Here is a 226,781-nt window from a genome sequence, read left to right as displayed (position 1 = left end):
CGTATTCGAGGCGAGGATTGCACCGGGCTTCGCCATTGCATCGATCCGCCCGAACACCTCTTCTTTCACGCCCATCTCTTCGAATACGGCTTCGATGACGAGATCGGCGTCCGAGATCGACGCGTAGGACAACGTCGGTGTTACGCGCCCCATGCGTGCGTCGCGCTCGGCCTCGGTCAGTTTGCCCTTCGAGACGGAAACATCGTAGTTGCGCCGGATCGTCGCGAGGCCGCGTTCGAGCGCCTCCGCCTTCGTTTCGACGAGCGTGACGGGCAGCCCGGCATTGACGAAGTTCATGGCGATCCCACCGCCCATCGTACCGGCGCCGATCACGGCCACGTGCGCGATCGTACGCAGCGGGGTATCGGCGGGCACGTCGGGAATTTCGCCGGCCGCATGCTCGGCAGCGCGTGCGTACTGCAACGCACGGCCCTCAGGTGTATCGACGGCCACGCCGTCGCGGATCGGGTTGTCCACTGCCATCGGAGTGCCTCCATGTCGAGCGGCACGCAGGTTGGGCCGCTTATCGATGCCGGCTAGAATACACACGATCGAACGACCGTGCATTTCCTTGTCGACTCGGACAGTCGGACCTCAAGCCGACTCCGAGCCGTCGCCGGACGTCGGCAGCACGTGACCGCGAAACCTCTCGCGCAGCTTGAGCTTCATCAGCTTGCCGGTAGCCGTATGCGGGAGTTCGTCGACGAAAACGACATCGTCGGGCATCCACCATTTGGCCACCTTGCCTTCGTAGAAGGCGAGCAGCGTCTCGCGCGTCACCGCCGCGCCTGGACGCCTGACGACGACCAGTAGCGGCCGCTCGTCCCACTTCGGATGGCGGCAGGCGATGCATGCGGCCTCGGCCACGTCGGGGTGCGCCACGGCGATGTTCTCGAGTTCGCTCGAACTGATCCATTCGCCGCCCGATTTGATGACGTCCTTGCTGCGGTCGGTGATCTGCAAGAAACCGTCGGGGTCGATCGTCGCGACGTCGCCTGTTGGGAACCAGCCGTCGATGAGCGGCGAAGCGTCGCTCCCCGATTCGTCGCCCGAAAAGTAACGGTCGATGACCCACGGCCCCCGCACGTGTAGATCGCCGAAAGCCACACCATCCCGCGGCAACTCGCGTCCGTCTTGGCCGACGATCTTCATGTCGACGCCGCAAATGACCGTGCCTTGCTTGCGCAGCAGGCGCCGGCGCTCCTCGAGCGGCCGCTGCGCCTGCTCCCAATTGAGCCGCGCAAGCGTGCCGAGCGGCGACATCTCCGTCATGCCCCAAGCGTGTATCACGCGCACACCGTACTCGTCCTCGAACGTCTCGAGCATCGACGGCGGGCAGCTGGAGCCGCCGATGACGGTCCGCTCGAGCGTCGAAAACGTCGCGCCGATCGACTTCACGTGTGCCAGCAGGCTCATCCATACCGTCGGCACGCCGGCCGAAAACGTCACGCGCTCGGCTTCCATCAATTCGTAGAGCGACTTGCCGTCCAGGTCCTTGCCGGGCAGCACGAGTTTCGAGCCAGCCAGCGGCGCGCCGTGCGGGATGCCCCATGCGTTGACGTGAAACATCGGGACGACGGGCAGCACCGAATCGTGCGCCGAGAAGCCCATCGCATCGGGCAGCGCCGCGCCCATCGCATGCAGATAAACCGAGCGATGCGAATACAGCGCGCCTTTCGGGTGGCCGGTGGTGCCCGAGGTGTAGCAAAGGTAGGATGCGAGCCGTTCGTCGAGCACGGGCCATTCGTAGTCGCCGTCCTGCGCGCCGACCAGGGCCTCGTAACCGAGCAGCGGCGCATCGAGCGCCGGAATGCCGGCATCGTCGGCCAGCGCGATCCAAGCCTTCACGTTCGGGCAACTCGGCGCCAGCTTGGCGACGAGCGGCGCGAACGTCGTATCGAAGAGGATGTAGCGATCGTCGGCATGATTGACGATATAGGCAATCTGCTCGGGGAACAGCCTCGGATTGATCGTGTGGCACACGGCGCCGAAGCCCGTCGTGCCGTAATACGCCTCGAGATGCCGATAGCCGTTCCATGCGAGCGTGCCGATCCGCTCGCCCTGCGCCACGCCGAGCCGCATCAGCGCCTGCGCGAGCTGCTTCGCGCGCCGCTCGCAATCGCGGTAGGTGTAGCGGTGAATGTCGCCTTCGATGCGGCGCGACACGATCTCGGTGTCCGCGGCATAACGCGCCGCGTGCACGAGCAGCGTCGACACGTTCAGCGGCACATCCATCATCTGGCCCAGCAACGGCATTGGCATGATTTAGCGCTCCTCGGGCGGGGGACGGTTTGGACCGGTTCAGCTCGATCAGTCTTGTTCTTTGTGCGGTTTGGGGCCGCGCACAGCGCGCCGCGGGGCGGCGTCTTACAATATCGGGTAACCCTGAGGCCCTCAATATGTCGTTTTCCCCAAGCGTCACCGAGCCGTCCGCACGAATCTCGTCGTTGTCCGATGCCCTGCCGGCCCCCCGCCCCGGCGCATTCGCCGGCCTAGGCCGTGCGTTCTACACGCGCCTGCCCGCCGCCCCGCTTCCGGCTCCCTACGTCGTCGGTTTCAGCGATGAAGTCGCGCGCGTGCTGGGGCTCGATCCCGCTATCGTCTCCGAACCCGGTTTCGCCGAATTGTTCGCCGGCAACGCCACACGCGAATGGCCGGACGAGGCATTGCCGTACGCGTCCGTCTACTCGGGCCATCAGTTCGGCGTGTGGGCCGGGCAGCTCGGCGATGGGCGCGCGCTGACGGTCGGCGAACTCGAACACGGCGGCGAGCGCTTCGAGCTGCAACTCAAAGGCAGCGGCCGCACGCCGTATTCGCGCATGGGCGACGGCCGTGCCGTCTTGCGTTCGTCGATCCGCGAGTTTCTCTGTTCCGAGGCGATGCACCATCTCGGAATTCCGACGACGCGCGCCTTGTCCATCATCGGTTCGGATCAGCCCGTGCGCCGCGAAGAGATCGAGACGTCCGCCGTCGTGACCCGCGTGGCGCCGAGCTTCGTGCGCTTCGGCCACTTCGAGCACTTTTACGCGGCCGACCGGCCGAACGAGCTGCGCGCGCTGGCCGATCACGTCATCGACCGCTTCTATCCGGCCTGCCGCGAAGCGGACGATCCCTATCTCGCGCTGCTCGCCGCCGTGGTCGAGCGCACGGCGCTGCTCGTTGCGCAATGGCAAGCGGTGGGTTTCTGCCACGGTGTGATGAACACCGACAACATGTCGATCCTCGGGCTGACGATCGACTACGGTCCGTTCGGTTTCGTCGATGGGTTCGATGCCGGCCACATCTGCAACCACTCCGATACGCAAGGACGCTACGCCTATCGGATGCAGCCGCAAATCTCCTATTGGAACTGCTTCTGTCTCGCTCAGGCCTTGGTGCCGCTGTTCGGCGAGCACTATGACGAAGCCGCGCGCGCCGAGCGCTCCGTGGCCGACGCCCAAGCCGTGCTCGAGCGTTTCAAGGATCACTTCGGCCCAGCCCTCGAAGGCCGCTTCCAAGCCAAGCTCGGCTTGACTGCGATGCGCGAGGGCGATGCCGCGCTGGCCGACCGCCTGCTGGCGCTCATGCATGCGAGCCGAGCCGATTTCACGCGGACGTTCCGCGGCCTGTCGCAGGTCTCGAAGCAAGACGCGCACGGCGACGGTCCCGTGCGCAATCTGTTCCTCGATTTGCCGGGCATCGACGGCTGGCTCGCCGATTACCGTGCAAGGCTCGCGGCCGAGCCGATCGACGATGCGACCCGTCGCGCGGCGATGAACCGCGTGAATCCGAAATTCGTGCTGCGCAACCATTTGGCCGAGACGGCGATCCGGCGCGCGAAGGAAAAGGATTTTTCCGAACTCGAGCGGCTGGCCGCCGTGCTGCGCCGCCCGTTCGACGAACAGCCCGAAAACGAAGCGTACGCGGCGCTCCCGCCCGATTGGGCCGGCACGCTCGAAGTGAGCTGCTCGTCGTGAACCGGACGCGTTGCCCGCTGTCTCGTACGTCCATGCATACGTCTCGGACCGGTACGGTGTCGCGCCGTGCATCCGAGTGCCGTCCGGCAGCGTATCTGCGGGTACGAATCGCCGATCCGCGCGCGCCGTCGATCGCGGCCGACGCCTCTCACCCGGCGCGCCCAAAGCCGCGCCGCTCAACGGAGACATCTCTATGAACGAACGTCCCACCGGTTTGCCCGATTCCTCCGATGCCTCGCGCGACACGTACGAGGTCAAGAAGGACGATAGCGCTTGGAAAGAACAGCTGTCCGACGTCGAATACCAGGTCACGCGCCACGCCGCGACCGAGCGTCCGTTTACGGGGCGTTACTGGGATCACTGGGAAGGCGGCGTCTACGATTGCGTCTGCTGCGGCACGCCGCTGTTCGAATCGTCGACGAAATTCGACGCCGGCTGCGGCTGGCCGAGCTATTTCAAGCCGATCAACGGCGAAGTCATCGAAGAGAAGACCGACCGCGCGCACGGCATGCTGCGCATCGAGGTGCGCTGCAAGAACTGCGGCGCGCATCTGGGCCACGTTTTCGAGGACGGTCCGGCGCCTACCGGTCTGCGCTACTGCATCAATTCGGCTGCGCTACAATTCGAGCCCAAGTAGCTTTCGGTCGCGGCGCCCGGCGCGGCGGCACGAGTGTCCCGGACACTAAGGCTACCGCGCGCGACGCGCCCCGTCCCTCGACGCTTTAGGACTTCAGCGGCCTTCATGAAATTTTTATTCGACCTGTTTCCGATCATCCTGTTCTTCGTAGCGTTCAAGCTCTGGGGCATCTTCACGGCCACGGCGGTCGCCATCGCGGCGACGCTCGTGCAGGTTGCGTGGGTGGCCTTTCGTCATCGGAAGGTCGATCCGATGCTGTGGGTCAGCTTGGTCGTCATCGTCGTGTTCGGCGGCGCCACGCTCGTCTTGCACAATCAGAAATTCATCCAGTGGAAGCCAACCGCGCTGTACTGGCTGTTCGCCGTCGGCCTGGCCGTCGCGCGCTATGGGTTCCGCAAGAATCTGATCGAAAAGATGATGGGCAAGCAACTGACGTTGCCGGAGGACGTCTGGGACAAGCTCAACATCGCCTGGGCATTGTTCTTCGTCGCGCTCGGTGTCGCGAATCTTTATGTCGTCGGCAACTTCACCGAGGCGCAGTGGGTCAACTTCAAGCTGTTCGGCACGACGGGGGCGATGGTCGTCTTCATCGTCGCGCAAAGCCTCTGGCTCACGAAGTACATGAAGGAGGAGTAAGCGATGAGCCAATCCGCCGATTTTCTCGGCGCATCGCCCGATGCGCGCATTGCCTTCATCGAATCGAGGCTGACCTCGGCCCTCGCCCCGCAATCGGTGGCCGTGCGCGACGACAGCGCGCAGCACGCGGGCCACGCCGGCGCGGCCGCGGGCGGGCATTATTCGGTAACGATCGTGGCCGGCGCGTTCGCGGGCAAGCCCCGCGTGGCGCGGCACCGGCTAGTGTATGATGCGCTGTCCGACGTTATGCAGCGTGGGATCCATGCGCTCGCCATCACGGCCTATACACCCGAGGAATTCGCTCGGCTGCCCGGCGCGTGAATTCACCTCGCGGCTGACGTCTCGAAGGGTTGAACCTCGAGTGCCCCATCCTTTGGACCGGGGCGCGCTGACTGAACCGATTCATTTCGACAGGAACGCTAGGAACTTCCGATGATCCACAAAAAGACCCGCCTTTGGGTAATGCTGGCCGCGTTCGCGGCCGCCCCGGCCTTCGCGCAGAACATCGCTGTCGTCAACGGCACGGCCATTCCGAAATCGCGTGCCGACGCGCTGGTTGCCCAGCTCGTGAAACAAGGTCAGCAAGACACGCCGCAACTGCACGATGCAGTGAAGCAGGAACTCGTCAATCGCGAAATCCTCATGCAAGAAGCCGTGCGTGAAGGGATCCCGAACCGCGACGACGTCAAGGCGCAAGTCGCGGTGGCTCAGCAGAGCGTCGTGCTGCACGCACTGATCGAAGACTACGCCGCGAAGAGCAAGCCGACCGACGCCGAAGTGAAGGCGCGCTACGACGAGCTCGTCAAGCAAGCGGGCGGCAAGGAATATCACCTGCACCACATCCTCGTCGACAACGAGCAGCAGGCGAAGGACCTCATCGCGAAGATCAAGGCCGGCGCGAAGTTCGAGGATCTCGCGAAGCAATACTCGAAGGATCCGGGATCGGGCAAGAACGGCGGCGATCTGGATTGGGCGAACCCGCACACCTACGTGCCTGAATTTGCCGCTGCGGCTGAGAAGCTGAAGAAAGGCCAGATGACCGACACGCCGGTGCACACGCAATTCGGCTGGCACATCATCCGTGTCGACGACATCCGCGACATCACGCCGCCGCCGCTCGACCAAGTCAAGGCGCAGATCGTTCAGCAAATCCAGCAGGAAAAGGTGCAAGCGTTCGAGCAAAGCCTGCGCGCGAAGGCGAAGATTCAGTAAGCAGTTAAGCGTAAAAGCGATAAGCACTGCTTTACGCAGAATCCAGCTTTAGTCGATGCAAACAACAATGCCACCCTCGGGTGGCATTGTTGTTTTTGATAGCGGCTCGTTACCGATTTATCCCAGCCAGCGCCGCGCGTTTTGGAACACACGCATCCACGGGCTCGCTTCGCCCCAGCCCTCCGGGTGCCAGCTCATCGTCACCGTGCGATGCACGCGCTCCATGTGCGGCATCAGCACCGTGAAGCGGCCGTCGGCCGTCGTGACCGACGTAATCCCGGCCGGCGAGCCGTTCGGGTTGAACGGATAGCGCTCCGTCGCTTCGCCGTGATGGTCGGCGAAGCGCATCGCCACCAATGCCTTGGACGCGTCGCCCTGCTGCGAGAAGTCGGCGAAACCCTCGCCATGGGCGATGGCCACCGGAATACGCGAATTTTCCATGCCGGCAAAGAAAATCGACGGCGACGACTCGACGCGAACGAACGAGAAGCGTGCCTCGAATTTCTCCGATTTGTTCCGCGTGAACTTCGGCCATGCATCGGCCCCCGGAATCATCGACGCCAAGCTGCTCATCATCTGGCAGCCGTTGCAGATGCCCAGTGCGAACGTATCGGCACGCCCGAAGAAGGCCGCGAACATGTCGGCCAGCTGCGGGTTGAAGCGGATCGTCTTCGCCCAGCCCTCGCCCGCGCCGAGCACGTCGCCGTACGAGAAGCCGCCGCACGCCACGGCACCCTTGAAGTCCGCCAGCGTCGCGCGGCCCGAGAGCAAGTCGCTCATGTGGACGTCGTAGGCGTCGAAGCCCGAACGATCGAACGCGTAGGCCGTTTCCAGATGCGAGTTCACGCCCTGCTCGCGCAGGATCGCCACGCGCGGACGCGCCCCCACGTTCAGGAACGGCGCGGCGACGTCTTCGCTCGGATCGAACGTCAGTTGCGGCGAGATGCCGGGATCTTGCGCGTCGAGCAAGGCATCGTACTCGGCATCCGCGCAAGCCGGGTTGTCGCGCAACCGCGCAATGCTCCAGCTCACTTCGCTCCAAGCGCGCTGCAACTCCGCACGCGGCGCATCGTAGATCTTCTTCGCATCGCGATAGATCTCGACGACGTCGCGCTCGTTGAGCTTGCCGACGACGTGCGAGCAAGCGCCCAAGCCGTGCTCGCGCAAAGCGCCGAGCACCGCGTCGCGATCGGCCGCGCGCACTTGCACGACGGCGCCGAGTTCCTCGGAAAACAGCGCGCGCAGCGTGAGGTCGTCACGCCGGCCGCTCGTCTGCTTGGCCCAATCCTTTGCATCGCCGTAGTCGAACTCGTGCGTCGCGTCGAGCGTCAGCATGTCGACGTTCAGCGACACGCCCACGTGACCGGCGAACGCCATCTCGCAGACGGTTGCCCACAGCCCGCCGTCCGACCGGTCGTGGTAGGCCAGCAGTCGATCGTCCGCGTTGAGCGCTTGGATCGCCGCGAAGAAACGCTTGAGGTCTTCGGCATCGTCGACGTCGGGTACGCTGTTGCCGACCTGCTGCGTCACCTGCGCGAGAATGCTGCCGCCGAGGCGGTGCTTGCCGCGGCCGAGATCGATCGCGATCAGTACCGTCTCGCCCGCTTCCGTTTGGCTGCGAAGCTGCGGCGTCAAATGGCGGCGCACGTCCTCGACGGGCGCGAACGCGGAAATGATCAACGAAACGGGGGCGACGACTTCCTTCGCCACGCCCTGCTCGTTCCACTTCGTCTTCATCGACAGCGAATCCTTGCCGACGGGAATGCTGATCCCCAGGGCCGGGCACAACTCCATGCCGATCGCCTTCACCGTGTCGAACAGCGCGGCGTCCTCGCCGGCCGTGCCGCACGCGGCCATCCAGTTGGCCGACAGCTTGAGCTTGTCGAGCGAAGCGATCGGCGCGCTCGCGATGTTCGTCACCGCTTCGCCGACGGCCATGCGGCCCGAAGCAGGCGCATCGATGACGGCCAGCGGCGTACGCTCGGCCATCGTCATCGCTTCACCGCGGAAGCCGGCGTAATCGGCGGCTGTGATCGCGCAGTCGGCCACCGGCACTTGCCACGGGCCGACGAGTTGATCGCGCACGCTCGTGCCGCCGACGGAGCGGTCGCCGATCGTGATCAGGAAGGACTTGCTCGCGACGGTGGGATGCTTGAGTACCGATACGGCGAGGTCGGCCAGCGACAAGCCCGTGACGTCGACCGGCGTGCGCTCCGTCGTCACGCGCTCGACGTTTCGGTGCATGCGCGGCGGCTTGCCGAGCAGGACTTCCATCGGCATGTCGACGGGATAGGAAGCCTCGCCTTCGGCGTGCGCGTCGATCAGTTGCAGTTGACGCTCGTCGGTCGCCACGCCGACGACGGCCAACGGGCAACGCTCGCGCGAGCAGATCGCTTCGAACGCCGGCAAATCGGCCGGCGCGATCGCCAAGACATAGCGCTCCTGCGCTTCGTTCGACCAGATTTCCCTCGGCGACAGGCCGCTCTCCTCGAGCGGAACTTGACGCAGTTCGAACCGCGCGCCCTTGTCGGCGCCGTCGACGAGTTCGGGGAACGCATTCGAGATGCCGCCCGCGCCGACGTCGTGGATGCTCAGGATCGGGTTTTTTTCGCCGAGCTGCCAGCAGGCATTGATGACTTCCTGCGCGCGCCGCTCGATTTCCGGGTTGCCGCGCTGAACCGAGTCGAAATCGAGTTCGGCCGTGTTCGCGCCCGTGGCCATCGAGCTGGCCGCGCCGCCGCCCATGCCGATGCGCATGCCGGGGCCGCCGATCTGGACCAGCAGCGTGCCGGCGGGCAGATCGTGCTTGTGCGTGTGCGCATCGGAGATGTTGCCGAGGCCGCCCGCGATCATGATCGGCTTGTGATAGCCGCGCACCTGGCCGCCGACGTTTTGCTCGTAGACGCGGAAGTAGCCGCCCAGATTGGGCCGGCCGAATTCGTTGTTGAACGCGGCGCCGCCGAGCGGGCCGTCGATCATGATTTGCAGCGGCGAGGCGATCCGATCGGGCCGGCCGTAGGCAGCGTGCTGCTCGTTCGGGTTGCGCATCGTCAAAGGCTGGGCCGCGTCGCGCGCGTTTTCCCAAGCCTGAACGGCGCCGGGCAATTCGAGATTGGAGACCGTGAAGCCCGTCAGGCCCGCCTTGGGGCGCGCGCCGCGGCCCGTCGCGCCTTCGTCGCGGATTTCGCCGCCCGCGCCCGTCGCCGCGCCGGCGAACGGCGAGATCGCCGTCGGGTGGTTGTGCGTCTCCACCTTCATCAGCGTATGCGTGAGTTCGACGTGGCGGCCATAGCGCTCATCGAGCGCACCGCGCTCTCCCGCCTGGGCCGGACGCGGGAACCAGCGCTCGGCCGGGCCGCCTTCCATGATCGACGAGTTGTCCGAATAGGCGACGATCGTGCCTTGCGGATTGAGCTTCTCGGTGTTCTTGATCATCTGGAACAGCGAGATGTCCTGCGGCTGCCCGTCGATCGTCCATTGCGCGTTGAAGATCTTATGGCGGCAGTGCTCGCTGTTCGCTTGCGCGAACATCATCAGTTCGACGTCGGACGGGTTGCGGCCGAGCTTCGAGAACGCATCGACCAGGTAGTCGATTTCATCGTCGGCCAACGCCAGGCCGAGTTCGCCGTTCGCGCGCTCGAGCGCCGCGCGGCCATGGGCGCGCACGTCGACGGTCTGAAGCGGCTTGGCCGGCAGTTCGTCGAACAGGTGCAGCGCGTCGTCGCGCGAGGCGACCACGCTTTCCGTCATCCGGTCGTGCAGCGCGGCGGCGACCAGCGCCCGCGCTTCGTCGGAAAGCGCTTTCTTGCCGCCCAGCAGACCGGCCAAACCCGACTTCAGCGTGACCGTGAACTCGATCCCCCGCTCGATGCGGCGCACGTGCGCGAGGCCGCAGTGACGGGCGATGTCGGTCGCCTTGCTCGCCCACGGCGAGACGGTGCCGATGCGCGGGACCACCAGGAACGTTTCCTGACCGCCGCGCCCCTCGCCGGCTGCGAACGGCTCACCGTAGTGCAGGAGCGCTTCGACGCGCTCGTTGTCCTGGGCCGACAGCGGCGTCAGCGCGTTGACGAAGTGCAGGTACTGGCCGCGCACGTCGACGATGTTGGCGTCGATGCGGACAAGCGTTTCGAGCAGGCGGGTTTGACGGAAGTCGGAAAGCGCCGAAGCACCGGGGAAGCACGAGAAGTGGGCCATGGAAGGACGTAGGCGTCGATGAGCCGGGCATCGCGCGGTTCGCGCGCGCATACCACGACGTGAGGCGAAAGGAAGACCGAGATTATACCTGGAACTCGGTCCCCGATAGGCTGCCCCGGCCCATCCGGACGGGTGCGCGTACCACGCTCGCGTCGATTTCGAGCTTCTTCGTCAGCTATCCGAATCCGTTTGGCGCTATCATTCGCGGTTTGTCTCATCGGCGCGAAGCGGCGTCGGCGGGCGAGCGCGGCGGCCCGGCCGTTGCGCTTCGCATGCGGCACGGCGCTTGCCGTGTCGTGCGCCGTGGCTGTTCGCAGTGCAGTGCACAGTACCAACTCATCCATGGATGTCATCGTCATCGGCGGCGGAATCGTCGGCGTCGCCACCGCCTACCAGCTTCGTGCGGCCGGTCACCGCGTGTGCGTCGTCGAACGCCATGCAACGGTCGCCCAAGGCGCAACTTATGGCCACGGCGGCATCGTGCTGCCTACGCCGCTCGACGCCTGGTTCGGCCCCACCTTCCTCGGCAGCCGCCGCGGGATCGTTTATCGGCCGGGCCTGAATTCGAGCGCGCGCCGCTTCGCCAAGCAGATCGCGCCCTTGCAGGCGCCCGATGCGTTTCGCGCGCAATGGCAGCGCCTGCGCCCGCTCGTCGAACTCTCGCGCGATGCGATCGCATCGATCGAAGCCGGATTCCATCTCGAATTCGAACAGCGCGAGGGCGTGCTGCATGTGACCCGCGATCCGCGCGAATGGGAACAAGCGCAAAGCGCGCTCGAACTGCTCGGCGAATTCGAGATGCTTCACAACGTGTTGTCGGCAGCGGAATGCGCCGAGGTCGAGCGCTCTGTCCCCGCCGATCCCGCGTTCGCCGGCGGCGTCATGTTCCCGCAGGAGCGCACGGCCAACTGCCCACTGTTCACGAAGCTCGTCAAGCAGGTGCTCGACGAGCAAGGCGGCGTCCAGTTCCTGTTCGGGCGCGCCGTCGAATCGATCCGGCTCGAAAATCAGCGCGCGGCCGTCGAACTCGCGCCGGCCGAGAGCGAGCGCAAGAGCACGCGTGAGGTCGACGTCGTCTCGTGCGACGCGATCGTCGTCGCGGCGGGCGCCGGCAGCAAGCCGCTGCTCGAGCGGCTTGGCCTGTCGCTGCCGTTTCATCCGATTCGCATGCTGTCGCTGACGTCCCCGATTGCGTATGAGGAATGCACGCCGCATCTGACCGTGGTCGATTCGGTGCGGCGGGTCTCGATGACGCGGATGAACCAGCGCATTCGTGTCGCGGGTGCCGCGGTGCTGCAGCCGGAGCGCGAATTCGCCAAGCCGTTGTCGGAATCGCTGCTCGAAGCGGGTACGGCGCTGCTGGCCCAGTCGACTCACGATTGGATTCCCGGTGCGGCTAAGATCTCGGCTGCTCATGCGTGGGAAGGGATGCGGTTGCTCTCGCCGGACGGCCTGCCCGTTGTCGGCAACGCGCTGCATCCGCGATTGTTCGTCAATGTCGGGCATGGCCCCGCCGGTTGGGGGCTTGCGTGCGGGTCTGCTAAAGTGGTCTCAGATCTGATCTCGGGCACGCCGCCGAGCGTGCCGCCCGATACGCTGGCCGCGCTAAGGGTCGAGCGCTTCGCGAGTTAGTCGGTTGGCTGCGGGCTGGTTTCGGGCCGGCTTCGAGCTGGGCGGTGGCCAAATGGCTGAATGTTCGAGATCGTCCTTGAAAGCGCTCGCCATGATCGATAACGCCTCCTCCCCTGCCCACCCGCATCTTCTCGTCTCGTCGGCCGACCGGCCGCTGCCCCTATTTACCGTCGCGCAATTGCGTGCGCTCGAAGCCGAAGGCGGAGCAGGCTTGCCGCCCCACGCGCTGATGGCTCGCGCGGGGGCCGCGTGCGCGCAGTATCTCGTCGAACGTGCTTCTCACGATGGCTCGCTGGCTGTCGAGCATCCGGTCTGGATCGCTGCCGGCCCCGGCAACAACGGCGGCGATGCGCTGGTCGTAGCCACGCGTCTTAGAGAGGCCGGCGTCGCAGTCGAAGTTTGCATGCCGATCGAAGTAAAGGCCGACGATGCGCGCTGGGCGCTTTCCGAAGCGCGCGCCGCGGGCGTGCCAATTTCGCACGTGCCGCCGGCGTCGCTCGACAGCTATGGCTGGATCATCGACGGGCTGTTCGGCATCGGGCTCGCCCGGCCGCTCGACGGCGTTTTCGCCGATTTGGCAGAGCGGATGAGCGCCCGCGCAGGCACGCGCGGGCGGGTGTTGGCGCTCGATGTTCCGAGCGGGCTCGACAGTGATACGGGTAACGTCGTCGAAGGGGGCGCCGCAGTTCGCGCAACCGACACGGTCACGTTCCTCGGCGCCAAGCCCGGGCTTTATATGACGCGCGGACGCGACTTGGCCGGCACCGTGACGGTTGCACCCCTTGGGGTCGACCTGCCCGTCGCGCACGCCGTCGTTCGGCTGAACGCGCCGTCTTTGTTCGTTGAGCGCTTTCCGTCGCGCTCGTTTGCTTCGCATAAGGGAACGTACGGCAGCTTGGCCGTCGTCGGCGGCGATACCGGAATGTGCGGGGCGCCGATTCTAGCGGCGCGCGCCGCACTGCATACGGGCGCGGGCAAGGTTCATGTTGCCTTCATCGGCGAAGGCGCGCCGCCCTACGATCCGCCCTTCCCCGAACTGATGCTTCATCCGCCCGGCACGCTCGGCTTCGGCCTGGAAGCCATGGATGCGCTGGCCATCGGCTGCGGCATGGGACATGGGCCGCGCGCCGTGTCGTCGCTGAAACAAGCGATCGCGTCCGACCTCCCGCTCCTGCTCGACGCCGACGCGCTCAACTTGCTCGCTAGCGAGACGGCGCTGGCCGATGCGCTCGCCGCGCGGGCCGTTATCGACGTGGACGGTAATGCCGACGCCGAGTCAGGAGGCACGGCATGCGCATGTATCTTGACGCCGCATCCGCTCGAAGCAGCTCGACTGATGGGATGCGACGCGGCACAGGTCCAGCGTGATCGCATCGGCACAGCGCGAGCGCTGGCCGCGCGTTTCGGCGCTGTCGTCGTGCTGAAGGGTGCCGGCACGGTGATCGCCTCGCCCGACGGTCGTGCGGCCGTCAATCCGACGGGCAACGCGGGGCTCGCGACGGGTGGGACGGGAGATGTCCTCGGTGGCATTGTCGGCGCGCTGCTGGCCGAGCGGCTGCCGAGCTACGAGGCGGCATTGGCCGGCGTCTATCTGCACGGCTGGGCCGCAGACACACTGACGGCGAGCGGCCGCGGCCCCGCGGGGCTCACAGCCGGCGAACTGGCGCCAGTCGTGCGCGACTTGCTGAATCGGCTGGTCTATCCCACGCGCGATTGAATCGGCGCTACGTCCCTGGGGGCGGCATGTGTCACGTGCGCCCGTGACTGTCGCGCCAAATGGTTTCCGAAGGCTTAGGGCTCGACCGCAACATCCTTCTCGTCGCCCATATCGTGATAGCCACCTTGCGATATGACGGTGACGTAACGCGGGTTTTTTGCGCGGTAGACGTTGGCATAGATGGGAGTAGCCACGATGCCTGCGCCGCAGGGGAATGTCATCTCCCGGTCGATTCGTCCACTTTTGATATTGACGAGTCGCAAACGAACCATCGACAACGGGCAATCCTTGGACGACTCGTACACGCCCAGCAGTAGATGAGTTTTCGTGTGATGCCACATGGGTATTTCAACCACGCCGGTCACTCGAAGGTGCTGCGGATCGGTGTCGTTAAGACTCCCAACCTGATGCAACGCGATAGGCAGAACGTTTTTGCCATCGCGCCACTCGCCCGATGCCTCCGTGCCACTTACTTTCAACGCGATAGGGCAAGGAACGGGGTGCGTTGCCGAAGGTGCCGGCACCTTCGGCGAATCGGAAAAGGAAGCAGGCTCTATCGCTTCGCACAACTGCATCGTGCCATCGGGTTGACGTTTGCCTTGCAGTGGAATGGGAATGCGATGGGCATCGTAGTAGTAACTACCGTCGACGTGCCACTGACCTGGCTCATTACGGTCAACTTCATCGTAGGTCTGCAAGGACAAGTGAACAGGCAGGCTGCCGATCGTGCCGGCATAGTTTTCGATCTCATACCATCCGGCGTGGGCCGACGATGCCGCGGCCAACAAAATCAGGCACGACCAAGAGAAATTTAATTTGCGCTTCATCGGGTGTTTTCAATTGTTGTCGACAGCTAAGCCGATGGATTGTCCGCGATCGGAGTCTCTATGTCGAACGTCCCAAATGGCACTTACCGGCCGGCGTCGCGGACGGGTCCGTGCGGACCCTGCACCGGCTGCTGGACGCAACTGCACCACCCGTAGGTTCTTCATCCGCCGATAGATCAGCGAAGCTTTTGTGCGGCGCATCGTATGGGTACCGTATGCGGTGTCGTCCAGGTCAATCGATGCAGTCCAGCGCGAGGCCCTCCCTCTCAGCAAGGTGAGGAGCGAAGATTTTTCGAGGATTCACCCTTAAAAATAGTCATTTGCGATAATATTTCGAGACTTCTGAACATTTTTCGAGTCTCATGGCCGAGCTGGAACCCGTTGGCTACCAACACCTTATCGAGAACCTAAACCTGGAACCGCAGGTTCGGCCACTCGAGGCTCCCGCTTATCTAAATGGTTCCGTGAACCAGAAAGTGCGCGGCCACAATGGATTCTGGTATCCACGCAAAACCGCGGTGGAGCAAACACTTATTGGGCACGTCGAATTCGCGCTTCGCAATGAGGGGGTGAATCTCGAGGTGCTTGAGGCGGTGTTCGAGCACCTGCCCGAGGCTGAGCTTCTACGCCGGTGGTCCGAGTCGCCGAACAGCGCGTTCGTACGAAGGGCGTGCTTCCTCTGGGAGTGGCTAACCGGCGGCAATCTGGTCGTCGAGAAGAGCCCTTCAGGCGCCTACGTCGATGCACTGCCAGAGGCTGATTACTTCACGGCGGATTCCGCGCACGCAATCCGGCACCCGAAGTTCCGCGTGCGAGACAACCTGCCTGGCACCCGCGATTTCTGCCCTCTCGTGCGACGCGTTGCGCTGGCGGATGGACCGTCTCTCGATGATTTGCTGGATGAGGCGAGCCTGACACTCGAGCAGGTCACCGACGCAACGCTCTACGAGCGCGCGGTCCGCTACCTGTTCCTTTCCGAGACGCGCAGTAGCTACAGCATCGAACGGGAAACGCCCAGCGGCAACAAGGGCGAGCGCTTTGTCCAGCTTCTTGCGCGAACCGGCGAGGAAGAGCGCATTACCGAGGAGTGGCTCGTCGACTTGCAGAACGTTATCGTCAGGGATGCCTACGCCCAGGAGGCGTCTTACCGGACGAAACAGAACTGGCTCGAGGATGGAACGGGGCGGGTCACGTTTTTTCCGCCACCGCCCGAAGACATCCCGCGCACCATGGGAGGATGGGAGGCGTTCATCAACGAGCAGTCCGGCGCTGGCGGATATCGGTGCTCCAACGTGCTCGTGCGGTCCGCTTGTGCGGCCTTTGGATATGTCTACCTGCATCCCTTTCTGGATGGGAACGGGCGTATCCACCGCTTCCTTATTCATCACGTGATCAACGGTGCCCGTCGATTGAAGGGCGGGGCCATCGTGCCGGTTTCAGCCGTCTTCAAGCGCCACGAAGACGCGTATCTCGACGTGCTAAATGGATTCTCCCGCCCGACCACGCGACTGTGGCGATATGCGCCCGGTGAGGACGCTCCGCACGTAATTGCATCGCCGGGTGGGCGACCCTACCGGTTCTTCGACGCGACACGGGAAGTCCAATTCCTGCACCGCATGCTCATCGAGGCCGTGAGGACCGAGTTGCCGCGCGAGCTGCACTGGCTAAGCGGATTCGACGCCGCATTTGAGCAACTGAACAGCGAACTCAATCTCGCCCGCCCGGACCTGTCGGCGCTCATCCGCATGGTGCAATCGAACAACGGAAAGCTGTCGTCGAACAAACGCAAGAAGTACCCGCATCTGCCCGATGAGGTCATTGCACGGATCGAAGAGGTGGTGCGCGAGGCTTTCAGCTCGCCATCGGCACTCACCAGCAGTGACGGCGAATCCTCGCCCTGAGCGGTGGAGCACCCTGGCGCACCTCCGGACGCGACAATTTTTCGAGGATGGAGCGCCAATGACAAGGGCAACTGAAGAAATTTCGATAAAAACGACAGAATTTCGTATGGCAACAGCGATGTCGAGGTGCATCGGGTTCGCGATGCCCGGAGGCGCTCGCATGTTCCGGATTGAGCCTGCGTTACGCCCCTTGAGGGCTAGCCTGCCCCACGCATCGATCCCGATTGAGCGGGATCGACCGAAAGGGCTGACGTTCGCCACCTGTCTGCCAGTTAGAACTACCTTTCGATAGAAATGCTGTCGACGGTTGTGTCGGCGATTCCGGATTCCTTGGATCCCTCGCGCGTAGCGAGAAAGTAGCCAAGTGCCTCGACGTAGTATCCCTTGACCGGACCGTCGCCGAGTCTCAAGCAGTCGAGCGGCCACGCATTCCCGGGAAGTCCGCTACTCACCTTGCTTGCGCTGACAGGGCTCCCGACCTGGCAGTCCAGGCCGGAATCGCTCGCCTTACCCTTGCCGGGGACATCGACGGCTTCGGTCGCGAAAGATACTTCGCCGCCCTTTTTCCAATCGTGCGCCTTGACCGTTAACGCTTGCGTGACGGAAACGCTCGTGTCGACCGCGCTCATCTTCGATTTGAGCTGGACAAGTCCAACCATTTCTCGATCGACGTAGAAGTTGGGGCTGTAGATTTCCCGTACTCGAGTCAGGCCGTCCGCCGTCGGCAGAAGGTCGACCGCGATCTTGACCGTGCCCGTCGAGCTGCTTTTCATCGTTTCGAGAATCCGCGCCGACTTGAAGGACGAGCGGGCCGGAAGATTCGCATTGAACGCTTGAGCAGCCGCCACGATGGAGTTCGGTGCGGAGACGCTGTCGAAATCGGGAATCGCAGCCGTCGGCTTCGCGACTTGCGCTGCAGCCGGGACGCTCGCGAGCGCCATACAAACCGAAAAAGCACCAAAGGTCAGGGGGATACGCATCGGTCGGAACACGGAGGTTGAAACCTCGCTTAACGGCATCTTGTAAGCAAGTCTTTAGCTACTTTCGATGCCCGATGGGGCATTCGCGCGGCTCGAACTTTGGCCGTGGCTGGGCAATGACCGAGCAATCGCGAAGCTTCAAGTTCCGGAGCCGCGGATCTTCCGAACACCTTGATTTGGAAGGCCTAGCTGCCCAGCGCCCTTTTCTTGTTCGGGTGCTCCGGATAGTACGATGCATTTCGGTTAGGCTTATTGCAAGCGCCACATAGAGGGCGCAGATTTATATAGTGATCAAAGCAGTCATTTATCAGCTCCCCGTACTGGCTTGCCGCATCGCAGAGGGTGTAATAAATTGTACCGACATCATTCAGCGTATATTTTGCGTCACGCGTATTAGTGGCTTGACACGCAAGGCCACCCACTTGCCCTCTCCATGTCGCAACCGCATCCAGTCCTTTGCCTTTTGCCGGGCCGTCGATCGTCAGCCCCATTGCTCGAAATACCTTGCAAAGCGGCTCTAACTCATTCCCTGCCTGTGGCCGCTGATGGTCAATTGTTATGTTTTTAAGCGGCAGAACTATTCCGCAGTCGTAACATGGAACCGTTGGTTCTGCAACTGGAGGCACGGCCTGGTTGGCTTTATCGACATACGAAATCGTGCGATCTTCGAGATGATAAAAATCTTTCCATTTATCAAGGTCCATTATTGCCCGGTGATCGCCAAAATTACAAGCGTGGTCGCTTATGATGCGCTCGAACGCTTGGATCTGTGTCAGCGATACCGTTTGCACGATTTGCCATTTACTACCTCCGACTTGGCGCCTTAAGCTTGCATTCAAAGGTCCCTTTTTGATGAATAGTTGCGCGCCGTCGGCTGGGCCGGACCTTCCGGTGACAATCGAGACTGCGGGTTTCGAGACGTCATATAGCCTGCTGAGACGCCTCAGATATGGGCTTATTTGAATTGTCATTGCTCCTCCGTCAACTAAAACGTCAGATAAAGAATCACATATGTATTTGCGCACTTCGCCTCGACTGACGCGAACGCGCGAAACCGCTAGGTGCGCCCGCACTGAAAGGCGCGTCGAAAAATCGCTGCGACAATCACGTAGTGTAAGTAGCGCGCCGGTTTAACGTCCGCAAAGGATGTCGGCCGCCCCCTTGCTACGCTTGCTCTGGGGCGTCCGCATGCCGTTGCGCGCGCAACGCAATTCGACGCACTGTTTTCATTCGGCCGTCGATCAGATACGCCTCGCCGAGCGTCCCGCGCTATTTCGCCGCGCTCACCGCCGGCGGCCGTTCCAGAATCTGCCCGTTCATATACGCGAAATGCCGTTCGCGCGGCACCGTCGGCGGCACGGCCATCGGCTCGTCGGGTTTACGGTCGAGATAGCTGATCACGAGGTCGTCGCCGTGGATTGCGATGCCGATCGGTTGAATCCGATCGCCAACCTTGAACGTCGTAGCGCGACCGTCGTTGAACACGAGCGCCACGTAGTAGAACGTCCCGCTGCCGCCGCCGTCCTGAGAAACGAAAGTGGCGACCGTCGAACGCCCGCCGAGCTTACCGACCGCATGCTCGGGCGGCTCCACGACGCGGGTGACGTCCTGCTCCGACGAACCATCCGCGGCCGGCTGGCTATGCTGGCCCTCGAGCAGCGTCACATCCTTGCCTTCGATGCTGTAGATGGCGTCCTTGTAATCGATCTGCGGCCCAGTCGGCTTGTCGCTCACAGGGACTGCCGTCACCGTCAGCCCCAGGTGCGCAAGCGCGTTGTCGCGCAGGCCGTCGACGCGGTGCTGATACGCGTCGGAAAGGCACGAGACTTGCGCGCCGCAGGCGTCGCGCGTGTCGTGCTGCCACTTGTCACGATCGGCTTGCAGGCCGTCGCGGAAATCGTGGTAAGCCTTGGTATCCGCTGCGGGCTTAGCCTCGAGCAGCATCGTGTAGTACGTGTTCGCCTGCGCATCCAACGCACGCAGCGCGGCGTTGCTGCAGATCGTGCGCTCGGTTCCCGGATGCGGCTTAGCGCAGTCGAGGTCGGCCGTCTGCGCGAACGCGCTCATCGATACACATGCGAAAAGCGCTGCCGCGGCAGCGCATGGGCCCATTTTTTTCATTTTGATTGTCGAATTGCTGTTGGTGAAAAACGTCTGATCATAGCGCGCATTCAGCATCGCCGGCCCGGCATTTGGCCCTCTGTTGGCATACTGTGGGCCAGCCGTCAGCAGACCGTCGGGTTGGCTTTTTTTGTCCCCAATGGCCCGACATTTACCCACTAACGGCAGCGCACGTTCGTTCGCTAATCGGGCGTATCGGCGGCGCCCAGGCGGCATCCGCAATCGATGCTTCGGCGCAGCATCCAACGCCGCTATACTGACCGACTGCGGGCCATGCAAGGCCCTGCCCGCGTGTCCACCCCTTCGCTTCGTTAGACCAACGCCTATGACGCTCAAGACGCTGAACTCGCTTTCCTCTTGGTCCGCGCTCACCGCGCATTACGAACAGATCCGCGACGAACGGCTGCGCGACTGGTTCGCCGCCGACACCGGCCAGCCCTCGCGTGCCGAGCGCTTCACGATCGAAGGCGGCGGACTCACGGCCGATTTTTCGAAGAACCGCATCACCGACGAAACGCTGCGCCTGCTGGTTGCGCTCGCCGACGAAGCCGGCGTGGCCAAGCGCCGCGATGCGATGTTCGCCGGCGAAGTCGTCAATCCGACCGAAGGCCGCGCGGCCCTGCATACGGCTTTGCGCGCGACCCAACCCGACGCGCCGTTCCATGCGCAAGTGGCGGGCGAACGCGCCAAGATGGCCGAATTCGCCGAACGCGTGCGCAGCGGCGCCTGGACGGGCTACACCGGCAAGCGCATTCGCCACGTCGTCAATATCGGCATCGGCGGCTCCGACCTCGGGCCGAAGATGGTCGTCCATGCGCTCGAGCATCTCTCGCATCCCGATATCTCGAGCTACTTCGTCTCGAACGTCGACGGCGCCGATCTCGCGCGCGTCCTGACCCGCATCGACCCCGAAGAGACGCTCGCCATCATCGTCTCCAAGACGTTCACGACGCTCGAAACGATGACGAACGCGCGCTCGCTGCGCGATTGGTTCGTGCAAAACGGCTGCCCCGAACGCGCGCTCGCCCAGCACTTCGTCGGCGTGTCGGCCAATCCGGCCGAAGTCGTGAAGTTCGGCATCGCCGAAGAGAACGTCTTCGAAATGTGGGATTGGGTGGGCGGGCGCTACTCGCTGTGGTCGGCCGTCGGCTTGTCGATCATGATCGCGGTCGGCGCGGCGAACTTCGACGCCCTGCTCGCCGGTGCGAACGACATGGACCGCCATTTCCGCGAGGCGCCGCTCGAGCGCAACTTGCCGGTGCTGCTCGGCCTCATCGGCATCTGGTATCGCAACTTCTTCGGCCTGCAGAGCTATCTCGTCGCGCCGTACTCGGAGGCGCTGCACTATCTGCCGTCGTACTTGCAGCAGCTCGAAATGGAGAGCAACGGCAAGCAGGCGCGGCTCGACGGCGCATACGTCGACTACGCCACCTCCGCGGTGACCTGGGGCGAGCCCGGCACGAACGGGCAGCACGCGTTCTTCCAGATGCTGCACCAAGGCCCGACGATCGTGCCGATCGACTTCATCGCCGTGCTCACGCCCGAGCATCTGCTCGTCAGCCACCATCCGAAGCTGCTCGCGAACTGCTTCGCGCAAAGCGAAGCGCTGATGCTGGGCCGGACCGAAGAGGAAGCGCGCAAGGTGGCCGGCCCGGACAAGCCCGAACTCGTGCCGCACCTCGTGTTCCCGGGCAACCGGCCGTCGACGACGCTGCTGCTCGAGACGCTCGAGCCGCGCTCGCTCGGCGCGCTGATCGCGCTCTACGAGCATAAGGTGCTCGTGCAAGCGGCCGTTTGGAACATCAATCCGTTCGACCAGTGGGGCGTGGAACTCGGCAAGATCCTCGGCAAGGTGGTCGAAGCCGACCTCACGAGCGCCGCGTTCGACGCGCACAAGCACGACTCGTCGACATCGGCCCTCATCGAGCGCGCACGCAAAGCCGCTCGCGGCGGTTAAGCCTAGGCCTCGGGCGGGCCGTGCCGCACCAGACGGCCCGCCTCGATCGTCACCGTGCGGGCACAGCGGCGGGCCAATTCGGTGTCGTGCGTGACGAGGATGAGGGTTGCGCCCTGCGCCGCGTTCAACTCGAACATGAGGTCGATGACGGCATGCCCCGTGGCGGCGTCGAGGCTGCCCGTGGGCTCGTCGGCGAACAGAATCGCAGGGCGCGTGACGAACGCCCGCGCCAACGCGACGCGCTGCTGTTCGCCTCCTGAAAGGAGCTTCGGGTAATGTTGCGTCCGGGCACGGAGCCCGACACGTTCGAGCAGCGCGCTCGCGCGAGCGGTCGCGTCCTGTACGTCGGTGCCGCCTTGCAATTCGAGCGGCAAGCGGACGTTTTCGAGCGCGGTCAGGTGCGGCATCAATTGAAAGGATTGGAAGACGAAGCCGATCGAGCCGTTGCGCAGCCGCGCGCGCTCGTCTTCCGACAGATTCGAAAGATCGTGCCCGAGCAATCGAACCGAACCGGACGTTGCATTGTCCAAGCCCGCGAGCAAGCCGAGCAATGTCGACTTGCCCGAACCCGACGCGCCGACGATCGCGACACTCGTGCCGGCGGCGACGTCGAACGCGATATCGTCAAGTATCGTCAGCTCGCCTGTCGCATCCTTGACCCGCTTGCATAAACTGCGCACTTCGATAATGGCATTGGTGGTTTCTGGCATGAACAAGCGTCGCTGGATTTTCGGTACGGCCGCCGCGGCCACGATGGTGGCCTCCGGCCTCTTTGCACTTTCATCGTTCATTACGGCCACGCCCGCGCGAAGCGCGGAAACGACGCGGCCCGTCATCGTCGTACTGGGCGACAGCATCTCCGCCGAATACGGCCTGCCTCAAGATACAGGATGGGTCGCGCTTTTGCGCAAGCGGCTCGCCGAGCAGCGAATCGATTATAGCGTTGCGAACGCAAGCATCAGCGGAGACACGACGAGCGGCGGACGCGCACGCATGCCCGAGTTGATGGAGCGGCTCAAGCCGTCGATCGTCATCGTCGAACTGGGTGCGAACGACGCGCTGCGCGGCGTCCCGCTGTCGACGACCAAAGACAACCTGCGCACGATCGTCGAGCAAGCGCAGCAAGGCCATGCGAAGGTCGTGCTCGTCGGCATGTATGTGCCGTCAAACTACGGCCAAGCCTACACGCAACGCTTTCACGCGATGTACGGCAAGCTCGCGCACGACATGAGCGTGCGTCTCGTGCCGTTCTTGCTCGCCGGTATCGAGAACAAGCCCGACATGTTCCAGTCCGACCAGATGCACCCGACGCAGCAGGCGCAGCCCGTGTTGCTCGACAACGTCTGGCCTGTACTGTCTCCGTTGCTGCGGAAGTAAGGGTTTCCGGTGCGCTCTAGAGCGCGCCGCCTCGCAGCCTTATAGGCTTATAGTCCTTTCGCTCTGCTTGCCCTTTTCGCTTGGGCAATCCCTCTCCGGCTCCCGCCATTCGGACGAAAAAAAACCGCGCTGCAGATTGAGCGCGGTTTTTTTTTGTTCGAGCGATACGACCGCTCGGCTTACTGCGAATCGCCCTGCGGCGAACTCGGCGTGCCGTAGACCTTCACCTTCGAGCGCTGGCGCAGTGACGCGACATACCCTTCCAGCTGCGCTTGCGCGTCGACTTGCGCGAGTTCGCGCTGCGCGGCCGCGAGGCGCGGCGCATCGATCGGCGCCGGCGGCACCACGGAATTGACGCGGTAGATCGCGTAGCCGTCGTTGCCGAGATCGACGCCGACATAACCGGGCAGCTTGCTGTCGTCGACCTTGAAGATCGGGCCGAGCGCAAGCGGCGAAACGCCTTGCGCATCGCTGCGCGAGACCTTCTGCTCGGGGCTGAAGCCGGCGGTCGACTTCGACTTTTGCAGATCGGCCAGCTTGGCCTCGCCGTCCTTGCGGGCCAGCTCGTCTGCCTGCTCGGCCACGTACTTCGCGCGCACCGCATCCTTGATCGACGCGAGCGGCGGCGTGGCAGCCGGCTTGAAGTCGGTCACGTGCGCGGCGATCAGCGTGCTGTTGCCGGCGTCGATCGCCTGCGTGTTGTTGTGGTTCGTGACCGAATCGTTCGCGAACACCGCGGCCAAGAACTTGGGATTGTTGAGCGGGCTGTCCGGAGGCAGCTTCGCATTCGGCGTGGGCGTGACCGTAGCCGTCTGAACCGTCAGCTTGTATTTATCGGCGGCCGGCTTCAGGCTCTTGGCCTGCTCGTAGACCGTCGACGTGAAGCCGTCGGAATCGTCGCTGAACGCCTTCGCGCCGGCCTGCGTCTTCAGATCGCTGAGGATCGAGGCCTTCACGTCGTCGAACGGCTTCGTCGTGGCCGGCTTGACGTCGGTCGCCTTGATGATGTGATAGCCGAACGACGAATGCACGACGCTGCTCACATCACCCTTGTTCAGCGCCATCGCCGCCGCATCGAATGTCTTCTCGCCCGTCAGGACGCCGCTCGTCGACCAGCCCAGATCGCCGCCCTTTGCTGCCGAGCCGGGATCTTGCGATTCCTTCTGCGCGATTTGAGCGAATTGATCCGGATGCGCCTTGATCTCGGCCAGCACCTCTTCGGCCTTGGCCTTTGCCTTGGCGTCGTCCGCCGGGCTCGCCGTCTTCGGCGACGTGATCAGGATCTGGCTCACACGCACCTCACGCGGCGTCGTGTAGTGCGCCACGTTCTGGTCGTAGTACTGCTTCGCATCGGCGTCGCTCGGCGCGGCACCGCTCGCGAGCGTGGCCGGCGACAACACGAGGTAGTCGATCGTGGCCGTCGCGGGCGTGGCGAAATCGGCGCTGTGAGCCGTGTAGTAGGCCGTCAGCTGGGCGTCGGTAGGCTGCACCTTCGACACGTAATCGCTGGCATGCAACACGAGCGATTGCACGGTGCGCTGCGCCTCGGCGAGCTGCGCGATCCGTTCGGCCAAGGACTTCGGCGTGAACGCGCTCGTCTCGATGCTTTGCGGGATCTGCTCCATGGCCAGGCCGTAGCGGACACGCTCGTCGTATTGTTCAGGGGTCATGCCCTGCATCGCGAGCAGCTGCTTATAGCGATCGATGTCGATCGATCCGTCGGGCTTGCGCAGCGACGCGACGACCGGATCCGAGAGCAGCGCGCGGCGCACGGCGTCGTCCGATGCCGTCAGATGTTCGCGCTGGGTTTCGTCGGCCAGGGCACGCTGCTGAATCAGGTTGTCGAGCAGATCGCGGCGGCGCTCAGGTGTATCGAGTGCCTTGGCATCGAACTGCGAACCGAGGTACTGGCGGGCCTGATCCATCTGCTGCCGCATGGCATCGTCGAATTCCACGCGGGTGATCTTGTGTCCATTCACGCTCGCGACGTTCGCACTGTCATCGAAAAAACCGCGAAAGCCTTGTATACCTAGAACACCCAGCCCCGGCACGATGAGGAGGACGAGCAGAAGCATCATCAAGCGCTGATGGTTGCGAAAGTAATCGAGCATGCGTGATCGGGTTCGTTGGACAAAAACGTCCAATAGTACAACAGGTGCGGCCCGACTCGGCAATTTGGACCGGGCAGAGTCCACTTGAGCGAGGATTAACCGAAAGGTCTACCTATGTTGGTGTTCGTTAGGTTACGCGGCAACCTCACCCTCGAAGATGGGCGGACGTCTATGATCAATGGGGTTGCCAGCCGCTACCGGCCGTCCGCACAATAGGCGCGCGGCCGCTTGCGCCGCGACGCGGGGCCGCAAGACTCGCCCGCGATTTTCCCCAATCCGGCGCGCCTCGAGCGACGCCGTGGCGCCGCGAACGGCTCGCGGCGCATCGCCCGGCCGGAGGCGACATGCTCTACCAGTGGCTAGAAACCCAGCGCGCGATGATGCGCTCGTTCGACGCATGGGCCGCGTTCGCCAGCGCGCCGTGGGGTGCCTCGCCCGCGCAAGCGGCCGAGGACCACGCCGATGCGCCCTATCGTGGCGACGCCCGCTTGGCGAGCGTCGCGCTGCCCGGGTGCGACTGGCTTTACCGGCTCCTGCAAGCGCCGCCCGAACCGCCGCCGTTCGCGATCGACTCGGTGCGAATTGGCGGGCGGACCGTGCCCGTGAGCGAGGCCGTCGTCGATCGGACGCCGTTTTGCGCGCTGCGCCGATTCACGCGGGAATTCGATGCGGTGCCGATCGAGCGTGGAAGTAAGACACATAAAGACGTGGCCGCCGCCTCTCGGTCTCGGGGGCGAACCGCCGATCTTCCCTTGGAGGATGCCGATGCCGCGGGCGCGCTAGGGTCGGCCGGCGTGCTGCTCGTCACGCCGCTCGCCGGCCACCACGCCGTGATGCTGCGCGAAACGGTGGAGACGCTGCTCGAAGACGCCGACGTGTATGTCACCGATTGGGCCGACGCGCGCGATGTCCCGCTCGCGCAAGGCCGCTTCGGCCTGAGCGACTACGTGCTCATCGTCGAACGGTTCCTGTGCGCGCTCGCCGAACGCGGCGTGCACGTGCTCGCAGTCTGCCAAGCCGCTCCGCCGGCATTGGCCGCGGCGGCGTTGATCGCGGCCTCGGACAGCGGGCTGGCACCGCTGAGCATCACGTTGATGGGGGGGCCGATCGACGCACGCCTGCATCCGACGATGATCGACCGCCTCGCGGCGACGCACGACATCGAATGGTTCCGCCATACCGTCATCGATACCGTGCCGCCCCTCTACGCCGGCGCGGGGCGACGGATCTACCCCGGGTATGTCCAGCATGCGGCGATCGTCTCCGCTCATCCGCATCGCCAGATGGCGCTCGAATCGCGATATTGGACGAGCCGCATGTCGGGCGATGCCCGTGCCGCCGCAGCCAGCCTGCGTTCGCTCAAGGAGTACTCCGCCGTGCTCGACATGGACGAAGACTACTTCCTCGACACGCTGCGGATCGTCTTTCAGGAGCAGCGGCTGGCTCGCGGAACATGGTCCGTCGGCACGCGCCGCGTGTTGCCGGAGGCGTTGACGGCGACGGCGCTCTGTACTGTCGAAGGCGACCGCGACGACATCGCCGGGGCCGACCAGACGCACGCGGCGCACGCCGTTTGCGCCGCCGTACCCGATACGATGCGAATGCGTATGACCATCGGCGACTGCGATCACTACGACTTGTTCACCGGGCCGAGGTGGCGGGAAACCGTCCATCCCGCCTTGCGGGCGTTTTGGCTAGAACATGCGAGTCATCGGTAAGCGATTGCGCAGCACAGATCGCTTGATCCGGATCACGGCAGGGCCTCGCGCTTAACCGAAAGCGGCGAAACATCAGACGATATCGCCCAACTGCTCCTCGGCCTCGGCGTCGTGCCGCACGAGCAGCACGGGCACATGCGCCAACCGCAGGAGCCCTTGCGCCGCGCTGCCCGGCAGCATGCGGCGCTTAGCGTGCCGCCCATGCGTACCCATGGTGATCAAATCGGCTTCGCACTCGTCGGCCGTGCGCGAAATCACCTCGGCGATTCCGTCCCCGTAGGCATCCACCGCGCGCGTCATCCCATTCACGCCCTGCTCGCTGAGCGCCGTCCGCGCGTCCTCGAGCGCGGCGGTCGCCGCGTCCACCCGGCCGCCGTCCGCGCTTTGATCGGACGTATAGATGGCCGCTACATCGACGAGTTGCGACGTGTGCTCGACGACGAATACCGCAATGACTTCTCCATCCGAGGCCTTCGCGATCTTCAGCGCCTCGTCGAGCGCAAGACGCGCGGCGCGGCTGCCGTCGACGGCAGCGAGAATCCGCTTGTACATGACGTGTCCTCCCAGGCTCGAGGCCTGCTTTTCACACCTGACCGCAGGCGGCGCTAATTAGGCGCATAACGCGTGCGCACTGCGTCGACGTGGCGCAGCGCCCCGCCCATGGCCGATCTCCGGCTAAACGCGAAACTTCGCCACACGTTGATGTAGGACAATCCTTACAAACCTTCATCAAGGCTTACCGCAGTTTCATACGCCGCCGATTTCTTTATAGCGTCCGACCTCCGATACTGCGAATCAAGAAAAGGGCTCCCCCGCCGTCTTGCCCGTGTGCAGTCCGCCCAGGAGGTCGTATGTTCAACGAAGCAACCTTCGCCGACGATATCGCGCCGGCATCGGTCCCCGCCTCGGCCCACGTCAGCGGGAAGGCGGCATCCAGCCGTCCGGCGCAGCAATGCGGCAGCTGCTCGATGCGCTCGGCCTGCATGCCGCAAGCGCTGAACGCGCAGGAGTTGTCGCGGTTCGATTCGATCGTCAGTGCGACGCGCCTCATCAAGCGCGGCGATGCGATCTATCGCGCAAACGATCCGTTCCAGAGCATTTATGCAATCCGAGCGGGTTCGTTCAAGACCGTCGTCATGCATCGCGACGGCCGCGAGCAAGTCACGGGCTTCCATTTGGCCGGCGAAGTACTCGGGCTCGACGGTGTCTGCACCGAAAGCCACAGCAGCGACGCGATCGCGATCGAGGACAGCAGCGTCTGCATCATTCCCTACGCGCTGCTCGAATCGATGTGCGCCGAGTCGAAGAGCCTTCAGCAACAAGTGCTGCGGATGATGAGCGGCGAGATCGTCCGCGAATCGTCGCTGATGATGCTGCTCGGCACGATGAGCGCGGAGCAGCGCGTCGCTGCCTTTTTGCTCAACTTGTCGAGCCGCATGAAGGCGCGCGGCTACTCGGCCGCCGAATTCAACCTGCGGATGACGCGCGAAGAGATGGGCAACTTTCTCGGCATGAAGCTCGAAACCGTGAGCCGCATGTTCTCGAAATTCCAGAGAGAGGGGCTTTTGCAAACGCACGGCAAGCGGATTCGCATCGTCAATCTCGACGCGCTCGGGCGGGTGTAACCCCGCCTAGCCCGCGGTACCTCAGCTTGGATCGCCCAAGGCGAAAGGGTGTGGCGCCTGCAGCCGTTCTGCAACGGCTGCAGGCGCACGCTAGCAGGCGGCTTACTCCGCCTGCACCGTCCGTTGCCGCTGCTCGCCGAGCCCGTCGATGCCGAGCCGCATCGTCTGCCCCGCCTTCAAATAGACCGGCGTCGGCTTGATCCCAAGCCCCACGCCGGGCGGCGTGCCCGTGGAGATGACATCGCCGGGCTGCAGGCTCATGCAGCGGCTCAGGTAGGCAACGACCTCGGCGACGTTGAAAATCATCGTCCGCGTATTGCCGTTCTGATAGCGATGCCCGTCCACCTCGAGCCACAAGCCGAGCTGCTGCGGATCGGGCACCTCGTCGCGCGTGACGAGCCAGGGCCCGATCGGGCCGAACGTGTCGAAGCCCTTGCCCTTGTCCCACTGGCCGCCGCGCTCGATCTGCCATTCGCGCTCGGAAACGTCGTTGACGACGCAGTAACCCGCCACGTAATCGAGCGCGTCGGCCGCTTCGACGTTCTTGCAGGCCTTGCCGATGACGACGCCCAGCTCGACCTCCCAGTCCGTCTTCGTGGAGCCGCGCGGGATTTCGACGTCGTCGTTCGCGCCGACGATCGCGCTCGTCCACTTATTGAAGACGACCGGCTCCGTCGGGATGGGCAGGTTCGATTCCGCCGCGTGGTCGGCGTAGTTCAGCCCGATGCAGACCATCTTGCCCACGCGCCCGACGCAGGCGCCGATGCGGGCTCCGTCCGGCAAGCGCGGCAGCGTCGATGCATCGATGCCGCGCAGCCGCGCGAGGCTGGCATCGCCGAGCACGTCGCCCGCGATGTCGTCGACGACCGACGACAGATCGCGCATCACGCCGTCGGCATCGACGAGCCCCGGTTTTTCCTGGCCCTTCGGGCCATATCGAAGAAGCTTCATGCTGTTGCTCGACTCCAAAGATAAATCACTAAGGCACTCATCACTAGGTGCTGCAGTGCACCACGGCATGTGCGTCGCTCAATTCGACCAGCCGCCGTCGATCAAATGAATCTGCCCGGTCGTGAATCCCGCTTCATCCGACGCGAGGTAAGCGGCCAGCGCCGCGATCTCCTCAGGCCGGCCGATCCGCCCCATCGGCTGGCGCGCGACGAACGCGGCCTCGACTTCGGCCACCGACTTGCCCTGCGCCTGCGCTTGCTCGGCGATGCGCGCGCTCAGCGACGGCGATGCCACGGTGCCCGGGCAAATCGCGTTGCAGCGGATCCCGCGCGTGACGAAATCGGCCGCCACCGCCTTCGTGAGACCGATCACGGCCGCCTTCGACGTGCCGTAGACGAAGCGGTTCGGCACCCCTTTGACGCTCGAGGCCGCCGACGCCAGGTTGACGATCGAGCCGCCGCCGCGCTCGAGCATCGCGGGCAGAAACGTTCGTATTGTGCGATACATCGACTTCACGTTCAGATCGAACGCGAAATCCCAATCTGCGTCGGTGCATTCGAGCACCGAGCCCGCATGCACGAAGCCCGCGCAATTGACGAGCACGTCGATCGCGCCGATCGACTCGGCCAGCGCCGCGATCGCCGCGCCGTCGCGCACGTCGAGCAGGCGCGATTCGAACGGCGCATCGGCAAGCAAGTCGAGCCGGATGTCGGTGGCGATCACGCGCGCGCCCTCTTGGGCGAGACGCTCCGCGCACGCGCGGCCGATGCCTTGGGCGGCGGCCGTGACGAGCGCCGTCTTGCCGGCCAGGCGTTTGGCGGGCGGTTCGGGAAAGTTCTGGGCTGTGGCGGTCATGCTTAGCGGGACTCCGTCGATGGAAGACATTCAAAGACCATAGCAGGCGCGCGCGGTGCCGCCGAACAGCGCGGCACGCTCGTTGGGCTTCAGGCGCTCGGCGAAACGCGTCGCGCACGCATGCCAGGCGAGATAGCCGCCGTTCATGTCGACGACGGGCCAATCGCTGCCCCACATCGTCCGCGCGGCGCTGAAATGCTCGACAAGATGCGCGAGATAAGGTTCGAGCATGGCATCGGTACAGGGTATCGCGGCTTCGGTCACCAAGCCCGACATCTTGCAGAAGACATTGGGCAGCGCCGCGAGTTCGGCGACGCCGTCGGCCCATGGCTGCCAGCCGGCCGCGCCGCCTTCGATCGGCGGCTTCGCGCCGTGATCGACGACGATCCGCAAGCGCCGATGCCGGCGTGCGAACGGGATCAGATGCGGGAGATGGCGCGTCAATACGAGCGCATCGAAGACGAGCCCGAGACGGATCAACGCCTCGATAGCGCGATCGAGATCCGAGCGCGCGATCCAGCCGTCGTCGGACAAGTCCTGCAGCATTGGCCGCACACCCTTGAACTTCGGCTCGCGCGCGAATTCGTCGATGAGCGAAGACGCATCGGGATCGTCGAGCGGGACCCAGCCGACCACCCCCGCGATCGTCGGATCGTCGCGCGTCAGATCGAGCAGATAGCGCGTTTCGGCGAGTGTCGGCGCGGCTTGAACGACGATGCTGCGCGACACGCCTGCCTCTTGCGCGAGCGGCCGCAGATCCCGCGGCAAGAAATCCCGATAGAGCAGCGTGAGCGCCGGCGTGAGCCAGCCGTAGTCTCCGCGCTCGAGTTGCCAGAAGTGCTGATGTGCGTCGATCGTGTCCATCGTGGCCCGGTTGAGGTCTCTCGGTCTCTAAGTCGGTTGCGCGTCGGAATCGCGGATCAAGCCTCAAGCCTCAAGCATCGGGCGCCGGCGCCCGCGCGTCCAACAGCCCTTCGGCGCGCAATGCCTTCCACAGTGCGGCCGGAATCCGCGCCGTAAAAGCCTCGACGTTCCGCTTGAGTTCGTCGGCACTGCACGCCCCCGTCAACACGCTCGCCACCGCGCCGTGCGCATAGGGAAAGCGCAGCGCGGCGCTCGGCAGCGCCACGTCATGGGCCTCGCAAACAGCCTCGATCCGCGCAACGCGCTCGACGACGTCGGCCGGCGCTTCGCCGTAGTTGAACTTGAGCGCACTCGAATGTTCGTCCGGCGCCGCGCGCAGGTGCCGCACGCCGCGTGCGAGGATGCCCGAATTGAACGCCCCGCCGACGAGAATCGACACCCCGCGCCGTTCGCATTCGGGCAGCAGCGTATCGAGGGTGCGCTGCTCGAGCAGCGTATAGCGGCCAGCCAACAGTGCGCAGTCGATGTCGAATTCGCGCATGGCATCGAGCACGGCGGCTTCCTCGTTCACGCCGAGCCCCACTGCCCGCACCGCGCCCGACGTACGCAGCGTGTCGAGCGCCCTGAATCCGCCTTCGCTCAGTTGACGCCAGTAATGCGCGTTGCGCTCGCCGTGCGTGACGGTGCCGATGTCGTGCACGAGCAGGATATCGATGCGGGCGACGCCGAGCCGCTGCAGGCTATCGTCGAACGAGCGCAGGATGCCGTCATAGGTGTAGTCGTAGACGGGCGCATACGGCAGCGGACGCGCCCAGCCGTCGCGCGGCGCGCGTGCGTGCTCGCCGCGATCGGGCCGCATGATCCGGCCGGCCTTCGTCGACAGCACGTAGGCATCGCGTTCGCGCTCCCGCAGCGCAGCCCCGACGTAATGCTCGCTCTTCGTATAGCCGTAGAAAGGCGCCGTATCGAACAGCCGAACGCCGGCTTCCCACGCGGCATCGATCGTTGCGCGCGCATCGATTTCGCCTACGTCTCGATACAAGCCGCCAAGGCCCGCGCAACCGAGGCCAAGCGCGGTGACCTCGAGCGAGGTGCGGCCGATGCGCCGCTTCAAGCCGATGCCGCTGCCTGCGAGGTCATCGCCGCTCATGCGCTCACCCGCGCGGCCGTTGCCGGTACGATCGGCAGGCAGCCGGGGCCGATCGGTTCGAACGCTTTGTAGGTCAAGATGAACTCCTGATGCCCAAGCATTTCCGACTTCGATCGCTCGCCGCGTCCCAATGCCATCGTGAGGTCGAAGACTTCTCGGCCGACTTCGTCGAGCGTTGCGCGCCCCTCCAGGATCCGCCCCGCGTCGACGTCCATGTCGCCCGATAGATTGCGATACGTGGACGGGTTCGCGCAAACTTTGATGACCGGCGACACCGCCGATCCGACGACGGAGCCCCGCCCCGTCGTAAACAAGATGAGGTGGCAGCCGCAGGCGATCAGCTCGCCGATCTCGGCATTGTCGCTGATGTTCGGGAAGCCGAATCGCGGTTCGCCGTCCGGAACGACGTCGAGCAGGTAGAGACCGCCGGTGGGCGGGATGTCACCGGGCTTGACGATGCCCACGATCGGAGACGCCCCGCTTTTCGCGTACGCGCCGAGCGATTTCTCCTCTTGCGTCGTGAGCCCTCCGTCCGCGTTGCCGACGGCGAAGCTGCCATGCCCCATGATCGTGTAGTAGCGCGCGGCCTTCTCGACGCAGGCGACGATCGCGTCGCCGAGCTCCGGCCTCGCCGCGCGCGACTTCATGTGATATTCGCAGCCGACGAGCTCGCCCGTCTCCTCGAATACGCACGCCGCGCCGCGCTCGATCATCGCATCGAAGGCGCGCCCGACGGCCGGATTCGCCGTGATGCCGCTCGTGCTGTCGGAACCGCCGCATACCGTGCCGACGATGAGTTCGTCGAACCGCATCGGAACGGGACGCATGGCGGCGAGCGTGGCGCGCGCTTGCTTGATCCACTCGACGCCGCGTGCGATCGTGCTGCGCGTGCCGCCCTTCTCCTGAATCGTCAGCACTTCGACGGGCCGTCCGCTCTCGCGCACGACGTCCGCCAGATGGTGCTTGTTCATGCTCTCGCAGCCGAGCGAGACGAACAGGACCGCCCCGACGTTCGGGTGCGTCGCGATCCGCGCGAGCATCTTCTGCGCATAGGCGTTCGGATAGCAGCCGGGAAAGCCGATCAAATGAACCTCGGGCTCGGCATCGTGCGCATTGACCGCGTCGAAATCGTCATCGCCGAACCGCGGCGCGAACTGCGTGACGATCGCGCTGGCCACGTGATGCGCGCATTCGACCAGATAGGCGACGGCAACGACGTTGCGGATTCCCTTGCGCCCGTCGCTGCGCGGATAGCCGAGGAGCGGCGCGGAATCGGTGTGAATCTCGTTCATGATCGTTTCGCCTGAAAAGCCTGACAAGTCAGGATTCGTTTTGCCCGACGAAGGCGTGGCCGGCGTCGAGCGTGTACGTGGGCAGATAGTCGCTTTCGAGGTTGTGCGTATGCAGATGCTCGCCCTTCGCGACGTCGCGCGTGACGTGCCCGATCGGTGCGCCGTAGCGCAGAATCTTCTCGCCGGCCGACAAGGCATGCCGCGCGAGTTTGTGTCCGAGGGCGATCGTCGTGGCGAGCACGACCGTCTCGCCCTCCATCGCAACCGAGGTGCCGGCCTCGAGCGTCGCCGCGGCGATGAGGCAGTTGTCCTCGGGAGAAAGCAGCAGCAGCCGGGAATCGAGTGTCATGCTGGGTTACTCCTGACTACCGGCCACGCGAGCGATCATCAGCGAGCCGAGAATGATGGCGCCGTAGATCGCCTGAATCCAAAACGAGGGCACCTGGGCCAGCGTCAGCAGGTTCTGCACGACGCCGAGCAGCAGCACCCCCGTGAGCGCGCCGAACATCGTCCCCTTGCCGCCGTCCAGCGAGATGCCGCCGATCACGGCCGCCGCGAACACCGTGAAGATCATGCCGTTGCCTTGATTGGCGTTGATCGCGCCGACATAGCCGGTCACGATCAGCCCACCGATCGAGGCAAGCGCGCTGCCGAGCACGAACACGCCCCAGACGACACGCTCGACGCGAATCCCGGCCGCGCGTGCCGCCTGCGCATTGCCGCCGATCGCATACAGCGCGCGGCCGATGCGGTGATAGCGCAGCATGAAGGCAGCGAAAGCGAATGCCGCCGCGGCCAGCCATACCGACAGCGGCAGCCCGAGCACGGTGACCGTCGCCAGCGCGAAGAACGAGGACGGCATGTCGAACAGCGTGCCGCCTTTGGTCGCGCCCACGAGCATGCCGCGCAAGACGATCAGCATGGCCAGCGTGACGATGAAGGCGTTCAAGCGCAGCCGCACGACGAGCAGCCCGTTGATCCAGCCGATCAGCGCGCCCACGGCGACGATGGCGAGGAGCCCTGCGAACGGCGGCCATTGCCAGCCGAAGCCGTTCGAGGCCGCGGGCATGACGAGCATGGCACCGAGCGCGGGTGCGAAGCCCACGGTCGATTCGAGCGACAAGTCGAACTTGCCGACGATGACGATCAGCGATTCGGCGAGCACGACGAGCGCGAGCGCCGCCGATGCGCCGAGCACGCTGTCCAGGTTGGCGCGCGTCAGAAAGCTCGGGCTGACCCAAGCGCCGATGGCGATGAGCAACACGAGCGCGGGCACCAGCGCCAAATCGCGCCAGCGCGCCAACTCGATCCGCGGGCCGCGCGTTTGGCTTGCTCCCGCGACGGCGAATCCGGCCGCGCGGGCCTGCGTGCCCGAACTCGACAGACTAGGCTTCATTGAGATCGACTCCTTCGATCGATGCGATCAATTCGTGGTCAAGCCACCCGGCCGAAAACTCCTCGACGATGCGGCCTCGGAACATGACGAGCACGCGGTCGCAGCCGCGCAGATCGTCGAGTTCGCCGCTGGCGACAACAACGGCGCGCCCTTGCTCCCGCGCGCGTTCGGCCATGGCCAGCAGCGCTTCCTTCGACTTCACGTCGACGCCGGCGGTAGGATCGATCAGCACGAGCACGCGCGGATCGGTCGCGAGTGCCCGCGCCATGACGACTTTTTGCTGATTTCCGCCCGACAGTCCCGATACGGGCGCGAGCGGTCCTTGAGCGACGATACCGAGCGCATCGATCGCATCGGTTGCGAGCCGCGCCTTCAACGAAGGCCGCACGAACCCGAACCGCGCGAGCTTGCGCACGAGCGTCATCGTCGCGTTCTCGGCGATCGACTGCGTGAGTACCAGCCCTTCCCTATGCCGGTCCTTCGGCACGCAGCCGACACCGGCATCGAGCGCGGCGGGCACATCGCCGTACGGCAGCGTGACGCTCGCCCCGCCCTCGTTCGCCGAGACGCGCACGGCCCCAGCACGCGGGCGGCGCAGCCCGGCGATCGCTTCGGCGACACTCGTGCGCCCGCTGCTGGTGGCGCCCGCCAATCCGACCACCTCGCCGCGGCGCACGTTGAACGACACCTCGTCGAAGTCCTCGCCGCTCAGCGCGGCGACGTCAAGGGCAACGGGCACCTCGTCCAGCGGCGCACGGGAAGCGGCATCGGCGCACGCCACACCGCCGGCCTCGCCCGTCATTGCTTCGATGAGCGCCTCTCTCGGCAGCCGCTCGACACCTGACGTCAAGATCCGGCGCGCATCGCGCAGGACCGTGACGGCTTGGCAGATCTCATAGACCTCTTGCAGATGATGCGAAATGAAGAGGAACGTGACGCCTTCTTTCTGCAGCTCTTCGATGCGGCGAAAGAGCCGCTGGATCTCGTCTCCGTCGAGCTGCGCCGTGGGCTCGTCGAGGATGATGAAGCGCGCGCCGTGCGAAAGCGCCCGCGCAATTTCGACGAGCTGCCGCGCCTCGACGCCCAGCGCGCCGCAGCGGGCATCCTCGCGCACGTCGATGTGCCAGTGATCGAGCAGCGCGCGCGCTTCGCGCCGCATGGCACGCCAATCGATGATGCCGCGCCGCCCAGGCTGCCGATTCACGAACAGATTCTCGGCCACGCTGAGATCGGGAATGACGGTCGAATGCTGATAGACGCAGGCCACGCGCTCGCGCCAGGCATCGCGATCGGCCAGCGGCGGAGCGGCCTCGCCGCCGAACCGGATTTCGCCCTGATCGGGCTTGCGCAAGCCCGTGAGCAGCGACACGAGCGTCGATTTGCCCGCGCCGTTGCGGCCCACGAGCGCATGCGACTCGCCCGGCATCACGCGCAGGCTGACGTCGGCCAGCGCTGTCGTCGAGCCGAAGCGCTTGGTCGCGCCGAGTGCTTCGACAACGGGCAGCGCCTGCTGCCCGGCTACTTCGCTAAAGAGAGGAACGGCTCCCATATCGGCTCGCATCAATCGATGGTTCGATGTCCGGCGTGCTTGCGCGAACGACAACGTGTGGACACGCCCACGTGTGGACATGCCAACGCGCAAACACGCTCGGACAGACAGCTCGATGGCTCAATGGCTCGATGACTTGTCACCTCACTTGAGCGTATTGCCCCAAAGATTCTTGTCGTCGACGTTCGCCTTCGTCACGAGCGGCGCCGGCAGTTCGTCTTCGAGAATCCCCGGCGCAAGCTGGATGATCGTGCTGTCGTGGTCGGTCGGACCCGGCTTGAACGTCTTGCCCGCGAGCGTTTCCTTCATGTACCAGAGGCCGTACTTCGCGTAGCTGTCGGCAGGCTGGGAAACGGTCGCATCGATCTCGCCCTTGCGGATCGCGTCGAATTCTTGCGGAATGCCGTCGTTGCTGACGATGACGATGTGCTTGGGATCGCCGGCCTTGAACAACAGGTGTTTGCGGCGCAACGTCTGCAGCGTCGGCGACAGATAGACGCCGCCCGCTTGCATATAAATACCCTTGACGTCCGGGTTCGCCGTCAACAGGCTGTCGAGCGCGGAGGCCGCCACGTCGCCCTTCCACGCGGCCGGAATTTCGAGCACTTTCAGCTTCGGATAATGATCCTTGACGCAGGAGCGGAACGCCTCCGACCGGTCGCGGCCGTTGACCGACGCGAGATCGCCCATGATCTGAACGACCTTGCCGGACGACACGTGATCGCCGATGTACTTGCAGGCTTTCTCGCCGTAGGCGCGATTGTCGGCGCGCACGACCATCGCGACCTTGCCTTGCGTCGGCGCGACGTCGACGGCGACGACCGGCACATTCTTCGCCGCGGCGGCATCGAGCGCGCGGCTGATGGCCGCGGAATCGAGCGGCCCCGTTACGATGCCCTTGACGCCCTGATTGAGCAGATTGTTGATGTCGGTGATCTGCTGGGCCGGATCGCCGTTCGAGTTCACGGGCGTGAGCATGTTAAGGCCCAGCTTCTTGGCGTATTGCGGCAGATAGTTGTTGTACGCCTGCCAGAACGGCGACGTCAGCAACGGCAAGTTGGCGCCGATTTCGGCGCCCGCGGCATGCGCTGCCGGGGCTGCCATCCCCATCGCGCCGACCATGGCGAACGCGGCCGCCACCGCCACGCCTCCCCGCCGCATGCGCGGCGAAACACAACGAACTGCACGAACTGCCCACTGCCCGGCGTCAACCGGTTCGATGCTCGATGTCATAGTCGTCTCCTGGCCCGATTCGGCGTTTTGGCGCGCTACTCGGGCTCCATGCTTCGCGGTGATGCGTCGGCAAGACGCAACGGAACGGAACGATCCGTCCCGATCTTGTATTCCGCTCTTCGTCGGCTTAGTTATGCTGCTGTTTTCGGGCAATGGGATGCGACCGGCGTGCGTCGCACCGCGAGCGCTGCTAGCGCATCGATGAACCGATGCACGCATTCATGGATGAACATATTATTCATATACGGACGATCGAACGTCAAGCGCGACGCTCGCCCGTGTTTTCCCTTAGCCCGGGTTGGTTCATGCCCGACCTAATGCCCTGAGACGCCTTGAGACGACACTGCCTGTGAAACCCGCCAAGTCACCGAATCCGAGCGACGCCGCTCCCGAGGCCGCGCTCGACGAAGCCGAGCGCTACCGCGCTCCCGCGCTCGACAAAGGGCTCGACATCCTTGAATTGCTGTCGGAGCAAAAGGACGGGCTCACGCGAGCCGAAATCATGAAAGCGCTAGGACGCAACGCGAGCGAGATCTATCGCATGCTGGAACGGCTCGTCGTGCGTCAATACGTCGTACGTTCCTCGGGCGGCGATCGCTATTCGCTGAGCCTGAAGCTGTTCGCGCTCGCGCACCGCCACCCCCCGATGAATCGTTTCATTGCCGCGGCGCTGCCCGTCATGCAGTCCTTCGCCGACGAAGCCGAGCAGTCGGTTCATCTGACCGTCTACGACCGCGGCAATTTGCTCGTGATCGCGCAGGTCGACGGCCCGGGCACGTGGGGGCTGTCGATTCGTCTCGGCTCGCGTGTGGGATTGATCGATACCGCCTCGGGGCAAGTGATGCTGGCGTTCCAGAGCGAGGCCGAGCGCTCGCGCATGCTCGACGAGCACACGAAGGTCAAAGGGGAAATCGCGCTCGACGAGGCGGCGTTGGCCTCGACCTTCGCCGCCATCCGCGCGCGCGGCCACTTGCGCAAGGACAGCGCGCAGACGTTCGGCGTGACCGATGTGTCGTTCCCGATCCTCGGCCCGTCGGGCCACGCGATCGCCGCGCTGACTACGCCGTATATGCGGCGCATCGACGAATACGTCGCACCTTCGCTCGACGACGTAACGGCGATGCTCGAAGCGGCCACCCTCAAGCTGTCCATGCACGAGGGAAACTAGCGGAGATCTAGCCCTACAGCTTCGACGGCGATCGGCCGTTAACCGAGACGAGAACTAACACGCGGCATCGCCGCATCCCCCGATGCACATCGCCGAAAGCGACCCTAGACCCTAATGAAACCGGCCACGCCCAACACAGGAACCGCCCTCGATACCACGAGCGCAGCCCCCGTCGACCTGTTCGACCTGACGCCCACCTCGCTATGGATCGAGGACTACAGCAGCTTGCGCGCCCTGTTCGAGACCTGGCGCAGCGAGGGCGTGACGGACCTGCGCGCGTTCCTCACGGCGGATACGCGCCGCGTCGCGCAATGTTCGGCCTGCATCCGCGTGCTCAAGGTCAACCGCCGCACGCTCGAGATGTACGGTGCGCGCGATTTCGACGAACTGTCGGCGCGCCTGGGCGACGTGCTGCGCGACGACATGCTCGAGGCGCACATCGAGGAGCTCGAGACAATGTGGTCGGGCAGCTTGTCGTTCGAGAGCAAGAGCGTCAACTACCGGCTGGACGGGCGCCGGCTCGACATCCTGCTCAAAGGGCTGATCCTGCCCGGGCATGAAGCGTCGTGGGATCGCGTGCTCGTCGCCATCGACGACATCACCGATCTCGAAGACGCGCGCCGGCGCGCAACCGCGAGCCATGAATACGCGCAGGGGCTGTTCGAGCACGCCCCCGTCTCGCTCTGGATCGAGGATTTCCGCCGCATCAAGGCGCTCATCGACGAAGTGCGCGAGCAAGGCATCATGGATTTCCGCACGTTCACGGACGTGCATCCGGAGTTCGTCGAGCGCTGCATGGCCGAGATCGTCGTGCTCGACGTCAACCGCCACACGATCGATTTGTTCAAGGCCGATGACAAAGCGGCGCTGCTCGGCCGCCTGCCCGAAGTGTTCCGCGACGATATGCGCCCTCACTTCCGCGAGCAGTTGATCGAGCTATGGGACGGACGTCTGTTCCAGCAGCGCGAAGTGCTGAACTATTCGCTCGACGGCAACGAAGTGCACTTGCATCTGCAGTTCTCGGTGTTTCCCGGCCACGAACGCGAATGGGATCTCGTGCTGCTCGCGTTGACCGACATCACCGCGCGCAAGAAAGCCGAGGCCTACCTCGAATACCTCGGCAAGCACGACGTGCTGACGAAGCTGAAGAACCGCTCGTTCTATGTCGACGAACTGAACCGCCTCGAGCGCAAAGGCCCCTTCCCCGTCAGCGCGATCATCGTCGATTTGAACCACCTCAAAACGGTTAACGATCAGCTCGGCCACGCAGCCGGCGACGCGCTGCTGCGGCGCGCGGGCGAAGTGCTCGCCAAGGCGATCCACAAGCCGTATCAAGCGGCGCGCATCGGCGGAGACGAATTCGCCGTGCTGCTGCCCGGCGCGAACGAACGCGAAACGGAAGTGATTGCCGACAGCATTCGTCAGATCGTAGAGCTGAACAATCAGTTCTACTCGGGGCCGGCGTTGAGCTTCTCGATGGGCTGGGCCACCTGCGACCGCGGCGAGCGCATCGAAGACATGCTGCGCGAAGCCGATTCGGCGATGTACGAAGACAAGCGCCGCCATCACGCGCCGGAGCCGCGCGCCGAAGACTGACGGCGAAGCGATTGCACAAAGTGCTTGACTATCTATCTACCAGTAGATAAAGTGCGTGCCATGGAAACGACGAAGACGGTGCGCGAGCAAATCATCGATCATGCGATCACGCTGATGATGCTGCGCGGCTACAACGGATTCAGCTATCGGGATCTGTCGGAGCTCGTCGGCGTGAAGACTTCGAGCATTCATTACTACTTTCCGTCGAAAGACGATCTGGTACTCGAAGCCGTTCACGCCTACACGCAGGAAGTGCAAGGCGCCGTTCAAACGATCGATGCCGCGTTGCCGGCCGAAGGCAAGCTCGCGAAATTCGCGAAGATGTTCGGCCGCACGCTCGGCGAGGGCGATCAGATCTGCCTGTGCGGAATGCTCGCCGCCGACATCGAAACGCTGCCGGAGCCCGTTCGTCTCGCAGTGCAAGGGTTCTTCAAAGCGAACGAGAATTGGCTGGCGGAGGTATTCGCGGAGGGCGGGCGCGACGGTACATTGCCGACGAGCGCCAAACCCGAGCAAGCGGCACGCGCGTTTTTCGCGGCGCTGCAGGGCGCCGGATTGACCAGCCGCTTGTTTCGCGCGAAAGGCCGGCTCGAGGAAGTTGAAGCGTCGTTCAAGTTGTCGAAGTAGAGCAGTCGAAGCAGGACGGGGCGTGGTTTCGCGCCCTTTTAATCGGCCCAGTTATCTACCTTCTAATAGATAGAATAACGGCCCGCATAGCAGGGATCGAACAACATCAAGTTGTCCTGAAGCAACCGGCAGTTTTGTAGGAATGGCCTATCTTCTACCGGGTAGACCGACCCAACCCCTCGTTGATTCACTCTCATTGATAGGAGCTACATCATGTCGATCGAAAAAGTTCTCTACCGTGCTCACGCTCGCGCAACCGGCGGCCGCGACGGCCGCGCCGTCGTGCCCGACAGCGGCTTGGATCTGCGTTTGACGACGCCGCGCGAACTCGGCGGCGCCGGCGGCGAAGGCGCGAACCCCGAGCAGTTGTTCGCGGCCGGCTACAGCGCCTGCTTCATCGGCGCGATGAAGTTCGTGGCCGCGCGCGACAAGATCGCGCTGCCGCAGGACGTGTCGATCGACGGCAGCGTCGGCATCGGCGCGATTCCGAACGGCTTCGGCATCGAAGTCGAACTGAAGATTTCGCTGCCGGGCATGGATCGCGCCGCGGCTGAAGCCCTCATCGAAAAGGCGCACCACGTTTGCCCGTATTCGAACGCGACGCGCGGCAACATCGACGTGACACTCACGCTCGCTTGATGTTGATTTAATGCTTGTTTAGCGCGTTGGCCGATGCACGTCAGGTGCATCGGCCAATACTTATTTGTGACGCACGCATCATGAAAAAAACCCAGGTCGACATGGCCTGGGCAAACACCACCGGGAAACCCAGCGGCTCGGAGAAGGTGGGCGCGCGTTCGCCCCGCTACGACGCTGCGATGAAGCCGCTACGACGATTGGGCGATGCTCGCGAGAGACATCGCCCAATGGCCTAGCTGCTTAGCGATCGATGCTTAGTAGCTGTTGTGTTGATAGAGCGGCGGCGAATAGCTGCTGACCGCACCGCCCGTCGAGCTACGGCCCGATTCCGTCGAACCGGAGACGCTCGGCCCATAGCCGCTCGTATCCGCTTGCGCTACACCCTCTTGCGCGCTGACGCGTTGTTCGGCGGCTTGGATGTTTTCCGGGTAGTGGATCCAGTCGTGCGGGTTGTAGCCCGCTTGTTCGACGCGCGCCAGATCGGCGCGCACTTGCGCACGCGTCACGGGCTGATTCGATTGAGCGAACGAGGAAGCGACCGGGGCGATAAGGGCAACGGCAACGGCGATTTGCTTGATGAGCGAGTTCATGATGACGACCTCCGACTACTGTTATAAAGGGCTGCGAACACGGTTGTGTGCAGCAGGTGAAGGCAGTGTAGGCTTAGGGCTTTCCCGGATAAATACGCAAATCCGGAATTCATTGGTGCGGCTGGGATAACAATCGGCGGCCGCCGGCGGAACGGGTCGCGCACGCTGCGGCGCGGCTTAGCCGAAAGTCGGACAATCAATCGCGTTGCTAAAAAAATCGATACGGAGGGAGGTCGCTTATGGACCGCTTCTTTGCAATGAAGGTGTTCACGCGCGTGGTCGAGTCGCACAGCTTCGTCAAAGCGGCTGAATCGCTGCAATTGGCCGCGCCGCAGGTTTCGCGCACGGTGCAAGCGCTCGAAGCGCATTTGGGCGCGCGTTTGCTCAATCGCACGACCCGCAGCATCAGCGTCACGGACGACGGCGAGGCCTACTACCAGCGCAGCATGCGCGTGCTGGCCGAGGTCGACGAAATGGAAGCCGAACTCACGCACGCGAAGCTGAGCCCGAAGGGGCGGCTGAAGGTCAATCTGCCCGCGCTCGTCGCCAAGCTGATCGTCGTCCCCGCGCTTCCCGAATTCTTCGAACGCTATCCCGACATCGAGATCGAGATGGGCCTGAGCGACCGCCAAGTCGACATCGTCGAAGAAGGCGTCGACTGCGTGATTCGCACGGGAGAACTCGAGGATTCGGGGCTCGTCGCGCGCCGCATCGGCAATATGCGGCGTATTACCTGCGCGTCGCCCGCGTACCTCGAGAAGTACGGCGAGCCGAAGACGATCGCGGATTTGCACGATCACGTCGGCGTCAATTACGTCTCGAGCAATACGGGGCGTCTGCGCGGTTGGGACTATGTCGTGAACGGCGTCGTGGAGACGGTCGATATGCCCGGTCTCATTGCCGTGAACGACGTCGACGTCTACATTTCGTGCGGCCTCCACGGCCTCGGCCTGCTCAAGAGCGCGATCTTCCCCCTCGCCCACTACCTCGAAAACGGCGAACTTGTCGAAGTCCTGAAAGACTACTGCTCGCCGCCGCGGGCGATTTCGATCATGTACGCGCGCAACCGCCACTTGCCGCGCAAGGTCCGCGTGTTCGCCGATTGGATCGCGGAAGTGTTCGCGCGCGTGCCGCTGATGCAAACGACGAGCAACCCGGCGGCCAGCGCCGGTGCGGGTCCGGGCGCGAAAGCGGCTTAAATCTTGCAGCCGGACGGTCCGCCGCCTAATGTTCCTATAGCAAGGAGAAGGCACTAGGCGGGGAAAGATCGTATGCGCTGCGCACATTGCGGATTCGAGAATCCCGCGGGAGCGAGGTTCTGCGAAACGTGCCGCGCGATCTTGTCGCGCGCATGTCCGCGCTGCGGCCATGAAGCCGGGCCTTCGGCCAAATTCTGCAGCGAGTGCGGCGCGCCGCTGAACGGCGCGTCCTCCGCATCCCCCACCCCTGCCCGCTTCGTTTCGCCACCGCCCGCGGCACCCGTCCACTACACGCCGCACCATCTTGCCGAACGCATCCGAGCGGAACAAGCGGCGATGGAAGCGCGCGGCGAGATCGCCGGCGAACGCAAGACCGTGACCGCGATCTTCGCCGATATGGCAGGGTCGACCGCTCTCGTGCACGACCTCGATCCGGAGGAGGCGCACCGGCTGATCGAACCCGTCGTCGCGCTGATGATGGAGGCCGTCCACTACTACGAAGGCTACATCGCTAAATCGCTCGGCGACGGCATCCTCGCGTTGTTCGGCGCCCCCATCGCCCACGAGGACCATCCGCAGCGTGCGCTGTATGCGGCGCTGCGCATGCAGGAAGCCATGCGCCGGCACGGCGACCGCATTCGTCTGGAAAAAGGCATTCCGCTGCAGATTCGCGTCGGTGTCCACACGGGCGAAGTGGTCGTGCATTCGATTCGAACCGACGACTTGCATACGGATTACGATCCGGTTGGCCATACGATACACATCGCTTCCCGCATGGAGGGCATCGCCACGCCCTCCTCGATCCTCGTGAGCGAGTCCACCCACAAGCTCGCCGAGGGGTATTTCGAGTTCAAGGCGCTGGGGGCCACGCAGCTCAAAGGCATTCCCACTCCGCTGTCGGTGTACGAGGTGCTCGGCCTCGGCGCGCTGCGCACGCGCTTGCAGCTCGCGGCCCATCGCGGGCTCGCGCGGTTCGTGGGCCGTCAAGCCGAACTCGCCCGGCTGCACGCGGCGCTGGAGCAAGCCAAGGCCGGACATGGACAGATCGTCGCCGCGGTGGGCGAAGCCGGCGTCGGCAAATCGCGGCTGTTCTATGAATTCAAGGAACGCTCGCGGCGCGGCTGCCTCGTGTTGGAGACGTTCTCGGTCTCTCACGGAAAGGCATTCGCCAACTTGCCGCTGATGGAGCTTCTGAGAAACTACTTTCAGATCACGGCGCAGGACGACGAGCGCAGGTGCCGGGAAAAGGTCCTGGGCAAGATGCTGACGCTCGAGCGGCAGTTCGAAAGCGCGGTGCCGTACCTCCTGTGTCTGCTCGGCATCGGCGAACCCGATGCGACGTTGACGGAAATGGATCCCGGGATTCGGCGGGACCGGGCCTTCGACGCGATCACTCGGCTGTTCGCGCGCGAAAGCCGCAATCAGCCGGTGGAGCTGCTGTTCGAGGATCTGCAATGGCTGGATCGAGAGACCGAAGCTTTCCTCGCGCATCTAGTCGAGCATGTGCCGCAGACGCGGATCCTGCTCCTATTGAACTACCGGCCCGAATACCGGCCTAGCTGGCAACATGCAGGCGAATGCACGCGGCTGAGGCTCGAATCGCTGACGGACGCCGAGGCGCAAGGGCTGCTCACGGCGCTGCTCGGAGACGACGTTGACCTAGCACCGCTGAAGCAGCTCATCCTCGAGAAAACCGAAGGCAATCCGTTCTTCACGGAGGAAGTGGTTCAGACGCTGGTCGAAGAAAAATCGCTCGTCGGCGAGCCGGGGCATTACCGGATCGAGCAGACCCCGTCCACGCTGCATATTCCGACGACCGTGCAAGGCGTCCTCGCTTCGCGGATCGACCGGCTCCGTGTCGCCGAGAAGGAGCTGCTGCAAACCTTGGCGGTGATCGGCAAGGAGTTCCCGTTCAGCTTGGTCCAACGCATTTGCGGAGGCCGCGGCGGCTTGGCCGACGACGAACTGCGCCAGCTTCTCTCCAACCTCGAAGCCGCGGAGTTCATCTACGAGCGGCCCTCGTTCCCGGAGGTCGAGTACTCGTTCAAGCACGCATTGACGCAGGAGGTGGCCGGGCACTCGCTGTTGACGGAGCGGCGCAGCGCCTTGCATGAACTCGCGGCGCAGGCCCTCGAGGCGCTGTTCCCCACGCGCATCGCCGACAATTGCAGCGAACTCGCGCATCACTACAGCCTGAGCGGCAACATCCCGAAGGCCGTGGAGTATCTGCATCGCGCCGCGCAGCAGGCGATTCGCCATGCTGCCCATCCCGACGCGATGCATCACCTCGGCGCGGCGTTGCAGCTACTCGAGCGCCTGCCGGACACGCCCGCGCGCAAACAACAGGAACTAACGCTGCTGCTCGCCCTCGGTCCGACCTTGATGGACGTGCGAGGCTACGGCACGCCGGAGGTCGCGGCCACCTATGCGCGCGCGCTGTCCTTATGCGAAGAGACCGGCGATGCCCAGCAACGCTTCGCGGTGCACTTGGGACTGAGGATTCACTATATGTCGCGCGCGCAGCACGTCAATGCGCGCGAACAGAGCGAGCGGATGCTTCGCATGGCCCTCGATGCGAACGACCCCAGCCTGCTTGTCGAAGCACACGGCGCACTTGGCGTATGCGGGTTCCTTCAAGGCGAATTTGGCGACGCCCGCGCACATGGGGAACAGGCGCTGGCCCTCTACGATCCTGAGCAGCATCAAGCGCACGTCTTCACGCACGGTGTGGATCCCGGTATCCGGGCGTTGAACTTCCTCGTCTTGACGTTATGGATCCAGGGCTATCCTGATCAGGCCCTTGCGCGCAGCAAGGAAGCGGTCGCGCTCGCTCGCAAGCACGCCTACGCCCCAACCTTGGTATTCACGCTCGCTTACGCGGCCGAGTTGCGTCAGCTGCGACGCGAGCCATTGCTCGCCCGCGAGTATGCCGACGCCGTCGTCGCGACCGCGGTCGAACACGGCTTTCCGTTCTGGATCGCCTGGGGCACGCTCTTTCAAGGGTGGGCGCGCAGCGAATGCGAAAGCGTCCAAGAGGGGATCGCGCAGATGCGCCGGGGCTTGGCCGCCGACGAAGCTGTCGGCAGCGCGGACCAGCGCTCGTACTTTCTCGCGCTCCTTGCGGACGGCCTGCGGCGCGCGGGCGACATCGAGGCCAGCCGGAACATGCTCGAGCAAGCGTTGGCGCTCACGGAAAAAACCGGCGAGCGCTGCTATGAGGCTGAACTGCATCGGCTCAAGGGCGCGCTGCTCGTCGATGCACGGGGCTCGTCGATGCGCCGAATGCCGGCTCGCATACGCGGGAAAGCGGTGCCCAAGCCGAGGCCTGCTTGCGCGAGGCGATCTCGGTCGCGCGGCGCCAGGGCGCGAAATCACTCGAACTCCGAGCCGTGTCGACTCTGGCGCGTCTATGGCAGCGCGAGGGGAAGATCGACAAAGCCCGGCGAGCGTTGTTCGAGATTTACGGCTGGTTCACCGAAGGCTTCGACACGGCCGACTTGCGCGACGCCAAAGCGCTGCTCGATGAACTGGCCTAGCGCACGGCCCTCGCCGATAGGCGACCGAGCAGACCGAGGAGACGAAAGAATGCCGACCAAGAATACGAACCGCCGCAACGATGAAAACCCCAAGCGGATCGCGTTGGCGTTGCAAGGCGGCGGCATGCACGGCGCATTCACGTGGGGCGTGCTCGACCGGCTGCTCGAAGACGGCCGGCTCGAGATCGAGGGCGTCAGCGCAACGAGCGCCGGCGCGATGAACGCCGCGGTGCTCGCCCATGGGCTGCTCAAGGACGGCGCGGACGGTGCACGCCAAGCGCTGCACGATTTCTGGCAGGCGGTGTCGCGTTCGGCGGACCGCTACAACCCGCTGCGCTGGGCCCCCTGGCTGAAAGGGACGCACAGCTTCGGCCTCGATCATTCGCCGCTGTATGCGTTCGCCGACATGATGCTGCGCGTGTTTTCGCCTTATCAATTCAATCCGAGCAACGTGAATCCGCTGCGCGAAGTGCTCGAAAGTCAGGTCGATTTCACGCTGTTGCGAAAGCAGTGCCCCATCCAACTCTATCTATGCGCGACCAACGTGGAGACGGGAAAGATACGGATCTTCACCGGCGAGGACGTCAGCGCCGATGCCGTGCTGGCATCCGCCTGCGTGCCGACGCTGTTCCAGGCCGTGACGGTCGACGGCGCGCAATACTGGGACGGCGGCTATATGGGCAATCCGGCCATCTATCCGCTGATTTACCACTGCGAAACGCGCGACGTCGTGATCGTCCACATCAATCCGCTGGTTCGCCGAGGCGTGCCGATTACGACTGCCGAGATCCTCAACCGCATCAACGAAATCAGCTTCAACTCGTCGCTGATGCGTGAGATGCGTGCCGTCGCCTTCGTCACCGGTCTCATTCAGCAAGGCAAGATCGATCGCGGCGAGATGAAGGAAATGCTGATTCACTCGATCCGCGCGGACGAGGCCATGTGCGCGCTCAGCGTGGCCAGCAAATACAACGCGGATTGGGCGTTCCTCAGCGAACTGTTCGAACGGGGACGACACGAGGCCGAGGCGTGGCTGATGCAGCACTACAGCAATATCGGCCAGCGCTCGAGCATCGACATCCGTCAGGAGTTTCTTTGAGCTTGACCTCCATCCGCCGTACCTAAAGGCGGAGGATTCCCGGTGGACTGAAGTCCTGGGCTTCTCGGAGCAAAGTTTGATGAACCAGACGCAAGAGCACTTCACCGCGTTGTGGTTGCGCTGCGGCGGCCTGCATGCCGGGGACGTCTATGCCGAGCTTGCGCGCTGTTACGCCGAGCCTACGCGGCATTACCACACGCTGCGTCACATCCGCCGCTGTTTGCGCACGCTCGATCGCGTGCGGAGTTCGGTCCCTCATCCCGATGAAGTCGAATTGGCGCTGTGGTGCCACGACGTGATTTACGTTCCAGGCGCGCCCGATAACGAGCAGCGTAGCGCGGAATGGTTCCGGCGATGGGCGAACGAGCGCATCGCGGCGAGCGAGCGCATTTGCGATTCGATCCTGGCCACCAAGCACGCGCAGGCGCCGCTAGGAGCGGACGAGCGCTTTGCCGCCGACATCGACCTCGCAATGCTGGGCAGCCGGCGCAGTTGCTTTCGCGAGGACGGCGAACGCCTGCGGGCCGAACGGCCCGACCTCGACGACCGAACCTACGATCTGCACGAACGGGCGATGCTGGAAAAACTGCTCGCCCGTCCGCGCATCTACCACACCGAGGTTTTTCATACGCGCTGCGAAGCGCGTGCGCGAAGCAATCTGGCCTGGCGGCTCGGCTTGCCGACCGTCGGCTAGCCCGCGGCCTGCGCCCCGCCTCGCTCGCTGCAGGCGATCACGTCTACTCGCTCACTTCAACTCGATCAGCAGATCCTTCGCCGCGACTCTATCGCCCGGCTGAACATGCACCGCCGCGATCTCGCAATCGCGCTCGGCCGCGATGTGCGTCTCCATCTTCATCGCCTCCAACGCAATGAGCGTGCTGCCCGCCGCGACCCGCTGTCCCGGCTGCACGGCCACGGTGACGACCGAGCCCGGCATCGGCGACGCGATGTGCAGCGGATTACCCGGCTCCGCTTGCGAACGGCCTCGGCGAACCTGACCTGTCTGTACCGTGCTGCGACGCTCGACGAGCGCGCTGCGCGACTGTCCGTTCAACTCGAACAGCACCTTGATCATGCCGTCGTCGGTATCCGCGTGCTGCCCCTGCAGCGAGATGAGCAGCGTCTTGCCCGGCGAGATGTCGACCGCGACTTCTTCCTGCGGCTGCGGCCCGTAGAGGAAGGCCGGCGTTGGCAGCACCGACGTATCGCTGTAGGTGCGCACGTGGGCGTGGTATTCGCCGGTCTGCTTCGGATACATCAAGTACGAAGCGAGTTGCCGATCGTCGAGCGGCTGCCGGCATAGCGCTTCGCCTTGCGCGCGCGCCGCTTCGAGATCGACGTCGGGGATCCGATCGCCGGGCCGGTACGGTTCCGGCGGCTCGCTCCTGAGCACCTTTCTCGAAAGTTCGGCCGGAAAACCGTCGGGCGGGAAACCCAGTTCGCCCTTGAACAGCGACACAACCGACTCCGGAAAAGCGATGTCCTTGGCGGGATCGCGGACGTCGCCGACGCTGAGGTCGTTCGCCACCATCATCAGGGCCATGTCGCCGACGACTTTCGACGTGGGGGTGACCTTGACGATATCGCCGAAGAGTTGATTGACTTGGGCGTAGGCGCGCGAAACCTCGGTCCAGCGATGATCGATGCCGAGCGAGCGGGCCTGCTCGCGCAGGTTCGTGTATTGGCCGCCGGGCATCTCATGGCGGTAGACGTCGGCCGTGCCGGCCCGGATGTCCGATTCGAACGGCGCGTAGTATCGGCGCACGCCCTCCCAGTAGGTCGACGCCGCGTGCAAGTCGTCCTGATCGACGCCCGGGTCGCGCTCGCCGCCGGCCAGCGCAGCTGCAATACTCGACAGATTCGGCTGCGACGTGAGGCCGCTCATCGCATCGAGCGCGCCGTCGATCGCGTCGCACCCCGCGGCGGCAGCCGCCAGCGATGAAGCCGCCGAAATCCCGCTCGTATCGTGCGTATGAAAATGCACGGGCAAGCCCGTTTCTTCCTTCAATACCCTGACCAGCGTGGCGGCGGCCTGCGGACGGCAGATGCCGGCCATGTCCTTGATGCCGAGGATGTGCACGCCCGCGCGCTGCAGCTCGTTCGCGATGCCGACGTAGTACTTGAGGTCGTATTTCGAGCGCGACGGATCGAGCAGATCGCCGGTGTAGCAGATCGCCCCTTCGCACAGCATGCCGTTATCGCGCACCGCATCGATCGCGACCCGCATGTTGCGCACCCAGTTCAGCGAATCGAACACGCGGAACAGATCCACGCCGGTGCTCGCGGCCTGCTTGACGAAGAAGCGCACGACGTTGTCGGCGTAGTTCGTATAGCCGACCGCGTTCGAGCCGCGCAGCAGCATTTGGAACAGGATGTTGGGGATGCGTTCGCGCAGTTGCGCGAGCCGCTCCCACGGATCTTCCTTCAGGAAGCGCAGCGCGACGTCGAAGGTCGCGCCGCCCCAGCACTCGAGCGAAAACAGCTGCGACAGGCGACGCGCGTAGAACGGCGCAATCGGCAGCATATCGGCCGTGCGCATGCGCGTGGCGAACAGCGACTGATGGGCATCGCGCAGCGTCGTGTCGGTGAGCAGCACCTGCTTCCGGTCGAGCATCCACTGCGCGAATTTCTCGGGGCCCAGCTCGCGAAGCCGATCGCGCGTGCCCGGCGGGATCGCGGCGGCCGTGTCGATCTTCGGCAACACGGGCCTGCCCAAAGGCAGCTTGGGCACGGTCCGGCCGGTCATCTCGGCGCTGCCGTTCACGCTCAGCTCGCCAAGATACCGAAGCAGCTTCGTGGCACGGTCGCGGCGCTTCGTGAATTCGAGCAACGACGGCGTGAGATCGATGAATCGCGTCGTCACGTCCCCGGCAATGAAGGCCGGATGATTGATTACGTTTTCGAGGAACTGCAGATTGCACGTCACGCCGCGGATGCGGAATTCGCGCAGCGCGCGATCCATCCGATGAATCGACTCGGCGGCCGTCGGCGCCCATGCCGTCACCTTGACGAGCAGCGAATCGTAGTAAGGCGTGATGACCGCACCGCCGTACGCGGTGCCGCCGTCCAAGCGGACACCGAACCCCGCTGGGCTGCGGTAGGCCGTCAATTGACCGTAGTCGGGCAGAAAGTCGTTCTCGGGATCTTCGGTCGTGATCCGGCATTGCAGCGCGTGACCGTTCAACCGGATGTCTTCTTGCCGCGGTACGCCCGCGGCTCGACCGCCCGCCGGCGCATCGGCGCCGATCGGGTCCTCCGTCGCGCCGATCCGGCCGCCTTCCGTGATGCGGATCTGCGCCTTGACGATATCGATCCCCGTGACCATTTCGGTGACGGTGTGCTCGACCTGGATGCGCGGGTTCACTTCGATGAAGTAGAAACGCCCGGACGGAGCATCCATCAGAAACTCGACCGTACCGGCGTGCGTGTAGCCGACGGCGCGCATCAGGCGCAATGCCGATTCGCACAATTCGGCCCGTGTCGCGTCGTCCAGATAAGGTGCGGGCGCGCGCTCGACGACTTTCTGATTGCGCCGCTGCACGGTGCAATCGCGTTCGTACAAATGCACGACCGTGCCGTGCGTGTCGCCGAGCACTTGCACCTCGACGTGGCGAGCCTGACGCACGAGTTTCTCGACATAGACCTCGTCGTTGCCGAACGCGGCGGCCGCTTCGCGGCGCGCGGCCGCGAGCGACGCTTCGAGATCGCGCTCGCTTTCCAGCACGCGCATCCCTCGTCCGCCGCCGCCCCAGCTCGCCTTCAGCATCAACGGGTAGCCGACGCCTTCGGCGAGACGCTTGCAGGCCTCGAGATCGTGCGGCAGCGGATCGGTCGCGGGCATGACCGGCACGCCCGCCGCGATCGCCGCATTGCGCGCCGCGACTTTGTTGCCGAGCGTGCGCATCACCTCGGGCGACGGGCCGATCCAGCGGATGCCGGCATCGATCACCGCCTGCGCGAAATCCGGATTCTCCGAAAGGAAACCGTAACCCGGGTGAATCGCATCGACCTTCGCCTGCCGCGCGATCCGCAGGATGTCGTCGATATCGAGGTAGGCCGCGAGCGGCTTCTTACCCTCTCCCACCAAGTAGCTCTCGTCGGCTTTGAAACGGTGAAGCGCGAGGCGGTCTTCCTTCGAATAGATGGCCACCGTGCGGATGTCCATTTCGGCAGCCGCACGCATCACACGAATCGCGATTTCAGAGCGGTTGGCAATCAGGAGGGATTTGATCGTCATGTCGTCCTTTACTTACGGGAAGCTATCAAGCGCGCGCAACCGCCGCTTTCGATCGCGTCCTGAAGACGGCGAACAGCGGCGCCTTCGCGCTGCCGGGCGCGCGGCCGAAGCTTTCGGTCACGCGGTCGAGAATGATGGCGAGCAGCACCACCGACAGGCCGCTCTCGAAGCCCAGGCCGATGTCGAGCCGCTGAATACTGGCCAGCACATCGTTGCCCAAGCCGCCCGCGCCCACCATCGACGCGATGATCACCATCGATAAAGCCATCATGATGGTCTGGTTCACGCCCTGCATGATAGACGGCAGCGCGTTCGGAAACTGCACTTTATAGAGCAACTGCCAAGGTGTGCAACCGAAAGCCTGCCCTGCCTCGACGATTTCCAGGTTCACCTGCCGAATGCCGAGGCTCGTCAGACGTACCGCCGGCGGCATCGCGAAGATGACGGTCGACAGGATCCCTGGCACGCGGCCGAGGCCGAACAGCATCGCCGCCGGAATCAAGTAGACGAATGCGGGCATCGTCTGCATCAGATCGAGAATCGGGCGCACGATCGCCGTGACGGTCTTGCTCTTGGCCGCCCAGATGCCGAGCGGAATGCCGAATACCAGGCTGATGATCGTCGACGACAATGTGAGGCCGAGCGTGACCACCGTTTGATTCCAGAAGCCGGTCGCGAAGATGAGGAACAGCGAGGCGGTCGTGAACAGCCCGAAACGCCAGCCGACGCGCCATAAGCCGATGCCGATGAAGATCGCCATCATGAGCCACATCGGGACCGCCTGCAGACCATGCTCGACGAGGCCCGCAAGACCGTCGATCGCACGGCCGACCGTATCGAACGCGTTCGAATCGTGGTCGAGCAAGTAGTGAACGGATTGATCGACCCAGCTACCGAGTGGAATGAGTTCAGACATGGGAACCTCGCGAGCGCGTAATGGCTTTCAGAAGCGCGGCACGATCGACCGAGCCGCAGTAGCAGCCGTCGCTATCGACGACGGGGAGCGCGTGAGCGCTGGCGGACACGCGCTCGACCACGTGGTCGAGCGTCGCGTCGCACGAAATGCTTTCGACGGGACGCACGCTCGGGGCACCGCCATCCGCCTCGCCCCGCGTGACGAAACCGCGGATTTTGCGCTGGGCGTCGAGCACGAACGCGTATTGCGCCGTGCCGTTCAGCTTCGATGCGACGCTCGCGCCATCGAGCTTCGAGATGGTCGGCACGGCATCCTTCTGCGCCAGATCGCGCGCGGTCAGGTAACGGCTCGTATCGACGCCCTGGAAGAACGCGCGCACGTAGTCGTCGGCGGGATTCGCGATGATCTGATGCGGCGTGCCCACCTGCACGAGGCGGCCGCCTTCCATGATCGCGATGCGGTTGCCGATCCGCAGCGCCTCTTCTAGATCGTGCGAGACGAACATGATCGTGCGCCGATGCTCGCGCTGCAGTTGCAGCAGCACGTCCTGCATCTCCTTGCGCTTGAGCGGATCGAGCGCGGAGAAGGCTTCGTCCATGATCATCAGCGAGGGATTGACGGTCAGCGCGCGCGCGAGCCCGACGCGCTGCTGCATCCCGCCGGAGAGTTCCCTCGGCAGCTTCTGCGCGAACGGTGCGAGCCCGACCTGATCGAGGATGGCCAGCGCGCGCCGCTCGCGCTCCTTGCGTCCCACGCCCGCCACCTCGAGGCCGAACGCGGCGTTCGAGAGCACCGTGCGCTGCGGCATCAGCGCAAACGACTGGAACACCATGCTCATGTCCTTGCGGCGCAACTCGATGAGTTCCGAGCGCCGGGCCGAGGCGACATCGCGGCCGCCGATCAGCACCGTGCCCGCCGAGGGCTCGACGAGGCGGTTGACGAGCCGGATCAGCGTCGATTTGCCCGAACCGGACAAGCCCATCAGCACGAAAATTTCGCCCTCCTGAACCTCGAGCGACACGTCGTGCACGCCGACGACTTGCCCGGTGCGTTTGAGCACTTCATCTTTCGTCGACCCGGCGGCAAGCATGTCGAGCGCCTGCTGGGGATTGCTTCCAAAGACCTTGGTGAGGCCCTTGACGACGACCTTGGGGGTTTGCATCGAATCCGTCTCCTCATGTAACCGACATTTCAGTCATTCGCTGTCATTCGCTATTGGCAACATGTTTGCCCAGATAAACAATGGCTTATCGATCAATTGCGACCGGTGCTTGCGGTATTGCGACACGGCGCCTGCTTAAAAACAATGGGGCTTGCCTCACGGCGACACGGCGCGTGACGGCTCGGGGCGGTATCGCGCCCCTGTGTCGTTTATGACCGGGTTCCGGGCGCATGAGGGATGACTCGATCTCGCACGCCTCTCTACAATCGATCGAACCATTTCATCTCGTGTCGTGCGGCGGGCCCTTGCGTCGCTTGCCTCGCTCGACACTCCGGCGCACCCGCGAACACATCTGCGCCACCACGCCCGATCACCTGCGCACGCGAGTGCTTTCGCACTCGCGTGCTTGGCAACGCCATTTCAGGAGTGTGTCCATTGAGCCGTCCGCATAAGCGCACCGCGCGCCCTCGATCCCCGAACTCGCGCTCCACGTTGACTTTGTCCGACGTCACGGTCGTCGACAACGCCCTGCTCAAGCGCGCCGTCGGCGCGATGGCGCTCGGCAACGCGATGGAATGGTTCGACTTCGGCGTCTACAGCTACATCGCGGTTACGCTCGGCAAGGTATTTTTCCCATCGAGCAGCCCGTCCGCGCAACTGATCGCAACGTTCGGCACGTTCGCCGCGGCCTTCCTCGTGCGCCCGATCGGCGGCATGGTGTTCGGCCCGCTCGGCGACAGGATCGGGCGGCAGCGCGTGCTCGCGATGACGATGATCCTCATGGCGATCGGCACGTTTTCCATCGGCCTGATCCCGAGCTATGAATCGATCGGCGTGTTTGCGCCCGTTCTGCTGCTGGTTGCCCGCCTCGTTCAAGGCTTTTCGACGGGTGGCGAATACGGCGGCGCGGCAACGTTCATCGCCGAATTCTCGACCGATCGCCGCCGCGGCTTCGCGGGCAGCTTTCTCGAGTTCGGCACGTTGGTGGGGTATATCCTCGGCGCGGGCACGGTGGCGTGGCTCACCGCGACGCTCTCGCAGCAGGCGCTGCTCTCATGGGGATGGCGCGTACCGTTCTTCATCGCGGGGCCGCTCGGTCTGCTCGGCCTCTACATCCGGCTCAAGCTCGAAGAGACGCCCGCCTTCAAGAAGGAAGCGCAGGCGCGTGAACACGACGAACGCTCACGGCCCAAGCAGACGCTCTTCGAACTGCTCAAGCAACAAGGCAAACCGCTGATGCAATGCGTGGGCCTCGTGCTGATCTTCAACGTCACCGACTACATGGCGCTGTCGTATTTGCCCAGCTATCTGTCGGCGACGCTGCGCTTCGACGAATCGAAGGGCCTTTTCATCGTCCTCGTCGTGATGGTGCTGATGATGCCGATGACGCTCTATGCGGGCCACCTCTCCGACAAGATCGGGCGCAGGCCCGTGATGCTGTTCGGTTGTTTGGGCCTGCTGCTGTTGTCGATTCCGGCGCTGCTGCTGATCCGCACCGGCACGATGCTGTCCGTGTTCGGCGGTATGCTGATGCTCGGCATCCTGCTTTCGACGTTCACGGGCGTAATGCCGTCGTCGCTGCCCGCGTTGTTCCCTACGAGGATCCGCTACGGCGCGCTTGCCATCGGGTTCAACGTATCGGTGTCGCTGTTCGGCGGAACCACGCCACTCGTTGCGGCATGGCTGGTCGACCGCACCGGCAACTTGATGATGCCGGCCTACTACCTGATGGGCGCGTCGGTCATCGGCATCGTGTCGGTGGTGGCGTTGAAGGAAACGGCTCGCCGGCCGCTGCTCGGATCGGGACCGTGTGTAGGCAGTCGTGAGGAAGCGCTTCGGCTCGTGCATGGGCATGGGACGCCCGAACATGAGCGCGGCGTCGAACTGAAAGAGTGGACGGCGGTTCGCGAGCGGGCTTAGGAAACTGCCCCTCTCCTATAATGGCTCTGCCGCGAGGTGCGGCCACGCCTATCGGCAAGATCCGAAGGCGGCGTATCTCGCACGAAACGATCGCCATATTGGAGTGGGTGTTTGTCAGCGCTGCAGCAAGGTTTCATCTTGACCCGCCATTGGCGGGATACGCCCTCCGGCACGGAGGTGACGTTTTGGTTGGCGACCGACGACGGGCCACGCCATATCCGCTTGCGCCAGCAGGAATCCGTTGCGTTCATCCCCGCTGGACAGCGAGAGCACGCCGAGTCGGTCTTGCAACGCGAATCGCAGAGTACTCGAGCCGAGTTGCGCCGGCTCGATCTGTGCGACTTTCACCACCGGCCGGTGCTCGGACTCTACAGCTCGCAATACCGGCTTCTGACCCGCGTCGAGAAGAAACTCAAACAGATCGGCGTGGACGTCTACGAAGCGGACGTGTTCCCTCCCGACCGATACATGATGGAGCGCTTCATCACGGCACCCGTCGTGTTCAAAGGCGAGCCTACCGACGGCGGTCTGCTGGCCGATGCCGACATGAAGCCCGATGAAGGCTATCGGCCGCACTTGCGAATCGTGTCGCTGGATATCGAAACGAGCGCCGACGGCGAGCTTTATTCCATTGCCCTCGAAGGTTGCGGCCAGCGTCAGGTCTACATGCTCGGGCCCGCCAACGGCGACGCCGGCACGATCGATTTCGATCTCGAATATTGCGAGAGCCGTTCACTGATGATCGAGCGGCTCAACGACTGGATGGCGAGACACGATCCCGATGCCATCATCGGCTGGAATCTGGTGCAGTTCGACCTGCGGATCCTGCGTCAACATGCGGAACAATATCGGGTGCCGCTGCGTCTCGGGCGCGACGGCAGTGTGATGGAATGGCGCGAACACGGACTGACGCAAGGCCACTTCTTCGCCGGTGCCGCCGGCCGGCTGATCATCGACGGCATCGAGGCCCTGAGATCGGCGACCTGGAGCTTCCCGTCGTTCAGCCTCGAATATGTCTCCCAAAAGCTCCTCGGCGAAGGCAAGGCCATCGACAACGCGTACCAGCGCATGGACGAAATCCAGCGCCGCTTCGACGAAGACAAACCGGCACTCGCACGCTACAACCTCAAGGACTGCGAACTCGTGACGCGCGTCTTCGAGAAAACTGAGCTGCTGGCGTTTTTGCTCGAACGCGCGACGGTGACCGGTCTGCCCGCCGACCGTAGCGGCGGATCGGTGGCTGCCTTCACCCACCGCTATATGCCGCTCATGCATCGGCTGGGGTATGTCGCGCCGAATCTGGGCGATGTCATGGGTGCGCCGAGTCCGGGAGGCTTCGTGATGGACTCGAGGCCGGGACTCTACGATTCCGTGCTTGTGTTGGATTACAAGAGCTTGTACCCGTCGATCATCCGCACGTTTCTGATCGACCCGGTCGGTCTCGTCGAAGGGTCTCGCAATGCGGCCGATGCCAACTCGGTGCCGGGATTTCTCGGCGCGAGGTTCTCGCGTACACGGCACGGCCTGCCCGCCATCGTTGCGCAGATATGGGAGGCACGCGAAGCGGCCAAGCGAGACCATGACAAGCCGCTATCCCAAGCGCTGAAGATCATCATGAACTCGTTCTATGGCGTGCTCGGATCGACAGGATGCCGATTCTTCGATCCGCGTCTTGCTTCGTCGATCACGATGCGCGGACACGAAATCATGCATAGGACGCGCGAGCTGATCGAAGCACAGGGATACGAGGTCATATACGGCGATACTGACTCCACGTTCGTCTGGCTTCACCGCGCGCACACGGAAGAAGACGCCGCAAAGATCGGCCGAGAGCTTGTCGAGCATATCAACCGGTGGTGGAAGCAAAACCTGCTGGAGCGTTTCGGTCTCGACAGTGCGCTGGAATTGCAGTTCGAGAAGCACTATCGCCGCTTCTTCATGCCCACGGTTCGCGGCACGGAAGAAGGCAGTAAAAAGCGTTATGCGGGGCTCACGGTCAGCGCCCAAGGCGATGAGGAAGTCGTCTACAAGGGGCTGGAGACCGTGCGCACGGATTGGACGCCGCTGGCCCAGCAGTTTCAGCAGGAACTCTATCTGCGGGTGTTCAAGGAGCTGCCCTATCAGGACTACGTGCGCAACTATGTGCGCCGCACGCTGAACGGCGAGTTCGACGATTTGCTCGTCTATCGAAAGCGGCTGCGCCGGCCCCTGGCGGCTTACGAGCGCAACGTGCCCCCGCATGTTCGCGCAGCGCGGATGGCCGACGAGTTCAATCGGCGGCAAGGACGGCCTTTGCAGTACCAAACCGGGGGTTGGGTCAGCTACGTCATGACCAGCGCCGGGCCGGAGCCCCTCGAAAACCGGCGATCGGAGATCGACTACCGGCACTACCTCACCAATCAGCTTCAGCCTGTTGCGGATGCCATCCTTCCGCTACTGCACGACGATTTCGAAACACTGACGAGCGGTCAGCAGAGGCTTTTCTGATGCTTGGTCGTTAAAGATAACGCCGTTTCCGCCGAGCACGGGATCGTCCGCGCGCCGACGCCGCGTAAAGCTGTTTTCATCGCTCGCCGATCAATCGATAGCCGCTGCACAAGCGTCCGTCGGTGCCGCCGCCACATGCCCCACCAGCGGCACAATCTTCAGCCCCGCGGACGCCACCCGGCACGGCGCCGCAGCTAAACCGCAGCCGCCGAGCGCGATGGACAGGACGGCGAACCCGGCATAAACAAAAGATCTCAACACAACCTCCAAATCGGCTCAACCGGCAAGAAGCGGGCTGCATCGGGCTCGGCCGGCCGATCGCATTCTACCGTCGCGCTCGGACTTGCGGGTTAGGCGCGCTCAGCGCCTCATCCAACAGTTCGATCCAGTGTCGAACGGGAGTTCGCCCTGCGCTCCCGAGATGCGTCTGGCAGCCAATGTTCGCCGTCGCGATCGTTTCCGGATTTCCACTTTCCAGCGCATCGAGTTTTCGATCGCGCAACGCAGTGGAAAGCTCCGGTTGTGTAATCGAATAAGTTCCGGCGGAGCCGCAGCACAGATGTCCCTCCGGGACGGCGGTCAATTCAAAGCCCAGGCGCGTTAGCACGCTTTCGACAGCCCCGCCGAGCTTCTGAGCATGCTGCAACGTGCAAGGGCTATGAAACGCGAGCCGCTTGCCCAGACGGATGTTGAGATTCGTCAACGGCTCGTCGCGAAGGACTTCCACCAGATCCCTCGCCAACGCGCTCACTCGATTTGCCTTTGCGGCATAGGCCGGGTCATCGCGCAGCAGGTAGCCGTATTCCTTGACGAACGCGCCGCAGCCGCTGGCCGTTTGCACAATGGCCTCCGCCCCCTGTTCGACTGCCGGCCACCATGCATCGATGTTCCTTCTCGCCCGCGCGAGCCCGGCGTCCTGCGCGTTCATGTGAAAGTCCACCGCACCACAGCAGCCGGCATTCGGTGCATCGACGACGCTAATTCCAAGGCGATCGAGCACGCGTGACGTCGCCGCATTGGTATTGGGCGACAGCGCCGGCTGAACGCAGCCTTCCAAGATGAGCATCCTGCGGGCGTGACGCTGTGGGGGCCGCTGCCCCGCTTTTGACCCGCGCGTCGGCATCTTCCTCGAAAGCACCTTCGGCAGTACGGGGCGGGCAACATTTCCAACCGCCAGGAGCGTGTTGAAGAGATTCCGATTGGGAATCACGGCACGCAAGACGCTGCGCTGCATGCGCTCGCCAAACGAACGCGGCACGCGTTCCTCGATCGTCGCTCGGCCGATATCCAACAGCTTGTGATACTGAACCCCCGAAGGACAAGTCGATTCGCAACTTCGGCAAGTCAGGCAGCGATCGAGATGATCGCGCGTGCTTGCGCTCACGGCATCGCCCTCGAACATCTGCTTCATCAGATAGATTCGCCCGCGCGGGCCATCGAGTTCGCCTCCCGTCAACTGGTAAGTCGGGCAAGTGGCCGTGCAAAATCCGCAGTGCACGCACGAGCGCAGGACGGCCTCCACTTCCTTTCCGGCGGAGGTGTCGCGGATCCAATCCGCAAGATGCGTTTCCATTACAACTCCTCGTACATGCGGCCGCGGTTGAAAACGCCGGCTGGATCGAAAGATCGTTTGAGCGCGCGATGAATGCTCATCATCGGCTTGGTCAAGGGCGTGAAGACGTCGCGGGCGACGTGTCCTCGAGGCGCACGGAACAACGTCGCGTGGCCGCCCGCGATCGAAGCGAGTTCGCGGATGCGAGGAAGGTGAGCCACATCGACTCGGTGCCAGCGCTGGGCCCCGCCCCACTCGATCAATTGACGATCGGAAATCGTGATGGGCTCCGCCGTCGCCGGCAGCGAAAGTCGAACGAGCGCCTCGTTGCCCTCCTCGAAGAACGGATGCGACTGGTCGCGGACACTCGCCCACAATCGAACTGCATGAGCCTTGTCGAGGGTCTGCCCGCCAAGCTTGCGGCAGGCGGCATCGACGGCAGGATCGGCGCCCGAAAGCCGAACACACAACGCTCCGTCAACCCAAAGGCTTGCCGAGACCGGGAGCGCTTGTCCTGCCCAAACACTCAAGCGTTCAAGCGCTGCTCGCTCCGAGAGTTCAAACTGAAGCGTCGTTTCCATGCTCGGCTTCGGCAGAACCTTGAGCGAGACCTCGGTCACGATGCCGAGGCAGCCAAGACTCCCTGTGAGCAGTCGCGAGACGTCGTAACCCGCCACGTTCTTCATCACCCGGCCGCCAAAACACAGCAGATCGGCGTTGCCGTTCAGTACTTGTGCCCCTAAGACAAAGTCGCGTACCGATCCCGCACTCATCCGCCGCGGTCCTGACAGCCCACTGGCAATTACGCCGCCGATTGTCGGGGTACCTCCAAAACGAGGCGGCTCGAAAGCCAGCATCTGACCGTGGGTATCGAGAGCCGCATCAATTTCGGAAAGCGGCGTGCCACAGCGCGCGGTAATCACCAGTTCGGTCGGCTCATATTCAACGATGCCGTGATGGCGGCGGGCGTCCAGAAGTATCTCCCCGCGCATGGGGAGCCCGTAGAAGGACTTCGTTCCCGCGCCCGCGATCACCACGGATTGCCGGCCCGTCGCGGCCTCCCGGATGACTTCTTGCCAGTGTTGCAGAACGACGGAGACCGGTTTTCGCGATCGGACTGTTTGAATGTCAAGGCTCATGCTGCCGCCTCGGAAGTGTGCCCACTGCATCGATGGCGATGACCCGTGCCGGTTTGTTTGTATTCACGGCAGCGTGCGGTCGTTGGAATCACCTTGCCGGGATTGAGCAGCCCCAAGGGATCGAAGGCCTGCTTGACGGCCGAAAACATCTCCAACTCTTCCGCCGTGAACTGAACCTGCATCTGAGCAAGCTTCTCTATTCCCACCCCGTGCTCACCCGTGATCGTCCCACCCAACGCAACCGACAGTTCCAAGATCTCGGCGCCGAAGGCGAGCGCACGTGCCGTCTCGTCGTGGTCGTTGGCATCGAACATGATCAGCGGGTGCAGATTGCCGTCGCCCGCATGAAATACGTTCGCGCAACGCAAGCCGTACTTGCGTTCCATGTCCACGATGGCCGAGAGCATCTCGCCCAACTTCTTACGCGGAATCGTGCCGTCCATACAGAGATAATCCGGTGTGATTCGTCCAACGGCCGGGAATGCGGCTTTCCTGCCTGCCCAGAAGCGCAGCCGCTCCGACTCATCCTGCGATGTTCGTATCTGTCTGACGCCGGAGCGCTCGAGCACCTGCGTGACCTGAGCGATCTCGTGAGCGACTTCTTCGACGGTACCGTCCGATTCGCAGAGCAAAATCGCGGCGGCCTCGGTGTCGTAACCCGCGCATGCGAAAGGTTCGACAGCGGCAACGGCCTGCTTGTCCATCATTTCAAGGCCGGCTGGAATGATTCCGGCCGCGATGATCGCCGCAACGGCGTCCGCGGCGGATGTCACGGAATCGAACGACGCCATGACCACCTGCGCGGCCTCCGGCTTCGGCGTCAGCCGGACGACGATTTCGGTGATGACCGCGAGCATGCCCTCCGAGCCGTTGATGACCGCAAGGAGATCCAAGCCCGGCGCATCGGGTGAAGCGCCGCCGAACGTCAGCTCGTCGACGCCCTCCTCCGACAGCACGAGTGCACGCACGGCCAGAACGTTGTGGACCGTCAGTCCGTACTTGAGGCAGTGCACGCCGCCGGAATTCTCGGCAACATTGCCGCCCAACGTACAGGCGATCTGCGAGGACGGATCGGGCGCGTAGTACAGGCCGTACGGCGCTACCGCCTCGGATAGCGCAAGGTTTCGGACGCCTGGTTGGACGCGCGCAGTCCGTGCCTTCGGATCGACGTCGAGAATCTTCATGAACCGAGCCAGCGAGACCACGACGCCTTCGGCATGCGGCATCGCCCCGCCCGAAAGGCCGGTACCGGCGCCGCGGGCTACGACCGGGACTCGAAACTTCAGACAAGTTTCAAGCACGACTCTCAGTTCAGTCTCGGTACGCGGCAGCAATACGGCGCGGGGCAACTGGCGATAGGCAGAGAGACCGTCGCACTCATAAGGTTTGACGTCCTCGGTTCTATCGAGAATGGTCAGATCAGGCAGCACCGCCGCCAGTTCGGACATCAGGGCGGTGCTGCTGCCCGAACAACGCGAAGCCCCTTCGCCCGAATCGTCGCAGTGGACGTTCATCGTTCTCGTCTCCTAGTTCATCGACAACCGAAACCTCGTAGTTGTCGCCTTCGTGGAGACCGATATTAGGATCGCCGCGCGGCCGCTTCAATGCCGAAACCGTGTGGTAATACCAGTTCTTTAACGACGACGCATTGTTAGATCGGCGGTATGAGCCTAAAATCCACGGCGTAACTTCTCTATACCCCAAGAGGCGCTTGAATGGTTTCAACTGGTAATACTACTCATCGAAATGAAAAATCGCCCTCTTCGGAAGACGGCCCGTTGCCCGACGTGGTCGCCGAGCGCATCAAACGCCTGATCATCGACGGCATCTTGAAGGTAGGCGACATGCTGCCGTCGGAACGCCGCCTCTGCGAAAAGCTCGGCGCATCTCGCCCGGCGCTGCGCGAGGGCTTGCGTCTGCTGCGTGGGATGGGGATCATCGAAACGCAGCACGGAAAGGGGTCGTTCGTTGCAAGGCTGGCGGGCGGCGGCGACACGAGCCCGCTCCTGCATTTGCTGGACTCGCAGCCCCGCACCCTCTTCGACTTGCTGGAAGTGCGCTCGGTACTTGAGAGCGAGGCCGCGCGTTTAGCGGCCGTGCGCGCTACCTCGGCCGATATCATCTTGATTCGGCGCCGCTACGAAGCGCTTCGGGAAAAGCAGGAGGCACTTGCAGAGCTGTCGCTGGAGGAAAGCGCGGGTCTCGACCACGGGTTTCATCGCGCTATCAACGATGCCTCCCACAACCCGGTCCTCGTTCACACGCTGGAGTCGTTGTCCGAACTGATGCTGAGAAGCGTTCTCGCCTCAGTGTCCAACCTCTACCACCGGCCGGCCTTCAAACGCGTGATCGATCGCCAGCACGCGAGGCTTTATCAAGCCGTGATCAAGCGCAATCCCGAACAGGCCGAGCGCGTCGCCAAGGAGCATATCGACGGCTTACGCGACATGTTCATGGAGGTCGAACAGGAAAATGAGCGGCAGTCGCGTGCCGCCATGCGTCTGGAAGGGTGGTAGGCGCGTCCGTGGCCGGTTGTCGCGAACCCAAGCTCTCAGGGAAAAACCCGCGCTGCTAATCGCTGCGCGGGTTCCGGGTACTACATCACGCTCACGCCTTCTCGCTAGCGCACCAGACCGACCAGCGCATCATCGGAAATGACGGCCTCCCGATCGGCGAGCGCCTTGAAGCGGACGAACGCTGCATTGAGTTCCGCGTCGCTTTCGATCGCTACTCCCAGTTCGCTCAAACGCTGTTTGAAGGCCGTTCGCCCGGAAAGCTTCCCGAGCACGATCTTGTTCGCGCTCCAACCGACGTCTTGCGCACGCATGATTTCGTAGGTGTCGCGCGCTTTGAGCACGCCGTCTTGATGAATGCCCGACGCGTGAGCAAAAGCGTTAGCGCCGACAATCGCCTTATTCGGCTGCACGGCAAATCCGGTGATCTCCGAAACCATCTGTGAAGTCGCAACGATCTGACTGGCATCGATACCCACGTCGAGGCCGAAGTAATCCCGCCGGGTCTTGAGTGCCATCACGACTTCCTCGAGCGCCGTATTCCCTGCCCGCTCGCCGAGACCATTCACGGCACATTCGATCTGCCGCGCCCCACCCGATTTGACGGCTGCTAACGAGTTCGCCACTGCAAGACCGAGATCATCGTGACAATGGACCGAGAACACCGCGCGGTCCGAATTCGGAATGCGTTCGCGAAGCTCGCGGATCAACGCCGCATAGCCTTCCGGAACGGCGTAGCCAACCGTATCGGGCACGTTGATCGTCGTCGCGCCTTCGTCGATTACGCCTTCCAATACACGGCAGAGGAAGTCCATGTCGGAGCGGCTCCCGTCTTCCGGCGAGAACTCGACGTCGTCGGTAAAACGACGCGCCAGACGCACGGCTTGACGTGCCTGCTCATAGACCTGTTCGGGCGACATGCGGAGCTTCTTCTCCATATGCAGCGCCGAAGTCGCGATGAAGGTGTGGATGCGAAAACGACCGGCTGGGCGCAGCGCCTCGGCCGCGCGCGAAATGTCGCGCTCGTTCGCCCGCGCGAGAGAACAGACGATGCTTTCTTTCACTTCGCCTGCGATCGCGTGGACTGCTTGGAAATCGCCTTCGGAACTTGCCGCGAAACCCGCTTCGATGACGTCGACTCGCATTCGCTCGAGCTGCCTAGCGATGCGGCGTTTTTCTTCTTTTGTCATCGACGCACCCGGCGATTGCTCTCCGTCGCGCAAGGTGGTGTCGAAAATGATGAGTTTTTCTGCCATGCCAGTCTCCTGTGGGGATCGGCCACTGCGTTGATCAGGGAAGAGGGATATGCTTCCCGCCGTCCGGAACGCTGGATCACAGCGCCCGGCCGTTGGCGATTATAACGAACGTTATTTCGAGGGAACTCGGGGTCTTCCCGTGCGGTGTGTTACCGGCCGATAGGCATCCGCGTTCGCCATGTAGCGAGCATGCGCGCGGCCACCTCGCCGCCAAGCGCATGCAACGGGAGTTGCCGCGGGCGCTCGTTTAGCGCATGCTCTCGTCGATGATTTTAGTGACGCTGCGCCACGAATACCGGTTCGCGGATCGAGACGGGATTTATTTATCGACGCGAACCGCGAATGATCGCCGATATTCGAAGAATTCTTTCTAAAAAAGAGGATGCATGCCTTATTACAACGATGCTCAAATTGGCCTCCAATCCCTGATCAACGGCCGTGATCAGCTTGAGAACATCATCAGGCAACTCGAGGCGACTCTCAGCACGGCGGTGGACGCATATCGACTTTTTGGCGGCCCCGACCCCAGAGGCACTGACGACTGGGTTCGATGGGTAAACGCCCAGGTTGTGCGGGGAAAACATCAGGAATGGGAACGGAAAATCCATGGGGTGTTGATGGGATATCAACGCGAGATGCAAAGCGCCCACAAGAACTTCGCCAAGAACCGTCCCGTGGGGTTCGAGAGGGCCGACGTCACTGTTGGAACGACGGAATCGTTCGCAAAGGCGATTCAGCATAAACACACAGTGAGCCCCGAAAATAGCGCAGTGAACGAGATGATCGCCAAAGCCGCGAATCAGCTTACCGGCGAATCAGGGGAGAAGCCGCTTCCGGGGCAGCGCAAAATCATCGACATGATGATCAACGACAGCGAAAACTGGTGGCCGTTCGATCTGAAGGATTTCGACGGCATCAGCGCAGAAGCCAATTTGAACGACGGAGTTATTCCACTTGCATGGGTGAAAGCAAAAGGTGCGAAGCAAATACTGACACAGCTTCAAAAATACAAAAAAGGCGCGAAGGGACTCAATCAAAAGACCGTCAATTCCTTCGGAAATCACGTTCCGAACCCGTTCGCACCGACGCCATTTGCACAGCGAGATCCCAGTAAGCCCAAGAGTTCCATTTTGTATCATGACAATGGCGATAAAGCGAACGTCCTGACAATCAAAATCGTCTGGGGGCAACCGCGCACGTTTCTTAGCGACCAGTTGCAGCCCGTTACCGTGGGAAAAATGGTATTCGTCGCCTTCCGGCAGCACGGACAGCTTACGGTGGAATATCTCTCACACTCCTGAACGGGGCGATTACGCGAGCGGCGCCGCTCGGTGCGCGTTCCGTGTCCGTCGACACCGCTCCGATTCGGGGAACACAACTCCGATTCGAGCCGCATGCTCCCCCAGCCTCCCCGCGCACAAACAAAAAACCCGCAGAGCCAATAGCTGTGCGGGTTTTCGGGTACTACAAAGCAAACCGCTGCGGATCTGCTTTAAAGCCATTCACGAACGATGGTGGGTGCTGAGAGGCTCGAACTCCCGACCTACGCCTTGTAAGGGCGCCGCTCTACCAACTGAGCTAAGCACCCGTTCGTGAAGCTTTTTGCTTACTTTCGCGTAGCCTGCGAACGTCAGAACATTCACAGCCAGCGAGCCCGCTAGTTTAGCGCATCCTTCAGTGCTTTGCCAGGCTTAAATTTCGGCACCTTCGCCGCCTTGATCTTGATCGCCGCACCGGTGCGCGGATTACGGCCCGTGCGCGCCGTGCGCTTGCCCACCGCAAACGTACCGAAGCCGACGAGCGTCACCGTGCCGCCCTTCTTGAGCGCGCCTTTGACACCGCCGATCACAGCGTCGAGCGCACGCCCCGCCGCTGCCTTCGATAGATCCGCTTGTTGTGCAATGTGGTCGATCAGTTCCGTCTTGTTCATCCCAAAATCCCCGATGATGAATGTTTGGCAATCGCGAAGCGCCATGCCTTGAGGCGCCGGAAAGAAAACGCAGCCAAGCTGCGCCTGCCCATTAAAAGTGGCCGAAACAGCAGTGTCAACAAGGGTTCCGCCTGATTGGGCGGCGAAGATCTGGCGAAAAAGCAGGCGGAAAAACGGGCGAAAAAAAACCGCGCATGATGCTCATCGCACCGCACGCGGTCTGGTGGGCCGCACAAGGCGGCCACGAATCAATATCAATGCTTCACGACTTCCGACGCCCCGGCGTCCTTCGCTGCTTCGCCTACCGGCGTAGCCTTCGGCTCTTCTTCAGCCAGCGGCTCGGGCACACGTTCGAGCGCGAGTTCGAGCACCTTGTCGATCCAGCGAACCGGCACGATCTCGATCGAGTTCTTCACGTTGTCGGGGATGTCCGCCAAATCCTTGACGTTCTCCTCGGGGATCAGCACGAGCTTGATGCCGCCGCGATGCGCCGCGAGCAGCTTCTCCTTCAGCCCGCCGATCGGCAGCACTTCGCCGCGCAGCGTGATCTCACCCGTCATCGCCACGTCGGCACGCACGGGAATGCCCGTCAGCACCGACACGAGCGCCGTCGTCATCGCACCGCCGGCGGACGGACCGTCCTTCGGCGTCGCGCCTTCCGGCACGTGGATGTGGATGTCCTGCTTCTCGAACGCCTCGTCCTTGATGCCGAGACGACGCGAACGCGAACGCACCACCGAGCGCGCTGCTTCCACGGATTCCTTCATCACGTCGCCGAGCGAACCCGTGCGGATGACGTTGCCCTTGCCCGGCATCACGGCCGCCTCGATCGTCAGCAGATCGCCGCCGACTTCCGTCCAAGCGAGACCCGTCACCTGGCCGATCTGGTTTTCCTTCGCGGCCAGACCGAAGTCGTACTTGCGCACACCGAGGAACGTATCGAGATTGCTGCCGTCGACCTTGACCGCGCCTTCTGCCTTCTTCAGCAGCAGCATCTTCACGACCTTGCGGCAAATCTTCGACACTTCGCGCTCGAGCGAGCGGACGCCCGCTTCACGCGAGTAGTAGCGAATGATGTCGCGAATCGCTTGTTCCGTCACGTCGACCTCGTTGTCGCGCAGGCCGTTGTTCTTCTTCTGCTTGGGCAGCAGATAACGTTGCGCGATGCTGACCTTCTCGTCTTCCGTGTAGCCCGACAGACGGATGACTTCCATCCGGTCGAGCAGCGGCGGCGGGATGTTCAGCGAGTTCGACGTGGCCACGAACATGACGTCCGACAGGTCGAAGTCGACTTCGACGTAGTGATCGGCGAACGTGTGGTTCTGTTCCGGATCGAGCACTTCGAGCAGCGCCGACGACGGATCGCCGCGGAAATCCATGCCCATCTTGTCGACTTCGTCGAGCAGGAAGAGCGGATTGCGCACGCCGACCTTCGTGAGGCTCTGCAAGATCTTGCCCGGCATCGAACCGATGTACGTGCGGCGGTGGCCGCGAATCTCGGCCTCGTCCCGCACGCCGCCGAGCGCCATGCGCACGAACTTGCGGTTCGTCGCGCGCGCGATCGACTGGCCCAGCGACGTCTTGCCGACGCCCGGGGGCCCGACCAGGCACAGAATCGGCGCCTTCACCTTTTCCACGCGCTGTTGCACCGCGAGGTACTCGAGAATGCGTTCCTTGACCTTTTCGAGGCCGAAGTGATCTTCGTCGAGCACGCGCTCGGCGTTCGACAGGTCGTTGTTGACCTTGCTCTTCTTACGCCACGGCAGCCCGATCAGCGTGTCGATGTAGTTGCGCACGACGGTGGCTTCGGCCGACATCGGCGACATCAGCTTGAGCTTTTTCAGTTCCGAATCGGCCTTCTTCTTGGCTTCCTTCGGCATGCGAGCAGCTTCGATGCGCTTCTCGAGTTCCTCGAGATCGGCACCTTCTTCGCCTTCGCCGAGTTCCTTCTGAATCGCCTTGACCTGCTCGTTCAGGTAGTACTCGCGCTGGCTCTTTTCCATCTGACGCTTCACGCGGCCGCGGATGCGCTTTTCGACCTGCAGGATGTCGATTTCGGCTTCGAGCTGGGCGAGCAGATGCTCGAGCCGTTCCACCACGGGGAACATCTCGAGGATGTGCTGCTTCTGGTCGAGCTTGAGCGGCAGATGCGCCGCGATCGTATCGGCCAAACGCCCGGCTTCGTCGATGCCCGCGAGCGACGTCAGAATCTCCGGCGGGATTTTCTTGTTCAGCTTCACGTATTGATCGAACTGCGACACGATCGCGCGGCGCAGCGCCTCAGTTTCGGCGCTGTCGGCGTGGTCGGGCTCGAGCGGCATCACTTCGCACGAGAACTGCGTTTCCTGCTCTTCGATCGAGAGCGTCTTGGCGCGCTGCAAGCCCTCGACGAGCACCTTCACGGTACCGTCGGGCAGCTTCAGCATCTGCAGGATGTTGGCGATACACCCCACTTCGTACATGTCTTTGTCGGTCGGCTCGTCCTTGGCCGCCGTCTTTTGGGCGACAAGCATGATGTGCTTGCCGCCTTCCATCGCGACTTCGAGCGCTTTGATCGACTTGGGCCGCCCCACGAACAGAGGGATGACCATATGCGGGAAAACGACGACGTCGCGCAACGGCAGCAGCGGGAGCGTAATGCGCTCTTGAGGGAGGAGTTGGGTTCCTGACATTTCATTTCCCCATGAGTGGAATCAGTTCGTTCGGTAGTTGAGGCCCGCGGTACGGATTGCAAGCCTGCGCGTGTGGGAAAAGTTCGATGTATTCAAGAATGCAGTCAGTGGTACCCACAAGATAAACGAAAAAAGCCGTTCACGTCTCCATGAACGGCCATTCCTCAGAAAGCTTTAGGCCCTTGGCCCATCAATTCGAGCCAGCGACCTTCGGCGCTTCCTCGTAGATGAGCAAAGGCTTGCCGTCGCCGTCGATGACGTTTTCGTCGATGATGACCTTGCTGACGCCTTTCATTGCCGGCAATTCATACATGACGTCGAGCAACGCCTGTTCCAGAATCGAGCGCAAGCCGCGAGCACCCGTCTTGCGGCGGATCGCCTTGCGCGCCACGGCTTGCAGCGCGACCGGGCGGATTTCGAGCTCGACGCGCTCCATCGCAAACAGCTTGTTGTACTGCTTGACCAGGGCGTTCTTCGGCTCGACCAGGATTTTCATCAGTGCAGCTTCGTCGAGCTTACCGAGCGTCGCCACGACGGGCAGGCGGCCGATCAATTCGGGGATCAACCCGAATTTGATCAAATCCTCCGGCTCCGTTTCGCGCAGCACCTCGCCGGCGTCGCGCTCCTGCTTGCTCTTGACGCTCGCGCCGAAGCCGATCCCGGTTTTTTCCGTACGGTCGGTGATGACCTTTTCGAGGCCGTCGAACGCACCGCCGCAGACGAACAGGATGTTCGTCGTGTCGACCTGGATGAAATCCTGGTTCGGATGCTTACGCCCGCCTTGCGGCGGCACCGACGCCATCGTGCCTTCCACGAGCTTGAGCAGCGCCTGCTGCACGCCTTCGCCGGAAACATCGCGCGTAATCGACGGGTTGTCCGACTTGCGGCTGATCTTGTCGATTTCGTCGATGTAGACGATGCCGCGCTGGGCCTTCTCTACCTCGTAGTTACAATTTTGCAGCAGCTTCTGAATAATGTTCTCGACGTCTTCGCCGACATAGCCGGCTTCCGTCAGCGTCGTTGCGTCGGCAATGACGAACGGCACGTTCAAAAGACGGGCGAGCGTCTGCGCGAGCAAGGTCTTGCCGGAGCCCGTGGGCCCAATCAGCAGAATATTGCTCTTGGACAGTTCGACTTCGTCTTTCTTGTCGAGGTGCTTGAGCCGCTTGTAGTGGTTGTACACCGCCACGGCCAAAATCTTCTTCGCGCGCTCCTGCCCGATCACGTACTGATCGAGGATGTCGCGAATCTCTTGCGGGCTGGGCAGATCGGACTTCGACAAACCCACGTCCGTGCCGGCTCCCGCGGCTTCGTCGCGAATGATCTCGTTGCACAAGTCGATGCATTCATCGCAGATGAACACCGACGGGCCCGCGATGAGTTTTTTGACCTCATGCTGGCTTTTACCGCAAAACGAGCAATACAACAGCTTTTCGCTGTTCGAACCTTTTTTGTCCGCCATGGATATACGAGCCTCCGGACACTCGAATGACAGGCACGCCGTTTGCCACCCTCACGCAGGGTCGGATCAAATCGGCTGGCCGGCGCAACGGAAAATGCTTTCGCGTCTCCGCCGTCGGCGCCCAGAACTATTATCGACCATTTATAACATCGCTTGAGTCGGCCGTCGCACCTAAGGGCAAACGCCAAGAAGCGCGGGCCGACTTGCGATGCCTTACGGGCGCTTGCTTAGGACTTGATCGATGAGCCCGTAAGCTTGCGCATCTTCGCCCGACATGAAGTTGTCGCGGTCAGTATCGCGCGCGAGACGCTCAACGGGCTGCCCCGTGTGGTGCGCGAAGATCTGATTGAGCCGCTCCTTCAAATACAGGATTTCGCGAGCCTGGATCTCGATGTCCGATGCCTGCCCGCGCGCGCCGCCGAGCGGCTGGTGAATCATCACGCGTGCGTTCGGCAAGGCGAAGCGCTTGCCCTTCGCGCCCGACGCCAGCAAGAACGCACCCATGCTCGCCGCAAGGCCCATGCACAGCGTCGAAACGTCGGGCTTCACGAACTGCATCGTGTCGTAAATCGCCAACCCCGCCGAGACCGAACCGCCGGGACTGTTGATGTACAGGCTGATGTCCTTGTCGGGATTTTCGCTCTCGAGGAACAGCAGCTGAGCCACGACGAGGTTGGCCGTCTGGTCGTTCACTTCGCCGACCATGAAGACCACGCGCTCTTTCAGCAAGCGCGAATAAATATCGTACGAACGCTCGCCGCGGCCGCTCGTTTCGACGACGATCGGAACGAGCCCCAGCGCCTGCGCCTCGAAGTCGCGCGGCGCTTGGGAAGCCAACGTGTCCAACAGTTGAGCGCGAGAGATCATGCAATGGATCCTTGTTCGGAATGGGTCTTGAAACGGCAGGAAGACGGCCCTCGCACCGCTGCAACGCAACACAAATGCGCCGCAGCATGAAAAACGGCGTGCGGCCGTCGCTCCGACGGCCGCACGCCGTTTCAGGCGATGCCTTACGCTTGCGCCGAGGCGCTCGCCAGTGCTTCGAAGCTGACTTCCTTATCCGTCACCTTCGCCTTGCCGAGCACGAATTCGACGACGTTGCTTTCAACGACGTACGCTTCCATTTCGGCGAGGCGCTGCTTGTTCGAATAATACCAGCGGATCACTTCCTTCGGGTCTTCGTAGCTCTTAGCGAATTCCTCGACTTCCGCGCGGATCTGCTCGGGCTTCGCCTCGAGGCCGTTGTCCTTCACGAGTTCGGCCAGCACGAGGCCCAGCTTCACGCGGCGCTCGGCCTGCTCCTTGAACATCTCGGCCGGAATCGGCGCGTCGGCCGCGTTCGGCACGCCGCGCTGCGCGAGATCCTGACGCGCCATGTCGACGAGGCGTTGCTGATCTTGTTCGATCAACGCATTCGGCACGTCGAGTTCGGACACCTTGATCAGCGCATCCATCACCTGGTTCTTCACCAGCGACTGCGTGCGGCGCTTCGCTTCGCGCTCGAGGTTGTCCTTGATCTCAGCACGCATCTTAGTCATATCGCCGTCGGCGATGCCGAGCGACTTCGCGAATTCGGCGTCGACTTCGGGCATGTGCGGCCATTCGATCTTCTTCATCGTGATCGTGAACTGCGCCGTCTTACCCGCCACGTCCTTGCCGTGGTAATCGTCGGGGAACTTGAGGTCGAACTCGCGTGCCTCGCCAACCTTCAGGCCCGTTGCGGCCTGCTCGAACTCGGGCAGCATGCGGCCTTCGCCGAGCACGAACGCGAAGTCTTCCGCGGTGCCGCCTTCGAATGCGACGCCTTCGAGCTTGCCGACGAAATCGACCGTCACGCGATCGCCGCTCTTGGCCGTCACGTCATCGCCGCCGTCGCCGTGCTCGCCCGCTTCGCCGCGCGCGTGATAGTGCACGCGCTGCTTGCGCAGGATGTCAAGCGTGCGATCCACTTCGCCTTCGGAGATTTGCGTGACCGAGCGCTCGACTTCGGCGCCGGCCAGATCGCCGATCTTCACTTCGGGATAGACCTCGAACGTCGCGTCGAACGCGTACGTGTCGTCAGCCGCGCCGTCCTTCGGGCTGAAGCTCGGCTGGCCCGCGACGCGCAGGTTCTCGGTGCGGCTGATGTCGAAGAATTGCTTGCCGACCTTGTCGCTCAGCACTTCGGCCTCGACCTGCCCCGCGTACTGCTGCGTCACCATCTTCAGCGGCACCTTGCCCGGGCGGAAGCCCGGCATGCGGACGTTCTTCGCGAGTTGGCGGATACGCGAATCGATTTCCTTCTGCACGGTGTCTTTCTGCAGGGAAATCGTCACACGGCGTTCGAGCTTGCCGAGGTTTTCAACAACGTTAGCCATGGCTTCAATCGTCCTAAATTATTCAAGCGAATCGGTTATCTTTCGCCGTGCCCACGCGTTGCGCCTCGCCCCCTCGGGGGCCGCAATCACCGCCCCGGGCTGCCTACGTCTTGCTGCCCGCGGCACGGTTTGAATCGGAAGAATCGGACATTCTAGCAAATTATTGATCGGCACAGCCCCAAATCGGGGTGGGTGCGATACTCGCGCGCCGGCAACGCGCGGCAATGCGTGTGAACGGCTGCCTCGATAGCGCGCGATGTCCGACATGCGCCACCGTATATCCAACGAGGCGCCTGCACTGATAAGCTCGCACCCGAGCACACGCGAACAACCGAGCGCCGGCATTTGCGCCGCGCGCACACCCATTCGGAGACACCATGCCTGGCAGCACACCCACCGTCGTCATCGCTCCCGATTCGTTCAAAGGCTCGCTGAGCGCGCAAGCGGTCGCCGAAGCCATCGCCGACGGCGTGCGGCGTGCGTTGCCCGCGGCGCAAATTCGTCTGTGCCCGATGGCCGACGGCGGCGAAGGCACCCTGGACGCCATGCTCTCGCGCGGCGGCGAGCGTCGCATGCTGCGCGTGCGCGGGGCCGCGCTGGCCGAGCGTGAGGCCGCCGTCGGCTTGCTGCCGGACGGCAGCGCCGTGATCGAGACCGCCGAGATCGTCGGCATCACCGATCCGGTGGGAATGGCCATCGACGTCGAGGCGCGCGGCACGCGCGGCATGGGCGAAGCCGTTCGCCTGCTGCTCGATGCCGGCGCGCGGCGCTTTTACATCGCGCTCGGCGGCAGCAGCACGAACGACGGCGGCGCGGGGCTGCTCGTGGGTCTCGGCTTGAAGCTTTTCGACGCAGGCGGCAACGAACTCGAACCGACGCCCGAGGCGCTCGGCACGCTCGCACGCGTCGATGCGTCCGGACTCGATGCGCGGCTCGCCGACGTGTCGTTCGTCGCGATGTCCGACGTCGACAATCCGCTGACGGGCGAGCATGGCGCCACGGCCGTGTTCGGTCCGCAAAAAGGCGTGAAGGCCGATCGGATCGGCGCGCTGGACGCGGTATTGGCCCACTTTGCCGAACTGGCCGAAGCGGCGCTCGGCCGTCAAGGCCGTGAGTCGCCCGGCGCGGGCGCGGGCGCGGCCGGCGGGCTCGGCTTCGCGCTGCATCTGCTCGGCGCGAGCTTCGAACCCGGTGCCGAAGTCGTGGCCTCGCAAGTCGGGCTCGACGCCGCGCTCGACGGCGCCGACTGGCTCATCACGGGCGAAGGCCGCTCCGACGCACAAACGCTGCACGGCAAGGCGCCGTTCATCGCGTGCCGCCATGCGCGCGCGGCCGGCGTGCCGGCCACGCTGCTCTCGGGCGGCGTCGACTCGAATGCGCTCGCGCGGCTCGGCGAGCATTTCAGCGGCTGCTTCTCGCCGGCCCCCGGCCCGATCACGCTCGAAGTCGCCATTCGCGACGCCGCACGGCTGCTCGCCAACGAGGCCGAGCAACTCGCGCGCTTGAAGTTCGGCGCGTGAGCGTTCGGTGCCCGAGGCTCGGCTTTACGCTGAGCTTTTAGCAAAGGCACACGGCGCCGCGAAGAACGAGCCCGCATGCCGCTCAGCGGGAAATACCGCGTTGACCGCGGCGCCGGATGCGGCAACAATCGCCCGAACGATTTTTCCCCGCCCCCCTTTCGACGAGATCGACACGACCTATGAAGGCCGCCTCCAAAGCCGGGCTCGAGCAGTTCTTGACCTACCGCATGCACGTGCTGAACAAGCTCTCCGATCGCGGCATCAGCGAGCGCTATCAGACCAAGCTCGGCATCACGCTGCCCGAAGCGCGCGTGATCGCGTCGGTCGGCTCGTTCGGGCCGTTCTCGATCATGGACTTGGCCAAGCACGCCAATCTCGACAAGAGCCAGGCGAGCCGCGCGGCGGAAGCGCTCATCCAGCGCGGGTTCGTGGCACGCGCGCCGAGCGCCGAAGACGGCCGCGTCGTGGTGATCTCGCTGACGCCCGAAGGCCGCGCGCTCTATCGCAAGGTCATGCCGATCGCCCGGAAGTGGAACGCCGATTTGTTCGGATGTCTCGACGAAGCCGAGGCGCAGGCGCTCGGGCGCGCGCTCGACAAGGTCATCGCGCACGCAGTTGCCGACGATCGGTAATCGATCGGTTGTAGCCGTCGCCCACGGAGCGATCGCGCCGCACCGGCGCAGCGCTCCGCCCTAGACGATCGTCGACACAACGGCGCACGAATAGGTTAGAATCTCGCCCTTACGCTTTCGGTCGCACTCATTATCAGTACGAGTACGGCACGCGTGCCGCTCCCGCGGCGCCGCGAAAGTGAGCCAGACATCGAAGCGCGCGATTCGCGTGGCTTCGGCGCGAGGATGGCGAAATTGGTAGACGCACCAGGTTTAGGTCCTGACGCCAGCAATGGTGTGCGGGTTCGAGTCCCGCTCCTCGCACCACTAACGTATTGATTTCCCAGGAAATTGCTTTAGGTGACCGGCAAAAATCTAGCTGATTTTTGCCGGTTTACTCACGTATTTGACAGCAAATTTGCCAGCATGGTCTCGTTATCGGGCCGCGATGGCTTGGTCGATGAACGACGGGAAATGCCTCATGAAACTGGCGCGCAGATGCGCGGAATCTCGATAGATCGGCTCCTGACCTTGCCATGCCGCACAGAAGTCATCCGGACAAAATGAACCGGTCGGATCGATCGCCTCGACGCCGGCGTCATGGGCAACCTTCAGCAGCTCGGCGCGCAAGCCGCTGGTCCTGAACAGAAGCTGATCGGTCGGCAGCCCACCTTCCTTAATGCTGAAACCGTACAGCGAACGCCCGACCAGCGACCGCGGATCGAGAGCGCCACTGACGGGGCTCTGCAAGATGAGAACAACCCGCTTGCCCGTCGACTTGTAGTCGATCAGCAGTTGCGTGAGCGCCGCAAGCGCATAGGGGCGCCCAGCGTCCGACGCTATATCCGCCGAGCCAGTTGGCGTCTGGATCATGTACCCGTGCACGAGGTCGAGATACGCGAGCCAGTACGAGCCGACATACACCGTATCAATGTCGGGGTTCTGCATCATGTACTGCTTGACCTTGTCGGTGTATCCCGAGCAATAGGCATGCTTCGGCTCTTCGACGCCAGGGATCGCTGGACAGCCGCCGAGCGTCGCGAAAACAACTGACTTCACCTTGCCCGGCTCGTCCGTGACGAGCTCGTCTACGCGCGGCCAATATTGCTCAACCTGAGAGTCACCGACAAAGAGCGCTATATGCTTCGAAGGCGTCTTCCGGCTGCGGATCGGCATGCCGTGGAAATCCATGACGGTCATGTCCTTCGTGGGATAGTCCCATTCGCCGATCGCCTTTTCGACCTTTTCGAAGCGAGCCGTGCGCGAGGGAAAGCCGCCAGTACGATACGTCGCATACGACTGGCCAGCGACGAGCGCCATCACCGTGGCAAGCGCGGCCGGAACCAAGATATGCCGCCTGTATCGGATCCGCTTTTCAACGAGCCAGTAGGTCATCGTGGCCAGCGCGAAGCTGATCGCGACGAGGATAAGACGAGTCTCGGTCGACGGAGCATGCTGCAGGTCGATGTGTGCGAAAGACAAGAGCGGCCAATGCCAGAGGTAGAGCGGGTAGCTGATGAGGCCTACCCATACCATCGGGCGCATGCTCAGCACGTATCGATTGATGAGCGACGTCGGACCAGCCGAAATCAAAAGTGCGCCGCCGGCTACGGGAAGCATCGCGCGCCAACCCGGAAACGGCTCGAGATTGGTCAGTTTTGTTGCCGAGAATATGATGAGACCGAAGCCGATCAGTGCCTTCAGATTGGTGACAGTCGAACCCTGATTGATCCACGTGGGATGATTGATTTCGGTGTATGCCAAAAGGCAACCGATCAGCAATTCCCAGATTCGCGTATGGGGGAGATAGAAGGTCGCAGCCGGGAAGTCATGCAGCAGCTGGAGATTGAGAACGAATGATGCTACGGCGAGAAGCGCTGTGATCAAAAAAACGTTCAACTTTGCGCGATGCGCGATGAACAGAATCAATGGCCACGCGATATAGAACTGCTCCTCGATGCCGAGCGACCAAAGGTGAAGAAGTGGCTTTTGGATAGCCTTGGCGTCGAAGTAGCCAGTCTGCATCCACAAGAGGATGTTCGCCGAGAATCCAGCGCCGGAGCCGGCCTGTTCGGCGAGCGACCTATACTCATCCGCCAGCATGAGTTTCCAGCCCAACGCGAGGCAGAAAACGAGCACGAGGATTAGTGCAGGAAAAATGCGCCTTACACGCCTGACATAGAAATCAATGAAACTGAAAGTTTCTGCTTTGAGCCCGCGCAGCAGGATGCCGCCGATCAAATAGCCAGAAATGACGAAGAAGATATCGACACCGACGAAGCCGCCCGACAGCATTGTCGGAAACGCGTGATAGGCGATAACAGAAAGAACAGCGACCGCACGCAAGCCGTCAATATCCGCGCGGTGATTCGGCGAAGAACCCACAATTGCCCCCGATTAATTCCCATTTTTTCGGGGGTGAATGCTAGCACAAAATGTGGATTGCCTATGCCGCTTCCGGTTCCGAACTCGCCGCGGCGATTTTCTCGATCCTCGCCTGCACTCGCGCGATATCGTGATCGGCCGGATTGTCACCTTCCGGCCATTGGGCGCCAGGGATCATCTCGAAAGTGCCGAGATCGTCCTTTAGCCACACGTGGGCCGGGAGCGGCCGCGCCTGCCAGCGCAGATCCTTCAACGGCCCTTCCTTCCATGGCCAGGAGGCCCAGAGATCCGCGCCGTCGACCACGCAAACCATGTTGGCCAGAGGGTCGGCATGCGCCGCATAGAACGCAGAGTCGGCAAACTTCGGTGCCTCGAACGAATGTAGCGCGCCGATCTGTGCCACCGGTAGGAACAGCGGTGTCAGATGCGTGCGGGCGCCCCCGAGCGAGTGCCCGGCCACATGCACGACGTCGCCACGCGGCACGACCTGTAGCACCCAATCCCACAGCGCTTGCATGCCCTCCTGAACGCCCGCCGTCACGTGGCCGCCCGCGACGGGTACGGGATCGAGCGACATGTCGGCGAGCACGTCCATCACCTTGAACGCGCTCGCGCGAGTGCCACTGATGCTTAGACGCGTCTCGCCGGCGGCGTCGGCCGACAGCACGGCCTGATGGCTCGCGTTCTTGTACTGCGCGATCCAGGTATCGCCGAGCGCGGCAAAGGCCGCCTGAGACGCTGCCTGGTCGATGAGATAGGCGGCATTCGCGCGCGCCGCCGCCAGCGCGGTCGCTTGCCAGTCGATCATTGCGGGCTCGACGCGGCGACAGGAGCCGATGCCGGCACGGTGACGATCGCCTTATTGACGGCGCAGAACAGGCCATTCGCGTCCGCAGCGATTGCCACGCCAGGATTAGCGGTCGCGGCGGCCGCGGCGCTGACAAACGCGGTGCCAGCCGGGCACGCCGCCACAATCGACGTAGCGACTGTCTTCAATGCGCCGGCCGCGGCACCATTTACGGCCGCTACGTTTTGTCCGGCTTGTTGGATTTCGGCCGTCGTGCAGCCAGCGGCGACGACTAAAGCGGACGCGACGATACCTGCCGCGAGCGGCATGAGCTTCTTCATGGAAGTTCCTTCGGGTTGTGCCGCAGGCGCGGCGAGCAAGGATTACTGCGCGGAAATGACAGCTTTGGCGCTGGCGCGCGCGATGAGCGTTTGAGCAAGCCAATGAGCGCCGGCCACGATGCCTACGGCGATCGAAACCTGCGCGTCGCCGTCGAGATCGATGTGGTAATGCTTGATGACGGCTGCAATGACGGAAACGACCGCTGCCGTCACCGCGCCGGCGGCGCCAGTTTGTGCGGGCGAGATTGAGTTCATGGATGCTCCTGATCGTGATGAATGACTTCTTCGGGGGTGAACTGGTAGCCGTCGATCGCGTACTTCTGCACGATCCAAATCGGGAACGGCAGCATGTGAATGCCGGCGTCCTTTTTCGTGTGGAACTGCTTGCCGATCAGCAGCCCGTTCACGGTCATGTCGTCGACGAAGAGATACGGGTCGACGGGGACAAGGTAGGTTTCCTCCGGATGCAGCGGCGTCTCACCGGCGATGGTCACCGTCTTCGCTCCCTTGAAGAAGCCCTCCCAATTGAAGGCCTGTGCGTGCGGGCCCCAATGTCCAGCCGTGCAGTCCTCGGAGAACCGGCTCCAGTTGATGACCTCGGCGAAGCAACGCTCAATCGGATGGTGATGCGCCTCGAGCGGCGCGCCGAGCTCATCGGCCGTCATGCCCGAGACGAAGCAGCGGCCGCCCTCGCGTTCGATCAGCAGCTTGCGGGAGTGCTCGAACAGCGCCGTCTCTTTCCGCGGCGCATGCCCGGGCAGAAGCACGTCGACGACGAGCGTCTCTTTTTCTTCGTGGATTTGTTCGACAGTCATGTCCGTAAACGAAAAAAGCCGCTCGAGGCGGCAATTGCGAAATTTCGAAAACCCGAAAAGTGACGTCAGGCGTCGAGCTGCGAGAGGTTGTGCGCCTTGATGATCGTGATGATCTTCGAGGCGTATTGCGGATCCGTCGCGTAACCGGCAGCTGCCACCGCCTGCGCGAAGGTCGCGCCGCTGGTATATGCGAATGCCGGTCGATAGCGCTGGTTCGATGTCAGAAATGCGGCATGGTCCGCGATCGATCCGAGCCAATCGCTATAGGCCCGAAAGCGGGCCTCGACGAACGTCCATGAGCCATTCAGGAATTCGCGCGTGCGTTGCACCGTCACCGGGCCGTGCCAAGATGGATCGGCCTTCACCCCGAAGAGATTGAAGCCCGGCGCGTGAACGCCCCACCCGCTTTCGATCGCGGCTTCTGCGACCGTGAAGCTGGCCGGGATCTTCGTCGATTGCATCGACGTGCGCGCCGCCGGGCCGACGGCTGAAATGAAGTCAGTTGGAGTCATGACATCGCGACCAGCAACTTGTAGACGTCGCTGATCCAGGTTGGAAAGGCGTGGTAATGGGCGTAATGCCATAAGGCGTATAAAGCGACCCCGGGCAAAGCGACGGGAATTGCGACCTGGCGCACGAGGAAGCGCCATGCGTCTGCCAGGCGACAGAAAAAGCGCACCGCTTTTGCACCCTCATTCCAGGTGTCAACGATCGAACTCGTGTTCGCATCGATACGCGTCAAGGCCGTCACGATGACGTCAATCTTGTCGTCCTGTTTCTGAAGGTGCCCTCTCACCTCGCGATCGCTTTTATCGATTCGCGCCTCTAGGCGCGAGAACCTTTTGTCGCCGGCCTTTAGCCGTTCTTCCATGCTCGCGCGCGACGGCGCGGTCTGTGGCTCCGACATGCATACCCCGGAAAAATAAAAGGCCGCTCGAGGCGACCGGTTGCATTGCCCTTGACTATCAGCCCGGTTCGATCACGTTCCCGGCGCGACCATTTTGCTTTGAATCGACGAAGGCATCGCGTTGAAGTGCGACGCATATCGCTCATCGTTGGAAGGAATGACGTCCTGGTTTTGCCACACAGTTGGATCTTGCGCGCAGCTAAACACCGAAGCGATGGCCGTCTTGGTCGAATCGGTCCATTGAATATAGATCTCGGTCATCTAATAGCTTCCTAGAAGGAATATTCCGACGTCGTGACTGAAAACGTCGGCGTTCCGGCGCTGTTCGTCGTTTCGTAATACAGCGATTGGCTCTGTGTGATGAGACACCGCCAGGGGCCAATCAAACCATACGGCGCGGTCACATACCCGCTCGCCTCTTTCTGGCCGCTGCCATTGGCGTCGGATGCAATGCTCAGAGACATCCCGCTGTTGACCGAGGAGATTGCCTCGATATTGCCGGCCGCCTCTACTGCATTCGGGGGGACCGTAGATGTTCCGAAGAGAGTAAACGAAGCGGCGCTCGTCGACGTGGAGAGAGCCAATACTGAAGGGAACTCTATCTTACGGTCTCTTTGCGTTCCCGCCATGAATTGTTTGCTCGCATTCGTCGGCCAAACGGATACCAATGCGCTCGCCGTATATCCTGCCGGCATGTTCGCGCCGCCATATACATTCGGCGCAGCTGCGGTCGTCGCATTCGTTGCGAGGAGAGCAGCGGCCCCAGTGGCGAACGATCCGGAAGCAACCGCTTGAGAAATCGACACGGTATATGTTCCGGCGCCCCCTGTTCCTGTGCCCAGCGCGGTGATCGTCGTCCCTGGCGACGCGCCTTGGACATACTGCCCGACCGCAATCGCGCCAGCGCCAACGCTGCTGACCGTCAGCGTGGTTCCGGCGATTGAGCCTGTAAACAGCGCGGCCTGAGGATTGTAGATCGCATAGAGCGCCACATAGCCGGACGCCGGAGCTGTGCCGGTGTCCATGCCGCCGACGCCGCTCGCGCCCAGGTTGGCAGTTTGGTTGAACAGGGGGAGGCAATACCGAACGCCGCCCAAAGCCGTTTGAACGATGATCTCGTCTGCCAAGAAAGTCGCTGCTGCCGCCGCCCCATTCACTGACATCCGAGCGTTTCGCATGCTGCCGACGATTCCAGCCGCCTGGCTCATCTGCACCGCGTGCTGAGAGGCGGTGGCTGGAGGAACTTGCTGGCCGCCGCCGGCGCACTCGAGGAGCACGCATATCGGATTTCCACCGTTCACGCCTGCGATGGTCTGTTTCACGAGGCTCGCGATCCCGCCGGCAAACATCTCATTGCCCTGCAGCGCTTGCAATCCCAGACCATAGATCGGGATGCCAGCGAGGCCATCAGGCGCATAGGTCGATGGCCCGTTGTTCGTATGAGCTACGGCGATTTTCTGCACAACGCCGTTCGTCCATGTCCCCGCGGTGAGCGGCGGGTTGTTCGTCGCCGAATACGTATCCGCAACCCCCGTATCGGTGAGCACGACTTGAGACTGCACGAGGCGCTTGATTGCCAGCGCTACTTGGTTATATGTGGTTTTGCTCGGAGTCTGGCCGCTCGCCGTTACGACGTTGATGAGCTCCATCATTACCATATTCAGGAAGTCGGCGTCGACGACCGTCGCCGCTAGCCCGGTCACCGGATTTCCGCCGGTAAAATAGCCTTGCGCTTCGGCCGGGGACGGCGTCGGCAATGCGCTCGCGGCGGTCGGTTGATCGGTTTGATACATTTAAACCCCCAATTGGAATTGGTTGATAGCGAAGCTACAGATAGCTGAAGCCATCACGAAGTCGCACCTTTAATCACTGCGAAATTGATGATGACGGCATCCGAGAGCGAGCCGCTTGAGGTATTTGTCACAAAGACTGCTGCAGATGACGACGAGATGCCGCGCACCGAATAGGCGGCCGCATTGGGCGAATTCGCGTTGATGCTCATGACAAGCACGTCATTGGCGGTCATCACGGAGCAATTGAACGTGAACGAAATGGTCGCGCCAGCGGCGAGCGCCGCATTGTTCATCGTGATCTGACCGGTCGGGGAATTGAGTGTGACCGTCGTACTCTTGTTCGTCGTTTGCGTAACGGTGCCACCGGAGCCCGTGCCGTAACCCAAACCGCCCGCGCTCGTCACGAGTGCGTTGCCGTTTTGATCGAAGACCATTGTGTCGCCCAGCGTCGTCGACTCGGTCGAGGCTTTATGCGTGGCGACGTGGAACGATCCCGATGCACCGGTCGCGCCGGTCGTATCCACCGAACTGTATGTGCGTACATAGTTCTGCTGGGCGAGAAGTGGGAGCGTTCCACCGATCTTATAGATCGTCGAATGACCGACGCCAGTTGCTCCTACACCGTCGATCACCTTGTATTCATTCGTCTGGCTCGTCGTCAGATACCCGGCCGTATTCGCCAGCACGGGCGCGCCGGTGGTCGTGTCGTAATAGACATTGTTCAACGTCGATGCGTACGTCGCTTGGTTTCGAATCGGCACAACAAGGCCGCCGTTGGGACCTAACAAGCGATTGCCACGGATATCAGCATAGGTGCAATTGCTTTGCGCCCAGACCCCATAAGTGCTCGCCGTGGTCGCGTAGCCGTAGGCGATGTTGTTGAAAACTGATAGGCGATTCAGCGCTGCGCCATTGATGGCATTGCCTTGTGCACTGAATATCGTATTGCCCTCCACCTCAACATCACCCGTACCGGTATTCGAGGTAGCGGCAGTAACTTCAATGCCGTCCATCTGCGCACTGTCGACAGTGTTATTGCTGATATCGACGGTTTGTACAGTGCCCCCGCCCGTAAATATGCCTGGGCCTTGCGTCAAGCGAATCGTGTTATTGATCGCGTGACCAGCACTGATCTCGATACCTTGATAGCTGTTGTAAACCGTATTGTTTCGGATATAGCTATTGCGCGCTTCGCTCAGCAGATTGAAATTGAGCGCATTGAAATTCGTGTCATGTACGTAGAGGTTCTGGAATATGACATTGTTGATCGTCGCGGCCGTCGAGTCATAATGATAGACGGCCTCACCATGAAATCCCGATACATTGACACCTTCAACCAGTACGTTATCGCCGAAGAACGTAGCAATTCCCTTGCGACAGATATCTCCCGTCCAAAGATTGGTGATCGAAGGTGTTCCAGTCCAATCGCCGGTAATCGTTCCGTGACCGCCCACATAGAAGAAGCCCGTCGAGCGTGCCGTTCCGCTCGCGCCCCCGAATTCAATGAAGCCGCGCTCATAGGACGTCGACGGCGGCGAACCGCCCGTATCAGACGGCCACGAAAACTTCTGCGAGCAGTTCGTCGGCAGGTTGGCGGAATTCATCGCGCCATCGTCGATCAGCGATACATTGACGACGTTCGCATTCGCGGGCGTGAAGCGCGATGCGTTGAAATTCATCGTTGCGCCACGGCTGACGATGAACGTCGTGTTGCTGACGTACAGCAAGTCTGAATCGATCGTATAGGTTCCGGGCGGAACGATGATTGTTCCGCCGCTGGCCAGCATTGCATTCGCCGCCGTGGAACTGTCGGTTGCGCCGGTAGGATCGATCCCGGCGCCGGCTAGTAGCCGATAATTCGATCCGAGTGCGGTTACTGCCTGGAAAGATGGATCGGAACTCGCGCCGTTAGAAACCAACGCTTGTCCGGCCGTGCTCGGAGCGGCCCATGAGAACGGTGTCGTGCCGCCTTCACCTATCGCGATGCCGTGCGCCGCGGGAGTTGCTTGCCCCGTACCCCCAGATGCAACCGGCAGCGGCGCAATACCGCTGATCGAGCCGCCCGTGATCGTCGCGCTGGATGTCTGAAGCGAGCCAACGGAGGCGGCCCCGGTGACCGTCAGCGTCGGAATGGTGACCGGTCCTGTGAACGTCGCCCCTCCGAGCGGCGCGTAGAGCGCGAATTGACCATTGAGCGCCGCGGCCGTGAGTATCTGGCCGGGCGAGAATTGAGCCCAAGCCGAAATCGACGAAAGCAATAGAAGCGCGAAAGCGAACAGCTTTTTCATGTGGAAGCACCAATGAAAAAGCCCCGCCGAGGCGGGGCCTAAATGTGTAATTCGTCTGCGTCAGGCGAGAGCAGATTCGCCGAGAATGAAGGTCGAATCGAGGGAACCGGGCTGGCCGTATGCGAAAAGCAAGAGCGTGTGGGCAGGCTTGCTCTTGCTCAGTTCACACTGCAGAACAGCGTTGCCCCAAACGGCGAGCGGTTGACCCGCGGCTGAATTGCCGGCCGTGAAATAAGTAATGGTTTCCGCAGGCGCATTGATGCGCCATGCGAACGCCCAGTCTTGACTGCAAACGGGGGCGCCCGCACACGACTGCCCCGCCCGGAACGGTGCGAACTGGGTCACCGTGATCTCGTAGCCAAGCGTCGCCGCGTAGGCGATAAAGTATTCGACGGACTGGCCGCCTGTGTTCGTGAGCCGCGCCTTCACTTGCGCTTGGCGCTGCGCGAGCGTGGGCGACTCGCCGGCGCACGGATCTGGAAGCCCGAGCGTTGCCTCCCATTCCGGCAGCAGCTCGAGGGCCGTCGGCGGGAATGCATCGACCAGCAAATAGTTGGCACTCGTCGTCAGCGCGGCGAAGCACGGCGTGAAACCAGAGAGAACCTTTGTCTGTGCAGCGTCCGGATCTCGCGGCCATACCCGGCCGCGCGGTAGAAGCGCCTGCAGCGCCCGCAGATATTCCGCGGCCCCGTAGTTCGGTGCTGGCATCTTTTAGGCGTAGGTGATGGTGCCGAGCGCGGGGAGTTGCCCGGTGGCATTCGTGATGTTCGTGTTAGGCGGGTAGGTCGTCGTAGTCCCGTTCACCGTGCTCGTGATCGCCGCGATCAAATACCCAGCTGATCCCGATACTGAACCGATAGCTGAGCTCACATCTGACAGGTCTAGTGTGCCGCCTGGCTCGCCTTCGCGCAGCATCAGGTCGGCCAGGGCCCCGTCGATCGCCGCCTGTGTCGTCACCGAGGTCACGCCGGTGATGCGGAAGCCAATCTGGTTTTCAATCGGCGAACAGGCATAGACAAGCGCTGTCACCGGCTGCACGGTGATTAATGCGTTGGCCAGCGTCAGTTGGTCGCCCGCTGCGACGGCACCTCGCGGCGCGCCGCCCGGTCCCTGGTCGTATTGCGATACGCCGTTCGTGCCCTGCGGGAAGCCTGCGTGCCCGGATTCGGCGTCGTCCATCATGAAATAGACGACGACGGTGCCAGCCCCGAAGCCGTTTGGGGCGCACCATGCCCGCGTGACGCCCGACACGGCGCGCGCCCACGTGACATAGTCCGCCTGCGCCCCGCCTTGCGCCGGGTTTTGGTAAGCGAGCATCACGCGATCGCGATAATCGTCCTGCTCTTCGACGTCGGCGCCCGAGCTCACGACCGCAGTCACCGCGCCGCTCGACTGGATGCCGGTGATCGCGGCTGAAAGCGAAACCGAAGTGCCGACGTCGCAGTTGCCAATGCTTCCCGCGGTCACCGCCTTGATATTGACGGTGACCGTAGTCCCGACGACGGCGGCGTCGGCAGTCGTCACATATGCGAATCCGTCGGCGGTACGATTGACAGCGGTGCCCGATGGCAGATCGACGCCGGCGGAACCGGTGAACTGCGCGGTCAGAACGGCTTGCGTCGCGGCCTCAAGGTACACGCTCTTTAGCGCGCCCCACCCCGCTAGATATTCGTCTTCGGCGGTGAATGGAACAGCCTGCTTCGCGATCCAGTCGAGATAACCATATAGGCCGAAGACGAGCGCCGCCAACGCTGTGCCGACAATCTTCAGGACCGCCTTTTGGAGCAGTGAAACGGTCATGCCGACAGCACTCTTGATGTCCGTCCAGATCTGAGTGCGCAGCGCGCTGAGGGTTGGGCGCGAAAAGGGCATTAGTTCACCACGGGCCATGCCCAGTTATAGGACTGCATTGCGGCGTCATTCGGCTGATATGCGGTAATGGAGATGCCCAACATGTCGGGCTTCACCCATTGCGTAACGACCATGAAGCTGCCCACGACACCCGTATCGATTAGCCACTGGATGGCCTCGACGACATAGTCGTAGGCATCGGTCAGCGTCTTATCGGTGGGCGACTTCCGGCGCGACAGCAGCCACAAGCGCGAGCCGGTCGGCCCTGTGTCGTCACCGGAATCGTCATCGCCCCACCAGCCACGGCGATCGCCGGATCCATCCGGGATTTCATCGTCAGGCGCGGCCTCGCGGTCGGTGAAAAGACTGAGCAGCAGCGCTGTCTCGAGGTCGTCACCCGTCGCGATATCACCGGCGAGCACTTGCCAGTCGCCGCGCGCGTTCGCCGCGTCCCAGACAATCTTGAAGTCGCTCACTCGGTCACCGTCGGGATGTCCGACTCAATCGTGCTTTCGCCGCCCTGCACGTTCTCGACGTTATGTTTGTGCGAGTTGTACTTCGTACGCATGCCAGCCATGTTGTCGGTGTTCGTTTCGTAGTTGTCGATGATGTCTCCAGAAACTTTCAGGAGCGGCGTATTCATCACCATTTCCGCCGAAGCGTTGATCGTCACGATCGTCGCGTTGTCGACCTCGACCGGCTGGGCATTCGCAAGCACCTTAATGCCACCGCCAGCCGTGAGGTAGATCTGCTTCCCGTCCGCGGTGAAGATGGTCGTTTCGCCCGGCTGTAGACCGGTAGGCCTTGATCCCTGGTGATTCGTGGCAATGACGAGGCCGCTGCTGCGGTCGCCGCCGACGAAGACGATCGCCACATCGGATCCTTGCGGCGGCACCGACGTGAAGCCGAACTCCGCAACACGTTTTAGGTTGTCAATCGTTTCGAGCCCGTTGATCTGAGCCTGCAGCAGCTGCACGCCTCCTTCGTCATTCACCGGTGCGCTGACGCGGCCGCGGCCGGCGATGAGCAGCACGCGCCGCGCGAGCCGGTCGACGGTCGCTTGCGTGCTGCCAAGCATGCGATGGAATCCGCGAATCGCGGCATGGATGCTTCTCATCGCGCACCCGGCAGTGCGCTTGCATCGACGAACATCGGCTGAAGCGCCACGGGCTCCGGCAGGTAAGCCTCCGGCCGCATGATCGTGAGCTCCGCAATCGTTCCCTCTTCCTCGTTGCGGATATAGGTGACTTCGCCCAGGAGCCACACTTCGTTCACGATCTTCAGCTTCGGCAGCGTAACGGGAATAAGTGTGTTCGGCGTCCAGAGCGTGCCGCCGCCGTCGCGCCAGCCATCAGTGGTCACCACGATCTCCGCCGCGCGCGCGATGCGCCGGTTCATTTCCCATACGGCGCGCCGGTTCGCGAGATCCTCATAGCCCTGTACGGCCTCCGCGACGATGAACCGCTCGCGTGTGCGCTGCACGCCGACGTCTTCGACCGACACGATAACGTTCGCACCGATACCCGCATCGGTGAACGTTTCGACCGATTGCGTGAACACCGTGTACTTTGAAAACCGCTGCGATGCCGAATACCGGACCCGCGCGTGCTGCACGTTCACACCTTCAGCGACGCCACCGACATGCATGGTCTGGTGCGCCTGCGTCAACAGCAGATCTCCGTATGGATCCTCATAGACGAGTAGTTGGCTGTACCGGCTGATGCGCTCGATGATGTCGTATGCGCTCTCGCCGATGAAGAGGTTGAACTGCGGGATCGGTGGCAGGTTTTCGATATCGCACGTCACATTGATCCCATAATGCGCCGCCAGCTTCGATGCCACGTCAAGCGCGGACGTGCCGCTGATCTGCCCGTTCGGCCATACGGCCGAACAGTCGACGAGATCCTGACACTTTCCTCGACCGGTCGCACTGATCGAGTGGCTGTCGGCGTCATACTCCGGCACATAGTCGTCGATGTACCCGGTGATAATCCGGTCCTGGCCGATCATCAGTTGGAATGGGTCGCCAGCCTGCACGACGACTTCTTCCGTCTCACCCGGGTAGGCCTCGGTCAGCCCGAGACTGAAATCAGATGGGCACCGCTCGATGCCCCGCGTGACATGCACGTCGGTCCAGCCGCTTACTGCCTGGGCACCAGCGACGAGAATCAGATCGTCATCCATGCGTCAGCTAGCCAGCGCCTGGAAAGATTGCGGCATGAAAAGCGGATGCACCGGCTGGACTTGCTGCACGAGCTGATCCGCGCGCGTCGCGTCATCGTAGATACGATGAGCCAGCACCACTGCGGGCAGCGATCCGGCGAAGTTCATCATCACGAGCGACGCGAGATCGGCGCCCCGCGCCTGCAGATCTGCGACGACCGATGCGCGCAGTGTCCGGAGCGCGGAATAGCTCGAATCTTCCTCCGCATCGGCCGCAGTGAGGATCTCGGCGTCGAACAGGGTCGTCACGTTCTCTAGCACGGCCGTCGCATCGTCGTATGACGACGGCTGATAGCTCGCGCAGGCCTGCGCTACGCCCGCGAGAGCCGCGCGACGGAACAATGCCGCGCAGCTCGTCTGCATCGATTGCATGGCCGCTCCGATCGGCGAGTTCGTGAACGAGCTCGTCGGCGAGAACGAGGCGAGATCAGTCGTCAGCCGGATAGCATCGGCGGGATCCGCTGCGGATGCGGCAAGCGCCGTGACGAGCGCTTGCGCGGCGATGGCGAACGTCGTGGTATCGCTCGCGTTCGCAGCCGCCGTCTGCAGCGCGGCGCCGGCGGAGACCACCGCCGAAACATTGGCGGTATCGGCCTCGAGCAACTGCTCTGCCGTCGTGTTCGCAGGCGCCGTCTGGTTCGAACCGGTATAGCCGCTGTTGCCGCCCCCGAAGAAGCGACCGAAGTCTCCGGCGAGCGTCGAGACGGCGTTCAACACACGTTTCACGTCGTGAATATCGGTCACGGCTGTCTGGTACCACGAAACTGCCGTATCGACAGCGGTATTCACCACCGCGGCACCTTGCTCGATCGCGGTCGCTACAGCCGTAGCGAAATCCAGCAACGAGCCGCTTAGGAGCCCGGATGCGGCCGTGCCAACTGCGCTTTGCGTCGACGTCGCGACGTTTGGGTAAATCTTCGCGCCGCCGCGCATCAGCGACAGCCGGATCATGATCACGCGACCATGATCGAAGCTCTCGCTCGCCTCCGATTCCATGCAGCTGACGTTCTGCACGCTCCCGAACGTCGGGTGTACGAGCGTCCGCGGTCCGCCCTTCTCGCACGCCGTGACCAGCGCGTCGCGCTGTGCGATCACAGGGCCGCCGCCATACACACGGCTGCTCTCGATCAGGAAGCCGATGAGTTCGTACTGTCTCGGCAGCTTCCCGAGCGGCTCGATATATGCATCGTCGCGATACGGATAACGATGCACGACGTTGCGGCCGCCGAAGCGAGTGCGATTTTCCCGCACGGCGAACGGAACGCCGGCGAACGATGCCTGCCGGAGCGACCCCCACCATGTGCCGGCACCCGGCCCGGTGAGGATCGACGCAACCTGCTGGGCGGCAGAGGCGAGGCCGCCAATGCTGCCGGCGAAAGTCGTGAGAGTTGCTGCGCTCATACCCCGGGTCCCATCAAAGCGGAAGTGCCCACGTTCGCCGAGGCCGTCGCGTTGCCCGAGCTGCGCACGGTCGCCCTCATGCTATTCGGTGCGTTCACGAATCCGACCATCACATGCACGCGGCCGGCAATCGCCGTCGCGTCGCCAGCGCGGATTGCCGCCTCGTTGTCGGCTTGCGCCGGCCGCTCATAGAGGCGGGACACGATCTCGCCAGCCTGCGCTGCGCTGGTCGCCCGCTGAAGCGCGGCGCCCGCGCGGCGCTCGTTGCCCAGTCGCATCTCGTAATCGATGAACTGCAACTGCTCGTCGAGCGACGACTGCCGGATGTCCTTTCCGAAGCGCTTGCGAAACTCTTCTTGCCGATCCTTATGCCACTGCCCCAGTCCGTAGGCTTGACCATTGTCGCCGCTTGCCGTGGGGTCGTAGCCGCTCTCACGGAATATGTTCGAGGCGATGCCCGCGGCCTGCGCCGGACTCCAGCCCATCTGTTCGAGGCGCCCTACGATCGGCGCCGTTTGCTTGTTATCTGCTGCACTCGAGCGAAACAATCCGGTTACCCAACGATAGATGCCGCCACCGATGCCGCCGCCAGCGGGCCCGGTCACATCGGGCGTCGCGATGCCGCCCACCATCGCATTCGCAATCTGCTGTTGTCGATCGTCCTCAGATTCACCGGGCATCAAGGGAATGGCCTTATCGAATGCCTTTCTCCTTGCAGTTTCGGCAACGTAGCCTGCCGCGCCCAGCATCACCGTGCTACCGGTGGCAGTCGTTGTCGCGATCGTGGTCAGAAGGGTAACCACGCGCACTGCCTGTGCGATCAGCGTGGCAATGCTCGCGATCGGCCCCGCAAAGGTAATCGCGGCGATCGCCGCTCCAATGGTCTTCACACCGCCGATCTGATCGACGAACTTCGCAGTATCGTCGGCCGCCTTATTCCAGTCGGTCGTTTGAATCCACGATGCGATCTTCGGGCCCCATTCCTGGGCGATCGGTTCGAGCTTGTTAGCAACTGTGGTCAACGCCGGCGCGATCGACTCACCAAGCGAGTTCTTCAGCTTCCCGAACGACGCATCGAGCGCCACCATGTTTTCGTTGAACCGCTCGCCGCGCGCGATCTGATCTGGCGTCATAGTCGCATCGAGCTTTTCGTATTTCGCTACGTAGGCGTCGATCGCCGCTCCGCCCTTCGATAGCAGCGGTGCGAGGCCGCCGAGTCCGAAGATTCCGAGGAACTTCTCACGCGCTTGAGCGTTCGTGATGCGTGCCGCGGCGTTCGATACGTCGTGCAGCGCACGGATCGTATCGACTGAGCCATCAGCCATCCGGTGAATACCGATGCCTTTGCTCGACAGCACACCCGCGACGAACGTATTGCGACCGGCGGCCGCATCCTCGAATGCAGAGCCCACCGACTTCAGCCCGGACGTCATTTCGGCGTCTGACAGTCCGGCTAGCCGCGCGGCACCACGGTATTTCTGCAGTTGGTCGGTCGTTACGTCGATCACTGACGCCGTGTTCGCAATCTCGGTCGCTGAACGTCCCCACCCATGTGCCATCGCCGCGAGACCCGCGATCGAACCGGCCGCGGAGATCGCGGCGAGCGGAGGGGCGATCGAACCGATACGTCGCGCGGCGTCGCTCGCCACGCCGCCGACCTTGACAAGCCGATCGCCGAGCTTGTCGAGGCCCGTTTCCTTCGAGAATGCCTGAACCGATGCTTTGACGTCGGAAATCGGCTTCGTGATCTTGCCGATCGCCTGATTGACGCCCTTGGCGACCGCCGTCGCGCGGTCAACAGCGCTGATCGTGATCTGGAAGACATTGGGCATCGAAAAGACCTCAAGTGCTCTGCTTCAGGCGCTCGGCCTGCTCATGCCAATACTGGAACTTGCTCAGCTTCAGACGGCCGGCGTCGTCTGGTCCCCACTTCCAGAAGAAGGTGAGGTCGGCGCGGCGGTCCCCGAGGTCTCGCCAGACTGCTGGGGCCGCCACGTAAAACCCGAGAGGTATGCCGTCGCCTCCTCGTAGTTCGCTTTGCCGATCTTGCGGATGACGGCGACCGGCGCACCGGACACCAGCGAAATCAGCTCGGCATTGCATGCGAATGCGGTGCCTTCGACCTGTGCGCTCTGATCGAGCTCGTCGACGGTCGGCTCGCGCAGCGCGAGCGAGTCATACGTGCGCGTGTCCCCATTCAGCGTAATCGGCTGCTTTAGCACCACGGTCTTCGCCGGCAGCTGCTGCGCGCCCTTCGGCGGCGTCCAGTCGAAGGCCTTCAAGTACTCGACCGCCTCTTCGTAGCCGGTCTTGCCCAGCGTCCGGATCAGCGTCAGCGGAATACCCGACACCATCGAGATCAGCGCGGCGTTCACCGCATATACAGAACCTTTGGTCTGGGTGCTGCGGTCGAGCTCATCGACGGTAGGCTCGCGCAGCAGGATGGAGGCGTGCTTCAGCGGGCCGAGTTCAAGCGGCTTCGGCAGAACAATGACTTTTTCTTTGGCTTGGCTCATATTCAGCTCGTCGTGACCTCGGTAACGCTGTCGTCGGTGCCCTCGAGGCGCACGTCGAAAGTCGCTTCGTTCGAATCGACTTCCTGCTCGTCGACGGCCCACATCGCACTGCCGATGACTGTCTTGCCGTTCGCGAGCGTCGCGACGCACGTGACGTTCGTCCAGCCATTGATGTCCTTCACGGTTAGGCCGCCCCAGTCGCGTAGGTTGAATGCGATGAACGGCGCGGTGGGTGTTTCCTTGAAGCCGTGAACGCGGTCCGAGCCCGAGAGGGTTTCGCGTTTCCGGTTCCCTGCTTTGTATTTGAAGTCGCCTTTGACCATGTAGGTCGTGCCGTCGACCGACACGTCGGCCGTGCCGGCGAGGAGCCCACCACTAGCAGCTGCCATTTGAAATGCTCCAGTCAGAATCGAAAGGGGCCGCCCGGGAGCGGCTTATTGTGACCACGCGCCGGCCTTCAGGATGTCGTCGCCGGGACGATGTTCGAGAACTGCATCAGGAGCGCGAAGACGCGCAGCTGGTCGATCAGGATGGCCGGGTATAGCACGTCGACGCGGTTCGGGTTCGTCGAGTTCTGCTGGACGATGAGCCCTTGCGCAAACACCGTGCTTCCCTGCACGTAGCCGTTCTCCTCGAGGTACTGATAGCGCGCGATCAGATCCGACTTGATCATGCTCGGCGTGACCACGCTGGTGCCCGGCGATACGCGCGTGCCGTCGGCCGCCAGCTTCACGCGAGCGTATTTCGTCGTGACAAGCGACTTCAGGTCGCGCAGCACGAACGCGAGCAGGTTCATCGTCTCGACTTCGAGATAGCTGTCGTCCGAGTCCCCGAAACTGTTCTTCTGGTACGTGGTGATCATGTTCTCGATCGACACGGTGCCATCGTCGGCGACGTCGAAGGTCGAGATGCCGTCGTACAGAAGCGTGTTGCGGTCGGTCAGCGCGAAACGCATCGATACAGGCGGTGCCTGCATCGTGGCGAGCGTCACGGTTTGAAGTGGCTGGCCCGGGTCAGCGCGCGCGGAAACCGCGACGGCCGCCGCGAGATCCGCTGCGATCACCCACGCGGGCGTCGGCGAGCCATTGAAGCCGGTGATCGACATGTGCTCGTCGTTGCGCGTCACGCCGAACGTCGTCAGCGTGCCCAGCGTTCCACGGTAGGCTGCATATGCGCCGCCATACAGCTGCTGGCTCCAGCTCCAACGTCCGGTCTGGGTGCTCAGGAACGACTGCATCGCGTTGAGCGATGTGCTGTCGGTGTAGGGCATCGCGATGAAATCGAACTGCTGGTCGCCTAGGTTCGCGAGTGCCGTCGCAAGCGTTGACGGGTTCGTCGCGCCGTTCGCCATCGGAACGATCGTGACCGCGAGACCCGTGGGCGTCGCTTCGCCGGCCAGCGTACCGCCGTAGTTCAGTTGGATGTCGATATCGTTACCCGCGAGGCCTTTGTTGTTCGCGGTGAAATCGACCTTCGATGCCGTCGCGCCGTCGACGGCCGCCGACACCGGCAGGTTCGGGAGCGTCGCCATCTGCGCGACGAGCGCAGTCGCCATCTGGGCGAGAGACATGGTCGGCGTCACGACGAGCGAGATGATTTGGCCGCCAATGTATAGCGACATCACGCCGGTGGCCGTCGCCTGGCTCGTGAACGCAAGGCTGCCGACGGCTGCGGTCGATGACGGGTCGTCCTGCAATGGCAGCAGCCAGACCTCGCCGAACGAATCGCGGGCACGATATGCGGCCGTCATCAGCGCGAGCATCGAGCCCTGTCCCGCGAGTGCCTTGGTCGCGCTGACACCCTGACAGATCTGCGCCTCATTCGGCGTGCCGGAAGCACCGCTGTTCATCTGCCCGATGATCAGCGCGCGGAGCGTCTGCTGGCCGGTGTTGGCATTCGACGGATCGAAATCCGCGTAGAACAGCGGCACGCGGATGTTCTGGGGAATGTTGGGAAAAGCGATATCGCTCATTTACTTTGCTCCCTCTTCGGGCGCGGGGGCCGGCGCAGCCGCGGCGCCGGTTGCGCTTACCGTGGTGGTCTTCGATGTTTCCGTTTGTGGTTCCGCCTTCACGGCATCGCCGTCGCGAATGCGGCGAAGCCAGAAAAGGTCGAAGTCGCTGACCTCCATGCCTTGTGCGGGCACGATGGTCACGGGCTTTTTCAGTCCTTCCACCGGCGCGGCGGACAGGAGCTGCTTCGTGACCGGATCGCGCAGAAGCAGACCCGGTGCGGGTTTCACAAACATGGGGGTCCTCTATTGGGTAAAGTTGATCGTCAGGCCCGGCACGGTCGTGCCGTCGGGCTCCTGCACCGTGACGTCCACGCCCTGGAGCGGCGTCAGCGTGGGTTGGTAGAAATCGCGCGGTCCCTGCACCGTGACCATGTCGATCTCGATCGACATTTCAGCCATCGGCTCTTCCGAGTCGATCGCCTGTGTGAGCGCGCAACGGAACGAACTGAATTCCTGGACTGGAGCGCCGGCGCCCATCAGCGTCGGGTTATTGATAATTGCGGCCTTCACTTCGTCTCGAAGCGTTTCGAGCGCTTCCGCGACGGCCATCGACCCGGCATCAAATGCCGAGCCGGGGGCTGCGGCCGGTTGCGCCGTGCGCGCAAGCACCTTTAGCGTCACCGTTACGTTGAATGCCGGCGCGCCGGCATTCCCCCACGACTCGCCGGTCTCGTCGAGGGGTTGGACCAGCAATGCGGGATATGGACCCTGCGTCGGCCATGTGCGCGCGAAAAAGACGTTGTTACCTGCCGATGTGCTTCCGGTGAGTGCCGAGACTGCGGCCGCTCGAATTACGGAGGTCGTGGTCATGGCGAACTTACCTTGTGAAGCTCGAGCCGCAGTTCTCCGAGGCCATCGGATTTCACATCGCGGATTACGTAAGTCGTGTTGACGCTGGCGATCGAAAGTCCATCGTTCTGCTGCGGCGCCCGGCTGACGAACTGCTCGGCGCGAACCACGAGAACTGGCTTCACGGTGATAACGTCCGCACCGTCGCCAAGGTCGACATTGCGGTTGTAGCCGTTGAAGAAGATGCCGGTGATCGAGAGCGGGCTCCCACCCGCGGGCAGAAACGTTGCGGGTTCGCCAAACGCATCGTTATGGCACGGCGCCAGCACCGCCGCATCCCAATCGATCGGCATCAGACCACCCGGCTACCCGGCGGACGGCCGCCCTGAATGCGCAAACCGCCAACCGTCGCACCTGCGCCGCTTTCCTGTTTTGCGCCTGCGGGCACAACAAAGCCGGCTGCCTGCAAATACTTCGCATCTTCGGCGGACAACTTCACCGGGTCGCCCGGACCGTATTTCTTGCCGTCCACAGACACCGTACGCCCCGGTGCTACGACGAATCCCTTACCTGCCGCGGGCGTATTCGCGGCAGGAGTTTGATTCGGCGCAGACATTAGTCGTACACCGGTGCGCAGACGGTGGCCGACAGCGATGCGTTGACCCGGCTCGGGATCACGAGCGGCGCCGACTGCATCAGGATGTAGCGCTGAGCAGGGTCTTCCTGCACCCAGGTCTTCGGTGCGTACGGAAGAGCCTTATAGTTGAAGGCCGGATCTTTGATCATGCCGAACGCGCGCGTGCCCATCAAGTTCGGGCCCGACATGATCACGGTGCCGTCGGTCAGCATCGGGAGCTCGACGTTGTTGTCGTCGACATACCAGTCGTTGTAGACCCAAAGGTCATATTGACCCCACTTGCCCATCCATACCGCGCCCTGCTCGATCTTCGCGCCCGGGTTCACGACGTTTCCGTTCGGGTTCCACACTGGATAGATGATCGCGCCCGCCAACTTCGGATCGAGCTTGAAGCCGTCCCACGAGCTCGTCGTGAATACGATATCGGAGCACTTTGCACCCGACGACTTCAACACCGCGCGCTGCCACGCCTCGACGTTCGCCGTCGGCGATGCGTTACCTGCGGTGATGTTCGCCGCGGTCCATTGTGCGTTGCCGGCCAGCGCGATCGTCAAGCTCGGATCGCGGCCGAAGTCGATCTGGACTTGTTCGAAGCCATCACCCTCGACAGTCAGCTGGGCCGTGGACATGACCTGAGCGGCCATCCATTCCAGCGTGCGATTCAGCACGTCAACCTGATCCGCCATTTCGGCATACAGGTTCGCCATTTCGCGCTCTTCGCCCGTGAGCTCGCCACCGATGCGCTCGCCAATCATGCGGCGCACAGGCTTGAGCAGATCGGGTGCACGCTTGTCCTTGATGTAGGCCGGCGTAAACTCGTTGGTCTGGTAACGACGTTGCTCGACCAGCTTGCCTTCGACAAGCGGCGAGACGAACGGCGCGCGCCGGCGCTTACCGATATCGATATCGATCGACACCTTCTCGGTATCCGACGTGATGATGTTCGGGAAAAATCGGTCCAGCAGAAATTGCTGAGCCAGTTTCAGGTTGGGGACAACTTGAATCAGTACGTTGGTGTCGTAGATGAGCACGGTTTCAATCTCCGATGTTGGAAACCTGGGCCCCAAAACAAAAAACCCCACCGAAGCGGGGTTTTTCGCATTGGTACCGGTAAATCCGGCGCCTCAAACGCTAGTGCCCCGCCGAAGCGGGGCCCTTAATTCGAAGCTGACCGGGTTAGCTCGGATCCGCTGCGGAGACCGAGGACTTGATGAAGATGCCGAAGGCGCGCAGCGCGGTGCGCAGCGCGGGCAGCGTCCATGACGTATCGAACGAAATCGCATTGCCGTTGAATTCGCCGAGCACATATGCGCCCGCGGTCTGCGGCGTACCGGAGGCATCCGTGCTCGTCGCGAGAATCGCCTTCGGTGTCTGGCTGCCGTCCGATGCGGTCTTTACCGAGAGGATGTAGTTGCCGCTCGCCTCGATCACGTTGAGCGTAAATGTGTCGCCTGCGGCAAACACGGTGCCACCTGCGGTGATCTTGAAGCCGATCTCCGCCTCGGTATAGGTCGTGCCAACCGTCGCGTCGGGCAGCACGTTGCCTTCCGGATCGACAACGCCGAAATCGGTTGCGGACTTCGCCGTCAGGACGAACGCGCCGTAGATCGGGGGCGCGCCGATGACGAGCGAACCGACCGAACCGTTGCCAACGTTCGCAGCTCCGGCGCTGACGTTGATGCTGTCGTCGGTCTGCTGGCCAAGAACCGCGCCACGAGTGAGCGTGCCGGACATCAGTTGGATTTGCTCGGAAACCAGTTTCAGGTTGCCGGCGATCAGCTGATCCGGAATGAAGGTTTCGGCGGTAATCCCGGGGACCTGCGGATTTTCGCCGATCGCGCTGACGCTGAGAGTCATATGCTTTCTCCGAAGTGATGTGGCGAGAAACGCGCCGGATTACCGCGCGACGCGCTGGCCGGCCGCGACGATGCGGTCAGCAAGCGCTTGCGAGGGATTTGCGGCCGCCGGCGCAGCGCTCGCGCCCGGATTGGGCGTCGTCTGATGTGCCATGCGGTCGTACAACTGCGTGCGATGCGACTCGGTGCGGTTCGCCTGCTTCGGCGGCTTCTGCGGCGCCGGCGCGTCGAGCGATGCCGCGTTGAGCGCCGCGATCGCCTGACGCGCAGTCAGACGGCTATCGAAGGCGAAAACGCAGGCTTGCTTAATGCGGCCACTCTTCAGGCCAGCCGCGACGATGGCCGCGCAGCGGATCCGTTCGCGATCGCGTGCGCTTCGAGCCCGGCCAGTGCGCGCCATCGCCTCAGCATCGTCGCGCTCGTCGTCTTCCGCGTCCGCATCATCGCCATCGACATCGTTCTCATTGCGCGCCCGAGCCGCCTCTTCGTCCCGTTGACGCTGCTCTTCCGCTCGCCGCGCCTCTTCGTCGCGCTCGTCGAGCTCTTCCATGCGGCGAGCGTATTCGTCGTCGGTCTCGTCATCGCGCCGCTGACGCTCGTCATCGAGATCGCTCGAGGCCGGCTCTTCGACGCTCGGCGATAGGCCGAAGAAATGGGCGAACGGCATTGCGCGCGCCAGTTGGCTCAGTTTGGGTTTGGTCATACGATCCTCATTGAATTGATCAAGCCAGCGTATTCAGCAACGCCCGAAAAGCGGCGTCAGGCGCCATGACCGCGTCCGCTAAACCGCGCTCCACACCGGCCGCCCCCATATAGCAGGACGCCTGCGTAGCACGCACCCTGTCAGGCGCGATACTTCGGTTGCGGGCGACCGTTTCAACAAAGAGGTCGCCCATAGAATTGATGTCAGCCTGGAAGCGATCGAGCGCTTCCGCCGAGAGAGGGAGCTCCGGCGCGCCATCGACCTTACGGTCACCGTAGGTGACGAACGTCACGTCGAGGCCCGAAGTCGTGATCGCCTTCGACCAGTCCACGTGCATCCATACGACGCCGATGCTGCCAACACCACCGGTGCGCGGAACAATGATCTTGTCGGCCGAGCTCGCGAGCGCATAGCCGCCCGAATATGCCGATTCGTCGAGGATTGCCCAGATCGGCTTTCGGCCACGGGCCCCATAGATCAGGTCGACGAGATCGAAGCAGCCCGCGACTTCGCCACCGGGTGAATCGATGTCGAGGACGACAGCCTTCACTTCGGGATCGTCCATCGCCATCACGAAATTCTGGCGAATGCCGTCGTAGCCGGTCATTCCGCTATACGGACGCAGCTCGCCAAGACGTTGCACGAGCGTTCCGCAGATTTCGATGCGCGCGACACCGGCAATGTTGTCGTAGCCGGAAACCACCGTACGGCCCGGCTCCGCAAAGCCGTACTCGTCTTCCATGTCGAACATGAGCGGCCGCATCTCACCCTGATCAGCGCGCCACACGCGGCTGATTCCGAGCCGATCGGCAAGCGCCGCTATCGCGATCTCGGCTTTCGCAGGATGAATTACGAGCGGAGCATTGAATATCCGCGTCGCTAGATGTGGCAAACGGTGCGTCATTGGGCCTCCGGAGGTCTTTGCGCCTCGGTTGCATCGACGCCTTGAAGCGCCTGGGGAATCGGCATGCCGAGTTCCTTGAAGAATTCCCGCTCGACAGCGCGTTGCGCTACCTTCTCGCGCCAGTCGGCGCCAGCTAGTTCGCTCACCTCGTCTTCGAGAGTGGAAAGGCCGGCATCCATGCCGAGAATCGCTCCTTTGCGCTCCTTCTCGGGATCCACATACCCGCGGCCAGGGCCCATCCAACGCGCGCGCGAGTAAGCAACCCGGTACTGCATGAAAGGCGGCGCTCCCGCCGGCAGCGGCAACTCGTCGACTTCCATCACCTCTTCGACAAGAGCGCATACAACGGGCTGACCGAAGCCGGTCGCGAAATTCGTGCGGCGCCGATGGAAGGTCTTCCATACCTCGAGCATTGCGGCACGGTACGAGCTGTAGTTCACGTCAGCCCAGTTCTGGCTGATCATCTGCGCCGACGTTCCGGTACCGGCCGCGACGTTTCGCAGCACGGCGCTTTCAAAGTCGGCGAAATTGGTCGCCGGCCGCGCCGCATCCGCGAAGCCCATTTTCTCGCCCGGGAACAGATGCGAGATCCGCGCGTTGCCGATCGCAATGTTGCGATCTTCGTGAAACTCGCGGCGATAGTCGTTGTACGTCTTTAGCTTCTCGCCGTCGTCGAATGCTTCCTGGACGAATTCATCATCGAATGGGCTCTCGATATAAGCAGCGAAGATCGCATTGATGATCGCGGCGTCGAGCTCCGCGCTGTCGTACTTGACCAGCATCTTTAGGCGCTGCAGCACGGGCGTTAGGATGCCGGCGCCACCGCGGTGTTGCGCAGCGCGATCGTGATCGAAATCATGCACGATGATCGGCCTGCCCCACTCGGTCTCACGAGGGATCCGATCCCAGTGCAGGCTCTCGCCCGCGCTAAACCAGTCGCCCTGGTGAGCACGCCGGATCCAGTAGCCGACCGCCGCGCCGTCGTCATCGACCTCAACGCCGCCGCGCATCGTGTTCTGGTCGAACTTCAGCTGCGGATTTGACAGCCGGTCAGGATCGATGACCTGAAGAGTCGTGGCGTACATAGCGCGGCCGCGGCCTACGCGTTCGGGGCGCCAATGGAGCATCCCCAGCGCATCACCGTCGACGCATTTGTGACGGAAGGCGAGCGCCATCTGCTGCGGTACCGTGAGAGCACGTTGCGTATCGTTATACCGACCCGGGTCGTATGCCCACATCCGGTAATAGGCATCCATCGCCTGACCGTATTCGTTCGCCCAGATGTGATCGAACGCCTTGATACCAGTCATCGCGCGGAGCGCCATCCAGTCCGGCTTGAAGATCGGGCGGAAATCGGCACCGATGACGTTATCGATCGTGCGCGTAACAGCGGCTGATGCCCAACCATCGTTCCGGACGACATCTCGAATGCGCGCGACGATCCGGTCGCGGTACATGTTGAGTTCGCCATCGGGCGACCAGAGATACGGCTGCCATGCAGCCATGTGGTCGCCCCAGACGTCGGCGGCGTCGTACGGAGTGCGACCGCCGCCGATTAGCATCTGGGCGCGCGAGCGCGAGCGATCCGAGACCTTTCGTTCGATCGGCTGGCCTCGCGAGTCGAGGATCTGCAGTTTGCCGGCCATCAGGGATAGACAAATCCGATGGGCCGACGTGCGCGACGGCGCATGCCAAGGGCCGCCTGCAATTCCTGGATGAGCGCGGTCAATTGCGGCAGGCTGGCGCGGGTGTATGTGACCGCGCGGCTGCCCTCACCTTGCGAATACGAATAGGACTCGCCTTTCGCCCCCGTACTGAGATCGATGTACGCCTGCTGAGCCTGAGCAAGCGCTGTCTGCAGCGCTTGCTGGGACATGCCAGCAAAGACGCTGCGATTCACATGGAAATGGCTCACGAAAGCTCCTACTTCGGCAGACGACTCGATATCGAGCGCTTTTTGGTCTGCGATTTGGATTTGATGACGACAGAACCGCTATCCAGTTTCTCGGTCTGCGTCGGCTGAGGATCTGGATCGGCTGGCGACCAGACTTGGCCGTCATATTTCAGTGGGGTAACGAGCTCTTCGACCTTTCGGTTCAACTTGAGCCCGAAGTGCATGAGACCGCACAGGGCGGTATAGGCGTACACCCGACAGTCGAGCGCCTCATTAGCCTTACCGGCAGGCAATTCCCACACGCGATATCGGCGACCGCCTGAAGATTTCAGGACGGATATTTCAGACGTGAGTTGCGTGAAATATCCGATGTCACGGTCGGCTGGAAAGTGCATGTAACCGGCGCCCGGCTCTTCGTACCGCAGCCGCGCATAGATGACGTCTTTCGCCGCGTTCGTGCCGATGACAACCGGCTTGAAGTTGGCCTTGTTCCGATTACTTGGTCGCTTCGTCGGCCAGACCGGCGATCGCGCGCCGGCGCGCTCCGACGCACCCTTGATTGCCCAGATTCGGCGCCCGAGCCGCGCCTTGGCGAACTCGTACACCTTCTGCGTGTTGTGACCACCCGAGTCGATACAGACCGCCATCACTTCGAACGGCATGCCGTCGTATCGATGCCATGTCCGCTTCAGATACGCGTCGACCCTCTCCCAGAACACCGGCGTTTCCGGATCGCCCTCGATCACATGATGGTCGATCGACCATGACTCTTCGTTGCGGCCCCACCCGACAGTCTCGAATTCGCCGCGGTCCGGCTGAATATCGACGCCGACAGTAATGACGCCGACGCCGGTCGGGACGTGAGCCGGCCATTTCTCGCAACGCGCGAGAAGCACATCAGGGCTCAGCCCCTTACCGACATGACGTCGATACGGAAGACCCATCTGGGTATTCCACCAAGCCTGCAGCTGCTCCTCATCGCCCTGCGCGTCAATCCACTTTTTCGCGATGTCGGACGGCTTGTCCTTGCTCCAAGGGCTATATAGCTTCGACGCCTGAAATCCAGCGTGTTCGCTTGAAAAGCCTTGCTTCCCGCAGTTCGGGCAATGAGCGTAGTAGACCGCATGCCGGTCACTTTCCGACCAAGTCCAGACCTTATCGACCGAGTCTTCGTCAGCTTCCTGCCAAGCGATATCGTATGCGGCCAGCGGCACGTGACGATGACCACAACATTCGAACGGCCTGGTCTGATGCCACCGCGCCGTCGAGAGCGAGCGGAGCCGCTCACCTTCAGACCAAGTCGCCCCGCAGCACTCGCAAACGACGCGCGCGGTCTTGGCGTTGTGCGCGAGCGTGTTGCCCTGCGCGTCCCGTTCCTTCTCCCAGTGAACATGCTTGAAGAAGTCGAGGAACTGCCTGTGGCCGCAATGCGGGCAAGAGACCGAAGCACGACGCTGATCCGAATCGTTATAGCTCTTCTCGATTCGGCTTTCGCCCGAATATGTCGGCGAGCAGGCGCGAACGGATAGCCAGTTGACGCCGAAGGATGCCGTGCGCTCTTCGGCGATGAAGATCGAGTCCCCCTCTTTCAGCGGTGGGTACTTATCGATCTCGTCGGCCAGAATGACGCGGATAGGCCGGCGCGCAAGATTATCCGGGCTACCCGCGCTGACCAGCGCGAGAAACCCGCCCGGAAATGCCTTATAGCCGAGCGTGTCGTCGCGATCACGCGACTTGCTCGGACCCATGATCGCCCGCAATACCGGCGTGCTCCGGATCAGCGGCGCAATCCGCTCCTTGCTGAACTGCTCGGCCGCGTCATCCTTAGGCTGGATGAGCAGGATCGGGCAGGCGTCGAGGTGAGCGAAATACCCAAAAATGTTTTCTAGTAGGGCCGTATTGTGAGTCGGGACCATGTTTCGACCGCACAAATACATGCTGTTCGGACTATCCGCCGTGATGCATTGGACGGTCCGGGTCGCCACCGGTCGCACATCGACGATACGGCGGCGAAACGTCTCGCTGGGCCGGCCATCGCCCACGGCATTGAGCCGCGCAACCTTCCTCGCAAGACGGAAAACCGGCCGTTCGGCATATGCCGTGAATGAGATTTGGAACGACAGTGATTCCGAGACGCGCCCTTTATATTTGCAGCGCGCAATGACCTCGTAGACGCTCGGCTTGAATCCGAGCGAACGCAGCAACTCAAGCACATCGTCGCGAAGGCGCGGCAGCGTCGTCGAAAACATGCAACGCCCGACCTTCGATATCGTTCCATCGGTGTCCATCAGACCACGCAGCAACTCCAAACGCTGCTCTTCGGACGCGCGCAAATACTCTGCCGGAATCGACTTCGCGCGCTTGAGGCCGAGAGCAATCAGCGAACGCCCAATGGACTCATGCTCGCGCTTAATCTCATCGCGCATGCCAATGCCGAGACGACGGCGCGCGCCTTGGCGGGTGCATTCCGAGCAATATCCGGCGTATTTCCCGCCTGTGCGCCCAAGCACTCGCATATCGTGCCCGCGGCGGCACACGTCAGCATCGCGATTTCTGTCGATGCGGACCGTCAGCGTGCCATTGCGGTCATTGAGAACATCGCAAACCAGTCCAAGCGACCGCAGATGTTCGATGAGCTCGAAATCGTCACGATGAAGCGTCAGGCCAGCGCGCGAAGAAGTCCCGTCTCCTAACCATGCACCCAAGGCGTACGGCGGGATCGGAAGATCGCGCTCCGGCAACTTCATCGCGCCCGCAACCGGTATAGCATAGCGATTGCGACCACCATGCTTAAACGTCGTCGACATTTCTGCCGTGTCGATAACGCGGCGCACCTGAGACACGTTGCGGCCGGCGTTATCGTCAACGACCCATAGATGATCGGCATCCGCGACTATCGTGGCGCCATCGGAAAAAACGACTTCAAAGCAGCGCTTGCCCTGCATGTGACCGCTGATCGCGACAACCTTTGTGGGCGCGCCCGTCTCATCGAGAACCACATTGCCAGGGCGCAACTCTCCCATCGTGGTCCAGCCATTCGGCGTCGGGATAGGCGTAGCGATATCGAGCGCCTTGAGCATCTGGGTGCTCACCATCACCGTGATGATGTGAATACCCGGCTCAGTAACGGCCAGCATCGGGCCGCGCGCTACCTCGACCGTGTTCGTCCTCCAGTTACCCGAAGTGCTGCCCGCTTCCTTCGCGAGCTTTCGGTACCGGTCAGCCCATTCGGGAATGCTGATGCGCGGCGGAGGCGTCCATCCGCGCCGGTAGTCTCTCGCGAGTTGCTCAGCCTTGTCGGTCTTCGAAGTGAGCATCCGGCTCGCCCAGGTCTGCGATCTGGGAATGGACATGCTCAATCAGGACCTGCGTAACCCGGTCAGCCTCCAGCCCAAGATCGGCGGCAATTTTTGGGCCGACTCGCATCGGCCAGTTCATCCACGAATCGCGCGCCGCGCGTGCTGCATCGAACAGCACGGTTCGCGCGATCGCGAGCTCAATCAGTGACCCCGCCTTCTGCCCGTACTCGAGTTGCTTCAGCAGCGCGTTGAAGTTCTCTTTGATGCGGAGCGCTTCCTTGAGGTCGTGCTCGGCACCCATTGCGATGACGATCTTCGCCGCCGCCTCGGTCGGCGTGTCGTCTTCGCTAACCACGCGCTCTGTGCGGACACTCTTTGCGGACACTTGCGGAGTGTCCGCAACTGCCTTGCTCGACCTGATCGTACGTCGCCAACCGGAATCGACGAGAGCCGGATCAAGCTTGTTGTCCCCGTCCGGCGTGAGTTTCCCGGCAGTGACCGCCCGGCGAACCTGCTTTTCATCGCAGTTGGCGAGCTTCGCGAACTCGCGAAACGAAACGTGTGGTGCGGACATTTTTTTGCCCCTGGGGCTGGCCTAAGATCGCGGCGCGCAATGCCCGTGTTTATCAATGCCCCGGGAGGGACCCGTTCCGGCAAATGCGCAGGGAGCGCCCCGGGCTCTACCTCGCGGTCGCCAGGGCAGCCGCGAGTGCGTCGGACAGGTCCCGATCAATCCATTTGTTGACGACTGCCTGAGCGTGACTGCCCCACCCCAGTCGCTTCTGGACAGGCAACGCATCGCCGAATCGAATCAGGAGCTTCAGCGTCCCCCGCCCGTTGTTCTGCGACGTATCGAGCTTATGCAAGCGACCAAGCCGCTTCCCCTTTTGATTCAGCAGCGTGACTTTCTTCTTGTCCGTTGGGCGTTGCCATACGCCGTTAATTCGTTGACCGTCGGAAGTTACTACCGTCCCAATGAAGACGTCGGGCCTAGCTCTCAACGTCGCGAGCGTGCCCCGCGCGAGCTGACCGTATTGGTTCAGCTTGATGTCCTTCGGGTTTAGCAGCGCGCGGCTGGCGAGCTTATGTACACCGCCGGCCTCATACGGCTTTAGATATGCCGCTGTGACGTCTTTCATGAACACCGTCGCGGCCGGGCTTCCCTTCTTCGCCTTCTTGACCCCGACGCCCTTACGCGTGAAGGGCGACGGATCTTTGAAGGTATCGACAATGTTTTGACTCTCGGCCTCCGCTACGCGCTGCGCGGTGCGATTGATGCCTTGCGCCACCGCGTAGGGAAGCTGCTTACGGACAAAGGCATCGAGCTGGCGGCTGAGTTGTTTCGCGTTCGAGCGAACGCTCAGCTTGATGACGCTCATCGCCGATAGTCCAGGTGAGTTCGAGCATCGCCGCGCGGCGTCGATCGGCATTCAGAAGGCCTGCGGGGACGCTCCAAACGAAAAAGCCCGGAGCGGTTGGGCCGTCCGGGCTTTGGAGACACTTGTACACAGTGTCAGATTGGAGGCTATTTTAGGAGGAAATTTCCTGGCGTCAAGCGAAATCGACGCGGCGCACTCTTGTCGCATGACTCTTTTTAATTCGACATCCTTGATCCCGTGCGGGTTTGCGCCATGCTCTTCGCCATTTCTTCGCCACTCTGTTGCGACTGAGATGCCGCATTAAGGCCAGCATTTTCGGCGATGCGTTCCTGCGCGCGCGAGACCAAATCCATGCACGCCTCGAGGTAGGCCATGGTCGTGCCCACGTTCTTATGTCGAAGCGCTTTCTGCACCGTCTGCACGGGAGCGCCTTCTTCGCTGAGAAGAGTGGCGAACGTTCCGCGGAGACGATGAGGAGTGATATGTCCGATGCCGGTAGCCTCATTAGCGGCCAGCATCTTGCGTCGCGTGAATCCCCGACAGAGGGGAGCACCGTCTGCGCGAGCGACGATCAGGCCGGTCTCTCTACGCATCGTTTGTAAGTATTCGATCAGCCACCTTGGCATCGGCAGCGGGTCTGCCTCTCGGCCCTTCGTAATTCCGGGCGTGTAGCTGGCGCGCGACCAATCGATCCACTCCCAGCGGGCCGTGATCGTCTCAGACTCGCGAAGACCAATACCCAGCATCAGGCGCACAGCGATCGAAATGAGTCCATCGTCGCTATCGAGCTCATCGATGTGGGCGAGCCACTCGCGAGTGTTGGCCACGGGCAGCATTGCGCGCGGGCGCTTCTGCAATTTCAGCCGTTTCACCGCCCATGGGAGAGCTGGGATCACTTTTCGGCGGATTGCCCAGCGACAGACGAGCTTGAGCACGTTGAGCCACTGATTGGCGCTGGCTGCGGCGTGCGACTCCAGATATGAATTGCGGGCGGCTTCGACGAGTTCGGTCGTGATCTCGTCGATGAACACATCGCCAAGCCCAAAAAGGTGAAGGCGCCCGAATCGCTCGACGATATCGACATGCGCTCGACTGACGATCGGCCGGTGGACTTCAAGCCACTGCACGACGAGCTCACGCAATGTCGGCACCGGGTCGTCGCCTCGTGCCCATATGCGTGCCCGCGTGTATGCGCGATCCGCGATTTCAGCGGCGCGATATTTCACCGTTTCCCGCGTGCTGCGTTGCACGCGGGTTCCGTTGATCTGGAAGCGGTAGTGCCAAATATTACCGACGCGGAACAGTTGGTATTCCATCTACCACCTCCTACGTCGATCATTCGTCGCCGATAAAGTCCAAGTACGAGAGCATTCGATCCAGCTTCAACCGCGCAGCCGCTTCGACTCCCTCGACGGCAAGTACCGCCTCGCGCTTTCCCTTTGCCGGCTGAGCCTTCTGTCCCGACAGCCACACGCGAATAATCTTTCTATGTGCTGTCACGGTGTTCTTGTTGACAGACGCCTTATCCGCAAGCTGCTGGAGATTGACCTTCACTCCGAATACTTCTTCGACGAGCTTCCGACGTACAAGCGCGTGTGAGAGATGGCCGGAAAGCGATACGAGTGCCGCTTGAGTTACATCGCGGATGGCCGCCTCCCATTCCGGGTTCGGCCGGTGGCCGGCGCAGCACGCTCGTCCGCAATGGCAAGGAAGCGATCGCAGCGCAAAACGGGCGACAATGACAGCGCGCTCGACAGTAGTCAGTTGATCGAGCTCTTGCTCGACAGCATGCGCCCGGCGCGCTTCTTCAAGAAAAATGATGCCGTTCTTGTCAGCAGCTTCTATTTGCTCGATTTCCTTTTTCGTGAAAACGGTTTTTGCCCAAGCCCACAGCCGCCGCGCATAGTCGGCATCGGTAGACCCATCAAAGAACCGACGAAGCATGCCGGCCTGGGCTGCGCCGTCGCTCCCAGACAGCCCCTTCCCTTTACGGCCAGCGGGTGTCGCGAGACGATCGGCAAGCGCACGGCCTTGCTGATACAGGGAATAGTTCAGTGAAAATCTAAGTGCCTCCTCGGTGGTGCGAAAGAGTTTTTCGGGCGATGACGAGGATTCGAGGGTGGCGTCCACATATACTCCGGATTTAAATATGGGCACTGTTGATTTTTAAGCGTGCTGATAGGCGGTTTTTGCGTATATACGTCAGGTGAGGCTTTTCAGGAGCGTCTGAAACTGCTTCAGCTTCTCGAGAGCTTCACTCTCCTTGGCAAATTCATTTTCGATTTCAAGCGCGGCGGTTTCCAATTCGCCGGCCGTGTTCCGGATTTGTTCCGCGAGGAGGTTCAGGGCCGCTGCCGCATCGGCAAGAATGTCGAAGGGTCGCCTCGATGGGGCAGCGGTTTCCTCGACAAGAGCCGGCGCCGTCGGCGAGACAACTTCCAGGGAGACGACCGCGACGCTCGGCTCTTTCACGTCGATCCGCTGGAATCGGCCGCGATCTTTCTCCCGAATCAGCCCCGCATCCTTCAATCTACCCAGGCATGTATGGACGCTCTTGATCTCCATTCGAGTATGCGTCACCCGAATCAGCTCACCTATGATCTGGTCGACGGTCCATGCTTCTTGGATTGGGACCATTTGAAATACCTTCCGCGCGATCGCGGATTGTCCGTTGAGCGCTGCTTCGTATCTAGATGGATTCATAGTCGTTGCTCTCGCCTCCAGCCCGTCGAAGAACCCCTTCGCATATATCCTCCTGTGCCTTGCTGACTCGTCATTCACTGATCAAGCCCCGCTTGGAGTAGAGGCTTCCGGCGCGTAATCACCGAATAGCGCGACCGCGGCGATGTCGCGCTTGGCCAAGGTTCCTTGGCGTTCTCGTTTGAGAACCGCATCGCGCGCGAGCCTGCGACCGACGTATATCGGTTTTTCGCGCTTGCACCGTTCCCACCAGCGGTGCGATCGCTCGGAGCTAGTCGCTGCATCCGGCTTCTCAACGTCCTTGCCCGAGCCCGCTTTGAGCACCTCGGACAACTCACCTTTCGGGCCAGTGGGCTTCCAGGCGCATATATGGATCTCCCCGCGGAACAGCTTCACGAACCTGCTGACTGTTGTGTGGGCGACTTTTGCCCGCTGCTCAAGCTGAGCGCGAGTCGCGCGACGCTTTTTGAGCGCATTCCAGATCTTCTGCATCTCTGGCCGCGACTTGGGATCGACACCGGCGCCCGAGCGGCGAGGCAGTTCGAGAACGCCGCGACGTTTGGCGATCGACGAATATGTGCGTCCAGGCAGTTCGTCGACGATCCTCTTGGTCGGCATGCCGTCGAGCCATAGGCGCTTCAACACTGCGTCCTCTTCCGGCGCCCAATCCGAATATTTGACGTCAGGCATCAGCTATCTCCATTTCTACCGCGTCGCGGATCCTCGACCAGCGGCTATATGCGATATCAAACACTTCCCGCTTCTGCTCGAGCGGCGCGCCGCCCGTGTCGAACCATGCATGGCACCAGAAGCAGCCAGGCACCGTATATTTGTCGTCGGCCTTCCGCGCGCCGCCCTTCCCGTGCTCGCTGAAGTTGCTGTGGCACGGAACAATCGTTTCCTCGGGCTCTCGGCACGGACAGGTCCCGGGCACGCGGAGGTAGCAGATCTGCCCGCGGCAGACGTCGAGCATCTTCTTGTCGTGCCATGCGCGCTTCTTTCTAGCCTTGCGCTTGAATGGCGTATTCCTGAGCGGCGTCGTACGTAGAAGCGATGACGCGCCCTGCCTGGGCGCGAATGCGGTGCGTTGGAGCGGCTTCTTACGCGTCAGCACTTACGGGCCTCCATTCGCCAACCCATTCGAGGCGCGTGCAACCGTGGGGGAATTCGGGAAGCCTCCGGCGATTGAAGGCGCGAGGGACGTCGAGCAGCACGCGGCCGAGCATGTCGACGCGCGTGTCAGGCGCGGCGCTGATCCAATCCGGCAGCCAGACATACGCGGCTACCTTCGCGGCACAGAACTCTTTGCGCCGGCGGCCGCGCCATCGCATCCGCGCTGCGCTCACCATTACGAGCTCGTGCACGTCGAGCTCAACCGTCGACACGGCGCATTCCTGTTGCAGAACGCCATGGCGCCGATAGTCGCGGGGTAAAACGAACGTCAGCTGCATGCGGCCGTCTTCCGTTGCATATCGACCAATTCGTCGACGGTGAAGATCCAGAGGTTGAGGGTCGCCGCGATGTGATGCATGAGCGGAGCTGCGCGGCAGCGCTCCCATCCTGGAAGCAGCGCGACGGCATCGCAGGTAACGATTTGTTCAATATGCGCGCGCATGCGGTCTCGCCAGCTCTTCGTTCCGTCCGGGTCGATTTCGGCGGGATTGATTACCGTGAAACCGAATTCGCGCAATCGCGCCGCCTCACCGTCGAAAAGCGAGGCGTCTACTTTGGCGATATCCGGCAAAGGGCCGACGAGACAGATCCGCATGCGCGCTGCTCCGGTTAGCCCTGCGTGGGGTTCGCGCCTTCCTGCGTAGCCACGTCCGCCGGCGTGATGTCGAAGTAATACGATTTGCCCAGCTCGAGTTGCGCGAGCGCGGCCGGGTTGTCGACCTGCATCTCGAACTCGCCCCACGGCGTGGCTTGTTGGAAGCGCTGATCCTCGGGAATCGACGGATCGTATTGCGCGGTGAATTTCAGGCGCTTAGCGGTCGGGCTCCAGTTGAGTCGCGTTTCTTCGGTCAAAGTGAACTTTGCGCGTACAGAGGGCATTTCTATGTGCTCCAGGTTGAGAGAGGTTCCGACTTGCGCCGGGGTATTTCGCGCGCCGCCGTTAGACCTTGGCGCGTTGCTGCAAAATCGGCGCGCTGCGCGGGGTGCCACTCGGGTGTTTCGGCTCCATGAAGCCGCGTTTCGCGCGCGTTTGTTCCTTTTCGCCAATATGCGGCCGGCGCAGGCCTGCGGGGACGGACGGGGATTTGTTGAACATGCGATATCTCCGGGGTAGATGGGTCACCAGCTGCGGCTAGTGAGGTCTTCAATGCGCCAGCCATGGCGGCCGTCGCGCTGAATAGCGAGGAAGCGGAAGGGGTATTGCGCAGCGGCGACTTTGATCTTCACGCGCGCGTCGTCGGTCCAATGCCCTTTCACTTCGCGGAATTCGAGCTGGCCGGCCGCCGTGATCAGCGGGTAGTCCGGCGTATAGAAGGTATTGTCAGCGAGACGGAGCTTGAGCGCCTCGAAGCGGTACCAGAGAATCAGGCCAGCCTGCAGCTCGGCCTCGAGCTGGAGCGCATACGCGGCTTCGGTCTTATTCATCTTGCCGCGCGGCTGTCGGCCGAGCTGCTGCATGCGCTCGACGGGCGTTTCATCCCCGCGTCGAACCGGGTCAACCGACCGGGCGCCACTTAAGCCTTGACCAAGGGTCATCGCGAACTGTGATTTGTGTTTGGCCCTCGGCCATTCTTTGCTCAGCTGGTCGAAAGGAACGCCCAAGTTGCCGGCAATCATGCGCAACGTCGCATCTAGCGGGGACGGCTCGGTTGAGTTGAGGCGCGCCGCCGCTCCAGCGATCTGCTCGCGGATCCGCGCGGTGCCGATGCAGCCGCCGGCGATCGCGCCCTCAGGAAGACGGATGGTCCCCTTGCTCATTCGGCGATATCTTCCGTTCCAGGCGGCCGCCCGCGCCACCCGCCGCCGGCGATCTGACGCATCATTTCGCGCTGGAATAGTTCGAACGTCGACGGCGGAACACAGAACTCGATGTCTTCCCCGGGCAGCAGCTGCGGGGACCCCGCGAATCCCTCCCTCGGGTCGTAGGGATTCATCCCAGCGTCCTCACGGGAGTGCGATTAAACGCCGCGTTTCCGAAGGCGCCCAAATCCACGATCACCCTGAGAGCCGGCTGCCCCGCGGCGTTAAACCAATCGCCGGTGAGGTTCGCACCGGCCCAGTGCTTGAGCGCATAGGCCTCGAGATCTGTCTCGGGCTGGACGATTAGAAAGCCGTCGGCATTGATAGTCGCTTTCATGAGCGCAGCCCAGCAGAAAGGAAAATGAGCGCGGCACTACACGCATTGATGACCCAGAAAGACACGCGTGTGGCGTATATCCCGTTAAGCCCCATTACGGCGCCGATGAGGAATCCGTCGACGAGGATCGCCAAAATGCGAATCACCTGCGAGATTTTCATTCCGGCTCCCTGTTCCACATGCGCACGACTTCCGCGATCGCCTCTTCAGGCGACGGGCTTGTGTATTGCAAAGTCACCGAGACATCGCATTCCGAACAGTGGATCCACGCGACCCATGAATTGGCTTCGATCTGATCCTCGTCGATCTCGCCGGCGGCCGCGCCGCAGAATTTGCAGGGGCCAAGCTCATGCGTGTGTGAGCCGAACCCGACGAACGAAACGCCGTTTGCCGAAATCTCCGTTTTCATGCCGTCACCTCATCGAGCTGCTCGTCGTGCAGCGGCGTGCCGCCGATCGGACGCAACATCGAATGCGGGATAGGTAAGAAAGCGAACCCCGCCTCTTGGATGCGTGAATTGGTGCAATTCCATGAAGCGCCGAAATCGGCCAGCGGCGGGGCCCGGGATACGATCTCGACGATTTGATCGTTGCAATCAGCGGTCGGGCAGCCCCGCACGACGGCGAGCACACCAGGTTCGATGTTCATGCGTAGAAGTCCGCTGGCAAGAGGGCATCGCCGAACGTATCGACGACGAATTTGAAAAACTGTTCGGAGCGCGATCGCCGCGCCTCGCTCAGCACGTGATCGATCCATGGGCCTTTGCCCGCCGCCGCAGCGACGAGGACGAGGTAGTACGGCATAGGCTCGTCGGGCTTGCGCGGCCGCACGCCGAGCGCTTTGCCCTTCGCCTCGATCTCGGGCCCAGTCTCGAACCAATCGCCGTCGTATTGCGGCGCCGTGCCGCCGGCGCCCTGCGCCTCGGCGATGAACTGCGACACGAAGCCCACGTACGTCGGCCGGCCGTCGGTATCGCGGCCACGCGCCGCCACGGCCAGGGCGTGAGCTGCGCGCAGCTGCTCAGCCGTCACGCCTTTGCCAACCCAGGTCAGCAGATGGATGCGGTCCTTCGTCGGGTCGAGCGCCAGCTGCTTGCCCCTCGCTGCCTCCAGGCCGACCAGCAGCTCGCCGAGCTCGCTCTCGGTTTTGACGTTCGGTTTTTGCTCATTGGCAGCAGCAGCCGGCGGCTTTTCCACATCGCCGCTCGCGTTCGTTGCTGCTGCTGATGATTCAATGACGGTTAACTGATGCTTAGTGTGCAAAAGCTTTGCACCCTTTTCTGCTCCAGATTGCACCCTTTTCTGTCGTGGTTTGCACCCTTTTCCGGTTTTATTGGGTGCAATTTCTGCACCCTTTCCAGAGTTGTCCACAGCTTTATTGGGTGCAGATTTTTCACCCTTTTCTTGCTCGGGCGCGGGCGCATTATTGGGTGCAATTTCTGCACCCTTTATCCACTCGGAGCTGATGCGGTATTCGGCCGGCCTGCCGCCCATCGTCGCGCCCTTCTCGGGGCGCCCGCCGCGCGCCGCCCTCACGAGGATCAGCCATCCCGACTTCTGCATCTTCTCGAGCTGATACTGCACCGCGCGCTTCGACTGGCGCGTCTTCTTCGCCATGGTCTGAACGCTGGGGAAGATGTGGGTGCCGTCATCGTCAGCGTGGTCGGCCAAGGCCAGCGCGAGCAGCATCTCGCCGCCGCCTTCGGGATAGCGTTCGAACACGGCCGTCATGACCTTTACGCTCATGACGCCAGTCCCGCGAAAAGGCCCGTGCGATCTAACGCGACGCTACAGGCTTGGTTAAGCCACAGGCATTCGGTGCGAAGCGACGTACCGCCCGCGGCGGAGATCCGCGCATCCGTTGACACGCACTTCCAGCCCTGCAGCGCCGCGGTGTACTCCTCGCTCATATACCCGCTCAGCACGACCATTCCTGTCAGCGCCATTGCGGAAGCGAGCAGTTCGAGGTGCTCGGTGGTTGACATCTCGTGCGCGTAGTAACGGCCACCGCGACGCACTGCGCGATTGCGAGTGCTATGGAGGTAAGGAGGATCGAGATAAAACAGGACGTCGGTCGCGTCGTGATAGTCGATCACTTCAAGCGCAGGTCGATTCTCGATCGTCACCCCTTGTAGACGCTCGCATATCGCGGAAAGCGATTCAGGAAGCCGAGTCCAGACCTGCTGAGCCGTGCCGTATTTCCGCCGGGTATCGATTCGAAATCCCGTACAGCCCCGCGTAGCGCCGGCGGAGCCGAAGCCCATTTCCGCCCGCACGATGGTTCGGCGCGCGCGCTCGATTGCATCTTCCGTCGACTCGTAGGCCGCCTCGAATTCGTCCCGCGCGTACGGCGTCAGCGCTAGCTGATCGGCGAGCCGAGCGCATTGTCCTGGCTCACGCAGAACACGAAACAAATTCACGATGTCCCCGTCGAGGTCGTTGTAGACCTCCGCGTAGGCACGCTCTTTCTGCATCAGCACACTGGCTGCGCCGCCGTATGGCTCGACGTAGCACCGATGAGCAGGAAAGTGGCGAATGATCCACGGCGCCAGTCGAAATTTCCCGCCGTGATAGCGGAGCGCCGGACGTGAAATAGTCATCGTGCCGCCTCCACCTCAGGCGCGCGCCGCCGGCTCGCGTACTCCGTCAGCCATCGCTCGGCGCCTTCAGGCGTACCGAGATCTCCCGTCACGCGCCGCCGGGCGCACATGGCCGAGCATTGGCGAATCGTGATCGGCACCGCGCCGGCCGCGATCGCGAGCTCGCGCTTCGCCTTCGCGATATCGAAGTGCTCTCCGCCCTCGCCGGCGCGCTGCAGCCACTTAGCGTTCACGCCGATTGTCTTCGCCATGGCAAGCAGCTCGGCCGACGTGTCGGCGACCATGTGGCTCATCTTCATGAGCCCGTAGCGGCCGAATTCGGTCTGGTACATGTCGTCGACGTAGACCGTCATGCGCCGAGCCTCCGATGACGCACGGTCGTCGTGGCAGCCATTGCAAAGCAAACCGCCGCAAACCACGGATGTCCGGAGCGGGCGAGATATGCGCCGGCGCCGATTGCCGCGACGTCGTGAATTGCGAGCCATGCCAAGGCGCTCATGGGGTCTCCTCGCTCGCGAGAGGCAGTAGATCGACGACAACTTCGCCGGTGTCCACGAAATACCAATCGGAGTCCGTCAGGTTGTTGATAAGGAATGCCTCAAATACGGCCGGACGTGTCCGCGCTTGAATGCGGCGCCATTTCGATGTCGGGCCGCGCCAGACGGGTTCCACACCGGCATGTCGCGCCGCCGCCAGGTTGTGATGGCCGTCGATCAGAATGCGATACGGCTTCCCGCGGAGCATGACGTCGGCCACGCGCACGATAAAGACGTCAAACCGCGCAGCCTTTTCGGCGACGCGGCTTTCATCTATGAAACGCTGCGAGGAAATGAGCGGCGCGAGGCCTTGCGTCATGAGCGGCCGCCGAGATAGATGCGATATCCCGGTCCTTCCGGCGTCGTCACGCGCTCGACGCGCGCGGCAGCGACGAGCTGCTCGAGCTGATCGCGCACGCCGCTATCCGACAGGCCGCACATAAACGCGAGTCGGCGCACGGTCGGCGCCGACTCTTTGGTGCTCTGCTGGCTCAGATGCGCGAGCGCAAGGAAGACAAGCTTCTGGTTCGATCGCAGCTCGATCTCCCAGGCCTGGTTAGTCAAGTGGTGCGACATCAACTCTCCCGGAAGCAAAAAGGAAGCAGCACCTGCAGGAGCGCGGCGATCGCGATGACGAGCACGTTCCGCCAGTAATGGGCGATCGTGCCCGGGACCGGCAGCGCGAAACCCAGCGCGGCACTCAATGCGAGGTAGAGAACAACGACGCGGGTAAGACGCCGCAGGATGGGCCCGATCAAACGCCGCAACATGCGTCCTCCAACGAAACGGGCTCGACCAGATCAATCGGCTCGCGCTCGTCGCGAGCCGATTCGTCGGGATCGATGCGGCGCAGGCATTGATCGGGCGCAATCGCGCGTGAGACGACCCCCTTGGGGATCATCAACGGCCCGATCTGGAAGCCGAGCAGGTTTTCGCCCTCAATTTCCCAGATTTGCACACCACACGAGAAGCTCAGATAGAAATCGGCACGAACCACGCGCACGATCGCGCCGTCATTGATGGAGCCGCTGTTTACGACTCGCGCGAGATCACCAGGCTTGACGTTCATGCGCGCCCCGTCGTGATCCAGTTGAGCCAGCCGATGAAGCCAATGAATGCGCCCAGGTACATCATCGTCACGAGATGCATCGCTACTCCTTTTCGTCCCTAATTTGCCCATCGCGTCCCAACTTGGGCCGCGTTTCGAACTCGGCCACCAGCGGATGAAGCGACCCGTAGACACTGCGCAGAACGTGATATCCGAGCAATACCGGCGTCGAAACCCCCGCGCGCGCCGCCCTCACCGCCAAATCCGCCGCCTCGACAGCTGGAAGTGAAACCTCGACCCGCGTAGTGCCGTCGTTCATGCGGGACAAACCAGGCCGCTTTGGGACGCTTCGACACTGACGTCGAGCAGATTCAGCGGCAAATTGCCAACCGTGCCGAACAGTTGCAGCTCAGCTAAGCGGGCGATCGCCGCCGAATCACTCTCGATGCCATGCAAGCGCTTGAACGCCTGCAGGCCCGTATAGATGCGATCGGAAAGCCGCGTTTTGACTTCGTTGCGAAATTGAGCACGTCGCATTGCAAACCTCTTTTTGGAATTCGAATCGTGAACTGCGTACTACGCGCCGCCGGCGGCCATCACATGCGGGATAAACCCACGCGAAACCGCGTGGGCGAAATGCACGAGGCGTTCGGTCGCGAGCGTCTGCGTCACCACGACGGTCGTTTTGACGGGAGGAACCCCGTCGATCTCCACCGTCCCATCGCCGAGCACATGCGTCTTCGTCTCGAAGAGCCCTTCGCGTATGTCCTGCGCCTCGTCGAAGACAAAATGCAGGACATCGTTCGCGATCTCGGGCCACTGCTCAGCCGCGGCCAGGACGTCGTCGATGACGGAATGCAGCAATCGCGGCTTCATTCAATGCACCTCGTGGACATTGGGGCGAGGGTTCCTTCCCCGTTTAGAATCGATGGCTCCCACGCCAACGTTTTTCAAACAAAGAGGAACCCTCATGGACGAATCAACTGCCAAGCGGCTGAACGAGATGGAAGTGCGCATGCGGATATGCGAAGCGGCCGGACGCGCCCAAGTGGCGATGACAAAGGCGCTCATCGCGACGCATCCAGATCCGCAGCTTCTGACCGCAGCGTTTCTGAGGTTTTCAGAAGGCGCGGTTTCAAGAGCACTCGGAAGCCCCGCATCAACCGACGAAGCAATCGAGGCCTTCGAGACTTTTCAAAACGAGTGGCTGAGGACGCTGAAGCAAGCGACCCGCTCGTAGCGTCCTCGGGCGGCAAGAAATACTGCTGCCATTCCCGGAAAATCCGCTGCTCGAGCGTCCGTCGTTTGAGCAGCGCCTCCCAATCGCAAGGATCGACAAGGACCTCACGAGCCAATTCGCCCGGGTACATCTGCAGCACGCGGACGCCGGTACGCGGTTCGGAACGATCGGCTTTCGAATCGGGATACGCGTCGGGCTCGTTGAACGCCCAGGGATACAGCTTGAACTCGCGGTGCCTCTGCTCGAGCAACGCGTCCCAGTCGTCGCTGATGCCGTACGCACGCGCGTCGCGCCGATGCTGTTCCTCGATCGAAATCCAATCGGGGTCGGGCTGGGGAATCAAGGCAGCCGATAGCTCACCCTGGATCGAATTGAGAAAGGCCGTACTGACAATGGTCGTCTCTGCGCGCCGCCCGGGCGCATCGCGCCAGCGTCGACGCCGGCGCACGAGATCCCCTTCCCGAACTGATGTCACGCCGAGCATCACCATGTCAGGCACCCTCCGCTGCTCGAGCGCCGCTCGAGCGAACGAATGCCCAGTCGACGCGATCGTTAAGCCCTTCGCAGAGAACACCGCATGCGCGCTCGATCTTTGGGCAGTGTTCGGCAGGTACGCGGCCTTGGCGCCGCCATTCCTGGATCACGCGATAGCTCGACAACCCCAGTGCGGTCGCCATGTCCGCCATCGTGTCGAACTTGCTAATCGCTTCCTCGAGTGCCGGGTTCTTCGGCTGTGCCGTGGGTGAGTTCATGCGGCGGATTCTATACTAGTAAAACTAGCAATGACAAATATTTCACTAGAAACTCCTGCGATGACGCTAGAAAACCTAGCGGATAGCATCCGGGGCATGAACATCCACAGACGAATTCGCGATCGACGTTTGGAGCTAGGCCTCTCGATGGAGGCCTTGGCCGAGCTCGTTGGCGTGCGCGCTTGGCAAACGATTCAGCAGTGGGAAAAGGAAGACGGGGGCACCGCGCCGAAGCGCGATCGCTTGAAGAAGGTCTCCGAGGCACTCCGGACGACGCCCGAATACCTGCTTTTCGGGAGCCCTGCCCCGCTGCCCGAGATCCATGGCGGCGATGACGCGCTGATCAATCCGCTGCGTCGCATGGAGGTGATGGCGTCCGGCGCCGACCGCGGTTGGATGGTCGATATCTCGGCGTTGGCGCCGGATAGTTTCTTATTCCTGATTCCCGATGATTCGATGGCGCCCCGCTTCTTTCGCGGCGACTATGCGATCGTCGAGCCAGCTGTGACGCCCGAAGTCGAGGACGATGTCCTCGTTGGCTTTGCAAACGGTCGTATCGCGCTGATGCGTCTTCTATCAAGGCGCGCCGGGATCAGGCTCGGAACGTGGTCCGACGCCGCCGCGACTACATACTCCGAACCCGAGATCGTGTGGATGCACTGCGTATCTGGGTTCGTGCCGGCGAGGCGCATCAAGCGAGCGTAGCTACGCCTTGCTTGGGCTCGTCGCCTTGACCATATCGCGTAATACTGCGATTTCGTGAAGCAACCTGGAATTCGCCTCGTCGTGGGCGCCTTTCGATAGAGCTTCGCCCGCAGCCCGGAGCGTGGCGTCCGCTCGCGCAACGAGCCCGCGCATCACCTCGAGCTGCAACCGGTTGGCGTCGAGCAGCTCCGCCTCGCGAGATTTCAACTGCTCGAGCACCGATCCCACCTCTTCGGTCCGGAGACTGTCCTGCAGCCTTCCGATTATCTCCGCATTCATCGACTTCCCGCCGCCATGCGCGGCGTCCCGGATCGCCCCGTGAAGCCCGCGCGGCAGGCGTAGCGCCGTTTTGATGAAGTCGTCTTGGTTGGCCATTCGCGGATTTTACCGAGCAATGACGCTAATTTGCCACTATATTAGTTGTGCTTTCAAATTGATGGCAAACTACCATCTAATTCCCGCGTTTGAGATGTCACTTTAGAGGCGAAAATGAAGGCTGAAGTTAAGATGCAGGTTCGGCTTCCGACGGAGATCCGTGACGCCCTCGCGCGAGATGCAAAAAACAACGAACGCTCGATGAACGGCCAGATCATTGCGATTTTGAAGGAGCATTTGCGTGCAGTGGGTCTTACGAGGGACCAACAACAAACCACGCCGTCCCACCGCGAATAGCTGTACGGGTGCCGAAGAAGCATCTGGCTTCACACGGGCGGTCACGTTTGCTGGGAGTCGTGGCCGAAAAAAACATGCACGCATGGAGCTTCAATTGAATTGCGATGACAACAACCGGGGCGAGGCCGTCCCCGAGAGCGCTCAACACAAATTGGCTCAGCTTTGCAGCCTGCTCGCGGCGCTCCGGTCCGTCGGCCAGCTCGAATTGACTGAGGAGACACAGATCAATCTTCTATGGCTCGCACACGATCTAGCGCTCGACGTGAGCACGCAGCTTGGCTGCGGCGTGAAAACCAGAGCGACCGCCTAGCGCCTGAACGCGCCGCCGACCGCGGCGCTTTTTTTGCCAAACTCCACTAGTTTTTCTTGCATTACCAGTTTTACTAGCATAAGATCCGGTCCATCGCAGGTGCCCAAAGGAAAGGCGATGAGGAAGCGGACCACGCATGCAGACATCAACCGTTCGACGATGCTCGTCGGAATGTGGTGCGGCCTGGTTGCCGCCGCGTGTGCGTGTTTGCTCGCACTAGTCGTCTTCGGCCCCGATGCGATCAACGTGTTCTTCGGGGGCTGACATGCTCAAAGATCGAGTGCTCGAACTCAAGCAAGAGATGCTTTGCGCGCGCACTGCGCGCCGCCAGCAGGCCGCCAAGGCCGACCTGACGAAGCGCGGCATCGCACCTCGCGTGCGCATCGGAAGCGGCTATGTAGCGCCGGCGATCGCGCGTACGTTCTCCTACCTTCCGGTAGGCGGTGCGCGGTGAAAAAGACCCTCCGGATCATGCGCAACCTCCTCGCGCTGCTCGGCATGTTCTTCCTCTATCTGCTCATTCACGGGATGGTGGATTACACCGCGCAAGCCGCGACGAACGATCTCGCATGTGTCTATGCGAGGTGCATGTGACGGTGCACACCTGCTCGCGTTGCAAGCTACCGGCGCGCATCGCCGGCACTTGTCACCGCTGCCTTCGTTGGTTCGTTTGGGGTAAGTGACATGGACGAAGCTGCAATCACGACATCGGAGCTGCGCGGAATGATCGAGCGCGCAGGAAAAGCCGGATCCAGATTTACCGGCGACCGGCGCGCTGCAGTCGTCATCGCACATCTGTGCGGCGCCTTCGATGTTGCTCATGCCGACCTGGGCGCTGCGTTGGCTAAAGCAGCCGGCATGTCGCACCTTGCCGCACCGGCGGCAAACGAGGACTGATATGCGCACGACGCCAACCCGCCTTCCCGACGAGCTGCTCGCCCCCGCGTGCGCGACGTTAGGGGCGGGCGCGCCGGAACAAGCGCTGACGAATCCAGCGTTGCGCGCCGCCGTTCAAGCGGCCGTGCGCGCACAGCTTCACCCGAACCCGAAGGCGCGCCGCGCGGCGCCGCGTCCTCGACAACACGCCGCCGCGCAGCCCGCGCTCGGATTCGACGGAGCCGTCGATATCAAGCGACGCGCCGCCAATGACCTTGATGAGGAGTAAGCCGCTGTGGCCACGCTCGAACAAATTTTGCAGGTAGTCGTTGATCACCCCGGATACATCGCCGCAGAGATCGCGGACGAGCTGGAAAAGCTCGGTCAACCCGTCAATGCAGACGAGATCGGTCCGCGCCTCAAAACCTATGTCGATGCGGGAAAGGTCAAGCGCGAGAAAAAGACCGCGCCGAGCGGCCGTGAGGTTTGGGCCTACTTCCCGATGCAGTCGCTCGTCGACGTGAGTGACGGCACGAAACGCATTGTCACGCATCAACGCGGTCGTCGCACTCTGAACCAATTGCCAGGCACCGACACGGCGTCATCGGTCGAGCGCACATGCGATTTCGGTTTTTTCTCGAATGGCCACGTCACGATCGTCAAGGGCAACAAGGAGATCAAGCTCGATCGCGAGGAAACGTCGCGACTGCTCGAGTTCCTCGATTCGATCAACGTCGAGCGCGCCATCGGCGCATAGCCGGTTTCTCGATTTTCAGATGGTCCCACGCTGGCTATCCCCCGTAGCCGTGTGTCTTTTGGCGGGCGCCCGGTCCGGCGCCCCGCTTTTTCCCGTGAGGATGACATGGAACAACTTCAACAAGCCGTCGCAAATTCGTTCGCGAAGATCGTCGAATCCGGCGCGATCGAGCAGGCCATCGATATCCAACTGAGCAAGACGGTCAAGACGGTGATCGACGAAGAACTTCGCGCCTACGGCTCATTCGGCGAACAGCTGAAGGAGCACGTCAAAAAAGCCCTCGAAGTGAATTTCGACAATCTCGGGCTGCCGGGCTACAACGACCTCATCCTAAAAATAGTTCGCCAACAGGTGGACGCGCATGCGAACAATGCGATTGCCGCGCAGATCGAGGCACAGCTTGGCAGGCTGCTCGAGCCCGCACCGGCGCAGATCACGTTGAGCGAGCTCGTGAAGTCCTTCATTGAAAGCAATGTCGAGGAATATGAATGTTCATGCGCACACGGGCCCTCGCGGATCACATTGCAAATCGAGCCGACGCAATACGGAAGCAGATGGGTGCGGCTCGACAAAGAACCGGGAAAGGACAAATACGAATGCGCCATTTCGTTCCTGGTCACCGTCGACAACGGCCGCATCTCGGCGCTGCGTATCGGTCGCCAGGAAGTCGCGAAAACCTTGTTTGTCGGCCTATATGGCTTCGAGCGGAAGCTATTCCAAATGTACGCGGCCGGGACGAGGCTCGTCGTCGACGCCGAGGAGTACGACATCAATACCAGCTATCCCGATAGCGGCGATTGATGCGCGCCGCGCGGCCGCGGCGCCCCGACGCCCCTACCCCTTGGCAGATCCTCGTTGACCTGCAGAGCAACAGCCTGGACCTGCGCACCGCCTACCGATTGATTCGAGCTCAAACCCGCGCCGCCGAACATCGCGGCCGACGTCTCTCAAAGAGGAAGCCGAAATGAAAGTCATCTATGTCTTCAACGATTCGCGGCCGAGTGACCGCGACTACCCCGTCATAGCAATCGCCGATGACGGCACGGCATGCGGTATCGCTCGCTTCGATGACTGGACGCTCCCGTACGCGCCCTTTGCGATGTGCTGCATTCACGAATGCGATGCGGTCGGCGGAAACGCAGCGCAGATCGCCTGGGTTCGCGAGAAGGCTCATGCCGATTTCGATCAACGCTTCGGTGAGGCGCAATGGACTGCGGTCTGGCTCGATCACCCGCGCGACGATCCTGGTGTAGTCGATGCGCTGCGCATTTTTCACGAGGAACATGATCGCGAGGAAGCGGCGGCCTGCGCTGTCGCGAAATCGGTGCTCGGCTGGCTACCGGGCGCAGCCGAGATCGATCTGTCGCCGGTCGTTGACGCCCGGCATACGACGCATTGATTGGCATACGGCTTTCGGCCGCCGCCCATGCCGCGATGCCACGTCCGATGTCGTCATTGCATGACACGCCGTTGCCTGAAGCGTTTGCCGAGCCAATACATTCGGCTTCCTGCATGCGATGTCTGTGGGCGACGCAACTACCGCGTCGATCGATATATGAATCGACGCGACACCGGCAAAGCGCGTTGCGATTGCGCCGGCTATTGGTTTCCACATCGCCGCGGCTCGCTCTTTTGCTGGTGGCGCGCCGATGGATCGCCGCGATATCCAGGCGATCCTGATTTCGCCGATCGCAATTGCGAAGAAGCGATCGCCTGATTGCACGAGTAACTAAGGACCATATATGTCGTTATTCAAATCGCTTTACCCCCTCGCCCAAAACACTTCGCTGACGATCCTTATCGTCGCCGAAGGTGAGCAACTGCGAGTGAACGTCATGCCGAGGTCGAAAGACGAAAAGGCAGAAAAGACGCTCTACCCGCTCTCGCTGCTCGCGCGGCCCGAGGAACTCGATCGAGATTTCGCCGAAGCGCTGGAAATCTATGCGCCAGGATCGCAATCCGTGCTCGAACAGGCGCGCGCCGCCAGCGCTGCGAATGGTTCGAGCAATCCGCCTGCACTTCCTGCCCCGTCGGGGACGCCTGCCAAAGGGAAGCGTGGGCCTAAGCCGAAAGCAACGGCGCTCCCGCCGGCACAGGCCGCGGCCGCCGACGCGGCGCCGGTGAAGAGCGAAGGCAATGCAGACGAGCGGCCTGCAGCAGACCCGCGGCAAAGCGGCCTTCCCGGCCTCGAAGCCGAACCGGCGGCGGCCATGCCCGACTCGCAGGACATGCGGGAAGCCGACAACTCAGAGGCGCCGTCCGAAGCGGACGACAGCGGCATCGATCTCCTTTAAGGATCGCTATGAAAACCGAAACCCTCATCCGCGAATTTCGTTACAACGGCGCGAAGCTCGCCGATCCATCGCCGACGTTCAGCCTGCAGCAGGTTCGCGATTTCTATGGCAACACGTACCCGGAGATCGTGAACGCCGAGATCGAGGGGCCCGAGGTTGCAGGGAACCGCAACGTCTATACGTTCCGCCGCGCCGTGGGAACGAAAGGCTGAAACGCGCCATGACGCTCGATGAACTGCGTGACGCTCTCGAACGAGACCAATTGGGAACCTCTTCTGCCCAATTGGTCGACGCGAGCGCGATCCGCTCGAAACTGGCGCGGCAGTTGCGTGAAGTCGCGACCTCGCACCAGCGCGGCCTGCGGCTGCGATTACCCCAGAACATGATGCCGGTGCTTCCATGAGCTTTAACCCGATCACCTTGCCGTCGCTCGCCGAGATCCCGGCGCGCTATGTCATCCAGAGCCGGGAATCGTTCACGAGACCGCTCGCGAAAGCGCTGCTCGACAACGGCCTTATCGAAGCCGGCGATATTGTTCGGGTGCCGACATCCGAAGGCGCGCTGTGCGCTGACGTGCTTTCGCGGTATTGGGCGGAAATCACGCGCGATCTGTCGATGTTCGACTGGCAACTGAGGATTGGTCAGAACCAATACAGCCGAAGCTGGAATGGCGACCTCTCGACGGAGGACGGAAAGGCATTTGTATTCATCCATACGACGGGCGGTCCTGTCAGCTGCGGCACGATCTCCATCGGGGGCGCGATGAAGTACCTCGAAGGCCTACAGCGCGGCTTCGGGCAGACGATTCTCTCGGCACTCTATGATGTCCTGGGTATGCTCCCGCTGGTATGCACGACGCGAGACACGATCGGGATCGGCCAGCACGTGTATTGGCAAGGATACGGCAACGAGAAGGACGCCATCGAGGAGCTGACTGCCTGTTACGACTGCACAGAGAAGGAATTACTCGATCAGCACGAGTTCGTCAGCCGCAAGGAGATGTTCGGCCCCATGCCGCAATGGGCGGCACATCCGAAACGTCGGCTGCCCCGCCGCATGATCGATCGCGTCTCCGGCTACGACCATTTCGCAAACACGGTCGTACAGGCAATGGACGAACTGTGGACCGTACTGACATTCTGCGGCCCCTTTCCGGAGCTTTCATCGCCCGATCTCTATGCTGACCTGCTTGACTTCACGCTCATCGTGCGGTGGGATGAACACGATTCGACCGGACGAATTATCGATGACTACATGCATTTTGCATGCGAGGGCGACTATATCGAAGCCGCCTCGGTAAGCACGCTCGACCTTTCGGACCTCTCCATTTCCAAATGGCTCCAAGGCATCCTCGCGACAGCAAAGCTCGCCCGCGCCGCTGAGCGCGTGCTGGATCTGCTCGGCTCGAATGAATATGAAGAACAGCGTAGTCTCGTGAGGGTATTCGCATGAGCCGCGTCGAAATCCTTTGCGCAGATGACACTGAGCTGGTGCTCGACGCCGCGCTGCTCCTCTATCTCGCGCAGAACACCGGCGATGTGTATGTGACGCAGCATGGCGCGCGAATCGTCGACGGCCGACCGGTGCTGCTGCCCGGCGTCCCTTTAACGCTCGACGGGCTCGCGGATTTCGCTGATTTGGCGGCGCAACGCACCAGTTTCCGCGGATTCATCCACGAGCGCGCCGTCTACCTCGGACCCAATACCCTCGCATGGTGGGCGCCGGCGTCCAAGCGCCGGATTTGGTTCAAATGCGACGGCAAGATCGGCGAACGCTCGGGCGAGTGCAATCACCCGCCGCTTCTTTTCATCGTCAAAAAGAAACATTGGTCGGTATTCGCGCTGCGCGCGAACGAGCGCCCGGCCGCGAACACGAAGCTGTATGTCGCGCCCTATCTCAACGTCTGGAAATCCGGCGAGATCTGCGTCGGCAACGTAGAGCTGCCCGACGCTATCGGCGGTGACGCGATTGATCCCTACGAGAACGCATTTTTCCGAAGCCGTTTCACACACACGAATCACGACCGACTTATCCACAGGCGGGGTGGCGCCGTTCAACTGTGGCTTGATCTTCTCGGCGGCGCCGAATTCCCCCTTAACTGCCTGATCGACGCGAAGCTAACGCTCGCGACGGCGATCGGCAAAACTTCCAATGAGGACTGACATGGAAAAGCTGCTCGCTGAATTTCAGGAAGCGACCAAAGCCGGCATGCAAGGCATCGCGGCGGCTCTCGAGAGATTCGCCGCCGGCGCAGTCGACGAAATACGCAATGCGAAGCCACGCGCGATTGCCGCGAATCCGGCCGATGAAAAGCTGCAGCTGGATGAGGCGCTCTTCGACAGCGCGCCTCTCTTGGCCGTGCCGAAGCACGCGGCGTTCGAGCCCTTGAAAGAGATTGGTCACCGTTTCCTCGCAACGGCAGAGGGAATTTTCGTGGAGGTTCGGCGTCCGTGGCTGCACGTGATCCAGCTGCTGAGCAAGTTGCCCGAAAATGCGCCGCGTCCGCCATACGGGCTGATCATGCCGAAGATTGAACTCACCTTCGGCCGACTCGGCGTCGCGATCCCGATCATCCAGGCCTTCGCGGAGGAAGCCCGCGTCGCGGCACCGGATGAACACGCGGCATGGATCGTTTGGAATTCGGAGGCACAGAAGCTCGAATATAAGCCGCTGAAGATCATGAACGCCTCGCCGGGCGCCATCTCGTTCGAGCGCCCGGAGTTGCCGCCGCATCAATCGCTTGCGATCGATCTGCACAGCCATGGCCGCGGCGAAGCATTCTTTAGCGCGACCGACGACAAGGACGACGCTGGCGAGGTCAAGATCGCCGGCGTTCTCGGCGGCCTCGGTGCCGACGACAAGCCGAGCGTTTCGTTCCGCCTGTGCGTTCTCGGTCTGACCATCCCACTGAAGGTGCCCGTCGAGGCGATCTTCAAGGCCGCGGAGCCCGCGTAAATGCACATTACGCCCGCTCACTTCCTGGAGCATCGCGTCGATGTCGCGCTCATCGGTTGCGGCGGTAATGGTTCGCAAATGCTCACCGGGCTCGCGCGCCTCAATCATGCGCTCACCGCGCTTGGCCACCCGGGCCTGCGCGTCACTGCGTTCGACGGGGATACCGTGAGCGACGCGAATATTGGCCGCCAAATGTTCAGCCCGGCCGACGTCGGGCAATTTAAAAGCATCGTGCTCGTGCATAGGCTCAATGCGTTTTTTGGGCTCGACTGGGTTGCTCGACCCATTTATGCGAGTACCTCCGAGCTGATTCACGTCGGGCCCGGGATCACGATCATGTGCGTCGACAGCGCGAAAGCGCGTGCAAAGCTCGCCACCGCGTTATCGCGCACATCGACATATCTGATGGATCTCGGCAACCGCGCTAGCGACGGGCAGGTGGTGTTCGGAACCGCAGGCACCACCGAAGGCACGGGCGCGCGCCTTCGGTGGCCATATGAGGTGCTGCCGGAGCTTATCGATACCACGCGGCCCGAGGACGACACGCCGAGTTGCGGTCTCGCCGAGGCGCTCGAGCGGCAGGAATTGTTCATCAATCAGGCGATCGTGACGCCCGCGCTCGGGATCCTATGGGAGTTCTTTCGACACGGGCGGCTGACTTGGCACGGCGCGTTCGTCAACCTAAAGACCGGTCACGTAAGGCCTCTTCTCGTTCCAACGGAGCGTCAGCAATGATCGATATCACCAAAGTCGCTCGCGATGCGGGCCTTACCGTCGTCCTGGACGGCAAGATCGGGACCCAGGAATACCAGAGCGTCAGCGGGAGCCTCGCTGCCCTTCAGCGCTTCGCCGATGGCTATTACAAGCCGACCGGCGATGCGGCGAAGACCGTCGAGAAGTTGCTCAATCGTGCGGCTCTCCAGTTCGAGGATGAAGACGCAGCGATCATGCGCGAAGCTGCTCGGATGCTGCAGCGCGATCACTATGTTCATCTGGCTCACGCCGCCCGCGCCAGCGCATCTACACCTCCGACCCGATATTTCGTATACGACAACGATGGCGGCTACGAGGAGTTCGCCACCGATGCCGAGCGCGCCGCTCATCATCATGACGCGATTCAAACCTACCTCGACGACGGCTGGAGCGAGGAAGTTAAAAGCGTCGTTTCGGGCACCGTCACTCATAAAACGGTGCAGACGAATCTCGAGCAGCAGCCGGCGCGGTGCCAAGAACACGCCGACGCGGACGGCGAGCACTGCGAGGCATGCGATGCATGGAACGAATGGCCCGATCATTCGTTTGACACCACCTGCAGCTACGAGGCCGAGCCTATTGCATCGGGCGACGCTGCGGCCGCGCCCTTCCCCGACGAGCTCACGCCCGAGCTGCGCGAAGTACTCGGTTGGCCGAATTTCAAATGCGGCCCGGTGGCGCACGTTATGGTCGCCGCCGGCGCCGTCATCAAGCCTAAAGCCGAGGACGAGCAGGCCGTCGTTCTTCATTGGCTCGTAAAGCTCGTGCTCAAGCACGGCGCCGACTGGTGGACTATCGGCCGCGACGAACTGAGGGAGATGCAGCAACGAATCAAGCAAGCAGCTGCAGGAGGCGATCATGCAACAGCCGAATGAAGCCAGCGCGAAGCCATTTGTCAGCCTCGAAGGTCTTCGCGCGAAGCTGCTCGCGCCGCGCGATATCGTCCGGGACGAACAGGGCTGGCTGAGCCATCCGGAGTTGCCGGTATGTGACGAAGGAACTGAGATTGACAAGTTCCTGGATGCATTCGGTATCGAAACCTCGTTCGTTTCGATGGAATACGACCTGCCGGCTCTTCACGATCGCTGGTGCGACGCACAGCTCGACGATTGCTCCGAATGGATCCCCACAGCGCCCGCCGGCAGCGGTTGGATGTTGTTCGATATTTACGATACCGAAGACGGTCCCTATGCGATGTTCGGGCGTGATCGATATGCAGCTGAGCAGGAAATTAAGAAACAGCGCACGCGCAATCTCCGCGTAGCAGTTGATCGCGCCAGGGCCGAGCTGGCAGAGGACGCGCTTTGTCGCATGCGGGGCATGTCGCCGCCAAGTCCTACTCCGAAGGAAGCGACGCGATCGCAGGATATAGCGTGCGTGGCGGAGGGATGGAAGATCGTGCCGGTCGAGCCGCCCGACGAGATGCGAATCCCAAGCTACCGGCTCAGCGTTAATTGGCCGACCAGACAGCAGATTTACCGGGACATGATCGCCGCCGCCCCACAGCCGCCGCAACCCAGCGCGAGCGTGCCCGAGGACGCTGGATGGCAAGCGTTGCGACATGCCGTCGAGCGCCTGCAATCGACTGGCAGCTATAGCGACGACGAAGGCGAGTCGACGAATGCGCTCTCCGACCTGCTCTACAGTCAATCTCGCACTGTCGCTTGGGCAGTAGCGCGCTGGAATGCCGAGGTCAGCGAGCGCCCCCTTGTCAATGTCCATCGCAGAACCTTGGACGACACGTGGCGTCAGGTGATTCGGCACTTTGGCGGTGATCCGAAAGAACTGATCGGGCCGAGTCATGATGAATTGCTCGCCGCTGCCCCCGCTGCGCCGGCTGCAGCGCCGAGCGAGGACGCGTATATCGCGCAACGCATGACGGAAACGCTTGCCGAGGTCTATGCGACCATCATCGGCGAAGACATGCGGCAGGAAGATGAGTCGCTGAACGCCATCGAGCGCGTAAAGAAGGCTGCGCAAGTGCTGCGCCTTGAAGTTGATCTATATCGTGCGCAGCGAGCCGAATCGGCAGGCCAGCCCGGTCCGCACGCGGCGATTACCGAGCTTCGCAACATCGCCAACGCGAAGCGCTTCGACAAAGCCTACTTTGACGATGATGAGTCGTTCGCGGATTGGGCGCAAAGCCGCGCGCGCCATGCCCTCGCCGCCAGCACGGCAGCCACCGGCACTGATTGGCGCTATCGCCTGATCGGTGAGCTCGGTTGCCCCGAGGACCTGAGCGACGAGGCAATCATTGAACGCGTTGGCGAACTCGTCCAACACAAGAAAGCTGCTGGGGCGCTGGCGACGGTCCGGGCGTCGCTTATTCACGCGCTTCACGTGCCGCCGCGAGGCGATGGGGAGCCCACCGCTCGTCTGGTTTACGGCGAGGACAGGTTTGAAATCGGCTATACCTTGATGCACTGGCTATGCGGCATCCTAGCGATGGGAGCCGTCGGTAGCGGCGTCGATCTTCGAATCCTGCAGAACGCCCGAGCGGCGTTCGATTTCGTCGACGCCGCGATGTGCTGGGACGCGAATCCCCCCGAACAGGAGGGAGAACATGCCGATACATTGCGCCGTATTGGCTATGACCTGTTGCGGCCGCGTTTCAAGCTTCCATGGCCCGAAGTGACGAAATACGAAGAAGGCCATACGCCGAAGCCTTTTAGCGCGGGCCCCGCAGCGTCACAGGCGGCTGAGCCGAACGTACCCGCACAAGACGCGTTGCCCTTGCGAGATGCGACCAGGACCGATGAGCAGCAGGGTCTCTATCGAAAATACGACGTGCGCCGGCTCGATGGGAGCGACGCGCCCGGAAGAAAGCACGCCGATTGCGAGCACTTCGTGTTGGATATGACGCACGACCCTTACGCGGCCGCAGCGCTTCGGACCTATGCGCAGCTTTGCTTCAAGACCCATCCGTTCCTGGCCGTTGAGCTCGATGAGCGCTATAGCCTCCGAGATGTGGCGCTCGACCCGGGGTTATGCGCGCTCAGAGTCCTAACCTACAAGCATCAACCATCTGACAATGTCGTCGCGTGGCGCTTGGGCGAAGCGTGTCGCAACGCCGCCGAGGCGCGTGCCGGCGACTATATCGATCTCGGCCTGCAGCTGCTCAAAGAGCTGCAGGAAAAGGGCTACGGCGTCGTCCAGGTTGAATGCATCGATTCCAAAGCGCCCAAGGCCGATAGATGACACCGAAGATGCTTGCGGGCCTCGACATCTTCAACTCGATGTTCGAAGTCGCCCTGATGGTCCCCTTCTTATTCGGGCTGCGGACCCTGTATCGCGTCAAGGACTCGCGCGCATTAAACGATCTTGAACAATGGCCCTATATGCTGCATTGCCTATACACCGTGTTCTTCTTCGGCGTCCTCGGGCGCTGGTGGTCGGCGGCGTCTCTATTCGGCTGGGCCTGCATGTTCTTGATCAAGATTCGCATGATCCGGCATTACCGGAATTTCACCGTACCCGCGGAAACCGCCAGCGCGGCACCGTGTGTATCCGATTGAGCAGTCGCTGTTCCTCTTACTGGAGAAAACATGCAGCAAATTAAATTGCCTCCGCTCGCCGAAGGCGAGATCTACCTCGGCGGCTTCGTTGATGCAAACGGCGACGTCGAGCATACCGTGATCGTCGATGTCGTCAATGACGGTGCCAGCTGGCAGCAGCAAATGGATGCGGCAAAGGCCCGCGACTGCGATCTGGCCAACGCGATCGAATATGCCGTGATTCGCCTCAAACATCCCAAGGTTGTCCGTGAGGACAAGACTTACTGGATGAACGAGACGGTCGACTGGGATTCCGCCTTCGCGCGGTGTCAGAACTTCCTCACCGGTTTCCAGATCATCATCCTCAAGAGCGCGTCGCTCTGCGCCGTGGTCGTCCGCAGATTCAAAAATTAATTCATTCGGTCATTCGTTTAGCTGATCGAATCACCAACCATATTTGGAGTCATCCATGACCGCAGTAACCTTGGAACAGATCGAGGCGAAGCAGCAAACTCTCAGCGCTGATCACGCGCACATGAGCGAACTGATAGAACAATTCAAGGCGCAATCGAGGGCCACTGAATTCCGCCTCGACTCCGTCACAATTCCCATGGCGCCCAGCGAGCGCTGCGCCGGCCCGGTGCTCGCCGACGACGGTTCATTGAGCCATTACCTAATCCTGATGTCCGTCAGCCACGAGGATATGAACTGGCAGGCGGCTGGCGAACACGCAGAGAAACTCGGCGGCAAGCGCCCGGATGCCCAGGAAGGAAGTCTGTTGCGTGCCAACCTCCGCCATATGCTCAAGGACAGCGGAGCCTTCTGGCTCGACGAGGAATACCCGGACGACTCCGCCTACGCGCTGTGTCAGTTCTTCTTCTACGGCTTCCAGAGCGACGACCGCAAGAGCGCGTCGCTCTGCGCCGTGGTCGTCCGCAGATTCATTCCTTCGGTTATTTAATCATTAAGTAAGCCATGGCTCTCCACACCGAGCTCGACATTTACAAGACGGGTTACGACCTCTTTACCCGTGTAACGAAGATCGTCGAGAACATGAAGCGGCCGTTCAAGCACCTCATCGGCGAGGAAATCGTCCGCGAAACGGCCAAGCTGCTGATCTTGGTCTATCGTGCGAACATCGCTGATGACAAGGCGCCACACCTCTCGGTGTTGATCGAGAAGGTGAAGCTGGTCGAGCTGTTCCTGCGCCTATCTTTGGATGATGAGAAGATCTCGCCGCGACAGTACTACGGCACGATCTTGCTCACGCAGAGCATCGGCAAGCAGGCCTCCGGGTGGAGAAAGTCATCATCCGTCAAGCGCCCGTCGCATGGAGGTCAAGGCCGCCATGACTGAGCGCCGTTTCAATCTGGTCGTGCCGCTGGCTCACGAGGCCACCGCCATGCGCAATGAGGATACCGACCGCCAGCGTGCGGCGCGGTCCAGCGCAGTTTCTCGGCTGAGCGATCGGCCGGGCGACGTAGATAGCACGATGGTTCCGCCTACGCGCGGTATCAGAACTTCAACAACGGCAACCAGAACAACAACCACAAGAGCGCGTCGCTCTGCGCCGTGGTCGTCCGCAGATCGAAACGAAGAGCAGGATGGATTCTCAGGCGCCGAACTCGTCACGGCCTACCATGACTGCCGGCGCACGAAGCGCAATACGGTGAGTGCACTCGCGTTCGAGGTGGATCTCGAACGCAACCTGATGCGATTGCATGAAGAGCTGGCCAGTGGCGCTTACAGGCCGGGACCGTCGCGATGCTTCGTCATCACGCGACCGAAGCCGCGCGAAGTTTGGGCCGCCGGCTTCCCCGATCGCGTCGTGCAGCACATGGTCTACAACCGGATCGGTGCGCGATTCGAGCGCACGTTCATCGCAGATTCGTGCGCGTGCATCAAGGGCCGCGGGACGCTGTATGCCGCGCAGCGCCTCGAATCGAAGGTTAGATCGATTACGCAAAATTGGTCGCGGCCGGCTTTTTACTTGAAATGCGACCTGGCGAACTTCTTCGTCAGCATCAAGAAGCCTCTTCTGCTCGAGCTCTTCCTCGAGAAGATCGACGAGCCGTTTTGGCGATGGCTGACCGAGATCGTGCTGATGCACGACCCACGCGGCGATTTCACATATCTCGGCGACCCTGGGCTCATGGCTCTCGTGCCGCCGCACAAGCGGTTGCTCGAGCAGCCGGCGAGCCTTGGTCTCCCGATCGGCAACTTGATCAGCCAGTTCGGCGCGAATGTCTTGCTGAACGTTCTCGACCAGTTCGTGAAGCACGAACTGCTGGTTCGCCATTACATCCGCTATGTCGACGACTTTCTCTTCCTCGACGAATCTCCGCGACGCCTGAACGAGATTTTGGCCGAGGTGACGGCATTCCTGCCACGGCACCTCGGCGTGCACCTGAATCCTCGCAAAACCATCCTGCAGCCTATCGAGCGTGGCATCGACTTCGTTGGACAAGTCATCAAGCCATGGCACCGCTCGACTCGGAAACGAACACGCAACGACGCGCTGCGACGCGTTCGTGAGACGGAACCCGCAGATCTCATGCAGGTTGCGAACTCCTATTTCGGACTGATGCGACAGGCGTCAGCCAGTCATAACGATCGAGCTCGGCTTGCGAATGTGATTCGCTCACTCGGCCGATCGGTTGATTTCAACCTCACCAAGACCTTCCGAGGTAAGGCATGAAGACATGCGACGTCAAGGCGGCGCTCCGCGCCCGGTTCTGCGGTCCGGAATGGGCCATGTTTTTCGAAGTGGCTGACGCTACTGGCGCGCGTCAACGACGATGGGCCGATGCCATCGCCATTAATCTCTTCCCCTCTCGCGGGCTCGAGATCCACGGTTTCGAGATCAAAGTGAGCCGATCTGACTGGCTACGCGAGCTGAAAAACCCGGAGAAGTCGGCGCCCGTGCAGCAGTACTGTGATCGATGGTGGATCGTCGCACCCGCCGCCACGATCGCGCCGGGTGAATTGCCACCAACCTGGGGACACTTCGAGGCGCAAGCAGCGGGGAAGATCCGACAAATCGTCGCCGCGCCGAAGCTGACGTCGAAGCCAGTGACTCGTGAGTTCGTCGCCGCGATGCTCCGGCGCGCGAGCGAGCTCGACGCCGGCGAAGTTGGCGCCGCAGTCGCGGCCGAAGTCACGCGTCAGCGCGAGGGCGATGAGTCCCGCATCAACCGAGAGATCGAATTCCGCACGCGGCACTACGCTGAGCTGAAAAAATCCGTCGAGGAAATCGAGGGCATCACCGGCGTGAAGATCAATTCATGGAACGACGAGCACATCGGTCGCGCCGTTCGGGCCGTCATGCAGCTCGGCGTTTGTCAGACATACGGCGGTGTCAAGGATCTTCGCGCGCATGCCGAAAGACTTCTCAAAAACTGCGACGAAGCGCTCGAGATCTTCGCCGCCGCACCCGAGGTCGCCAAACCGTGAAAGCCCTTTCCATCCGCCAGCCATGGGCGTGGCTGATAGTGCGGCCAGATCTCGCCGGAGCGGCACGCGCCGCTGCGATCGCCGCCGGCGAGTTGAAGGACATCGAAAACCGCACCTGGCCGACCCGATTCCACGGGCGCGTACTGATTCACGCCGGCAAAGGAATGACGCGTGACGAATACGACGAAGCGCACGCCACGGCACTTCACATCGCGCCGCAGATCGTCTTTCCCGCGCGCGATCGCCTCGAGCGCGGCGGCATCGTCGGCGCAGCTACGATCGACGACTGCATGCCTCCGGGTGCGCATTCGTCGCCCTGGCACATGGGGAGCCAGTTTGGCTTCCATATCGTCAACGCGCGGCCGCTCCCTTTCGTCGAATGCAAGGGAATGCTCGGTTTCTTTAACGTCCCGGCGGAGGTGGCCACGCAACTTCGTCAAATGCACGAACTCGGAGCGATCGCATGAGCACACGCACCCTCATCGAGATCAATCACGATTTCCTGCATGAACTGCAAGACGTTCCCGAGCTGCTCGCGATCATCGTGAGCGAGCTCGGCACATCGATGCATTGCCGGCCACTAAACGAGGCGAACGAGCGCGGACGTACGCTAGACATCGGACATGGTTTGCGGATCGTCCTGCAATACCACCACACGACCGATGTGGCTGTCACGACGAAGTTCGCCGCGGTAAAGCTGTGAGGTCGCCATGGTACGCTTCGTGACCATCAAAAAGTTCTGCGAGCTGACCGGCCTATCGGCCGCCGCCGTCTATACGCGGAAGTGCAAAGGTGTCTGGCCGGAGGGCAGCGTCTGGAAGTACGAGCCAGGCACCAAGAAAATCCTCATGGATCTTGAGGCATACGACTTATGGGTAGAAAAGGGACCGGAGTCACGGCCATCTCGGACTCCAGCTACGAAATCGCCTTCACCTACAAGGGCGTCCGGTGCCGCGAGAGGGTCAAGGCCCGCCCTTGTGCTGCCAATACTAAAGACCTGACCAAGTTCCGGCAGCGCTTGCTCGCTGAAATTGAGATTGGGACGTTCGATTATGCGACGACATTTCCGAACTCCAAGAACCTTGCGCGCTTCGCCGGGCAGCCCGGCGACGTGCAGCTCGTCGGCGATTACCTCGAGCGCTGGCTCGACGTCAAAAAGACGCAGATCGCCGCGAGCACCTATCGGGATTACTACGGCATCGTCTTTCGTCTGCTGATTCCGCGTTTCGGTAAGCTGCGGCTGTCAGAGCTCAAGCGGCCGCACTTCAAGGAATGGCTCGCCTCGATCGACGACGGCCGCAAGGACAAGTCCAACAATCCGGTGCGCGTGACGAACAAGCGTCTGGCCAATATCCAGAGCTGCGCCCGCTCGGCGCTGCAGGACGCCGTCGACGACGAGCTGCTCGAGGCAAATCCGCTCGCCGGCTTTACCTTCGAGCGCAACGAGGCACCTCGCGAAGAGGATCATGCCGACCCGTTCGACGCATCCGAGCAGGCCGCGATCATCCGGAAGGCGCGTGCGCCTCAGCTTGCGAATCTCTTTCAATTCCTGTTTTGGACGGGGTTGCGCACTAGCGAGGTCATCGCCCTGAATTGGGACGACGTCGACTGGCACCACGGCACGATACGCGTGCGCAAAGCCATGACGCGGGCCTCCAAGGGCACGACGGAGGATACGAAGACGATCGCGGGCCGACGTGACGTCAAGCTGCTCGCGCCGGCGCTCGCAGCGCTAAATGCCCAAAAGGCACATACGCTCCTGCAGCCGGACGGCGCGATATTCCATAACCCGGGGTGGCGGGGGCGCGGCGGCGGCCGCTGGAAGGGCGACAATCAGATCTGGAAGGTGTGGGGAACGACGCTCAAGAACGCGAAGGTGCGCTACCGCAATCCGTACCAGACGCGGCACACGTACGCGTCCATGATGCTCTCGGCGGGCGAAAGTGAGATGTGGGTAGCCAAGCAGATGGGGCATGCCAGCACGGCGCCGATCCGGCGCAACTATGGGCGCTGGATGCCTACGGCGGACCCTCATGCGGGCGAGCGCGCCGTCGCGCGCTTCGCCGAAGGATTTGACAGCAATTTGCCAGCATCGGATGCCGGAGCCGCTTAAATCCTAGGTTTTGTGCGGGTTCGAGTCCCGCTCCTCGCACCATCTTTTTCATTTGTTCCGCAAGACACATCTCCGGTAACGGGCCGCCAAACGCAGCCCCTTGCCGGCCGTGTGCCGTTCTCGCCCGCTGCGGTCCGCAAACCCAAGGACAGTATCGAAGCCTCCGGTGCCCCGCCATGTCGCCGCACCCCGCGTTCGCATTTTTTAATTGGTTGCGCACACAACCAGTTTGAACTATGCTGCATTGAACCTGAACCCGTGTGCGACGATCGCCGATGTGCGACGATCGCGCCTAGGAGACGATCATGAACGACACCGAACGCGCGCTGCGCATTCAATTGGCGGGCACCTATCGCATCTTCGCCATGCTCGGCTGGACCGAGCTGATCTACAACCACATCACGCTGCGCGTCCCGGGTCCGGACACGCACTTCCTCATCAATCCTTTCGGGCTTCACTACACTGAAGTCACCGCCTCGAATCTCGTCAAGATCGATCTCGACGGCAACGCCGTCGATGCGTCCGCTCACCGCGTGAACCCTGCCGGATACGTCGTACACGCCGCGATCCATCGTGCCCTGCCCGACGCCCACTGCGTGATGCACACGCATACGACGGCGGGGCTCGCCGTCGCCTGTTCGGAACACGGTCTGGAGAACTCGAACTTCTACTCGGCACAGCTCGACGGCATGGTCGCCTATCACGACTTCGAAGGCATCACCGTGCGGGCCGACGAAGGGCCGAGGCTCGTCGCCAATCTCGGCGAGAAGCGGCTCCTGATTTTGCGCAACCACGGTTTGCTTTCCGTCGGCGTGACGGTCGCGCAGGCATTCGCTCGTCTTTGGACATTGAATCGCGCCTGCGAGGTCCAAGTCGCTACCGCCGCGCTCGGCCGCGCGCGCCCCATCGCACCGGAGATCGCCGCGCGCTGCACTCGCGATTCGCTGCAGTTCGATCCGTCCTACGGCGCCGGTCAAGACGTCCTCGACGCCCTGCTGCGTCAAGTCGACAAAATCGATCCGTCATACAAGGAGTAGCGGCATGAACGTCGAAGATCAGGGTAACGCTCGGGCGATGCGTACCGCCGTCGTCGGTGCCGGGGCGATCGGCTCGCTGCTGGCCGCCGCGCTCTCTCGCGCCGGCCACCACGTGTCGGTGCTAGCGCGCGGCAATACGCTCGCCGCGATCCGGACTCACGGGATCCGCATCCTCGCGGGCGATGCACCGGCCGATATCGTGCAGGTGCAGGCCAGCGACGACGCGGCAACCCTCGGCGAGCAAGACATCGTCGTGATCGCGCTCAAAGCGCAAGCGCTGCCCTCGCTCGCCGAATCGCTGCGTCCGATGATCGGACCCGGCACGCTCGTCGTCAGCGCCATGAACGGATTGCCTTGGTGGTTTCTGCAAGGCCTGCCGGGACAAGCGGACAACGCACGCCTCGAAGCCGTCGATCCGGGCGGCCGCGTATCCGCCGTCCTGCCCGCCGAGCGTTCGATCGGCTGTGTCGTCCATCTGTCGTCCTCGACCGTCGAGCCCGGCGTCGTAAAACGCGGACGCGGCAATCGTCTCATCGTCGGCGCTGCTCACGCGCAATACACCGATGCGGCGCGCGCGTTCGCTCATGCGCTGACGCAAGGCGGCTTCGATGCCGCCGCAGCCGATCATATCCGCGCCGACATTTGGGCCAAGCTCTGGGGCAACATGAACATGAATCCGCTCAGTGCGCTCACGGGCTCGACGGCCGATCGCCTGCTCGACGATCCGTTCACACATGCGCTCGCCTTGCGGATGATGGAAGAAGCCGACGCGGTCGGACAGCGTCTCGGTCTTTCGACGGGCATGTCGCCACCGCAACGGATGGCCGTCACGCGCGAACTCGGTGCGTTCAAGACGTCGATGCTGCAAGACTTCGAAGCGGGACGCCCGCTCGAAATCGATCCTATCCTCGGCGTGTTTCCCGAACTCGGTCGCAGGGTCGGCGTGCCCACGCCGTTCTGCGATGCCATGCTCGGTCTATTGCGTCAGCGCGCGGCAAACAGCGGGCTTTGAATGTCGAAGGCCCGGCTCGGCGCCCGGCCTCGGGAGCCGGCTGGCCCGCCCTCGCTACGTATCGAACGTATCGAATTGCTCATACGCGTCGCGCCCTGCCCGCACGAGATCGCGCCAAACGGTAGAGGGGCTGGCGTGCCCCATCGCTCGGCGTTCGAGCAGCCGGTCGCAAAGCATGGATAGGCGGCGGCACGCCGCAATGGCGTCGCTGTTGGCATGCGCTTGAGCATGGGCTTGCAGCGCGGCATTGGCATCGCGCGCCGCCAGCGCGAGCGCATGCCAATGCCCCTCTTCGATCTGCAGACCATGTGCGCCGAGTTGCGCCGCGGCGCCTGACACCAGATACAGCGCATTGAATGCGGCGCGCGCCTGAGCGGCCGAAATAGCGTTCCGATCAGCCCCGGTCGATTGCATGGACGAAGTCGCGAGATGCATGTGATGCATGGAAGTGAGGCGGAGACGAATCGAGCGGTGTCACCAATCAGTCACGAACATCCACCCGACGAATACCACTGCCGCGCAAACGAAGGCCCAGCGTACGGCGGCCGGCATCGCCGACTCCGTTTGAGGGGACACGCGCAAACGTTGGCGCAATCGCGCGAAAGCGAAAGCCGCCGGCGTCGCTCCCAAGGATTACGGCGTCTGGCCCTCTTACTTTAGATGCGCGTAAACCCTAAATTTGACCGGATTGAGGCTGGGGTCGTCGCCGGCCGGCATCGTCAGATCGAGCACGAGCACGTCGGCCGGCGCGGCCAAGTGCGCGTAGCCGGGAGCCTGGATGCCGCGTGCTAGACTCCCGCGCTATGTCGACATGGCGCCGCTTTCTCCTCGTCATTCTCCTCGCGCTGAGCCTGCCGGCCCAAGCGTTCGCGGCTGCGTCGACGATGCTCGGCTTGCCGCACCACGGCAATGGCGATGCGGCCTTCTGCTTGCACACGCACGCACACGCGCGTTACGCAAGCATCGCGATGCAAGCGGAGCACGACCGTCCGACGGCCCATCCCGGCGGGTGCTCACACGCGGGTGCCCATAGCGCTCACCCCTGCTCGACTTGCTTCACCTGCTCATCCTGCTGCTTCGGCGCAGCACTTCCCACTGCCGTGCAGAGCGTGCGCTCGATCGACGCCGCGCGGCTCACACGCTTTCCCCCGTTATCCGCCGCGGACGCCTCGTTTCTGACAGGCGGCATCGAACGCCCGCCTCGTCTCTCCCACCTCTGATTCGGCTGCCGCGGCTTGCCTGCCGCGGCAATCCCATGCTCGCGGCCGACATCGCGCCGCCGAGTTCGACATGACTCGCGATACGAGATACGCGAGGCACGAAACACGAGACACAAGAGACGGAAAGGTCAACGACATGCTCACACGTCGCACATTTTTGGGCGGCTCGGGCGCCGCTTTGCTCGGCGCCGCCCTCGTCAGCAAGGCCGGTGCCGCCTTGCTTCCCGACGCGCCCAGTACAGCGAGCGCAACAACCGCCGCGCCGCTCGCGCCGCCGAACGGCCAGCCCTATAACCCGGTCGTCACGCTCAACGGCTGGACCTTGCCGTGGCGAATGAAGAACGGCTGGAAGGAATTTCATCTGATCGCCGAGCCCGTCGTGCGCGAGATCGCCCCAGGCATGCACGCGAATCTCTGGGGCTACAACGGCCAAGCACCGGGGCCGACGATAGAGGCGGTCGAGGGCGACCTCGTCCGGATCTTCGTGACGAACAAGCTGCCTGAGCACACGACCGTGCACTGGCACGGCATGCCCGTGCCGTGCGGCATGGACGGCGTGGGCGGCCTTACGCAGCCGCACATCCCGCCGGGCAAGACATTCGTCTACGAATTCCGCCTCGAGCGTGCCGGCACGTTCATGTACCACCCGCACTCGGACGAGATGGTGCAAATGGCAATGGGCATGATGGGGCTGTTCATCGTGCATCCGCGCGACCCGCAGGCGATGCGCGTCGATCGCGATTTCGTCTTTCTGATGTCGGCCTATGCCATCGATCCCGGCACATACGCACCGCGCGTCGATGAAATGACCGACTTCAACACGTGGGCGTGGAACGCACGTGTCTTCCCCGGCATCGACCCGCTGCCGGTGCGAGCCGGCGACCGCGTACGCATCCGCTTCGGCAACTTGACGATGACGAATCATCCGATTCATCTGCACGGCTATCGCTTCGAGGTGGCCGGCACCGACGGAGGCTGGGTGCCGTCGTCGGCACGGTGGCCCGAGGTCACGGTCGATGTCGGGGTCGGCCAGATGCGCGCGATCGAATTCATCGCCGACCGGCCCGGCGATTGGGCGTTTCATTGCCATAAGTCGCATCACACGATGAATGCAATGGATCATCGCAAGCCGGCTGCGTCCGGCGTCTCTGAAAGCGATCGCGCCAAGCCCAAGCACGAAGACAGGGCGATGGGCGGAATGGGCGGAATGGGCAACATGGAAGGCATGGAAGGCATGGAGGGCATGAAGGGGATGCCCGACATGGGGGGCATGCCGGGCATGGAAGACTCGACGGGCGGCATGTCCATGCCCTTGCCCGAGAACACGCTGCCGATGATGACGGGAACGGGCCCCTTCGGCCCGCTTGAAATGGGCGGTATGTTCAGCGTCGTGAAGGTCCGCGAGAATTTGGCGCGCGACGACTATCGCGACCCGGGGTGGTACGCGCATCCCGAAGGCACGGTCGCCCGTGAATATACGGTGACGCCCGAGCACGCCTGATTCGACAAGCGGCGAACCGCGCCGGCTCAGCGCGCGACCGACCCGCCGAGGATGGAACTCGGATCGACGCGTTCGCAAGAAATCGTCGTACCGGCGGTACCGTCGACGAGCCGTTCGACATCGGCCAACGCGCCGATCGCGGCGCGCCGTCCGGTGCGCTCGGCAAAGCGCGATGCGGCGTGAAGCTTCGGGGCCATGGCGCCGGCTGAAAGCGCGAATTCGCGCACGGCGCTCGGATGCCCATGGCGCAGCAGCTTGGAATTGGCCGTGCCGCAATCGAGAATGACGCCGGCCATATCGGTAGCGATCACGAACAGGTCGGCGTCGATCGTCTCCGCGATGAGCGCGGCGCCGCCATAGGGATCGATGAAGGCTTGAACGCCTTGCAGCGCGCCGTCGGCAGCCGCCACGACGGGCATGCCGCCGCCGCTGCACATGACCACGGTGCCTTGCTCGATCAGGCGGTGCAGCGGCTGCGTTTGCAGCAGGCGCTTCGGCCGCGGATTCGGCACGACGCGCCGATAGCCGATACCGTCGTGAGTCAGGCTCCAGTGCTTTGCATGCGCCGCGGCGAGCGCGCGTTCGTCCACGATGAACGCGCCGATCGCCTTGTCGGGATGCTCGAACGCGGGGTCGGCCCGATCGACCTCGACCATCGTGAGCAGCGTTGCGCACGGGCGTGCGCTCGTCAGGCAATTGCGCAGCTCGAGTTCGAAACGGCAACCGACGCCGACATTGGTTTCGGCATCGAACACGTCGCGTTCGATCTCTCCGTTATGGAAAGGCGCGCGATCCCGCGACGCGGGAACCGCCGATCTATGGTGTCCGTTGTGATGCTCGTTGTCGTGGACGATGACAAGATCGTTACCGTCGGCAACGCGAGCCAACTGCGCGGCCGCGGCCCTAACGTGGTGTGCTTCGTCTTCGGAACAGCCCTTCTCGCCGCGCCTGTGCAGCGCGCTCTCGGCCAAAGCGATCACGATGCGCATCTGTCCGTCCCTCCTGCTCGCCGTTACGTTGCCCGCGTACCCGCCGCGCCCTCGACTGTCGGCTCGTCGCCCATCGACAACGATCCACAGATATAAAGCAACTCGATGCGCGCGACTGCGTCCTGGGGCACATCCGGAGGAAATTGACGTGCGTCATGTCCGACGAAACGGCTATCCGGCGACCGGCATGAGCTTGGCGAGAAACCAGTCGCAGGCGAGACGCGCGGCATGATCGAGTGTGCCGGGCTCCTCGAACAGATGCGTTGCGTCCGCAACGATCATGATTCTGTGCTCGCATTGCAGCTGGCTGGCGGCGAGCTGATTCAAATGGACGACATCCTCGTCGAGTTCGCCGACGATGAGCAGCGTCGGCGCTTCGACGTGGGGGAGCGCGTCGCCCGCGAGATCGGCGCGCCCGCCGCGCGAAACGACGGCGCCGACATCGTCAGGCAGCACTGACGCGGCAATAAGGGCTGCCGCCGCGCCCGTGCTCGCACCGAACAGGCCGACCGGCAGCGATTCGGTGTCGGGCGATGCGTAGATCCAGTCGAGCGCAGTCTCCAACCGGTTCGCGAGCAGGGGGATGTCGAACCGGTACTCGGCCGATACAAGGTCGACTTGATGTTCTTGCTCGGTCAACAGGTCGAACAAAAGCGTGGCGAGACCGGCTTCGTGAAGCACATCGGCGACTTGCCGGTTGCGCGGGCTCGCGCGGCCGCTGCCGCTGCCGTGCGCGAACACGACGATGGCGTGCGCATCGGCGGGGATCGTCAATATGCCTTTGAGCCGGACGTCATCGGCCGGGATGTCGACTTCTTGCGTTTGCATGGAGACTCCGAAAGAAACGCTCGATGTGCGACCGATGGACGCGTAGCGCTCGGGTTCAGGATTCTTACGTCAGAAAACCCGCCGAATGATATGCAATCGGGAAACTAGTTTCAAGGGTGGGGACCCGGCAAGGCCGCGGCGAAGTTCGTTGCGCGCGCATCCACTCGTAGTTGAATGAGCGAGTGCCGACGATTCGCAACCTAACCGGGTCAGAACGCGCTTCGATAGGAGAACAAGCTCCAAAACCCGTCCGTCATGACGAACAGGACAAACCGCGCATCGGTTTATGAAGGCAAATACCGCGAGAGATTCAACGTCGATGCATGCCGCCGCCCATACCGCCGCCCCATCCCCCACGCCACCCATGGCTCATCCCGGCGGGCCTCATCCCTCCAGCGGAGTGAAAGCCGCCCTCGTGATGGAAATGGTGAAAGTGATGGAAACGGTCGACGAACACAAACGACCCGCCGATGAGGACCGGAGCGCCCCAATACCACGGGTAGTAATCGTAGGCGTACGGGTACCCGGCCCAATCGTCATACGTGCCGACGAGCACCCAATTGCCGTCCGACTGCAGGCATGCGCGGCCGTTAACGGGCTGAACCGCACCGTCGATCTCGACTTGCGTCGTGACGTCGCGGCACGTCGACATGTCGATGGTTGAACCTGGAGAAGTTTGTGCCGCGGCGCAAGCGGTGGAGGCAGCAAGCACCACCCCTACCGCACACGCCGGCGCGCGACGAAAAATCGTGTGCATGATGGCGCCTGCTAAACGTATTGCCGTCGTACGCTGCCCAGACCTACGTCCGCATCGCTGCACGCATGGGCCGATCTCACAACGAGAGATCGATCGAGAACGCCGTACGGCCATCGAGGGCGAAAACATCGCCCCTCCAATGGCAAAACGGACGGCCGCGCCGCGTTATTCCGCCGCACCGCGTGCGCGCCGCGAAAAGCGATGCGGCGCGCATTACCGACGTTTACTTCGCCTTCGGCTGGAAGCCCGGCGCCCCGACCTGCCACAGCGAGAACGCCCATTCGTCGGCGTAGCGGTCGGCCGTTTGCGCAACACTCGAGCCGATGCCGTGCCCGGCGTCGTAGTCGACGCGCAGCAGCACCGGATGCCCGCTCGATGTCGCCGCCTGCACGCGCGCGGTCATCTTCAGCATGTGCCAGGGCGACACGCGCGGATCGTTCGCGCCGGTCGTGAACATGACGGCCGGATACGGCGTGCCGTTATGAATATGGTCGTACGCGCTCATCGTGTAGAGGCCATGGAAGCCTGCCTCGTTCGACGCGGAACCCATCTCCGGCACGTTGGGCGGGCCGTTCGGCTCGGTCTCGAAGCGCAGCGTATCCGACACGCCTACATCGTCGAGCACGACGCGGAACAAGCCCGGATCGATCGTCAGCGCACCGCCCATCACGATCCCGCCCGCGCTGCGGCCGTTGGCCACCAGATACTGACTCTGCGTGTAGCCCTGGTCGATCATGTAGTGCGCGCCCGCGAGGAAGTCGAACATCGTGTTGATCTTCCACAGCTTCTGCCCGGCGCGATGCCAGGCATCGCCGTACTCGCCGCCGCCGCGCATGTGCACGACCGTCATGATGCCGCCTTGCTCGAACCAGGCGCGCCAAGCGGGCTGGTAGCTCGGATCCATCGACAAGCCGTAGCTGCCGTAGCCATAGATGATCGTGGGATGCGTGCCGTCGCGCGTGATGCCTTTCTTCGAGATGATCGAAACGGGGATGCGCGTCCCGTCGTAGCCGGTCGCGAAAGTCTCCCGCGCTTCCAAATCGTCGGATTCGGTCTTCGACGGCGGAATCAAACCCGTATCCGTGGCCCCGTTCGCACCCGGCGCATAGGCGAGTTCGCGCGGCGACTTGACCCAGCCGCGCAGCTCGAGCATCACGCCGGGCAGCTTCGCATCGGGTGCCAAATCGCGAATCGCGCCCGCGAACGGGAGCGGGATCGTCTGGTCGTCTTTGCCGTCGAAGCCGGTTCGATGCAGCTCGAACGTAGCGCCCGCTCGCTCGGCCAGATAGATGCCGTCGCTGCCGAGCGCGAACGAATCGATGACGTTCTGCCCTTCAGGCACGACAACGTCCGCGTGCGCGAGATTGGGGTGCGCGAGCGGCGCCGAGACAACCTTGAAACGCGAGGCGTCCTTGCCCGTCAGCGCATAGAGACGATCGCCGTGCAATTGCACGTCTACGACGCCGTCTTCGGGGCTCGCGATCTTCTTCCACGGCGTATCGGCGCCGTGGATGTCCGCCAAGCGAACGACGTAGAACGTGTTCGGGTTGTTGTCCATGTTGTGGTTGGCCACCGCCACCGCGTACGGTGAATCGGGCGAGACAAGCACGTATCCCGCCTGCCCGTCAGGCACGTCGAGCTTGGGCGATACGCCTTTGCCGAACACCGCCGCATCGCCGTCGCCGTCCGCGTTCTGCCCGAGCACGTGCAGATGCGCGACTGCGTTGTACTCGCTCTGCGCGAGCGGCGTGTTCGGGCCGACTTTCGGATAGCGCAGATAGAAGAACGAGCGGTTGTCGCTGCGCCAGGACACGACGCACGAACTCGTGCGATCGATCGATTCGGACAACTGATGGCCCGTCTGAACGTCGATGACGTGCAAGACGCTTTGTTCCGAGCCGCCCTCCGAAACGCCGTAGGCAACGTAGCGGCCGTCCCACGACGGCGCGTACCAATCGAGCGCGAAGTGGCGCGTGCTGTCGGTCGACAGCTTGGCCGGATCGACGAGCACATGCTCCTCGCCGTTCACGCCGTCACGATAGGCCAGCTTCAGCAGGTTCTCGCCGGCCGCGGCCGTTTGATAAAAGAGGCGGTGGCCGCGGCGCGTGAAATCGGTGCGGCGCAGATCGCCGCTCATCAGCGCTTCGACGCGCCGCGCAAGCGCATCGCGCCCCGGAATGGCATCCAGCGCGCGGCGCGTATAGTCGTCCTGTTGCCTCATCCACGCTTGGACTTCAGGATCCTTCAGATTCTCCATGTAGCGGTAATCGTCGACGACGGGCGTGCCGAAATAGTCGGTGGTGACGGGACGCACGGGGGCAACGGGGGGATGTTCGGCAGACCAGGACGCGCTCGAGGCGGCAAAGCAGGACAAAAGCGTTACGGCTATCAGAGGCTTGTTTCGTTTCATTGTTGTGTGTGCTCCAAGTAACGACGCGCAAGATTAACGTGACGCGTGCGTCGGCGATAGTAGAGGACATGCTCGAATGTCGGCTGCGAACGGCGCATGCGAACGCAGGCGAACTTCCGGCTCTATCGACGGTCCTGTGCGCCAATTGCCGATCGCCAAGCGCAGCCGGCGCTCAAATCCCCTGCTCGAACTCGCGCGCGACGGCGTCGATGAACGCCTGCATGCGCGCCGTCTTGTACAGATCGGCGTGGGCGACGAGCCAGATGTCGAAGCGATCGCCTCGGTTCGGCATCACGCGCACGAGGTCCGGCTCCTGGTCGGCCCTGAAGCATGGCAATTCCGTCACGCCGAGCCCGGCGATCGCGGCCTCGAACAGCATCATCGACGACGAAGTCTGAAACGCCACGCGCCCGCGCTGGATCGGCTCCCCGCAGAGCGACTCCCACATCGACGGCAACACGGCCCGCTGATACATGACGAGATCGTGCCCCTCGAACGAGGCGCCCTCGCTCGGTTCGCCGCGTGCGGCGAGATAGGCGCGCGACGCATAGATACCCGATTCGAGTTGCGCGACGCGACGCACGATCAGATCGGGCGATTCGGGGCGCTGCGTGCGAATGGCAATGTCGGCCTCTCGCCGCGTCAAGTTCGCGAAGCCGGGCGACGTGACGCACACGATCTCGATCCCCGGATGCACGGCCCGCAGCTTCGCGATTGCAGGAAGGACAAAATGCTTGCCGATCGAGTCCGTGGTCGCGACGCGGATCGTGCCGCACAGCTGATCGTCCATCCCGACGATGCGGCGCTCGATTTGGTGGACGGCCTGCTCCATCGCCTCGGCCGGCGCGATCAGCGCCTCGCCGGCGCTCGTCAGGACGTACATGGTCGGCGTGCGCAGAAAGAGCCGCGCCGACAGCGCTTCCTCGAGCGCGGCGATTCGCCGGCCGACGGTCGCCTGATCGACGCACAAGCGCGCCGCGGCGCCGCGCAGCGTGCCGGTGCGGGCGACCGCCAGGAAAAAGCGCGCGTTATCCCAGTTGGTCATGGTGATTTACGAGAATTCGTAGTGATTTCCGCTCGATTTCCTGCTGATGCATTTTTGCATCACAGTTCCGCAGATTCACTGCTTTGTCGCAGCACCACCAGTCTATAGACTTTTGGTCATTGACGGCTTGTCGCCGGCTATCGAACAGCTTGGCATCAAGCCGAAAACAGGAGCTTTCATGACCGACTGCGCTATCGAACCGCTTGCCCCGAATCCTGCGCTGGAACGCGCCGAAGCCGCCCGGCAACGCTGGACGCTCGTGCTCGTCGCGAGCGGCATGTTCATGGCGGTACTCGACACGACGATCGTCAACGTCGCCCTGCCCTCGATGCGTGCGCATCTGCACGCCTCCGTCGCGGGCCTCGCATGGATCGTCGACGCTTATACGCTGAGCTTCGCCGCGCTGATTCTCGCCGGCGGCGTGGCGTCGGACCGTTTCGGCGCGAAGGCCGTCTATTTATCGGGGCTGGCGCTGTTCGTTGCCGCATCGGCCGCCTGTGGTCTGGCCCCGTCGGTCGGCACACTGGTCGCGGCGCGCTTCGTGCAAGGCATGGGAGCCGCGCTGTTCCTGCCCGCCTCGCTCGCGATCGTCCGCGCGACGTTCCACGATCCCGCGCAGCGCGCCAAGGCCATCGCGGCCTGGGCCGGCATTGCATCGATCGCCGCGGCGATCGGTCCTGTTGCGGGCGGGCTGCTCGTCGACGGATTCGGCTGGCGCAGCGCGTTCCTGGTCAACGTGCCCACCGGCATCGTCGCGTTGGCCGGCGCCTGGGCCCTCGTTCGCGCCACCGTGCCCGCTCGCTCGCGCGGCTTCGATTGGGGCGGCCAGGTTACGAGCACGATCGCCCTCGCGGCGCTGTGCTTCGCCGCGATCGAAATGCCCACGCGCGGCATCGGCGCCGCCGAAGTGATCGTGGCCATCGTCGTCGCCGTCGCGGCCGCGTGCACGCTCGTTGCCGTCGAACGCCGCGTCGCGGATCCGATGGTGCCGCTAACGTGGTTCCGCAATGCAAAGTTCGTCGCAATGAACGCGAGCGGCACGCTCGTGTATGTCGGCTACTTCGCCGTGCTGTTTTTGCTGAGCCTCTACCTGCACGGCGTGCGCGGGCTCGATGCACGTCACACGGGGCTCGCGATGTTGCCGATGGCCGCGAGTCTCTCGCTCGGCAATGTGCTGGCCGGCAAGCTGCACGGCCGCATGAGCGCGAAGCATTTGATGACGGTCGGGCTGACCGTCGCAACCATCGCCGGCCCGGCCATGACGGCATTGCTCGAAACGCAGGCCGCTTGGGCGTTCGTCGTCGCGGCGATGGCCGCGTTCGGTGCCGGAACGGCCTTGTCGGTGCCGCCGATGATCGCCACGATCCTCGAACAGGTACCGGCCGAATCGGCGGGGGTCGCATCGGGCTTGCTCAATGCGCTGCGCCAAGCGGGCAGCCTGCTCGGCGTCGCATTCGCCGGCGCGGCGGCCATGCTCGCGACCCATTTGTCGACCGCACTCACCGTCGTGGGCGTGCTCGCGGGCGTCACGTACGCCGGGGCCGCATGCTTGGCCGCAAGATCGGGCGACGGCCAACACGCGGATCAGCCCAGCGAAGGCGTAGCGATGAATTGAAGCAGCGGCATCGGTACAGGCGATACGTTCTGAACTCGCAAGGGAAATTCGGGTCGAACGCCAACCGCTCCCGGGAACTCGGAACGCGAGACCAGTCCATGCAACGCATCATCGCCGGTGATGCCGTACCCGAAATCTTCGAAGGGGATTGACGGCAAGCCTGGCTGATATATGCTGACTCTCAGGTTCCGGCCCGAAACGGGCGGTCGTTCGCGGTCGAGCAGTTCGCGCGGTGATTTGCCGCACTGCACAAGGCCGTTTCGCCACGTGCCGAACCGTTTGCTTTCCTCAACATCACCGAGTCGAGTGTCATCGTGAGAGTCCGAGGCCCTTTGGTTAGATGGAACCGCAGTCAGGTCGCGAATCGTCTTCGCGCTGACAGCGCCATCGCCGACGGCTGCACCGGCCCGCTTGCGTTCCGCCGGTTTCTGTCCGTCTTCACGATCCTTTCGCGCCGCTGCGTTCGACGACACAACGTCACGTCCGCCCGCGCCTACATCGCCGTTCACATCGACGACGCCGCCTCGTTGCTGCCGTAGCGCCTCTTTCCCGTCCGTTACCCGTTCGATTCGTCCGCCGCGCCGGCTTGGCGCGCGTGCCGTCGCGCCCGTCGCGAGGCCGTCGCTCGCCCCGACGCAAGCAGCGAACTTCGACGCTCGATTTCGAACGCCGAGCGAAATGCGACTTCGATCGCTATCGTTCCTCGCTCGAACACCGGTCATTTCATCGCAATTGGTTAGTTATGCTAAATAAACCACTCGTCGGCGTGACCGCCGACAGCACCGAAATCGGGATGCATCGCGCGCATGTCGTCGTCGACAAATACATCACCGCCGTAGTCGAAGGCGCCGGTGCGCTCGCGGTCGCCATTCCCGCGCTCGGCGAGAAGCAGCCGATCCCAGCGCTCCTCCAATCGCTCGACGGTCTCGTCTTCACCGGCAGTGCATCCAATGTCGAGCCGCGCCGTTACGGCGGCGCGCCGAGCGCACCGGGCACGCTGCACGATCCGGCACGCGACGCCACGACGCTGCCGCTCATGCGTGCCGCGATCGAGAGCGGCGTGCCCGTGCTCGCGATCTGCCGCGGCTTTCAGGAGATGAACGTCGTCTACGGCGGCACGCTGCATCAACGTGTGCACGAACTCGACGGCCACGACGATCACCGCGAAAACCAAACCGATCCGCTCGACGTGCAATACGGCCCCGCGCATACCGTGCGGCTGAGCGACGGCGGGCTGTTGCGCACGCTGGCCGGCAATTGCACAGAAGCCCGCGTGAATTCGCTGCACGCGCAAGGCATCGCCAAGCTCGCGCCGGGACTGACCGTCGAGGCGCTCGCCCCCGACGGCCTGATCGAAGCCGTGCGCGTGACCGATGCCGTGGCTTTCGCGCTCGGCGTGCAGTGGCATCCCGAATGGCAGCACGCGAGCGATCCGTTTTCCACCGCGATCTTCCGCGCGTTCGGCGCGGCGTGCCGGGCGCGCATGAGCGTACGTCTTTGCGCGCAGTCCGGCGCACACCCTTGAGCCACGCATGGGCACCGACGCCCGATGAGAACCGCTCACTCGGCTCACTCATAACAACGAATCGAGAACTCCTATGCACGACATCGACGAATTTCTCAAGAAGCATCGGATCACCGAGATCGAAGCGATCATCCCCGACATGGCGGGCATCGCGCGCGGCAAGATCATCCCGCGCAGCAAGTTCGAGTCGGGCGAATCGATGCGCCTGCCGCAGGCCGTGATGATCCAAACCGTGACGGGCGAGTACCCCGACGACGGCAGCTTGACGGGGGTGACCGATCCCGACATGGTCTGCGTGCCCGATCCCTCGACGATCCGCCTGATCCCTTGGGCCGTCGATCCCACCGCGCAGGTGATCCACGACTGCGTGCATTTCGACGGCACCCCCGTGGCGATTTCGCCGCGCCGGGTCTTGCGCCGCGTCCTCGAACTCTATGCGGCCAAGGGATGGAAACCCGTCATCGCGCCCGAACTCGAGTTCTATCTCGTCGAGATGAACAAGGATCCGGACTTGCCGCTGCGCCCGCCCGTCGGCCGCACGGGGCGCGCCGAAACGGGACGGCAGGCTTACTCGATCGAAGCCGTCAACGAGTTCGATCCGCTGTTCGAAGACATCTACGAATACTGCGATATCCAAGAACTCGAGGTCGACACGTTGATCCACGAAGTGGGCGCGGCGCAGATGGAGATCAACTTTCTGCATGGGGATCCGCTCAATCTTGCCGATCGCGTATTCCTGTTCAAGCGGACCGTGCGCGAGGCCGCGCTGCGCCATCACATGTATGCCACGTTCATGGCCAAGCCGATGGAGGGCGAGCCGGGCTCCGCGATGCACGTGCATCAAAGCATCGTCGATCTGGAGACGGGCCGCAATCTGTTCACGGACGGCGACGGCGCGCCCACCGAGTTCTTCTATCAGTACATCGGCGGGTTGCAGAAGTACACGCCAGCGCTGATGCCGATCTTCGCGCCGTACATCAATTCCTATCGGCGCCTGTCGCGCTTCATGGCTGCGCCGATCAACGTGCAATGGGGCTACGACAACCGCACCGTGGGCTTTCGCATACCGCATGCATCCCCCGCGGCAAGGCGCATCGAGAACCGGATTCCGGGCGTCGACTGCAACCCCTACCTCGCGATCGCGGGTACGCTGGCCGCCGGCTACCTCGGTCTCACGCAGCGGCTCTCGCCGACCGAACCGCTCGCGAACGACGGCTACCGGATGCCGTATCAATTGCCGCGCAATCTCGAGGAAGGACTGACGCTGATGGCCGCTTCGGGGCCGCTTGCCTCGATCCTCGGCGAAGCTTTCGTCAAAGCGTTCCTCAGGTTGAAGGAAACCGAGTACGACGCGTTCTTCCGCGTCATCAGCTCGTGGGAGCGCAAGCATCTGCTGCTGCACGTTTGAAACGGAACGCGCAATTCGATTTCATGGAGGGAGCATGAGTCACGATCTAGATCTAGAACCGTCCACCGCCGTGCCGAACGGCAGCGCGCCATCGCTCAGTACTGCCGACTATCGCGCACTCGACGCCGCACACCATCTTCACCCGTTTTCCGACATGGGCGCGCTCAATCGCGCCGGCAGCCGCGTGATCGTCAAGGCCGAAGGCGTCTACCTGTGGGACTCCGACGGCAACCGCATCATCGACGGCATGGCCGGGCTCTGGTGCGTGAACCTCGGCTACGGCCGCAAGGAGCTGGCCGACGCCGCCTATCGCCAGCTACGCGAGCTGCCCTACTACAACACGTTCTTCAAGACGACGCATCCGCCGGTCATCGCGCTGTCGGCCTTGCTGTCCGAGCTCGCCCCGGAGCCGTTCAATCATTTCTTCTATTGCAACAGCGGCTCGGAAGGCAACGACACGGTGCTGCGCATCGTCTATCGATATTGGGCGACACAGGGCCAACCGTCGAAGAAATATATCGTCTCGCGCAAGAACGGCTATCACGGATCGACGATAGCGGGGGCAACGCTCGGGGGCATGCGCTACATGCACGAGCAAATGCCGTCGAAGGTCGAGCATATCGTCCATATCGATCAACCGTACTTCTTCGGCGAAGCACCCACGGCTCTCTCGCCCGAAGCGTTCGGTCTCGAGCGAGCCCGGCAGCTCGAAGCGAAGATCCTCGAGCTCGGGCCCGAGAACGTCGCCGCCTTTATCGGCGAGCCGTTTCAGGGGGCGGGCGGCGTCATCTTTCCGCCTTCGAGCTACTGGCCCGAGATTCAACGCATTTGCCGCCAATACGACGTGCTGCTCGTGGCCGATGAAGTCATAGGCGGGTTCGGCCGCACGGGCGAATGGTTCTCGCACCGCCATTTCGGCTTCGAGCCCGATCTATTGACGCTCGCCAAAGGGCTGACGAGCGGCTATGTGCCGATGGGCGCCGTCGCACTGCACGACAGGATCGCCGCGCCGATCATCGAGAACGGCGAGTTCAACCACGGTCTCACGTATTCCGGCCACCCGGTGGCGGCGGCCGTGGCCGTGGCCAACCTCGAACTGCTGCGCGACGAGGGAATCGTCGAGTGCGTCGAGCGCGATACGGGGTCCTACTTCCAAGCGAGCCTGAGACAAGCGTTCGACGGTCATCCGATCGTCGGCGAGGTGGACGGTGCCGGGCTCGTCGCGGCCGTGCAGCTCGCGCAAGAGGCCGATACGCGCAAGCGGTTCGCCAACGGCAGCGAGGTGGCCGCGGTTTGCCGCGACTTCTGCTTCAACGGCAACCTGATCATGCGCGCGTCGGGGGACCGCATGCTGCTCTCCCCACCGCTCGTCGTCACGCATGCGGAAATCGACGAGATCGTGGACAAGGCGAAGCGCGCCGTCGATGCAACGGCACGGCAGTTCGGAATGGCGTAGAACGAATCGCAATATCGACGCGGCCGGCAGCCCACCATAAGAAGAACCGCGGCAATACGAACGTCCGCCGCATCGATCCGCGGCTGGACGGTTGCGAGGCGGCTAACCGGGCCGCCCTTCATCGAGACGCCGTGCCAGTTCGCGCAAGCCGTCCGATACCGCGACCGGATACGGCTCGTCGACATCGAGCGTGCGCTGCGCGTTCGGCAGCGCGCGCAGTTGCCGCCAGGCATGCGCGCGCGCGGAGTGCAGCGTCACAGGCTGTGCACAGCGTTTGCCGCCGCGCATGACCGGCTCGAGCAGCGGCTCTCCGTCGCGCCGCTCGTTTGCGAGCGTGATCAAATCGCCGGCCATCACGCCGTTCGGCCCAGTGAGCCGATACACGGCCTTGCGCGCGGGCCAAGTCGACTTCCCTTCCGAACGCTTGCGGCGCGGCTCCCCCCCGTATTCGACGAGCTTGTACGCGCAGTCGAGATACGGCGCGTCGGCCGAGGTATTCATCCGCGTGCCTACGCCGAACCCGTCGATCGGCGCTTGCTCGCTCATCAGCTGGTGCAGCCGATGCTCGTCTAGATTGCCGCTCGCGAAGATCGTCACGCCGGAGAGCCCGCCTTCGTCGAGAATGCGGCGCACTCGCCTCGCGTGCTCGCCCAGATCGCCGCTGTCGATGCGCACGCCGCGAATTGCGATGCCGTCGTTCAGGAGCAGCGGCGCCAGCGCCACGACCTTGCGCGCGGCTTCTTCGGTGTCGTACGTATCGATCAGGAGCGTCGCGTTCGTCGGCTGCGAGCGCGCGAAGTCCTCGAAGGCCACCGCTTCGTCCGCATAGGCCTGCACGTACGAATGCGCCATCGTGCCGTAGACGGGGATATCGAACGCGAGCCCCGCCGCGAGCGTCGCCGTTCCGCCGAACCCGGCCAGATAGGAAGCGCGCGCGGACAATACGGCTGCCTCCGCGCCATGCGCCCGCCTCAGCCCGAAATCGACGAGCAGCTTGTCGGGCGCCGCGAGCACGCAGCGGGCTGCCTTGCTCGCAACGACCGTTTCGAAATGAACGAGGTTCATCACACGGCTTTCGACGAGCTGCGCTTCGCGCATCGGCGCCGTGATGCGCAGGACCGGTTCGTCCGGGAAGAACACCGTTCCCTCTCGCATCGCGTCGACCTCGCCCGTGAAGCGCAAGTGCTCGAGCGAGCGCAGAAACGGAGCGGGAAAGCGGCGCGTCTTTGCCAGCGCCGATAGCTCGTCGGGCCCAAATCGAAGATGCTCGAGATAATCGAGCACTTGCTCTAGCCCGCCCGCCATTAAAAAATTACGCTGCATCGGCAATGCGCGCACGAACAATTCGAACGATGCCGTCTCGTTCACGCCGGCGTCGAAGTACGCCTGCAGCATCGTCAATTCGTAGAGATCGGTCAGGAGCGCACTGCCTGGCGATAGCTTCATGATGTCGTCTCCGCCCGGAAGGGTCGCATCCGAATCGATAGCAATTTGCACGCCCTTCGGACATGGGCCATCCGGCCTTCCCCACCGGGCAGCCGCATGATGCCTCCGCTTCGGCCAGTTGCACCGCGCGCTTGCGTACGCTTTCTCGCGAAGTCGTTACTTTCGTTTCGTGCGGTCGCTGCCCCGGTCCCAATCGTCCGAAGTTAAGGCGGGAGCGCGGCGCCGGCGAGCAGCGCGAAGCCGCCCGCAATCCAGCGACAGGCCACGTGCAAGACCCGCGGAATCGGCCGCGGCCCGAGCCGTGCCGGGCCTCGTGCGCGAAATTGAGGTAGTATCCGCACCGAAGCGAGCACCGGCCATGCCGGGGCGCCAGGCGCGCTCTCGCGGCCCCGAGCGGCCTGACGCGGATTCATCCCGTTTGGCCCGCAACCTGCTCGCCGTCGAAACGTTGCCCCTCACTCACTGACTGCCTCACCGTTCGTTCGCCGTGCCACAGCCCACGACTCCCGTCCCCCAGAATTTCGACGAATACTGCGCGCAAAAAGCGGCACCCGCGGGTTCGAGCGCTTATTACGCGCTGCGCCAAGCGCCGATGGCACGCCAGCCGTATCTGACCGCGCTGTTCGCGTTGCGCCGTGAACTGGAGGAAACGGTCAAGGACACGAGCGATCCGACGATCGGGCGCACGAAGCTCGCGTGGTGGCAAAAGGAAACGGCCGCGCTGGCCGCCGGCCAGCCGACGCACCCCGTCTCGCACGCGCTCGCCGCGCATTGCGGCGACATCGAGGCCGAAGCGCCGATGCTGCGCACGCTCGTCGCCGGCTTCGAGATGGACCTCGATCAAGCGCGTTATTTGGATTTCGCCAACCTCACACGCTATATCGAGCGCGTCGGCGGCGCGTTCGCCGGCGCCATCGCGCGCGCCACGGCACGCGAGCCGCGGCACGCCGACGCCTGGGCCGGCGCACTCGGCAACGGGCTGATGCTCGCGCAGTTCGTTCAAGATCTAGGCAACGATGCGCGGTACGGACGCATCTACCTGCCGATCGACGAATTGCAGCGCTACGGCGTGACGGCAGCCGAAATCATCAATCGCAAATACGGTTCCGCTTTCTCCGAACTCATGCGCTTTCAGACGAATCGCGCGCGCGAAACGCTGCAGGCGGCGCAAGCCGGCATTCCGGCCACCGAGCGCGCGACGCAGCGAACGTTGCGCGCCCAGACGGCAATGGCGCTCGCGCTGCTCGACGAGATCGAGCGCGACAACTTTCAAGTGCTGCATCAACGGATCGCGCTGACGCCGATCCGCAAGCTTTGGATCGCCTGGCGCGCGGCACGCAAGCGCTGAAACGAGGTGAACGAGGCGCGTTGAGACGAAGCCGACGGCGGCCTGCGGCTCGCCCAGCGCTAAGCGCGGGATCGACTACACGCGCAGGATCGGCAACGGCTGGAATCGCCCGCGCAGGACGCTCGCGGCATCGAGCCCCCACCAAGGGCCGAGCACGGTGGCATAAAGTTCGCGGAAGTCGACGCCGACCGGTAAGTTGCCGTTGCCGTCGAGCCGCGCCAGTGCCGGAGCGACGCCATGCAGGCCGCCGCGAACGCGCCCGCCGGCGACGAAATGCGGCGCGACGGTGCCGTGATCGGTGCCGTTGCTCTCGTTCTCCCGCGGCCGCCGGCCGAACTCCGCGTACGTCATGATCAAGGTATCGTCCCAGCGGCCCAGTTCGATCAAAGCGGAGCGCATCGCCATCATTGCCTGCGCCCATTGCCCGAGCAGCGCGGCATGCTGGCCCGGCTGGTTTTGATGGGTATCGAACCCGTTCAGCGTCAGACGGATCGCGGCGACGCCCTGCCCCGCGATGGGCTGGCCGCGCGGCGTATCCGCGCTCGCAAGCGCTTGCATCGCCGTCTTCACGCCCGCGCCGAACGCGCCGCCCGGAAAGACCGTCTTCAAGGCAAACTCGCCTGGGCGCGGCTTCAATCTGAGCGCCGCGTGAACGATGTCGTTCTCGACATCGAGGATGTGCGCGAGCTCCGGGTTGCGCTCGCTCAGCGCGGCCGGCTTGACGAGCCGCGATGCCTGCGCGAATTGCGCCGGATTGACGAGCGCGACCGCCCTTGCGCCGCCCATGAACGGCCCCATCTCGGCGCTGCCGATCACAAGCGCGTCCGCCGCGAATCCGGCCGGCACCGGCGTGCGCGCAAACGCGCGCGTCAGCCATCCGTCGCTCAAGTATTCGTCGGACCGCGAAGCGGTGTTCCAAATTTCGATGGAACGGAAATGCGAGAGATTGGGCTGCGCGTAGCTGACCCCCTGCACGATCGCCAAATGCCCCTCGTGCCATAAAGGCAGCAGCGGCTCCAGGGCGGGATGCAGGGCGGTACGCTCGTCGAGCGCGATCATGTGTTCTCGATCGATGCCGATGCGCTTGCGCAACACGCGATAGTTCGGATCGGCGTACGGAATGACGGTGTTCAAACCATCGTTGCCGCCCTTCAGTTCGACGAGAATCAGCAGGTTCCGGTAAGACACCGGGTGCGCCGGCGCCGGCCCGAGCATCGATGCGGCCTCGGCAAACGCCGCTTGCGTGGGAAGACACAGCGCGGCGCCGGCGGCGGCCGTCATCGAAGAGAGAAAGCGGCGTCGCTGCATGGCGTCAGTCCAGTTGGTAGGCGGGGTCCATCAGCAACGCACGCAAGTAGGCCGAGCTCGATGTGCCCGTGTCGATCGGATCGACCGGAGAGATCGGCAGCACCGCATGCTGCAGTTGCAGTTCGATCGACAGTCCGGAACGCTCGGTGGGCGCGGTGCCATAGCGGGCGAGCCAGCCGTCGAGATCGAAGCGCATGCCGTGCTGCGCGCGCATCGCATTGCCCGGTGCCGACGCCGGCCGCATCGATGCGGCCATGCGCTCGCCCGCCATGTCGCGCATCGCGGTCATCGTCGAAGCGCCCTTGGCGGCAGAGCCGGACATCGAGGGCGGCGGCATCCCCTTCGCATTTGCGTTTGCATTCGCCTTTGCCTTTGCCCGGTTCGGCCCCGTCGATCGAAAGAGCTGTTCGACGAACTGCTCGCGCGCGAGCAGCGTCGTGCTGTTGATCCAGGTCGAGCCGCCGGGCCAGCCCTTCACGTTCGGCGGCGCGAACAGGTTTTGGCCGAGATTGCGAAGCGTCCCCGCGAGCGGCGTCATGTCGTCGTCGTCCACGTCGAACGAGCGCAGCGCGCCGACGACGAATTGCGCCGGCGATTTGACGAGCACGCCGCGATTGCGCACATCCCAGAACGCGTCGGTCGAAAACAGCCCCCGCAGCGCAACCGCGATGTCGTAGCCGCTCGACCGAAAGCGTGCGGCGATGCGCTCGATCTGGGCCGGGTCGGGCGTCTCGGAGACGAACTCGCGCCACAGTTCGGTCACGATGAAGGTCGCGGTCTGCGGCTGCGCCAACAGGAGGTCCAGCACGGCATCCCCATCGAACGCGCCCGTGTGTCCGAGCACCGTCTTCTCGCCCGCGTCGTGCCAATCGGCGCGCCAGACGTACGCGCGCGTGTCGGGATCGAGACTCCAGCCCGTATAGGCGCGGGCCGCCTCGCTGACGTCGCGCTGCCCATAGTGTCCTTCGCCGAGCGTGAACAACTCCATGACTTCGCGCGCGAAGTTTTCGTTCGGATGCCCCTTGCGATTGCCCGCGCCGTCGAGGTACATCAGCATCGCCGGATCCTTCGCCACCGCATGCAGCATGTCGGCGAAGCTGCCGAGCGCATAGCGGCGCAGCAACGCGTTTTGCCGCGCCATCAACTGCGGGTACGGCACTTTGTCCTGTCCCGACGTAAAGTGCCCGTGCCAGAACAACGTCATGCGCTCGGTCAACGGCGACGGCCTCGTCGCCATCTCGTGAATCCACCATCCGCGCAATGCTTCGTAACGGCGCCCCCGCTCGGCGCCTTCGGCGCGCCGTGCTTGCGGATCGAGCGCGCGTTCCTCGGCGCGCGTCGGAATCGGCTCGTCGACCCAGGCCGGCATCGGCGTGACGGGTGTCGTGCGCGCCGTGGCCAGCAGCTTATCGACGGCTTGCTCGCGCGAGAGGCCGACGTAGGATGCGAGGGTTCGTTCGTCCGGTGCGAAGCCCGAGCGCGTAAGAAAATAGCGGGCGTCGTCGGAATCGAGCAGCGTCTGCCGATCGCCCTGATCGGCGTCAGCGCCCATGTCGGCGTTGGCGTCGGGCCCATGCCGTGCAAGACGCGCGGCTTTAGCGTGCGTCGAATGCGGGCGAAGGGAATTCGCATCGGCGCTCGAAGCGAATATCGTGAGGAGTAAAACGGCGATGAAAATAGCGGCCGGAGTACGAAGCAAACGTTTTCGCATCGCGCTCCTCTACGCGTTAAGCGAGGATTACCGCTTATAAAGCTCTCGTACCGCGTCTTCGATATGCTGACGCAGCAGGCGCCGCTCTTCAGCTGTCATGTGACCGTCACGCTGGTGATCGCCGAACTGGTCCGGCGACGACGCCGTGCGCACGATCGGCGCGGGCTGTGCCGGCGGAACCGGCCTCGGGGCCGACTGCGGCGGCAGGTAGCGATGGCCGTATGGGCGGAACGGATGAGGATGCTCGATGCGGCGCTCGCGCTGCGGCGCTTGCGCTCGTGCATCGGCGGCAACGATCAGACTCGCGATGGCACCGGCGATGGCGATCGCGACGATCCGCGCTCGCACGCGCGGCCCCGCGTGTCCCACCGTCATCTTGTTCCCTTCGTCGTGCGGCAACCGGCTACCTCGAATTACGTGTACTGATGCTCGACCCAACATCGAGCGCGCGAGAGTGGTGTTAATGGGATGAAGTATCCACCGAACAACCGCTGTCAGTGAAGAAGTTTATGTGCGGACCGTTTACGCAGCGCATCAACACGGGTAAATTTTGTAACCGTCTGTAACCCGATAATTCACCGTTTCGTGTCCCGCTTTGCAATCGCGATAAGATGCCGCTCATGGAAACGAAAAACCCTTCAAAGATTCTGGTCGTCGACGACGATCCCCGCTTGCGCGATCTGCTCCGCCGCTACCTCGGCGAGCAGGGCTTCAACGTGTACGTCGCGGAGAACGCGCCCGCGATGAACAAGCTCTGGGTGCGCGAGCGCTTCGATCTGCTCGTGCTCGACTTGATGCTGCCCGGCGAGGACGGGCTGTCGATATGCCGCAGGCTGCGCGGCAGCAACGATCGCACGCCGATCATCATGCTCACGGCGAAGGGCGAGGACGTCGATCGCATCGTCGGCCTCGAAATGGGTGCCGACGACTACCTTCCCAAGCCGTTCAATCCGCGCGAGCTGGTCGCGCGCATCCATGCGGTGCTGCGCCGTCAATCGCCGTCGGAGCTGCCCGGCGCGCCGTCGGAGACAGCCGAGGTGTTCGAGTTCGGCGATTTCGCACTGAATCTCGCCACGCGCACGCTGACGAAAGCCGGCCAGGAGATTCCGCTCACGACGGGCGAATTTTCGGTGCTGAAGGTCTTCGCGCGCCATCCGCGCCAGCCGCTCTCGCGCGAGAAGCTGATGGAGCTCGCGCGCGGCCGCGAGTACGAAGTGTTCGACCGCAGCCTCGACGTGCAGATTTCACGGTTGCGCAAACTGATCGAGGTCGATCCCAGCAGTCCGCGCTTCATTCAAACCGTCTGGGGCCTCGGCTACGTCTTCATCCCCGACGGCGCCGCGTGACGCATCGCGCCCGCTCTCCCCGCCTGCTCAGCTAGGCCCCCATGCGCATCAACCGGCGGTTTCTCGCCCACGCGTTCGGGGGCCTGTTTTGGCGCACCTTCTTGCTGATCGCTTTGCTGATCTCGGTCAGCCTCGCCGCGTGGTTTCAAAGCTTTCGCGTGATCGAGCGCGAGCCGCGCGCGCAGCGCGTAGCGCTGCAGCTTGTCGCGGTGGTCAAGCTCACGCGCACGGCGCTGCTCTATTCGGACCCGGATCTGCGCCGCGCGCTGCTGCAAGACCTCGAGAGCAACGAAGGCGTACGCGTCTATCCGCGCGAGAGCACCGATAAGTACGTGCTGCAGCCCGACGAATCGCTGAACCGGCTCATCGAGCACGACATCCGCGGGCGGCTCGGCGACGACACCGTCATCGCGCAATCGGTCAACGACATTCCCGGCGTCTGGATCAGTTTCAAGATCGACGACGACGACTACTGGGTCGCGCTCGACCGCGATCAGCTCGACAACGTCACCGGCCTGCAGTGGGCCGGCTGGGGCATCTTCGCGCTCGCGCTGTCCCTGTTCGGCGCGGCCTTCATCACGAGCCTCGTGAACCGGCCGTTCGCCCGACTCGCGGTCGCCGCGCACCGGGTCGGCCTGGGTCAAGCGCCCGAGCCGCTGCCCGAGCGCGGCCTCGGGGTCGCAGCAGAAACCAATCGCAGCTTCAACCAAATGGTGCGCGACCTCGAACAGCTCGAGGCCGACCGCGCCCTGATGCTCGCCGGCATCTCGCACGATTTGCGCACGCCGCTCGCGCGGCTGCGGCTGGAAACCGAGATGAGCCCGTCCGATCAAGCGACGAAGGACGCGATGGTCGACGACATCGAACAGATGGACTCCATCATCGGGCGCTTCCTCGATTACGCGCGCCCGCCTCAGCACTTCTCGCGGCCCGTAGATCTGTCGCTGGTTGCGGGCGACATGGCGGCGCGCCTGGCAAGCGAGGACGGCGTGCGGCTGAGCGTGCGGCTCGCGGAGACGGCCGTCATCGAGGCCGACGAAACCGACGTGCGGCGCGTGGTCGGCAATTTGCTTGAGAACGCTAAGAAGTACGGCTTGAGCGAAACGGACGGCATTCCGCACATCGTGGTCGAAACCCGCGTATCCCATTCTCGTGTGGAGTTGTCCGTGCTCGACGAGGGTCCCGGCATCCCCGAGGACCAGATCGGCCTCGTCACCCGCCCGTTCTACCGTGTCGACTCGGCCCGCAGCCAGGCGAACGGAACGGGCCTCGGCATGGCCATCGTGCAGCGCCTCGTGAGCCGCCACCGCGGTACTTTGAGACTGCGCAACCGCGCGCCCGGACCGGGGCTCGAAGTGACGATCGAGTTTCCCCTGACGAAGAGCGCTTGACGCCAGGCTCGATGCCCTCGATCCCCGCGCCCCCCGCGTTGTACGCGGCACCTCGCGGGACGGCCGGCGCCGCCGCGGCGCGAAGCCGTAGTACAGCGCAACGCGGCGCACGCACAGGAAATCCTATCGGCATAGTTGGAAATATCTATCCGCATCGTTAGATATTTCCTATTGAGCGAAAAACTCAATAGCGTTATAGTGACGCCTGTGTAACGTATTCGTTACAGCGTGCAGGTAGTTTTGCACAGCGCGTCTCAATCTCTTCTCAACCAGACATAGGAGTCACCGCATGAAAACCGTGGGCGATAAACTCGAAGCGTTCACCGTCTCGGCTGCGAAGCCGGGCTTCAACCACCACGAAGAAAACGGTCAGTCGGCCTTCGAAGAGATCACCGAACAATCGTTCCCGGGCAAGTGGAAGATCATCTATTTCTACCCGAAGGACTTCACGTTCGTTTGCCCGACGGAAATCGTCGAATTCGCGAAGCTGCAGAAGGACTTCGCCGAGCGTGACGCCGTGTTGCTCGGCGGCAGCGTCGACAACGAGTTCGTCAAGCTGGCATGGCGCCGTGAGCACAAGGATCTCGACAAGCTGAACCACTACGCGTTCGGCGACGTCAAGGGCGAGCTGATCGACCAGCTCGGCGTGCGCGACAAGGAAGCCGGCGTGGCCCTGCGCGCGACGTTCATCGTCGATCCGGACAACACGATCCAGCACGTTTCGGTGAACAACCTGAACGTCGGCCGCAACACGACGGAAATCCTGCGTATCCTCGACGGCCTGCAAACGGACGAACTGTGCCCGTGCAACCGCTCGGTCGGCGGCGCAACGCTGTAATAGCTAGCAGCGGCCGTGTAGCGGCCCCTGGCTCGAAGCCCGCTATGCTCTTTTAAGCCGGCGGGCTTTTTTATCGATTCAGCGATAGGAGAAAACAATGGAATTCGTGGCTGCGATTAAGGAGCTTATTCCCGACTACGCGAAGGACATTCGCCTGAACCTGGACGGCACGATCGTGCGTTCGTCGCTCGAGGGCAACGATGCCGTCGCCGTCGCGCTGGCGGCCGCGTTCGCCGCGAAGAGCCGCACGATCGTCGAGGCGATCCGCTCGGCCGGCGTGCTCTCGCCCGAGGAAGTGAACGGCGCCCAAACGGCTGCCGCGCTGATGGGGATGAACAACGTCTGGTATCCGTTCGTCGAAATGGCCGACGATGCCGATCTGAAGACGCAGCGCGCCGAGCTGCGCATGGGCGCCTACGCGTCGCACGGCGGCGTCGACAAGCGCCGTTTCGAGATGTATGCGCTGGCGGCGTCGATCGTCGGCAAGTGCCACTTCTGCGTGAAGTCGCACTTCGCGCTGCTCAAGAACGAACAAGGCATGTCGGTGCAGCAGCTGCGCGACGTCGGCCGCATCGCCGCCGTCGTCAACGCAGCGGCGCAGGTGCTCGCCGCGGAAGGCAAGTAACGTCAGGCCCCCTCGCCCGCGGCGTCGAGCAGCACGGCGGCTTGCGCCTCGATGCCCTCGCCGCGCCCGAGATAGCCGAGCTTCTCGTTCGTCTTCGCTTTCACGTTCACGCGGGCGGCGGGCAATCCCAAATCCTCGGCGATATTCGCGCGCATCGCCTCGATGTGCGGCGCGAGCTTCGGCGCTTGGGCGATGACCGTGCTGTCGACGTTCACGATCGCAAACCCGGCCTGCTTGATCCGCGCCGCGCATTCGCGCAGCAGCACGCGGCTGTCCGCGCCCGCGAAGCGCTTGTCGGTATCGGGGAAGTGACGGCCGATGTCGCCGAGCCCGGCCGCGCCGAACAGCGCGTCGGTCACGGCGTGCAGCAGCACGTCGGCGTCGGAGTGGCCGAGCAGGCCGCGCTCGTAGGGCACCGTCACGCCGCCGATGATGAGCGGCCGGCCCGGCACCAGTGCGTGCACGTCATAGCCTTGTCCGATTCTGAAATTCATTTGCAAGTCTCACTGCCGATTGTTAGGGGAACTGCTTCAAAATGGCTTCGGCCAGCGCGAAATCCTCGGGATACGTGACCTTGAAGTTGCGCAAGCTGCCTCGCACGAGACGCGGCGCATGGCCGAGCCATTCGATCGCGCTCGCCTCGTCGGTCAGATCGTGGCCGTCGAGTTCGGCCCGCGCAATCGCCTCGCGCAGCATGCCGATCCGGAACATCTGCGGCGTTTGCGCTTGCCACAGCCCATTGCGGGACTCGGTGCGCGCGATCCGGTCGCCGTGCGGGACGTCGACGCGCTTGAGCGTATCGGCCACCGGCAGCGCCATGATGCCGCCCACGTCGTCGTTCGCCAGCGCCGCGATCAGCGAGCGGATCAGTTCGGGCGTAATACCGGGCCGGGCCGCGTCGTGCACGAGCACCCAGTCGTCGTCGGTTGCGCCGAGTTCGACCAGCGCATCGAGCCCGCCCCGAACCGACGCCTGCCTCGACGCGCCTCCGCAAGGACGCACGGCAAAGCGCAGCGGCGCAAAGCGCCGCGCATCGAAATGGGTGTCGTCGGGCGAAATCACGACGAGCGTTTGCGCGAGTTCCTCGCAGGCGTCGAACGCGGCCAGCGTGAAATACAGCAGTTCGCGGCCGGCGACGGAGCGGTATTGTTTGGGCATCGGCGCGCCCGAACGGCTGCCGGTGCCCGCGCAAGGAATCAGGGCGAAGAAGCGGGAAGTCACGAAATCGGAATCGGCTTGGTAAGGCCGCCAGTCAAAAATGGACGACGGATTTTATAATAGGCGCTTTGCTCCCGGCAGCCCGTTCGTCGTTCGACCTGCCGCCGGGCGCTCGAAAGCCCATTGCCCGGCCCCATGCCTGCCCTGCAGTCGGGGCTTTCGCCACTTCACAAGCTAGGCCGCACGCCCTTCGTCATGCCGCAATCCGCCACCTCGTCCGCCTCGCCCAATCTGCCGCTCGCACTCGTCAAAGCCGGTCAGCGCTTTGCGTTCGACGGCACCCACGGCTCGTCCGATGCCCTGCTGATCGCGCGCTACAGCGAAGCGGCACGTGCCCAGGCGGCGAAGGGGCAGCATCCGCTGACCGCCGTCGTCTGCGCGAGCGCCGTCGACGCCCAGCGCCTGGCGCAGGAGATCCCCTGGTTCGCTCCGGACGCGCGCGTGCGCCTGCTGCCGGACTGGGAGACGCTGCCGTACGACACCTTCTCCCCGCACCAGGACCTCGTCTCCGAACGGCTGGCGACGCTGCACGACCTCGGCGCAGGGCGTTGCGACATCCTGCTGGTGCCGGCCACGACGGCGCTGTACCGGATGCCGCCCGCGGCGTTCCTGGCCGCCTACACGTTTTCGTTCTCGCAAGGCGAGCGGCTCGACGAGGCCAAGCTGAAGGCGCAGCTGACGCTGGCCGGCTACGAGCATGTGAGCCAGGTCGTACGCCCAGGCGAATACTGCGTGCGCGGCTCGCTGCTCGACCTCTTTCCGATGGGCTCGCCGTTGCCCTACCGGATCGACTTGTTCGACGATCAGGTCGACTCGATTCGCGCATTCGATCCCGATACGCAGCGCAGCCTCTATCCTGTACGCGACGTGCGCCTGCTGCCCGGGCGCGAGTTTCCGTTCGACGAAGCGGCCCGCACGGCCTTCCGCAGCCGCTGGCGCGAAGTGTTCGAGGGCGACCCGAGCCGCTCCTCGATCTACAAGGACATCGGCAACGGCGTCCCCTCGGCGGGCATCGAGTACTACCTGCCGCTGTTCTTCGAGGAAACGGCCACCCTCTTTCACTACCTCCCCGAGGATGCGCACCTGGCTTTCGTCGGCGATCTGGACGGCGCGATCCGCCGCTTCACGGCCGATACGAAGCAGCGGTACAACTTCCTGTCGCACGACCGGGAGCGGCCGATTCTCGATCCCGAGCGCCTCTTCTTGTCCGACGACGATTTCTACACGCTCGCCAAGCCGTTCGCGCGCCTCGTGCTGCCGACGAACGGCGGCGGCGCGTGGTCCACGGCCCTGCCGGTGCTGGCGATCGATCGTCACGCCGAGGATCCCGTCCTCGCGCTGCGCCGCTATGTCGAGAGCGGCGAGCGGCGGGTGCTGGTCGCGGCCGAGTCGGCCGGCCGGCGCGAGACGATCGCGCAGTTGTTCGCGGAGCACGGCCTGCGCCCCGCGCAAGTCGATAGCTACGAGGATTGGCTCACGAGCGAGGAGCGCTTCACGCTCGGCGTCGCGCCGTTGACAGCCGGCTTCTTGCTGCCCGCGAACGGCATCGCGATCGTCACCGAAACCGAGCTCTACGGCGCGCTCGCGCGCCGCGCCGGGCGCCGCCGCCAAGAGCAGGCCAGCAGCGTCGATTCAATGGTGCGCGACCTGTCGGAACTGAAGGTCGGCGATCCCGTGGTGCACGCGCAGCACGGCATCGGCCGCTACATGGGCCTCGTCACGATGGATCTCGGCGAGGGCGAAACCGAGTTTCTGCATCTCGAATACGCGAGCGACAGCAAGCTGTACGTGCCCGTCGCGCAGTTGCACGTGATCTCGCGCTATAGCGGCGCGGATCCCGAAAGCGCCCCGCTGCACGCGCTCGGCTCGGGCCAGTGGGAAAAAGCGAAGCGCAAAGCCGCGCAGCAGATCCGCGATACGGCGGCCGAACTGCTGAATCTCTATGCCCGCCGCGCCGCGCGCGAAGGACACGCGTTCAAGCTCGACCCGCGCGATTACACGAAATTCGCCGAGAGCTTCGGCTTCGAGGAAACGCCCGACCAGGCCGCGGCCATCGCGTCGGTGATCGGCGACATGACGGCAGGCCGGCCGATGGACCGGCTCGTGTGCGGCGACGTCGGCTTCGGCAAGACCGAAGTCGCGCTGCGCGCCGCGTTCATCGCCGTGATGGCAGGCAAGCAGGTCGCACTGCTTTCGCCCACCACCCTGCTCGCCGAACAGCACACGCAAACCTTCACCGACCGCTTCGCCGATTGGCCCGTGCGCATCGCGGAACTCTCGCGCTTCAAATCGACGAAGGAAGTGAACACCGCCGTCGAGCAGATCAACGACGGCTCGGTCGACATCGTCATCGGCACGCACAAGCTGCTCTCGTCGGACGTGCGCTTCAAGCGGCTGGGCCTCGTCATCATCGACGAGGAACACCGGTTCGGCGTACGCCAGAAGGAAGCGCTCAAAGCGCTGCGCGCGGAAGTCGACGTGCTCACGCTCACCGCCACGCCGATTCCGCGCACGCTCGGCATGGCGCTCGAAGGGCTGCGCGATTTCTCGGTCATTGCGACGGCGCCGCAAAAGCGGCTGGCCATCAAAACCTTCGTGCGGCGCGAGGAAGACGGCGTCATTCGCGAGGCGATGCTGCGCGAGCTGAAGCGCGGCGGCCAGGTCTACTTCCTGCACAACGAGGTCGAAACGATCGAGAATCGCCGCGCGATGCTCGAGACGCTCGTGCCCGAGGCGCGCATCGCCGTGGCGCACGGTCAAATGCACGAGCGCGAACTCGAACGCGTCATGCGAGACTTCGTGGCGCAGCGCGCCAACGTGCTGCTTTGCACAACCATCATCGAGACCGGCATCGACGTCCCGAGCTCGAACACGATCATCATTCACCGCTCCGACAAGTTCGGCCTCGCCCAGCTGCATCAGCTACGAGGGCGTGTGGGACGCTCGCATCACCAAGCCTATGCCTACCTGCTCGTGCACGACCCGCAGGGTCTGACGAAACAGGCGCAGCGGCGGCTCGAAGCGATTCAGCAGATGGAGGAACTCGGCTCGGGCTTCTACCTCGCGATGCACGACCTCGAGATTCGCGGCACGGGCGAGGTGCTCGGGGACAAACAATCGGGCGAGATCCACGAGATCGGCTTCCAGCTTTATTCGGACATGCTGGCCGACGCCGTGAAGGCACTCAAGAACGGGAAGGAACCGGACCTCACGGCGCCGCTCGCCGCAACCACCGAAATCAATCTGCACGCGCCCGCGATTCTGCCGGCCGACTACTGCGGCGACGTGCAGGAGCGCCTGTCGATCTACAAGCGCTTGGCCAGCTGCGAGACGAGCGATTCGATCGACGATATCCAGGAAGAGCTGATCGATCGCTTCGGCAAGCTGCCCGCGCAAGCGCACGCGCTCGTCGAAACGCATCGGCTGCGGCTGGCCGCGAAACCGCTCGGCATCTCGAAGATCGATGCCGGGGAAGCGGCAATCAGCCTGCAGTTCGTGCCGAACCCGCCGATCGACGCGATGCGCATCATCGAGATGGTGCAGAAGCACAAGCACATCAAGCTCGCGGGACAAGACAAGCTGCGCATCGAAACGCGCAGCCCGGACCTGTCCGTGCGGCTCGCGACCGTCAAGGAATCGCTGCGCGCGCTCGGCGCGCCGGGGCGGCAAAGCGCGGGGGCAGCGGCGCGCTAATCAAGCGCGGCCGTTCGCGGCGGGGCCGGTTTTACCGGCCCGGGGCGCGGCGCGATCGACGGATCGGGGCGCCCCATCCCAGCCGTTTTGCGCGCGCACAATGGCGCACTGCACAAGCGCAAATCCGCGGCATTGCTTGGGGTCTTCCCGAATTTTTCGGTATGATCGGAGCCACTTAAAGGCTGGAGCTTCGTCATGTCGCTGGATGCTGAAACAGCACCGTTTTCCCCGCCCTCCTCGCAATCCCGGCCGGCCTCGGCTTCCCCCGCCCCCGCTTCGCAATCGCCGCTCGGCCTCGCCTGGATCGAGCGTTTGGTATCGATCGATACAACGAGTCGCGTACCGAACCTCGGGCTGATCGAGATGGTGCGAGATGAGCTCGCGGCGCTCGGGATCGTTTCGACGCTGACGCACGATCACCGCGGACAATGGGCGAACCTGTTCGCGACGATCCCCGCTCACGACGGCGCGACGAACGGTGGCGTAGTCCTCTCGGGGCACACGGATGTCGTGCCCGTCGACGGTCAAGCGTGGGATACCGACCCGTTCAAGCCCGAAGTGCGTGGCGGCCGGCTCTACGGACGCGGCACCTGCGACATGAAAGGCTTCATCGGCAGCGCACTTGCGCTCGTGCCGGAGATGCTGGCCGTGGGGCTTGCCAAGCCGATTCACCTCGCGCTCTCGTTCGACGAGGAGATCGGCTGCAACGGCGCGCCGTACATGATTGCAGATCTAGTCCAACGCGGCCTGAAGCCCGATGGATGCATCGTCGGCGAGCCGACGAGCATGCGCCCCATCGTCGCGCACAAGGGCATCAATGCCTATCGCTGCTGCGTGCGCGGGCACGCGGCCCATTCGTCGCTGACGCCGAAGGGATTGAATGCGATCGAGTACGCGGCGCGCCTGATCTGCCATATCCGCGACCTGGCCGATGCCATGCGCCGCGACGGCCCGTTCGACGAGCACTACGACGTTCCGTTCACGACCGCGCAAACGAGTACGATCGAAGGCGGCAACGCGATCAACACGGTGCCGGCGGAGTGCCGCTTCGCGTTCGAATTCCGCAACTTGCCGACGCTCGATCCCGAAACGATCTTCGCGCGCATCGAGCGCTACGCGCACGAGACGCTGCTGCCGCAAATGCGCCGAGCGCACCCCGACGCGGCCATCGAATTCACGAAGATCGCCGCGGCGCCGGGGCTCGACGCCTCGGAACAAGCGGCCATCACGGCACTCGTGCGGGCGCTGACGGCCAATCGCGAAACGCGCAAGGTGGCCTACGGCACCGAGGCCGGACTGTTCGCGCGCGCCGGCGTGCCGAGCATCGTCTGCGGCCCGGGCGATATCGAACAGGCGCACAAGCCGAACGAATTCGTCGAGCTCTCGCAGCTCGCCGCATGCGAGGATTTCCTGCGCAAATTCATCCACAGCATGACGGTCGGCGCGCAAGCCTAGCGAACCAAGGCCCTTTTTCTCGATCGATCAATCATTCACGCACTCACGAACGACGCGCTCCGAGCCATGTCCACCGCCATGCCGCAGCCCAGCAATCGCACGATCGATGCCGAACCGATCCCCACGCTCGACGCGATTGCCTCGCAGCATTTCGCGTTGACGCCGTGGGTGTTGCGTACCCCCGTGTTCGAGCGCCATGACTTCCCGTCGCTCGAAGGCACGTCGATCAACTTCAAGTTCGAACTGCTGCAAGCGAGCGGCTCGTTCAAGGCGCGTGGTGCATTCACGAATCTGCTCGCGCTCGACGCCGCGCAGCGCAGCGTTGGCGTCACCTGCGTGTCGAGCGGCAATCACGCCGCGGCCGTCGCTTATGCGGCGATGCGGCTCGGCGTGAGCGCGAAGGTCGTCTTGCTGCGCACGACCAGCGCTGCGCGTGTCGCGCTGTGCGAGCACTACCGCGCAGAAACGGTCATCGCCGATTCGCCGGCTCAGGCGTTCGATCTCGTGCGGCGCATCGAAGCCGAGGAAGGCCGCTTCTTCGTGCATCCGTTCAACGGCTATCGAACCGTGCTCGGCACGGCCACGCTCGGCTATGAGTGGGCGACGCAAACGCCCGACCTCGATGCCGTGATCGTGCCGATCGGGGGCGGCGGGCTCGCCGCGGGCGTCTCCACGGCGCTGCGCTTGGCCAATGCGCGCGTGCACGTCTTCGGCGTCGAGCCCGAAGGCGCCGATGTCATGAGCAAGAGCTTCGCCGCCAACCATACGGTCAAGATGGGGGCTGGCGCCATGAACACGATCGCCGATTCGCTGGCCGTGCCCCACACCGAGCAATACAGCTACGAGCTGTGCCGCCGCCATATCGATCGCATCGTCACGGTCTCCGACGATGCGCTGCGCGTCGCAATGGCCAAACTGTTCACGCGCCTGAAGATCGCCGTCGAACCCGCCTGCGCGGCACCGCTTGCGGCCCTGCTCGGCCCGCTGCGCGAGACGCTGCAGGGCAAACGCGTCGGCGTGCTGCTGAGCGGCTCGAATACCGATCCGGCTACGTTCGCCTCGCAGATCGAGCGCGTGCAGGCCTGAGGTGAAGGTTATCCCCAGATTGTGTTGAAAGACCTGTTGATAAGCTCTGCGCGAAAGCGCTAAGCGGTTGTACGCACAACGATTTTTTGCCGAGCTTCGTTCGTGTCAGATTTCGAACGAATGCAAGCGCGCGAGCGCCGAACCCGAGCACCGGCCTAGCACCGGACAACCGCCTTCAACCACCCGATTCCGCGCGGTGAACGGCGATGCCCTCCATCGGATCCATCGCCTCGCGCCACGGCGCGCGCTCGAGCATGCGGCGCGTGTCCTCATACCCGGCCGCGCGGCGGCGCGCGATGCCGTCCGGCGAGAAGTCGATGTCCTTGTGCAGATCGTCGTCGCCGAAGCTCGGCGCATCGAGTTCGATCACTTGCATGGTGGTGCCGCAGCCCCAGGCGAGCAGGTCCTGCACAGCCTGCATGTCCCGCATCGGCTCCGCGACGTATTGCCCGAGTTCACGGATCACGTGGCGCAGGCGGTGAATCTGCCGTTGACGTTCCAAATGGCTCTGCGCGCGGCTCGAATACTGGATGTCGCGCTGGCGCACCATCGCTTCGACGATCGACTCGGGCTCGCGCCCGCTCGCGGGCCACAGTTGCACGGCGAAGATGACGGAGCTGCGGCGCGGCCGATCGTCGAGCACGGCTTCGAGCGGCGTATTCGAATAGATACCGCCATCCCAATACGACTCGCCGTCGAGTTGAACGGACGGAAACCCGGGCGGAAACGCGGCCGACGCCATCACGTGCTCGACCGTGAGCCGTTCGTCGCGATTCGTGAAGTAGCGCATGCGCGCATCGGTGACCTGCACGGCTCCAACGGTGAGCCGGACGTCGCGCGTGTCGAGGTAGTCGAAATCGACGAGGGTGTGCAGCGTTTCGCGCAGCGGCTGCGTCGAATAGAACGCGGCATGCTCGCGCCCGAGCGGTGTGTTCAACGCCCACCATGCGGACGGCGACGGCGTGAAGAATGCGGGAATGCCTTGAAGGAAGATCGACGCGCGGCGCCACCAATCGTCGAAGGTGGGCAGCCACCCTGACGTCACGCCGCCCGCGGCAGCGACGCGCGACCAAAACGCATCGAGCTTTTCGAGCCGGGCCTCGCGGGGATTGCCGGCGATGATCGCGCCGTTGACGGCGCCGATCGAGGTGCCGATGACCCAATCGGGCTCGATGCCGGCATCGTGCAACGCCTGATAGACGCCGGCCTGATAAGCGCCAAGCGCACCCCCGCCTTGCAGCACCAGCACGACCTGACCGGCGATCGAGGGGTGCCCCGATCCTTCCGTAGGCGGCTCGCAGTCGCCGCCCGTCACGTTTTCGTCCATCTGCCTCTCCGTTGTCACGCGAAGCAATCTGTCCGACATACGCAGGAAAGCGGTGCCCGGATGCGTCCTACCCTGCGTCTTATCCTACAAGTTACTAGTGACCTTTGAAGAGATCGAGAATCTGCTTCTGCTCTTGCTGCGTCACGTCGGGCGGGGGCGCCGGCGGCGTCGCCAGGCCCGCCGGACCGACCGATCCGACAGCGGCGCTCGCATCGCTGGCCGCGCCGGCCAGCGCGGTGCCCGAATCCATGCCGATGCTCGCGACGTAGCCATTGCCCGGCACCTTATCGGCCAGATAAAGCTCGCCGTCGATCGTCGTCACGTCTTGCGGCATCGCCATCGGCTGATCGGGCACGCCGCGCAGCGCGTGGCCCATGTAGTCGACCCAGATCGGCAGCGCGAGCTGCGCGCCGAATTCGCGGCTGCCGAGGCTCTTAGGCTGATCGTAGCCCATCCAAGCCACGGCGACGAGCGTGGGCTGATAGCCCGCGAACCAGCCGTCCTTGGCGTCGTTCGTCGTACCGGTCTTGCCGGACAGATCCGAGCGATGCAGCACGTTCGTGCCCGCGCCCGTGCCCGCAGTGGCCACCGAGTGCAACAGGCTGTTCATGATGTATGCGTTGCCGGCGCTGAGCGAGCGCGGCGCGTTTTGGCCCGCGACGATCGGCTCCGCCTTCGAAATCGGTTGGCCGCGCGCGTCGTCGACTTCGGCGATCAGATACGGGTTGACGCGATAGCCGCCGTTGGCGAAGACCGAGTACGCCACGGCCGATTGCAGCGGCGTGACGAGGCCGGCGCCGAGCGCCATCGGCAAGTACGGCGGGGTTTTGTCGGCGTCGAAGCCGAAACGCTGCGTCACGTAGTCTTGCGCGTACTTCGTGCCGATGTAGGAGAGGATCCGGATCGAGACGAGGTTCTTCGATTTCTCGAGCGCGACGCGCATCGTCATCGGCCCTTCGGGATGATCGTCGTCCTTCGGCTCCCACGGCTGGCCCCCCGGCGAGCTGGGCGGGAAATACAGCGGCGCGTCGTCGATGAGCGTTGCCGGCGCGAGGCCCTTTTCGAGCGAGGCCGAATAGATGAACGGCTTGAAGCTCGAACCCGGCTGGCGCCAAGCCTGCGTGACGTGGTTGAACTTGTTCTTGTTGAAGTCGAAGCCGCCGACGAGCGCGCGCACGGCGCCGTCCTGCGGCGACAGCGAGACGAGCGCGCCTTCGACCTGCGGCAGTTGCGTGATCTGCCAATTGCCCTTCGCATCGGGCATCAAACGCACGATCGAGCCCACGCGGATGCGCTGCGCCTGCGACGCGCGAGCGCTCAAGCCCGATGCCGCGAAACGCAGGCCGTCGCCCGTGACCTGAGCCGTGCCGCCGTCCACGAACTGCACCGTCACTTGCTTGGGGCTCGCGTCGGTCACCACGCCCGCGACGAGTTCGCCGTCGTCGGGGTGATCGGCCAGTGCGTCGTCGATCGCCTCGTCGCGCTGGTCGCCCGCCTCCGGCAACTCGACGAACCCTTCGGGCCCGCGATAGCCGTGCCGGCGCTCGTAGTCCATCACGCCCTTGCGCACCGCATGGTAGGCGGCATCCTGATCGGCCGAGTCGATCGTCGTCGTGACCGACAGGCCGCGCGTGTAGGTTTCGTCCTTGTACTGCGCATACATCATCTGCCGCACCATTTCGGCGACGTACTCGGCATGCACGCTGTACTCGTTGCCGCCGGCCTTCGTGTGGATCGGCTCCTTCACGGCTTCGTCGTATTGCGCCTGCGTGATGTAGCGCAGCTCGAGCATCCGCTTCAGGATGTATTCCTGCCGGATCTTCGCGCGCTTCGGATTGACGATCGGGTTGTACGCCGAGGGCGCCTTGGGCAGCCCCGCGAGCATCGCGGCCTGCGCCACCGTGATGTCCTTCAGATCCTTGCCGAAATACACGCGCGCGGCCGCGGCGAAGCCGTAGGCGCGCTCGCCCAGATAGATCTGGTTCATGTAAAGCTCGAGGATCTGATCCTTCGTGAGCGCGCGCTCGATCTTGTACGCGAGCATCATCTCGTAGATCTTGCGCGTGTAGGTCTTCTCGCTCGACAGGAAGAAGTTGCGCGCCACCTGCATCGTGATCGTGCTGGCGCCCTGCGAGGCGCCGCCGTGCATCAGATCGGTCGTGCCCGCGCGCAGGATGCCGATGAAGTCGACGCCGCCGTGCTCGTAGAAGCGGTAGTCCTCGATCGCGAGAACCGCCTTCTTCATGATGTCGGGGATGTCGTTGAAACGCACGAGGCTGCGGCGCTCCTCGCCGAATTCGCCGATCAGCACGTGATCGGCCGTATAGACGCGCAGCGGCACTTTCGGCCGGTAGTCGGTCAGCGCATCGAGCGAAGGCAATTGCGGTGCCATCACAATCAGCGCATAGCCGACGATCAGCGCGCCGACAACGGCCAGCGAGGCCACGAGGCCTGCGAACGTCAGCGCGATGCGCGCGCCAAGGGAGCGGCGGCTGGCGGGAGCGGAACGGGGAGGATCTCGGTCGTCGGCCGGGCGGTCGGCGGAAGGCGGTCGTTTAATCGTAGGCATGACGGCATGAATGGCGAAGCGACTCTCAGCGCCTCGCTCGCGCGGGCGGCAAGCCGCCGCGCAACTCGTAGTAATCGTGTGGTCGGCCATGTACGGCAGCGAACCGCCGAGCGGGCCAACTGCGCATTTTAATGAAATCGCCGCTGGGGCATCGGAATTTTTTTGTAAGAATTGACACAATCCGGCATCTTCGCCCGATAGGTGGAAGTTATCAACAGAAAATGTTGAAAGACCTGTGGAGAAGCTGCAGAAAACGCGCGCAAGTCGTTGAACCGGCACGAATATCGCCGCCGCCCGCATTTTGGAGCAGCGCGTGCCGCTTTATGATGGAAAATGTCGTTGCCCCGCCCCGATTTCCGGGCCCGCCCCGTGCGAACCATAGGGCGTGTCCAATGCCAGCGAGCCGCCCATGAGCCAAAGTAGCGAACGCCTCGTCGTCTTCGTCACGCCCGCGCAAAAACGAGTCCTCACGGCTCGTGCCGCGAGCATGGGCATCAGCCTCAGCGAACTCGTACGGCGCGCGGTGCTCGCATTCGACGAGACGGGCCAAGAGGTGCGCGCGGCGGGGCTCGTCGATCGTCTCGGCGCGGCAAGCGAGGCCAGCCGGAAAAGCGATACGCTGCGCCGTCTCGCGCAAGGACAAGCGCAAGCGCCGGCACAGGCCGAGCCGCGGGAACGCGCGGCCGCGGCGCCCGGCGGCACGCCGCGCAAGTCCGGCGGCGCGCCTTCGCATGGCGCCGATCCATCGGATCCGGCGGCCGATAGCCCTGCTGCGCTCCCCGTGGCCGCGGCCGTGGCGCGGGCGCTCGTCGCCCAGGAGGCGGCACAGGCCGACGAGCGCCTGGACGCCGAAACCGAAGCGCTCGTGGCCCGCGTCATTCATCCCGCGCCGGGTGGCTCGGTTTAAGCGTGTTTTAACCCGACGCTGATGTACTATCCGCTGGCGGCAAAAACTGGGACGCGATGACCGCGCGGCCCTTGCAATCGCGGCTTGCGCCCCGACATTCGGCTCGCGCGCCGCGCTGCCGGGTGCAACGCGGCGTAGCATAGACATCGGTACGGGATGAACCGCCACACGCTCGCGCCCGGCGCCGAATTCAATTCACGGAGGTTTTCATGTCGCTATTCGATTCTATTTCGCGCACCGTCAAAGGCTTGCTCAACGACGCCGCCGATTCCGTGCAGGACCCCTCGCGCGACGCGCGCCAGATCGTGCGCGAACTCGACGACAGCATCGGCAAGGCGGAGAACGCGCTGATCGAAATCGAGGCGCAAGTCGCCACGCAGCAAAGCAAGCGCGACGCCGCGGCCGAAAAGGCGAAGAAGTACGAAGACGGCGCCAAGCGCGCGCTGCAATCGGGCGACGAAGGGCTCGCGCGCGAAGCGCTGTCCGCCCAGGCGAATGCCGAAGCCGAGCGCGACGCGCTGGCCAAGGAGCTCGCCACGCTCGAGCCGTCCGTCGATCAGCTCAAGGGCCAAATCGCCGATATGCGCCAGCGCCGCAACGATCTGAACGCACGCTCGAGCATCATTCAAGCGAAGCAGGAAATCGCGCAGGCCAAGGATGTGGCGGCCACCGCGCTCGGCGGCATCGGCGGCAAGAATCTGTCCGAAGATTTCCGCAAGCTCGAGGATAAGGTCGCGCTGTCGAACGCCCGCTCCGATGCACGGCTGAATTCGGCCGATACGTCCTCGGGCAAGGGGCTCGAAGATAAACTCGCGGCGCTGGATCACGGCCCGTCGGTCGAGGATCGCCTCGAGGCGCTGAAGAAGCAGATGAACACGAATACGCCGGCGCAATGACGCCGTGCGATGCGCCGCGCCGGCCGGTGCGGCGCTCGAACACAGGTTGATGGTTATGGAGACGGGCGCGCGTCGCCCGGTTCACTCGATGAAGACATTCCTCGCAGCCTTTGGGGCCGCCCTGCTATTCGTTTCGAGCGCGGCCTTCGCGGCCGTGCCGACCGCGAGCCAAGTCGATCAGGCGATGTCGCAAGGCAACTGGCAGCAAGCCGATACCGAGTTGTCGCAAGTGCTCGCGGCTCATCCGAACAACGCCCACGCGCACTATCTGTACGGTCAGGTCCTCGCGAAGGAAGGCCGCTACGCCGATGCGCTGACGCAAGTCCAGCAGGCCAAGACGCTCGATCCGCAAATCCGCTTCACGAGCCCGGCCCGCTTCAACCAAGTCGAATCGCACATTCGCGCGGAGGCGAACCGCACAGGCGCCGCGGTCGCGCCGGCGCAGAGCACCGGCACCCAGCTCGCGGGCGCCCTGCCGTCCACGCCCGCGCCGGTTCATCACCGCGGGCCCTCGATGGTCGCGTGGATCGTGCTGGCGATCGTGATAGTCGGCATCGTCTTGATTCTGCGCTGGACGCTGCGCCGCGCACGCTCGAACGAAGACGGCCGCGCCGACGAAGAGCGCCGCGCCCAGTTGAAGCGCGCGACAGAACTGCTCAACTCGGCTCGCGCGCTCAAGCTCGACGCGCGCCTGTCCAGCGCGCCGGGCCACGAAACGCTGGCCGGCGAAGTCGAAGGCGTCGAGAACCAGTTGCGCACGCTCGTCGAAACGCTCTCGAACAACGGCAACCCGGTCCCGGCCTATCAGCTCGAGGATCTGGCCCGGCGGATCGAGAGCCTGCGGGCCCGAGCCGAAGGCCGGCCCGATCCGAACGCGCAAACGTCCGGTGCCGGCCCCTCGGCCTATGCGCAAGAAGCCGAGCGGCTGCAGCAGCAACAGGCCCCCTACGGGATGCAGCAGCCGTATCCGCCGCAACAGCAGGCGCCCGTCATCGTTCAGCAAGGCGGTGGAGGCATGGATGGTCTGCTCACGGGCGTGCTGCTCGGCCAAGCGATGTCGGGCCGTGATCGCGTGATCGAACGCGACGTCTATATCGACGACGACGAAGCGCGCCGCCGTGCCGCGGAACGCAACGACGGAGGCAATGTCGATCTCGGCCAGGGCTCGAACGACTGGGACGACAACAGCGGCGGCAACGGCGGCGGTGTCGACTTCGGCGGGGACGACTCGGGCGGCGGCTGGAGCGATAACTGAGCGTGACGCGTTCGCTTGAGGTCCCGCTGCGCGTAGCGATCATCGGCAGCGGGTTCGCCGGGATCGGCATGGCGATCCGGCTAAAGCAGATGGGTGTCGCCTCGCTGACGATCTACGAAGCGGCGTCCGACATCGGCGGCACCTGGCGCGACAACGCCTACCCGGGTGCCGCCTGCGACATCCCCTCCCACCTGTACTCGTTCTCCTTCGCGCCGAATCCCGCGTGGTCCCGCACGTTCGGTTCGCAGGCGGAAATTCTCGACTACCTGAAGCGCTGCGCGAGCGAGCACGGCATCGCACCGCTGATTCGCTGCAACGCGCGCGTGGCGAAGGCAAGCTTCGACGACGCCGCCCGCGTCTGGCGACTCGACATCGTAGCGCCCGCCGGCGTAGGGACGCCCCACATAGCGACGCGCGACGTAGCGACGCCCGGCCTATCCGAAACGGTCGAGGTCGACGTCGTCATCGCGGCGAATGGCCCGCTCTCGCGCCCGGCAATACCCGATATCCCCGGAATCGAGCGCTTCGGCGGCGCGCTGTTCCATTCGGCGCGCTGGGATCACGGGTATCCGCTCGAAGGCAACACGGTGGCCGTCATCGGCACCGGCGCAAGCGCCGTGCAATTCATCCCCCACGTTCAACGGCGCGTGGCGCGGCTGCAGGTATTTCAACGCACGGCACCGTGGATCATGCCGCGGCCCGACCGCCCGATCGGGCCCTACGCGCGGCGCGCGTTTCGCTTCGTGCCCTTCGTGCAGCGTCTCGCGCGCTGGACCCTCTACTGGCGCCATGAAGCGCGCGGGCTTGCCTTCGTCGTCAATCCGAAATGGATGCGCGCGCCGATGCGCTTCGCCACGCGCTATCTCGAGCGGCGCGTGAAAGACCCGGCGCTGCGCGCCAAGCTCACGCCTGACTATCTGCTCGGCTGCAAACGCGTGCTGCTCTCGAGCGATTACTACCCGGCGCTCACCCAACCGAATGTCGAAGTCGTCACCGCGCCGATCCGCGAGATCGTCGCCGACGGGCTCCTGACCGAGGATGGGCGCCACCATCGCGTCGATGCGATCGTCTGCGGGACGGGCTTCGAACTCGCGGATGCCGGCGCGCCGTTCCCCGTCGTCGGGGCCCACGGCGCCGACCTCGATGCGCGTTGGCTCAGCGAAGGCCCGCAAGCCTATCTCGGCACGAGCATCTCGGGCTTTCCGAACTTCTTCATGATGATCGGCCCGAACACCGGACTCGGGCACAACTCGATGGTCTACATGATCGAGTCGCACATCGCCTATATCGCAAGCTGCTTGCGTACGCTTTGCCGCCGCCAAGCACGGACGATGGAGGTCCGCGAGGACGTGGAGTTCGCTTTCAACGAACGGCTGCGGGACGCGTTCGGCGGGACAGTTTGGATGAGCGGCTGCCGCAGCTGGTACCTCTCGAAGCGTGGCGGAAATACCGCGTTGTGGCCCGGCTTCAGTTTCACGTTCCGGCGGCTCACGCGGCGCGTGCGCGCCGACGATTACCGTTTCGTAGATTAGTTAGCTGGCTAGCGCGGGTTGCCCGACGAAAGGCTCTTTCGAAAGCCGAGCCCCGCCGGCCCGCTGCGACTGGTCGAGCGTATGAGCCTGCACATGAAAGACCGCCACCGCGGCATCGAGCTGCGCCGCCTGCTCTTCGAGCGAGGCCGCGGCCGCGGCCGCCTCTTCGACGAGCGCCGCGTTCTGCTGCGTGACGGAATCCATCTGCACGACGGCCCGGTTGATCTGCTCGATACCCGTCGACTGCTCGCCCGACGCGGCGCTGATCTTGCCGATGATGTCGGTCACGCGATGCACCGACGTCACCACTTGATCCATCGTCTGACCCGCACGGCCCACGAGCGCGCTGCCGTTCTGAACCTTGTCGGCCGACGCCGCGATCAGCGACTTGATCTCCTTGGCGGCGCTCGCGCTGCGTTGCGCGAGGCTGCGCACTTCGCCGGCCACGACCGCGAAGCCGCGGCCCTGCTCGCCCGCGCGCGCCGCTTCGACGGCCGCGTTCAGTGCGAGAATGTTCGTCTGGAACGCGATGCCTTCGATCACGCCGATGATGTCGCCGATCTGGTGCGAGCTCGACGCGATGTCCTCCATCGTGCGCACGACGTCGCCGACGACCTCGCCGCCGCGCGTCGCGGTGTCCGACGCGTCGCGAGCAAGATCGGTCGCCTCGAGCGCATGCGAGGCGTTCAGCTTCACCGTCGCCGTCAATTGCTCCATGCTGGACGCCGTTTCCTGCAGCGATGCCGCTTGCTGCTCGGTCCGCTGCGACAGATCGGCATTGCCCGTCGCGATTTCGCGCGCGCCGTGCATGATCGCTTCCGAACCCGTCCGTACGCGCGAGACGGTAGCGACGAGCGCCGCCTGCATGCTCTGCAGGCCGACGAGCAGACGCCCCATTTCATTGCGCTGATCGGCGGCAATCGTCCCGGTCAGGTCGCCCGAGGCGATGCGCTCGCAATGGCGAACGACGGCGTCGATGGGCCGCACGACGGCCGACACGAGCGCGGCCCTGGCGAACAAGCCGATCAGCAGCGCGGCGACAGCGATTGCCGCGGCACCCATCGCCAGCTGATGGAACGTCGCTTGCGCGGCGGCATAGCGCGCCTCCTGATGCGAGACCTGCAGCGCTTCGAGCTGGGCAATCGCCGTCTCATAGCGCGCGTACAGTTCCTTTGCGGTTTGCCCTTGGAGCGTGCGGAACGTGTTGAAGTCGTTCTGCTCGAGCGCTTGGAATTCGGGGGTGATCGCCTGTTGCACGAGGGCGGCGCGCGCCGTCGCAACGGCATCGGCCAAGCGCGATTCGTTCTCGTCGCGCGGCTTCTTCAGATAATCGGCCCACTGCGCGTCGCTGTCCTTGAGCACGCCGTGCGCCTTGGGAAGCAAATCGTCGCCGGCCTTGCCCATCGAAAATAGGGTCTCATAGCCGCCCAGTGCGAGGCGCACCTGCAGCATGCGTTCGGAGCTCGTCTTCAAATGCGTGAGCGCGGCCGTATCGGTCGCATACATTTGCTGGAGCGCGCTATTGCTCTGCTGCAGGCCCAGCATGCCGGCGGCCATTGCCGCGATCAGCGCGAGCGTGTATCCCGCGATCGTGAGCGTCAGCCCACCGCGTATCGTAAAGCGTTTGAACATGGCATTGCCGTGCGTGCGCTCATGACGAGGCGTAGCACGGTCCCCTCCGAGGTGATGGTAATGCGCACACGGTGCGGCTCTCTGATGGAGCGTCGGATGTACCCGGCCTGCTGCGAGTGGATTGATCGGGCGCGTCGTGCGTGCGAAGGTTCTTGCGCAATCTAAGTGTTTCGCGGCGATTGTGCAATGGCTGGAAGCACGATTGTCATACTATCGACATCCCTACTTAAGTCCTGCCGCACATCGTCCGTTAACGCATAGGAAGGCCCATCGCTCGGTGCCGTTTTCGCCCGCTTCCGGCGGCTCGCCGCCCTTGCCCGTCGCTCGCGTAAGTACCGCGTAAGCGAGATCCGATAGATATGGGTGGCAAGCGCCGCCTCGTTCGCGGCGCCAACGAGCACGACACAGAGACACAGAACAACGCGCGGGGCCCACCGGCATTCGAGCGAAGGAGACCAGCATCATGCGCATGACCTTGCGCCGGCCCCGTGCCGCGCGATCGATCGTCGGCGACATCGCCGAACATGCGGGCAAACTCGGCATCGAGATTTGCGACGTCGCGGGCCACGTCGAGGAAGTCGCGAGCCGCGTGGCGCAGCATGCGAACGTGTGCCGCTCGCTGCGCGAGTCCGCCTCGGTCACGATGCAGGGCAACCACCGGATCGCCGAGGCGGCTCGCCAGGTGCGGGTCGTCAGCCGGGAAGCGTCGAGCTCGGTCGAGCAATCGCGCCAAACGCTCGATGCGTCGCTGGCCGATATCCACGGGCTCGTCGAAGGCGTGACGAGCATCGCCACTCAGATCGAAGCGCTGCGCGAGGCGCTCGACCACGTGAGCACCGTCTCCGAGGAAATTTCGCTGATCGCGCGCCAAACGCATCTGCTCGCGATCAACGCGGCCATCGAAGCCGCCCGCGCGGGGGAATCGGGCAAGAGCTTCGCCGTCGTCGCGGCCGAGGTCAAGAACCTCTCGAGCAAGACCGCCCAAGCCACCGCTCAGATCGAAGCGACGCTCGCGCGCCTGACTCAGCAGACCGAGCAGCTGATCGCCGACGGCGCCGAAAACACAGCGCGCGCGCATCGCGTGAGGGAAGGCTCCGCGACGATCGGCGGTATCGTCGAATCGACCGGCAGCGCTATCACGCAGTTGCACGAGGAAGCCGAGCAGATCGCGACCCTGACGGGCGACATCGAGACCCAGTGCCATCGGCTCGAAAGCGAAGTGGGCGACATGGCGAGCGGCGTCGAGCACTCGAGCGCGAACTTCCTGCAAGCCAAGGATCGCCTCGCAAGCCTGCTGTCCGTCTCGGAGACGCTGATCGAGTTGACGGCCGCAACCGGCGTCGAGACACCCGATTCCCGTTTCGTCGAAGCAGCGCAGCGCACGGCCGCGCTGATCGGCAAACGCTTCGAGCAAGCGCTCGCGCGTGGAGAAATCACCGAGGCCGCGCTCTTCGACGCCCACTACGCGCCCATCCCAGGCAGCGATCCGCAGCAATTCATGACGCAATTCACGGCGCTCACCGATCGCGTGCTGCCCGATCTCCAGGAGCCGCTGCTCGCGCTGGACGAGCGCGTCGCGTTTTGCGCCGCCGTGGACGTGCGCGGCTATCTGCCGACCCACAACCGCAAGTTCTCGCAGCCGCAGCGGGCGGGCGACGCGGTCTGGAACGCGGCCAACTGCCGGAACCGGCGCATCTTCAACGATCGCACCGGGCTCGCCGCCGCGACGCACACCAAGCCGTTTCTGCTGCAGACCTACCGGCGCGACATGGGCGGCGGCAACCACGCGATGATGAAGGACGCGTCCGCCCCGATCTACGTGAACGGCCGCCATTGGGGCGGCCTAAGGCTCGCCTACAAGACCTGACGCACGCGCCGCGCGCGAAATTTCCCCCGTGACGATCGGCCGTTCGCTATCATGGCCGCGACGGCATGCGCCTTGCGCACCCGATGCGACTCGCATGCATCCCATCCAGCACGGAGGAACAACAATATGAGCATCGTCAAGGAATTCAGAGAATTCGCCGTCAAGGGCAACGTAATGGATCTGGCCGTCGGCGTCATCATCGGCGGCGCGTTCTCGACGATCGTCAATTCGGTCGTCAAGGATCTGATCATGCCGATCGTCGGCCGGGTGACGGGCGGGCTCGACTTCTCCAACATGTTCATTCGGCTCGGGGATATTCCCGCCACGTTCAAGGGCAACCCGGGCTCGTACAAGGATTTGCAAACCGCCGGCGTGGCCGTGTTCGGCTACGGCTCGTTCATTACGGCGGTCATCAACTTCATCATCCTCGCGCTGATCGTGTTCATGCTCGTCAGGTTCATGAACTCGCTGCGCAAGCCCGAGGCCGCCCCCGCGCCGGCCGAGCCGCCGCCTACGCCCGAAGACGTCCTGCTGCTGCGTGAGATCCGGGATTCGCTCAAGCGCTGAACGACCGATACACATGCCGCGCCCTCGCACCCCGCACGGCCTCGGCTGCCGCGCTAGGATGCGCTTGCACCGCCCTGCTGCGTTTTCGCCTCGGCGGTGCGCTGGATCAGCACCTCGAGCTGCGTGAAGTTGACCGGCTTGGTCAGGTGCGCCGTAAACCCGGCGGCCAAGCAGCGCCGCACGTCCTCGTCCGAACCGTATCCCGTCAACGCAATCGCCGGCACCTGAGAGTGCTGGCGTACCGAGCTGACGAAGTCGAGCCCCGTGCCGTCGGGCAAGCCGACATCGCTGACGATCAGATCGAACGTGCGCGCATGGGTGGCCGCCAGCGCTTCGGCCACCGACGTCGCGACCGCCACGTCGTGCCCCAGCGATCGCATCAAGTGCGCCATCACGTCGGCCGTGTCCATGTGATCCTCGACGAGCAGGATGGCGATTCGCTCGTCGGCCTCCGCCTTCGCCGAGGCGGTCTGCACGGGTTCTTGCGCGGGCATGGCCGTCGTCGGCAGCGCGATCGTGAAGGTCGCGCCGCAATGCGGCCCTGGGCTGCGCGCACCGACGGTGCCGCCGTGCGCATCGGTCAGCGCCTTCGTGATCGCAAGCCCCAAGCCCAGCCCGCCGAACTGCTGCGTCATCCGCTGGCTGCCCTGCTCGAATGCGTTGAACAGCTTGCCGATCTGCTCGGGCGCGATGCCGATGCCCGTATCTTCGATCTCGACCTCGATGCGCATGCGGGCATCGCGCGTGCGCACGTAGATGTGCCCACCGTCGGGCGTGAACTTCGCGGCGTTGCGCACGAGGTTCCACAGCATCTGTTGCAGCCGGGCCGGATCGGCGAGCACGTAATGGTTTTCCGCGCGCTTTTCGACATGGACGTCGAGCGCCTTGACTTGTATCTCGGCGCGAAACAACTCGAGCACGCTGTCCACGACGTCGTGCACGTCGACCGTTTCGAGCGCGAGGCGCAACTTGCCGTTGGCCACGCGCGTCAAGTCTAGGAGGTCATCGATGAGCCGCGCCTCGAGTTCGATGTTGCGGCGGATCATCTTCACGCTCGACTGCGCGGACGCCGGCAGCTCGGGCATCGTCTCTAGCACGCGCGTGCCCGCCAGCACCGGCGTGAGCGGCGTACGCAGCTCGTGCGAGAGCATGGCCAGGAAACGGTCCTTCGCGCGGTTGGCCTCCTCGGCCGTCTGCCGCGCGCACTGTTCGGCGGCGAGCAGCCGCTCACGCTCCTCCGTCGCCTCGCGCTGCGACTGGATATCGGTGCAGCTCGCGAACCACTTGCCGACGCGGCCGTTCGGATCGCGCACGTCCGCAATGCGCATGTCGAACCAGCGATACGAGCCGTCCGCCGCGCGCAGCCGCAGCTCGTAACGGTAATCGGCACCGGCCCCGCCGCTCACGGCATCGAGCAACGAGCGCCGCAACGCGCCGCGATCGTCCGGATGGACGGCATCGAACCAGGCGAGCCCGCGCGACGCCGCTTCGTCCAGCCCCGTATAGGCATACCACTGCTTGGAAAAGAAATCGCACTCGCCCTGCGCGTTGCTCGTGAACACGAGATGCGGCAACGCCTCCGACAAACTGCGGTAATGCGCCTCGCGATCGCGCAGCAGCAGCGCCTCGGCGGACGCACGCTGGAGACGGACCTGGGTCAGCACGCGCTCGACGGCCTCGGGCAAGTAATCGAGATAGCCGCCGGACTTCGGAACGACGTCCGACATACCGGCCCGCAGCGCCTCGATCACGCGCGATTCGTCGGTAAAACCGGTGACGAGAATCGCGGGCAATGCGATGCCTTCGGCGCGCAAGCGTCGGAAGAAATCGAGCCCCGTCTCGGCACTGTCGAGCTGATAGTCGAGCACGAGCATGTCGGGCGCATCGGCCGCGAGCCTGGCATGCGCCGCGCCGGCGCTCGGATAGGCGAAGACGCGGCAGCCCGCGCGCTCGAGGGACTTTCGCGCAAGCCGCAAAATACCCTCGTCGTCGTCGACGACTAGCACACGGGCACTTTCCTGGCGAAAAACATCGGTCATACAGGTTGATAGGTTCGTTCGGCGCGATGCCTCATGTTCATGTGTCAACTAAAGTCGACCAAGGTCACCAAGGTCAACTCAAGTCAGCTGATCCGCAGCGGCTGTTCGGGCAGCGTCACGTAGAAAGTCGAGCCGACGCCTTCCGTCGAATCGACCCACGCGCGCCCGCCATGACGCTCGGTCACGCGGCGCACGAGCGCGAGCCCGATGCCGTCGCCCTTGGCGCGGTCGCCGTGCAGCCGTTGGAACGCACTGAACATCTTCGGCATGCAGGCATCCGGAATGCCGAGCCCATTGTCGCGCACGTAGTAAGTTCGCATTCTAGGCGCACGTTCGCCGTTCTCCCGCGGCGCCTGTTCGAGCGTGCCGATCTCGATCCGGCCTACGCGCGACGTATCGATGTAGTTGACGGCATTTCCAATCAGGTTCGCGAAGATCTGCTCGATCGCGGTCGGATCGCCCCAGACGGGCGGCAGCTCGCCGACGGACACCGCCACGCCGCGCTCGACGATCGCCTGATGCAGCGATTCGACGACGCGCGCCACGGCCCGCGCGACGCTCACGCGCTGCCACTGGTATTCGAGCCGGCCCGCACGTGAAATACGCAGCAATGCATCGATGATCGAAGCCGAGCGCGACACGGCGGTGCGCAAAAAATGCAAGGCCTCGCTCAAGTTGCCGTCGAGCACGCGCGTAATGCGCGTGCGCTCGTTTTCGGGCAAGCGTGCCGCGTCCAGCATCGTGCGCAGCTCGTCGCACGACACTTGCAGCTCGCGCGAGAACCCTTGCAGGTTCACGAGCGGCGAGCGCAAATCGTGCGACACGCTGTAGATGAACATGTCGTTGTCCTGCTTTTGCTGACGCAAATTGTCGTTGACCTGCGTGAGCTCTTGCGCGCGCGACTCGAGCGTCGCCTGCAGCGCGCCCTGGTCGTGCTCGGATTCGGTCAGCAAAACGCTCGTGCGATGCAGCGCCGCATCGAGCGCGGCCAGCTCATCGTTGCCGGCGAGCGGCGAGCCGAGCGCCTGCGCGCGGCCGAGCCGCTGCGCATTGGCCGTCAGCGTCCGCAAGCGCCGCCCGATATTGCCCGCGAATGCGAGTGCCGCGATGGCCCAGATCAGCATCGAACCGGCGATCGCGGCGATCAGCGCATAGCGCTGCTGCTCGCGCGTCGCGGCCAACTGCGCGCTGCGCTCGGTATCGAGCCGCGATTCGTCTGCGACGAATGCGCCCAGCTCGTCGCGAAACGCCTGGATCTGCGGCGGCAGCGGCGCGCTGTCGAACGAGGTCAGCGGCGAATGCTTGCCGTCGTGCAATGCGCTATAGAGCTGGTCCGTTTCCGCCCGGTAGGCGTTCACCGCTTCGCGCATGCGACGCACGCGCTCCACTTGAAGGGGATCGTCGGCGACGAGCTTTTCGAGACGCGAAAGCCGGTCGCCGAGGTCGACCCAAACGACCTGTCTGTCCAAGAAGGAGGCATCGCCGAGAATCAGCCCCGAGCGCACGCGCGCGGCTTCGCGCAGAAGCGGATCGACGATGACCGACGCCTGATAGAGCACCTGTTTGCTGTGCGACGCCCATTGCGCCGCCTGCGTCGCCTGCTCCTGCGTCTTCGACAGCATGCCGACCAGCGCAAGCTCGACCAAGCTCGGCACGGCAATCAGCAGCAGCCCCTTAGTGAATAGTTTCATGCGTCCTTGGCGGCCCCTCGAAGTCGCATACCGCTGTGGCGCGGCACGGCACTTGCATTGCACGTCATGCAAGAGTGAAACCGGACCATTATCCGTGCTGTTTCAAGATATTTCAACGGACGATATATAGAGGCGCGTGTGCGCACAGAAGTTGGCATTTTTTATGAGTTAGGCCAGCACGCCGGCGAAACTCGGGCCTATTATTGCCATAGATGTCGAGCGCGGTGCGGCGCACGTCATGCACCGCTTCGACATGACTGCATATGGGCGTCGGGGATGCGGGCGAACGAATCATCGGCCGTGAATCCCACGATTTCGTATGCTATAAAAGATCGGACGTGCGGCGCGCGAGAGCCGGGAGTGGTCGCATGAGGACGCTGTGTTTCTTGCAACTCTTTTTCAGGCGAATGTTTATGTCCTTCCCGAGAAAGCGCAGGCGCGCGAGTGCGGACAGCAAAGAATCGTTCTTCGCCGTGCTGCGCCAGTTCAAACCGTTTGTCCAGCTCGATACGAAAATCGCCCGAGCCCGCTCGCAGGACGAGCCCGTGCTCTACGAACACGTCTTGCCGGGCCTCGATGTGCTGCTGTGCACGGTGCGCGGCGCGCAACCGCCCTATCCCGACGTCGACGAGTTGCGCCGGCGTTGCATCGAATCGATCGCCAACGCGCTCGAGCAGCCGCTTGAAGGCCTCGAGAACGGCGGCTATTGGTACGAGACGAACGGGTTCGGCTTCCTCGTCTTCGCCAGCCAGGCACGCGCGAAAATCCTGCCCGAGTTCGGTGCGGGCGCCGCGGCGCACGGCCCGCGCCGTCAGAACGCCGGCGACGCGACACCGCGCTCGTTCCGCTGACGAAGCCATCGCGCACCGGCGGCCGGGCCCGCCCGAGGCCTGAGTGTGCCTCGATGCGCCTTAGTGCTTGCGCTGCGCGGCGCGCGCCTGCGGCCGCACAATGTCGATAAATGCCGCCAGATCGGCCTCGCCGAGTCCCATCGCCGCGCCCAAACGCAGTACCTGCTGCACCGCGCCCACCACGGGCATCGCGGCGCCCGTCGATTGCGCCGCCGCGGCCACCGTGTCGATATCCTTTTGAAAGGTTTTCAGGGAACCGATGGGGGCGAGGCCCGCCTCGGTCATGCGCGGCACGAACGTGCGCAGCAGGACCGAATCGGCCCAACCGCCCGCCAGCGCCTCGGGCAGCCGCGAGGCATCGATGCCGGCCGCCTGCGCGAGCCCGACTGCTTCGGCAATGCCGGCCACCGTCGCGCAGACGATCGCCTGATTGCACAGCTTCGTCATCTGGCCCGCGCCCGCCTCGCCCATGTGCGTGAGGCGAGCGGCGTAAGCACCGATGACGGGCTCGACCGCCGCGACGTCGGCCGCGGCACCGCCGGCCATGACCGCGAGCGTGCCGGCCTCGGCCCCGGGTACGCCGCCCGAAACCGGCGCATCGATCCAGCCGATGCCGTGGCGTGCGACGCGCTCGGCAAACTCACGCGTGGACGCGGGCGCGATGCTCGAATGATCGACGATCCAGCGCACGCGGCCGGCGCCGGCGTCGGCCGTGTCCTCGCCGAGCAAGCCGCCGAGCCCGAACACGACCTCCTCGACGGCATGCGTGTCCGATAGGCATAGAAAAACGCCCTGCGCGTGCGCGACGAGCTCGCGCGGCGTATCTGCGACGCGCGCGCCGTCGGCCGCGAGCGCCTGCGCCTTCTCGCGGGTGCGGTTCCAGACCCAGACCGTATGCCCCGCACGCAGCAGGTGCCGAATCATCGGCGCCCCCATGAGGCCCGGTCCGCAAAATCCAATGTCCATCGTTCCTTCTCTCCTTCGATGAAAACGGGGCATGCCCCCAAACGGGCAGGCAAGGTAGGCGCGACATCGCACGCAGCGATCGGCATGCGCGAACGTCGTTGCCTATACTGGTCTACTCATTCTCGGCGAGAAACGGAGACGACTCATGAACGACCACGTCTACAAGTACATCGAACTGACCGGCTCGTCGACGAAATCGACCGACGACGCCATCCGATGCGCGATCGACCGCGCGTCGAAAACGATGCGCAATTTGCACTGGTTCGAGGTCACCGAGACGCGCGGGCACATCGAAAACGGCACTGTCGCGCATTGGCAGGTGACGCTCAAGGTGGGCATCCGCCTGGAATAATGCCGACGGGCGGCGGGCAGCTTTGCGCTGCGCCGTCCGCCCCTAAGCACACCCGCCCGTGCCGGGCCCGCCAGCTAGTGCGGCAGCGTGCCGTCCACGCCTTCGACGTACCAATTGAGGCGCTGCAGTTCGGAATCGGCGAGAGTCTTGCCGGCCGGCACCTTGATCGCGCCCGATTGATCCTTGATCGGGCCCGTGAAGACGTCGCGCTTGCCGCTGGCGATGTCGTCATGCGCCTTCTTCTCGTCCGCGCGAGCGTCGGCGGGCACCGCCGTGTTCAAGTCTTCGAGATCCACCGCTTGCTGAGGCAGCCCCCACCAGATCGGATCGTTCTTCCACTTGCCGTCGAGCACTTGCTGGATCACGGCCTGGTAGTAGACGCCCCAGTGCGCGACGACCGAGCCCAGGGCCGCATCGGGCCCGAACTTCTTCATGTCGGAGTCCCAGCCGAACGCGTGCACGTGTTTTTCTTCGGCCGTCGCGAGCGTGGCGCTCGAGTCGGTGTTCTGCAGCAGCACGTCGGCGCCCTGGCTGATCAGCGTCTCGGCGGCCTGCTTCTCCTTGCCCGGGTCGAACCAGCTGTTGATCCAGATGACCTTCGTGTGCACCTTCGGATTGACCGAACGCGCACCGAGCGTGTACGCATTGATGTTGCGCACCACTTCGGGGATCGGCACCGACGCGACGAAACCGAGCGTGTTCGTCTTCGTCATGTGGCCCGCGACGACGCCGGCGAGATACGCACCCTGGTACATGCGTACGTCGTACGTGCCGAAATTCTTCGCCTTCTTGTAGCCCGTCGCGTGCAGGAACACGGTATCCGGGAAATCTTTCGCGACCTTCAGTTCGAAGTCCTGATAGCCGAAGCTCGTCCCGAAGATGATCTTGTTGCCCTTGCTTGCCAAATCGCGGAACACGCGCTCGGAATCGGCCGACTCGGGCACGTCCTCGACACGCGTGATCTTGATCTTGTTGCCGAACTTGGCCTCGACCTGCTTCGAGCCTTGATCGTGGGCAAAGGTCCAGCCGGCGTCGCCGGGGTTGCCCAGGTACACGAACGCGACACCGGGCACGTCGGCCGCCTGCGCCGCGGGCGCGAGCGCGGCACCCAGCGCGAGCGCCGCGCAGGCGGCGAGCGAGGTCAACGTTTTTCTTCTCATCTGACTTCTCCAGTGGTGTGGGTGAAACGGTCGGGCAAGCGCACGGCCTGCCGTCGAGCCGGGTTGGGCGCGTAGGACTGCGCAGGGCCGCGTACGATCAGCTCGTCGCGTAAAACGCCTTGCCGAGCGATCCCGGCGCATTGAGCTTGATCGTGTTCGGATTGCGCGAAATGACGGCCAGCACGACGATCGTCGCGAGGTACGGCAGCATCGCGAGGAATTGCGTCGGCACGGGCACGCCCACGGCCTGGGCATAGAACTGCAGCCCCGTGACCGCGCCGAACAGCAGCGCGCCGATGAGCAGCCGGGCGGGCCGCCAGGTGGCGAACACGACGAGCGCGAGCGCGATCCAGCCGCGCCCCGACGTCAACTGCTCTTGCCACAGATGCAGATAGACGATCGAGTAGTAGCCGCCTCCGAGCCCCGCCATCGCACCGCCGAACAGCGTCGCGCCGTAGCGCACGCCGATCACGGGAAAGCCGACCGAATGAGCGACGCTCGGCGATTCGCCGACCGAGCGCAGCACGAGCCCGGCGCGCGTGCGATAGAGAAACCAGGCCACGAGCGCGAACATCGCGAACGCGAGATACCCGAGCGGCGTCAGCGAAAACAGCGCGGGCCCGAGCACGGGCACATGGGCGAGCCCCGGGATCGGCCACGCATCGATCGTGGCGCTGACCGATGCCGACGTGTACGGCTTGCCGACGTACGCGGAGAGCCCGGTGCCGAAGATCGCCAGCGATAGCCCGGTCGCCACTTGATTGGCGAGCATCGTGAGCGTGAGAAACGCGAACAGCAGCGCCATCGCGGCGCCCGCTCCGATCGCCGCCGCCACGCCGAGCCAAGGGTGGCCCGTCACGGCGGTGACCGCATAGCCCGTCACGGCGCCCATCAGCATCATCCCTTCCACGCCGAGATTGAGCACGCCCGATTTTTCGGTGACGAGCTCGCCGAGCCCGGCGAACATCAGCGGAATGGCGGCCACGACGGCGCTCGACGCAAGCGAGCCGGCTTGTTGAATATCCATGGTCGTTCGTTCTTTCTCTATCGCGTGTATCGCGTTCTATTTCGATCGGCGGGTGTCGTCCGGCCGGCAGGTCGTCAGGTTGTCGGTCGCCCGACAGCGCGGCGCTCGATCATCCATGTGCGACGCGCGCCACGCGTCGCACCCGGTAATTGACGAATAGATCCGCGCCTAGCAGACAGAACAGCAGCAGCCCTTGGAACACACCCGACAGCGCCTGCGGCAATTGCATCGAGGTCTGAACCGCCTCCCCGCCCAGATAGAGCAGCGCCATCAGCAAGCTCGCGAGCACGATGCCGATGGGATGCAGCCGGCCGACGAAGACGACGATGATCGCCGTGAACCCGTAGCCCGGAGACCACGTCGCCTGCAACTGCCCGATCGGCCCGGCGATCTCGCCCATGCCCGCGAGCCCGGCGAGGGCTCCGCTGACGAGCAGAGACATCCACACCGTGCGCGAATCGGAGAAGCCCGCATAGCGCGCCGCCAGCGGCGCCAGCCCCCCGACGCTCATCCGAAAACCCGCGAAGCTCTTGCGCATAAAGAGCCAGACGGCGGGAATGGCGGCCAGCGTCAGAAAGATCGATGCGTTGAGCCGCGTCCCGCGCAGCCAGTGCCAGTGCCAATCGCCGCCGAAGGTCGGATAGAGCGCGTCGCCCGAGAACATCTCCGAAATCGGAAAGTTCATCCCTTGCGGATCGCGCCAAGGACCGCTCACGAGATAGATCAGGAGCTGCGTGGCCACATACGTCAGCATGAGGCTCGTCAGGATTTCGTTGGTATTGAAGCGCGTCTTCAGAAACGCCGGAATCGAGGCCCACAGCATGCCGCCGACGATGCCCGCGCCCATCATCAAGAACAGGATCCACGCGCCGCTCGCTTGATCGAAGTGGATCGCGACGCCGCTCGCCGCGATGCCGCCCGCGAGCATCTGCCCCTCGGCGCCGATGTTCCAGACGTTCGCGCGATAGCCGACGGCAAGGCCGAGGCCGATCAGACACAGCGGCGAAGCTTTGAGCAGCAGTTCGGACCAGCCGTTGACGTCGGAAAGCGGATCGATGAAGAAGGCCCGCATCGCCTGCACGGGATCGCGCCCGACGAGACCGAAGATCAGAAAGCCGATCGCGAGCGTGAGCAGCGCCGCGATGATGGGGACGGCGAGCCGCATCGCGCGCGATGGCGTCGGGCGTGCTTCGAGTCGGTAAGGAAAATACATGATCTGTTTCTTTTCGAGCGTTCGTTGTTCGAGTGTCAGTACGTGTACTGCGTCGATTTGCGTCGATCTCTACCTGCCCCTATATGCCTCTACCTGCCGCGCCGTCCCGTTCGTTCGAACGTCGTGCCCGGGCAGCGACGCGACGCCGGCGCGGCGGTCAGGCATGCACGGGCTGCTCGGCGGGCGGCGCCGCGCCGTGATCGCCGAACAAGCCCGCCATCCATAAGCCGATTTCCTCGGCGTTCGTCTCGCCTGTCTTGCGCGCCGGCGACAAGCGTCCGCGCGCGAGAACGGCAATCCGGTCGCAGATGTCGAAGAGTTCGTCGAGTTCCTCGGAGATCACGAGCACGGCCACGCCCTTGGCCGACAGATCGAGCAACTGCTGCCGAATGAACGCGGCAGCGCCCACGTCGACGCCCCAGGTCGGCTGCGCCACCACGAGCACCTTGGGCGCTTGCAGCACTTCGCGGCCGACGATGTACTTCTGGAGATTGCCGCCCGAGAGCGACTGCGCGAGCGCATCGGGCCCGCCGCAGCGCACGTCGAACGCTTCGATGCAGCGAGTCGCGAACGCACGCATCGCGCGCGTCCCGATCCAGCCATGGCGAACCATGCCGGGCTGGCGATGCGCGGTGAGCAGCGCGTTGTCGACGAGCGACATCGCCGGTACCGCGCCCCGCCCAAGGCGTTCCTCCGGCACGAACGCAAAGCCGAGGCGACGTCGCGCGCCGGCCGAAAGGCGCCCCGCCCGCTTGCCGCAGATCGTCACGGCGTCGGGCTCGCCGGCACTGCGCTTCTCGCCGGAAAGCGCCGCCAGCAGTTCGGCCTGCCCGTTGCCCGACACCCCGGCAATCCCGAAGATCTCGCCCGCGTGCACGTCGAACGCCACGTTCTCGAGCGACGTGCCGAACGGATCGTCGCTCGCGACCGACAGGCGCTTGACGCTGAGCAAGGCCTCGCCCGGCGCATGCGCGCGGCGCGTGTAATCGGGCAGCGCATGGCCGACCATCAGCTGCGCGAGCGATTCGTTCGTCTCCTCGCGCGGCTTGACGTGCCCCGTGACGCGGCCGCCGCGCATGACGGTGGCCGTATCGCAGAGTTCTCGGATCTCGTCGAGCTTGTGGCTGATGTAGAGCACGCTGCAGCCTTGGGCGGCCAGGCGTTTGAGCGTCTCGAACAGCTTGCGCACGGCCTGCGGCGTCAGCACCGAGGTCGGCTCGTCCATGATCAAGAGCCGCGGGTGCTGCAGCAGGCAGCGCACGATCTCGACGCGCTGGCGCTCGCCCACGGTCAGGCTGTGCACGTGCCGCTGCGGATCGATGTCGAGGCCGTACTCGGCCGAGACGTCGCGAATGCGCTTGGCGAGCGCGGCCAGATCGAACGGTTCGTCGAGCGCCAGCGCGATGTTCTCGCCCACCGTCAGCGTCTCGAACAGCGAGAAATGCTGAAAGACCATCCCGATCCCGAGCTTGCGCGCCTGCGCCGGGCTCGCGATCTCGACCGGATCGCCCTCCCACCGGATCTCGCCGGCATCGGGCCGCACCGAGCCGTAGATGATTTTCATCAGCGTGCTCTTGCCGGCGCCGTTTTCGCCGAGCACGGCGTGGATCTCGCCCGGCGCCACGACGAGATGCACGTCGTCGTTCGCCTTCACCGACGGATATTGCTTGCTGATACCCGTCAGCGCGAGACGCGGCGCGGCCTGCGAGTGCTCGCCCGCCCGGCCGCCCAAGATTGAATGATCGCCCATGAGATCCGCCAAACCCGACTGCTTATTTGCTTCCGCGCAACGTGCTCACCGCCCGCCGCGCTCCCCGTCCATCTGGCCGCTCACGCCGGCCCGGCGCCGCCTAGCGCCGTCCGGCGCGCGGCCGTGGCCTGACAATACCCAAATCGCGGGCGAGCGTCGAGCCGACAATATCGTGCGGATACTCGATTTCGCCGTTGCGCCACACGGGTATTTGCGCGCTTGACGCGCGCTGTTGCTCATATTAAAAGTCTGATATCCCCACCCCTGCAGCATCAGCCGAAACATATATCGGAGCATTTCATGAGTCAGCAACGCGAGGCGATCGACACGTATTTATTGCGCGTCTTGCACACCCTCTTGATGGAGCGCAGCGTTACGCGCGCGGCCGTCAAGCTGAACCAATCGCAGCCGGCCATCAGCGCCGCGCTGCGCCGCCTGCGCGACATCACGGGCGATCCGCTGCTCGTGCGCGGCAAGTCCGGCATGGTACCGACCGAGTACGGCCTGCGCCTGCTCGAGCCCGTCCAGAACGCCTTGCGCGAAATCGAGCGGATTCGCTTCCAGCAGCACAACTTCGATCCCGCCACGTCGATCCGCTGCTACCGGATCGGCTGTCCCGACTACCTGAACGTCTTGTTCGTGCCGACCATCGTCGAACGTTTCCGGCAGGCGGCGCCGAACGCGCAACTCGAATTCCATTCGCTCGGCCCCTCGTTCGACTACGAACTTGCGCTGGAAGACGGCAAGCTCGATGTCGTCATCGGCAACTGGCCCGAGCCGCCCGAGCAGCTGCACTTGTCGAACCTGTTCGTCGACGAGATCGTGTGCCTGATGAGCACCACGCACCCGTTCGCCAAGCGCGGCACGCTCACGCTCGACCAGTACCTGAACGCCCCGCACCTCGCGCCGACGCCGTATTCCGTGGGCCAGCGCGGCGCGATCGACGTTCACCTCGCGCGCGAACGGCTCAAACGCCATGTCGTCGTCACGTTGCCGTACTTCAATCTCGCACCGTACGTACTGGTCAAATCGGACCTCCTGTTCACGACGACACGGCTGTTCGCCGATCACTACGCCAAGTTCCTGCCGCTGACGGTCTTGCCCGCCCCGCTCGACTTTCCGCCGATGCAGTACTACCAGCTCTGGCACGAGCGCTGCCATTACTCCGACGAAGTGCGCTGGCTGCGCAGCCTCGTCGCCGATGCGACGCGCACGCTCGTGGACCGCTCCTGACGGCCTCCCGGGCTACCGGGCTACCGGCCCTGACCGCGCGGCGGCGGCCTCGGCCGCCCCGCTCCAAACGGCGGCCCACCCGCCCCACGCCGCACGCCTTATGCCCTATGACGCGCGTGCCGCCTCGCCGAGCGAGCGCGCAAGCGCGTTGTGCCGCTCGAGCAGCGGCGCGAGTTCGAGCGTCGCCAAGCGCCCGTCCCGCACCACGACCCTGCCGTTGATGACGCTCAGCGACACCTGCGGCGGCGCGCAGAACACGAGCGCCGCCACCGGATCGTGCAGTGCGCCCGCGAAACTTGCCTGACGCAGATCGAACGCGACGAAGTCCGCCGCCATCCCCGGGGCGAGCGCGCCGATATCGTCGCGCCCGAGCACCGCGGCCCCGCCGAGCGTGGCCAATTCCAAGGCCTCCCGCGCGCTCATCGCGTCGGGGCCGAATCCCACCCGCTGCAGCAGCATCGCCTGCCGCGCCTCGCCTACGAGGTGGGCGCCGTCGTTCGACGCCGAGCCGTCCACGCCGAGCCCGACCGGTACGCCCGCATCGCGCATCCGTCGAATCGGGGCGATGCCGGAGGCAAGCCGCATGTTCGAGCACGGGCAATGCGCGACCCCGGTACGGGTGCGCGCGAACAGCGCGATGCCGGACGCGTCGAGTTGGACACAGTGCGCGTGCCAGACGTCGGCGCCGACCCAGCCGAGATCCTCCGCGTATTCGGCGGGCGTCATGCCGAAACGCTCGCGGCTATAGGCCACGTCGTTCACGTTCTCCGCCAGGTGCGTATGCATCGACACACCGTATTGCCGCGCAAGCGTCGCCGATTCGCGCATCAGATCGCGGCTCACGGAAAACGGCGAACACGGCGCGACGACCACGCGCAACATCGCGTAGCGACCCTCGTCGTGATAGGTCTCGATCAACCGCTGCGTGTCGGCGAGGATGTCGTCTTCGCGCTCGACCACCGAATCGGGGGGCAGACCGCCATCCTTCTGCCCGACGCTCATGCTGCCGCGGCTTGCGTGAAAACGCATCCCGATCCGCGCGGCGGCGGCGATGCTGTCGTCGAGGCGGCTGCCGTTCGGATAGATATAAAGGTGGTCGCTCGAGGTCGTGCAGCCCGAAAGCAGCAGTTCGGCCATCGCCGTGAGCGTGGACACCTCGATCATCTCGGGGGTCAAATGGGCCCAGATCTTGTAGAGGCTCGTCAGCCAGCCGAACAGCTCGGCGTTCTGCGCCGCGGGCACCGCGCGGGTCAGGCTCTGGTACATGTGGTGGTGCGTGTTCACGAGCCCCGGCATGACCAAGTGCCCGCGCAGGTCCAGCACCTCGTCGGCCGTGCTCGGCAACTCGCTCGTCGCGCCGACCGCCACGATCCGGTTGCCCTCGATGAATAGCCCGGCATCCGTCAATTCCCGGCGCGCGCCGTCCATGGTCACGAGCACGTCGGCGTGCTTGACGAGCATCGTTCTTGGGCGCGCCGCACCGGTTGCGTGCATGGGCTGTTCGTTCGTCATTGGATGATTCCGCGTTGATGAGGTGTCGATAAAGGCATGGGCATAACGATCGGGAGCCAAAATAGCGCTGGCAATATATGCGGGAGCGATACCCACCCTCACCGTTTCGATATATTGATGGCGTTTTCGCCGGGCGAGCCTCGTTTTTCGCGCCGCGCGGCCCCCGTCCTCATGCGTGCGCCCTTATCTTTCATATCGCGAGCGCGCGAGCCGTCCGCAACTTCTTAGAATGGCGACACGGCGCTCGCATCAAATCGCCGACGGGTATGTAGCCACTGACGTGGAGCCTCGATCCGCCGCTTGCGTATTGGATCGGGTCGCTGCACGACACTTTTCGCATTCATCACAAGGAAAACTGCGAATGGGCAAGCTGACTACCCACGTTCTGGACACGGCGCACGGCCGCCCCGGCGCCGGCATCGCGGTCGAGCTGTTCAAGCTCGAAGGCGACGCGCGGCGCTCGCTCGCGCGCACCGTCACCAATGACGACGGCCGTTGCGACAAGCCGATTCTCGAAGGCGATGCCATGGTTCCCGGCGAATACGAACTCGTATTCAACGCGGGCGACTACTTCGCCGCGGCAGGCGTAAGCGTGCCCGAGCCGCGCTTCGTCGATCGCGTCGCGCTGCGCTTCGGCATCGCCGACGCGGCAGCGCACTATCACGTGCCGCTCCTGGTCTCTCCGTGGGCTTATAGCACCTATCGCGGCAGCTGAACAACCCACATACCAACGACATCAGGAGCTTGGAGGCATTATGGAAGGCTTTATCACCGACTGGCTGAATCTGACGATTCGCTGGCTGCACGTCATCGCCGCAATTGCATGGATCGGCGAATCGTTCTATTTCGTCGCGCTCGACAACAGCTTGAAGAAGCCGAAAGACCCCGTGCTGCAGGAGCGCGGCGTATTCGGCGAGCTGTGGCACGTCCACGGCGGCGGCTTCTACAACATGCAAAAGTACATGGTCGCGCCGGCGCAGATGCCGGACGACCTGCACTGGTCGAAGTGGCCGTCGTACACCACGTGGATGTCCGGTTTCGGCCTGTTCACCGTGCTGTACCTGCTCTCGCCGAGCACGTACCTCATCGATCCGAACGTGCTCGCCATGTCGCCGGTCGAAGCCGTAGCCGCCGCGCTGTGCTTCTTGGCCGCGGGCTGGATCGTGTACGACTCGCTGTGCCGCCTGCTCGGCAACAAGGACGGCGTGCTCGGCATCGCCGTGGGCTTGTACGTCCTCGCCGCCGCCTATCTCGCTTGCCACGTCTTCTCGGGACGCGCCGCCTATCTGATCGTGGGCGCGATGCTCGCGACGATCATGTCGGCCAACGTGTTCTTCGTCATCATCCCGGGCCAGCGCAAGATGGTGAACGCGATGCTCAAGGGCGACGCGCCGAATCCGATCTACGGCAAGCGCGGCAAGCAACGCTCGGTGCACAACACGTACTTCACGCTGCCCGTGGTATTCGCGATGCTGTCGAACCACTACGCGATGACGTACACGCACTCGTACAACTGGGCCATCCTGGCGGTCATCATGTTCGCCGGCGCGCTGATTCGCCAGTTCTTCGTCATGCGCCATCGCGGCCACGTGCTGTGGTACCTGCCGGTAGGCGGCGTCGCGCTGCTCGCGGCGGCCCTGGCTGTCACGCTGCCGCATCCCGTGGTGCCCGAAGCGCAAGCCGCCAATGCACCGGCCGTCAAGCTGGCCGATATCCAGCCGATCCTGCAGCAGCGTTGCATGGAGTGCCACTCGGCCCATCCGACGTTGATGGGAAGCGCCCCGGCCGGTGTCATGTTCGACACGCCTCAGGAAATTTCGACGAATGCGCAGCGGCTGTACGAACAGGCTGTCGTGCTGAAAGCGATGCCGCTCGGCAACGTGACCAAAATGACGCCTGACGAGCGCGAGAAGATCGCCGCTTGGTTCAACTCGGGCAAGCAGCAGTAACGAAAGGGCCCGGACGAACGAGGCCCCCATCGATAAACTCAGCCGCCGCCGTTCATGGGCGGCTGAGTTTATCGGGAACGGACGAAGCAAAGCCCCTCGGCGCTCATTCGCGCTCGAGGGGCTTTTTGCATGGGGTGCGCGCAAGCGCGCTTTCGAAAACGACCGGACGACCCGGTACGTCCGGTGCCGCCTATCTCTCCGCTACCGCGGCCAGCGGGGGCACCGTCAGGCGGTTCAAACGGTTCAAACGGTTCAAGCGGCTTGCGCGGCCAGTTCCGCCATGCGCGCCGAGCGCGCGGCGGGCGCTGCCAGCGCGGAAAGCATGGACCGGTCGTTGAAGCGGAAGAAGCAAACGAGCTGATCGCACGCGGCGAGCTTCAGCAGTTGCGGCCCCGACAGATCGGCGATGACATCGGCGACTTGCGCAGACAGCCCCAGCCGTTCGATGCCGGCGGTGCGGTCGGTGCGCAGCAGACGTTGCGCAAGCGCAAGGTAGGACAAGTTGATTTCGCGGATCGATTCGAGCGTCTCGCAACCGTTCATGACTATCTCTGCCAGGGGTTCGTGATTCGAATAAAAAAGGTGACGGATTAGCGGTGATACCTAGCCGGGCCAGCCGGTTTCCGTCGTCCAAGACGCGCTTTCGCGCGTCAAACGTTTGCTTGAAGTGGCGCTCAGCAGCCGCCGCGCTCATCGGCCACGCCGGCCGCAATCAGGTTGCGGGCGATCTCGCGCAGCAGATGCTGCGTAAGCGCACCGGAACCGCCGAGACAGAGGCGTTGCAATTCGATGAGGTCTTGGGCGAAGCGGCTCATGGCGATCTCTCCGTGACTCAAGGTTCGAAACCTTCGTGCCGTAATGTGCGGTAGCGAACGTTTCCCTGTGACGAAAGTATCGGCCAGCGCCTCGCGGAAACAAATCAGCCGCCGCTGAACCTTTCGTAATATCTGGCAGCACGTGTGTAAGCGTTTTCCTACATGCTGAGTGTGCGAGGGCTACGCCCGCGAACCCAACATGTGAAAACGCCCGTGCGATTCACACGGGCGTTCGAATTGCGGGGGCGCGGGAACGGCTAGCGGCCGGCGTCGCCCAGGGCCTCGGCGGTCAACCATACCGATTCGGGCAGCATTTGCTCGTCGCAGTTGTGCCCGTCTCCGCCGCGGTCGACGACGATGAAATCGCTGACGACATCGAGCGCGATCAGCGGATGGTGCCAGACGCCTTTCGCGTAGTTGACGCCTTGCCACCCGCTCGTAACGAACGCGCGTACGCCTTCCGGATCGAGTTCGCCGGCCGGCGCCACGACGACGAGGTACGGCTTGTCCGTCAACGGGATGAAAGCCTGCGAACCGAGCGGATGCCGCTCCAGCATCTTCACTTCGAAAGGCAGCACGCGCGGCTGGCCGCGGAACAGGTTGACGAGCGTGCGTCCGCCCGCTTCCGTCACGTCAACCTGCGCGAGATCGTGATAGCGAATCGTCGTGCCGAGGTTGATCGGGATCTGACGCGCGCCTTCGAGCTCGATGACGTCGCCGAACGGCGCGAACGCGTCCCGCGTCAACGGCTCGATCGTCAACGTCTTCATGAGCGTGCTGCTCATGCGAGCACGCCCCACGCGCGCAGACGCGAGACGCCTCCATCGGGAATGATGTTCAGACGCAGGTGCGTCACCGGGCCGATCGCGGCGATTTCCGATTCGAAGAAATGCTGCTTGTCCATTTGCAGCTTCTGCTCGCCGAGCAGCGTGGGCCAGAACATCGCCTGCGTGATCAGCGAACTGTCGGTCCCGCCCGTGACGTAGGCCGCCTGGATCGAGCAGCGATCCGGATAGTTGCCCTTGAAGAACGCCGTATCCACTTCGAGCTTCGTAATCGTGCCGGGACGCGCCAGTGCGATGATGGCCCAGTCGTTGCCCGGTTCGCGGCGGCGGCGCGTTTCCCAGCCGTCGCCCATGTTCACGCCGCGGCCCGGCATCAGGATGTTCGATGCGGCCCCGAAGTGCTGATTGTTGGCGGCGACGACATAGGCCCCGTTTTCCATCGCGGCCAGATCGACGGGCGCGCTGCGGCTCGCGTTCGTCCAGTCCACTTGCGGCTGGCCGTACACCCGCAAGCGCGCGACGCCGCCGTCCGGGTACAGGTTCACGCGCAGATGCGTGTAGGCCTGCCCGTCGGCCACGTCGACGTAATGGTGCGTGTTGCCCTGCAGCGTCATGGAGGGCACGATCTCCGTCCATTGCGTCGAGCCGCCGGGCTGCTCGCCGCCCGGCACGTACGCGGCCTCGATCGACGCCGCCGGCGGGAAGTTGCCGGTGAAGTGGCTCGTGTCGATGTCGAGACCCTTCACGACGCCCGCCCGCGCGAGCTTCACGATGCACCAGTCATACCCGGTCGTGCGCTTGCGGCGCGTTTCCCAGCCGTCCATCCACTTGCCGTGGTCGTCGTACTTGCCGGGAATGAACACGGCCGGCTCCGGATTGAGCATGCGCTCTTTCGGCGCGAAAAATTCGTCGCTCGCCTCGAGCGCCTGCGCGCCCAACCGCGGATCGGCCAGGTTGACGTAGCGGCGCGTGAAATCGGGAGCGTTGGGGTCGAGAGTCGGGAGAGCCATCGTTTTCGTCCTTCGTGTCTGTCAATTCGTTCGTACTGCGAATGAAACGTCGTATCGCCGCGTGCCGGCTCGCTGGCCGGCACGGGTTCATGCCGTCACGAGATCGTCGATGCGAAACCGTGCGATGCGGTAAATCTGCTCCAAGCTTGCGCGCAATTCATCTTCGCGCGAGTGGTTCACGCGCGCTTCGAAGTTCGCGATGATCCCGAAGCGGTCGAAGCCGCGCACGGCGAGAATGAACGGAAAGCCGAATTTCTCGCGGTAGGCCGCGTTCAAGCGCTGCAGCTTGTCGAACTCCTCCTGGGTGCACTGCGCGAGGCCGGCGCCGCTCTGCTCGCGCGTCGATTCGGCCGTCAGCTCGCCACGCACCGCGGCCTTGCCCGCGAGTTCCGGGTGAGCGTTGATGAGCGCAAGCTGACGCTCGCCGCCCGAGTTCGCGACGACGTCGCGCATCGTGGCGTACAACGCATCGACGCTCGCGAACGGCCGTGCGGCCGCGGCCTGCTCCGCCACCCAGGGCGAATGTTCGAAGATGCCCGAAAGCGCCGCCTCGAACGCGTCGCGCGGCATCGAATTCAGTTGTTCCAGCGAGTATTGCATCGGCTTCATGCGCGTGATCTGTCCGTTTTGGGCTGATAGGGATGATGCGCGTGCCAGTGGCGCGCGATGTCGACGCGACGCGTCACCCAGACGCGCTCGTGCCGTTCGATGTGATCGAGGAATCGCTGCAGCGCGCGGAAGCGTCCGGGCCGCCCCAGCAACCGGCAATGCATGCCGATCGAGAGCATCTTCGGCGCCTCGTCGCCTTCTTCGTACAGTACGTCGAAGGCATCGCGCAAATAGGTGAAGAAATGGTCGGCCGTGTTGAAGCCTTGCGGCGACGCGAAACGCATGTCGTTCGTATCGAGCGTGTACGGCACGATCAGCTGCGGGCGGGTTTCGCCGCCCGTCACCTCCACCTCGGTCCAGAACGGGAGGTCATCGCCGTAGTAGTCCGAGTCGTACAAAAAGCCGCCGTACTCGGCAACGAGCCGATGCGTGTTCGGACTATCGCGGCCCGTGTACCACCCGAGCGGCTTCACGCCCGTCACGCGCTCGATCGCCTCCATGCCCAGCCGCATATGCTCGGCCTCGCGCTCGGGCGACACGTCTTGGTAGTGGATCCAGCGCCAGCCGTGGCAGGCGATTTCGTGCCCGAGTTCGACGAAAGCGCGCGCGGCCTCGGGATTGCGCTCGATCGCCATGCCGACGCCGAATACGGTGAGCGGCAAGCCGCGCTTTTCGAACTCGCGCAGGATGCGCCAGACGCCGGCGCGCGATCCGTATTCGTAGATCGACTCCATGCTCATGTGCCGCGCCGGGTAGGCCGCCGCGCCGACGATCTCTGAGAGGAACTGCTCGGAGCCCGGATCGCCATGCAGAACGCAGTTTTCGCCGCCTTCTTCATAATTCAGAACGAATTGAACGGCGACGCGGGCGCGCCCCGGCCAATCGGCCTGGACGGGTTGCCGGCCGTAGCCGATCAGATCGCGCGGATAGCGGGAGTCGGATGTCATGGCAAAGAATTCAAGGCAAGCGTTAGGTGGCGATCGACGCGGTGCCGCAGAATGCGCGCGGCCGCAAGCGACGGTCAATTCGGTGGAATCAGTGTATAGAAAACACCCATGCGCGCCCATACAGCAAGGCCGATAACGGGGGTCACCGCAAACGTATGTCGGCAACGCCCCCGGCTTGCCGCAAGCGTACGCCGGCACGGGCGGCGCCGGGTAGGCTGCGCCCGGCTGCCCGTCAGGCCTCGCGCGGGCTGAAATCGGCCAGCGGCCCGTCATAGCGCTTGGCGAGCGGACGAGCGTACTCGCCCCGCTTGGCGGTTCCCAGCCCCAGCGAAACGAGGGCCTCGACCCACTTGACGGCTGCGGTCACACCCTCGACGACGGGCGCGCCGATCTCATCCTCGATCGCCCTGACCAGATCGACCATGCCCGCGCAGCCAAGCACGATCGCATCGGCGCCGTCCTCATCGAGCGCGCGGCGGCATTCATCGACGATCAAACGGCGTGCCGCGCTCCCCGGCTGATCGAGATCGAGCACGGCCACATCGCACGCGCGCACGCTGCGGCAAAACCGCTTCATCCCGTAGCGCTCCGCTAGATGCCACGCCATGCCCGTCGTGCGCGCAAGCGTCGTCACGACGGAAAAGCTCGGTGCGATCACACTCGCGGCATGCATCGCGGCCTCCGCGATGCCGACGACGGGGCCGCGCGCCAGCTCGCGCGCCGCGAACAGCCCCGGATCGCCGAAGCAAGCGATCACGTAGCCGTCTACGCCGTCGCGCTCGCCGCTCGCCACTTCGGCCAGCAAACCCGGCAACGCGAGCGACTCGTCGTACCAGCTTTCGATCGACGGCGGCCCCATGGTCGACGTGGCCGCCACGATGCCGGTGCCGACAGCGGCGGCCGCGCGGGCGCAGCTATCCATCGTATCGGTCATGCGCGCCGTCGTATTGGGATTGATGAGCTTGATCTTCATTGCCCTGCTCTCCAAATGCAAGAAACGCCGCACTTCAGCCGCGGGCACGGCGCGTCGCGAAGCCGTAGAACGCCGCACCTAATCCAACGCCGATGAACCACGAGAAATTCGCGAGCGACGCCAGGGCCGGTGTCATGACGCAGGCGACGGCGATGACCGCAGCCCCCAGCACGGCCGCGACGGCACGCTTGTTCACGCCGCCGCGATACCAGTACGAGCCCGACTCCGACATCGAATAAAGATCGTCGAGCACGACGTGCTGCCGCTTGACGATGAAGTAGTCGACGATCAGCACGCCGTACAGCGGCCCGATGAAGGAGCCCAATACATCGAGCGTGTAGTGGATCACGGCCGGGTTGTTGAACAGATTCCACGGCGTGATGAACACCGATGCGACGGCGGCCACCATGCCACCCGCGCGCCAGCTGATGTGCTTGGGCGCAACGTTGGAGAAGTCGAATGCGGGAGAGACGAAGTTCGCGACGATGTTGATGCCGATCGTCGCGATCATGAACGTTAGCGCGCCGAGCACAACGGCGAACGGATGATCGATGCGGCCGACCGTCGCGACCGGGTCGGTGATCATCTCGCCGAACACGGGGAGCGTTGCCGACGTCGTGATGACGGTCACGAGCGAGAAGGCGAGGAAATTCACGGGCAATCCCCAGAAATTGCCGCGTTTGACGCTCGAATAACTCTTGCAGTACCGGGAAAAATCGCCGAAGTTCAGCATCGGCCCGGAGAAGTACGACACGACCAGCGAAATCGCCGTGATCGTGACAGGCAATGCTTCCCAGCCGTGATATTTCACGGTGCCGAGATTGAGGCTGATGTTGGCGATCCCCGCGCGCCATACCATGTAGCCGGCCAGGATGAACATGACGACGTAGACCGCGGGCCCGGCGAAGTCGATGAACTTCTTGATCGTCTCCATGCCATTCCAAAACACGAGCGCCTGCAGCACCCAGAGCAGCATGAAGCCGGCCCAGCCCAATGTAGACAAACCGAGCCAACCATGGTGATGCACGTCGGCATAGGGCATCAGCTGCGGCGCGAATTTGAGCAGGACGATGACGAACGCACTCGACGCGAGATAGGTTTGGATGCCGTACCACGCCACCGCGATGAGCCCGCGAATCACGGCCGGAATATTGGCGCCGAGCACGCCGAACGTGGCCCGGCAGATCACGGGGTACGGCACGCCGTTGCTCTGGCTCGATTTGGCGATCAAGTTCGCGAAGACGTTGACGATGCCGATACCGACGAGCAGCGCAATCAGCACCTGCCAGCTCGTGAGCCCGAGCGCGAACAAGCTGCCGGCAAAGACGTAGCCGCCGACGCTGTGCACGTCCGACATCCAGAACGCGAAAATGTTGTAGCTGCCCCAATGCTGATCGCGCAGCGGCGCCAGATCGGCATTGCATAAACGTTCGCTGTAGCCGGCCGGCAAACCGGCATCGGTTCGAGCGGATGACGGGCCGATGGCGCCGGCATCGGTGGGTACGGACAATTCAGGCATGAGCGTCTCCGGTAAAGGACCAGCGTGTTGCCGCGCGGCACGGCTCGCATGCCGGCGCGCTATTGAGCGCCATATTCGAGCAGCCGCGGTCGGCGCACTCCGCGGCCATTGTCCTGATGATGTTTAGTTGTACTAAGTAATCACATGGGGCCGACGGCCCGTACCGCATCATTCGAATCGTCGCTGCCTTAAACGCCGAAGACTTCCCGCAAATCCGCCGCGCCGCGCGCGGGCCGATCGAGCATCTTCAGTTCGACCGCCTCCAAATGCCGCACCATCAACTCCGACGCTCGGGCCGTATCGCCCGAGCCGATCGCTTCGACGATTTCGGCATGCTCGTCGAACGAGCACGGACTGCGGCCGAGCGACTCGTAGAGCGCCGAAATCAAGGTCGAGCGCGCCACGAGTCCCGACAAGCAATTGCAGAGCACGCGATTGCCCGTCAATTGCGCGAGCGCGGTATGAAACTCACCCGATAACCGGATCCACGAACGAAAATCGCGGTGCTCGAACGCGCTGCGCTCCCGCTCGATCATCTTCGCGATCGCCTTCAAATGCGCCTCTTCCTGCCCGCGTTGATTGCGGCAGACTCGCTCGATCACCGCACCCTCGATGATCCGGCGCATCTCGAACACCTCGTGCACTTCTTGGAGCGACGGGCTGGCCACGAAGGCGCCGCGGTTCGGCTCCAAGTCAACGAGATGCTCGGTGGCGAGCAGCGACAACGCTTGACGCACCGGCCCGCGCTTGACGCCGAACACGTCGCACAACTGCGCCTCCGTGAGCTTCGCACCGGGCTCTAGCCGGTGCTCGAGGATGGCATCGCGGATGCGTTCGGCGATCGCCGCCGGCTCGGACAATTTCGTTTGCGACATGTTGGGTATATTAGATTCGACATAAAGATTGTCAACAATTTCTTTTGCACGGAAAGATGCACCTCAACGGTGAATTTTCCGACAAATCCGGTATTTAAGGCACAAACGCACCAATGAAGCGCACTGAATGCAAGCCGACGCCCTGAATTTCGGCACCGGCGGCCCCTTAAATTGTCAACAATCCTGGATGAGAATGACGAACGACAGGCGGAAGCGCCCGTCGCCCGTTGCCTTTCAGCGAAGCGTGGGATGCCCACTGACGGTGAGAGAAAAACCCGCTTGCCCCGCCTGCAGCCGAGCCTGCGCACCAAATGGAAGCGTGACGAGATCGGCACCGTGGCCGAACCGCAGTCCCGTCACGATCGGCAGCCCGGCGAAGCCGCGGACCTGCTCGACCATCGTGGAAAAATCGTAGCCGTTGTCGTAGGGCGAGAGCTTGCCGCCCGTGAAATCGCCGAGCACGAGTGCCTTCTGGCGGGCCAAGATGCCGGAAAGATGGAGTTGATAGAACATCCGCTCGAGGCGGAACGGGTGCTCGTTGACGTCTTCCAGGAACAGAATCCCCCCGTCGATCCGCGGCATGTAGGGCGTGCCGACAAGCGAAGCGATCATGGCCAGATTACCGCCCCAGAGCAGACCGTCGACGTCGATTTCGTCCGCCTGCGCGACCGGTTCGTGGACGGTGAATTCCGGCGATTCGAGCGCGCGCCAAAAGTGCTCGGCCGTAAACGCGCTCAACGTCTGCGCGCCGAAGTTGGCCGTCAGCATCGGGCCGCCGAACGTCACGATGCCCGCGCGCGCAAAAAGCGCCAGTTGAATCGCCGTGAAATCGCTGTGGCCGCAGATCGCGACGGAGGCGCCCGCAAGCCGGCGTTCGAGCCCCGCGTAATCGAGCGAGTCGAGAATCCGCGAGGCGCCGTAGCCGCCACGCAACGCGAGGACGATATCGGGCAGCGGACGATCGGGATCGGCAAGCCGGTTCAGGTCTTGCGCGCGCTGGGCGTCGGTGCCGCCGAAACGCTGGTGGCGGCGCTCGGCGGCGAAGGCACCGGCCACCCGGTGACCGTCGGCGCGCAGCCGCGCGATACCGCGCTCGACGGCGGATTCGTCGGGCGGATAACCGGACGGGGCGACGATCTCGATCGTGCGGGAACGGGTCATGGTCGATTTTCGGGACAATGAGTACGCACGAAGTACGCACGAATACGCATGCGCCTGCGCCCCGGCGTTCCGCTCAAACCGGCTGTTCGGGCAGGCACGCCGGGGCGTCGGCCGCGGCGGCCATGCGCTCGGCGCGAATGGTCCGGCGGCGATCCGCGAAAAACGACTTCAGCGCATCGCCGCACTCGGTCGCGAGCACACCGCCCTCGACTTCGGTATGGTGATTGAGCTGACGATTGGCGAATGCGTCGACGACGCTGCCGCAGGCACCCGTCTTCGGATCGTGCGCCCCGAAGACGACGCGCGCGATCCGCGCGTGCATGATGGCCCCGGCACACATGAGGCAAGGCTCCAAGGTCACAAAGAGTTCGCAGCCGGGCAGCCGGTAGTTCTGCAGCGATCGAGCGGCCGCGCGCAACGCGGCCATTTCGGCATGGGCGGAAGGATCATGGCCGCCGATCGGGTGGTTGAACCCCGTCGCGATAACCTCGTCGCCACGGACGAGCACGGCCCCGACAGGGACTTCGCCGGCCGCGCGTGCCGAGCGTGCGGCATCGAGCGCCAGCGCCATGTAGCGGCGGTCGCGCTCTGACACGGCCCGGCCAGCTTCGGTATCGGCTCCCGCTTGGCCGGTTAGGCCGCCCGATCCCGATGCTTGAGCATCTTGCGCGGCCGGCGGCGCGAGCGGTCCGCTCACGAAAACCCTACCTCGGGCGCGGCGACGGGCGCGTCCTCGCCGTCGCCGTCATCGCCGGCCAAGACACGCTCCGAGAGCCGCTCGGCAATACGGCGGCAATACTCGCGCGGCACCACGGTGGGCGCCCCGCGCAGCGATTCGAGCGCCATATCGAGCGCCAACAGCTTCGCCTGCAGCCGGCAACGTGTCGCGTTGTCCCCGGCTGCGTTCAATTCGTCCTGCAGGTGTCGCAGCGCGCGCAGCTGCTCCACTGCGGGCGGCACAAATCCCGCATTTTTCAATATGCGATTGGCGACACGGACTTCCTCGGGCACGAGCAAGTCGTCGTCTAGGTCTAGCGGCGCCCCGGCACCCGGCAAATCGTCGAACTCGCCACGCGCGGCGGCAGCGGCAATGCGCTGTTCGACCAAGGCATCAAGCAATTTCATCTGCGATCCACTACATTGCGGCGTCCGCATTTTAGCAGGGAGTCGAATCGGGTTTTCTGGAGCTATCGCTCGGATAACAGCGGCGTAGGGTCGGCGCCTATGCGCGCCCCCGGCTGTCAGCGCTCCGCCGGTATCGGCGCCGCCGCTCGAGCGGCGCCTTTTCGCGGGTTCGTGCCCCGTTATTTACCGACCTTCGCGCGCATCTCGCGCGCCGTCTCCAGCAGGCCTTCGTAGCCGGCACGGCTGTGCTCGGGCAGGTCCGGATCGCCAACCAGCGCACCGAGCGTCTCGATCAGACTGTAGAGAATGCCCTTTGCCGCGCTGACGGCAATATTGCCCGACGACAACAGCGTGTCGACATGGTTCAGCGCGTCGTTGAGATGGTCGACATCGGGATTCTTCGAATCTTCCTGGGTCCGGTTCGGATCGGGCGTCATAGTGGGTGTTCCTATCGATTCTCTTTTGGGGCGAGGCGAGGCGATGCAGGCCGATAGCCGCGCAGGCCTCCTCTATCTCTTATATACCGCGCGGCGATCATCGTCCACTGCCCCGCGGCCGTCACCCGTCCGCCCCCTCGCTTTTCGCCTCCATCGCCTCGATCGCCTTCACGACGGCCACCATGTCCTCGCCGCCGAATCCCATTTCGCGCGTCGCGCCATACAGCCCATGGCAGACGTCGAGCAGCGGCGAAGCGATCCCCGCGGCCCGCGCCGACGCGGCGATCAGCCGATTGTTGTCGAGTACGTTCTCGATGCTCGCCTGCTCGCCGAAGTTCTCGTGCAGCAGCTTCGCGGCCTTCACGCGCGACACGTCGCTCGCCATGGGCCCGGCATCGAGGATCGCGACGAACCGGGCGAGATCCAATCCCTGCCGTCTAGCGAAGTGCGTGGCCTCGGCGAGCCCCGTCACCATCGTGATGAGAAACAAGTTGACAGCGAGCTTCATCGTCAAAGCGGCCGGCACGTCCCCGCAATATTCCGACTGCCGGCACATCGCCGCGACGAGCGGTGCAACGGCGTCGACAGCGCCCCGCTCGCCGGCCAGCATCGCCACGAGCTGGGCGGCTTCGGCCGGCTTGCGCGACCCCGATACCGGGGCCTCGACGTAGCTTCCGCCCGCCGCTCGGATCGACTGCTCGAGCCCTGCCGAGTAGCCGGGGGACGTCGTGCCCATATGAACGATCGTGCGCCCCCGCACACGTTGCCTGAAAGCCGGCTCGCCGCGTGCGAGCACCCAGTCGATCGCCTCGGCATTGGCCAGCATCAGCAGCACCGTCCCGCAACACTCGAACACCTGCGCCGCATCGGCAACAACGCGCGCTCCAGCTTGCTCGAGTACGCCCCGCTTGGCCTCCGACCGGTTCCATACGACGAGCGGGATGCCCACCTTCCTCAGATTCAGCGCCATAGGCTCGCCCATCGAGCCCAAGCCGATGAAACCCACCGGCGTGTCCCACTGCGTCATCGCATCCCCCTTTTGCGTTGTCATGATTCGGCTCGCACCGCACGAATTCCGCATCGTGTGCATCGGCCTATCCGGCGCGGCGATTCGGAAGTCCGGCTCATCGTAGGGATTTGCTATTGTTTTGAAAATCGCAATGTTCGAAACCGCCACTTCAGGAAATCGAAAATGACCCACCCTCTCAATTTCGATATGGATGCGCTGCGCACGATGGTCGCCGGCGTGGAGCTCGGCGGTTTCTCGCACGCGGCCGCGCGGCTGCATCGCTCGCCGTCGGCTGTCAGCATGCAATTGCGAAAACTCGAATCGCAGGCCGGTCAACGGCTGTTCAAACGCCGGGGCCGAGGACTGGCGCTGACCGATGCGGGCACCGTTCTGCTGCAATACGCGCGCCGCGTGCTGGCGCTCAACGACGAACTGGGCGATGCGCTCGGCGCGGTCGATACGCGCGCCGCGGTTCGCGTGGGCATCCCGCAGGACTTCGCCGACGTCATCTTGCAAGACCTACTGACGCGTTACGCCGACGCGCGGCCGCGCGTGCAAGTCGAGGTCAAGGCGGGGAGAAACGTCGAGCTTGCGGCCGATGTGGCAAACGGAAAACTCGATGCCGCGGTGGCGTTCGCGGTACCGGCCACCGGCGGGAGCACGGGCAGCGCCGAACGAATCGCCACGATCCCCGCCGTCTGGCTCGGATGCACGCCGATGCTGCGTCGCGCCGGCGCACACACGACGGTGCCGCTGGCCGTCTTCGACGGCCCTTGCCTGTTCCGCGACATGGCGATCGATGCGCTTTCGCGCGCCGGCATCGCATGGCGTCTTGCGATGACCACACCGAGCCTCGCCAGCCTGTGGTGCGGAACGCGCGCTGGGCTCGGCGTCACGGTGCGCACGGCACTCGCGGTGCCCAAGCGCGTGTCCGTCCTCGAAGGCGGCCCTGCGCTCGGTTCGGTGGACGTCGTGCTGCACCGCGCCGGCGGCTGCACCGAGAACGCCCACCTGCTCGCCGATCTACTGCACGACGCCGTGATAGCGCAGTACCGTGCACGCGACTAATCTAATGCGCGATCGCGATCTTGCCGAAATGCTGTCCGCCTTGCGCGAGATGAGCATAGGCCTGCGGCGCCTCGTCGAAGCCGAACGTCGTGTCGACGACCGGCACGACCCTGCTCGCCGCGATCGCGCGCGCCACGTCGCGCAAGTCGGCCACCGATCCCGTGTTGTTGCCTTGGACGTTCAACGCCTTCGTCATGATCGTCATGAGATCGGCGGACGCCGTCGCCCCTGTCACGAAACCAATGACGAACACCGTTCCGCCGATCGCCGCCGCGTTGACGGAACGGCCGAAAGTTTGCGTCCCCCCCGTTTCGACAACTAGATCGGCGCCCACGCCTGCCGTGATGTCGAGCACGGCCTCGTCCCACGCCGGCGTACGCCGGTAGTTGATCGTATGATCGGCGCCGAGCGCCCTCGCCCGCTCGAGCTTCTCGTCGGACGACGACGTAATGACGACCGTCGCGCCCGCCGCCTTGGCGAGCTGCAAGGCGAACACGCTGACCCCGCCCGTGCCGATCAGCGCGACGACGGAGCCGGGCCGCACGTTAGCCGCCCTCAGGCCGCGCCAAGCCGTGGTAGCCGCGATCGGCAGCGTGGCCGCCGCTTCGTCGCTCAAATGGGCAGGCGTCGGAACGAGCGCACTCGCCGGCAGCACCGCATAGTCGGCCAACGAGCCGGGAAGCACGACGCCGCGCGTGGCCGCGCTCACGTCGGCGCGGGCAGGACCGCCCACCCACAGCGGCTTCGAATGAGGGATCACGCGATCGCCGACGGCGAACTCGGATACCCCTGCCCCGACCTCGGCAACTTCGCCCGCGCCGTCCGCCACCGGAATCACCGGGAAGCGAGGCACGCGATACCGGCCGGTCGCGACTGCCAGGTCGATGAAATTGAGGCTCGCCGCACGCATCCGCACCAGCACTTCGCCCGGGCCAGGCTGAGGTTGCGGCAAGGTCACGGCGCGCAAGGCGTCGAGGGAAGGCGCGGTGAGTTCGATGGCACGCATGGCTGGGCTCCTTGAGTTTTCTCGGTTTGGATGAATGAAGATTACTCGTGCACTCAAACCGGATAAACTGACTGAAGTACATCATACTCATGCACACCATGCAGCAATGGCCTGACGGAAATCATATCGCCGAAATCGCCGCGTTTGCCGCGGTGGCGGAACAGGGCTCGTTCACGAAGGCCGCGGCCGTGCTGGGCCGCGACGCCACGGTGCTGTCGCGCCGAGTGCAATCGCTGGAGCGGCGTCTGGGCGTACGGCTGCTGACACGCACTACGCGCCACGTCGCCATGACCGAAGCCGGCGCCGGCTTTCTCGCTCGCGCCCAGGCCATCGCAGCGGCACTGGCCGATGCCGGGGAGGAAGCGGCGGCGCACGGCAAAGGCGAGCCGCGCGGGACGCTCAGGCTCGCGCTACCGGCAACGTTCGGCCGAATGTGGATCGCCCCATATCTGCCCGAATTCATGGTGGCTCACCCGCAAGTGAGAATCGACGCGTCGTATTCGAATCGCTTCATCGATCTCGTGGCCGACGGATTCGATGTGGCCGTTCGGCTCGGTGAACTCGCCGATTCGAGGCTCGTGGCGCGGCGCATCGCCTCGCGCAGGCGGCTGTTGTGCGCCGCCCCGGCCTTCCTCGATCGTCACGGCGAACCGGTACGGCCGGAAGATCTCGGGCGATTGCCTTGCCTCGCATTCACCGGCCTGGCGTCTCATCCGTACTGGACGTTCGGCAATGCGCGGGGAGAACGTGTAACCGTCCGCGCGGACGGCCCGCTGATATCGGACGATGCCGAAACACTCGTGCATGCGGCCGTGAGCGGCCTAGGCGTCATGCTGAGCACCGATTGGCTCGTCGGCCGCGAATTGGCAGCCGGGACGCTCGTGCCCGTTCTCACGCAGTGGTTGCCGCAAGACGAAGGCGCGATCTACGCGGTCGTTCCCTCGAACCGGCTGATGCCCGCGAAAACGCGCGCGTTCATCGATTGGATCGCGTCGCGATTTGCGCCGACGGCACCGTGGCGGGGGCAGTAGGCGCCAGAAAGCGCCCCGGACTCTCCGCCTTCGTCAGTCCGTCCAGGGATCGACGAGCGCAATGCCGCAATCGACGAAATCCTTGACGTTTCGCGTCGCCAGCGTCGCGCCGATGGATCGCGCTACGGCGGCGATCATGGCGTCGAACTGGCTGATCTGCTTTCCGGCAGTCCTGCGCGATACGGCAATGGAAGCGTAGATGTCCGCCGCGTCGCTATCGAAACTCAACAACCTGCCCGCGAAATCCTCTTCGAATATGGCGGCGACCGCAGTGGCCAGCGCTTGTTTGCGCGATCCGTCCGCCAATAGCCCGAGACCGTAGAAAATCTCGGCACGTGTGATGGTGGTCGTAAAAAGCGCGGCGCGCCGCTGGGCGCGAAACCACTCGATCACTCTGGGATCCGGCGCCGATCTCAGCGTTTCGGACAGGATGTTGGTATCGAGGACGATCATTCGCCGAAATCCACTCGGTCCGAAATCGTCTCGCGAGCCGGCAAATTCAGGTCGACACCGCCAAGCGGCACGATCCGGGAGCGGATGGACTCGATCAGGCTTTGCCGCCCGCCCTCTTCCGTCGACAGTGCGGCGCGCAGGATGTCCCGCGCCTCGTCCTCCATCGAACGCCCGTGATGCGCCGCCTGCACGCGCAAGCGGGATTTCAGCTGATCGTCGATGTTGCGAATCGTCATACTTGCCATGTCGATGCCCCCCGTTAATCATTGATTGCATGTTAATCAATGATTGCAGATTAGGCAACCCATGCAGCCGGCACCGACTCTCCGCGCTCGTCCTGCTGGCCGCGCAAGACGCGATCATCTTCATCTCGTGTTTCATGCTCAGGTTGCTCCTTGCCGCTCCCGGCGTCGCCATAGCTGGCGATTTTCCCGCTGGGCGGGGCCGCGTCGATAGCCATCCGAACGGCCAGCGAGCCAGCCGCAGGTCGGCGAGCTTGAGGAAGCAAAACAACGAGATGGAGACGCGCGAGTGCACGAGGAAGAGACGAACGCGGCGGGCTTCGCCGCGTTCGCCGAGTGCCGAGTGTCGAATGAACAACCGGTGGGCGGCGGTCGCGGAGGTCGAGCGCCCCCTCGAAGCTACGCGCTCATCCGCTCCGTGTCGGATATCTCATATTTGCGCATCTTCTCCCACAACACTTTGCGGCTGATACCCAGGTATTGGGCGGTTTCCTGGCGCCGCCATCCGTTCGTCGCGAGCGCGTCGAGGACGCGCGTGCGATCGGCCATGTCCCACCGGGCAATGCCGGGCGAGCGCTCGGAGAGCGCAGCCTGCGTCCTGCGTGCGTGCGCCAGCAGCACCTGTAGCCGCTGCGGATCCCAGGCGCGCATTTGTCTCACGGTCACGCCGATGCGTTCGGCGAGGTTGCGCAGCTCGCGCACGTTGCCGGGAAAGCGCATCTTCGAGATCGCGTCGATCAGCCACGGCGGCATGTCCGGCAACGTCGCAAGCAGTTCCTCGCCGAACACGGTGCCGATCACCGATCTGAAGATGCCGATTTTGTCGGCCGCCCCGCGCTCTTGGAGCGACGGTACGTGCACCTCGATGACGGCCAGTCGATAGTAAAGATCGGCCCTGAACGAACCTCCCGCCACGAGGCGGGGCAAATCCTTGTTCGTCGCCGCGAGCACGCGCAGATTCACCTTGATGGACGCGGTCGAGCCGACGCGCGTGACGGCGCCGTCCTCGAGCACGCGCAAGAGCTTCACTTGCTGATGGAGCGGGAGATCGCCGATTTCGTCGAGAAAGAGGGTGCCTTCGTCGGCTTGCTCGAAATAGCCCCGGTGCACACCGGCCGCGCCCGTGAACGCCCCCTTCGCGTGGCCGAAAAAGTGCGATTCGAACAGGCCGTCGGGAATCGCTCCGCAGTTGACGGCGACGAACGCCTCTCGGCTGCGCCGCGCATGCTTCGCGTGCAAGAGCTTGGCCACGCGTTCCTTGCCGACGCCGGTTTCGCCGTGGATCAGCACGTTGGTGTCGCAGTCGGCGAACATGTCGATTTCGTGCAGCAACGCACTCATGCAAGCGGCGTGAGCGATGAAAGGGCTCGTCGCGCGGGGATCCGGTGCGGGCGAACGCGCCTGAGCGGCCAGTTTCGCCACCATCGCACGCAACGCGGTACTGCTGAACCCGAGAGGCAGCACATGTAAATGGGTGTGCGCCGCGTGTTCGTACGACGGCTCCGACTCGCCCACCCAGATCACGGGCATCACGCTCGCGCGCTGGCATTCGTCGAGCATTGCGGCGGACCCGCCCACGGCACACATGCTGATCACGGCGACCGACACGCGCAATGCGCTCGGCACCGGCGAGTTCGTCAAGTCGTCGATCGGGATGACGTTGACGTCGACCCGATTGAAACAGCGCCGCACGCGCTCCACCAGTTCGGCGCCGCTCTCCAGAACGTAGATGTCCAACGCCCCGATTTTTTCGCTGCCTTTCATCGTTCGATCGCCCGTTGCGCGCGACTCGCCGGATCGCCCGGCGCTGCGTACCGCGCACAGAGGATGCGCCCGCCCCGATCCGGCCCGCTCGTCGAGAAACACGGTTGAAGCATGTCTACTCGTCCGCGTCGGCGCCTGCTTGCGACTGCAGTGCCTTGAAACGAGCCGTCCGATATTCGACAGGGCTCACACCGAATTGCTTCACGAAATGCTTGCGAAGGTGGTCCCCGTTGAACAGCCCGCAGTGCCGCGCGATCTTGTCCACCGGCAGCGCGGTGGTGAGGAGCAGTTTGCAGGCATGTTCGAGGCGAATCTTCGACAGATAGTCATGTGGCGTATGGCCCATCTCCGCGCGGAAGCGCCGCAAGAAATTGCGCTCGCTCATCAAGGCGTGTTCGGCCATGCTCGAGATGGGAATGCGGGAGCCGTAGTTCTGATTGAGCCATTCGACGGTTGCCTGGATCCGTTCGCTGGGCGTGGGTTTATCGAACGATGTGACGGCGTGCACACCGAGGCGAGTCTGCTCGGATTGCGCCTCGCTTGCAGGCCGTGTGCCGTTCACCTCTTCCTGCCACGCCGCATGCCGGTTCGCTTCCGGCGTCTCGCTCCGACGCGGCGCCCGCGCTTCACGCGGCTCACGCGCGGCCTGTTCGGAGGCGTCCCCGCCGCTGCTCGCTTCGAGCGAAAGCCTGATGATCTTCGCACCGCCTCCCGCGCGCGCCAGCCAAGAAACGATCTCGGGTCTCGGCTCCAATGTTCCGCTGCCCGATTCCGGCACCACGAAATATTGAAAATCCAGCGGATCCACGTCGTAAATCGCCTCGCACCAAACGGGCAGACATGCGTTCTCCCGAAGCACGAACCCGCTTCGCCCCGCGATGATCGTGATGCTGATCTTGCCGACTCGATTCGAGCCGCCCATCTCGGCGCCGAAACGCTCGCAGGTTCTCGCCAGGACGTTGGCCACGTCGCTCGAGGAACACTCGTCGCTGATCACCACGCCGATATGGCAACCTGCCTCGGTACGAGCGCCCGCGCCATCACGCGTACTGTCCGGCTGATGGCCTGCGGAGTAGTGGCCTTTCGCGGCCGCTCGCAGCCCGCCGGCGTTGTACAGATACATATCTCCCCCGTATGGGACGTGAATTTACGTTGTCCGCGGCGGGCATTGCGCCGCCGCCTCGTCACGCAGTGTGATGCTCGTGCCCGGCCGCGAATCGAATCGGGAAGCCCCGATCGTCAATGACGCCGCCATGTAAATTCGGGCCAAGTACGAGGCAAATATCCGGGTTTGCCGGGTGCGGCGCAACATCGGCGCTAAAAATGGCGCATAACCCCTAGCGCCCGCCATCGGCGGACGCGAACATTAGGTCATCGCAGCCCCGAGCAAGCTCGCCTGGATATGTCGCGGCACCCTATCGCCGAAAGTGTGGGAAAACGCATCGCAAAGCAGCGCCCATTGCCCCGCGTTCCCGCCGACGCTCGCGATCCAATCGCTTCAGCCACCCGCGCCACTGCACATGCCTCGCATTTCAAGGTCCCCGTTTTGTAGTAATTACCCGCTCCAAACAACGAATGGCCGCATACGTTTCCGCTCTCCCTACGTCCTGCCCCCGCTTTCTCCCGCCCCGGCGCTACAGGCCAATCGAATTGCGCGCTGTGTGCGCCCGGCCACTGTAGGAAAACCCCGACGAAATCGGTCCTCGCAGATGACGAATAGTTCAGCGGCGCCCGATATTTATCCAAAGTCATCTGAACAATACTGACGGTGTAGCAAGGTTCCAAGTGCAGATTACCGTTCACATTGTGTAGGACTCCTAAGTGTTTGCGTGGAACCAACCACTGGATTCGACTCCGCCCGGGCGAGTGACGGGCGCTCCGATTCCAACCGGTTTTTCCACCTTCTTGAGTTGAATAGGCCACGTCATGCGAGCTTCCCTTTACCCCTCGTCTCCCAATCCGACGCGAAGCATATCGGTAGGGATCCTAAATTTCTTCTCGGTGTTGCTCTGCGTATTCGCGATCTTCGGCGCGCCCAATGCGCATGCGCAAGCGCAAAGCACATTGCAGATCAACGGCGTCACGTACACGCTTTGCGCCTCGGAATATCAGGCGTGCTCATTCAAGGGCGCAGGGTACGTCGTATTCGGCACGACCTACGCCCCGTTGAAATACTCGCTCAACGGACCGTTCACCAACGGCGTGACGTGCAGCAACGGCATCGTGGCGCCCACCGACCCCGCTTACGGCTACCCCAAGAGCTGCTGGTATGCGACGACTTTGTCGGCGCCTTCGACGAGCTCGGTGGGATGTTCGACGCCCACGATCACGACCGGCGGCACGCCCAACGGCTTGATCACCGCCGATACGCCGAGCGCCGACGGCACGCGCATGTTTGCTCAAGGCAGCACCTTCCAGCTCGCGTTCACCACCAATGCGCCTTCGAGCGATACCGTGACCTGGTCGGTGCAGGACTATATGGGCAACATCAGAGGCAGCGGCTCGTTCCCCGTTGCCAGCGGCACGCAGACGAACACCCTCTCGTGTACCGCCAGCGCCGGCGGCTACTTCGCCGTCACCGCCACGCTGACCAACGCGGGTGGAACGCTGCCTGAAGCCGGCACGCGGCCGACGGGCATCGCGACGTTCGGCATCCTGCCCAATGTATCGTCGGTCCTGCCTGCCCCCACCTTCGCGCATACCGATCAGCATCGCTTCGGCATGCAAGGGTTCAACGGCAACAACGCCATGCTCGCCGATCTGGGCGTGACGCAAACCATCGACAATCGCCAGCTCTCGTTCATGGAGCCCAACGGCCCCAATTCCTGGACGCCCTCGCTGTCGGATCTCGGCTACCAGTACACCAACGGCAAGACGATGCGCCTCATCCGCCTCGACGGCATCCCGGCATGGGCCAGCCCGACCGGCGCGTACGAAGACGATACCTACGCTCCGACTGCCAACTACATGAGCTACTACCAGGGCTACATGGCACGCGTGGGTGCCGATACGGCCGCCATTCGCCAAGCGTACTTCCCCAATCAGCAAAGCAACTACTACCAGGTGACGTGGGAACCGCAGTGGGCCGATTCCGCGGCAAACTACGTCGCTATGTACAAAGCCGTGTACACCGGCCTGCACTCGACCGATCCGAATGCGATCGTCATGGGCTCGACCAGCCCGCACCCGTCGCTGGCTTCGAACTACGGCAATACGTTGAGCTTCTTGCAGACGTACGCTCCGCTCGGCATCGGCAACTACATCGACGGCGTCAGCACGCACGGCTACTACGGCGGCTATAACAATCCCGGCCATCCGCCCGAGCAATTCGACACCGATCCGAACCCGGCCAACGTCGCCACCGCGCTCGATCAGCAAATGCGCGCGCTGCGTGCCGAAATGCAGCAGGTCAAGCCCAACATGCGCCTGTGGAACACCGAGGTGGGCATCAGCTACGACGCCGGCTCGGCTTATGGTCCCAACTGCCCCTCGGCCAACCAGCTCTATGCGCAAGCGGCCGTCGCCGTCCGCACGCATCTGACCATCCTCGGCGAAGGCGCTCAGGTCACCTACTTCTTCTACGGCTCGGACTACCCCAGCGAAGTGGGCTTCGGCACCTTCTTCGACATCGTCGATCCGCAAGGCTCGTACGGCGCCACCACGCTGAGCCCCAAGCCCGAAGCCGTCGCGTTCGCCGCCCTCACCCGTATCGTCGACGGCACCCAGACGCTCGGATATCTGAACAATCTGCCCTCGATGGTTCATGGCTACGCCTTCCAGCAACTGGGCGGCGGCAAGGTCATCACCACGCTGTGGACCCACAACAACACGGCCTGGCCGACTTCCGGCGGCGGCTACAGCTCCACCTACAGCACGACCTACGCGCTCACCGTGGACAACCCCGGCACCAACGGCACCGTGACCGTGTTCGACCTCATGGGCAACCCCACCGCCGTGCCATACATCAACGGCGTGGTGACCCTCACCTTGACGGAATCGCCCATCTACGTGGTTTCGTCCAACGCCAACGTGATCGCGTCCAATGTGACCGTGCCCGTCGGCTACACCGGACAATAACGACAGCAACCTCAGGGCGGTAACACACGCGATGTGCCCGGCGCTTGCGCCGGGCACATCGCATTTTTCATTCCGAAGACCGCCCGCGCCCGCCGAGCTCGCATTAAGGCTCAGCCGGCACCTGGCACTTCAGTCATGCCGACATAACGCGCGCTGCATACCCGGATAGTTGTTTTCCGCCAATTTTCGCGGCGATGTTGCGTTGCATTAAGCAACGCGGCATATTTGCCCCAAGCAAAAATCGCCGACGCGGCCACGGTTCCACTGCATTTGGATTTACATCCGGGCTGGCCTCGCATTGACGCGCAAAATCTCATCGGGAGGTCGCTTGAAAGTCGCACTCATTACCGGCGTAACCGGCCAAGACGGCGCTTATTTGGCCGAATTGCTGCTCGATAAAGGCTACATGGTGCATGGCGTCAAGCGCCGCACTTCTCTTTTCAATACCGGCCGCATCGATCACCTCTATCAAGGACCGCACGAGCGGTGCCGCCGATTCGTCCTGCACCACGGCGACCTCACCGACTCGTCCAGCTTGGTGCGGATCGTCCAGCAAGTACAGCCGGACGAGATCTACAACCTGGCCGCTCAGAGCCACGTCGCCGTATCGTTCGAAGAGCCGGAATATACGGCTAATTCCGACGCGCTCGGCACGCTGCGTCTTCTCGAAGCCATTCGCATTCTCGGCCTCGAAAGAAAAACTCGCTTTTATCAAGCATCGACATCGGAATTGTATGGGCTCGTTCAACACATTCCGCAAAGCGAAACCACGCCGTTTTATCCCAGGTCGCCTTATGCGGTGGCCAAATTGTACGCATATTGGATAACCGTGAACTATCGCGAGGCTTACGGCATGTACGCCTGCAACGGTATTCTGTTCAACCATGAATCACCGATTCGCGGCGAAACGTTCGTCACGCGCAAAATCACCCGGGCCCTCGCGCGTATCAAACTCGGCGTGCAGGACTGCCTCTATCTCGGCAACCTCGACGCACGGCGCGACTGGGGACACGCGCGCGACTATGTCGAGATGCAATGGATGATGCTGCAACAGAACGAGCCCGAGGATTTCGTCATCGCAACCGGTAGCCAATACAGCGTGCGCGACTTCGTGGATGCCGCCGCTCGAGAGCTCGGCATCGCGATCGATTGGCGCGGCGTCGGGATCAACGAGAAAGGTTACGACGCGCATGGCAAGGTCATCGTGGCCGTCGATCCCCGCTATTTCCGGCCGACCGAGGTCCAAACGCTGCTGGGGGACGCGACCAAGGCTCGCCAAAAGCTGGGCTGGACGCCCAGCACGCAATTTTCCGAACTCGTGGCCGAGATGGTCCGGGAGGATTTGCGCAGCGCAGAGCGGGACGAATTGGTCAAGCATCACGGCTACACGGCTTTCGAGTTCAACGAATAACGATCCGCGAGGACAGCGATGCCCCCGTCCCCTGACAAGAATCAGCCGATCTACGTCGCAGGCCATCGCGGCATGGTTGGCTCCGCGATCGTGCGGTGCCTGCAGCGGCACGGATACCGGAATATCGTCACCGCCGACCGAGCCTCGCTCGATCTGCTCGACCCGCATGCCGTGAGGCGCTTCTTTACCGAGCGGCAACTCGCCTACGTTTTTCTGGCGGCGGCCAAGGTGGGCGGCATCCACGCAAACAACAGCTACCCTGCGCAGTTCATCTACGAGAACTTGATGATCGAGGCGAACGTGATCGAGGCGGCTCGTTCGGCCGGCGTCGAGCGCCTGCTCTTTCTCGGTTCCTCGTGCATCTATCCGCGCGACTGCGCCCAGCCGATCGTCGAAGAATATCTGCTGACGGGCCCGCTCGAGAAAACCAACCAGCCTTACGCGATCGCAAAAATTGCCGGCATCAATCTTTGCGAATCCTACAACCGGCAGTATGGAACTCGATATGTCTGCGCGATGCCCACGAATCTCTACGGGCCTCGGGACAATTACGATCTGGAAACGAGCCATGTGCTGCCCGCGCTGGTTCGCAAAGCACACGAGGCCAAGCTGAGAAGCGATCCCCACGTCGCGGTGTGGGGGTCGGGCAGCCCGCGGCGTGAATTCCTGTACGTCGACGACCTAGCCGACGCCTGCGTGTTTCTCATGGAGTCGGGCGTTGCGGAGGGGATGTTCAACATCGGCGTCGGCGAGGATGTGACGATCCGCGAGTTGGCCGAGATGATCATGCGCATCGTGGGCTATCGCGGAGAACTCGTTTTCGACGCGAGCAAGCCGGACGGAACGCCGCGCAAGCTGCTGAGCGTGGAACGCATGCAGAAATTGGGCTGGAAGCACACGACGTCCCTCGAGACCGGTATTCGGCGCGCCTACGAAAGCTTCTTATCCGAGGCCGCGAAAGCGTAGGACGCCGGGAGTATGCATAGCCGCGGGGAGTTCGATAGAACATGAAGTGCATCGATTTGAGCCTTTCCGGAAAGGGAAACTTTCAGGCGAAGCGCGGTATTCTTACCGTCTCTTTGTGGTTCGTCATTGAAACGCTGATGATCAAGAACCGCTTGATGCCGGTCTCGCGCATTCGTGTCGCATTGTTGCGTCTATTCGGAGCAAAAATCGGCGGAAATTGCCGCTGCCCCCATTCTATTCGCGTTAAGTATCCATGGAATCTCACGATAGGCGACAACGTCTGGCTCGGCGAGGACGTGTGGATATATAACCAGGCGCAGATCACGATCGGCTCGAACGTCTGTATTTCCCAAGGCGTGTTCCTTACCGCCGGCTCCCATGACGTATCCGGGAACATGGACTTGCGGGTAGCGCCCATCGTGGTGGAGGACGGCACATGGATCTCGACGAGAACCATCGTCCAAATGGGCGTGACCATTGGTCGTTCGGCCGTGGTCACCCCCAATTCGGTCGTTCATCGGTCTTTGGCCGGAGGCTTCATCCATGGCGGAAATCCTTGCCGGGTAATCAAACCTCGCTTTCCTTCCGCGCGCGATACGCAATCCTTTCACACGGAGACCGATCGCAATCCATCCATGCGGAATCTTTTTGAACCGCGAGAAGCCTTCTCGGTTGAAAGCAGCAATCAAGGCAAAGTACATTCCGACAACAAACTGTAACCGAATCCGCGCAGAATACTATTCATCCTTTTTTACCCTATTTATTCTCTCGTCGATAGTGTCGAGCGATGCGGTTTGTTTTAAAAAAATCGAATTCCGGCTTGCAAAAAATCATGAGACCACGTGAATGGTCGAGCGATCGCGCGGCCGGCTCGAATCGGAGAGCACGACATGCGCGACATTTCGGATCATAAAGACTTTGCCGGCGGCGCGAATGACGGATCGAGCGCGCGCAGTCCCTCTCGTCGCGCCGCCGCGCGGGCATCGCGCGTCGTCGTGTGTACGTTGAACTACGCCCCCGAGTTGACCGGAATCGGCAAATACTCGGGCGAACTCGTTGAATCGCTTGCGGACAGCGGCTTCGAAGTCGCTGTCGTGACGGCCCCGCCCTACTATCCGGGATGGCGTATTTTCAAAGGCTTTTCGAACCGGTACTCCATCGAGCATCCACACCCGAGAGTCAGCGTATTCAGATGTCCTCTGTATGTGCCGGCGAAGCCGGGCGGCGTGAAGCGTCTTTTGCATCATGCGAGTTTCATGTTGGCCGCGTTGCCCGCGATGGCGCGGCTCATCGCCTGGCGCCCCGACGTGGTTTGGGTCGTCGAGCCGAGCTTGATGTGCGCAATGCCCGCGCTCGCGGTCGCGCGGATGTCCCGCGCGAAATGCTGGCTGCACGTCCAGGACTACGAAGTCGACGCCGCATTCGTGCTCGGACTCATCAAATCCAAGTGGTTGAAGAAATTGGCGCTCGGCATCGAACAGGCGCTGATACGGCGCTTCGACATCGTTTCGTCGATCTCGAAAAAAATGTTGGACCTCGCGACAACCAAGGGCGTCGACAGCCGAAAGCTCGTGCTGCTGCCCAATTGGGTCACCGTGGGCGAGCACGAGGGCGACATCTCGAACAACCGGTATTGCGAAGAGCTTGGGCTTTCGCCGGAAAGCAAGGTTTGCCTGTACTCCGGAAACATGGGACAGAAACAAGGTCTCGAAATACTCGCCGATGCGGCGCGAACGCTCGCGCGGCGCAGCGACATCGTCTTCGTATTTTGCGGCGAGGGATCGGGCCGCGACGACTTCGAAGCACGATGCGCGGGATTACATAACGTGACGTTCTTGCCGTTGCAGCCGGCACATCGCTTGGCCGAACTGCTCGCCTTTGCCGACGTTCATCTGTTGCCGCAGCGAGCGGATGTCAGTGACCTCGTGATGCCGTCGAAATTGGCCGGCATGCTGGCCAGCGGGCGTCCTGTGGTGGCGACAGCGCAGGAAGGCAGCGAATTGAAATCCGTGATCGCGCAGTGCGGGCTCGCGGTCGACCCCGGCGATCCGCTCGCGTTCGCGGCTGCGATCGAGACGTTGATCGATCAACCCGCCTTGGCAATTCAATACGGCATGCAAGGGCGCCAATACGCGCTGACGAATCTCGACCGAAAACGCGTGATGGCGAATCTCGTCGATTCGCTAGCGCTTCTATGTAACGAATGAAGCTGTACCTGCCCGCGTTGCCCCCCGTCGATCGGGGGCGCAGCGGGGTGAGCAAGGCGGCTCGATGGGCCAACGGTTCGAGAGGACCCCGTATCTCCGAGGAAACGCGATGAAACCGATGGAACAGATGCAGATGAATTCGCTCGCGCAAGACGAAATCGACGTCAGGCGGTACGCCGATTTCCTGATCGAGGCGCGTTCGCTCATTTTCAAATTCGCACTCAGCGCCGTCCTGCTCGGCACCGTGTATGCGCTCGTCGCCCCACCCGTCTATCACTCGGACATGCTGTTCCAAATCGAAGAGGGCGCCGAATCGTCGAGAAGCCTGCTGGGAGACGTGTCGTCCGCATTCGACATCAAGACTGGAGCCTCGACCGAAATCGAAATCCTGCACTCGCGGCTGGTCGTGTCGAAAGCAGTCGATGCACTGCGCCTCGATATCGACGCCAAACCGCGGTACTTCCCACTGATCGGCGTACTCGCGGCGAAGTTCAATCGAACGCTGTCGGCGCCGGGGTTACTGGGGTTCGGAGGCTTTGCGTGGGGAAGCGAGCACATCGATGTCAGCACCTTCGAAGTCCCACAAAAGCTTTACGACAAGGCGCTCGATCTCCAATTCATGGGCAACGGCATCTACCGGCTGAGTTCGGCCGACGGCGAGCCTTCGTTCGAAGGCCGCGTCGGCATTTCAGAAACGTTCTCGTTTCCCGATGGCCCCGTCACCCTGAACGTCTCGTCGATCCGTGCGAAGCCGGGCGTTCGCTTCAAGCTCGTGCGTCACCCTCGGCTCGATACGATCGAGCGTTTGCAGAAAAAGCTTCAGGTTTTGGAAAAGGCCAAGGATTCGGGCGTCATTCAGGCATCGCTCGAATGCACCGATAGCGTCCTGTGCGGAAAAATCCTGCATACGATCGGCGCGGCGTATCTGGCCCAGAACGTCGATCGGAAGACGGCCGAAGCCCGGCGATCGCTGGCGTTTCTCAACGAACAGCTGCCGCAGCTGAAGGCCCAGCTCGAAGGCGCGGAACAGAAGTACACCCGTTTTCGCGATGAAAACGGAACGATCGACTTGAGCGCCGAAGGCCAATCTCTGCTGCAACAATCGAGCGCGGCCCAGACCAAGCTGCTGGAGCTGAAGGTACAACGGCAAGATCTGCTGACCCGCTTCTCGCAATCGCATCCGAGCGTCGTCGCGGTCAACGAACAGATCAGCGAGTTGAACGACTCGATCGCCGCTTTCTCGCAGCAGATGAAGCACTTTCCCGATATCGAACAGGAGGCGGTGGGGCTCTTTTTT

At 63.4% G+C, this 226,781-nt stretch carries 219 protein-coding genes, 2 tRNA genes and 9 pseudogenes (1 of these 230 running past the window's edge); 92 read left to right on the top strand and 138 right to left on the bottom strand.

Features of this window, described 5'->3' with window-relative positions; genetic code table 11:
• Positions 1-441: pseudogene (locus DWV00_RS09285) on the bottom strand (3-hydroxyacyl-CoA dehydrogenase); its annotated part reaches 861 nt to the left of the window's first position; the annotation flags it as partial.
• A 153-nt stretch (positions 442-594) separates the two neighbouring features.
• The gene (locus DWV00_RS09280; protein ID WP_115533275.1) at positions 595-2,262 is read right to left on the bottom strand and encodes a 3-(methylthio)propionyl-CoA ligase; all 1,668 of its coding nucleotides are present in this window, start codon (positions 2,260-2,262) and stop codon (positions 595-597) included.
• A 137-nt stretch (positions 2,263-2,399) separates the two neighbouring features.
• Between DWV00_RS09280 and DWV00_RS09275 the strand changes: the two genes are divergently transcribed.
• The 5 genes from DWV00_RS09275 (at position 2,400) to DWV00_RS09255 (ending at position 6,441) form a co-directional block, all read left to right on the top strand.
• Positions 2,400-3,956, top strand: a complete 1,557-nt coding sequence (locus tag DWV00_RS09275; RefSeq protein ID WP_115533274.1) for a protein adenylyltransferase SelO — start codon at positions 2,400-2,402, stop codon at positions 3,954-3,956.
• Between the two features lie 193 nt (positions 3,957-4,149).
• The gene (gene msrB / locus DWV00_RS09270; protein WP_115533393.1) at positions 4,150-4,593 is read left to right on the top strand and encodes a peptide-methionine (R)-S-oxide reductase MsrB; all 444 of its coding nucleotides are present in this window, start codon (positions 4,150-4,152) and stop codon (positions 4,591-4,593) included.
• A 105-nt stretch (positions 4,594-4,698) separates the two neighbouring features.
• Complete coding sequence (locus DWV00_RS09265; protein ID WP_115533273.1) at positions 4,699-5,229, top strand: septation protein A; 531 nt, start codon at positions 4,699-4,701, stop codon at positions 5,227-5,229.
• A gap of 3 nt (positions 5,230-5,232) precedes the next feature.
• Positions 5,233-5,550, top strand: coding sequence for a BolA family protein (locus DWV00_RS09260; protein WP_115533272.1), 318 nt, complete (start codon positions 5,233-5,235; stop codon positions 5,548-5,550).
• A gap of 111 nt (positions 5,551-5,661) precedes the next feature.
• Positions 5,662-6,441, top strand: coding sequence for a peptidylprolyl isomerase (locus tag DWV00_RS09255; protein ID WP_115533271.1), 780 nt, complete (start codon positions 5,662-5,664; stop codon positions 6,439-6,441).
• A 117-nt stretch (positions 6,442-6,558) separates the two neighbouring features.
• Here DWV00_RS09255 and purL read toward each other — a convergent pair whose 3' ends face one another.
• Positions 6,559-10,638: a phosphoribosylformylglycinamidine synthase gene (gene purL / locus DWV00_RS09250; RefSeq protein WP_115533270.1), complete on the bottom strand. Its 4,080-nt coding sequence runs from the start codon at positions 10,636-10,638 to the stop codon at positions 6,559-6,561.
• Positions 10,639-10,980: 342 nt separating this feature from the next.
• On the opposite strand from purL, the gene DWV00_RS09245 reads away from it, so the two are divergent.
• Complete coding sequence (locus DWV00_RS09245; protein ID WP_115533269.1) at positions 10,981-12,270, top strand: FAD-dependent oxidoreductase; 1,290 nt, start codon at positions 10,981-10,983, stop codon at positions 12,268-12,270.
• Between the two features lie 91 nt (positions 12,271-12,361).
• The gene (locus DWV00_RS09240) at positions 12,362-13,987 is read left to right on the top strand and encodes an NAD(P)H-hydrate dehydratase (RefSeq protein ID WP_115533392.1); all 1,626 of its coding nucleotides are present in this window, start codon (positions 12,362-12,364) and stop codon (positions 13,985-13,987) included.
• Positions 13,988-14,061: 74 nt separating this feature from the next.
• On the opposite strand, the gene DWV00_RS09235 is transcribed toward DWV00_RS09240, so the two are convergent.
• On the bottom strand, positions 14,062-14,814 hold the full coding sequence (locus DWV00_RS09235; protein ID WP_115533268.1) for a hypothetical protein: 753 nt from the start codon (positions 14,812-14,814) through the stop codon (positions 14,062-14,064).
• Positions 14,815-14,952: 138 nt separating this feature from the next.
• Positions 14,953-15,066: pseudogene (locus DWV00_RS34520) on the bottom strand (integrase); the annotation flags it as partial.
• 110 nt (positions 15,067-15,176) lie between these two features.
• Here DWV00_RS34520 and DWV00_RS09225 point away from each other — a divergent pair.
• Positions 15,177-16,715, top strand: coding sequence for a Fic family protein (locus DWV00_RS09225; protein ID WP_115533267.1), 1,539 nt, complete (start codon positions 15,177-15,179; stop codon positions 16,713-16,715).
• Positions 16,716-16,993: 278 nt separating this feature from the next.
• On the opposite strand, the gene DWV00_RS09220 is transcribed toward DWV00_RS09225, so the two are convergent.
• The 3 genes from DWV00_RS09220 to DWV00_RS09215 form a co-directional block, all read right to left on the bottom strand.
• Positions 16,994-17,656: a hypothetical protein gene (locus DWV00_RS09220; RefSeq protein WP_115533266.1), complete on the bottom strand. Its 663-nt coding sequence runs from the start codon at positions 17,654-17,656 to the stop codon at positions 16,994-16,996.
• Positions 17,657-17,880: 224 nt separating this feature from the next.
• Positions 17,881-18,666 (bottom strand): hypothetical protein, encoded by a 786-nt coding sequence (locus tag DWV00_RS33625; RefSeq protein WP_147297860.1) that lies wholly within the window; start codon positions 18,664-18,666, stop codon positions 17,881-17,883.
• Between the two features lie 298 nt (positions 18,667-18,964).
• A complete protein-coding gene (locus DWV00_RS09215; RefSeq protein WP_181885400.1) occupies positions 18,965-19,762 on the bottom strand; it encodes a lysozyme inhibitor LprI family protein in 798 nt (265 codons plus the stop codon).
• 379 nt (positions 19,763-20,141) lie between these two features.
• Here DWV00_RS09215 and pgi point away from each other — a divergent pair, with 379 nt between their 5' ends.
• Entirely contained in the window at positions 20,142-21,773 is a 1,632-nt protein-coding gene (pgi, locus tag DWV00_RS09210; protein ID WP_115533264.1) for a glucose-6-phosphate isomerase, read from the top strand.
• A gap of 2 nt (positions 21,774-21,775) precedes the next feature.
• Here the strand turns inward: pgi and DWV00_RS09205 are convergent, their stop codons facing one another.
• On the bottom strand, positions 21,776-22,483 hold the full coding sequence (locus DWV00_RS09205) for an ABC transporter ATP-binding protein (RefSeq protein WP_115533263.1): 708 nt from the start codon (positions 22,481-22,483) through the stop codon (positions 21,776-21,778).
• On the opposite strand from DWV00_RS09205, the gene DWV00_RS09200 reads away from it, so the two are divergent.
• A complete protein-coding gene (locus DWV00_RS09200) occupies positions 22,482-23,150 on the top strand; it encodes an arylesterase (RefSeq protein ID WP_245964796.1) in 669 nt (222 codons plus the stop codon). The genes DWV00_RS09205 and DWV00_RS09200 overlap by 2 nt on opposite strands.
• Positions 23,151-23,329: 179 nt before the next feature.
• Here DWV00_RS09200 and DWV00_RS09195 read toward each other — a convergent pair whose 3' ends face one another.
• The gene (locus tag DWV00_RS09195; protein WP_115533261.1) at positions 23,330-25,261 is read right to left on the bottom strand and encodes a SurA N-terminal domain-containing protein; all 1,932 of its coding nucleotides are present in this window, start codon (positions 25,259-25,261) and stop codon (positions 23,330-23,332) included.
• 344 nt (positions 25,262-25,605) lie between these two features.
• Between DWV00_RS09195 and phaZ the strand changes: the two genes are divergently transcribed.
• Positions 25,606-26,979: a polyhydroxyalkanoate depolymerase gene (gene phaZ / locus DWV00_RS09190; protein WP_115533260.1), complete on the top strand. Its 1,374-nt coding sequence runs from the start codon at positions 25,606-25,608 to the stop codon at positions 26,977-26,979.
• A 72-nt stretch (positions 26,980-27,051) separates the two neighbouring features.
• Here phaZ and DWV00_RS09185 read toward each other — a convergent pair whose 3' ends face one another.
• Positions 27,052-27,531: a universal stress protein gene (locus tag DWV00_RS09185; protein ID WP_115533259.1), complete on the bottom strand. Its 480-nt coding sequence runs from the start codon at positions 27,529-27,531 to the stop codon at positions 27,052-27,054.
• Between the two features lie 299 nt (positions 27,532-27,830).
• On the opposite strand from DWV00_RS09185, the gene fnr reads away from it, so the two are divergent.
• Complete coding sequence (gene fnr, locus DWV00_RS09180; protein ID WP_115533258.1) at positions 27,831-28,604, top strand: fumarate/nitrate reduction transcriptional regulator Fnr; 774 nt, start codon at positions 27,831-27,833, stop codon at positions 28,602-28,604.
• Positions 28,605-28,706: 102 nt separating this feature from the next.
• On the opposite strand, the gene DWV00_RS09175 is transcribed toward fnr, so the two are convergent.
• The 9 genes from DWV00_RS09175 to DWV00_RS09135 form a co-directional block, all read right to left on the bottom strand.
• Positions 28,707-29,555 (bottom strand): ureidoglycolate lyase, encoded by an 849-nt coding sequence (locus tag DWV00_RS09175; protein ID WP_115533257.1) that lies wholly within the window; start codon positions 29,553-29,555, stop codon positions 28,707-28,709.
• 78 nt (positions 29,556-29,633) lie between these two features.
• Positions 29,634-30,410 carry an SDR family oxidoreductase gene (locus DWV00_RS09170; protein ID WP_115533256.1) on the bottom strand — a complete coding sequence of 259 codons (777 nt, stop codon included), beginning with the start codon at positions 30,408-30,410 and terminating at the stop codon, positions 29,634-29,636.
• Between the two features lie 30 nt (positions 30,411-30,440).
• On the bottom strand, positions 30,441-31,274 hold the full coding sequence (locus tag DWV00_RS09165; protein ID WP_115533255.1) for an amidohydrolase family protein: 834 nt from the start codon (positions 31,272-31,274) through the stop codon (positions 30,441-30,443).
• 70 nt (positions 31,275-31,344) lie between these two features.
• The gene (locus DWV00_RS09160; protein WP_115533254.1) at positions 31,345-32,424 is read right to left on the bottom strand and encodes an aldo/keto reductase; all 1,080 of its coding nucleotides are present in this window, start codon (positions 32,422-32,424) and stop codon (positions 31,345-31,347) included.
• Positions 32,421-33,716 carry a UxaA family hydrolase gene (locus DWV00_RS09155; RefSeq protein ID WP_245964795.1) on the bottom strand — a complete coding sequence of 432 codons (1,296 nt, stop codon included), beginning with the start codon at positions 33,714-33,716 and terminating at the stop codon, positions 32,421-32,423. Before DWV00_RS09155 ends, DWV00_RS09160 begins: the two co-directional genes overlap by 4 nt.
• Before the next feature lie 28 nt (positions 33,717-33,744).
• Positions 33,745-34,065 (bottom strand): UxaA family hydrolase, encoded by a 321-nt coding sequence (locus DWV00_RS34515; protein ID WP_115533252.1) that lies wholly within the window; start codon positions 34,063-34,065, stop codon positions 33,745-33,747.
• A gap of 6 nt (positions 34,066-34,071) precedes the next feature.
• A complete protein-coding gene (locus DWV00_RS09145) occupies positions 34,072-35,112 on the bottom strand; it encodes an ABC transporter permease (RefSeq protein ID WP_115533251.1) in 1,041 nt (346 codons plus the stop codon).
• Complete coding sequence (locus DWV00_RS09140) at positions 35,102-36,661, bottom strand: sugar ABC transporter ATP-binding protein (protein WP_115533250.1); 1,560 nt, start codon at positions 36,659-36,661, stop codon at positions 35,102-35,104. Before DWV00_RS09140 ends, DWV00_RS09145 begins: the two co-directional genes overlap by 11 nt.
• A 144-nt stretch (positions 36,662-36,805) precedes the next feature.
• Positions 36,806-37,783: a sugar ABC transporter substrate-binding protein gene (locus DWV00_RS09135; protein WP_245964805.1), complete on the bottom strand. Its 978-nt coding sequence runs from the start codon at positions 37,781-37,783 to the stop codon at positions 36,806-36,808.
• A gap of 460 nt (positions 37,784-38,243) precedes the next feature.
• On the opposite strand from DWV00_RS09135, the gene DWV00_RS09130 reads away from it, so the two are divergent.
• The 4 genes from DWV00_RS09130 (at position 38,244) to DWV00_RS09115 (ending at position 41,924) form a co-directional block, all read left to right on the top strand.
• Positions 38,244-39,062: an IclR family transcriptional regulator gene (locus DWV00_RS09130; RefSeq protein ID WP_115533248.1), complete on the top strand. Its 819-nt coding sequence runs from the start codon at positions 38,244-38,246 to the stop codon at positions 39,060-39,062.
• Between the two features lie 114 nt (positions 39,063-39,176).
• Positions 39,177-40,658: a sensor domain-containing diguanylate cyclase gene (locus tag DWV00_RS09125; RefSeq protein ID WP_115533247.1), complete on the top strand. Its 1,482-nt coding sequence runs from the start codon at positions 39,177-39,179 to the stop codon at positions 40,656-40,658.
• Positions 40,659-40,718: 60 nt separating this feature from the next.
• Positions 40,719-41,285 carry a TetR/AcrR family transcriptional regulator gene (locus DWV00_RS09120; RefSeq protein WP_115533246.1) on the top strand — a complete coding sequence of 189 codons (567 nt, stop codon included), beginning with the start codon at positions 40,719-40,721 and terminating at the stop codon, positions 41,283-41,285.
• 213 nt (positions 41,286-41,498) lie between these two features.
• Positions 41,499-41,924, top strand: a complete 426-nt coding sequence (locus DWV00_RS09115) for an organic hydroperoxide resistance protein (protein WP_115533245.1) — start codon at positions 41,499-41,501, stop codon at positions 41,922-41,924.
• A gap of 254 nt (positions 41,925-42,178) precedes the next feature.
• Here DWV00_RS09115 and DWV00_RS09110 read toward each other — a convergent pair whose 3' ends face one another.
• Positions 42,179-42,514, bottom strand: a complete 336-nt coding sequence (locus DWV00_RS09110; RefSeq protein WP_115533244.1) for a DUF4148 domain-containing protein — start codon at positions 42,512-42,514, stop codon at positions 42,179-42,181.
• A gap of 239 nt (positions 42,515-42,753) precedes the next feature.
• Here DWV00_RS09110 and DWV00_RS09105 point away from each other — a divergent pair, with 239 nt between their 5' ends.
• The 4 genes and pseudogenes from DWV00_RS09105 (at position 42,754) to DWV00_RS09090 (ending at position 49,042) form a co-directional block, all read left to right on the top strand.
• Entirely contained in the window at positions 42,754-43,713 is a 960-nt protein-coding gene (locus DWV00_RS09105) for a LysR family transcriptional regulator (RefSeq protein ID WP_115533243.1), read from the top strand.
• A gap of 72 nt (positions 43,714-43,785) precedes the next feature.
• Positions 43,786-47,249 (top strand): annotated as a pseudogene (locus DWV00_RS09100) (adenylate/guanylate cyclase domain-containing protein).
• Positions 47,250-47,298: 49 nt separating this feature from the next.
• A complete protein-coding gene (locus tag DWV00_RS09095) occupies positions 47,299-48,348 on the top strand; it encodes a patatin-like phospholipase family protein (RefSeq protein WP_115533242.1) in 1,050 nt (349 codons plus the stop codon).
• A 79-nt stretch (positions 48,349-48,427) separates the two neighbouring features.
• Positions 48,428-49,042, top strand: a complete 615-nt coding sequence (locus tag DWV00_RS09090; protein ID WP_115533241.1) for an HD domain-containing protein — start codon at positions 48,428-48,430, stop codon at positions 49,040-49,042.
• Between the two features lie 51 nt (positions 49,043-49,093).
• Here the strand turns inward: DWV00_RS09090 and DWV00_RS09085 are convergent, their stop codons facing one another.
• The 3 genes and pseudogenes from DWV00_RS09085 to DWV00_RS09075 form a co-directional block, all read right to left on the bottom strand.
• A complete protein-coding gene (locus DWV00_RS09085; protein ID WP_115533240.1) occupies positions 49,094-52,585 on the bottom strand; it encodes a pyruvate carboxylase in 3,492 nt (1,163 codons plus the stop codon).
• A 25-nt stretch (positions 52,586-52,610) separates the two neighbouring features.
• Positions 52,611-53,501, bottom strand: a complete 891-nt coding sequence (choW, locus tag DWV00_RS09080; protein ID WP_115533239.1) for a choline ABC transporter permease subunit — start codon at positions 53,499-53,501, stop codon at positions 52,611-52,613.
• Positions 53,494-54,666: pseudogene (locus tag DWV00_RS09075) on the bottom strand (quaternary amine ABC transporter ATP-binding protein); the annotation flags it as partial. The pseudogene DWV00_RS09075 and the gene choW, both read right to left, overlap by 8 nt.
• A gap of 432 nt (positions 54,667-55,098) precedes the next feature.
• Between DWV00_RS09075 and proP the strand changes: the two are divergent.
• Both proP and DWV00_RS09065 read left to right on the top strand, forming a co-directional pair.
• The gene (proP, locus tag DWV00_RS09070; RefSeq protein WP_220274675.1) at positions 55,099-56,583 is read left to right on the top strand and encodes a glycine betaine/L-proline transporter ProP; all 1,485 of its coding nucleotides are present in this window, start codon (positions 55,099-55,101) and stop codon (positions 56,581-56,583) included.
• A gap of 111 nt (positions 56,584-56,694) precedes the next feature.
• Positions 56,695-59,070 (top strand): DNA polymerase II, encoded by a 2,376-nt coding sequence (locus DWV00_RS09065; protein WP_115533236.1) that lies wholly within the window; start codon positions 56,695-56,697, stop codon positions 59,068-59,070.
• Positions 59,071-59,160: 90 nt separating this feature from the next.
• Here the strand turns inward: DWV00_RS09065 and DWV00_RS34950 are convergent, their stop codons facing one another.
• The 4 genes from DWV00_RS34950 to DWV00_RS09045 form a co-directional block, all read right to left on the bottom strand.
• Complete coding sequence (locus DWV00_RS34950; RefSeq protein ID WP_342766968.1) at positions 59,161-59,328, bottom strand: DUF6726 family protein; 168 nt, start codon at positions 59,326-59,328, stop codon at positions 59,161-59,163.
• A gap of 67 nt (positions 59,329-59,395) precedes the next feature.
• Positions 59,396-60,643: a glycolate oxidase subunit GlcF gene (gene glcF / locus DWV00_RS09055; protein WP_115533234.1), complete on the bottom strand. Its 1,248-nt coding sequence runs from the start codon at positions 60,641-60,643 to the stop codon at positions 59,396-59,398.
• Positions 60,643-61,761, bottom strand: a complete 1,119-nt coding sequence (glcE, locus tag DWV00_RS09050) for a glycolate oxidase subunit GlcE (protein ID WP_115533233.1) — start codon at positions 61,759-61,761, stop codon at positions 60,643-60,645. Before glcE ends, glcF begins: the two co-directional genes overlap by 1 nt.
• Entirely contained in the window at positions 61,758-63,275 is a 1,518-nt protein-coding gene (locus tag DWV00_RS09045) for an FAD-linked oxidase C-terminal domain-containing protein (RefSeq protein ID WP_115533232.1), read from the bottom strand. Before DWV00_RS09045 ends, glcE begins: the two co-directional genes overlap by 4 nt.
• Positions 63,276-63,476: 201 nt before the next feature.
• Between DWV00_RS09045 and glcC the strand changes: the two genes are divergently transcribed.
• On the top strand, positions 63,477-64,277 hold the full coding sequence (gene glcC, locus DWV00_RS09040; protein ID WP_115533231.1) for a transcriptional regulator GlcC: 801 nt from the start codon (positions 63,477-63,479) through the stop codon (positions 64,275-64,277).
• A gap of 110 nt (positions 64,278-64,387) precedes the next feature.
• Here glcC and DWV00_RS09035 read toward each other — a convergent pair.
• Positions 64,388-65,530: pseudogene (locus DWV00_RS09035) on the bottom strand (2-isopropylmalate synthase); the annotation flags it as partial.
• Between the two features lie 386 nt (positions 65,531-65,916).
• On the opposite strand from DWV00_RS09035, the gene DWV00_RS09030 reads away from it, so the two are divergent.
• On the top strand, positions 65,917-66,831 hold the full coding sequence (locus tag DWV00_RS09030) for a hypothetical protein (RefSeq protein ID WP_115533229.1): 915 nt from the start codon (positions 65,917-65,919) through the stop codon (positions 66,829-66,831).
• 211 nt (positions 66,832-67,042) lie between these two features.
• Here the strand turns inward: DWV00_RS09030 and DWV00_RS09025 are convergent.
• The 6 genes from DWV00_RS09025 to tig form a co-directional block, all read right to left on the bottom strand.
• A tRNA-Val gene (locus DWV00_RS09025) sits at positions 67,043-67,118 on the bottom strand.
• A gap of 69 nt (positions 67,119-67,187) precedes the next feature.
• Positions 67,188-67,460, bottom strand: a complete 273-nt coding sequence (locus DWV00_RS09020; RefSeq protein ID WP_115533391.1) for an HU family DNA-binding protein — start codon at positions 67,458-67,460, stop codon at positions 67,188-67,190.
• Between the two features lie 254 nt (positions 67,461-67,714).
• Positions 67,715-70,132, bottom strand: a complete 2,418-nt coding sequence (gene lon / locus DWV00_RS09015; RefSeq protein WP_115533228.1) for an endopeptidase La — start codon at positions 70,130-70,132, stop codon at positions 67,715-67,717.
• Positions 70,133-70,322: 190 nt separating this feature from the next.
• Complete coding sequence (gene clpX, locus DWV00_RS09010; RefSeq protein ID WP_115533227.1) at positions 70,323-71,594, bottom strand: ATP-dependent Clp protease ATP-binding subunit ClpX; 1,272 nt, start codon at positions 71,592-71,594, stop codon at positions 70,323-70,325.
• 213 nt (positions 71,595-71,807) lie between these two features.
• Positions 71,808-72,461, bottom strand: coding sequence for an ATP-dependent Clp endopeptidase proteolytic subunit ClpP (gene clpP / locus DWV00_RS09005; RefSeq protein WP_115533226.1), 654 nt, complete (start codon positions 72,459-72,461; stop codon positions 71,808-71,810).
• A 143-nt stretch (positions 72,462-72,604) separates the two neighbouring features.
• Positions 72,605-73,951, bottom strand: coding sequence for a trigger factor (gene tig / locus DWV00_RS09000; protein ID WP_115533225.1), 1,347 nt, complete (start codon positions 73,949-73,951; stop codon positions 72,605-72,607).
• A gap of 377 nt (positions 73,952-74,328) precedes the next feature.
• Here tig and DWV00_RS08995 point away from each other — a divergent pair, with 377 nt between their 5' ends.
• The 3 genes from DWV00_RS08995 (at position 74,329) to DWV00_RS08985 (ending at position 76,409) form a co-directional block, all read left to right on the top strand.
• Positions 74,329-75,471 (top strand): glycerate kinase family protein, encoded by a 1,143-nt coding sequence (locus DWV00_RS08995; protein WP_115533224.1) that lies wholly within the window; start codon positions 74,329-74,331, stop codon positions 75,469-75,471.
• Positions 75,472-75,650: 179 nt separating this feature from the next.
• Entirely contained in the window at positions 75,651-76,103 is a 453-nt protein-coding gene (locus DWV00_RS08990; RefSeq protein ID WP_115533223.1) for a MarR family winged helix-turn-helix transcriptional regulator, read from the top strand.
• A 219-nt stretch (positions 76,104-76,322) separates the two neighbouring features.
• Positions 76,323-76,409: transfer RNA gene (locus tag DWV00_RS08985), tRNA-Leu, on the top strand.
• A gap of 108 nt (positions 76,410-76,517) precedes the next feature.
• On the opposite strand, the gene DWV00_RS08980 is transcribed toward DWV00_RS08985, so the two are convergent.
• The 59 genes from DWV00_RS08980 to DWV00_RS08685 form a co-directional block, all read right to left on the bottom strand.
• A complete protein-coding gene (locus DWV00_RS08980; protein WP_181885399.1) occupies positions 76,518-78,467 on the bottom strand; it encodes an acyltransferase family protein in 1,950 nt (649 codons plus the stop codon).
• Positions 78,468-78,528: 61 nt separating this feature from the next.
• On the bottom strand, positions 78,529-79,275 hold the full coding sequence (locus tag DWV00_RS08975; RefSeq protein ID WP_115533221.1) for an alpha/beta hydrolase family protein: 747 nt from the start codon (positions 79,273-79,275) through the stop codon (positions 78,529-78,531).
• On the bottom strand, positions 79,272-79,595 hold the full coding sequence (locus DWV00_RS08970; RefSeq protein ID WP_115533220.1) for a hypothetical protein: 324 nt from the start codon (positions 79,593-79,595) through the stop codon (positions 79,272-79,274). Before DWV00_RS08970 ends, DWV00_RS08975 begins: the two co-directional genes overlap by 4 nt.
• Before the next feature lie 42 nt (positions 79,596-79,637).
• Complete coding sequence (locus DWV00_RS08965; protein ID WP_115533219.1) at positions 79,638-79,850, bottom strand: hypothetical protein; 213 nt, start codon at positions 79,848-79,850, stop codon at positions 79,638-79,640.
• Complete coding sequence (locus DWV00_RS08960) at positions 79,847-80,410, bottom strand: hypothetical protein (RefSeq protein ID WP_115533218.1); 564 nt, start codon at positions 80,408-80,410, stop codon at positions 79,847-79,849. The genes DWV00_RS08965 and DWV00_RS08960 overlap by 4 nt, the downstream gene beginning before the upstream one ends.
• A gap of 65 nt (positions 80,411-80,475) precedes the next feature.
• Positions 80,476-80,922 carry a glycoside hydrolase family 73 protein gene (locus DWV00_RS08955; protein ID WP_115533217.1) on the bottom strand — a complete coding sequence of 149 codons (447 nt, stop codon included), beginning with the start codon at positions 80,920-80,922 and terminating at the stop codon, positions 80,476-80,478.
• The gene (locus DWV00_RS08950; RefSeq protein ID WP_147297859.1) at positions 80,919-81,281 is read right to left on the bottom strand and encodes a hypothetical protein; all 363 of its coding nucleotides are present in this window, start codon (positions 81,279-81,281) and stop codon (positions 80,919-80,921) included. The genes DWV00_RS08955 and DWV00_RS08950 overlap by 4 nt, the downstream gene beginning before the upstream one ends.
• 108 nt (positions 81,282-81,389) lie before the next feature.
• A complete protein-coding gene (locus DWV00_RS08945; RefSeq protein WP_115533215.1) occupies positions 81,390-81,578 on the bottom strand; it encodes a hypothetical protein in 189 nt (62 codons plus the stop codon).
• A gap of 11 nt (positions 81,579-81,589) precedes the next feature.
• The gene (locus DWV00_RS08940; protein ID WP_115533214.1) at positions 81,590-83,110 is read right to left on the bottom strand and encodes a hypothetical protein; all 1,521 of its coding nucleotides are present in this window, start codon (positions 83,108-83,110) and stop codon (positions 81,590-81,592) included.
• A gap of 53 nt (positions 83,111-83,163) precedes the next feature.
• Positions 83,164-85,398: a right-handed parallel beta-helix repeat-containing protein gene (locus DWV00_RS34340; RefSeq protein ID WP_220274674.1), complete on the bottom strand. Its 2,235-nt coding sequence runs from the start codon at positions 85,396-85,398 to the stop codon at positions 83,164-83,166.
• Between the two features lie 60 nt (positions 85,399-85,458).
• Complete coding sequence (locus tag DWV00_RS08930) at positions 85,459-86,106, bottom strand: YmfQ family protein (protein ID WP_115533213.1); 648 nt, start codon at positions 86,104-86,106, stop codon at positions 85,459-85,461.
• A 3-nt stretch (positions 86,107-86,109) separates the two neighbouring features.
• The gene (locus DWV00_RS08925) at positions 86,110-87,270 is read right to left on the bottom strand and encodes a baseplate J/gp47 family protein (protein ID WP_115533212.1); all 1,161 of its coding nucleotides are present in this window, start codon (positions 87,268-87,270) and stop codon (positions 86,110-86,112) included.
• Positions 87,270-87,725, bottom strand: a complete 456-nt coding sequence (locus tag DWV00_RS08920; protein ID WP_115533211.1) for a phage GP46 family protein — start codon at positions 87,723-87,725, stop codon at positions 87,270-87,272. The genes DWV00_RS08925 and DWV00_RS08920 overlap by 1 nt, the downstream gene beginning before the upstream one ends.
• Positions 87,722-88,282 (bottom strand): phage baseplate assembly protein V, encoded by a 561-nt coding sequence (locus tag DWV00_RS08915; RefSeq protein WP_245964793.1) that lies wholly within the window; start codon positions 88,280-88,282, stop codon positions 87,722-87,724. Before DWV00_RS08915 ends, DWV00_RS08920 begins: the two co-directional genes overlap by 4 nt.
• An 80-nt stretch (positions 88,283-88,362) precedes the next feature.
• On the bottom strand, positions 88,363-89,433 hold the full coding sequence (locus tag DWV00_RS08910) for a phage baseplate assembly protein (RefSeq protein ID WP_115533210.1): 1,071 nt from the start codon (positions 89,431-89,433) through the stop codon (positions 88,363-88,365).
• 3 nt (positions 89,434-89,436) lie between these two features.
• The gene (locus DWV00_RS08905; protein WP_115533209.1) at positions 89,437-90,873 is read right to left on the bottom strand and encodes a DNA circularization protein; all 1,437 of its coding nucleotides are present in this window, start codon (positions 90,871-90,873) and stop codon (positions 89,437-89,439) included.
• Positions 90,870-92,705 (bottom strand): phage tail tip lysozyme, encoded by a 1,836-nt coding sequence (locus tag DWV00_RS08900; protein WP_115533208.1) that lies wholly within the window; start codon positions 92,703-92,705, stop codon positions 90,870-90,872. The genes DWV00_RS08905 and DWV00_RS08900 overlap by 4 nt, the downstream gene beginning before the upstream one ends.
• Before the next feature lie 69 nt (positions 92,706-92,774).
• On the bottom strand, positions 92,775-93,389 hold the full coding sequence (locus DWV00_RS08895; RefSeq protein ID WP_115533207.1) for a phage tail assembly protein: 615 nt from the start codon (positions 93,387-93,389) through the stop codon (positions 92,775-92,777).
• A gap of 2 nt (positions 93,390-93,391) precedes the next feature.
• Positions 93,392-93,778: a phage tail tube protein gene (locus DWV00_RS08890; protein ID WP_115533206.1), complete on the bottom strand. Its 387-nt coding sequence runs from the start codon at positions 93,776-93,778 to the stop codon at positions 93,392-93,394.
• Positions 93,779-93,846: 68 nt separating this feature from the next.
• Complete coding sequence (locus DWV00_RS08885; RefSeq protein ID WP_115533205.1) at positions 93,847-95,361, bottom strand: phage tail sheath subtilisin-like domain-containing protein; 1,515 nt, start codon at positions 95,359-95,361, stop codon at positions 93,847-93,849.
• The gene (locus tag DWV00_RS08880) at positions 95,362-95,637 is read right to left on the bottom strand and encodes a DUF2635 domain-containing protein (RefSeq protein ID WP_115533204.1); all 276 of its coding nucleotides are present in this window, start codon (positions 95,635-95,637) and stop codon (positions 95,362-95,364) included.
• 9 nt (positions 95,638-95,646) lie between these two features.
• A complete protein-coding gene (locus DWV00_RS08875; protein WP_115533203.1) occupies positions 95,647-96,213 on the bottom strand; it encodes a hypothetical protein in 567 nt (188 codons plus the stop codon).
• The gene (locus DWV00_RS08870; protein WP_115533202.1) at positions 96,210-96,545 is read right to left on the bottom strand and encodes a head-tail joining protein; all 336 of its coding nucleotides are present in this window, start codon (positions 96,543-96,545) and stop codon (positions 96,210-96,212) included. Before DWV00_RS08870 ends, DWV00_RS08875 begins: the two co-directional genes overlap by 4 nt.
• A complete protein-coding gene (locus DWV00_RS08865) occupies positions 96,545-96,724 on the bottom strand; it encodes a hypothetical protein (RefSeq protein ID WP_147297858.1) in 180 nt (59 codons plus the stop codon). The genes DWV00_RS08870 and DWV00_RS08865 overlap by 1 nt, the downstream gene beginning before the upstream one ends.
• Before the next feature lie 83 nt (positions 96,725-96,807).
• Complete coding sequence (locus DWV00_RS08860) at positions 96,808-97,860, bottom strand: major capsid protein (RefSeq protein ID WP_115533200.1); 1,053 nt, start codon at positions 97,858-97,860, stop codon at positions 96,808-96,810.
• Between the two features lie 145 nt (positions 97,861-98,005).
• Positions 98,006-98,686 carry a head decoration protein gene (locus DWV00_RS08855; protein ID WP_115533199.1) on the bottom strand — a complete coding sequence of 227 codons (681 nt, stop codon included), beginning with the start codon at positions 98,684-98,686 and terminating at the stop codon, positions 98,006-98,008.
• A gap of 39 nt (positions 98,687-98,725) precedes the next feature.
• Positions 98,726-99,388: a hypothetical protein gene (locus tag DWV00_RS08850; RefSeq protein WP_115533198.1), complete on the bottom strand. Its 663-nt coding sequence runs from the start codon at positions 99,386-99,388 to the stop codon at positions 98,726-98,728.
• A gap of 19 nt (positions 99,389-99,407) precedes the next feature.
• Positions 99,408-100,292 carry a S49 family peptidase gene (locus DWV00_RS08845; RefSeq protein ID WP_115533197.1) on the bottom strand — a complete coding sequence of 295 codons (885 nt, stop codon included), beginning with the start codon at positions 100,290-100,292 and terminating at the stop codon, positions 99,408-99,410.
• Positions 100,289-101,938, bottom strand: coding sequence for a phage portal protein (locus DWV00_RS08840; RefSeq protein ID WP_220274673.1), 1,650 nt, complete (start codon positions 101,936-101,938; stop codon positions 100,289-100,291). Before DWV00_RS08840 ends, DWV00_RS08845 begins: the two co-directional genes overlap by 4 nt.
• On the bottom strand, positions 101,938-102,207 hold the full coding sequence (gene gpW, locus DWV00_RS08835) for a gpW family head-tail joining protein (RefSeq protein WP_245964792.1): 270 nt from the start codon (positions 102,205-102,207) through the stop codon (positions 101,938-101,940). Before gpW ends, DWV00_RS08840 begins: the two co-directional genes overlap by 1 nt.
• An 8-nt stretch (positions 102,208-102,215) precedes the next feature.
• A complete protein-coding gene (locus DWV00_RS33970; protein ID WP_181885398.1) occupies positions 102,216-105,539 on the bottom strand; it encodes a terminase gpA endonuclease subunit in 3,324 nt (1,107 codons plus the stop codon).
• On the bottom strand, positions 105,475-106,059 hold the full coding sequence (locus DWV00_RS08820) for a hypothetical protein (protein ID WP_115533195.1): 585 nt from the start codon (positions 106,057-106,059) through the stop codon (positions 105,475-105,477). Before DWV00_RS08820 ends, DWV00_RS33970 begins: the two co-directional genes overlap by 65 nt.
• Before the next feature lie 106 nt (positions 106,060-106,165).
• Positions 106,166-106,864 (bottom strand): hypothetical protein, encoded by a 699-nt coding sequence (locus tag DWV00_RS08815; protein ID WP_115533194.1) that lies wholly within the window; start codon positions 106,862-106,864, stop codon positions 106,166-106,168.
• Between the two features lie 215 nt (positions 106,865-107,079).
• Positions 107,080-108,180, bottom strand: a complete 1,101-nt coding sequence (locus DWV00_RS08810) for a tyrosine-type recombinase/integrase (RefSeq protein WP_115533193.1) — start codon at positions 108,178-108,180, stop codon at positions 107,080-107,082.
• A gap of 19 nt (positions 108,181-108,199) precedes the next feature.
• Positions 108,200-108,994, bottom strand: coding sequence for a hypothetical protein (locus tag DWV00_RS33620; protein WP_147297857.1), 795 nt, complete (start codon positions 108,992-108,994; stop codon positions 108,200-108,202).
• 72 nt (positions 108,995-109,066) lie between these two features.
• Positions 109,067-109,429 (bottom strand): hypothetical protein, encoded by a 363-nt coding sequence (locus DWV00_RS08795; RefSeq protein WP_147297856.1) that lies wholly within the window; start codon positions 109,427-109,429, stop codon positions 109,067-109,069.
• 219 nt (positions 109,430-109,648) lie between these two features.
• Entirely contained in the window at positions 109,649-110,254 is a 606-nt protein-coding gene (locus DWV00_RS08790; RefSeq protein ID WP_115533189.1) for a hypothetical protein, read from the bottom strand.
• Positions 110,247-110,678 carry a nuclease domain-containing protein gene (locus DWV00_RS08785; RefSeq protein WP_115533188.1) on the bottom strand — a complete coding sequence of 144 codons (432 nt, stop codon included), beginning with the start codon at positions 110,676-110,678 and terminating at the stop codon, positions 110,247-110,249. The genes DWV00_RS08790 and DWV00_RS08785 overlap by 8 nt, the downstream gene beginning before the upstream one ends.
• Positions 110,665-111,015: a hypothetical protein gene (locus DWV00_RS08780; protein WP_115533187.1), complete on the bottom strand. Its 351-nt coding sequence runs from the start codon at positions 111,013-111,015 to the stop codon at positions 110,665-110,667. The genes DWV00_RS08785 and DWV00_RS08780 overlap by 14 nt, the downstream gene beginning before the upstream one ends.
• Complete coding sequence (locus DWV00_RS08775) at positions 111,006-111,332, bottom strand: DUF4406 domain-containing protein (protein WP_115533186.1); 327 nt, start codon at positions 111,330-111,332, stop codon at positions 111,006-111,008. Before DWV00_RS08775 ends, DWV00_RS08780 begins: the two co-directional genes overlap by 10 nt.
• Positions 111,333-111,346: 14 nt before the next feature.
• Positions 111,347-111,616, bottom strand: a complete 270-nt coding sequence (locus tag DWV00_RS08770) for a hypothetical protein (protein WP_245964791.1) — start codon at positions 111,614-111,616, stop codon at positions 111,347-111,349.
• A gap of 61 nt (positions 111,617-111,677) precedes the next feature.
• On the bottom strand, positions 111,678-111,833 hold the full coding sequence (locus DWV00_RS34335; protein ID WP_220274672.1) for a hypothetical protein: 156 nt from the start codon (positions 111,831-111,833) through the stop codon (positions 111,678-111,680).
• A gap of 23 nt (positions 111,834-111,856) precedes the next feature.
• Entirely contained in the window at positions 111,857-112,495 is a 639-nt protein-coding gene (locus tag DWV00_RS34510; RefSeq protein WP_245964790.1) for a PDDEXK family nuclease, read from the bottom strand.
• Positions 112,492-112,671: a hypothetical protein gene (locus DWV00_RS08760; protein ID WP_115533184.1), complete on the bottom strand. Its 180-nt coding sequence runs from the start codon at positions 112,669-112,671 to the stop codon at positions 112,492-112,494. The genes DWV00_RS34510 and DWV00_RS08760 overlap by 4 nt, the downstream gene beginning before the upstream one ends.
• Complete coding sequence (locus tag DWV00_RS08755) at positions 112,668-112,874, bottom strand: hypothetical protein (protein ID WP_115533183.1); 207 nt, start codon at positions 112,872-112,874, stop codon at positions 112,668-112,670. Before DWV00_RS08755 ends, DWV00_RS08760 begins: the two co-directional genes overlap by 4 nt.
• Positions 112,871-113,035 carry a hypothetical protein gene (locus DWV00_RS33965; protein ID WP_181885396.1) on the bottom strand — a complete coding sequence of 55 codons (165 nt, stop codon included), beginning with the start codon at positions 113,033-113,035 and terminating at the stop codon, positions 112,871-112,873. Before DWV00_RS33965 ends, DWV00_RS08755 begins: the two co-directional genes overlap by 4 nt.
• Positions 113,032-113,283 carry a Lar family restriction alleviation protein gene (locus DWV00_RS08750; protein ID WP_115533182.1) on the bottom strand — a complete coding sequence of 84 codons (252 nt, stop codon included), beginning with the start codon at positions 113,281-113,283 and terminating at the stop codon, positions 113,032-113,034. Before DWV00_RS08750 ends, DWV00_RS33965 begins: the two co-directional genes overlap by 4 nt.
• On the bottom strand, positions 113,280-113,522 hold the full coding sequence (locus DWV00_RS08745; RefSeq protein WP_115533181.1) for a hypothetical protein: 243 nt from the start codon (positions 113,520-113,522) through the stop codon (positions 113,280-113,282). The genes DWV00_RS08750 and DWV00_RS08745 overlap by 4 nt, the downstream gene beginning before the upstream one ends.
• Positions 113,519-114,619, bottom strand: coding sequence for a helix-turn-helix domain-containing protein (locus DWV00_RS08740; RefSeq protein WP_115533180.1), 1,101 nt, complete (start codon positions 114,617-114,619; stop codon positions 113,519-113,521). Before DWV00_RS08740 ends, DWV00_RS08745 begins: the two co-directional genes overlap by 4 nt.
• On the bottom strand, positions 114,616-115,473 hold the full coding sequence (locus tag DWV00_RS08735) for a DNA adenine methylase (RefSeq protein ID WP_115533179.1): 858 nt from the start codon (positions 115,471-115,473) through the stop codon (positions 114,616-114,618). The genes DWV00_RS08740 and DWV00_RS08735 overlap by 4 nt, the downstream gene beginning before the upstream one ends.
• Positions 115,470-115,826, bottom strand: coding sequence for a DUF4031 domain-containing protein (locus tag DWV00_RS08730; protein WP_115533178.1), 357 nt, complete (start codon positions 115,824-115,826; stop codon positions 115,470-115,472). Before DWV00_RS08730 ends, DWV00_RS08735 begins: the two co-directional genes overlap by 4 nt.
• A gap of 142 nt (positions 115,827-115,968) precedes the next feature.
• A complete protein-coding gene (locus DWV00_RS08725) occupies positions 115,969-116,328 on the bottom strand; it encodes a hypothetical protein (protein ID WP_115533177.1) in 360 nt (119 codons plus the stop codon).
• Positions 116,325-116,585, bottom strand: coding sequence for a helix-turn-helix domain-containing protein (locus DWV00_RS08720; protein ID WP_115533176.1), 261 nt, complete (start codon positions 116,583-116,585; stop codon positions 116,325-116,327). The genes DWV00_RS08725 and DWV00_RS08720 overlap by 4 nt, the downstream gene beginning before the upstream one ends.
• Positions 116,585-116,779, bottom strand: a complete 195-nt coding sequence (locus DWV00_RS08715) for a hypothetical protein (RefSeq protein WP_115533175.1) — start codon at positions 116,777-116,779, stop codon at positions 116,585-116,587. The genes DWV00_RS08720 and DWV00_RS08715 overlap by 1 nt, the downstream gene beginning before the upstream one ends.
• Positions 116,764-117,078, bottom strand: a complete 315-nt coding sequence (locus DWV00_RS34330) for a hypothetical protein (protein WP_115533174.1) — start codon at positions 117,076-117,078, stop codon at positions 116,764-116,766. The genes DWV00_RS08715 and DWV00_RS34330 overlap by 16 nt, the downstream gene beginning before the upstream one ends.
• 294 nt (positions 117,079-117,372) lie before the next feature.
• Entirely contained in the window at positions 117,373-117,594 is a 222-nt protein-coding gene (locus DWV00_RS08700; RefSeq protein ID WP_115533172.1) for a hypothetical protein, read from the bottom strand.
• A 39-nt stretch (positions 117,595-117,633) separates the two neighbouring features.
• Positions 117,634-117,933 (bottom strand): hypothetical protein, encoded by a 300-nt coding sequence (locus DWV00_RS08695; protein ID WP_115533171.1) that lies wholly within the window; start codon positions 117,931-117,933, stop codon positions 117,634-117,636.
• A 191-nt stretch (positions 117,934-118,124) separates the two neighbouring features.
• Positions 118,125-118,787, bottom strand: coding sequence for a hypothetical protein (locus DWV00_RS08690; RefSeq protein WP_115533170.1), 663 nt, complete (start codon positions 118,785-118,787; stop codon positions 118,125-118,127).
• Between the two features lies 1 nt (position 118,788).
• The gene (locus tag DWV00_RS08685) at positions 118,789-119,049 is read right to left on the bottom strand and encodes a YdaS family helix-turn-helix protein (RefSeq protein WP_115533169.1); all 261 of its coding nucleotides are present in this window, start codon (positions 119,047-119,049) and stop codon (positions 118,789-118,791) included.
• Positions 119,050-119,079: 30 nt separating this feature from the next.
• Here DWV00_RS08685 and DWV00_RS08680 point away from each other — a divergent pair, with 30 nt between their 5' ends.
• Complete coding sequence (locus tag DWV00_RS08680) at positions 119,080-119,754, top strand: helix-turn-helix domain-containing protein (protein ID WP_115533168.1); 675 nt, start codon at positions 119,080-119,082, stop codon at positions 119,752-119,754.
• Here the strand turns inward: DWV00_RS08680 and DWV00_RS08675 are convergent, their stop codons facing one another.
• Positions 119,755-120,129 carry an Arc family DNA-binding protein gene (locus DWV00_RS08675; RefSeq protein WP_115533167.1) on the bottom strand — a complete coding sequence of 125 codons (375 nt, stop codon included), beginning with the start codon at positions 120,127-120,129 and terminating at the stop codon, positions 119,755-119,757.
• A gap of 114 nt (positions 120,130-120,243) precedes the next feature.
• Here DWV00_RS08675 and DWV00_RS08670 point away from each other — a divergent pair, with 114 nt between their 5' ends.
• The 30 genes from DWV00_RS08670 to DWV00_RS08530 all read left to right on the top strand — a co-directional run bounded on the left by DWV00_RS08670 (position 120,244) and on the right by DWV00_RS08530 (position 139,480).
• Positions 120,244-120,426 carry an Arc family DNA-binding protein gene (locus tag DWV00_RS08670; RefSeq protein ID WP_115533166.1) on the top strand — a complete coding sequence of 61 codons (183 nt, stop codon included), beginning with the start codon at positions 120,244-120,246 and terminating at the stop codon, positions 120,424-120,426.
• A 94-nt stretch (positions 120,427-120,520) separates the two neighbouring features.
• Positions 120,521-120,736: a hypothetical protein gene (locus DWV00_RS08665; protein ID WP_147297855.1), complete on the top strand. Its 216-nt coding sequence runs from the start codon at positions 120,521-120,523 to the stop codon at positions 120,734-120,736.
• Between the two features lie 117 nt (positions 120,737-120,853).
• On the top strand, positions 120,854-121,000 hold the full coding sequence (locus DWV00_RS33955) for a hypothetical protein (protein ID WP_181885393.1): 147 nt from the start codon (positions 120,854-120,856) through the stop codon (positions 120,998-121,000).
• Between the two features lies 1 nt (position 121,001).
• Positions 121,002-121,190 (top strand): hypothetical protein, encoded by a 189-nt coding sequence (locus DWV00_RS08660; protein ID WP_115533164.1) that lies wholly within the window; start codon positions 121,002-121,004, stop codon positions 121,188-121,190.
• Positions 121,187-121,330: a hypothetical protein gene (locus DWV00_RS33950; RefSeq protein WP_181885392.1), complete on the top strand. Its 144-nt coding sequence runs from the start codon at positions 121,187-121,189 to the stop codon at positions 121,328-121,330. The genes DWV00_RS08660 and DWV00_RS33950 overlap by 4 nt, the downstream gene beginning before the upstream one ends.
• A 90-nt stretch (positions 121,331-121,420) precedes the next feature.
• On the top strand, positions 121,421-121,633 hold the full coding sequence (locus DWV00_RS08655) for a hypothetical protein (RefSeq protein ID WP_115533163.1): 213 nt from the start codon (positions 121,421-121,423) through the stop codon (positions 121,631-121,633).
• Position 121,634: 1 nt separating this feature from the next.
• A complete protein-coding gene (locus tag DWV00_RS08650) occupies positions 121,635-121,901 on the top strand; it encodes a hypothetical protein (protein WP_115533162.1) in 267 nt (88 codons plus the stop codon).
• Positions 121,902-121,907: 6 nt separating this feature from the next.
• Positions 121,908-122,369, top strand: a complete 462-nt coding sequence (locus tag DWV00_RS08645; protein ID WP_115533161.1) for a hypothetical protein — start codon at positions 121,908-121,910, stop codon at positions 122,367-122,369.
• A 105-nt stretch (positions 122,370-122,474) separates the two neighbouring features.
• Positions 122,475-123,170, top strand: a complete 696-nt coding sequence (locus DWV00_RS08640) for a hypothetical protein (RefSeq protein ID WP_115533160.1) — start codon at positions 122,475-122,477, stop codon at positions 123,168-123,170.
• Positions 123,171-123,333: 163 nt separating this feature from the next.
• On the top strand, positions 123,334-123,768 hold the full coding sequence (locus DWV00_RS08635) for a hypothetical protein (protein ID WP_115533159.1): 435 nt from the start codon (positions 123,334-123,336) through the stop codon (positions 123,766-123,768).
• A gap of 343 nt (positions 123,769-124,111) precedes the next feature.
• Entirely contained in the window at positions 124,112-124,663 is a 552-nt protein-coding gene (locus DWV00_RS08625) for a PRTRC system protein E (RefSeq protein ID WP_115533157.1), read from the top strand.
• A gap of 8 nt (positions 124,664-124,671) precedes the next feature.
• Entirely contained in the window at positions 124,672-124,875 is a 204-nt protein-coding gene (locus DWV00_RS08620; RefSeq protein ID WP_115533156.1) for a PRTRC system protein C, read from the top strand.
• Between the two features lie 8 nt (positions 124,876-124,883).
• Entirely contained in the window at positions 124,884-125,066 is a 183-nt protein-coding gene (locus tag DWV00_RS08615; protein ID WP_115533155.1) for a hypothetical protein, read from the top strand.
• A complete protein-coding gene (locus DWV00_RS08610; RefSeq protein WP_115533154.1) occupies positions 125,063-126,115 on the top strand; it encodes a PRTRC system protein F in 1,053 nt (350 codons plus the stop codon). The genes DWV00_RS08615 and DWV00_RS08610 overlap by 4 nt, the downstream gene beginning before the upstream one ends.
• The gene (locus tag DWV00_RS08605) at positions 126,112-126,825 is read left to right on the top strand and encodes a PRTRC system protein B (RefSeq protein ID WP_115533153.1); all 714 of its coding nucleotides are present in this window, start codon (positions 126,112-126,114) and stop codon (positions 126,823-126,825) included. Before DWV00_RS08610 ends, DWV00_RS08605 begins: the two co-directional genes overlap by 4 nt.
• A gap of 1 nt (position 126,826) precedes the next feature.
• Positions 126,827-127,618 (top strand): PRTRC system protein A, encoded by a 792-nt coding sequence (locus DWV00_RS08600; RefSeq protein ID WP_115533152.1) that lies wholly within the window; start codon positions 126,827-126,829, stop codon positions 127,616-127,618.
• The gene (locus DWV00_RS08595) at positions 127,619-128,353 is read left to right on the top strand and encodes a PRTRC system ThiF family protein (RefSeq protein ID WP_115533151.1); all 735 of its coding nucleotides are present in this window, start codon (positions 127,619-127,621) and stop codon (positions 128,351-128,353) included.
• Positions 128,278-129,246 carry a hypothetical protein gene (locus tag DWV00_RS08590; RefSeq protein ID WP_147297854.1) on the top strand — a complete coding sequence of 323 codons (969 nt, stop codon included), beginning with the start codon at positions 128,278-128,280 and terminating at the stop codon, positions 129,244-129,246. Before DWV00_RS08595 ends, DWV00_RS08590 begins: the two co-directional genes overlap by 76 nt.
• Positions 129,230-131,569 carry a hypothetical protein gene (locus DWV00_RS08585; RefSeq protein WP_115533149.1) on the top strand — a complete coding sequence of 780 codons (2,340 nt, stop codon included), beginning with the start codon at positions 129,230-129,232 and terminating at the stop codon, positions 131,567-131,569. The genes DWV00_RS08590 and DWV00_RS08585 overlap by 17 nt, the downstream gene beginning before the upstream one ends.
• On the top strand, positions 131,566-131,886 hold the full coding sequence (locus DWV00_RS08580; protein WP_115533148.1) for a hypothetical protein: 321 nt from the start codon (positions 131,566-131,568) through the stop codon (positions 131,884-131,886). The genes DWV00_RS08585 and DWV00_RS08580 overlap by 4 nt, the downstream gene beginning before the upstream one ends.
• Positions 131,887-131,916: 30 nt before the next feature.
• Positions 131,917-132,279 carry a DUF1566 domain-containing protein gene (locus DWV00_RS08575; RefSeq protein ID WP_115533147.1) on the top strand — a complete coding sequence of 121 codons (363 nt, stop codon included), beginning with the start codon at positions 131,917-131,919 and terminating at the stop codon, positions 132,277-132,279.
• 55 nt (positions 132,280-132,334) lie between these two features.
• Positions 132,335-132,826 (top strand): DUF1566 domain-containing protein, encoded by a 492-nt coding sequence (locus DWV00_RS08570; protein WP_115533146.1) that lies wholly within the window; start codon positions 132,335-132,337, stop codon positions 132,824-132,826.
• A gap of 14 nt (positions 132,827-132,840) precedes the next feature.
• Positions 132,841-133,221 (top strand): four helix bundle protein, encoded by a 381-nt coding sequence (locus DWV00_RS08565; RefSeq protein ID WP_115533145.1) that lies wholly within the window; start codon positions 132,841-132,843, stop codon positions 133,219-133,221.
• Positions 133,196-134,563, top strand: coding sequence for an RNA-directed DNA polymerase (locus tag DWV00_RS08560; RefSeq protein WP_342766967.1), 1,368 nt, complete (start codon positions 133,196-133,198; stop codon positions 134,561-134,563). Before DWV00_RS08565 ends, DWV00_RS08560 begins: the two co-directional genes overlap by 26 nt.
• Positions 134,560-135,318: a hypothetical protein gene (locus tag DWV00_RS08555; RefSeq protein WP_115533143.1), complete on the top strand. Its 759-nt coding sequence runs from the start codon at positions 134,560-134,562 to the stop codon at positions 135,316-135,318. Before DWV00_RS08560 ends, DWV00_RS08555 begins: the two co-directional genes overlap by 4 nt.
• Positions 135,315-135,785 carry an ASCH domain-containing protein gene (locus DWV00_RS08550; protein ID WP_115533142.1) on the top strand — a complete coding sequence of 157 codons (471 nt, stop codon included), beginning with the start codon at positions 135,315-135,317 and terminating at the stop codon, positions 135,783-135,785. The genes DWV00_RS08555 and DWV00_RS08550 overlap by 4 nt, the downstream gene beginning before the upstream one ends.
• Positions 135,782-136,021, top strand: a complete 240-nt coding sequence (locus DWV00_RS08545; RefSeq protein WP_115533141.1) for a hypothetical protein — start codon at positions 135,782-135,784, stop codon at positions 136,019-136,021. The genes DWV00_RS08550 and DWV00_RS08545 overlap by 4 nt, the downstream gene beginning before the upstream one ends.
• A 168-nt stretch (positions 136,022-136,189) precedes the next feature.
• Positions 136,190-137,431 carry an Arm DNA-binding domain-containing protein gene (locus tag DWV00_RS08540; RefSeq protein WP_115533140.1) on the top strand — a complete coding sequence of 414 codons (1,242 nt, stop codon included), beginning with the start codon at positions 136,190-136,192 and terminating at the stop codon, positions 137,429-137,431.
• A gap of 305 nt (positions 137,432-137,736) precedes the next feature.
• A complete protein-coding gene (locus DWV00_RS08535) occupies positions 137,737-138,468 on the top strand; it encodes a class II aldolase/adducin family protein (protein WP_115533139.1) in 732 nt (243 codons plus the stop codon).
• A gap of 4 nt (positions 138,469-138,472) precedes the next feature.
• Positions 138,473-139,480, top strand: coding sequence for a 2-dehydropantoate 2-reductase (locus DWV00_RS08530; protein ID WP_245964788.1), 1,008 nt, complete (start codon positions 138,473-138,475; stop codon positions 139,478-139,480).
• Between the two features lie 54 nt (positions 139,481-139,534).
• Here the strand turns inward: DWV00_RS08530 and DWV00_RS08525 are convergent, their stop codons facing one another.
• Both DWV00_RS08525 and DWV00_RS33945 read right to left on the bottom strand, forming a co-directional pair.
• Positions 139,535-139,894, bottom strand: coding sequence for a hypothetical protein (locus DWV00_RS08525; RefSeq protein WP_147297853.1), 360 nt, complete (start codon positions 139,892-139,894; stop codon positions 139,535-139,537).
• 622 nt (positions 139,895-140,516) lie between these two features.
• Positions 140,517-140,669 (bottom strand): hypothetical protein, encoded by a 153-nt coding sequence (locus DWV00_RS33945; RefSeq protein WP_181885391.1) that lies wholly within the window; start codon positions 140,667-140,669, stop codon positions 140,517-140,519.
• Positions 140,670-140,836: 167 nt separating this feature from the next.
• On the opposite strand from DWV00_RS33945, the pseudogene DWV00_RS08515 reads away from it, so the two are divergent.
• Together DWV00_RS08515 and DWV00_RS35060 are read left to right on the top strand one after the other, a co-directional pair.
• Positions 140,837-141,869 (top strand): annotated as a pseudogene (locus tag DWV00_RS08515) (multicopper oxidase family protein); the annotation flags it as partial.
• 125 nt (positions 141,870-141,994) lie between these two features.
• Positions 141,995-142,201, top strand: a pseudogene (locus DWV00_RS35060) (copper oxidase); the annotation flags it as partial.
• A gap of 26 nt (positions 142,202-142,227) precedes the next feature.
• Here the strand turns inward: DWV00_RS35060 and DWV00_RS08510 are convergent.
• From DWV00_RS08510 to DWV00_RS08490, 5 genes are all read right to left on the bottom strand, one after another.
• The gene (locus DWV00_RS08510; protein WP_115533135.1) at positions 142,228-143,190 is read right to left on the bottom strand and encodes an amino acid kinase family protein; all 963 of its coding nucleotides are present in this window, start codon (positions 143,188-143,190) and stop codon (positions 142,228-142,230) included.
• A 171-nt stretch (positions 143,191-143,361) separates the two neighbouring features.
• Entirely contained in the window at positions 143,362-144,018 is a 657-nt protein-coding gene (locus tag DWV00_RS08505; RefSeq protein ID WP_115533134.1) for a dienelactone hydrolase family protein, read from the bottom strand.
• 310 nt (positions 144,019-144,328) lie between these two features.
• Positions 144,329-144,670 carry a hypothetical protein gene (locus tag DWV00_RS08500; RefSeq protein ID WP_115533133.1) on the bottom strand — a complete coding sequence of 114 codons (342 nt, stop codon included), beginning with the start codon at positions 144,668-144,670 and terminating at the stop codon, positions 144,329-144,331.
• A gap of 328 nt (positions 144,671-144,998) precedes the next feature.
• Positions 144,999-147,185 (bottom strand): prolyl oligopeptidase family serine peptidase, encoded by a 2,187-nt coding sequence (locus DWV00_RS08495; protein ID WP_115533132.1) that lies wholly within the window; start codon positions 147,183-147,185, stop codon positions 144,999-145,001.
• Positions 147,186-147,357: 172 nt separating this feature from the next.
• Positions 147,358-148,230 carry a LysR family transcriptional regulator gene (locus tag DWV00_RS08490; RefSeq protein WP_115533131.1) on the bottom strand — a complete coding sequence of 291 codons (873 nt, stop codon included), beginning with the start codon at positions 148,228-148,230 and terminating at the stop codon, positions 147,358-147,360.
• A 178-nt stretch (positions 148,231-148,408) separates the two neighbouring features.
• On the opposite strand from DWV00_RS08490, the gene DWV00_RS08485 reads away from it, so the two are divergent.
• The 5 genes from DWV00_RS08485 (at position 148,409) to DWV00_RS08465 (ending at position 154,234) form a co-directional block, all read left to right on the top strand.
• Positions 148,409-149,845, top strand: coding sequence for an MFS transporter (locus DWV00_RS08485; protein ID WP_115533130.1), 1,437 nt, complete (start codon positions 148,409-148,411; stop codon positions 149,843-149,845).
• Between the two features lie 314 nt (positions 149,846-150,159).
• The gene (locus DWV00_RS34505; protein WP_425452738.1) at positions 150,160-150,384 is read left to right on the top strand and encodes a hypothetical protein; all 225 of its coding nucleotides are present in this window, start codon (positions 150,160-150,162) and stop codon (positions 150,382-150,384) included.
• A 203-nt stretch (positions 150,385-150,587) separates the two neighbouring features.
• Complete coding sequence (locus DWV00_RS08475; protein WP_115533128.1) at positions 150,588-151,370, top strand: gamma-glutamyl-gamma-aminobutyrate hydrolase family protein; 783 nt, start codon at positions 150,588-150,590, stop codon at positions 151,368-151,370.
• A gap of 73 nt (positions 151,371-151,443) precedes the next feature.
• Positions 151,444-152,778 carry a glutamine synthetase family protein gene (locus tag DWV00_RS08470; RefSeq protein WP_115533127.1) on the top strand — a complete coding sequence of 445 codons (1,335 nt, stop codon included), beginning with the start codon at positions 151,444-151,446 and terminating at the stop codon, positions 152,776-152,778.
• Between the two features lie 34 nt (positions 152,779-152,812).
• Positions 152,813-154,234, top strand: coding sequence for an aspartate aminotransferase family protein (locus tag DWV00_RS08465; RefSeq protein WP_115533126.1), 1,422 nt, complete (start codon positions 152,813-152,815; stop codon positions 154,232-154,234).
• A 102-nt stretch (positions 154,235-154,336) separates the two neighbouring features.
• On the opposite strand, the gene DWV00_RS08460 is transcribed toward DWV00_RS08465, so the two are convergent.
• Entirely contained in the window at positions 154,337-155,680 is a 1,344-nt protein-coding gene (locus tag DWV00_RS08460) for a nicotinate phosphoribosyltransferase (protein ID WP_115533125.1), read from the bottom strand.
• Between the two features lie 487 nt (positions 155,681-156,167).
• Here DWV00_RS08460 and hpnD point away from each other — a divergent pair, with 487 nt between their 5' ends.
• Positions 156,168-157,028, top strand: coding sequence for a presqualene diphosphate synthase HpnD (gene hpnD, locus DWV00_RS08450; RefSeq protein WP_115533123.1), 861 nt, complete (start codon positions 156,168-156,170; stop codon positions 157,026-157,028).
• A gap of 75 nt (positions 157,029-157,103) precedes the next feature.
• Here the strand turns inward: hpnD and DWV00_RS08445 are convergent, their stop codons facing one another.
• The 3 genes from DWV00_RS08445 to DWV00_RS08435 form a co-directional block, all read right to left on the bottom strand.
• Positions 157,104-158,336: a DUF1501 domain-containing protein gene (locus DWV00_RS08445; protein WP_115533122.1), complete on the bottom strand. Its 1,233-nt coding sequence runs from the start codon at positions 158,334-158,336 to the stop codon at positions 157,104-157,106.
• A 4-nt stretch (positions 158,337-158,340) separates the two neighbouring features.
• Complete coding sequence (locus DWV00_RS08440; RefSeq protein WP_115533384.1) at positions 158,341-159,888, bottom strand: DUF1800 domain-containing protein; 1,548 nt, start codon at positions 159,886-159,888, stop codon at positions 158,341-158,343.
• A 186-nt stretch (positions 159,889-160,074) separates the two neighbouring features.
• Entirely contained in the window at positions 160,075-160,422 is a 348-nt protein-coding gene (locus tag DWV00_RS08435) for a hypothetical protein (RefSeq protein WP_115533383.1), read from the bottom strand.
• A 236-nt stretch (positions 160,423-160,658) separates the two neighbouring features.
• Between DWV00_RS08435 and ompR the strand changes: the two genes are divergently transcribed.
• The 4 genes from ompR (at position 160,659) to DWV00_RS08415 (ending at position 164,247) form a co-directional block, all read left to right on the top strand.
• Positions 160,659-161,393: an osmolarity response regulator transcription factor OmpR gene (gene ompR / locus DWV00_RS08430; protein ID WP_425452737.1), complete on the top strand. Its 735-nt coding sequence runs from the start codon at positions 160,659-160,661 to the stop codon at positions 161,391-161,393.
• 41 nt (positions 161,394-161,434) lie between these two features.
• Positions 161,435-162,784, top strand: a complete 1,350-nt coding sequence (locus DWV00_RS08425; RefSeq protein WP_115533121.1) for an ATP-binding protein — start codon at positions 161,435-161,437, stop codon at positions 162,782-162,784.
• A gap of 289 nt (positions 162,785-163,073) precedes the next feature.
• Positions 163,074-163,622, top strand: coding sequence for a peroxiredoxin (locus DWV00_RS08420; RefSeq protein WP_115533120.1), 549 nt, complete (start codon positions 163,074-163,076; stop codon positions 163,620-163,622).
• Between the two features lie 97 nt (positions 163,623-163,719).
• A complete protein-coding gene (locus DWV00_RS08415) occupies positions 163,720-164,247 on the top strand; it encodes a carboxymuconolactone decarboxylase family protein (protein ID WP_115533119.1) in 528 nt (175 codons plus the stop codon).
• 2 nt (positions 164,248-164,249) lie between these two features.
• Here DWV00_RS08415 and ispF read toward each other — a convergent pair whose 3' ends face one another.
• Both ispF and ispD read right to left on the bottom strand, forming a co-directional pair.
• On the bottom strand, positions 164,250-164,741 hold the full coding sequence (gene ispF / locus DWV00_RS08410) for a 2-C-methyl-D-erythritol 2,4-cyclodiphosphate synthase (protein ID WP_115533381.1): 492 nt from the start codon (positions 164,739-164,741) through the stop codon (positions 164,250-164,252).
• Positions 164,742-164,763: 22 nt separating this feature from the next.
• Complete coding sequence (ispD, locus tag DWV00_RS08405) at positions 164,764-165,468, bottom strand: 2-C-methyl-D-erythritol 4-phosphate cytidylyltransferase (protein WP_115533118.1); 705 nt, start codon at positions 165,466-165,468, stop codon at positions 164,764-164,766.
• A 192-nt stretch (positions 165,469-165,660) separates the two neighbouring features.
• Between ispD and mfd the strand changes: the two genes are divergently transcribed.
• The 3 genes from mfd (at position 165,661) to DWV00_RS08390 (ending at position 171,699) form a co-directional block, all read left to right on the top strand.
• Entirely contained in the window at positions 165,661-169,158 is a 3,498-nt protein-coding gene (mfd, locus tag DWV00_RS08400) for a transcription-repair coupling factor (protein ID WP_115533380.1), read from the top strand.
• 195 nt (positions 169,159-169,353) lie between these two features.
• Positions 169,354-170,613: an acetylornithine deacetylase gene (gene argE, locus DWV00_RS08395; RefSeq protein ID WP_115533117.1), complete on the top strand. Its 1,260-nt coding sequence runs from the start codon at positions 169,354-169,356 to the stop codon at positions 170,611-170,613.
• 66 nt (positions 170,614-170,679) lie between these two features.
• Complete coding sequence (locus DWV00_RS08390) at positions 170,680-171,699, top strand: threonine/serine dehydratase family protein (protein WP_115533116.1); 1,020 nt, start codon at positions 170,680-170,682, stop codon at positions 171,697-171,699.
• A gap of 175 nt (positions 171,700-171,874) precedes the next feature.
• On the opposite strand, the gene DWV00_RS08385 is transcribed toward DWV00_RS08390, so the two are convergent.
• Entirely contained in the window at positions 171,875-173,026 is a 1,152-nt protein-coding gene (locus DWV00_RS08385; RefSeq protein ID WP_181885389.1) for a patatin-like phospholipase family protein, read from the bottom strand.
• A gap of 94 nt (positions 173,027-173,120) precedes the next feature.
• On the bottom strand, positions 173,121-175,595 hold the full coding sequence (locus tag DWV00_RS08380) for a penicillin-binding protein 1A (protein ID WP_115533379.1): 2,475 nt from the start codon (positions 175,593-175,595) through the stop codon (positions 173,121-173,123).
• 409 nt (positions 175,596-176,004) lie between these two features.
• Between DWV00_RS08380 and DWV00_RS08375 the strand changes: the two genes are divergently transcribed.
• The 4 genes from DWV00_RS08375 to DWV00_RS08360 all read left to right on the top strand — a co-directional run bounded on the left by DWV00_RS08375 (position 176,005) and on the right by DWV00_RS08360 (position 180,185).
• Positions 176,005-176,502, top strand: a complete 498-nt coding sequence (locus DWV00_RS08375; protein WP_115533114.1) for a hypothetical protein — start codon at positions 176,005-176,007, stop codon at positions 176,500-176,502.
• 209 nt (positions 176,503-176,711) lie between these two features.
• Positions 176,712-177,398, top strand: a complete 687-nt coding sequence (locus tag DWV00_RS08370; RefSeq protein ID WP_115533113.1) for a PspA/IM30 family protein — start codon at positions 176,712-176,714, stop codon at positions 177,396-177,398.
• Between the two features lie 88 nt (positions 177,399-177,486).
• Complete coding sequence (locus DWV00_RS08365; protein WP_115533378.1) at positions 177,487-178,653, top strand: tetratricopeptide repeat protein; 1,167 nt, start codon at positions 177,487-177,489, stop codon at positions 178,651-178,653.
• A gap of 2 nt (positions 178,654-178,655) precedes the next feature.
• Positions 178,656-180,185, top strand: a complete 1,530-nt coding sequence (locus tag DWV00_RS08360; protein ID WP_245964787.1) for a flavin-containing monooxygenase — start codon at positions 178,656-178,658, stop codon at positions 180,183-180,185.
• On the opposite strand, the gene DWV00_RS08355 is transcribed toward DWV00_RS08360, so the two are convergent.
• Positions 180,186-181,817, bottom strand: coding sequence for a methyl-accepting chemotaxis protein (locus DWV00_RS08355; RefSeq protein WP_115533112.1), 1,632 nt, complete (start codon positions 181,815-181,817; stop codon positions 180,186-180,188).
• Positions 181,818-182,280: 463 nt separating this feature from the next.
• On the opposite strand from DWV00_RS08355, the gene DWV00_RS08350 reads away from it, so the two are divergent.
• Both DWV00_RS08350 and mscL read left to right on the top strand, forming a co-directional pair.
• On the top strand, positions 182,281-183,684 hold the full coding sequence (locus DWV00_RS08350; protein ID WP_115533111.1) for a methyl-accepting chemotaxis protein: 1,404 nt from the start codon (positions 182,281-182,283) through the stop codon (positions 183,682-183,684).
• A 126-nt stretch (positions 183,685-183,810) separates the two neighbouring features.
• Positions 183,811-184,251 carry a large conductance mechanosensitive channel protein MscL gene (gene mscL, locus DWV00_RS08345; protein ID WP_115533110.1) on the top strand — a complete coding sequence of 147 codons (441 nt, stop codon included), beginning with the start codon at positions 183,811-183,813 and terminating at the stop codon, positions 184,249-184,251.
• 53 nt (positions 184,252-184,304) lie between these two features.
• Here the strand turns inward: mscL and DWV00_RS08340 are convergent, their stop codons facing one another.
• Together DWV00_RS08340 and DWV00_RS08335 are read right to left on the bottom strand one after the other, a co-directional pair.
• A complete protein-coding gene (locus DWV00_RS08340; protein WP_115533109.1) occupies positions 184,305-186,290 on the bottom strand; it encodes a hybrid sensor histidine kinase/response regulator in 1,986 nt (661 codons plus the stop codon).
• A gap of 83 nt (positions 186,291-186,373) precedes the next feature.
• A complete protein-coding gene (locus tag DWV00_RS08335) occupies positions 186,374-187,981 on the bottom strand; it encodes a sensor histidine kinase (RefSeq protein ID WP_115533108.1) in 1,608 nt (535 codons plus the stop codon).
• 368 nt (positions 187,982-188,349) lie between these two features.
• Between DWV00_RS08335 and DWV00_RS08330 the strand changes: the two genes are divergently transcribed.
• On the top strand, positions 188,350-188,832 hold the full coding sequence (locus DWV00_RS08330; RefSeq protein WP_115533376.1) for a hypothetical protein: 483 nt from the start codon (positions 188,350-188,352) through the stop codon (positions 188,830-188,832).
• 60 nt (positions 188,833-188,892) lie between these two features.
• Here the strand turns inward: DWV00_RS08330 and DWV00_RS08325 are convergent, their stop codons facing one another.
• Positions 188,893-189,798 carry an NAD(P)-dependent oxidoreductase gene (locus tag DWV00_RS08325; protein WP_115533107.1) on the bottom strand — a complete coding sequence of 302 codons (906 nt, stop codon included), beginning with the start codon at positions 189,796-189,798 and terminating at the stop codon, positions 188,893-188,895.
• 145 nt (positions 189,799-189,943) lie between these two features.
• Between DWV00_RS08325 and DWV00_RS08320 the strand changes: the two genes are divergently transcribed.
• Positions 189,944-190,150: a dodecin gene (locus DWV00_RS08320; RefSeq protein ID WP_115533106.1), complete on the top strand. Its 207-nt coding sequence runs from the start codon at positions 189,944-189,946 to the stop codon at positions 190,148-190,150.
• A 74-nt stretch (positions 190,151-190,224) separates the two neighbouring features.
• Here DWV00_RS08320 and DWV00_RS08315 read toward each other — a convergent pair whose 3' ends face one another.
• The 4 genes from DWV00_RS08315 to DWV00_RS08300 all read right to left on the bottom strand — a co-directional run bounded on the left by DWV00_RS08315 (position 190,225) and on the right by DWV00_RS08300 (position 195,300).
• Positions 190,225-191,310 carry a BMP family ABC transporter substrate-binding protein gene (locus DWV00_RS08315; RefSeq protein WP_115533105.1) on the bottom strand — a complete coding sequence of 362 codons (1,086 nt, stop codon included), beginning with the start codon at positions 191,308-191,310 and terminating at the stop codon, positions 190,225-190,227.
• A gap of 97 nt (positions 191,311-191,407) precedes the next feature.
• On the bottom strand, positions 191,408-192,337 hold the full coding sequence (locus DWV00_RS08310) for an ABC transporter permease (protein ID WP_115533104.1): 930 nt from the start codon (positions 192,335-192,337) through the stop codon (positions 191,408-191,410).
• A gap of 109 nt (positions 192,338-192,446) precedes the next feature.
• Positions 192,447-193,550 (bottom strand): ABC transporter permease, encoded by a 1,104-nt coding sequence (locus DWV00_RS08305; protein ID WP_115533103.1) that lies wholly within the window; start codon positions 193,548-193,550, stop codon positions 192,447-192,449.
• A gap of 157 nt (positions 193,551-193,707) precedes the next feature.
• Positions 193,708-195,300: an ABC transporter ATP-binding protein gene (locus DWV00_RS08300; RefSeq protein ID WP_115533102.1), complete on the bottom strand. Its 1,593-nt coding sequence runs from the start codon at positions 195,298-195,300 to the stop codon at positions 193,708-193,710.
• A 300-nt stretch (positions 195,301-195,600) separates the two neighbouring features.
• Between DWV00_RS08300 and DWV00_RS08295 the strand changes: the two genes are divergently transcribed.
• Entirely contained in the window at positions 195,601-196,533 is a 933-nt protein-coding gene (locus DWV00_RS08295) for a LysR substrate-binding domain-containing protein (protein WP_115533101.1), read from the top strand.
• A 105-nt stretch (positions 196,534-196,638) separates the two neighbouring features.
• Here DWV00_RS08295 and DWV00_RS08290 read toward each other — a convergent pair whose 3' ends face one another.
• Complete coding sequence (locus tag DWV00_RS08290; protein WP_245964786.1) at positions 196,639-198,045, bottom strand: 8-oxoguanine deaminase; 1,407 nt, start codon at positions 198,043-198,045, stop codon at positions 196,639-196,641.
• A 361-nt stretch (positions 198,046-198,406) separates the two neighbouring features.
• On the opposite strand from DWV00_RS08290, the gene uraH reads away from it, so the two are divergent.
• Positions 198,407-198,760, top strand: a complete 354-nt coding sequence (gene uraH / locus DWV00_RS08285; protein WP_115533100.1) for a hydroxyisourate hydrolase — start codon at positions 198,407-198,409, stop codon at positions 198,758-198,760.
• Positions 198,761-198,800: 40 nt separating this feature from the next.
• Positions 198,801-199,994 carry a urate hydroxylase PuuD gene (locus DWV00_RS08280; RefSeq protein WP_115533099.1) on the top strand — a complete coding sequence of 398 codons (1,194 nt, stop codon included), beginning with the start codon at positions 198,801-198,803 and terminating at the stop codon, positions 199,992-199,994.
• Between the two features lie 252 nt (positions 199,995-200,246).
• Here DWV00_RS08280 and flhD read toward each other — a convergent pair whose 3' ends face one another.
• The 14 genes and pseudogenes from flhD to DWV00_RS08210 form a co-directional block, all read right to left on the bottom strand.
• The gene (gene flhD, locus DWV00_RS08275) at positions 200,247-200,537 is read right to left on the bottom strand and encodes a flagellar transcriptional regulator FlhD (protein ID WP_115533098.1); all 291 of its coding nucleotides are present in this window, start codon (positions 200,535-200,537) and stop codon (positions 200,247-200,249) included.
• Between the two features lie 131 nt (positions 200,538-200,668).
• On the bottom strand, positions 200,669-200,809 hold the full coding sequence (locus DWV00_RS08270; RefSeq protein WP_115533097.1) for a hypothetical protein: 141 nt from the start codon (positions 200,807-200,809) through the stop codon (positions 200,669-200,671).
• Between the two features lie 257 nt (positions 200,810-201,066).
• Positions 201,067-201,579, bottom strand: coding sequence for an ureidoglycolate lyase (locus DWV00_RS08265; RefSeq protein ID WP_115533374.1), 513 nt, complete (start codon positions 201,577-201,579; stop codon positions 201,067-201,069).
• Between the two features lie 11 nt (positions 201,580-201,590).
• The gene (gene alc, locus DWV00_RS08260) at positions 201,591-202,604 is read right to left on the bottom strand and encodes an allantoicase (RefSeq protein ID WP_115533096.1); all 1,014 of its coding nucleotides are present in this window, start codon (positions 202,602-202,604) and stop codon (positions 201,591-201,593) included.
• An 87-nt stretch (positions 202,605-202,691) separates the two neighbouring features.
• Positions 202,692-203,213 (bottom strand): 2-oxo-4-hydroxy-4-carboxy-5-ureidoimidazoline decarboxylase, encoded by a 522-nt coding sequence (gene uraD, locus DWV00_RS08255; RefSeq protein ID WP_115533095.1) that lies wholly within the window; start codon positions 203,211-203,213, stop codon positions 202,692-202,694.
• Entirely contained in the window at positions 203,210-204,160 is a 951-nt protein-coding gene (gene puuE, locus DWV00_RS08250) for an allantoinase PuuE (protein WP_115533094.1), read from the bottom strand. Before puuE ends, uraD begins: the two co-directional genes overlap by 4 nt.
• A gap of 244 nt (positions 204,161-204,404) precedes the next feature.
• Positions 204,405-205,133, bottom strand: a pseudogene (locus DWV00_RS08245) (aspartate/glutamate racemase family protein); the annotation flags it as partial.
• Between the two features lie 34 nt (positions 205,134-205,167).
• The gene (locus DWV00_RS08240; RefSeq protein WP_115533092.1) at positions 205,168-206,652 is read right to left on the bottom strand and encodes an NCS1 family nucleobase:cation symporter-1; all 1,485 of its coding nucleotides are present in this window, start codon (positions 206,650-206,652) and stop codon (positions 205,168-205,170) included.
• A gap of 188 nt (positions 206,653-206,840) precedes the next feature.
• Entirely contained in the window at positions 206,841-207,527 is a 687-nt protein-coding gene (locus tag DWV00_RS08235) for a GntR family transcriptional regulator (RefSeq protein WP_115533091.1), read from the bottom strand.
• A 234-nt stretch (positions 207,528-207,761) separates the two neighbouring features.
• Positions 207,762-208,688: a muramoyltetrapeptide carboxypeptidase gene (gene ldcA / locus DWV00_RS08230; protein ID WP_115533090.1), complete on the bottom strand. Its 927-nt coding sequence runs from the start codon at positions 208,686-208,688 to the stop codon at positions 207,762-207,764.
• Between the two features lie 73 nt (positions 208,689-208,761).
• On the bottom strand, positions 208,762-209,385 hold the full coding sequence (gene tadA, locus DWV00_RS08225) for a tRNA adenosine(34) deaminase TadA (RefSeq protein ID WP_115533089.1): 624 nt from the start codon (positions 209,383-209,385) through the stop codon (positions 208,762-208,764).
• Entirely contained in the window at positions 209,382-209,813 is a 432-nt protein-coding gene (locus tag DWV00_RS08220; protein ID WP_115533088.1) for a DnaJ family domain-containing protein, read from the bottom strand. The genes tadA and DWV00_RS08220 overlap by 4 nt, the downstream gene beginning before the upstream one ends.
• Before the next feature lie 179 nt (positions 209,814-209,992).
• Positions 209,993-210,250, bottom strand: coding sequence for a hypothetical protein (locus DWV00_RS08215; RefSeq protein WP_115533087.1), 258 nt, complete (start codon positions 210,248-210,250; stop codon positions 209,993-209,995).
• A gap of 121 nt (positions 210,251-210,371) precedes the next feature.
• Positions 210,372-211,301 carry an NAD(P)-dependent oxidoreductase gene (locus DWV00_RS08210; protein ID WP_245964785.1) on the bottom strand — a complete coding sequence of 310 codons (930 nt, stop codon included), beginning with the start codon at positions 211,299-211,301 and terminating at the stop codon, positions 210,372-210,374.
• 141 nt (positions 211,302-211,442) lie between these two features.
• On the opposite strand from DWV00_RS08210, the gene DWV00_RS08205 reads away from it, so the two are divergent.
• Positions 211,443-212,327, top strand: a complete 885-nt coding sequence (locus tag DWV00_RS08205) for a LysR family transcriptional regulator (RefSeq protein WP_115533086.1) — start codon at positions 211,443-211,445, stop codon at positions 212,325-212,327.
• Position 212,328: 1 nt separating this feature from the next.
• Here DWV00_RS08205 and DWV00_RS08200 read toward each other — a convergent pair whose 3' ends face one another.
• Positions 212,329-213,333 (bottom strand): zinc-dependent alcohol dehydrogenase family protein, encoded by a 1,005-nt coding sequence (locus tag DWV00_RS08200; protein WP_115533085.1) that lies wholly within the window; start codon positions 213,331-213,333, stop codon positions 212,329-212,331.
• An 89-nt stretch (positions 213,334-213,422) separates the two neighbouring features.
• On the opposite strand from DWV00_RS08200, the gene DWV00_RS08195 reads away from it, so the two are divergent.
• Positions 213,423-214,364 (top strand): LysR family transcriptional regulator, encoded by a 942-nt coding sequence (locus DWV00_RS08195; protein WP_220274671.1) that lies wholly within the window; start codon positions 213,423-213,425, stop codon positions 214,362-214,364.
• Positions 214,365-214,397: 33 nt separating this feature from the next.
• Here the strand turns inward: DWV00_RS08195 and DWV00_RS08190 are convergent, their stop codons facing one another.
• The 4 genes from DWV00_RS08190 to DWV00_RS08175 all read right to left on the bottom strand — a co-directional run bounded on the left by DWV00_RS08190 (position 214,398) and on the right by DWV00_RS08175 (position 217,946).
• Complete coding sequence (locus DWV00_RS08190; protein ID WP_115533084.1) at positions 214,398-214,817, bottom strand: type II toxin-antitoxin system VapC family toxin; 420 nt, start codon at positions 214,815-214,817, stop codon at positions 214,398-214,400.
• A complete protein-coding gene (locus DWV00_RS08185) occupies positions 214,814-215,062 on the bottom strand; it encodes a FitA-like ribbon-helix-helix domain-containing protein (RefSeq protein ID WP_115533083.1) in 249 nt (82 codons plus the stop codon). The genes DWV00_RS08190 and DWV00_RS08185 overlap by 4 nt, the downstream gene beginning before the upstream one ends.
• 396 nt (positions 215,063-215,458) lie before the next feature.
• Positions 215,459-216,823 carry a sigma 54-interacting transcriptional regulator gene (locus tag DWV00_RS08180; RefSeq protein WP_115533082.1) on the bottom strand — a complete coding sequence of 455 codons (1,365 nt, stop codon included), beginning with the start codon at positions 216,821-216,823 and terminating at the stop codon, positions 215,459-215,461.
• 115 nt (positions 216,824-216,938) lie between these two features.
• Positions 216,939-217,946 carry a helix-turn-helix domain-containing protein gene (locus tag DWV00_RS08175; protein ID WP_115533081.1) on the bottom strand — a complete coding sequence of 336 codons (1,008 nt, stop codon included), beginning with the start codon at positions 217,944-217,946 and terminating at the stop codon, positions 216,939-216,941.
• A gap of 803 nt (positions 217,947-218,749) precedes the next feature.
• Between DWV00_RS08175 and DWV00_RS08170 the strand changes: the two genes are divergently transcribed.
• From DWV00_RS08170 to DWV00_RS08145, 6 genes and pseudogenes are all read left to right on the top strand, one after another.
• The gene (locus tag DWV00_RS08170; RefSeq protein WP_245964784.1) at positions 218,750-220,900 is read left to right on the top strand and encodes a hypothetical protein; all 2,151 of its coding nucleotides are present in this window, start codon (positions 218,750-218,752) and stop codon (positions 220,898-220,900) included.
• A 328-nt stretch (positions 220,901-221,228) separates the two neighbouring features.
• Positions 221,229-222,311, top strand: a complete 1,083-nt coding sequence (gene gmd / locus DWV00_RS08165) for a GDP-mannose 4,6-dehydratase (protein ID WP_115533080.1) — start codon at positions 221,229-221,231, stop codon at positions 222,309-222,311.
• Positions 222,312-222,329: 18 nt separating this feature from the next.
• Complete coding sequence (locus tag DWV00_RS08160; RefSeq protein WP_115533079.1) at positions 222,330-223,277, top strand: GDP-L-fucose synthase family protein; 948 nt, start codon at positions 222,330-222,332, stop codon at positions 223,275-223,277.
• A gap of 41 nt (positions 223,278-223,318) precedes the next feature.
• A pseudogene (locus tag DWV00_RS08155) lies at positions 223,319-223,858 on the top strand (DapH/DapD/GlmU-related protein); the annotation flags it as partial.
• Positions 223,859-224,167: 309 nt separating this feature from the next.
• Positions 224,168-225,484, top strand: coding sequence for a glycosyltransferase WbuB (locus DWV00_RS08150; RefSeq protein WP_115533077.1), 1,317 nt, complete (start codon positions 224,168-224,170; stop codon positions 225,482-225,484).
• Positions 225,485-225,593: 109 nt separating this feature from the next.
• Positions 225,594-226,781, top strand: a 1,188-nt coding sequence (locus DWV00_RS08145; RefSeq protein ID WP_245964783.1) for a Wzz/FepE/Etk N-terminal domain-containing protein, incomplete at its 3' end; no start/stop codon positions are given.

It is taken from the genome of Trinickia dinghuensis, from assembly GCF_003367175.1.
Classification (GTDB): domain Bacteria; phylum Pseudomonadota; class Gammaproteobacteria; order Burkholderiales; family Burkholderiaceae; genus Trinickia; species Trinickia dinghuensis.
This window is presented reverse-complemented; position numbering and strand designations above follow the sequence as displayed.

Coding starts and splice junctions, on each gene's coding strand:
- DWV00_RS09280 (WP_115533275.1), bottom strand. CDS start 2,262: ATGCCAATGCCGTTGCTGGGCCAGATGATGGATGTGCCGCTGAACGTG.
- DWV00_RS09275 (WP_115533274.1), top strand. CDS start 2,400: ATGTCGTTTTCCCCAAGCGTCACCGAGCCGTCCGCACGAATCTCGTCG.
- msrB (WP_115533393.1), top strand. CDS start 4,150: ATGAACGAACGTCCCACCGGTTTGCCCGATTCCTCCGATGCCTCGCGC.
- DWV00_RS09265 (WP_115533273.1), top strand. CDS start 4,699: ATGAAATTTTTATTCGACCTGTTTCCGATCATCCTGTTCTTCGTAGCG.
- DWV00_RS09260 (WP_115533272.1), top strand. CDS start 5,233: ATGAGCCAATCCGCCGATTTTCTCGGCGCATCGCCCGATGCGCGCATT.
- DWV00_RS09255 (WP_115533271.1), top strand. CDS start 5,662: ATGATCCACAAAAAGACCCGCCTTTGGGTAATGCTGGCCGCGTTCGCG.
- purL (WP_115533270.1), bottom strand. CDS start 10,638: ATGGCCCACTTCTCGTGCTTCCCCGGTGCTTCGGCGCTTTCCGACTTC.
- DWV00_RS09245 (WP_115533269.1), top strand. CDS start 10,981: ATGGATGTCATCGTCATCGGCGGCGGAATCGTCGGCGTCGCCACCGCC.
- DWV00_RS09240 (WP_115533392.1), top strand. CDS start 12,362: ATGATCGATAACGCCTCCTCCCCTGCCCACCCGCATCTTCTCGTCTCG.
- DWV00_RS09235 (WP_115533268.1), bottom strand. CDS start 14,814: ATGAAGCGCAAATTAAATTTCTCTTGGTCGTGCCTGATTTTGTTGGCC.
- DWV00_RS09225 (WP_115533267.1), top strand. CDS start 15,177: ATGGCCGAGCTGGAACCCGTTGGCTACCAACACCTTATCGAGAACCTA.
- DWV00_RS09220 (WP_115533266.1), bottom strand. CDS start 17,656: ATGGCGCTCGCGAGCGTCCCGGCTGCAGCGCAAGTCGCGAAGCCGACG.
- DWV00_RS33625 (WP_147297860.1), bottom strand. CDS start 18,666: ATGACAATTCAAATAAGCCCATATCTGAGGCGTCTCAGCAGGCTATAT.
- DWV00_RS09215 (WP_181885400.1), bottom strand. CDS start 19,762: ATGAGCGCGTTCGCGCAGACGGCCGACCTCGACTGCGCTAAGCCGCAT.
- pgi (WP_115533264.1), top strand. CDS start 20,142: ATGACGCTCAAGACGCTGAACTCGCTTTCCTCTTGGTCCGCGCTCACC.
- DWV00_RS09200 (WP_245964796.1), top strand. CDS start 22,482: ATGAACAAGCGTCGCTGGATTTTCGGTACGGCCGCCGCGGCCACGATG.
- DWV00_RS09205 (WP_115533263.1), bottom strand. CDS start 22,483: ATGCCAGAAACCACCAATGCCATTATCGAAGTGCGCAGTTTATGCAAG.
- DWV00_RS09195 (WP_115533261.1), bottom strand. CDS start 25,261: ATGCTCGATTACTTTCGCAACCATCAGCGCTTGATGATGCTTCTGCTC.
- phaZ (WP_115533260.1), top strand. CDS start 25,606: ATGCTCTACCAGTGGCTAGAAACCCAGCGCGCGATGATGCGCTCGTTC.
- DWV00_RS09185 (WP_115533259.1), bottom strand. CDS start 27,531: ATGTACAAGCGGATTCTCGCTGCCGTCGACGGCAGCCGCGCCGCGCGT.
- fnr (WP_115533258.1), top strand. CDS start 27,831: ATGTTCAACGAAGCAACCTTCGCCGACGATATCGCGCCGGCATCGGTC.
- DWV00_RS09175 (WP_115533257.1), bottom strand. CDS start 29,555: ATGAAGCTTCTTCGATATGGCCCGAAGGGCCAGGAAAAACCGGGGCTC.
- DWV00_RS09170 (WP_115533256.1), bottom strand. CDS start 30,410: ATGACCGCCACAGCCCAGAACTTTCCCGAACCGCCCGCCAAACGCCTG.
- DWV00_RS09165 (WP_115533255.1), bottom strand. CDS start 31,274: ATGGACACGATCGACGCACATCAGCACTTCTGGCAACTCGAGCGCGGA.
- DWV00_RS09160 (WP_115533254.1), bottom strand. CDS start 32,424: ATGAGCGGCGATGACCTCGCAGGCAGCGGCATCGGCTTGAAGCGGCGC.
- DWV00_RS09155 (WP_245964795.1), bottom strand. CDS start 33,716: ATGAACGAGATTCACACCGATTCCGCGCCGCTCCTCGGCTATCCGCGC.
- DWV00_RS34515 (WP_115533252.1), bottom strand. CDS start 34,065: ATGACACTCGATTCCCGGCTGCTGCTGCTTTCTCCCGAGGACAACTGC.
- DWV00_RS09145 (WP_115533251.1), bottom strand. CDS start 35,112: ATGAAGCCTAGTCTGTCGAGTTCGGGCACGCAGGCCCGCGCGGCCGGA.
- DWV00_RS09140 (WP_115533250.1), bottom strand. CDS start 36,661: ATGGGAGCCGTTCCTCTCTTTAGCGAAGTAGCCGGGCAGCAGGCGCTG.
- DWV00_RS09135 (WP_245964805.1), bottom strand. CDS start 37,783: ATGGTCGGCGCGATGGGGATGGCAGCCCCGGCAGCGCATGCCGCGGGC.
- DWV00_RS09125 (WP_115533247.1), top strand. CDS start 39,177: ATGAAACCGGCCACGCCCAACACAGGAACCGCCCTCGATACCACGAGC.
- DWV00_RS09120 (WP_115533246.1), top strand. CDS start 40,719: ATGGAAACGACGAAGACGGTGCGCGAGCAAATCATCGATCATGCGATC.
- DWV00_RS09115 (WP_115533245.1), top strand. CDS start 41,499: ATGTCGATCGAAAAAGTTCTCTACCGTGCTCACGCTCGCGCAACCGGC.
- DWV00_RS09110 (WP_115533244.1), bottom strand. CDS start 42,514: ATGAACTCGCTCATCAAGCAAATCGCCGTTGCCGTTGCCCTTATCGCC.
- DWV00_RS09105 (WP_115533243.1), top strand. CDS start 42,754: ATGGACCGCTTCTTTGCAATGAAGGTGTTCACGCGCGTGGTCGAGTCG.
- DWV00_RS09095 (WP_115533242.1), top strand. CDS start 47,299: ATGCCGACCAAGAATACGAACCGCCGCAACGATGAAAACCCCAAGCGG.
- DWV00_RS09090 (WP_115533241.1), top strand. CDS start 48,428: ATGAACCAGACGCAAGAGCACTTCACCGCGTTGTGGTTGCGCTGCGGC.
- DWV00_RS09085 (WP_115533240.1), bottom strand. CDS start 52,585: ATGACGATCAAATCCCTCCTGATTGCCAACCGCTCTGAAATCGCGATT.
- choW (WP_115533239.1), bottom strand. CDS start 53,501: ATGTCTGAACTCATTCCACTCGGTAGCTGGGTCGATCAATCCGTTCAC.
- glcF (WP_115533234.1), bottom strand. CDS start 60,643: ATGGAAACGCATCTTGCGGATTGGATCCGCGACACCTCCGCCGGAAAG.
- glcE (WP_115533233.1), bottom strand. CDS start 61,761: ATGAGCCTTGACATTCAAACAGTCCGATCGCGAAAACCGGTCTCCGTC.
- DWV00_RS09045 (WP_115533232.1), bottom strand. CDS start 63,275: ATGAACGTCCACTGCGACGATTCGGGCGAAGGGGCTTCGCGTTGTTCG.
- glcC (WP_115533231.1), top strand. CDS start 63,477: ATGGTTTCAACTGGTAATACTACTCATCGAAATGAAAAATCGCCCTCT.
- DWV00_RS09030 (WP_115533229.1), top strand. CDS start 65,917: ATGCCTTATTACAACGATGCTCAAATTGGCCTCCAATCCCTGATCAAC.
- DWV00_RS09020 (WP_115533391.1), bottom strand. CDS start 67,460: ATGAACAAGACGGAACTGATCGACCACATTGCACAACAAGCGGATCTA.
- lon (WP_115533228.1), bottom strand. CDS start 70,132: ATGTCAGGAACCCAACTCCTCCCTCAAGAGCGCATTACGCTCCCGCTG.
- clpX (WP_115533227.1), bottom strand. CDS start 71,594: ATGGCGGACAAAAAAGGTTCGAACAGCGAAAAGCTGTTGTATTGCTCG.
- clpP (WP_115533226.1), bottom strand. CDS start 72,461: ATGATCTCTCGCGCTCAACTGTTGGACACGTTGGCTTCCCAAGCGCCG.
- tig (WP_115533225.1), bottom strand. CDS start 73,951: ATGGCTAACGTTGTTGAAAACCTCGGCAAGCTCGAACGCCGTGTGACG.
- DWV00_RS08995 (WP_115533224.1), top strand. CDS start 74,329: ATGCCTGGCAGCACACCCACCGTCGTCATCGCTCCCGATTCGTTCAAA.
- DWV00_RS08990 (WP_115533223.1), top strand. CDS start 75,651: ATGAAGGCCGCCTCCAAAGCCGGGCTCGAGCAGTTCTTGACCTACCGC.
- DWV00_RS08975 (WP_115533221.1), bottom strand. CDS start 79,275: ATGATCGACTGGCAAGCGACCGCGCTGGCGGCGGCGCGCGCGAATGCC.
- DWV00_RS08970 (WP_115533220.1), bottom strand. CDS start 79,595: ATGAAGAAGCTCATGCCGCTCGCGGCAGGTATCGTCGCGTCCGCTTTA.
- DWV00_RS08965 (WP_115533219.1), bottom strand. CDS start 79,850: ATGAACTCAATCTCGCCCGCACAAACTGGCGCCGCCGGCGCGGTGACG.
- DWV00_RS08960 (WP_115533218.1), bottom strand. CDS start 80,410: ATGACTGTCGAACAAATCCACGAAGAAAAAGAGACGCTCGTCGTCGAC.
- DWV00_RS08955 (WP_115533217.1), bottom strand. CDS start 80,922: ATGACTCCAACTGACTTCATTTCAGCCGTCGGCCCGGCGGCGCGCACG.
- DWV00_RS08950 (WP_147297859.1), bottom strand. CDS start 81,281: ATGGAAGAACGGCTAAAGGCCGGCGACAAAAGGTTCTCGCGCCTAGAG.
- DWV00_RS08945 (WP_115533215.1), bottom strand. CDS start 81,578: ATGACCGAGATCTATATTCAATGGACCGATTCGACCAAGACGGCCATC.
- DWV00_RS08940 (WP_115533214.1), bottom strand. CDS start 83,110: ATGTATCAAACCGATCAACCGACCGCCGCGAGCGCATTGCCGACGCCG.
- DWV00_RS34340 (WP_220274674.1), bottom strand. CDS start 85,398: ATGAAAAAGCTGTTCGCTTTCGCGCTTCTATTGCTTTCGTCGATTTCG.
- DWV00_RS08930 (WP_115533213.1), bottom strand. CDS start 86,106: ATGCCAGCACCGAACTACGGGGCCGCGGAATATCTGCGGGCGCTGCAG.
- DWV00_RS08925 (WP_115533212.1), bottom strand. CDS start 87,270: ATGCCCTTTTCGCGCCCAACCCTCAGCGCGCTGCGCACTCAGATCTGG.
- DWV00_RS08910 (WP_115533210.1), bottom strand. CDS start 89,433: ATGGATGACGATCTGATTCTCGTCGCTGGTGCCCAGGCAGTAAGCGGC.
- DWV00_RS08905 (WP_115533209.1), bottom strand. CDS start 90,873: ATGAGCGCAGCAACTCTCACGACTTTCGCCGGCAGCATTGGCGGCCTC.
- DWV00_RS08900 (WP_115533208.1), bottom strand. CDS start 92,705: ATGCCCAATGTCTTCCAGATCACGATCAGCGCTGTTGACCGCGCGACG.
- DWV00_RS08895 (WP_115533207.1), bottom strand. CDS start 93,389: ATGAGCCAAGCCAAAGAAAAAGTCATTGTTCTGCCGAAGCCGCTTGAA.
- DWV00_RS08890 (WP_115533206.1), bottom strand. CDS start 93,778: ATGGCAGCTGCTAGTGGTGGGCTCCTCGCCGGCACGGCCGACGTGTCG.
- DWV00_RS08885 (WP_115533205.1), bottom strand. CDS start 95,361: ATGAGCGATATCGCTTTTCCCAACATTCCCCAGAACATCCGCGTGCCG.
- DWV00_RS08880 (WP_115533204.1), bottom strand. CDS start 95,637: ATGTTTGTGAAACCCGCACCGGGTCTGCTTCTGCGCGATCCGGTCACG.
- DWV00_RS08875 (WP_115533203.1), bottom strand. CDS start 96,213: ATGACCACGACCTCCGTAATTCGAGCGGCCGCAGTCTCGGCACTCACC.
- DWV00_RS08870 (WP_115533202.1), bottom strand. CDS start 96,545: ATGCCGATCGATTGGGATGCGGCGGTGCTGGCGCCGTGCCATAACGAT.
- DWV00_RS08855 (WP_115533199.1), bottom strand. CDS start 98,686: ATGACTCTCAGCGTCAGCGCGATCGGCGAAAATCCGCAGGTCCCCGGG.
- DWV00_RS08850 (WP_115533198.1), bottom strand. CDS start 99,388: ATGACCAAACCCAAACTGAGCCAACTGGCGCGCGCAATGCCGTTCGCC.
- DWV00_RS08845 (WP_115533197.1), bottom strand. CDS start 100,292: ATGACGCACCGTTTGCCACATCTAGCGACGCGGATATTCAATGCTCCG.
- DWV00_RS08840 (WP_220274673.1), bottom strand. CDS start 101,938: ATGGCCGGCAAACTGCAGATCCTCGACTCGCGAGGCCAGCCGATCGAA.
- DWV00_RS33970 (WP_181885398.1), bottom strand. CDS start 105,539: ATGTCCATTCCCAGATCGCAGACCTGGGCGAGCCGGATGCTCACTTCG.
- DWV00_RS08820 (WP_115533195.1), bottom strand. CDS start 106,059: ATGTCCGCACCACACGTTTCGTTTCGCGAGTTCGCGAAGCTCGCCAAC.
- DWV00_RS08815 (WP_115533194.1), bottom strand. CDS start 106,864: ATGAGCGTCATCAAGCTGAGCGTTCGCTCGAACGCGAAACAACTCAGC.
- DWV00_RS08810 (WP_115533193.1), bottom strand. CDS start 108,180: ATGGAATACCAACTGTTCCGCGTCGGTAATATTTGGCACTACCGCTTC.
- DWV00_RS08795 (WP_147297856.1), bottom strand. CDS start 109,429: ATGGAGATCAAGAGCGTCCATACATGCCTGGGTAGATTGAAGGATGCG.
- DWV00_RS08790 (WP_115533189.1), bottom strand. CDS start 110,254: ATGCCTGACGTCAAATATTCGGATTGGGCGCCGGAAGAGGACGCAGTG.
- DWV00_RS08780 (WP_115533187.1), bottom strand. CDS start 111,015: ATGCAGCTGACGTTCGTTTTACCCCGCGACTATCGGCGCCATGGCGTT.
- DWV00_RS08775 (WP_115533186.1), bottom strand. CDS start 111,332: ATGCGGATCTGTCTCGTCGGCCCTTTGCCGGATATCGCCAAAGTAGAC.
- DWV00_RS08770 (WP_245964791.1), bottom strand. CDS start 111,616: ATGCCCTCTGTACGCGCAAAGTTCACTTTGACCGAAGAAACGCGACTC.
- DWV00_RS34335 (WP_220274672.1), bottom strand. CDS start 111,833: ATGTTCAACAAATCCCCGTCCGTCCCCGCAGGCCTGCGCCGGCCGCAT.
- DWV00_RS34510 (WP_245964790.1), bottom strand. CDS start 112,495: ATGAGCAAGGGGACCATCCGTCTTCCTGAGGGCGCGATCGCCGGCGGC.
- DWV00_RS08760 (WP_115533184.1), bottom strand. CDS start 112,671: ATGAATCCCTACGACCCGAGGGAGGGATTCGCGGGGTCCCCGCAGCTG.
- DWV00_RS08755 (WP_115533183.1), bottom strand. CDS start 112,874: ATGAAAGCGACTATCAATGCCGACGGCTTTCTAATCGTCCAGCCCGAG.
- DWV00_RS33965 (WP_181885396.1), bottom strand. CDS start 113,035: ATGAAAATCTCGCAGGTGATTCGCATTTTGGCGATCCTCGTCGACGGA.
- DWV00_RS08750 (WP_115533182.1), bottom strand. CDS start 113,283: ATGAAAACGGAGATTTCGGCAAACGGCGTTTCGTTCGTCGGGTTCGGC.
- DWV00_RS08745 (WP_115533181.1), bottom strand. CDS start 113,522: ATGAACATCGAACCTGGTGTGCTCGCCGTCGTGCGGGGCTGCCCGACC.
- DWV00_RS08740 (WP_115533180.1), bottom strand. CDS start 114,619: ATGAGCGTAAAGGTCATGACGGCCGTGTTCGAACGCTATCCCGAAGGC.
- DWV00_RS08735 (WP_115533179.1), bottom strand. CDS start 115,473: ATGACTATTTCACGTCCGGCGCTCCGCTATCACGGCGGGAAATTTCGA.
- DWV00_RS08730 (WP_115533178.1), bottom strand. CDS start 115,826: ATGACGGTCTACGTCGACGACATGTACCAGACCGAATTCGGCCGCTAC.
- DWV00_RS08725 (WP_115533177.1), bottom strand. CDS start 116,328: ATGACGCAAGGCCTCGCGCCGCTCATTTCCTCGCAGCGTTTCATAGAT.
- DWV00_RS08720 (WP_115533176.1), bottom strand. CDS start 116,585: ATGTCGCACCACTTGACTAACCAGGCCTGGGAGATCGAGCTGCGATCG.
- DWV00_RS08715 (WP_115533175.1), bottom strand. CDS start 116,779: ATGTTGCGGCGTTTGATCGGGCCCATCCTGCGGCGTCTTACCCGCGTC.
- DWV00_RS34330 (WP_115533174.1), bottom strand. CDS start 117,078: ATGAACGTCAAGCCTGGTGATCTCGCGCGAGTCGTAAACAGCGGCTCC.
- DWV00_RS08700 (WP_115533172.1), bottom strand. CDS start 117,594: ATGCGACGTGCTCAATTTCGCAACGAAGTCAAAACGCGGCTTTCCGAT.
- DWV00_RS08695 (WP_115533171.1), bottom strand. CDS start 117,933: ATGAAGCCGCGATTGCTGCATTCCGTCATCGACGACGTCCTGGCCGCG.
- DWV00_RS08690 (WP_115533170.1), bottom strand. CDS start 118,787: ATGGTGATGCTCGGCGTGACATCAGTTCGGGAAGGGGATCTCGTGCGC.
- DWV00_RS08685 (WP_115533169.1), bottom strand. CDS start 119,049: ATGAACTCACCCACGGCACAGCCGAAGAACCCGGCACTCGAGGAAGCG.
- DWV00_RS08680 (WP_115533168.1), top strand. CDS start 119,080: ATGACAAATATTTCACTAGAAACTCCTGCGATGACGCTAGAAAACCTA.
- DWV00_RS08675 (WP_115533167.1), bottom strand. CDS start 120,129: ATGGCCAACCAAGACGACTTCATCAAAACGGCGCTACGCCTGCCGCGC.
- DWV00_RS08670 (WP_115533166.1), top strand. CDS start 120,244: ATGAAGGCTGAAGTTAAGATGCAGGTTCGGCTTCCGACGGAGATCCGT.
- DWV00_RS33955 (WP_181885393.1), top strand. CDS start 120,854: ATGAGGAAGCGGACCACGCATGCAGACATCAACCGTTCGACGATGCTC.
- DWV00_RS08660 (WP_115533164.1), top strand. CDS start 121,002: ATGCTCAAAGATCGAGTGCTCGAACTCAAGCAAGAGATGCTTTGCGCG.
- DWV00_RS08655 (WP_115533163.1), top strand. CDS start 121,421: ATGGACGAAGCTGCAATCACGACATCGGAGCTGCGCGGAATGATCGAG.
- DWV00_RS08650 (WP_115533162.1), top strand. CDS start 121,635: ATGCGCACGACGCCAACCCGCCTTCCCGACGAGCTGCTCGCCCCCGCG.
- DWV00_RS08640 (WP_115533160.1), top strand. CDS start 122,475: ATGGAACAACTTCAACAAGCCGTCGCAAATTCGTTCGCGAAGATCGTC.
- DWV00_RS08635 (WP_115533159.1), top strand. CDS start 123,334: ATGAAAGTCATCTATGTCTTCAACGATTCGCGGCCGAGTGACCGCGAC.
- DWV00_RS08625 (WP_115533157.1), top strand. CDS start 124,112: ATGTCGTTATTCAAATCGCTTTACCCCCTCGCCCAAAACACTTCGCTG.
- DWV00_RS08620 (WP_115533156.1), top strand. CDS start 124,672: ATGAAAACCGAAACCCTCATCCGCGAATTTCGTTACAACGGCGCGAAG.
- DWV00_RS08615 (WP_115533155.1), top strand. CDS start 124,884: ATGACGCTCGATGAACTGCGTGACGCTCTCGAACGAGACCAATTGGGA.
- DWV00_RS08610 (WP_115533154.1), top strand. CDS start 125,063: ATGAGCTTTAACCCGATCACCTTGCCGTCGCTCGCCGAGATCCCGGCG.
- DWV00_RS08605 (WP_115533153.1), top strand. CDS start 126,112: ATGAGCCGCGTCGAAATCCTTTGCGCAGATGACACTGAGCTGGTGCTC.
- DWV00_RS08600 (WP_115533152.1), top strand. CDS start 126,827: ATGGAAAAGCTGCTCGCTGAATTTCAGGAAGCGACCAAAGCCGGCATG.
- DWV00_RS08595 (WP_115533151.1), top strand. CDS start 127,619: ATGCACATTACGCCCGCTCACTTCCTGGAGCATCGCGTCGATGTCGCG.
- DWV00_RS08585 (WP_115533149.1), top strand. CDS start 129,230: ATGCAACAGCCGAATGAAGCCAGCGCGAAGCCATTTGTCAGCCTCGAA.
- DWV00_RS08580 (WP_115533148.1), top strand. CDS start 131,566: ATGACACCGAAGATGCTTGCGGGCCTCGACATCTTCAACTCGATGTTC.
- DWV00_RS08575 (WP_115533147.1), top strand. CDS start 131,917: ATGCAGCAAATTAAATTGCCTCCGCTCGCCGAAGGCGAGATCTACCTC.
- DWV00_RS08570 (WP_115533146.1), top strand. CDS start 132,335: ATGACCGCAGTAACCTTGGAACAGATCGAGGCGAAGCAGCAAACTCTC.
- DWV00_RS08565 (WP_115533145.1), top strand. CDS start 132,841: ATGGCTCTCCACACCGAGCTCGACATTTACAAGACGGGTTACGACCTC.
- DWV00_RS08560 (WP_342766967.1), top strand. CDS start 133,196: ATGGAGGTCAAGGCCGCCATGACTGAGCGCCGTTTCAATCTGGTCGTG.
- DWV00_RS08555 (WP_115533143.1), top strand. CDS start 134,560: ATGAAGACATGCGACGTCAAGGCGGCGCTCCGCGCCCGGTTCTGCGGT.
- DWV00_RS08545 (WP_115533141.1), top strand. CDS start 135,782: ATGAGCACACGCACCCTCATCGAGATCAATCACGATTTCCTGCATGAA.
- DWV00_RS08540 (WP_115533140.1), top strand. CDS start 136,190: ATGGGTAGAAAAGGGACCGGAGTCACGGCCATCTCGGACTCCAGCTAC.
- DWV00_RS08535 (WP_115533139.1), top strand. CDS start 137,737: ATGAACGACACCGAACGCGCGCTGCGCATTCAATTGGCGGGCACCTAT.
- DWV00_RS08530 (WP_245964788.1), top strand. CDS start 138,473: ATGAACGTCGAAGATCAGGGTAACGCTCGGGCGATGCGTACCGCCGTC.
- DWV00_RS08525 (WP_147297853.1), bottom strand. CDS start 139,894: ATGCAATCGACCGGGGCTGATCGGAACGCTATTTCGGCCGCTCAGGCG.
- DWV00_RS33945 (WP_181885391.1), bottom strand. CDS start 140,669: ATGCCGCCTGTCAGAAACGAGGCGTCCGCGGCGGATAACGGGGGAAAG.
- DWV00_RS08510 (WP_115533135.1), bottom strand. CDS start 143,190: ATGCGCATCGTGATCGCTTTGGCCGAGAGCGCGCTGCACAGGCGCGGC.
- DWV00_RS08505 (WP_115533134.1), bottom strand. CDS start 144,018: ATGCAAACGCAAGAAGTCGACATCCCGGCCGATGACGTCCGGCTCAAA.
- DWV00_RS08500 (WP_115533133.1), bottom strand. CDS start 144,670: ATGTCGACGTGCCGCGACGTCACGACGCAAGTCGAGATCGACGGTGCG.
- DWV00_RS08495 (WP_115533132.1), bottom strand. CDS start 147,185: ATGAAACGAAACAAGCCTCTGATAGCCGTAACGCTTTTGTCCTGCTTT.
- DWV00_RS08490 (WP_115533131.1), bottom strand. CDS start 148,230: ATGACCAACTGGGATAACGCGCGCTTTTTCCTGGCGGTCGCCCGCACC.
- DWV00_RS08485 (WP_115533130.1), top strand. CDS start 148,409: ATGACCGACTGCGCTATCGAACCGCTTGCCCCGAATCCTGCGCTGGAA.
- DWV00_RS08475 (WP_115533128.1), top strand. CDS start 150,588: ATGCTAAATAAACCACTCGTCGGCGTGACCGCCGACAGCACCGAAATC.
- DWV00_RS08470 (WP_115533127.1), top strand. CDS start 151,444: ATGCACGACATCGACGAATTTCTCAAGAAGCATCGGATCACCGAGATC.
- DWV00_RS08465 (WP_115533126.1), top strand. CDS start 152,813: ATGAGTCACGATCTAGATCTAGAACCGTCCACCGCCGTGCCGAACGGC.
- DWV00_RS08460 (WP_115533125.1), bottom strand. CDS start 155,680: ATGAAGCTATCGCCAGGCAGTGCGCTCCTGACCGATCTCTACGAATTG.
- DWV00_RS08445 (WP_115533122.1), bottom strand. CDS start 158,336: ATGCAGCGACGCCGCTTTCTCTCTTCGATGACGGCCGCCGCCGGCGCC.
- DWV00_RS08440 (WP_115533384.1), bottom strand. CDS start 159,888: ATGGGCGCTGACGCCGATCAGGGCGATCGGCAGACGCTGCTCGATTCC.
- DWV00_RS08435 (WP_115533383.1), bottom strand. CDS start 160,422: ATGACGGTGGGACACGCGGGGCCGCGCGTGCGAGCGCGGATCGTCGCG.
- ompR (WP_425452737.1), top strand. CDS start 160,659: ATGCCGCTCATGGAAACGAAAAACCCTTCAAAGATTCTGGTCGTCGAC.
- DWV00_RS08425 (WP_115533121.1), top strand. CDS start 161,435: ATGCGCATCAACCGGCGGTTTCTCGCCCACGCGTTCGGGGGCCTGTTT.
- DWV00_RS08420 (WP_115533120.1), top strand. CDS start 163,074: ATGAAAACCGTGGGCGATAAACTCGAAGCGTTCACCGTCTCGGCTGCG.
- DWV00_RS08415 (WP_115533119.1), top strand. CDS start 163,720: ATGGAATTCGTGGCTGCGATTAAGGAGCTTATTCCCGACTACGCGAAG.
- ispF (WP_115533381.1), bottom strand. CDS start 164,741: ATGAATTTCAGAATCGGACAAGGCTATGACGTGCACGCACTGGTGCCG.
- mfd (WP_115533380.1), top strand. CDS start 165,661: ATGCCGCAATCCGCCACCTCGTCCGCCTCGCCCAATCTGCCGCTCGCA.
- argE (WP_115533117.1), top strand. CDS start 169,354: ATGTCGCTGGATGCTGAAACAGCACCGTTTTCCCCGCCCTCCTCGCAA.
- DWV00_RS08390 (WP_115533116.1), top strand. CDS start 170,680: ATGTCCACCGCCATGCCGCAGCCCAGCAATCGCACGATCGATGCCGAA.
- DWV00_RS08385 (WP_181885389.1), bottom strand. CDS start 173,026: ATGGACGAAAACGTGACGGGCGGCGACTGCGAGCCGCCTACGGAAGGA.
- DWV00_RS08380 (WP_115533379.1), bottom strand. CDS start 175,595: ATGCCTACGATTAAACGACCGCCTTCCGCCGACCGCCCGGCCGACGAC.
- DWV00_RS08375 (WP_115533114.1), top strand. CDS start 176,005: ATGAGCCAAAGTAGCGAACGCCTCGTCGTCTTCGTCACGCCCGCGCAA.
- DWV00_RS08370 (WP_115533113.1), top strand. CDS start 176,712: ATGTCGCTATTCGATTCTATTTCGCGCACCGTCAAAGGCTTGCTCAAC.
- DWV00_RS08365 (WP_115533378.1), top strand. CDS start 177,487: ATGAAGACATTCCTCGCAGCCTTTGGGGCCGCCCTGCTATTCGTTTCG.
- DWV00_RS08355 (WP_115533112.1), bottom strand. CDS start 181,817: ATGTTCAAACGCTTTACGATACGCGGTGGGCTGACGCTCACGATCGCG.
- DWV00_RS08350 (WP_115533111.1), top strand. CDS start 182,281: ATGCGCATGACCTTGCGCCGGCCCCGTGCCGCGCGATCGATCGTCGGC.
- mscL (WP_115533110.1), top strand. CDS start 183,811: ATGAGCATCGTCAAGGAATTCAGAGAATTCGCCGTCAAGGGCAACGTA.
- DWV00_RS08340 (WP_115533109.1), bottom strand. CDS start 186,290: ATGACCGATGTTTTTCGCCAGGAAAGTGCCCGTGTGCTAGTCGTCGAC.
- DWV00_RS08335 (WP_115533108.1), bottom strand. CDS start 187,981: ATGAAACTATTCACTAAGGGGCTGCTGCTGATTGCCGTGCCGAGCTTG.
- DWV00_RS08330 (WP_115533376.1), top strand. CDS start 188,350: ATGAGGACGCTGTGTTTCTTGCAACTCTTTTTCAGGCGAATGTTTATG.
- DWV00_RS08325 (WP_115533107.1), bottom strand. CDS start 189,798: ATGGACATTGGATTTTGCGGACCGGGCCTCATGGGGGCGCCGATGATT.
- DWV00_RS08320 (WP_115533106.1), top strand. CDS start 189,944: ATGAACGACCACGTCTACAAGTACATCGAACTGACCGGCTCGTCGACG.
- DWV00_RS08315 (WP_115533105.1), bottom strand. CDS start 191,310: ATGAGAAGAAAAACGTTGACCTCGCTCGCCGCCTGCGCGGCGCTCGCG.
- DWV00_RS08310 (WP_115533104.1), bottom strand. CDS start 192,337: ATGGATATTCAACAAGCCGGCTCGCTTGCGTCGAGCGCCGTCGTGGCC.
- DWV00_RS08305 (WP_115533103.1), bottom strand. CDS start 193,550: ATGTATTTTCCTTACCGACTCGAAGCACGCCCGACGCCATCGCGCGCG.
- DWV00_RS08300 (WP_115533102.1), bottom strand. CDS start 195,300: ATGGGCGATCATTCAATCTTGGGCGGCCGGGCGGGCGAGCACTCGCAG.
- DWV00_RS08295 (WP_115533101.1), top strand. CDS start 195,601: ATGAGTCAGCAACGCGAGGCGATCGACACGTATTTATTGCGCGTCTTG.
- DWV00_RS08290 (WP_245964786.1), bottom strand. CDS start 198,045: ATGACGAACGAACAGCCCATGCACGCAACCGGTGCGGCGCGCCCAAGA.
- uraH (WP_115533100.1), top strand. CDS start 198,407: ATGGGCAAGCTGACTACCCACGTTCTGGACACGGCGCACGGCCGCCCC.
- DWV00_RS08280 (WP_115533099.1), top strand. CDS start 198,801: ATGGAAGGCTTTATCACCGACTGGCTGAATCTGACGATTCGCTGGCTG.
- flhD (WP_115533098.1), bottom strand. CDS start 200,537: ATGAACGGTTGCGAGACGCTCGAATCGATCCGCGAAATCAACTTGTCC.
- DWV00_RS08270 (WP_115533097.1), bottom strand. CDS start 200,809: ATGAGCCGCTTCGCCCAAGACCTCATCGAATTGCAACGCCTCTGTCTC.
- DWV00_RS08265 (WP_115533374.1), bottom strand. CDS start 201,579: ATGAAGACGTTGACGATCGAGCCGTTGACGCGGGACGCGTTCGCGCCG.
- alc (WP_115533096.1), bottom strand. CDS start 202,604: ATGGCTCTCCCGACTCTCGACCCCAACGCTCCCGATTTCACGCGCCGC.
- uraD (WP_115533095.1), bottom strand. CDS start 203,213: ATGAAGCCGATGCAATACTCGCTGGAACAACTGAATTCGATGCCGCGC.
- puuE (WP_115533094.1), bottom strand. CDS start 204,160: ATGACATCCGACTCCCGCTATCCGCGCGATCTGATCGGCTACGGCCGG.
- DWV00_RS08240 (WP_115533092.1), bottom strand. CDS start 206,652: ATGCCTGAATTGTCCGTACCCACCGATGCCGGCGCCATCGGCCCGTCA.
- DWV00_RS08235 (WP_115533091.1), bottom strand. CDS start 207,527: ATGTCGCAAACGAAATTGTCCGAGCCGGCGGCGATCGCCGAACGCATC.
- ldcA (WP_115533090.1), bottom strand. CDS start 208,688: ATGACCCGTTCCCGCACGATCGAGATCGTCGCCCCGTCCGGTTATCCG.
- DWV00_RS08220 (WP_115533088.1), bottom strand. CDS start 209,813: ATGAAATTGCTTGATGCCTTGGTCGAACAGCGCATTGCCGCTGCCGCC.
- DWV00_RS08215 (WP_115533087.1), bottom strand. CDS start 210,250: ATGACGCCCGATCCGAACCGGACCCAGGAAGATTCGAAGAATCCCGAT.
- DWV00_RS08210 (WP_245964785.1), bottom strand. CDS start 211,301: ATGACAACGCAAAAGGGGGATGCGATGACGCAGTGGGACACGCCGGTG.
- DWV00_RS08205 (WP_115533086.1), top strand. CDS start 211,443: ATGACCCACCCTCTCAATTTCGATATGGATGCGCTGCGCACGATGGTC.
- DWV00_RS08200 (WP_115533085.1), bottom strand. CDS start 213,333: ATGCGTGCCATCGAACTCACCGCGCCTTCCCTCGACGCCTTGCGCGCC.
- DWV00_RS08195 (WP_220274671.1), top strand. CDS start 213,423: ATGCACACCATGCAGCAATGGCCTGACGGAAATCATATCGCCGAAATC.
- DWV00_RS08190 (WP_115533084.1), bottom strand. CDS start 214,817: ATGATCGTCCTCGATACCAACATCCTGTCCGAAACGCTGAGATCGGCG.
- DWV00_RS08185 (WP_115533083.1), bottom strand. CDS start 215,062: ATGGCAAGTATGACGATTCGCAACATCGACGATCAGCTGAAATCCCGC.
- DWV00_RS08180 (WP_115533082.1), bottom strand. CDS start 216,823: ATGAAAGGCAGCGAAAAAATCGGGGCGTTGGACATCTACGTTCTGGAG.
- DWV00_RS08175 (WP_115533081.1), bottom strand. CDS start 217,946: ATGTATCTGTACAACGCCGGCGGGCTGCGAGCGGCCGCGAAAGGCCAC.
- DWV00_RS08170 (WP_245964784.1), top strand. CDS start 218,750: ATGCGAGCTTCCCTTTACCCCTCGTCTCCCAATCCGACGCGAAGCATA.
- DWV00_RS08160 (WP_115533079.1), top strand. CDS start 222,330: ATGCCCCCGTCCCCTGACAAGAATCAGCCGATCTACGTCGCAGGCCAT.
- DWV00_RS08150 (WP_115533077.1), top strand. CDS start 224,168: ATGCGCGACATTTCGGATCATAAAGACTTTGCCGGCGGCGCGAATGAC.